General features: G+C 36.2%; 232 protein-coding genes, 4 pseudogenes, 1 riboswitch and 2 other annotated features (1 of these 239 only partly in view). Of the genes and pseudogenes, 44 read left to right on the top strand and 192 right to left on the bottom strand.

Annotation, left to right across the window (positions count from 1 at the left end; genetic code table 11):
• Positions 1-677 carry the end of an ABC transporter ATP-binding protein gene (locus tag BCR22_RS05755; RefSeq protein ID WP_069654206.1) on the top strand. The gene continues 1,099 nt to the left of window position 1, outside the view, so 677 of the gene's 1,776 nt are visible here — the last part of the coding sequence; the start codon falls outside the window, past its left edge; the stop codon is at positions 675-677.
• A gap of 110 nt (positions 678-787) precedes the next feature.
• Here BCR22_RS05755 and BCR22_RS05760 read toward each other — a convergent pair whose 3' ends face one another.
• Positions 788-1,033, bottom strand: a complete 246-nt coding sequence (locus BCR22_RS05760; protein ID WP_069654030.1) for a hypothetical protein — start codon at positions 1,031-1,033, stop codon at positions 788-790.
• Between the two features lie 723 nt (positions 1,034-1,756).
• Here BCR22_RS05760 and BCR22_RS14900 point away from each other — a divergent pair.
• Positions 1,757-2,074 (top strand): annotated as a pseudogene (locus BCR22_RS14900) (transposase); the annotation flags it as partial.
• Positions 2,075-2,357: 283 nt separating this feature from the next.
• Here the strand turns inward: BCR22_RS14900 and BCR22_RS14905 are convergent.
• The 5 genes from BCR22_RS14905 to BCR22_RS14920 all read right to left on the bottom strand — a co-directional run bounded on the left by BCR22_RS14905 (position 2,358) and on the right by BCR22_RS14920 (position 6,605).
• Entirely contained in the window at positions 2,358-3,029 is a 672-nt protein-coding gene (locus BCR22_RS14905; RefSeq protein WP_167351508.1) for an HlyD family efflux transporter periplasmic adaptor subunit, read from the bottom strand.
• A gap of 33 nt (positions 3,030-3,062) precedes the next feature.
• Positions 3,063-3,722, bottom strand: a complete 660-nt coding sequence (locus BCR22_RS14910) for a biotin/lipoyl-binding protein (protein ID WP_083241763.1) — start codon at positions 3,720-3,722, stop codon at positions 3,063-3,065.
• A 10-nt stretch (positions 3,723-3,732) separates the two neighbouring features.
• Positions 3,733-5,889, bottom strand: a complete 2,157-nt coding sequence (locus tag BCR22_RS05775; protein ID WP_069654032.1) for a peptide cleavage/export ABC transporter — start codon at positions 5,887-5,889, stop codon at positions 3,733-3,735.
• 384 nt (positions 5,890-6,273) lie between these two features.
• Complete coding sequence (locus tag BCR22_RS14915) at positions 6,274-6,426, bottom strand: class IIb bacteriocin, lactobin A/cerein 7B family (RefSeq protein ID WP_083241764.1); 153 nt, start codon at positions 6,424-6,426, stop codon at positions 6,274-6,276.
• Between the two features lie 17 nt (positions 6,427-6,443).
• Complete coding sequence (locus BCR22_RS14920; RefSeq protein ID WP_083241765.1) at positions 6,444-6,605, bottom strand: class IIb bacteriocin, lactobin A/cerein 7B family; 162 nt, start codon at positions 6,603-6,605, stop codon at positions 6,444-6,446.
• Positions 6,606-7,585: 980 nt separating this feature from the next.
• A riboswitch (Lysine riboswitch) is annotated at positions 7,586-7,757 on the top strand.
• A 154-nt stretch (positions 7,758-7,911) separates the two neighbouring features.
• Here BCR22_RS14920 and BCR22_RS05780 point away from each other — a divergent pair.
• The gene (locus BCR22_RS05780) at positions 7,912-9,495 is read left to right on the top strand and encodes an ABC transporter permease subunit (protein ID WP_069654033.1); all 1,584 of its coding nucleotides are present in this window, start codon (positions 7,912-7,914) and stop codon (positions 9,493-9,495) included.
• A gap of 50 nt (positions 9,496-9,545) precedes the next feature.
• Positions 9,546-10,286 carry an amino acid ABC transporter ATP-binding protein gene (locus tag BCR22_RS05785; protein WP_069654034.1) on the top strand — a complete coding sequence of 247 codons (741 nt, stop codon included), beginning with the start codon at positions 9,546-9,548 and terminating at the stop codon, positions 10,284-10,286.
• Between the two features lie 121 nt (positions 10,287-10,407).
• Here BCR22_RS05785 and BCR22_RS05790 read toward each other — a convergent pair whose 3' ends face one another.
• Both BCR22_RS05790 and BCR22_RS05795 read right to left on the bottom strand, forming a co-directional pair.
• Positions 10,408-10,974, bottom strand: a complete 567-nt coding sequence (locus BCR22_RS05790) for an LOG family protein (protein WP_069654035.1) — start codon at positions 10,972-10,974, stop codon at positions 10,408-10,410.
• A 48-nt stretch (positions 10,975-11,022) separates the two neighbouring features.
• Entirely contained in the window at positions 11,023-11,661 is a 639-nt protein-coding gene (locus BCR22_RS05795; RefSeq protein ID WP_069654036.1) for a histidine phosphatase family protein, read from the bottom strand.
• Positions 11,662-11,813: 152 nt separating this feature from the next.
• Between BCR22_RS05795 and BCR22_RS05800 the strand changes: the two genes are divergently transcribed.
• The 4 genes from BCR22_RS05800 (at position 11,814) to BCR22_RS05815 (ending at position 15,961) form a co-directional block, all read left to right on the top strand.
• Positions 11,814-12,155, top strand: coding sequence for a MazG nucleotide pyrophosphohydrolase domain-containing protein (locus BCR22_RS05800; RefSeq protein WP_069654037.1), 342 nt, complete (start codon positions 11,814-11,816; stop codon positions 12,153-12,155).
• Positions 12,155-12,643 carry a GNAT family N-acetyltransferase gene (locus BCR22_RS05805; protein ID WP_069654038.1) on the top strand — a complete coding sequence of 163 codons (489 nt, stop codon included), beginning with the start codon at positions 12,155-12,157 and terminating at the stop codon, positions 12,641-12,643. The genes BCR22_RS05800 and BCR22_RS05805 overlap by 1 nt, the downstream gene beginning before the upstream one ends.
• A gap of 115 nt (positions 12,644-12,758) precedes the next feature.
• Positions 12,759-14,111 carry a branched-chain amino acid transport system II carrier protein gene (gene brnQ, locus BCR22_RS05810; protein ID WP_069654039.1) on the top strand — a complete coding sequence of 451 codons (1,353 nt, stop codon included), beginning with the start codon at positions 12,759-12,761 and terminating at the stop codon, positions 14,109-14,111.
• Between the two features lie 341 nt (positions 14,112-14,452).
• The gene (locus BCR22_RS05815; protein WP_069654040.1) at positions 14,453-15,961 is read left to right on the top strand and encodes a helix-turn-helix domain-containing protein; all 1,509 of its coding nucleotides are present in this window, start codon (positions 14,453-14,455) and stop codon (positions 15,959-15,961) included.
• Between the two features lie 161 nt (positions 15,962-16,122).
• Here BCR22_RS05815 and BCR22_RS05820 read toward each other — a convergent pair whose 3' ends face one another.
• From BCR22_RS05820 to iolA, 59 genes are all read right to left on the bottom strand, one after another.
• On the bottom strand, positions 16,123-17,337 hold the full coding sequence (locus BCR22_RS05820; RefSeq protein ID WP_069654041.1) for an ammonium transporter: 1,215 nt from the start codon (positions 17,335-17,337) through the stop codon (positions 16,123-16,125).
• A gap of 81 nt (positions 17,338-17,418) precedes the next feature.
• The gene (locus BCR22_RS05825) at positions 17,419-18,165 is read right to left on the bottom strand and encodes an ABC transporter ATP-binding protein (protein ID WP_069654042.1); all 747 of its coding nucleotides are present in this window, start codon (positions 18,163-18,165) and stop codon (positions 17,419-17,421) included.
• Complete coding sequence (locus BCR22_RS05830) at positions 18,143-18,973, bottom strand: ATP-binding cassette domain-containing protein (RefSeq protein ID WP_069654043.1); 831 nt, start codon at positions 18,971-18,973, stop codon at positions 18,143-18,145. Before BCR22_RS05830 ends, BCR22_RS05825 begins: the two co-directional genes overlap by 23 nt.
• Before the next feature lie 14 nt (positions 18,974-18,987).
• The gene (locus BCR22_RS05835; RefSeq protein WP_167351509.1) at positions 18,988-19,806 is read right to left on the bottom strand and encodes an ABC transporter permease; all 819 of its coding nucleotides are present in this window, start codon (positions 19,804-19,806) and stop codon (positions 18,988-18,990) included.
• A gap of 8 nt (positions 19,807-19,814) precedes the next feature.
• Positions 19,815-20,747, bottom strand: a complete 933-nt coding sequence (locus BCR22_RS05840; RefSeq protein WP_069654207.1) for an ABC transporter permease — start codon at positions 20,745-20,747, stop codon at positions 19,815-19,817.
• 20 nt (positions 20,748-20,767) lie between these two features.
• A complete protein-coding gene (gene nikA / locus BCR22_RS05845) occupies positions 20,768-22,363 on the bottom strand; it encodes a nickel ABC transporter substrate-binding protein (protein WP_205634349.1) in 1,596 nt (531 codons plus the stop codon).
• A 20-nt stretch (positions 22,364-22,383) separates the two neighbouring features.
• On the bottom strand, positions 22,384-23,148 hold the full coding sequence (locus BCR22_RS05850; protein ID WP_069654209.1) for a class I SAM-dependent methyltransferase: 765 nt from the start codon (positions 23,146-23,148) through the stop codon (positions 22,384-22,386).
• A 91-nt stretch (positions 23,149-23,239) separates the two neighbouring features.
• The gene (locus tag BCR22_RS05855; protein ID WP_069654045.1) at positions 23,240-24,088 is read right to left on the bottom strand and encodes an urease accessory protein UreD; all 849 of its coding nucleotides are present in this window, start codon (positions 24,086-24,088) and stop codon (positions 23,240-23,242) included.
• Position 24,089: 1 nt separating this feature from the next.
• Entirely contained in the window at positions 24,090-24,701 is a 612-nt protein-coding gene (gene ureG, locus BCR22_RS05860; protein ID WP_069641212.1) for an urease accessory protein UreG, read from the bottom strand.
• A 14-nt stretch (positions 24,702-24,715) separates the two neighbouring features.
• On the bottom strand, positions 24,716-25,420 hold the full coding sequence (locus BCR22_RS05865) for an urease accessory protein UreF (protein WP_069654046.1): 705 nt from the start codon (positions 25,418-25,420) through the stop codon (positions 24,716-24,718).
• Positions 25,410-25,865 (bottom strand): urease accessory protein UreE, encoded by a 456-nt coding sequence (locus BCR22_RS05870; RefSeq protein WP_069654047.1) that lies wholly within the window; start codon positions 25,863-25,865, stop codon positions 25,410-25,412. Before BCR22_RS05870 ends, BCR22_RS05865 begins: the two co-directional genes overlap by 11 nt.
• Before the next feature lie 146 nt (positions 25,866-26,011).
• Positions 26,012-27,733 (bottom strand): urease subunit alpha, encoded by a 1,722-nt coding sequence (ureC, locus tag BCR22_RS05875; RefSeq protein WP_069641209.1) that lies wholly within the window; start codon positions 27,731-27,733, stop codon positions 26,012-26,014.
• An 18-nt stretch (positions 27,734-27,751) separates the two neighbouring features.
• Positions 27,752-28,078 carry an urease subunit beta gene (locus BCR22_RS05880; protein ID WP_069641208.1) on the bottom strand — a complete coding sequence of 109 codons (327 nt, stop codon included), beginning with the start codon at positions 28,076-28,078 and terminating at the stop codon, positions 27,752-27,754.
• Positions 28,079-28,113: 35 nt separating this feature from the next.
• Positions 28,114-28,416, bottom strand: a complete 303-nt coding sequence (locus tag BCR22_RS05885; RefSeq protein ID WP_069641207.1) for an urease subunit gamma — start codon at positions 28,414-28,416, stop codon at positions 28,114-28,116.
• A 21-nt stretch (positions 28,417-28,437) separates the two neighbouring features.
• Positions 28,438-28,956: an AmiS/UreI family transporter gene (locus tag BCR22_RS05890; protein WP_069641206.1), complete on the bottom strand. Its 519-nt coding sequence runs from the start codon at positions 28,954-28,956 to the stop codon at positions 28,438-28,440.
• Between the two features lie 463 nt (positions 28,957-29,419).
• Positions 29,420-30,166, bottom strand: a complete 747-nt coding sequence (gene truA, locus BCR22_RS05895; RefSeq protein ID WP_069654048.1) for a tRNA pseudouridine(38-40) synthase TruA — start codon at positions 30,164-30,166, stop codon at positions 29,420-29,422.
• A 19-nt stretch (positions 30,167-30,185) separates the two neighbouring features.
• On the bottom strand, positions 30,186-30,983 hold the full coding sequence (locus tag BCR22_RS05900; RefSeq protein ID WP_069654049.1) for an energy-coupling factor transporter transmembrane component T family protein: 798 nt from the start codon (positions 30,981-30,983) through the stop codon (positions 30,186-30,188).
• Positions 30,980-31,849 (bottom strand): energy-coupling factor ABC transporter ATP-binding protein, encoded by an 870-nt coding sequence (locus tag BCR22_RS05905; RefSeq protein WP_069654050.1) that lies wholly within the window; start codon positions 31,847-31,849, stop codon positions 30,980-30,982. Before BCR22_RS05905 ends, BCR22_RS05900 begins: the two co-directional genes overlap by 4 nt.
• Entirely contained in the window at positions 31,825-32,664 is an 840-nt protein-coding gene (locus BCR22_RS05910; protein WP_069654051.1) for an energy-coupling factor ABC transporter ATP-binding protein, read from the bottom strand. Before BCR22_RS05910 ends, BCR22_RS05905 begins: the two co-directional genes overlap by 25 nt.
• A 255-nt stretch (positions 32,665-32,919) precedes the next feature.
• Complete coding sequence (locus tag BCR22_RS05915; protein WP_069654052.1) at positions 32,920-34,089, bottom strand: M20 family metallopeptidase; 1,170 nt, start codon at positions 34,087-34,089, stop codon at positions 32,920-32,922.
• A 15-nt stretch (positions 34,090-34,104) separates the two neighbouring features.
• Positions 34,105-35,304: a hypothetical protein gene (locus BCR22_RS05920; protein WP_069654053.1), complete on the bottom strand. Its 1,200-nt coding sequence runs from the start codon at positions 35,302-35,304 to the stop codon at positions 34,105-34,107.
• A gap of 288 nt (positions 35,305-35,592) precedes the next feature.
• Positions 35,593-35,976 carry a 50S ribosomal protein L17 gene (rplQ, locus tag BCR22_RS05925; RefSeq protein WP_010761666.1) on the bottom strand — a complete coding sequence of 128 codons (384 nt, stop codon included), beginning with the start codon at positions 35,974-35,976 and terminating at the stop codon, positions 35,593-35,595.
• A 27-nt stretch (positions 35,977-36,003) separates the two neighbouring features.
• A complete protein-coding gene (locus BCR22_RS05930; RefSeq protein WP_010761667.1) occupies positions 36,004-36,942 on the bottom strand; it encodes a DNA-directed RNA polymerase subunit alpha in 939 nt (312 codons plus the stop codon).
• An 80-nt stretch (positions 36,943-37,022) separates the two neighbouring features.
• On the bottom strand, positions 37,023-37,412 hold the full coding sequence (rpsK, locus tag BCR22_RS05935) for a 30S ribosomal protein S11 (RefSeq protein WP_010761668.1): 390 nt from the start codon (positions 37,410-37,412) through the stop codon (positions 37,023-37,025).
• A gap of 27 nt (positions 37,413-37,439) precedes the next feature.
• Entirely contained in the window at positions 37,440-37,805 is a 366-nt protein-coding gene (gene rpsM, locus BCR22_RS05940; RefSeq protein WP_010766211.1) for a 30S ribosomal protein S13, read from the bottom strand.
• Positions 37,806-37,823: 18 nt separating this feature from the next.
• Entirely contained in the window at positions 37,824-37,940 is a 117-nt protein-coding gene (gene rpmJ / locus BCR22_RS05945) for a 50S ribosomal protein L36 (RefSeq protein ID WP_002288710.1), read from the bottom strand.
• A gap of 32 nt (positions 37,941-37,972) precedes the next feature.
• Complete coding sequence (infA, locus tag BCR22_RS05950) at positions 37,973-38,191, bottom strand: translation initiation factor IF-1 (protein ID WP_002356224.1); 219 nt, start codon at positions 38,189-38,191, stop codon at positions 37,973-37,975.
• A 193-nt stretch (positions 38,192-38,384) separates the two neighbouring features.
• Positions 38,385-39,035, bottom strand: coding sequence for an adenylate kinase (locus tag BCR22_RS05955; RefSeq protein ID WP_069654054.1), 651 nt, complete (start codon positions 39,033-39,035; stop codon positions 38,385-38,387).
• An 86-nt stretch (positions 39,036-39,121) separates the two neighbouring features.
• A complete protein-coding gene (gene secY / locus BCR22_RS05960) occupies positions 39,122-40,420 on the bottom strand; it encodes a preprotein translocase subunit SecY (protein WP_069654055.1) in 1,299 nt (432 codons plus the stop codon).
• A complete protein-coding gene (gene rplO / locus BCR22_RS05965; protein ID WP_069635452.1) occupies positions 40,420-40,863 on the bottom strand; it encodes a 50S ribosomal protein L15 in 444 nt (147 codons plus the stop codon). Before rplO ends, secY begins: the two co-directional genes overlap by 1 nt.
• Positions 40,864-40,899: 36 nt before the next feature.
• Positions 40,900-41,079: a 50S ribosomal protein L30 gene (gene rpmD / locus BCR22_RS05970; RefSeq protein ID WP_010761673.1), complete on the bottom strand. Its 180-nt coding sequence runs from the start codon at positions 41,077-41,079 to the stop codon at positions 40,900-40,902.
• Between the two features lie 13 nt (positions 41,080-41,092).
• Positions 41,093-41,593: a 30S ribosomal protein S5 gene (rpsE, locus tag BCR22_RS05975; RefSeq protein ID WP_010761674.1), complete on the bottom strand. Its 501-nt coding sequence runs from the start codon at positions 41,591-41,593 to the stop codon at positions 41,093-41,095.
• A gap of 20 nt (positions 41,594-41,613) precedes the next feature.
• On the bottom strand, positions 41,614-41,970 hold the full coding sequence (gene rplR / locus BCR22_RS05980; protein WP_010761675.1) for a 50S ribosomal protein L18: 357 nt from the start codon (positions 41,968-41,970) through the stop codon (positions 41,614-41,616).
• Positions 41,971-42,066: 96 nt separating this feature from the next.
• Positions 42,067-42,603, bottom strand: a complete 537-nt coding sequence (rplF, locus tag BCR22_RS05985) for a 50S ribosomal protein L6 (protein ID WP_069645935.1) — start codon at positions 42,601-42,603, stop codon at positions 42,067-42,069.
• A 31-nt stretch (positions 42,604-42,634) separates the two neighbouring features.
• The gene (gene rpsH, locus BCR22_RS05990) at positions 42,635-43,033 is read right to left on the bottom strand and encodes a 30S ribosomal protein S8 (protein WP_010761677.1); all 399 of its coding nucleotides are present in this window, start codon (positions 43,031-43,033) and stop codon (positions 42,635-42,637) included.
• A gap of 35 nt (positions 43,034-43,068) precedes the next feature.
• A complete protein-coding gene (locus BCR22_RS05995; protein WP_002356214.1) occupies positions 43,069-43,254 on the bottom strand; it encodes a type Z 30S ribosomal protein S14 in 186 nt (61 codons plus the stop codon).
• A gap of 18 nt (positions 43,255-43,272) precedes the next feature.
• Complete coding sequence (rplE, locus tag BCR22_RS06000; protein WP_010770625.1) at positions 43,273-43,812, bottom strand: 50S ribosomal protein L5; 540 nt, start codon at positions 43,810-43,812, stop codon at positions 43,273-43,275.
• A 26-nt stretch (positions 43,813-43,838) separates the two neighbouring features.
• Positions 43,839-44,147, bottom strand: coding sequence for a 50S ribosomal protein L24 (gene rplX / locus BCR22_RS06005; RefSeq protein WP_010761679.1), 309 nt, complete (start codon positions 44,145-44,147; stop codon positions 43,839-43,841).
• 34 nt (positions 44,148-44,181) lie between these two features.
• On the bottom strand, positions 44,182-44,550 hold the full coding sequence (rplN, locus tag BCR22_RS06010) for a 50S ribosomal protein L14 (RefSeq protein ID WP_010761680.1): 369 nt from the start codon (positions 44,548-44,550) through the stop codon (positions 44,182-44,184).
• A gap of 59 nt (positions 44,551-44,609) precedes the next feature.
• Complete coding sequence (gene rpsQ, locus BCR22_RS06015) at positions 44,610-44,876, bottom strand: 30S ribosomal protein S17 (protein WP_010761681.1); 267 nt, start codon at positions 44,874-44,876, stop codon at positions 44,610-44,612.
• Between the two features lie 23 nt (positions 44,877-44,899).
• Complete coding sequence (gene rpmC, locus BCR22_RS06020; RefSeq protein ID WP_010766220.1) at positions 44,900-45,088, bottom strand: 50S ribosomal protein L29; 189 nt, start codon at positions 45,086-45,088, stop codon at positions 44,900-44,902.
• Positions 45,078-45,512, bottom strand: coding sequence for a 50S ribosomal protein L16 (gene rplP / locus BCR22_RS06025; RefSeq protein ID WP_010761683.1), 435 nt, complete (start codon positions 45,510-45,512; stop codon positions 45,078-45,080). Before rplP ends, rpmC begins: the two co-directional genes overlap by 11 nt.
• A gap of 2 nt (positions 45,513-45,514) precedes the next feature.
• Positions 45,515-46,171: a 30S ribosomal protein S3 gene (rpsC, locus tag BCR22_RS06030; RefSeq protein ID WP_010766221.1), complete on the bottom strand. Its 657-nt coding sequence runs from the start codon at positions 46,169-46,171 to the stop codon at positions 45,515-45,517.
• 208 nt (positions 46,172-46,379) lie between these two features.
• Complete coding sequence (rplV, locus tag BCR22_RS06035; protein ID WP_010761685.1) at positions 46,380-46,727, bottom strand: 50S ribosomal protein L22; 348 nt, start codon at positions 46,725-46,727, stop codon at positions 46,380-46,382.
• A 21-nt stretch (positions 46,728-46,748) separates the two neighbouring features.
• Positions 46,749-47,027 carry a 30S ribosomal protein S19 gene (gene rpsS / locus BCR22_RS06040; RefSeq protein ID WP_010761686.1) on the bottom strand — a complete coding sequence of 93 codons (279 nt, stop codon included), beginning with the start codon at positions 47,025-47,027 and terminating at the stop codon, positions 46,749-46,751.
• Between the two features lie 42 nt (positions 47,028-47,069).
• Positions 47,070-47,900: a 50S ribosomal protein L2 gene (gene rplB / locus BCR22_RS06045; RefSeq protein ID WP_069654056.1), complete on the bottom strand. Its 831-nt coding sequence runs from the start codon at positions 47,898-47,900 to the stop codon at positions 47,070-47,072.
• A gap of 38 nt (positions 47,901-47,938) precedes the next feature.
• Positions 47,939-48,229, bottom strand: coding sequence for a 50S ribosomal protein L23 (gene rplW / locus BCR22_RS06050; RefSeq protein ID WP_010761688.1), 291 nt, complete (start codon positions 48,227-48,229; stop codon positions 47,939-47,941).
• Positions 48,229-48,852, bottom strand: a complete 624-nt coding sequence (rplD, locus tag BCR22_RS06055) for a 50S ribosomal protein L4 (protein ID WP_010761689.1) — start codon at positions 48,850-48,852, stop codon at positions 48,229-48,231. Before rplD ends, rplW begins: the two co-directional genes overlap by 1 nt.
• Positions 48,853-48,877: 25 nt before the next feature.
• On the bottom strand, positions 48,878-49,507 hold the full coding sequence (gene rplC, locus BCR22_RS06060; protein WP_010766222.1) for a 50S ribosomal protein L3: 630 nt from the start codon (positions 49,505-49,507) through the stop codon (positions 48,878-48,880).
• Positions 49,508-49,531: 24 nt separating this feature from the next.
• On the bottom strand, positions 49,532-49,840 hold the full coding sequence (gene rpsJ, locus BCR22_RS06065) for a 30S ribosomal protein S10 (protein ID WP_002389727.1): 309 nt from the start codon (positions 49,838-49,840) through the stop codon (positions 49,532-49,534).
• A gap of 427 nt (positions 49,841-50,267) precedes the next feature.
• Positions 50,268-50,573, bottom strand: a complete 306-nt coding sequence (locus BCR22_RS06070; protein ID WP_069654057.1) for a PTS sugar transporter subunit IIB — start codon at positions 50,571-50,573, stop codon at positions 50,268-50,270.
• A 50-nt stretch (positions 50,574-50,623) separates the two neighbouring features.
• Entirely contained in the window at positions 50,624-52,225 is a 1,602-nt protein-coding gene (locus tag BCR22_RS06075) for a solute:sodium symporter family transporter (RefSeq protein WP_083241767.1), read from the bottom strand.
• A gap of 24 nt (positions 52,226-52,249) precedes the next feature.
• Entirely contained in the window at positions 52,250-53,143 is an 894-nt protein-coding gene (gene iolE / locus BCR22_RS06080; protein ID WP_069654058.1) for a myo-inosose-2 dehydratase, read from the bottom strand.
• A gap of 33 nt (positions 53,144-53,176) precedes the next feature.
• Complete coding sequence (gene iolG / locus BCR22_RS06085) at positions 53,177-54,205, bottom strand: inositol 2-dehydrogenase (protein ID WP_069654059.1); 1,029 nt, start codon at positions 54,203-54,205, stop codon at positions 53,177-53,179.
• Between the two features lie 56 nt (positions 54,206-54,261).
• Positions 54,262-55,266 (bottom strand): Gfo/Idh/MocA family protein, encoded by a 1,005-nt coding sequence (locus BCR22_RS06090; protein ID WP_069654060.1) that lies wholly within the window; start codon positions 55,264-55,266, stop codon positions 54,262-54,264.
• A 216-nt stretch (positions 55,267-55,482) separates the two neighbouring features.
• Positions 55,483-57,396, bottom strand: coding sequence for a 3D-(3,5/4)-trihydroxycyclohexane-1,2-dione acylhydrolase (decyclizing) (gene iolD / locus BCR22_RS06095; protein WP_069654061.1), 1,914 nt, complete (start codon positions 57,394-57,396; stop codon positions 55,483-55,485).
• A gap of 21 nt (positions 57,397-57,417) precedes the next feature.
• Positions 57,418-58,377: a 5-dehydro-2-deoxygluconokinase gene (iolC, locus tag BCR22_RS06100; protein ID WP_069654062.1), complete on the bottom strand. Its 960-nt coding sequence runs from the start codon at positions 58,375-58,377 to the stop codon at positions 57,418-57,420.
• Positions 58,378-58,391: 14 nt separating this feature from the next.
• On the bottom strand, positions 58,392-59,210 hold the full coding sequence (gene iolB / locus BCR22_RS06105) for a 5-deoxy-glucuronate isomerase (RefSeq protein ID WP_069654063.1): 819 nt from the start codon (positions 59,208-59,210) through the stop codon (positions 58,392-58,394).
• 19 nt (positions 59,211-59,229) lie between these two features.
• On the bottom strand, positions 59,230-60,690 hold the full coding sequence (iolA, locus tag BCR22_RS06110) for a methylmalonate-semialdehyde dehydrogenase (protein ID WP_069654064.1): 1,461 nt from the start codon (positions 60,688-60,690) through the stop codon (positions 59,230-59,232).
• A gap of 280 nt (positions 60,691-60,970) precedes the next feature.
• Between iolA and BCR22_RS06115 the strand changes: the two genes are divergently transcribed.
• The gene (locus BCR22_RS06115) at positions 60,971-61,726 is read left to right on the top strand and encodes a DeoR/GlpR family DNA-binding transcription regulator (protein ID WP_069654065.1); all 756 of its coding nucleotides are present in this window, start codon (positions 60,971-60,973) and stop codon (positions 61,724-61,726) included.
• Positions 61,727-61,749: 23 nt separating this feature from the next.
• Complete coding sequence (locus BCR22_RS06120) at positions 61,750-62,142, top strand: tautomerase family protein (RefSeq protein WP_069654066.1); 393 nt, start codon at positions 61,750-61,752, stop codon at positions 62,140-62,142.
• 150 nt (positions 62,143-62,292) lie between these two features.
• Here the strand turns inward: BCR22_RS06120 and tuf are convergent, their stop codons facing one another.
• The 4 genes from tuf to rpsL form a co-directional block, all read right to left on the bottom strand.
• The gene (gene tuf / locus BCR22_RS06125) at positions 62,293-63,480 is read right to left on the bottom strand and encodes an elongation factor Tu (protein ID WP_010761693.1); all 1,188 of its coding nucleotides are present in this window, start codon (positions 63,478-63,480) and stop codon (positions 62,293-62,295) included.
• Between the two features lie 139 nt (positions 63,481-63,619).
• Positions 63,620-65,707, bottom strand: a complete 2,088-nt coding sequence (fusA, locus tag BCR22_RS06130) for an elongation factor G (RefSeq protein WP_069654067.1) — start codon at positions 65,705-65,707, stop codon at positions 63,620-63,622.
• An 80-nt stretch (positions 65,708-65,787) separates the two neighbouring features.
• Positions 65,788-66,258 (bottom strand): 30S ribosomal protein S7, encoded by a 471-nt coding sequence (rpsG, locus tag BCR22_RS06135; protein ID WP_010761695.1) that lies wholly within the window; start codon positions 66,256-66,258, stop codon positions 65,788-65,790.
• Positions 66,259-66,314: 56 nt separating this feature from the next.
• A complete protein-coding gene (gene rpsL, locus BCR22_RS06140; protein WP_010761696.1) occupies positions 66,315-66,734 on the bottom strand; it encodes a 30S ribosomal protein S12 in 420 nt (139 codons plus the stop codon).
• 352 nt (positions 66,735-67,086) lie between these two features.
• On the opposite strand from rpsL, the gene rpiA reads away from it, so the two are divergent.
• The 3 genes from rpiA to gpmA all read left to right on the top strand — a co-directional run bounded on the left by rpiA (position 67,087) and on the right by gpmA (position 69,389).
• Positions 67,087-67,764, top strand: coding sequence for a ribose-5-phosphate isomerase RpiA (gene rpiA, locus BCR22_RS06145; RefSeq protein ID WP_069654068.1), 678 nt, complete (start codon positions 67,087-67,089; stop codon positions 67,762-67,764).
• Positions 67,765-67,894: 130 nt separating this feature from the next.
• A complete protein-coding gene (locus BCR22_RS06150) occupies positions 67,895-68,479 on the top strand; it encodes a recombinase family protein (protein ID WP_069654069.1) in 585 nt (194 codons plus the stop codon).
• Between the two features lie 223 nt (positions 68,480-68,702).
• The gene (gene gpmA, locus BCR22_RS06155) at positions 68,703-69,389 is read left to right on the top strand and encodes a 2,3-diphosphoglycerate-dependent phosphoglycerate mutase (RefSeq protein WP_025869861.1); all 687 of its coding nucleotides are present in this window, start codon (positions 68,703-68,705) and stop codon (positions 69,387-69,389) included.
• A 413-nt stretch (positions 69,390-69,802) separates the two neighbouring features.
• Here the strand turns inward: gpmA and BCR22_RS06160 are convergent, their stop codons facing one another.
• From BCR22_RS06160 to BCR22_RS06215, 12 genes are all read right to left on the bottom strand, one after another.
• On the bottom strand, positions 69,803-70,993 hold the full coding sequence (locus BCR22_RS06160; protein WP_069654070.1) for an iron-containing alcohol dehydrogenase: 1,191 nt from the start codon (positions 70,991-70,993) through the stop codon (positions 69,803-69,805).
• Positions 70,994-71,321: 328 nt separating this feature from the next.
• The gene (gene deoD, locus BCR22_RS06165; protein WP_069654071.1) at positions 71,322-72,029 is read right to left on the bottom strand and encodes a purine-nucleoside phosphorylase; all 708 of its coding nucleotides are present in this window, start codon (positions 72,027-72,029) and stop codon (positions 71,322-71,324) included.
• Between the two features lie 26 nt (positions 72,030-72,055).
• Positions 72,056-72,874, bottom strand: coding sequence for a purine-nucleoside phosphorylase (locus BCR22_RS06170; RefSeq protein WP_069654072.1), 819 nt, complete (start codon positions 72,872-72,874; stop codon positions 72,056-72,058).
• 10 nt (positions 72,875-72,884) lie between these two features.
• Complete coding sequence (gene deoB / locus BCR22_RS06175) at positions 72,885-74,051, bottom strand: phosphopentomutase (protein WP_069654073.1); 1,167 nt, start codon at positions 74,049-74,051, stop codon at positions 72,885-72,887.
• Positions 74,052-74,182: 131 nt separating this feature from the next.
• Entirely contained in the window at positions 74,183-75,145 is a 963-nt protein-coding gene (locus BCR22_RS06180; RefSeq protein WP_069654074.1) for an ABC transporter permease, read from the bottom strand.
• Positions 75,145-76,278 (bottom strand): ABC transporter permease, encoded by a 1,134-nt coding sequence (locus BCR22_RS06185; protein ID WP_069654075.1) that lies wholly within the window; start codon positions 76,276-76,278, stop codon positions 75,145-75,147. The genes BCR22_RS06180 and BCR22_RS06185 overlap by 1 nt, the downstream gene beginning before the upstream one ends.
• Complete coding sequence (locus BCR22_RS06190; RefSeq protein ID WP_069654076.1) at positions 76,271-77,836, bottom strand: ABC transporter ATP-binding protein; 1,566 nt, start codon at positions 77,834-77,836, stop codon at positions 76,271-76,273. The genes BCR22_RS06185 and BCR22_RS06190 overlap by 8 nt, the downstream gene beginning before the upstream one ends.
• Before the next feature lie 180 nt (positions 77,837-78,016).
• On the bottom strand, positions 78,017-79,114 hold the full coding sequence (locus BCR22_RS06195) for a BMP family lipoprotein (protein ID WP_069654077.1): 1,098 nt from the start codon (positions 79,112-79,114) through the stop codon (positions 78,017-78,019).
• Between the two features lie 625 nt (positions 79,115-79,739).
• Entirely contained in the window at positions 79,740-80,135 is a 396-nt protein-coding gene (locus tag BCR22_RS06200) for a cytidine deaminase (protein WP_069654078.1), read from the bottom strand.
• Between the two features lie 24 nt (positions 80,136-80,159).
• Positions 80,160-80,822, bottom strand: coding sequence for a deoxyribose-phosphate aldolase (gene deoC / locus BCR22_RS06205; RefSeq protein WP_069654079.1), 663 nt, complete (start codon positions 80,820-80,822; stop codon positions 80,160-80,162).
• A 17-nt stretch (positions 80,823-80,839) separates the two neighbouring features.
• On the bottom strand, positions 80,840-82,141 hold the full coding sequence (locus BCR22_RS06210; protein ID WP_069654080.1) for a pyrimidine-nucleoside phosphorylase: 1,302 nt from the start codon (positions 82,139-82,141) through the stop codon (positions 80,840-80,842).
• A gap of 122 nt (positions 82,142-82,263) precedes the next feature.
• A complete protein-coding gene (locus BCR22_RS06215) occupies positions 82,264-83,292 on the bottom strand; it encodes a LacI family DNA-binding transcriptional regulator (RefSeq protein ID WP_069654081.1) in 1,029 nt (342 codons plus the stop codon).
• Positions 83,293-83,541: 249 nt separating this feature from the next.
• Between BCR22_RS06215 and add the strand changes: the two genes are divergently transcribed.
• Together add and BCR22_RS06225 are read left to right on the top strand one after the other, a co-directional pair.
• Entirely contained in the window at positions 83,542-84,552 is a 1,011-nt protein-coding gene (add, locus tag BCR22_RS06220; protein WP_069654082.1) for an adenosine deaminase, read from the top strand.
• Positions 84,553-84,750: 198 nt separating this feature from the next.
• Positions 84,751-84,975: pseudogene (locus tag BCR22_RS06225) on the top strand (RidA family protein); the annotation flags it as partial.
• 53 nt (positions 84,976-85,028) lie between these two features.
• On the opposite strand, the gene BCR22_RS06230 reads toward BCR22_RS06225, so the two are convergent.
• Together BCR22_RS06230 and BCR22_RS06235 are read right to left on the bottom strand one after the other, a co-directional pair.
• Positions 85,029-85,634 carry a class I SAM-dependent methyltransferase gene (locus tag BCR22_RS06230; protein ID WP_069654083.1) on the bottom strand — a complete coding sequence of 202 codons (606 nt, stop codon included), beginning with the start codon at positions 85,632-85,634 and terminating at the stop codon, positions 85,029-85,031.
• 10 nt (positions 85,635-85,644) lie between these two features.
• Positions 85,645-86,235: a GDSL-type esterase/lipase family protein gene (locus BCR22_RS06235; RefSeq protein WP_069654084.1), complete on the bottom strand. Its 591-nt coding sequence runs from the start codon at positions 86,233-86,235 to the stop codon at positions 85,645-85,647.
• 158 nt (positions 86,236-86,393) lie between these two features.
• On the opposite strand from BCR22_RS06235, the gene coaA reads away from it, so the two are divergent.
• Both coaA and guaA read left to right on the top strand, forming a co-directional pair.
• Positions 86,394-87,317: a type I pantothenate kinase gene (coaA, locus tag BCR22_RS06240; protein ID WP_069654211.1), complete on the top strand. Its 924-nt coding sequence runs from the start codon at positions 86,394-86,396 to the stop codon at positions 87,315-87,317.
• A gap of 95 nt (positions 87,318-87,412) precedes the next feature.
• On the top strand, positions 87,413-88,969 hold the full coding sequence (gene guaA / locus BCR22_RS06245; protein ID WP_069654085.1) for a glutamine-hydrolyzing GMP synthase: 1,557 nt from the start codon (positions 87,413-87,415) through the stop codon (positions 88,967-88,969).
• A gap of 84 nt (positions 88,970-89,053) precedes the next feature.
• Here the strand turns inward: guaA and BCR22_RS06250 are convergent, their stop codons facing one another.
• From BCR22_RS06250 to BCR22_RS06270, 5 genes are all read right to left on the bottom strand, one after another.
• Positions 89,054-90,301 (bottom strand): hypothetical protein, encoded by a 1,248-nt coding sequence (locus tag BCR22_RS06250; RefSeq protein ID WP_069654086.1) that lies wholly within the window; start codon positions 90,299-90,301, stop codon positions 89,054-89,056.
• 278 nt (positions 90,302-90,579) lie between these two features.
• Positions 90,580-91,569 (bottom strand): DUF2971 domain-containing protein, encoded by a 990-nt coding sequence (locus BCR22_RS06255; RefSeq protein WP_069654087.1) that lies wholly within the window; start codon positions 91,567-91,569, stop codon positions 90,580-90,582.
• A gap of 424 nt (positions 91,570-91,993) precedes the next feature.
• Entirely contained in the window at positions 91,994-92,848 is an 855-nt protein-coding gene (locus BCR22_RS06260) for a hypothetical protein (protein WP_069654088.1), read from the bottom strand.
• 909 nt (positions 92,849-93,757) lie between these two features.
• Positions 93,758-93,991 (bottom strand): helix-turn-helix domain-containing protein, encoded by a 234-nt coding sequence (locus tag BCR22_RS06265; protein ID WP_069641123.1) that lies wholly within the window; start codon positions 93,989-93,991, stop codon positions 93,758-93,760.
• A 104-nt stretch (positions 93,992-94,095) separates the two neighbouring features.
• Positions 94,096-94,320 (bottom strand): helix-turn-helix domain-containing protein, encoded by a 225-nt coding sequence (locus tag BCR22_RS06270; RefSeq protein WP_010761745.1) that lies wholly within the window; start codon positions 94,318-94,320, stop codon positions 94,096-94,098.
• Positions 94,321-94,451: 131 nt separating this feature from the next.
• On the opposite strand from BCR22_RS06270, the gene BCR22_RS06275 reads away from it, so the two are divergent.
• Positions 94,452-94,679, top strand: coding sequence for a hypothetical protein (locus BCR22_RS06275; protein ID WP_069641122.1), 228 nt, complete (start codon positions 94,452-94,454; stop codon positions 94,677-94,679).
• 359 nt (positions 94,680-95,038) lie between these two features.
• Here the strand turns inward: BCR22_RS06275 and BCR22_RS06280 are convergent, their stop codons facing one another.
• The 6 genes from BCR22_RS06280 to BCR22_RS06305 form a co-directional block, all read right to left on the bottom strand.
• Positions 95,039-95,401, bottom strand: coding sequence for a hypothetical protein (locus BCR22_RS06280; protein WP_069654089.1), 363 nt, complete (start codon positions 95,399-95,401; stop codon positions 95,039-95,041).
• 13 nt (positions 95,402-95,414) lie between these two features.
• Complete coding sequence (locus BCR22_RS06285) at positions 95,415-96,137, bottom strand: hypothetical protein (RefSeq protein WP_069654090.1); 723 nt, start codon at positions 96,135-96,137, stop codon at positions 95,415-95,417.
• A 261-nt stretch (positions 96,138-96,398) separates the two neighbouring features.
• Entirely contained in the window at positions 96,399-96,827 is a 429-nt protein-coding gene (locus tag BCR22_RS06290) for a hypothetical protein (RefSeq protein WP_069654091.1), read from the bottom strand.
• Positions 96,828-96,838: 11 nt separating this feature from the next.
• Positions 96,839-98,230, bottom strand: a complete 1,392-nt coding sequence (locus BCR22_RS06295) for a T7SS effector LXG polymorphic toxin (RefSeq protein ID WP_069654092.1) — start codon at positions 98,228-98,230, stop codon at positions 96,839-96,841.
• Positions 98,223-98,585, bottom strand: a complete 363-nt coding sequence (locus BCR22_RS06300; protein WP_069654093.1) for a hypothetical protein — start codon at positions 98,583-98,585, stop codon at positions 98,223-98,225. Before BCR22_RS06300 ends, BCR22_RS06295 begins: the two co-directional genes overlap by 8 nt.
• A 7-nt stretch (positions 98,586-98,592) precedes the next feature.
• A complete protein-coding gene (locus BCR22_RS06305) occupies positions 98,593-98,859 on the bottom strand; it encodes a DUF3130 family protein (RefSeq protein WP_069654094.1) in 267 nt (88 codons plus the stop codon).
• 295 nt (positions 98,860-99,154) lie between these two features.
• Here BCR22_RS06305 and BCR22_RS06310 point away from each other — a divergent pair, with 295 nt between their 5' ends.
• Both BCR22_RS06310 and BCR22_RS06315 read left to right on the top strand, forming a co-directional pair.
• Positions 99,155-99,928 carry a helix-turn-helix domain-containing protein gene (locus BCR22_RS06310; RefSeq protein ID WP_069654095.1) on the top strand — a complete coding sequence of 258 codons (774 nt, stop codon included), beginning with the start codon at positions 99,155-99,157 and terminating at the stop codon, positions 99,926-99,928.
• A gap of 64 nt (positions 99,929-99,992) precedes the next feature.
• Complete coding sequence (locus tag BCR22_RS06315) at positions 99,993-100,349, top strand: VOC family protein (protein ID WP_069654096.1); 357 nt, start codon at positions 99,993-99,995, stop codon at positions 100,347-100,349.
• 788 nt (positions 100,350-101,137) lie between these two features.
• On the opposite strand, the gene BCR22_RS06320 is transcribed toward BCR22_RS06315, so the two are convergent.
• Both BCR22_RS06320 and BCR22_RS06325 read right to left on the bottom strand, forming a co-directional pair.
• Positions 101,138-101,773 (bottom strand): putative bacteriocin export ABC transporter, encoded by a 636-nt coding sequence (locus BCR22_RS06320; RefSeq protein ID WP_069654097.1) that lies wholly within the window; start codon positions 101,771-101,773, stop codon positions 101,138-101,140.
• A gap of 14 nt (positions 101,774-101,787) precedes the next feature.
• Entirely contained in the window at positions 101,788-103,821 is a 2,034-nt protein-coding gene (locus tag BCR22_RS06325) for a DUF1430 domain-containing protein (RefSeq protein WP_167351510.1), read from the bottom strand.
• A gap of 154 nt (positions 103,822-103,975) precedes the next feature.
• Here BCR22_RS06325 and BCR22_RS06330 point away from each other — a divergent pair, with 154 nt between their 5' ends.
• Together BCR22_RS06330 and BCR22_RS06340 are read left to right on the top strand one after the other, a co-directional pair.
• Positions 103,976-104,446: a hypothetical protein gene (locus BCR22_RS06330; protein WP_069654099.1), complete on the top strand. Its 471-nt coding sequence runs from the start codon at positions 103,976-103,978 to the stop codon at positions 104,444-104,446.
• A gap of 720 nt (positions 104,447-105,166) precedes the next feature.
• A complete protein-coding gene (locus BCR22_RS06340; RefSeq protein WP_069654101.1) occupies positions 105,167-105,862 on the top strand; it encodes an arylamine N-acetyltransferase family protein in 696 nt (231 codons plus the stop codon).
• 413 nt (positions 105,863-106,275) lie between these two features.
• Here the strand turns inward: BCR22_RS06340 and arsB are convergent, their stop codons facing one another.
• The 3 genes from arsB to BCR22_RS06355 form a co-directional block, all read right to left on the bottom strand.
• Positions 106,276-107,334, bottom strand: coding sequence for an ACR3 family arsenite efflux transporter (gene arsB / locus BCR22_RS06345; protein WP_069654102.1), 1,059 nt, complete (start codon positions 107,332-107,334; stop codon positions 106,276-106,278).
• Positions 107,335-107,477: 143 nt separating this feature from the next.
• Positions 107,478-107,783, bottom strand: a complete 306-nt coding sequence (locus BCR22_RS06350; protein WP_069654103.1) for an ArsR/SmtB family transcription factor — start codon at positions 107,781-107,783, stop codon at positions 107,478-107,480.
• A gap of 329 nt (positions 107,784-108,112) precedes the next feature.
• Entirely contained in the window at positions 108,113-109,621 is a 1,509-nt protein-coding gene (locus BCR22_RS06355) for a DUF1846 domain-containing protein (protein WP_069654104.1), read from the bottom strand.
• 295 nt (positions 109,622-109,916) lie between these two features.
• On the opposite strand from BCR22_RS06355, the gene BCR22_RS06360 reads away from it, so the two are divergent.
• Positions 109,917-110,243: a winged helix-turn-helix transcriptional regulator gene (locus BCR22_RS06360; protein WP_069654105.1), complete on the top strand. Its 327-nt coding sequence runs from the start codon at positions 109,917-109,919 to the stop codon at positions 110,241-110,243.
• Between the two features lie 91 nt (positions 110,244-110,334).
• Complete coding sequence (locus BCR22_RS06365; RefSeq protein ID WP_069654106.1) at positions 110,335-110,943, top strand: hypothetical protein; 609 nt, start codon at positions 110,335-110,337, stop codon at positions 110,941-110,943.
• Positions 110,944-111,184: 241 nt separating this feature from the next.
• Here BCR22_RS06365 and BCR22_RS06370 read toward each other — a convergent pair whose 3' ends face one another.
• Positions 111,185-114,292 carry a WxL domain-containing protein gene (locus BCR22_RS06370; RefSeq protein ID WP_069654107.1) on the bottom strand — a complete coding sequence of 1,036 codons (3,108 nt, stop codon included), beginning with the start codon at positions 114,290-114,292 and terminating at the stop codon, positions 111,185-111,187.
• 618 nt (positions 114,293-114,910) lie between these two features.
• Complete coding sequence (locus tag BCR22_RS06375) at positions 114,911-116,695, bottom strand: collagen binding domain-containing protein (protein ID WP_069654108.1); 1,785 nt, start codon at positions 116,693-116,695, stop codon at positions 114,911-114,913.
• A gap of 449 nt (positions 116,696-117,144) precedes the next feature.
• On the opposite strand from BCR22_RS06375, the gene BCR22_RS06380 reads away from it, so the two are divergent.
• Positions 117,145-118,143, top strand: coding sequence for a linear amide C-N hydrolase (locus BCR22_RS06380; RefSeq protein ID WP_069654109.1), 999 nt, complete (start codon positions 117,145-117,147; stop codon positions 118,141-118,143).
• Between the two features lie 40 nt (positions 118,144-118,183).
• On the opposite strand, the pseudogene BCR22_RS15925 reads toward BCR22_RS06380, so the two are convergent.
• From BCR22_RS15925 to BCR22_RS06460, 17 genes and pseudogenes are all read right to left on the bottom strand, one after another.
• Positions 118,184-118,369: pseudogene (locus BCR22_RS15925) on the bottom strand (hypothetical protein).
• 59 nt (positions 118,370-118,428) lie between these two features.
• Positions 118,429-118,728 carry a MerR family DNA-binding transcriptional regulator gene (locus tag BCR22_RS16010; RefSeq protein ID WP_420841166.1) on the bottom strand — a complete coding sequence of 100 codons (300 nt, stop codon included), beginning with the start codon at positions 118,726-118,728 and terminating at the stop codon, positions 118,429-118,431.
• A complete protein-coding gene (locus tag BCR22_RS06390) occupies positions 118,673-119,251 on the bottom strand; it encodes a histidine phosphatase family protein (protein WP_069654111.1) in 579 nt (192 codons plus the stop codon). The genes BCR22_RS16010 and BCR22_RS06390 overlap by 56 nt, the downstream gene beginning before the upstream one ends.
• A gap of 104 nt (positions 119,252-119,355) precedes the next feature.
• Positions 119,356-119,922 carry a YdeI/OmpD-associated family protein gene (locus BCR22_RS06395; RefSeq protein WP_069654112.1) on the bottom strand — a complete coding sequence of 189 codons (567 nt, stop codon included), beginning with the start codon at positions 119,920-119,922 and terminating at the stop codon, positions 119,356-119,358.
• A gap of 390 nt (positions 119,923-120,312) precedes the next feature.
• Positions 120,313-121,986 (bottom strand): glycosyltransferase family protein, encoded by a 1,674-nt coding sequence (locus BCR22_RS06400; protein ID WP_069654113.1) that lies wholly within the window; start codon positions 121,984-121,986, stop codon positions 120,313-120,315.
• A 66-nt stretch (positions 121,987-122,052) separates the two neighbouring features.
• Positions 122,053-122,793 (bottom strand): hypothetical protein, encoded by a 741-nt coding sequence (locus BCR22_RS06405; RefSeq protein ID WP_069654114.1) that lies wholly within the window; start codon positions 122,791-122,793, stop codon positions 122,053-122,055.
• 15 nt (positions 122,794-122,808) lie between these two features.
• Entirely contained in the window at positions 122,809-123,780 is a 972-nt protein-coding gene (locus BCR22_RS06410) for a DUF5067 domain-containing protein (protein WP_069654115.1), read from the bottom strand.
• Position 123,781: 1 nt separating this feature from the next.
• On the bottom strand, positions 123,782-126,400 hold the full coding sequence (locus BCR22_RS06415) for a YfhO family protein (RefSeq protein ID WP_069654116.1): 2,619 nt from the start codon (positions 126,398-126,400) through the stop codon (positions 123,782-123,784).
• Positions 126,401-126,429: 29 nt separating this feature from the next.
• Positions 126,430-127,050, bottom strand: a complete 621-nt coding sequence (lepB, locus tag BCR22_RS06420; RefSeq protein WP_069654117.1) for a signal peptidase I — start codon at positions 127,048-127,050, stop codon at positions 126,430-126,432.
• An 18-nt stretch (positions 127,051-127,068) separates the two neighbouring features.
• On the bottom strand, positions 127,069-127,836 hold the full coding sequence (lepB, locus tag BCR22_RS06425; protein WP_083241769.1) for a signal peptidase I: 768 nt from the start codon (positions 127,834-127,836) through the stop codon (positions 127,069-127,071).
• 15 nt (positions 127,837-127,851) lie between these two features.
• Positions 127,852-128,517: a hypothetical protein gene (locus BCR22_RS06430; protein ID WP_069654118.1), complete on the bottom strand. Its 666-nt coding sequence runs from the start codon at positions 128,515-128,517 to the stop codon at positions 127,852-127,854.
• A 21-nt stretch (positions 128,518-128,538) separates the two neighbouring features.
• Complete coding sequence (locus BCR22_RS06435) at positions 128,539-129,627, bottom strand: WxLIP family cell surface protein (RefSeq protein WP_069654119.1); 1,089 nt, start codon at positions 129,625-129,627, stop codon at positions 128,539-128,541.
• 122 nt (positions 129,628-129,749) lie between these two features.
• Positions 129,750-130,559, bottom strand: a complete 810-nt coding sequence (locus tag BCR22_RS06440) for a WxL domain-containing protein (protein WP_069654120.1) — start codon at positions 130,557-130,559, stop codon at positions 129,750-129,752.
• A 32-nt stretch (positions 130,560-130,591) separates the two neighbouring features.
• Entirely contained in the window at positions 130,592-131,389 is a 798-nt protein-coding gene (locus BCR22_RS06445; protein ID WP_069654121.1) for a WxL domain-containing protein, read from the bottom strand.
• 2 nt (positions 131,390-131,391) lie between these two features.
• Positions 131,392-131,739: an LPXTG cell wall anchor domain-containing protein gene (locus BCR22_RS06450; RefSeq protein WP_069654122.1), complete on the bottom strand. Its 348-nt coding sequence runs from the start codon at positions 131,737-131,739 to the stop codon at positions 131,392-131,394.
• Between the two features lie 14 nt (positions 131,740-131,753).
• Positions 131,754-134,948 (bottom strand): MucBP domain-containing protein, encoded by a 3,195-nt coding sequence (locus BCR22_RS06455; RefSeq protein WP_069654123.1) that lies wholly within the window; start codon positions 134,946-134,948, stop codon positions 131,754-131,756.
• 331 nt (positions 134,949-135,279) lie between these two features.
• Complete coding sequence (locus BCR22_RS06460; RefSeq protein WP_069654124.1) at positions 135,280-135,969, bottom strand: winged helix-turn-helix domain-containing protein; 690 nt, start codon at positions 135,967-135,969, stop codon at positions 135,280-135,282.
• Positions 135,970-136,231: 262 nt separating this feature from the next.
• Here BCR22_RS06460 and BCR22_RS06465 point away from each other — a divergent pair, with 262 nt between their 5' ends.
• Positions 136,232-137,719: a helix-turn-helix domain-containing protein gene (locus BCR22_RS06465; RefSeq protein ID WP_069654213.1), complete on the top strand. Its 1,488-nt coding sequence runs from the start codon at positions 136,232-136,234 to the stop codon at positions 137,717-137,719.
• Between the two features lie 4 nt (positions 137,720-137,723).
• Here BCR22_RS06465 and BCR22_RS06470 read toward each other — a convergent pair whose 3' ends face one another.
• Positions 137,724-139,244, bottom strand: coding sequence for a helix-turn-helix domain-containing protein (locus tag BCR22_RS06470; RefSeq protein WP_069654125.1), 1,521 nt, complete (start codon positions 139,242-139,244; stop codon positions 137,724-137,726).
• A 629-nt stretch (positions 139,245-139,873) separates the two neighbouring features.
• Between BCR22_RS06470 and BCR22_RS06475 the strand changes: the two genes are divergently transcribed.
• Positions 139,874-143,335 (top strand): M60 family metallopeptidase, encoded by a 3,462-nt coding sequence (locus tag BCR22_RS06475; protein WP_069654126.1) that lies wholly within the window; start codon positions 139,874-139,876, stop codon positions 143,333-143,335.
• Between the two features lie 139 nt (positions 143,336-143,474).
• Here BCR22_RS06475 and BCR22_RS06480 read toward each other — a convergent pair whose 3' ends face one another.
• The 4 genes from BCR22_RS06480 to BCR22_RS06495 form a co-directional block, all read right to left on the bottom strand.
• Positions 143,475-144,392 carry a helix-turn-helix transcriptional regulator gene (locus BCR22_RS06480; RefSeq protein WP_069654127.1) on the bottom strand — a complete coding sequence of 306 codons (918 nt, stop codon included), beginning with the start codon at positions 144,390-144,392 and terminating at the stop codon, positions 143,475-143,477.
• 86 nt (positions 144,393-144,478) lie between these two features.
• Entirely contained in the window at positions 144,479-144,973 is a 495-nt protein-coding gene (locus BCR22_RS06485; protein ID WP_069654128.1) for a YehS family protein, read from the bottom strand.
• A gap of 118 nt (positions 144,974-145,091) precedes the next feature.
• Positions 145,092-146,081: a tagatose-bisphosphate aldolase gene (gene lacD / locus BCR22_RS06490; protein WP_069654129.1), complete on the bottom strand. Its 990-nt coding sequence runs from the start codon at positions 146,079-146,081 to the stop codon at positions 145,092-145,094.
• An 89-nt stretch (positions 146,082-146,170) separates the two neighbouring features.
• A complete protein-coding gene (locus tag BCR22_RS06495; RefSeq protein ID WP_069654130.1) occupies positions 146,171-146,539 on the bottom strand; it encodes a hypothetical protein in 369 nt (122 codons plus the stop codon).
• Between the two features lie 225 nt (positions 146,540-146,764).
• Here BCR22_RS06495 and BCR22_RS15390 point away from each other — a divergent pair, with 225 nt between their 5' ends.
• Genes BCR22_RS15390 through BCR22_RS15660 form a run of 3 tightly spaced genes read left to right on the top strand, consistent with a single transcriptional unit; the run spans position 146,765 to position 147,915 of the window.
• Positions 146,765-146,920: a hypothetical protein gene (locus BCR22_RS15390; RefSeq protein WP_167351511.1), complete on the top strand. Its 156-nt coding sequence runs from the start codon at positions 146,765-146,767 to the stop codon at positions 146,918-146,920.
• Between the two features lie 18 nt (positions 146,921-146,938).
• Complete coding sequence (locus BCR22_RS15655) at positions 146,939-147,379, top strand: LacI family DNA-binding transcriptional regulator (protein WP_240485860.1); 441 nt, start codon at positions 146,939-146,941, stop codon at positions 147,377-147,379.
• Positions 147,376-147,915: a type 1 periplasmic-binding domain-containing protein gene (locus BCR22_RS15660; RefSeq protein ID WP_240485861.1), complete on the top strand. Its 540-nt coding sequence runs from the start codon at positions 147,376-147,378 to the stop codon at positions 147,913-147,915. The genes BCR22_RS15655 and BCR22_RS15660 overlap by 4 nt, the downstream gene beginning before the upstream one ends.
• 106 nt (positions 147,916-148,021) lie before the next feature.
• Here the strand turns inward: BCR22_RS15660 and BCR22_RS06505 are convergent, their stop codons facing one another.
• From BCR22_RS06505 to BCR22_RS06525, 5 genes are all read right to left on the bottom strand, one after another.
• A complete protein-coding gene (locus BCR22_RS06505; protein WP_069654131.1) occupies positions 148,022-148,420 on the bottom strand; it encodes a DUF1801 domain-containing protein in 399 nt (132 codons plus the stop codon).
• A gap of 173 nt (positions 148,421-148,593) precedes the next feature.
• A complete protein-coding gene (locus BCR22_RS06510) occupies positions 148,594-149,319 on the bottom strand; it encodes a YebC/PmpR family DNA-binding transcriptional regulator (RefSeq protein WP_069654132.1) in 726 nt (241 codons plus the stop codon).
• A gap of 489 nt (positions 149,320-149,808) precedes the next feature.
• Positions 149,809-149,937, bottom strand: a complete 129-nt coding sequence (locus BCR22_RS15835; RefSeq protein ID WP_276205050.1) for a hypothetical protein — start codon at positions 149,935-149,937, stop codon at positions 149,809-149,811.
• A gap of 77 nt (positions 149,938-150,014) precedes the next feature.
• Positions 150,015-150,410, bottom strand: a complete 396-nt coding sequence (locus tag BCR22_RS06520) for a YxeA family protein (RefSeq protein WP_069654133.1) — start codon at positions 150,408-150,410, stop codon at positions 150,015-150,017.
• A gap of 202 nt (positions 150,411-150,612) precedes the next feature.
• On the bottom strand, positions 150,613-151,077 hold the full coding sequence (locus BCR22_RS06525; protein ID WP_069654214.1) for a VanZ family protein: 465 nt from the start codon (positions 151,075-151,077) through the stop codon (positions 150,613-150,615).
• A 161-nt stretch (positions 151,078-151,238) separates the two neighbouring features.
• Between BCR22_RS06525 and BCR22_RS06530 the strand changes: the two genes are divergently transcribed.
• Positions 151,239-153,044, top strand: coding sequence for a M3 family oligoendopeptidase (locus BCR22_RS06530; protein ID WP_069654134.1), 1,806 nt, complete (start codon positions 151,239-151,241; stop codon positions 153,042-153,044).
• A 91-nt stretch (positions 153,045-153,135) separates the two neighbouring features.
• Here BCR22_RS06530 and BCR22_RS06535 read toward each other — a convergent pair whose 3' ends face one another.
• From BCR22_RS06535 to rpsO, 6 genes are all read right to left on the bottom strand, one after another.
• Positions 153,136-154,437 carry a coiled-coil domain-containing protein gene (locus tag BCR22_RS06535; RefSeq protein ID WP_069654135.1) on the bottom strand — a complete coding sequence of 434 codons (1,302 nt, stop codon included), beginning with the start codon at positions 154,435-154,437 and terminating at the stop codon, positions 153,136-153,138.
• Positions 154,438-154,809: 372 nt separating this feature from the next.
• Positions 154,810-156,129 carry a coiled-coil domain-containing protein gene (locus BCR22_RS06540; RefSeq protein ID WP_069654136.1) on the bottom strand — a complete coding sequence of 440 codons (1,320 nt, stop codon included), beginning with the start codon at positions 156,127-156,129 and terminating at the stop codon, positions 154,810-154,812.
• A 244-nt stretch (positions 156,130-156,373) separates the two neighbouring features.
• Positions 156,374-156,889, bottom strand: coding sequence for a rod shape-determining protein MreD (mreD, locus tag BCR22_RS06545; protein WP_069654137.1), 516 nt, complete (start codon positions 156,887-156,889; stop codon positions 156,374-156,376).
• A gap of 1 nt (position 156,890) precedes the next feature.
• Positions 156,891-157,751: a rod shape-determining protein MreC gene (gene mreC, locus BCR22_RS06550; protein ID WP_069654138.1), complete on the bottom strand. Its 861-nt coding sequence runs from the start codon at positions 157,749-157,751 to the stop codon at positions 156,891-156,893.
• 186 nt (positions 157,752-157,937) lie between these two features.
• Positions 157,938-160,052 carry a polyribonucleotide nucleotidyltransferase gene (gene pnp / locus BCR22_RS06555; RefSeq protein WP_069654139.1) on the bottom strand — a complete coding sequence of 705 codons (2,115 nt, stop codon included), beginning with the start codon at positions 160,050-160,052 and terminating at the stop codon, positions 157,938-157,940.
• Between the two features lie 209 nt (positions 160,053-160,261).
• Complete coding sequence (gene rpsO, locus BCR22_RS06560; RefSeq protein WP_010770485.1) at positions 160,262-160,531, bottom strand: 30S ribosomal protein S15; 270 nt, start codon at positions 160,529-160,531, stop codon at positions 160,262-160,264.
• A 287-nt stretch (positions 160,532-160,818) separates the two neighbouring features.
• Here rpsO and def point away from each other — a divergent pair, with 287 nt between their 5' ends.
• The gene (def, locus tag BCR22_RS06565; protein ID WP_069654140.1) at positions 160,819-161,382 is read left to right on the top strand and encodes a peptide deformylase; all 564 of its coding nucleotides are present in this window, start codon (positions 160,819-160,821) and stop codon (positions 161,380-161,382) included.
• Positions 161,383-161,432: 50 nt separating this feature from the next.
• Here the strand turns inward: def and BCR22_RS06570 are convergent, their stop codons facing one another.
• From BCR22_RS06570 to BCR22_RS06575, 3 genes are all read right to left on the bottom strand, one after another.
• Entirely contained in the window at positions 161,433-162,209 is a 777-nt protein-coding gene (locus BCR22_RS06570; RefSeq protein WP_069654141.1) for a Cof-type HAD-IIB family hydrolase, read from the bottom strand.
• 119 nt (positions 162,210-162,328) lie between these two features.
• Complete coding sequence (locus BCR22_RS15665) at positions 162,329-162,460, bottom strand: hypothetical protein (RefSeq protein ID WP_338030536.1); 132 nt, start codon at positions 162,458-162,460, stop codon at positions 162,329-162,331.
• 245 nt (positions 162,461-162,705) lie between these two features.
• On the bottom strand, positions 162,706-163,503 hold the full coding sequence (locus tag BCR22_RS06575; RefSeq protein ID WP_069654142.1) for a formate/nitrite transporter family protein: 798 nt from the start codon (positions 163,501-163,503) through the stop codon (positions 162,706-162,708).
• 338 nt (positions 163,504-163,841) lie between these two features.
• Here BCR22_RS06575 and BCR22_RS06580 point away from each other — a divergent pair, with 338 nt between their 5' ends.
• The gene (locus BCR22_RS06580) at positions 163,842-165,182 is read left to right on the top strand and encodes a TPM domain-containing protein (RefSeq protein WP_069654143.1); all 1,341 of its coding nucleotides are present in this window, start codon (positions 163,842-163,844) and stop codon (positions 165,180-165,182) included.
• A gap of 365 nt (positions 165,183-165,547) precedes the next feature.
• Entirely contained in the window at positions 165,548-166,159 is a 612-nt protein-coding gene (gene rpsD, locus BCR22_RS06585; RefSeq protein WP_010766410.1) for a 30S ribosomal protein S4, read from the top strand.
• A gap of 138 nt (positions 166,160-166,297) precedes the next feature.
• Here the strand turns inward: rpsD and BCR22_RS06590 are convergent, their stop codons facing one another.
• The gene (locus tag BCR22_RS06590) at positions 166,298-166,969 is read right to left on the bottom strand and encodes an ABC transporter ATP-binding protein (RefSeq protein WP_069654144.1); all 672 of its coding nucleotides are present in this window, start codon (positions 166,967-166,969) and stop codon (positions 166,298-166,300) included.
• A gap of 17 nt (positions 166,970-166,986) precedes the next feature.
• Positions 166,987-168,072, bottom strand: a complete 1,086-nt coding sequence (locus BCR22_RS06595) for an ABC transporter permease (RefSeq protein ID WP_069654145.1) — start codon at positions 168,070-168,072, stop codon at positions 166,987-166,989.
• A gap of 191 nt (positions 168,073-168,263) precedes the next feature.
• Between BCR22_RS06595 and lepB (BCR22_RS06600) the strand changes: the two genes are divergently transcribed.
• Positions 168,264-168,809 carry a signal peptidase I gene (gene lepB / locus BCR22_RS06600; protein ID WP_069654146.1) on the top strand — a complete coding sequence of 182 codons (546 nt, stop codon included), beginning with the start codon at positions 168,264-168,266 and terminating at the stop codon, positions 168,807-168,809.
• A 116-nt stretch (positions 168,810-168,925) separates the two neighbouring features.
• Complete coding sequence (locus BCR22_RS06605) at positions 168,926-169,369, top strand: hypothetical protein (RefSeq protein ID WP_069654147.1); 444 nt, start codon at positions 168,926-168,928, stop codon at positions 169,367-169,369.
• A gap of 90 nt (positions 169,370-169,459) precedes the next feature.
• Here the strand turns inward: BCR22_RS06605 and BCR22_RS06610 are convergent, their stop codons facing one another.
• The 11 genes from BCR22_RS06610 to BCR22_RS06660 all read right to left on the bottom strand — a co-directional run bounded on the left by BCR22_RS06610 (position 169,460) and on the right by BCR22_RS06660 (position 180,621).
• Positions 169,460-170,083 (bottom strand): DUF1054 domain-containing protein, encoded by a 624-nt coding sequence (locus BCR22_RS06610; protein ID WP_069654148.1) that lies wholly within the window; start codon positions 170,081-170,083, stop codon positions 169,460-169,462.
• Between the two features lie 28 nt (positions 170,084-170,111).
• On the bottom strand, positions 170,112-170,681 hold the full coding sequence (locus BCR22_RS06615) for a GNAT family N-acetyltransferase (RefSeq protein WP_069654149.1): 570 nt from the start codon (positions 170,679-170,681) through the stop codon (positions 170,112-170,114).
• Positions 170,682-170,755: 74 nt separating this feature from the next.
• Positions 170,756-171,523 carry a tryptophan synthase subunit alpha gene (gene trpA, locus BCR22_RS06620; RefSeq protein ID WP_069654150.1) on the bottom strand — a complete coding sequence of 256 codons (768 nt, stop codon included), beginning with the start codon at positions 171,521-171,523 and terminating at the stop codon, positions 170,756-170,758.
• Positions 171,520-172,713 (bottom strand): tryptophan synthase subunit beta, encoded by a 1,194-nt coding sequence (trpB, locus tag BCR22_RS06625; RefSeq protein WP_083241770.1) that lies wholly within the window; start codon positions 172,711-172,713, stop codon positions 171,520-171,522. The genes trpA and trpB overlap by 4 nt, the downstream gene beginning before the upstream one ends.
• Before the next feature lie 37 nt (positions 172,714-172,750).
• Positions 172,751-173,341, bottom strand: a complete 591-nt coding sequence (locus BCR22_RS06630; protein ID WP_069654152.1) for a phosphoribosylanthranilate isomerase — start codon at positions 173,339-173,341, stop codon at positions 172,751-172,753.
• Complete coding sequence (gene trpC, locus BCR22_RS06635; RefSeq protein WP_069654153.1) at positions 173,338-174,096, bottom strand: indole-3-glycerol phosphate synthase TrpC; 759 nt, start codon at positions 174,094-174,096, stop codon at positions 173,338-173,340. Before trpC ends, BCR22_RS06630 begins: the two co-directional genes overlap by 4 nt.
• Complete coding sequence (gene trpD, locus BCR22_RS06640) at positions 174,097-175,110, bottom strand: anthranilate phosphoribosyltransferase (RefSeq protein ID WP_069654154.1); 1,014 nt, start codon at positions 175,108-175,110, stop codon at positions 174,097-174,099.
• A 1-nt stretch (position 175,111) separates the two neighbouring features.
• Positions 175,112-175,687 (bottom strand): anthranilate synthase component II, encoded by a 576-nt coding sequence (locus BCR22_RS06645; RefSeq protein ID WP_069654155.1) that lies wholly within the window; start codon positions 175,685-175,687, stop codon positions 175,112-175,114.
• On the bottom strand, positions 175,684-177,048 hold the full coding sequence (gene trpE / locus BCR22_RS06650) for an anthranilate synthase component I (protein ID WP_069654156.1): 1,365 nt from the start codon (positions 177,046-177,048) through the stop codon (positions 175,684-175,686). Before trpE ends, BCR22_RS06645 begins: the two co-directional genes overlap by 4 nt.
• 326 nt (positions 177,049-177,374) lie before the next feature.
• Positions 177,375-177,601: a binding site (T-box leader), on the bottom strand.
• A 69-nt stretch (positions 177,602-177,670) separates the two neighbouring features.
• Positions 177,671-178,906, bottom strand: coding sequence for a peptidase T (gene pepT, locus BCR22_RS06655; protein WP_069654157.1), 1,236 nt, complete (start codon positions 178,904-178,906; stop codon positions 177,671-177,673).
• 38 nt (positions 178,907-178,944) lie between these two features.
• Positions 178,945-180,621: a peptide ABC transporter substrate-binding protein gene (locus BCR22_RS06660; protein ID WP_069654158.1), complete on the bottom strand. Its 1,677-nt coding sequence runs from the start codon at positions 180,619-180,621 to the stop codon at positions 178,945-178,947.
• 144 nt (positions 180,622-180,765) lie between these two features.
• Positions 180,766-181,001 (bottom strand) — a binding site (T-box leader).
• A gap of 326 nt (positions 181,002-181,327) precedes the next feature.
• Between BCR22_RS06660 and BCR22_RS06670 the strand changes: the two genes are divergently transcribed.
• From BCR22_RS06670 to BCR22_RS16015, 3 genes are read left to right on the top strand one after another with little or no spacing between them, the layout of a single operon-like run.
• On the top strand, positions 181,328-181,615 hold the full coding sequence (locus tag BCR22_RS06670) for a zinc-ribbon domain-containing protein (RefSeq protein WP_069654160.1): 288 nt from the start codon (positions 181,328-181,330) through the stop codon (positions 181,613-181,615).
• A gap of 51 nt (positions 181,616-181,666) precedes the next feature.
• Positions 181,667-181,966: a zinc ribbon domain-containing protein gene (locus tag BCR22_RS06675; RefSeq protein WP_069654161.1), complete on the top strand. Its 300-nt coding sequence runs from the start codon at positions 181,667-181,669 to the stop codon at positions 181,964-181,966.
• 13 nt (positions 181,967-181,979) lie between these two features.
• Entirely contained in the window at positions 181,980-182,300 is a 321-nt protein-coding gene (locus tag BCR22_RS16015) for a DUF2085 domain-containing protein (RefSeq protein ID WP_420841167.1), read from the top strand.
• A 321-nt stretch (positions 182,301-182,621) separates the two neighbouring features.
• Here the strand turns inward: BCR22_RS16015 and fitD are convergent, their stop codons facing one another.
• From fitD to fitA, 4 genes are all read right to left on the bottom strand, one after another.
• Positions 182,622-183,584, bottom strand: coding sequence for an iron chelate ABC transporter substrate-binding protein FitD (gene fitD, locus BCR22_RS06680; protein WP_069654162.1), 963 nt, complete (start codon positions 183,582-183,584; stop codon positions 182,622-182,624).
• Positions 183,585-183,828: 244 nt separating this feature from the next.
• Positions 183,829-184,587, bottom strand: a complete 759-nt coding sequence (gene fitC / locus BCR22_RS06685; protein WP_069654163.1) for an iron chelate ABC transporter ATP-binding protein FitD — start codon at positions 184,585-184,587, stop codon at positions 183,829-183,831.
• A complete protein-coding gene (fitB, locus tag BCR22_RS06690) occupies positions 184,584-185,552 on the bottom strand; it encodes an iron chelate uptake ABC transporter family permease subunit FitB (protein ID WP_069654164.1) in 969 nt (322 codons plus the stop codon). Before fitB ends, fitC begins: the two co-directional genes overlap by 4 nt.
• Positions 185,549-186,496 carry an iron chelate ABC transporter permease FitA gene (gene fitA, locus BCR22_RS06695; protein ID WP_069654165.1) on the bottom strand — a complete coding sequence of 316 codons (948 nt, stop codon included), beginning with the start codon at positions 186,494-186,496 and terminating at the stop codon, positions 185,549-185,551. The genes fitB and fitA overlap by 4 nt, the downstream gene beginning before the upstream one ends.
• Before the next feature lie 198 nt (positions 186,497-186,694).
• On the opposite strand from fitA, the gene BCR22_RS06700 reads away from it, so the two are divergent.
• Positions 186,695-187,144 (top strand): YueI family protein, encoded by a 450-nt coding sequence (locus BCR22_RS06700; RefSeq protein WP_069654166.1) that lies wholly within the window; start codon positions 186,695-186,697, stop codon positions 187,142-187,144.
• A gap of 145 nt (positions 187,145-187,289) precedes the next feature.
• On the opposite strand, the gene gshAB is transcribed toward BCR22_RS06700, so the two are convergent.
• Positions 187,290-189,557, bottom strand: a complete 2,268-nt coding sequence (gene gshAB, locus BCR22_RS06705; protein ID WP_069654167.1) for a bifunctional glutamate--cysteine ligase GshA/glutathione synthetase GshB — start codon at positions 189,555-189,557, stop codon at positions 187,290-187,292.
• A gap of 229 nt (positions 189,558-189,786) precedes the next feature.
• Here gshAB and BCR22_RS06710 point away from each other — a divergent pair, with 229 nt between their 5' ends.
• Together BCR22_RS06710 and BCR22_RS06715 are read left to right on the top strand one after the other, a co-directional pair.
• Positions 189,787-190,281, top strand: a complete 495-nt coding sequence (locus BCR22_RS06710) for a cysteine hydrolase family protein (RefSeq protein WP_069654168.1) — start codon at positions 189,787-189,789, stop codon at positions 190,279-190,281.
• A 197-nt stretch (positions 190,282-190,478) separates the two neighbouring features.
• Positions 190,479-191,357 carry a YitT family protein gene (locus BCR22_RS06715; protein ID WP_069654169.1) on the top strand — a complete coding sequence of 293 codons (879 nt, stop codon included), beginning with the start codon at positions 190,479-190,481 and terminating at the stop codon, positions 191,355-191,357.
• Positions 191,358-191,579: 222 nt separating this feature from the next.
• Here the strand turns inward: BCR22_RS06715 and ftsY are convergent, their stop codons facing one another.
• The 21 genes from ftsY to BCR22_RS06820 all read right to left on the bottom strand — a co-directional run bounded on the left by ftsY (position 191,580) and on the right by BCR22_RS06820 (position 210,534).
• Positions 191,580-192,776 (bottom strand): signal recognition particle-docking protein FtsY, encoded by a 1,197-nt coding sequence (ftsY, locus tag BCR22_RS06720; RefSeq protein ID WP_420841168.1) that lies wholly within the window; start codon positions 192,774-192,776, stop codon positions 191,580-191,582.
• 33 nt (positions 192,777-192,809) lie between these two features.
• On the bottom strand, positions 192,810-193,637 hold the full coding sequence (locus BCR22_RS06725; RefSeq protein WP_069654215.1) for a Cof-type HAD-IIB family hydrolase: 828 nt from the start codon (positions 193,635-193,637) through the stop codon (positions 192,810-192,812).
• Between the two features lie 146 nt (positions 193,638-193,783).
• On the bottom strand, positions 193,784-197,362 hold the full coding sequence (gene smc, locus BCR22_RS06730; RefSeq protein ID WP_069654171.1) for a chromosome segregation protein SMC: 3,579 nt from the start codon (positions 197,360-197,362) through the stop codon (positions 193,784-193,786).
• 23 nt (positions 197,363-197,385) lie between these two features.
• The gene (gene rnc / locus BCR22_RS06735) at positions 197,386-198,078 is read right to left on the bottom strand and encodes a ribonuclease III (protein WP_069654172.1); all 693 of its coding nucleotides are present in this window, start codon (positions 198,076-198,078) and stop codon (positions 197,386-197,388) included.
• Positions 198,079-198,326: 248 nt separating this feature from the next.
• Positions 198,327-198,734 (bottom strand): nucleoside-diphosphate kinase, encoded by a 408-nt coding sequence (gene ndk, locus BCR22_RS06740; protein ID WP_069654173.1) that lies wholly within the window; start codon positions 198,732-198,734, stop codon positions 198,327-198,329.
• A gap of 285 nt (positions 198,735-199,019) precedes the next feature.
• The gene (locus BCR22_RS06745; protein ID WP_069654174.1) at positions 199,020-199,430 is read right to left on the bottom strand and encodes a hypothetical protein; all 411 of its coding nucleotides are present in this window, start codon (positions 199,428-199,430) and stop codon (positions 199,020-199,022) included.
• 1 nt (position 199,431) lies between these two features.
• Positions 199,432-200,061: a hypothetical protein gene (locus BCR22_RS06750; RefSeq protein WP_069654175.1), complete on the bottom strand. Its 630-nt coding sequence runs from the start codon at positions 200,059-200,061 to the stop codon at positions 199,432-199,434.
• 282 nt (positions 200,062-200,343) lie between these two features.
• Positions 200,344-200,712: a hypothetical protein gene (locus tag BCR22_RS15670; protein ID WP_069654176.1), complete on the bottom strand. Its 369-nt coding sequence runs from the start codon at positions 200,710-200,712 to the stop codon at positions 200,344-200,346.
• Between the two features lie 209 nt (positions 200,713-200,921).
• Positions 200,922-202,154, bottom strand: coding sequence for a hypothetical protein (locus BCR22_RS15675; protein ID WP_069654177.1), 1,233 nt, complete (start codon positions 202,152-202,154; stop codon positions 200,922-200,924).
• A gap of 355 nt (positions 202,155-202,509) precedes the next feature.
• On the bottom strand, positions 202,510-202,989 hold the full coding sequence (locus tag BCR22_RS06765; RefSeq protein ID WP_010761875.1) for a DUF5085 family protein: 480 nt from the start codon (positions 202,987-202,989) through the stop codon (positions 202,510-202,512).
• Positions 202,982-203,419, bottom strand: coding sequence for a hypothetical protein (locus BCR22_RS06770; protein ID WP_069654178.1), 438 nt, complete (start codon positions 203,417-203,419; stop codon positions 202,982-202,984). The genes BCR22_RS06765 and BCR22_RS06770 overlap by 8 nt, the downstream gene beginning before the upstream one ends.
• Entirely contained in the window at positions 203,412-204,062 is a 651-nt protein-coding gene (locus BCR22_RS06775; RefSeq protein ID WP_069654179.1) for a hypothetical protein, read from the bottom strand. The genes BCR22_RS06770 and BCR22_RS06775 overlap by 8 nt, the downstream gene beginning before the upstream one ends.
• Positions 204,050-205,567 (bottom strand): T7SS effector LXG polymorphic toxin, encoded by a 1,518-nt coding sequence (locus BCR22_RS06780; protein WP_069654180.1) that lies wholly within the window; start codon positions 205,565-205,567, stop codon positions 204,050-204,052. The genes BCR22_RS06775 and BCR22_RS06780 overlap by 13 nt, the downstream gene beginning before the upstream one ends.
• Positions 205,568-205,691: 124 nt before the next feature.
• Positions 205,692-206,024, bottom strand: coding sequence for a DUF4176 domain-containing protein (locus tag BCR22_RS06785; RefSeq protein ID WP_069654181.1), 333 nt, complete (start codon positions 206,022-206,024; stop codon positions 205,692-205,694).
• Positions 206,017-206,919, bottom strand: coding sequence for a hypothetical protein (locus BCR22_RS06790; protein WP_069654182.1), 903 nt, complete (start codon positions 206,917-206,919; stop codon positions 206,017-206,019). The genes BCR22_RS06785 and BCR22_RS06790 overlap by 8 nt, the downstream gene beginning before the upstream one ends.
• A gap of 2 nt (positions 206,920-206,921) precedes the next feature.
• Positions 206,922-208,493, bottom strand: a complete 1,572-nt coding sequence (locus BCR22_RS06795; protein WP_069654183.1) for a T7SS effector LXG polymorphic toxin — start codon at positions 208,491-208,493, stop codon at positions 206,922-206,924.
• Positions 208,484-208,846, bottom strand: a complete 363-nt coding sequence (locus BCR22_RS06800; protein ID WP_069654184.1) for a hypothetical protein — start codon at positions 208,844-208,846, stop codon at positions 208,484-208,486. Before BCR22_RS06800 ends, BCR22_RS06795 begins: the two co-directional genes overlap by 10 nt.
• A 12-nt stretch (positions 208,847-208,858) precedes the next feature.
• On the bottom strand, positions 208,859-209,113 hold the full coding sequence (locus BCR22_RS06805) for a hypothetical protein (RefSeq protein WP_010761880.1): 255 nt from the start codon (positions 209,111-209,113) through the stop codon (positions 208,859-208,861).
• An 11-nt stretch (positions 209,114-209,124) separates the two neighbouring features.
• Complete coding sequence (locus BCR22_RS06810) at positions 209,125-209,526, bottom strand: DUF4176 domain-containing protein (protein WP_010761881.1); 402 nt, start codon at positions 209,524-209,526, stop codon at positions 209,125-209,127.
• Positions 209,523-209,759 (bottom strand): hypothetical protein, encoded by a 237-nt coding sequence (locus BCR22_RS06815; protein ID WP_069654185.1) that lies wholly within the window; start codon positions 209,757-209,759, stop codon positions 209,523-209,525. The genes BCR22_RS06810 and BCR22_RS06815 overlap by 4 nt, the downstream gene beginning before the upstream one ends.
• Positions 209,760-210,240: 481 nt before the next feature.
• Positions 210,241-210,534 carry a hypothetical protein gene (locus tag BCR22_RS06820; protein WP_069654186.1) on the bottom strand — a complete coding sequence of 98 codons (294 nt, stop codon included), beginning with the start codon at positions 210,532-210,534 and terminating at the stop codon, positions 210,241-210,243.
• Positions 210,535-210,887: 353 nt separating this feature from the next.
• On the opposite strand from BCR22_RS06820, the gene BCR22_RS06825 reads away from it, so the two are divergent.
• The gene (locus tag BCR22_RS06825; protein ID WP_069654187.1) at positions 210,888-211,103 is read left to right on the top strand and encodes a helix-turn-helix domain-containing protein; all 216 of its coding nucleotides are present in this window, start codon (positions 210,888-210,890) and stop codon (positions 211,101-211,103) included.
• Positions 211,104-211,330: 227 nt separating this feature from the next.
• On the opposite strand, the gene BCR22_RS06830 is transcribed toward BCR22_RS06825, so the two are convergent.
• From BCR22_RS06830 to BCR22_RS06880, 11 genes are all read right to left on the bottom strand, one after another.
• Positions 211,331-211,639 (bottom strand): DUF4176 domain-containing protein, encoded by a 309-nt coding sequence (locus BCR22_RS06830; protein WP_069654188.1) that lies wholly within the window; start codon positions 211,637-211,639, stop codon positions 211,331-211,333.
• Complete coding sequence (locus BCR22_RS06835; RefSeq protein ID WP_069654189.1) at positions 211,632-212,225, bottom strand: hypothetical protein; 594 nt, start codon at positions 212,223-212,225, stop codon at positions 211,632-211,634. The genes BCR22_RS06830 and BCR22_RS06835 overlap by 8 nt, the downstream gene beginning before the upstream one ends.
• Positions 212,222-213,451 carry a T7SS effector LXG polymorphic toxin gene (locus tag BCR22_RS06840; RefSeq protein WP_069654190.1) on the bottom strand — a complete coding sequence of 410 codons (1,230 nt, stop codon included), beginning with the start codon at positions 213,449-213,451 and terminating at the stop codon, positions 212,222-212,224. The genes BCR22_RS06835 and BCR22_RS06840 overlap by 4 nt, the downstream gene beginning before the upstream one ends.
• Before the next feature lie 188 nt (positions 213,452-213,639).
• Positions 213,640-213,936 carry a DUF4176 domain-containing protein gene (locus BCR22_RS06845; protein ID WP_069654191.1) on the bottom strand — a complete coding sequence of 99 codons (297 nt, stop codon included), beginning with the start codon at positions 213,934-213,936 and terminating at the stop codon, positions 213,640-213,642.
• 14 nt (positions 213,937-213,950) lie between these two features.
• Positions 213,951-214,505 (bottom strand): hypothetical protein, encoded by a 555-nt coding sequence (locus BCR22_RS06850; RefSeq protein WP_069654192.1) that lies wholly within the window; start codon positions 214,503-214,505, stop codon positions 213,951-213,953.
• A gap of 19 nt (positions 214,506-214,524) precedes the next feature.
• Positions 214,525-215,826, bottom strand: coding sequence for a T7SS effector LXG polymorphic toxin (locus BCR22_RS06855; protein ID WP_069654193.1), 1,302 nt, complete (start codon positions 215,824-215,826; stop codon positions 214,525-214,527).
• A 29-nt stretch (positions 215,827-215,855) separates the two neighbouring features.
• A complete protein-coding gene (locus BCR22_RS06860) occupies positions 215,856-216,566 on the bottom strand; it encodes a DUF4176 domain-containing protein (protein ID WP_069654194.1) in 711 nt (236 codons plus the stop codon).
• The gene (locus tag BCR22_RS06865; RefSeq protein ID WP_069654195.1) at positions 216,566-216,856 is read right to left on the bottom strand and encodes a TIGR04197 family type VII secretion effector; all 291 of its coding nucleotides are present in this window, start codon (positions 216,854-216,856) and stop codon (positions 216,566-216,568) included. Before BCR22_RS06865 ends, BCR22_RS06860 begins: the two co-directional genes overlap by 1 nt.
• Positions 216,857-216,878: 22 nt before the next feature.
• Positions 216,879-217,316: a DUF5082 domain-containing protein gene (locus BCR22_RS06870; RefSeq protein ID WP_069654196.1), complete on the bottom strand. Its 438-nt coding sequence runs from the start codon at positions 217,314-217,316 to the stop codon at positions 216,879-216,881.
• A 32-nt stretch (positions 217,317-217,348) separates the two neighbouring features.
• Complete coding sequence (locus BCR22_RS06875) at positions 217,349-217,672, bottom strand: hypothetical protein (RefSeq protein WP_069654197.1); 324 nt, start codon at positions 217,670-217,672, stop codon at positions 217,349-217,351.
• 198 nt (positions 217,673-217,870) lie between these two features.
• Positions 217,871-218,161, bottom strand: coding sequence for a hypothetical protein (locus tag BCR22_RS06880; protein WP_069654198.1), 291 nt, complete (start codon positions 218,159-218,161; stop codon positions 217,871-217,873).
• A gap of 104 nt (positions 218,162-218,265) precedes the next feature.
• Here BCR22_RS06880 and BCR22_RS06885 point away from each other — a divergent pair, with 104 nt between their 5' ends.
• Positions 218,266-218,475: a helix-turn-helix domain-containing protein gene (locus BCR22_RS06885; RefSeq protein ID WP_069654199.1), complete on the top strand. Its 210-nt coding sequence runs from the start codon at positions 218,266-218,268 to the stop codon at positions 218,473-218,475.
• A 272-nt stretch (positions 218,476-218,747) separates the two neighbouring features.
• On the opposite strand, the gene BCR22_RS06890 is transcribed toward BCR22_RS06885, so the two are convergent.
• The 3 genes and pseudogenes from BCR22_RS06890 to BCR22_RS15680 all read right to left on the bottom strand — a co-directional run.
• Positions 218,748-219,179: an SMI1/KNR4 family protein gene (locus tag BCR22_RS06890; protein ID WP_069654200.1), complete on the bottom strand. Its 432-nt coding sequence runs from the start codon at positions 219,177-219,179 to the stop codon at positions 218,748-218,750.
• A gap of 56 nt (positions 219,180-219,235) precedes the next feature.
• Positions 219,236-219,835, bottom strand: a complete 600-nt coding sequence (locus tag BCR22_RS06895; RefSeq protein ID WP_069654201.1) for an immunity protein Imm33 domain-containing protein — start codon at positions 219,833-219,835, stop codon at positions 219,236-219,238.
• Positions 219,836-221,369 (bottom strand): annotated as a pseudogene (locus tag BCR22_RS15680) (hypothetical protein); the annotation flags it as partial.

The raw sequence follows: 221,369 nt of genomic DNA on the forward strand, positions 1-221,369 counted from the left end.
TGATGAAGCAAGTTGATTTCACCGTAAAGCCAAAACAAATGGTCGCGATTGTCGGACCAACAGGTGCTGGCAAGACAACGTTAGTGAACTTACTGATGCGTTTTTACGAGTTAAATGGAGGACGGATCACCTTTGATGGCGTAGATATCACAAATCTTTCAAGAACAAATCTACGTGCGATGTTTGGGATGGTTTTACAAAATACGTGGTTATTTGAAGGAACAATTGCAGAAAATATCGCGTATGGACGAATGGATGCGACGCGAGACGATGTGGTCGAAGCCGCTAAAATCGCACAATGTGATCATTTTATTCGAACATTACCAAACGGTTATGATTCAATTATTTCTAGTGAAAACGGCTCATTGTCACAAGGACAGCAACAACTTTTGACGATTGCCAGAATCATTTTGGCAAATCCTCCTGTAGTTATTTTGGATGAAGCAACGTCTAGCGTGGATACTAGAACAGAAGCGCATATCCAAAAAGCGATGGATGAAGTAACGAATAATCGAACTAGCTTTGTGATTGCGCATCGTTTGTCTACGATTGAAAATGCTGATTTGATTTTAGTGATGAAAGACGGTGATATCGTGGAGAAAGGGAATCATCAAGAATTGTTGGCGAAACCTTCGTTGTATGCTTCATTGTACAATAGTCAGTTTCAACAGACATAAGAGGTAAAAGATACTAAGAATCACAGGGTAAAATCATCAACGGATGATCCTCCCCTCTACTCTTAGTATCTTTTTTCGGTATAAAAAATGATTATTACGTACTACGCTATTTAGCAATCTGCTTTTCGAACTAAAACACAATAGCCGTTTTTAAACAGAACCTCATAATCTCCTAAAATACGAATAATCTTTTGTTCTAATTTACTGATTCCAATTTTTTCATACATTTTACGCTGCGATCTCCAATGAATCATCCAAAAAAGAATACCGCCAGAAAACCAAACGAATTGATCAACTTCTGTTGGACAATGACTAACTAATTCTGGTAATCGTTCAACGATTTCACCTGAAAACACGTAGTCCTCTTTTCTTTTTTTTAGTTGGTTGTATAGTGAGTCTATATCATTTAACTCTATTGTTTTTTCCTCCGTTTTTTATTCTTGTGTTAGGTAGGTCTGGACCATTTCATCCAGTAATGCCCTTTTCTAAACCCTCTTTATTACTGCTGGGTGTAGATATGGATAGTGAAAAGCAGTAGCATGGAAAAAATAATGGATGTTTTTTTCTAATTTGGTTGTTTTTGATGTTGTATTTTTAGTATGTATCTATACTTCACCCCACCTTCTCCAACGTTTATTATTTGACTTCTGTAACATCTATTGTTTCAATATTTGCTTCTTAAAATGCTAAAAGCTTCTGTTTTTTTCTCGTTTGTTAGTTGGCAAGAAAGATTTTATTGAAACTCTTCTAAAATTTTAATCGTTTTTTGAAGGCTTCTTTTACTGTTCTTCAGAATTGCCCTTTGACAAAATTGTCCATACTTTCTGACACAGTTTCAATATTCATTTTAAGTGAGGATAGCTTTGTTTATTGATTTGTCTTTTCTGATTCATAAAATGTGCGAATAGTGCGATAATAGGTATCCTCTAATTTTTCTACTTTTCGCTCAATCTGCTTTCTGTCATGTTGTGCCGCTTCATAGACTTCTTCTTTTATTCTATTGAAACTTAAAGAAACACTGGAAACTTCTTCAAAAGAACCAAACAATGCTCAATTTTGAAACATTACTTTGATGTTCTTCCTTCCGAACCTATTTAACAGAGACTGAACTCGTTGATTGTCTGCTTTCCTATGATGACGCATTAAGACTTGGATACGGCTACTATCAAGACTTTCTTTATGCTATACATACAGAAGATTACAAAAGATTTTACGAGTCATTAACGAAAATTATTCCCTGCTTCCCCCGTATTTATCAAACACCCATTGATCCCTTTAAGAAATATCAAAATGAAATTAAAAACGCACTAGAATTGTCTTATTCTAATGGGTCATTAGAAGACTTGAATAACCATATCAAAGTACTGAAAAGAAATGCCTATGGGTTTCGTAACTTTTTATATTTTTAAGGTAAGAATTTCTTTGTACTTTAGTCCTGTTCTTTTTCAACCATATAGAAAAAACTAGTGGAATGTTCCTATAGGCTTCATACTATCGATTTAATTCTTTACCAATATTAGTTGACAAAGAGCCTGAAATATCCACAATATTCTACACCTTACAAAACTTTCAAATTCCGGCTTGTATCTCACTTATCCTTAAATAGTCTTTTTCCTTCTTTGTTGCGATGAGACATTACTGCTCTTTTTCGGAAGATATCCAAAGAAATCTAACTACTTTTTAATCATTATTAAACATAAAATCCATTAATTGATTCCAGTATGTTTTTTTGCCAATTACAAACAAAAGACTTCCTGTTAATCCATATCTAACTGTATTTTTTTCAGAAATTTTTACCTCTCCTTTGACCACAAAGAATGTTCCTGCCTCAGTAGTTGTACTCGTTTCGGCTATTTCGGTCACTTTTCCTGTTAGTATCTGTTCAGAGATTCCTTTTCTATCTAATCTCATACGTATCGGCATACCAACTTTGATATGTGACATTTTATCTGATGAGATTTGTGATTCTACTATTAACTTTTTTTCATTACTTTTTGTATATATATCCGCAATCACAGTACCTTTTGGAATATCCTTAACTTTTTCATATGATTGGTTTAAATGAATGGTCCCATCAATAGGAGCTAAAATTTTTGAATTCTTTAATTCATTTTCCACACTCTTTAGCGTTACTTCATTTTTTTCTTTTGCCGCTAATAATTCTTTCTGTTTTTCTTTTGCTGCAGCTATTTGCTGCTCTTTTGTCTGTTCAACTATTGCTATTTGGCTATTTATTTCACCTGTAGGTTCAACAGGTGTAGTGATTGCTTCTTTTTGTATATCTAATTGATCTATGGCTTGTTGTAACTGATTGATCAACTGATCTATTTCTGTCAATACTGTTGCTTTCACTCGTTCTTTCTCTATCTCTTGTGCTTGGTTTGCCTAAATTTGCCATAATTCATATTGTGACATGTACTCGGTGCTATAATTATGAATATTTTGTTGATTAATCCATGCTGTCCTTATTTGTATTAACTCTTGTAATTTACTCTGTTTTTTTGCTATTTGAACATTTAACTGATTAACATTACTTAATGCATTTTGTACATTACTTTGATAATTATTTTCAACTTGTTTATTTGCCTGAATAGTTTTTTCTTTACTTTTGAAAAAAGCATTAATTTGATTAGAATAACCATATGCATCTTCTTGTGTAAATAGATTTTTTTCTTCTTCTAAGCTTTTAATAAAAACACTAAGTGTATCATTTTTATTTTTCAAAGTCTCGATCTCAGTATCCAATTGCTCTTTTTGTTTCGTTAAATTTTCTACGTCAAAACTAATTAATGCATCTCCTTTTTTTATTTCCAGATTCTCTTTAAGATTATTGCTCTGAATAGACGCTTCTATTGGAACTTGTATGGGCACAATATTTTTTGAGCTTATCTTTGCGGTACCATGGACTACTTGTTCTGAAGAACCTAAGACAAGGAATAGTATGATACCTAAAATTAGAACTATCATTGGATACAACACCCATTGGTAGTAACGAGAGTGCTGTTGCAAATAAACTGTTGATGTATTTTTCCAATCGTTATTCATCATTTCCCTCCTAACTATCTATTTCCCAGAACTTTTGATAAATGCCACCTTGATAACGTAACTTTTCATGTGTACCTTGTTCTACTAACCTTCCTTTATCCATCACCAATATTTTATCACTCAATTTAGCGATGGATAAATGATGAGCAATAAAGAGAATAGTCTTATTAGAGAGTTTGTTTAAACTTTCTATAATTTTATGCTCTAATAAAGTATCTAAACCGCTTGTAGCTTCATCCAATAATAAAATGTTCGCATCTTTTAATAACGCTCTTGCTAATGCCAATCGTTGTTTCTGCCCCCCCGATAAATTAGAAGCTCCCTCTTCAACTATCATATCAAAGCGTAGCGGTTGCTGGTTAATAAATTCTAGTAGCTGAACTGTGTCGCAAACTTCTATTATTCGATCAAACGATACATTATTAGAAAGACCAAAGAGTAAATTTTCGAGTATTGTTCCATGAAAGAAAAAAGATTCTTGAGAAACATATGTCACGTGGTCTCTTAACAAATCAGGATTCATATCTAGCATGTTGACTTTCTGATAAAGTATTTCTCCTTCAGTTGGTGTATAAAAGTGAACAAGTAACTTAGCTAATGTAGATTTTCCTGAACCGCTCATGCCTACTATTGCAACTTTTTCACCTGCAGAAATAGACATGGAAATATCTTTTAATACTGGTTCTTTCATGCCATAAGAAAATGACACATTTTTCATTGTAATATCCCTCAGGAATATAGTATTATCAATATTTTTTATTGTTGTCTCCTCTCTTTTTTCAGGTTCAATATGAAAGATTTCATTGATTCGACGATTAGCAACTTGAGCTGTTTGTATTTTAGTTTGAAGATTAATGATATTTTGTAATGGCTCCGTAAAAAAAACAAGTAATGCATTAAATGTTATCAGTTGACCTAAACTAATTTTTCCATCCATAACATAATATGAACCAACCCACAAAATGAGTACAGTACTAATCAGCTGAATAGCATGTTTGATTGCTTGTTGAAGATTATTTAAGTTTGTATTTTTAAAAGATTTTTTCATCAACTTAATAAATTGTTGCTCTACTCTATCATAGACTTTTTCTTCTCCATTATATGTTTTAATTGTTTCCATTCCTTTCAAACTTTCAATAATGCTTGAGTTAACCGTTGCACTGGCAATCATTTCTTCTTCATTAAGTTGATCAAAGGTTTTAACAAATGTAACAATTGATAAAAAATAAAATGGAATGGTTCCTAAAGCGATAAGAAATAATTCTCTATTTTGAATAAACAATGTTACACCTATAGCGATTACCATTCCAACATCTAAAAATATAGATAAAATGGCACTCGCCAGAGCATCGATTATTTTATTAGCATCAAGAAATCGAGAAATAATTTCTCCTGATTTTCTTGTTGAAAAAAAAGACATAGGTAATTTTAGTACATGTTTGAAATAACTTAACACAATCGATATACTCATACGTTGGCCTAGTATAATTAATAAGTAACCACGTACATATTCAAAAAATACTTGGAATACATACATAAAAATGAATCCTACGGATATTACATTAAACGTTGATATAATGTTGTTCGGAACAAAATAATCAATAATTCCTTGGAAATAGTAAGAGCTTATTACGCCAAACAATGTGATAAGAAGAGAGACCAATATTATATTGAGAACTATCCCTTTTTGCTTTAAAAGGATTGGAAGGTATGATCCAATATTCTTAACTCGCTCAACAGATGGTTGGTAATGTTTATTAGGGTTCATTAGCAATAAAACACCTGTCCATTGCTCTGAAAACTCTTTGATTGTCAATTTAGATACACCTTTTCCTGGATCAGCAATATGCAGTAAATCCCCTTGAACGTTATAGATAACTACGTAATGGAAGTATTTTTGATCTACTAAAACATGAGCCACCAAAGGCAAAGTCAATTCAGTTTCTTTCCAAACGTTAGCATCTGCTTGAATTGCTTTGCAATCAAAATCGAATTTTTCAATACACCTTTTTAATCCCAACGCATAAGTTCCTTGTTTATCAGTCCCTGAGTATTCACGTAATTTGTTAATAGGTACTTCTGTTTTATAGTAATTTAAAATCATAGCTAAACAAGCGATGCCGCAATCCTTTTCGTCTTGTTGTTTTATTAATTTCATTCTTTTCATTCTTTTACAATTCTCCTCGAAATTAAATAAATACTTTTATTCTATTCTTTAAATTCATAGTACTATATACTATTTTTTGATTCAGTAGAAAAAAGTATATTGATTATTAATTATTTCTGTCGAAAAGACTCAAAATAATACTGTAGTTTCCATACCAACTAAAAAGCCTAAAGGAGTTCATTCCCTTAAGCTTCTATTGTTTTTATATTTTAAAAGTATGAAATAGTAGATTGTATAAGTAGTAATAAAATCACTATCAATAATGGTTTTGTTCCATTAACTTTTTTAGTAACCATCATTACAACTATAACGGCCATGACGATTATGATAATAGCTGATAAAACATAATATAAATTTCTATTCATTATTATCTCTCCAGACTTGTTACCTTTTAGCTAAATCAGACCCAAATTTATATCCAGCATTATAAGCTGCTACAAATACGCCACCAATAGCAACCACTACGCCAAACCCCCAGCCGCCATGAATTTGTTCTAAATCACTATCTTTTAATTCTAAACCTGAGTATTTTTCCATTTTAAAGTCCCCTTAAATTATTTTTTATTAGCATAATAACCAGATACTGCTCCTGCGGCAAAACCAACTACTATAACACCACCAACTATTAGCGCCCCACCTAAAAGTCCAATCCCACCTTCTATTTCTGCAAGATCATACTCACTTATTTCTTCAAAATTATTTAACTTATTTTCCATCTTATCCCTCCTTAAAAAAACTTGTAATAAAAAGCATGTAACAATCAGTTAGAATTCCTAACAAAAAAATTATATCATACATAAAGAATTTTACAATTTAATATTTATAAAAAAAAGACAACTTATGAATATTAAATTAATCCCATATGAACTAAATAGCATCTTAATAAAATCCATATAATATAGTTTTTATTGTAATGTATTTTTTTTATCTATATCAATTTCATTTAAGAAAGGAGAAGAAATTAATGGCAAGAAGGCATTGGTTTTGGTGGTTAATAGTTGGAATAATGTAACGCTTTAATTTCTTATGAGTAACAGCTCATGTCAATAATCCACCTACTATCGCGACCATAACTGAACCTACACCTGTGATTGCCCTGACCCAACCTAAGGAATTCGATCGCATACACTGAATCAATCGTGTGACCATCATTGCTAGGTTAGTAGGATTCTCAATACACGATTAGACTATTGCATGATCATCAGCTATTAGCTCTAAAGTTCGCTTATTTTGTACTGATAATGATGGCAAATCTTTTTCTCCTTGAAATGATTTTAGTTTGCTAGAAAACTTGCAAATCTCAACTCCGCTTTACTTCCTCTTACAAAACCATTATGTATAATTGATTTGTTGACTGTTCTTATTTTATTGAGACTTGAACTCTATCCCTTGTTTTCTCATTTCTTCGTCCAAATCGCTATCAAACGAAGCAGATCATTAAATTGCCCGCTCGTAACCTGTTCAAAGACCACTTTATCACGTTCTCGAAATCCTATATGAAGTTTTTCGTAGATGTTTAAACCTTTTTTCCTTGTTCAATCCGTTTAAAATAGATTAGTTTTTTGAAAGAAAATGAGCACTTTTCTTCTTTGACATCCAGATTAGAAAATACTCACTCTAGCTTCTCTAAACATTGACTTTTCTAGCTAAATAACGTACACTGATTACTTGAATCTGATAATTAAATAGTACCTCAAATCGAGGTAGAGGTTGCGTTTTTTATTAAGCTTGCGGAGTGAGAGGACACGTCGAAGCAAGTCTAGGAAAAATCGCCGAAATGCATAACAGCCTCCCTGTTATGTGTTGGGACGTAAGCGAACAACTTACGGACTGTCTTAGTAGTGATGCTAAGTTGCGCTATGTTTTTGTTGAGAGTACCTGACGATAGTAGGCAACCATGCATTTTCGTATGGTTGTTTTTTTACGTGTAGAAGAATAGGTTCGACACCTTCTTCAAAACTCTTTAAACTAAATAATAGTAGAACAAATTAAGTCGTTAAACAGAAAGGAAGAAAGAAAAACATGAACAAGAAATCATTTTCACTTGGCTTACTATTTGCAATTATTATAAGTGTCTTCTGTTCTCCAGTATTCAGTCATGCAGAAATGAACGGTGAATTCCGTGTCGGGATGGAGGCAGGTTATGCTCCGTTTAACTGGTCCCAAAAAACAGACGCACATGGTGCTGTACCTATTCAAGGAAATTCTTCTTATGCAGGAGGATACGATGTCCAAATCGCTAAAAAAATTGCGGAGGGATTGGATAAAAAACTTGTTATCGTACAAACAAAATGGGACGGTTTGGCTCCTGCCTTGCAATCTGGAAAAATCGATGCCATTATTGCTGGGATGAGCCCTACCGCAGAGCGTCGGAAAGAAATTGATTTTACTGATCCTTATTACGAATCACAATTGGTGGTCGTTGTTCAGAAAAAAGGACAGTTTGCCGATGCGAAAAATTTGAACGATTTAACTGGTGCTAAAATTACTGCACAGCTCAACACGTTTCATTATAGTGTGATCGATCAAATTCCTGGCGTTAACAAACAACAAGCGATGGATAATTTTTCAGCAATGAGAACCGCTCTTGCTTCTGGTATGATCGATGGTTATGTCAGTGAGCGACCAGAAGGTGTGACTGCTACAAGTGTTAACAAAGACTTAGAAATGCTTGAATTCTCTAAAGAAAATGGTTTCCAAACCAATTCTGAAGATGTTCAAGTCGCAGTTGGTATGCGTAAAGCAGATCCCGAAATCAGCAAGGTCAATCAAATTTTATCCACTATTTCTTCAGACGAACAAACAAAAATCATGGATCAAGCAGTGAAAGATCAACCCGCTGCTGAAACAAAGGATAGCGAAAAATCAGGTATATTAACAGACTTTAAAACTATTTGGGATCAATACGGTGGTATGTTCTTACGTGGTGCAGGTTTAACCTTATTTATCGCCTTGATTGGAACGGTTGTGGGAACAGCTTTAGGTTTATTGATCGGAGTAGTCCGCACGATTCCAGAATCTGAAAATAAAGTGAAACGGTTCTTCCAAAAATTAGGAAATGCCTTGCTTTCGATTTACATTGAAGTATTTCGCGGAACACCCATGATGGTGCAAGCAATGGTTATCTTCTATGGTTTAGCCTTAGCTTTTGGGATTTCTCTAGACCGAACGGTTGCGGCTCTGTTTATTGTTTCTATTAATACGGGGGCTTATATGTCTGAAATCGTTCGTGGCGGAATCTTCGCTGTTGATCCAGGACAATTTGAAGCAGCACAAGCGATTGGAATGACTCATGGCCAAACAATGCGTAAAGTCGTTGTTCCTCAAGTATTGCGTAATATTTTGCCTGCAACAGGAAATGAGTTTGTGATCAATATCAAAGACACGGCTGTTTTAAGCGTTATCGGGGTAGCAGACTTATTCTTCCAAGGAAATTCTGCATCTGGCGCAAACTTCCAATTCTTCCAAACCTTTACGATCGTTGGAATCATGTATTTGATTATGACATATGCGATTACGCGTGTTTTACGTATTGTTGAGAAGAAAATGGACGGCCCTTCTGCTTATGTGAAACTAGACGAAGTAGAAAATCAAAAAGAAAGCTAATCATCTAGCTTCGCAGACTCGTTTAACGTTTAAATTAGGAGGATATAAGGATGAATCAAATGATTGAAGTCGAACATTTAAGAAAAAGCTTCGGTGAAAATGAAGTGTTAAAAGATATCAATGTAACTGTAAATAAAGGAGAAGTCGTGACAATCATCGGCTCTTCTGGTTCAGGTAAATCAACCCTTTTACGTTGCATAAACTTACTAGAAAAACCGACAGGCGGCAAAATCATCTATAATGGGGAAAATGTGTTAGAACGTGGCTATAACTTACCAAAATATCGTACACATTTAGGGATGGTATTCCAATCATTCAACCTATTTAATAATATGAATGTGTTAGAAAATTGTACTTCTGGACAACTCACTGTCTTGAAACGAGGCAAAGATGAAGCCAGAAAGATTGCCTTAGAAAATCTTGAAAAAGTTGGGATGGAGCGTTTTATTGATGCAAAACCATCACAGCTTTCTGGTGGACAAAAGCAACGTGTCGCGATTGCCCGTGCCTTATCTATGAATCCAGATGTCATGCTTTTCGATGAACCAACTTCAGCACTTGATCCTGAAATGGTCGGTGAAGTATTAAAAACAATGAAAGATTTAGCACATACAGGATTGACGATGATCATCGTGACCCACGAAATGGAGTTTGCAAAAGAAGTTTCTGACCGAGTAATCTTTATGGACAAAGGTGTCATCGCTGAAGAAGGTACATCTGATGATATCTTTGTTCATCCTAAAGAAGAACGGACGAAAGAATTTTTACACCGTATCCTGTCTAAATCCTAAGAAAAAAAAGGTGTGGAACAAGAGCACAAATCACTTTTGTTTCACACCTTAAATGCGAATAAACGGTGGGATAGAAGCAACCCCTTCGGAAATAAGCGCTTCTATCCCATCCCCTTTTTTCTTATTTATATTGTCTAATAGTTGGTGGCATGAATGTATCAATAAATTGTTGGATTTCTTCTAAAGAATCTGAAAAGAAAATTTTTTCCCGATCTGCTGCTGTTAAAAAATCTTCTACAACCATTTTATCAAAGAAATCCGCTAATAAATCATAATAGCCATCGACATTAAAAAAAATACATGGATGTTGATGTTCCCCTACACGGCCCCAAGAAACAACTTCTGATATTTCTTCTAGTGTCCCCGGCCCTCCAGGTAATGCTAAATAACATTCTGCCAAATCGATCATCTTTCGTTTGCGTTCATGCATATCATTCACTATATGCATCTCAGTAATATTTTGATGCGCTAGTTCTCGCTCTAATAGAAATGTTGGCATTACACCAATCACTTTCCCGCCATTTTCAATAACCGTATCAGCCAACACCCCCATTAAACCAACATTGCCGCCACCGTAAACAAGATCATAATCATTACGACTCATCCATTGCCCTAATGCCTTTGTTTGTTCCTGATAAATTGTCTTATTCCCTACACTGGCACCACAATAAACCGCCATTTTCTTCATAAAATCCCCACCTACTCTAATTAAATATACGTCTTCACTCGATTCATTTTATGCCTCTTCACTTGTGGATTGATATGAAACATCGTTAAATGATCTGATTGTAAAACGTTCTTGATTGTTTTCGTTTTCTAAAATAGTAATACTAGTATTGGCAAGTGGTCCGCCTTCACGCCATTTTGCTTTTTCTTTGCCTATCAGTGAATTGATCAACGTAATCAGTAACACCCCGTGAGCAATAATCAGTACATTGCCATCTGGATAATCTTTGCTAAGCTTTTCAATCGTCTGAGTTGAACGTGATACTAAAGAGTCAATCGTTTCTCCCCCAAATGTTGTAGGATCATATAAATCTGGCCGCTGGCGCAAATGAGCCGTTTGTTCATCCATATGATTGATTTCGACCCCTTCACGTTTGCCGAATTTGATCTCTCTTAAGCTGTCATGATACTGTACCGTTAGACCATCTAAAAAATTATTTTCTTTAAGAATATAATTTGCTGTATCCATTGCTCTTTTTTGAGTACTGACTGCTACTACATCAAATGAACGATTACTAAGATAGCGACCTGCCTGAATCGCTTGTTCAATTCCGATTGGCAATAATGGAGAATCGATGTCCCCACCTTGAAATCGTAAACCTAAATTCAATTCCGTCTTACCGTGTCTAACAAAATAAAATGTAGTCATTTGTTTCGCCCCTCCATTTTTGAACTATTGCTTATACTTGAATATGATACTACAAATAAGAAATCTCTGCTTTGTTAAAAAAATACTTGTAAAGTATTTCCACATTGTTGATTCTCTATGCTACCATAGTAAAATAGACTGGAGGAATTTATGTGGAACTTCAACACTATCAACAATGGATCAGTGAATTTTACAAAAAAAGAGGCTGGTATGAACTCAATTCATTTGTTCGTGTAGGCTTTTTGTCTGAAGAAACAGGTGAAGTCGCGCGAGCTGTACGTGCCTTAGAAATCGGGCGTGACCGCCCAGATGAGGAAGAAAAATCGACGGAACATCTGGTTCAAGATTTGACGGAAGAACTCGGCGATGTTTTGGATAATATTTTTATTTTAGCAGATAAATATGATATTCGTTTTGAAGATATTTTAGCCTCACATAAACAAAAACTAGAAGAGCGTTTTGGTGAGCTGAACGGTATGGAAGAAGGGATATAATGGACAAACATATTACAATCCGATTCGTTAAAGAACGTGATTTTCTATCATTACTAGAGATAGAAAATACGATTTGGACAAATGAAAATTCTCCGGTACTTCACTTCTATGAGTCGGTTGAGGAATACAAAGAAAAGAGCGAGGGACGACTTATTTTTGTCGCTACAGATGAAAACAACGTTCATGGTTTTGTTGCTGTTCATCATCCAACCTCTTTGCCTTCACATAAAAAACAATGGATGTTTGGGATCGGTGTTCATCCAGATAGTCAATCATTGGGTATTGGACGTCAATTACTGGATTTTTTAAAAGATATTGCAGCTGAAGAGGGGATTCATAAGATTTCTTTGCGCGTTATGGGGACCAATACGAAAGCGATTCAGTTTTATCGTAAAAATGGATTTGTCCAAGAAGCTTTATTTAAAGATGAATTTTTTATCAATGGTGCGTATTGTGATGATTATCAGTTTGCTTATTTTGTCGATTAGGCTCATCATTTTTTAATGTTTACTGAAAACATCAAACTTTTTCTGAAAATTCGCTTGCTGTGGTCTTCTTATTCTGGTACTTTTAGTAAGGATAAATTTTAAGGAGTGTTGAAGTGTGACAAAAAAATTATCATGGCGTGATTACCTTTACGTAGGTTCCATGCTATTTGGCTTATTTTTCGGGGCGGGAAATTTGATTTTTCCAGTTCATATGGGACAAGAGGCTGGTGCTACTATTTTTCTAGCGAACCTCGGCTTTTTGATCACAGGTATCGGCTTGCCATTTCTAGGTGTGATTGCCATTGGGATTTCCAAAAGTAATGGGGTGTTTGATTTAGCAACTCGGGTGAATCGACGCTATGCTGTTGGTTTTACTGTATTGTTATATCTAACGATTGGTCCTTTTTTTGCCTTACCTCGTCTGGCAACAACGTCTTTTGAAATTGGCTTAGTGCCCTTTATTCCAAGTGATCAGCATAAATTAATTTTAGCAGTCTTTTCGGCGCTATTCTTTCTGGTTGCTTGGGCCTTTTCACGTAAACCGACTAAGTTATTAGGGTATGTAGGAAAATTTTTAAATCCATTATTTCTATTTTTATTGGCGATTTTGATTTTATTTGCTTTCTTAACGCCACTCGGAACGATCTCTTTAGCACCTGTTGCAGATAGTTATGCGGCCAACCCTTTTTTTAAAGGATTTACTGAAGGCTATAATACATTAGATGCACTAGCTTCTCTGGCTTTTGGAATCATCATCGTTTCAACGATTCGAGGTATGGGTGTTGATAAACCAAATGATATTGCGAAAGATACGATAAAGTCCGGCGCAATCAGTATTGTCTTGATGGGGATCATCTATACTTTGTTGTCTTATATGGGCACGATGAGTTTAGGGAAATTCCCGCTTAGTGAGAATGGCGGAATTGCTTTAGCTCAAATCGCTAACCACTATCTAGGTAATTTAGGTAGTATTTTACTTGCACTTATTGTTATCCTTGCCTGTTTAAAAACAGCAATCGGATTGATTACCGCTTTTTCTGAAACATTCAGCGAACTGTTTCCAAAAGGTTCCTATTCATTTTACATTGCGATAGCAAGTATATTACCTTGTTTGTTTGCAAATGTTGGATTAACAAATATCATTCAGTTTTCAATCCCTGTCTTGATGTTCCTTTATCCATTAGCGATGACCTTGATGATTTTAGTCATCGTCAGCCCGCTGTTTCATCATCGCAAAGAAGTCTATCGCACAACAACTTATATCACACTATTTGCTGCCTTACTTGATGCTTTGAACAGTGCGCCCGATTTTATTAAATCAAATACAGTCGTTACAACTATTTTAACCGCTGCTGAGGAATACTTGCCTTTATTTACGATTGGAATGGGCTGGGTTGTTCCTTCAGTACTTGGATTTATCATTGGTTTAATTTGGATCAAACTAAAAAAAGAACCTGATCTTAACTGATAACTGGAAAGACTGGGCAGAAGTATTTAACTGCTATAACCAACTCCTTCAATTCTTAGTGTCTTTAGCACCTAGAGATTGATGAGTAATTGCTTCTGCTTCAACCATTTATCAGGCTTTCTTAGGAGTGTGGTGTGACTCGTGGAGTTACACTACACTCCTTTTTGCTTCATAAGACGTCACGTCTTCTCTTTTCTGTGCGCTCAAAACAATATCTTTCTTCATTAGGATATAAAATCATCCTTTTAGAACTATATGAATGACTACGCAAAAACTAATTATCGTCTTAGCTGACAATTGACCATAAAGTACAGTAGAATAGGGGCAAGGAAGTGATTAGCATGCTCTATGAGGAATTGATGATGGATTCTGGAATGCTTACCAAATTTAAAGTATTCAAACGAATTACACAAATCAATCAGTCAGATATTTCTATTACTCAGTTATCTGAGGAACTATCTTTGAATTATCAACAGGTATTTATTATTATGAATGAAATCAATCATGATCTAGCTAAAGTAATCTCAACGCACCCCTCGATTTTACAAAAAGCTGGCAAGATCGACAGTACTAACTTACTCGTAACAATCGATGAATACCGGTATTTTCTATTAAAAAAATCGGTTCCGTTTCAATTTATTCTCTATTTTTTAAACCATGATTCTCCTAACATAGATGATTTTTGTCAACGCTATTACGTGAGCCGTTCAACAGTCTCTAGAAAGATGCTGCCTTTGAAAAGACACGTAAAGCAATATAATCTGCGGTTTACATATACTGAAGCCAACTTGATTGGTGATGAACGTGCGGTCAGAGTCGCACTATTCGATGCCTTGTGGCTAGGAACCAGAGGAACGATCTGGCCATTTAAAAGTGTTCCCCGTGAAGAAGCGGAAAGACTGGCAGAAGCATTTTCTGAATATTTCCCATTATCCAGAACCTATTTAGGCTCTAAAGAATTGCCTTATTTTGCAGCGATTTTTCTCTGTCGCACTCGGAAAAAGATTTTTGTTTCGTATGATGAACGGTATGATTTCTTGATGCAGGATAATCCTTACTATGATTTTGAGCGTCTCAACAAAGAACTAGGGCCACGTCAAGCTTTGCCTCCTAAATACATAAAAGGGGAAAGCAGCTTTATCTTTTTTCTCGCACATTATGCGCCTTTTTATACCTTAGATGATGATCCGTCCTTGTCTCAAACACTACACGATTTCTCAATAAGACCAAATCCTGTCTATGAATTGGTTCAAGAATTTTTAGACTATGCTAAAATCAACATCTTTAAAAAAGAGCCAGAAGTTCTTGATAAACCCGTTCTTATTGGAAATTTACTGAATATTGCCTTTACTTTTTATGTTTTGCGTCAACCCTTCCCTAACCTTCAAAAATTAGTGGAGTTACCACGTAAAAAGAAAAAAGCGGACGAACTTTTGGAAACGAAAATTCAAGTTTTTTTTGATGAAAAAGTAAAGGAAAAAGAATATAAATTTATTTATACCATCAAAAATCCGCTGGTTAAAATGTTCAAAAGTGTATTACTTCCTGTTTATGACAAACCAAAACATTCAGAGCATTTAAACATCGGTGTGGCTTTTGAGCATAATTTTCTTCTAGTTAGAAGGATCTATCAGTTCTTAAATGATTTAGGTTTTGTGGATTCTGCTCCTTATCAGGAAGAGCTAAATGAGCAATACGATTTGGTGATCAGTTCTTCTCTATTACCAAGGAAAAAATACCCAGAATTACCGCTTTACTTCTGGGATCTCTCTTATGATGAAGAAGAATTAGCTGATTTATATCGGACGTTACAACAGCTTTTTGAGAAAAAAAATATTGTTCAAGAATAAGTACAGAATTGTACGATTATTAAATATCTCATCATGCATTACATGAGCGTTGCTAAGCATATGTGGTTTTATCTATTGATTTAAAAAAATCTAAGGGTCAAGAGCAAGACATATTAGCTTTTGCTCCTTCCCTTAGATTAACTACTTATATAAGATGAAATTCACTCATCATAGGTAGACTGGTGAAAAAATTCCATATCTAATCCTTTTTCTTGTTCTTCTGCTGTTGTCTCTATTCTTGTTATTTTTGATGAAACAATTAGAATAAGTCTTGTTATGATGAAGGCATACGCTGCAACGAAGCAGACACCTAAAATTTGAACCAGCAGTGCATTTAAGCCGCTAGCAGTTACTAATGAAGCACCTGTTCCGAAGATACCAATTAAAATAGTTCCAGTGAATCCACCAATACCATGGACCCCCCATACATCCAATGCATCATCCCAACCTTTTTTCTTGCGAAAATCAACAGCAAGGTTACAAATAATTGCTGCGATGGCACCAATGACAATTGCTTCTGTTGGTTTTACATATCCTGCGCAAGGGGTTATCGTTGCTAATCCTGCAACTGACCCCGTCAAAATATCCACAAAATCATAGTACCCCTTCTTAAATTTGGCAAATAAAATCCATACAGTTAAAGATGTAGCAAGTGCAACAAACGTTGAAACAAATGCATTCACTGCTTGAATATCTGCACGTAATGCCCCACCAGAATTAAACCCAAACCAACCAAACCATAAAAGTCCAGTTCCGATTGCAGCGATCATCAAATTATTGTGTTGGCTTTTTTGTTGTTCCGTCAACTTTCTTTGTCCTAAGTATAAGATCGTTGCAAGAGAACCAAATCCAGCCGTCGTATGAATAACTGTACCGCCAGCAAAGTCTTTAAAGTTGAAATTACTTAAGAATCCACCACCCCAAACCCAATGGCAGACAGGAAAATAAATCAATAAATTCCAGCCGATTAACAGTAAAATATACCCTTTCATCGTCAAACGATCTGCAAAAGCCCCTGTCATAAGAGGGACGGTGATCACACAAAACATCAATTGAAAAGCAAAAAACATTAAAAAGGGAATCGTTGCCCCATGTAAAAGGTTCGCTAACGTGCCGACATTTTTCATCAAGAAGAAATCAGCTGGATTTCCGATAATACCATGAAAATCTGAGCCAAATGCTAGCCCAAACCCTCCAAAAATCCACATTAACGTTGTGACTCCAACTGAAACAAATGATTGTCCCATAATGATTAATATATTATTTTTACGTGCCAAACCTCCATAGAAAAAAGCTAAACCTGGTGTCATTAAACACACCATTGCTGTACATAAAATCATAAATGCTGTATCGCCTGTATTAATTGAATTTGACATGAATTCCATTCCTTTCTTTGAATCTATTTCAATATAGTAATTCATTTTGCTACACTACTAGCAAATTATACTATTTGGCGCTCAAATTTGAGCATCAATCAAAGCTTGGACATAAGCAGATTTCGCATGCATCAATTGACTCGTTTCTATCACTTCTTCTAAATGTCCCTCTTTTAAAAAAATAAGTTTGTCACAAAAATAAGTAGCCAGTTCTAAATTATGAGTAACGACTATATAATACAAGTTAAATTCCTTTTTTAAAGCAAGTAACAACTCAAGCATACGGTCCACATTAAATAAGTCTAACGAACTAAAGGCTTCATCCAAAATCAATACCTTTGCTTCCGTTAAGATACTTCTCGCAATACAAACACGCTGAATCTGCCCACCACTTAAGTTTCTTGGCTTCTTGTCTAAGAGTTCTTCAGATAATCCCACTTTATTTAAAACAGTAATTATCTTTTCTTTTGTTTCTTGTGTTTTATTGTTTTTACTAACTGATTCTACTAAGGCTTTTTCTACAGTAAAGTCCGGATTGATTGCAGAGGTGTACTCTTGAAATATCATGCTCACTGGGTTCTTTTGTTTGAGTGGCTCGTTTAGTCTAAATATGATTTCCCCTGACCCTTTATCTGGTTTTTCAATACCAGCTATTAGTTTAGCTAATGTTGTTTTCCCACTACCACTTTCTCCTAAAATACCAATAATCTCTTCTGAAATACAAAGTGAAAACGGCTTTAGTCCACCGTCCATTTTTTCTCTTGGCTTGAATAACCGCTTTTTGTAATACGTCTTTGATAATTGCTCAAGAACTAACCAATTTTCCATCTTTTAATCTCCAAAATGTCGAACCTATTTTATTTTTTATTCTACGCATTTTTACCAAATATGAGGTTGGATCAGTATCCATTTTATCTATTTTTTTGTGTTCAATTTTTCTACCTGCTTCTAAAACCAGCGCCGTATCGCATAAGTAATCTACAATAGCAATATCATGTGTCGCCAAAAGTAGAGTCGTCTCATTTCGTTTTTTTAGCTGCAAGAAACTATCTAGAATTCTCTTTCTATTTATCGTGTCCAATGCACTCGTCGGCTCATCTGCAATAATCACTTTGGGTTTCAAAATAAGTGCTAACCCAATTGCACAGCGCTGTAACGTTCCACCAGATAATTGAAAGGGATATTTGTTTAAAATACTCTCAGGTAAATCCATACTTTCCAATAACTCTTGAATCATATTTGTTCTTTCACTTACAGAAAATCGATTTTCTGTCAATGTTTCTTTCAATTGCACACCCATTTTTTCAATAGGATCAAATGCTTCTGAAGCATTTTGAGGGATGTATGTTAATTCGCGACTTAATACCGCCGAAAAATGAACATTGGTTTTCTCCTGAATAACGATTTTATTTTTAGTATCCGGAAAATAGGCAATTAATCCACCTGAATGAAGTGATTTTGGACAGATTCTCATAATCGTTTTAAGAAGTGTTGTTTTCCCACTTCCACTTGGTGCCAGAATGCCTAAAAACTCATTTCTTTCTACTTGAAAAGTTAGATTAGCAAGAACTTTTTTATTTGTTTTGAGTTCATTTACGGTCAACTCTTCCACTACCAAAATTAGTGTATTTTCCATTACTTTCTCCCTTGTTACTCGCTATTCGCTTCGTTGATTCCTTCTGCAACAGCGTCTCCGATATAATTGAGCATCGCTATCACAAGAAATAGTGTGATCCCAGCAGGAATCATCTGCCAAGGCTCAACTACAGCGATTTCTCTGGATTCGTTTAACATTCTACCCCACTCAGCTGTTGGTGGCTGAATCCCAACCCCGAGAAAAGATAGCGCACTAATACTCATAATCACTGCACTAATATCTAATGTAGAATAAACAATGATTGCCCGAATAATCGGGGGAAAAATGTGTTCTTTAAATACCCATCCTTTAGACTTTCCAGAACTTAGGGAGAAGACAACATAATTTTTTGTTTTATAATTAAGGACTTCTGTCCTGATCATTTTAACGTACCACGGAAATCGTACTAGTGTCAGTGCTAAAATAATCGTCAGTAAACTAGGGCCTAAAATACCAATAATACATAAAGACATCATTTCATTCGGTAAAGAAAGCATCAGGTCACAAAATCGCATCATTGTTGCATCGATCCAACCACCAAACATCCCAGAAATTCCACCAAAAATGAGCCCAATCAAAAGAATCAAGAAAACAATTAAAAAGGAGAGAAGTAACGTCACTCTACCGCCATATAATATCCTCGAAAAGATATCTCGACCTAACATGTCTGTTCCAAAAAAATGTTCACTACTTGGATGAGCCAATTTATTCATAATATCTTGTTTGTTTGGATCATACGGTGACAAGACATTCGCAAAAATAATACCTAACATTAAAAGACTTAAAAAGAGAATAGAAACAAGAACTATTCTATCCTTGACTATTTTTTTCATTACATCCATCAGCTGCCTCGCTCTCTTAGTCTGGGATCAATCCTTTTGTTTAAGGAATCAATCAACAAACTACTGCTAATAAAGAACAATGACATAATGACAATATAGGCTTGCAAAACAGGTAAATCGCGGTTTCTGATTGCATTAATACAGAGAAGCCCCATACCAGGCCATGCAAAAACACTTTCTATAATAATGCTACCAGCAATAAGTTTGGGAATACTCACGCCAATCGAAACAACAGAAGAACGCAAAGAATTTTTCAATAAATGTTTCGTGATCGTTTTTTTTGAAAATCCTCTTGTAAAATAATAGTCGACATATGGCAACTGTTTATTTTGCAATAAATCATTGCGAATCAACCGAATATACGAACTAGAGTAGGCTAAAGAAAGTGTCAATGCTGGCAAGAAAACTGATAATAGCCCTTCGGCCCCTCCCGTTGGTAACCAATTTAGCTTGATAGAGAACAAAAAGATCAGTAACAACCCAAGCCAAAATGATGGAATTGCATTTAAGACAAAGGTGATCAATCTTAAGACTTTTTCAGTCCAATGATTTTGATCATTAGCTGCCAAAATCCCAAGTACTAAACAGGTTACAATAATGATGATCAGTGTCACTAGAGTCAAGAATACTGTATATGGAAAAGCCTCACTGATCATACCAGCAATCGATTTACCAGTAGCATAGCTTTTACCTAAATCCCCTTTTAGAGCCTGTTGAACCCAATCAATATATCTTGAAAAAAAAGGTTGATCTAACCCCAATTCTGAACGCATCTGACGCACATTTTGTTCAGTTGGTGTGATTGCTTGGACTCTTAGTGCTACTTCAGCTGGATCATTGGATAGATACGTCAATAGGAAAAAAGGAATAAACGTTATTAAAAAAAGAAGAAGTAGGATTTTTCCACAATTTTTAATAATAGATTTAATCATTGTCACCCAACTTTCTATCCTTATTCAAAGAACATTTTTTCAAATGGTATTTCATATTGCGAATCATTAAACGTGATATTTTTAAGGTTAGCTTTACCGATTGCTTTCGTTTTCGAATACGAAATTGGGATATATACACATTGCTCGTTGATGTACGTCAAAATTTCGCTATAATCTGTTTGTCTCTGTTTTTCATCTGGCTCAATCATCACTTGTGTGATTTTATCATCCAACCATGCTTTTTTATCCAAGCCTAATTGTGCTTGATAATCTCCATGTGCCGGTATTCGCCAAGAAGAAAGATAAGATTGCGGATCGTAAGGCGTTCCCCACGACAACGAATACTGTAAATCGAACTCTCCATCTTTTTGACGATCAAGAAAATTCTGTTTTTCCTCAGAAATAATGGCTAAGTCCACTCCCACCTCTTTAAGATCCGCTTGAATCGATTGAGCGATCGTTCCTTCTTGTGCATTTTGTGAATTATAGGAAAAAGTTAGTGCTAAAGGTTTATCATCCTTCATACGTATTCCATTTTTTCCTACTTTCCATCCTGCTTCATCTAGTAATTGGTTTGCTTTTTCCACGTTGTAATTATAGCTCTTTAATTCAATATCACAATAAGGAGCCGTTTTTGGCAATAGCGTATCTGCTTTGTCTTCTGAATTGTTTAGTACACCTTTAATAATATTCTCTTTGTTGACTGCGTAAGTTAACGCTTCTCTAACCTTTAGTGAACTCAGATTTTCTCGTTTACTATTTAATAGTATTGCACGAGAGGCTACCGGTTGGCTAGATACGGCTGTAAAAGTATCCTTGTCAGCTTTCATTGCGTTATAGGCATCCATATTTAATTGGTCGCCATCTGCACCATAAATAAGATCAATTTCTCCTTTTTTTAGAGCAAGTAATAATGCTTGTGAATCTGGAATTACTTTCCAATCCACTTCTGAAACTTTTGGTTTTTCACCCCAATAATCTTCATTCACTACAAAGTGTGCATATTGATTGTCCTTGTGTGTTTCCAGTTTAAACGGCCCAGTCCCCACATAGCTTGACACACCCGTTTTAGATCCCCCCTCAATAAAACTTTTAGGCGAGATAAAACGAAATGGCCTAGTCAACCCGAGTTCAATCAAGGTTGGGTAATAGGGATGTTTTAAGGTTAATTTGAAAGTCTCATCATCTACTACTTGTGTCGACTCGATTTCATTCACCATATCTAACCAAGCATGACGTTCCTTATTAGCCAAAACTGCATCAAAATTTTGCTTCACAGCATCTGCATTGAATGCCGTACCATCCGTAAATTTCACATTAGTTTGTAAAGAAAAGGTATATTCTTTACCATCATCAGAAATAGCCCAGCTTTTTGCTAACGCAGGTTTGACTTTTCCCTCTTCATTTTTGGTCAATCCTTCGAAAACCATATTTTGCGCAGCCATTTCTCCGTTATATAAATGCGGATTAATATCTCGTATATCTTTTGTACTACCGTAATTTATTTGATTAGAAGATCGACTCTCTTTTTTTGATGAATTACAGCCTGCTAAAATTAGTAGCATCATAGAGATAGTAAAAAAGAAGACTGGCATCCATTTTCTTTTCTTTGCCAACAACTCATCTCCTTTGCTATTTATTTTGTTGCTTCTATTAGGAATATAGGGGAAAACAAGAAATTAATTTTTTGAATATCACTTAGTAATTGATCATTCATATTCTCATGAATTGTAATAGATTGGAATCCACACTCTTTCAATACCTTCTTATCCCATATAGGACGGGTAATTTTTGATAAAGGCATTTCTTTAGCTAAGTCTTCCATCCAATCAATGTCTGTCCCTTCATAATAATCTTTAACAGCCATCTCTTGCGTCAATTCTCGATTTTTTTCATATTTCTCCCGCAGCGTTTCATCGTAAAGATATTTGTACCAATTTGAATCAAAATTTAGTAAGATTCCTCCTGGTTTTAATACTCGATACCATTCTTTATATGCTTCCTTTGGATTTTCTAGATTCCAAGTGACATTTCTTGTGACAATTGCATCAAAATCAGCTGTATCAAATGTCAACTTATGAGCATCCATCAATGCCCATTCGATTTTTTCAACGAGATCACCCGCATTCAACTTCGCTTGAATCAACATTTCTTCTGTCATATCGATTGACGTCACTTCAAAACCTTTTTCAGCAAGCAATATGGAGAGAAAACCAGGACCAGTACCTATATCAAGAATTTTTTTAACTGGTTTTTCGTTTGCATTAAAAGCACTAAGGATGACATTTTGCCATAATGTTTTTGGTTCTCCCAGTAATTCTTCATGATGCTGTTGTCCATAGGTTTCAGATCTCTTTGACCAGTAATCAATAATTTCATTTTTAAATGTCTTCTTAGCCATTTCCACACTACTTTCCCCTTTTTACTACATAACAGAAAAATACCTCGCCATTTCTTACTAAAAAGTTCGTAAAAACCCTTCTTCTTGTCCATTAATTCTGTATGTAGTTGTCATTTTTACTAAGAATCAATTCAGGATAATGAAGCTGTTCTATTCGAAAATGATTGAGAGCTTGCATCAGGATATAGCGATTTTCTTCTCCACTTTTCCCCAGCGCTCTAAGCACAAAACCAGGTTTTTCTAAACTTGAAATGCCAAAATTGACAGTTGTTTCAATTTTATTTAATTTCTTTCTAATTGTTTCAATAACCTCTTTTGTACAAGAAGGACTGATAATTATCAACGTGTTATAATTCAAGCCGTCTTCAAAATAACCTAGTGCAGACATATCATTTTTCAACGGTTCTGATAGTAAATGGTCATTATAGATTAATTCTTCATCCATAAATATACTTGTTTTCATCTGTAATTCAGCGTATTGAAACGGTTGCTCATCAGCAGACCAGCCCGCTGTTACACCGTCCATTAAAATTAGCGTTGCATTTTCTTTCATCTGAACGATTGTTTCTTGTTTGTAAATTGAATTTTTATAAGGAATTACTTCATCTGTTAAATATTCAAATGTGCTATTTTCTTCTAAAACAAGCTGTGTTTTTTGTGTTGTTTGTATTTTATTGTCACATTTGTATACGTAAGTTGGTGCTTGAGTTGTCACGATAGCATGCGCTTCTTTGGCTACCGTAACATCCAGTTCATATTTCTCTCCCTCAAGGAAACCTCCACCCGTACTAATAAAGAAGTAATATGGTGTTTTCTCAGTCGCTAATGGAATATTCGAGGACACGCGAGAATTGCCCTCATGATAAATTCTAGACGCAATGGTTCGGTTATTACGATTGGTAAATGCCATTTCAATAAGTCCGTCTGTATCTTGCCTCATATTATAATCCTTCTAGTAAAACATTTTTACGGATCCATTCATTTACGGCTGCTACCCCTTCTTGATCCTTTAAGTTAGTAAATAAAAAAGTATTATCTTCTCGAAAAACCTCGGTGTCTTTTTTCATGACATCTAAATCAGCACCAACATACGGAGCCAAATCGATTTTATTGATGATAAATAAATCACTCTTGATCATTCCTTGACCTGCTTTTCTAGGAATTTTTTCTCCTTGGGCCACATCAATAATATAAATAGAGGAATCGACTAATTCTGGACTAAACGTTGCGGCTAAATTATCCCCACCACTTTCCAAAAAAATTACATCTAAATCTTCAAATCGTTCTTCTAATTGTTCAATAGCTGCAAAATTCATTGATGCATCTTCACGAATTGCTGTATGTGGACATCCTCCAGTTTCTACACCGATAATACGATCTTCACTTAAAACAGAGTTATCACATAAGAATTTTGCATCTTCTTTTGTATAGATATCATTGGTTATTACTGCGACGTTCAAATCCTCATTCATTTGTCTAACTAAACGTTCAATAAGTAATGTTTTCCCTGATCCAACAGGTCCACCGACACCAATTATTACTGTTTTTTTCATCTGTTATTTCCTCCCTATGACATAAAAAGTCTGAATACTTGTGTTTCATGGTTAATTTGTGACAATTCGATTCCAGGTACATTGGCTCCTAAATAAGATGCGTCCAATTGCTTCATTTCTGCTACTATCTCTTCTAGAAGTGGGATTGTTCTTTGTAGAATTAATTGCCCGCTTTTTTGCCCTAGAGGGACTGCTCTGACAGCGTTTTGAATCATCGTAGAATTTATACTATAGCCATAAAGTAAGATTGCTTCATCTGCATCCAGTCCTTTATAATGAGCAAAAATAGCAAAAACAATCGCTGGATTTCCATAAACAGTAGCCTTTTTGATTTGTTGCTTATAATCATCTAGTAATGGAATATCATGTAAGGTTTGAACTAGGTCAATCATTTGCTTCGCAATCATTTTTGTCCCATTTCTTGTTTCAGCTGCTTGTGAGGAACATGTAATGATTTTATCGTATTCCCAAATTACTTCTATTTTTTCTTCTTCCAAAGCTTTAAAACAAAGATTTATAAGTAACCCTTCACCGTATTTAAATTGTGTTTTTAAATACGTATCTAACCAAATTTCAAAATCATCTGCATTCGTTATTTTATCTGTTCTCAAATAATTTTCCATACCAAAGGAATGATTGAATGTCCCAATAGGAAAAGTGGAATCGCAGACTTGTACAACATCTAAAAAATTTTCAAACCTTTTTACATTAATGTTCATGCGACAAGTCCACATGTTTCAAAGCTTTTTTCAACTTGATTTTTTTAATCTCGTAGTCTATGCCCTTTTTATTTAAAAGATCAACTACAGTTGGATCTACTTCTAAAACAATTTTCCCGTCTTCTACAACAACAGGTTTATGTGTATTTCCAAGTAAGTGAGCAATTTCGCCCATTTCATCCATCGTTGACGGTTTAATGATAATCATTTCTTCAGAGCGTACCGCAATGACTAATATGTTATGGTCATCGACAAAAAAGATAGAACCATTACGCAACGCTTCACTTTCACTTGTTAACCGAATACCATAATCGTTGCCATGATCTGTGGTTACCCTTAAAATTCTTTTGTTTAAATCATCACTGTTTAATCTAACCGTTTCAACATGATATTTCGTAATATCATCGATTTCATCAAGATTTGAATCAATAGTTGTCAAAATCATATTCTTCCTCCTGTAATAACATATTGATAATTTAACAGAACAAAAGTGGCATTAGCTTCCTTAAAATTTCTTCTAAATGTATATAGATATCATTTTTTTAAAAGAATTTTTGATAGCTTGCCACTTTTGTCCCAGCATTTTTCTGTTTAGAATAGGTAATATCTTTGGCTTAACGCCACAGTGTCGACGGGATCACAAGTAATCAATTCGTCATCAATCTTCACATCAAATGTATGAGGGTCAACAGTAATCGTTTTTGGACTGAAATTATTTAATTTCATGTCTCGCTTGGTTAAGTTTCTTGTATTATGAACAGGTAAAACTACTTTTTCAAGTCCAATGTTTTCCTTGATTCCATGATCGTATGCAAACTGTGAAACGAATGTAATATTTGTGGCAGTCACAGCCTTGCCGCATGCCCCAAAGAGATCTCTCATTAGACGAGGTTGTGGTGTAGGTAGACTTGAACTTGCATCTCCCATCACACCATAACTAATCATGCCCATTTTTAAAACCATTTTGGGTTTTGCTCCAAACTTCGCTGGTTCCCAAATGACTAAATCAGCATATTTACCTACTTCAACGGATCCAATATAATCTGATACACCGTTTGTGATTGCTGGATTTATTGTGTATTTTGCAATATATCGTTTGATTCGATTATTATCGTTAAATTCACTATCTCCATCTAATGGTCCACGTTGTTTTTTCATTTTATCGGCCAATTGCCAACAACGCATTGCAACTTCACCAACACGTCCCATAGCCATTGCATCAGAAGTCATAATACTTAGTGCGCCCATATCATGTAAAACATCTTCTGCTGCAATCGTTTGTTTACGTACACGAGATTCTGCAAATGACACGTCTTCTGGTAATTTCGGATCCAAGTTATGACAAACCATGACCATATCAAATAGTTCACTGATTTCATTAATCGTATAAGGATTTGTTGGATTCGTTGATGAAGGCAATACATTATCGTGCCCCGCTACTACCATGATATCTGGTGCGTGTCCACCACCTGCACCTTCAGTATGGAATGTATGCACTGTTCGTCCTTGAAAAGCATCTAACGTATTTTGAACGAATCCCCCTTCATTAAGCGAATCAGTATGAACCGCAAATTGAACATCGTATTGATCAGCAGCTTTCAGTGAATTATCAATTCCAGCAGCAGTTGCGCCCCAATCTTCATGGTTTTTTATCGCCATGGCACCCGCTTCAATTTGTTCTGCAATCGTTTCAGGTACAGCACCCGCACCTTTTGCCATAACACCAATGTTGATTGGTAAGTTTTCGGCTGACTGAAGCATTCGTTCGATATGCCATTTACCAGGTGATGTAGTCGCTGAATTTGTTCCATCAGCTGGACCTGTTCCCCCACCGAATAATGTTGTAATGCCATTATCAAGTCCCGCTTGTGCTAAACCTGGTGAAATAAAATGAACATGAATATCCAATCCACCCGCTGTTACGATTAGACCCTCAGCAGAAATTGCTTCCGTACTAGCACCAACAACAAAGTCTATGTCATCCATATTATCTGGATTTCCGCCTTTACCAATGGCGATGATCTTACCATCGCGGATCCCTATATCCGCTTTAATAATTCCTGTATAGTCAATGATTGTTGCATTGGTGATAATTGTATCTACAACCAGTGGATTTGCTGCACGGGTTTCTGTAGCGCTTTGCCCCATGCCATCTCTCAAAACTTTTCCTCCACCAAACTTGCTTTCTTCACCGTGAATCGTATAATCCTTTTCAATTGCTGCAAATAAATCCGTATCTCCTAATCGAACACTATCCCCGACTATTGGGCCAAACATTTGCGCGTATTTACTTCTATCCATTTTAAAGCTCATATTTTTCCCTCTTTTCAGCTATTTTGTGCGGTCATCATCTAAAAAACCATTTATTTTATCATTGAACCCATAAATACGGCGTTTTCCACCTACGTCAATCAAATTCACTTTACGGGTTTCACCTGGTTCAAAACGGATTGCAGTACCTGCAGGTATATCTAGACGTTTGCCTCTTGCTTTTTCACGATCAAATTTCAAGCCTTCTTCGTTTGCTTCATAGAAGTGAAAATGTGACCCCACCTGAACAGCTCGATCACCAACATTTTTCACCTCTAAAGTGATGGCATCATACCCTTCATTACATACAACTGGCTCTTTTGCTAACTTATATTCTCCTGGAATCATAACTTTTCCTCCTTCATCGAATCATTAAAATGAATTTATTGGATTGGATCATGAACGGTAACTAACTTTGTTCCATCTGGAAATGTTGCTTCTACTTGAATCATTGGAATCATTTCTGAAATACCTTCCATGACATCTTCTTTTGTTAAAAGATTTCTACCCTCGTTCATTAATTCAGAAACTGTTTTTCCTTCACGTGCGCCTTCTAAAATCAAATCCGTAATCAAAGCGACACTTTCTGGATGATTCAACTTTATTTTTTTGTCTTTTCTGCGTTGGGCAATCATTGCTGCCAAGCTGATCATCATTTTTTCTTGTTCTCTTGTTGTTAATTGCATAATAAATGCTCCCTTCTCATTTTATTTTGGCCATAAATCAAGTAGCATCAAGAATCCAGGAATCCAAGCAGTAATGATTCCTTCCCCTACTGATAGATAACCCACAAATTTCCCCAGATTTTTTCCGAGTGTATTTTCAAGAAATCCTGTAAACCAAAGAATTCCCCAGAGAAACCAAATTATTCCGTATAACGTATTTCCGCCATACCCATAAAAACATAATATTCCTGCTGGAATCGCGTTGATTGCTACAAATAAACTGAACCAGCCATAAAGCTTCTGATCTAAATCAAACATTGAATTAATTGCTGTATAGAGATACGTAAACGCAAATAATAAACCAGTCGCACTGGCATAAAACCACGATGAATCTTTATTCGCTACTATCCCGTAAGAAAGAGCTACCAGGTTTAAAAGTAAACTTAATCCACCTGTAAATAGATTCATCACCACGACTGATTTATCTTGTGTTCCTTGTAATCGGTAAAGACCATTGCTTATTAACACCATTCCTACATACAATAAAATAACACCAAGCATTTTTATCCTCCTATCTTCATTCAAATACGTTATTTATTAATTTATATACTATTTCTATACAATATACGTATAAAAGATTGTTTTATGGAAGCTTTGAAATGAGTAATCTATCAAAATGAGTAATTTTCCGATAAACCCCAACTAAATTTAATTGACTTAAAAATGATTTTATAACGATTTATCATATGGAATACCTTATCTACAAAAATCAAAATAGCATGTTACACCAGCATTTAACCCTAAAGAAAAGGGAATTATTCTGCTCCATCGATTATTCTTTCCCAATCGGTTTTATGAATTATATCTTACTCCTGTATACTGAAATATACAAATATTTTTCACGTTTTTAAATTTTTTTAAGAATTAATATAAAATAAAAAAGGAGAGTAGCTACAACTCTTTGAGTTATAGCTACTCTCCTTTTTTATAAAACGTTTGGTTATTTTACTCATAAAAAACTTATTCATTCATATCTTACTTCAACCAAATACAATCCTTCCGGATGTGCAGTTGGTCCAGCTAAATTCCGATCTTTAGCGGCAATGATTTCAGGAATTCTTGTTTCATCCATTCGACCATTTCCCATTTTAAGAAGTGTTCCTACCAATATTCGGATCATCTTATACAAAAAACCATCTCCACGAAATGTAAAAACCAGTTCGTCTCCCGCTTCATTGATCTCAAGTCTTGCTTCATGAATCGTTCGAACTTTGTCCTCAATCTCGGTACCAGAAGCACAAAATGACGTAAAATCATGCGTTCCAACTAAATCAGTCAATGCTCTTCGAATCTTTTTAATATCCACTTCATAAGGAAAGTAGCTAGCGTAGAATCGTTTAAACGGACTTCTTGGTTTCCCGATATCTACCCGAAATTGATAAATCTTCTCAACAACATGATAACGAGCATGGAAATCATCTGGTACGATTTCTACACTTTTAACAGCGATATCTTCAGGTGTTTGAGTATCTAGAGCATAACGCATTTTTTCCAAATCTCTCGTCTGTGGATAATCAAAATGAATCACCTGCCCTACAGCATGAACACCTGCATCCGTCCGACCAGATCCAAAAATCGTGATTGTTTTGCCATTGTTCATTTTTCTTACTGTTTTTTCAACTTCTGCTTGAACTGTTCGTCCATTTGGTTGAGACTGAAATCCATTAAAATTGGTTCCATCATACGCAATAACTGCTTTATAGCGCGGCATTTCTTTTCCACCTTTACTTCTAACTTCTTATAAAAATCAATACTACTGTTAATACAGCGAATGCGAGCATCACGACCGTATCTTTTAAATGCCAATGAAGAATCCGATATTTTGTCCGACCGTCCCCACCTTGATAACCACGTGCTTCCATTGCCGTTGCTAAATCTTCTGCTCGATTAAAGCTGCTGACAAATAACGGAATCAATAGTGGTACAACAGCTTTCATTTTTTGAATCAGATTTCCCTCACCAAAATCGACGCCACGAGCACGCTGAGCATTCATGATTTTCTCTGTTTCATCCATCAAGGTTGGTACAAAGCGCAATGCGATCGACAGCATCAATGACACTTCATGCACAGGAAAACGAACTACTTTTAACGGACGTAATAAATACTCGATCGCATCTGATAAATCCAGAGGTGGTGTTGTCAATGTTAATAATGTAGACATGAAAATAATCAACACAAAACGACAGAAAATAAACAACCCATTAATTACCCCAAATTCAGTGATTGTAAAAATTCCCCACTTAAAGTAAACTTCTCCGCCTTGGGTAAACAACATCTGTAACGCAACCGTGAACAGAATCAACCAAATCAGCGGTTTGATTCCCCGAATAAAGAAACGGATATTCACTTTGGATAGAAAAATTGCAAATAATGTAAAAATAGCTAAGACACCATATGTTTGCCAGTTATTCGCTAAAAATATAATGCCAATAAAATAAAAACTAGCAATCAATTTGGCTCTTGGGTCCATCGTATGAATAAATGAATCACCAGGAATATAACGCCCAAAAATCAACTTATTCATCACAGGTCTTCACCTGCCTTTTTTAGTCCTTTTAATAAATCCTCTGCTAGAGCTTCTGCGGTCAACGGTAATTCTTCAAAAGAAAAACCTTTTGCTAACAATTGCTCTGCAAAAGTCGCAGCCGTTGGTACACCTAATTGTTTTCCTTTCAACCAGTTAATATCTTGAAAAACTTCTTGGGGTGTACCTGCCTTAACAACCTGACCTTGTTCTAATACGATGACATGATCTGCATAATTAGCTACATCATCCATTAAATGAGTCACCAAAACGATTGTCATGCCGCGCTCTTCGTGGAGGCGTTGAAACATGGCCATCATTTCTTTACGTCCTTGTGGATCAAGCCCAGCTGTAGGTTCATCTAAAACCAATACTTCTGGTTCCATCGCCAAGACTCCCGCAATCGCCACCCGACGCATTTGCCCTCCTGATAATTCGAATGGTGAACGTTCTAGATAACTTGCCTCCAGACCAACCAACTCAAGCATTTCAGCAGCTAATCGTGCAGCATCTTCTCCTGATACACCAAAATTCTTCGGTCCAAAAGCAATGTCTTTCGCTACAGTTTCTTCAAACAGTTGTGCTTCTGGAAATTGAAAAACAATTCCCACTTTTTTACGAATCGGCTTTAAATTTTTATTATTTGTTTCAGGAACAATCACTCGATCTCCAATCGTCACTGTCCCTTTTGTTGGCTTTACTAGAGCATTTAAATGTTGCAACAATGTCGATTTACCACTACCTGTATGCCCAACGATTGCTGTATAAGAACCATTTTCGATTGTCAAATTCAAATCAAATAATGCCCGCTGTTCAAATGGTGTATTGGGTTGGTACGTAAAATCTACTTGTTCAAAACGGATGTCCATAGCCAATCCACCATCCTTTCTTCAGTCAAATATTCATCTGGCACATCAACGCCTCGTTGTTTTAAGGCAATTTTTAACTTTTCTGGAAAAGGAAGATCTAAACCCATCTGAATCAACTCAGTTCCTGCTGAGAAAATTTTCTCGGGTGTGCCTTCACTGACAAGTTCCCCTTGCTTCATGACTAAAATCCGATTTGCATTTGCTGCCTCATCAATATCATGCGTAATTGAAATAACTGTCAAATTACTTTCTTCTTTAATTTTTTTGATTGTCGAAATCACTTCATCTCGTCCCTCAGGATCAAGCATACTTGTTGCCTCATCCAAAATGATGATATCTGGACGTAACGCCACAACACCCGCAATCGCTACGCGTTGTTTTTGACCGCCAGATAAACGAGCTGGTTCACGTGTGGCAAAGGTACTCATTCGCACCTTTTCTAGCGCATCCTTAACTCTGACAAGCATTTCCTCACGCGGAATCCCTTGATTCTCTAAGCCAAATGCAACATCATCTTCTACGGTTGATCCTACAAATTGATTATCTGGATTTTGAAAGACCATCCCAACCATCTTGCGGATATCCCAAACATTGGTTTCATTCAGCTCTTTGCCACCAACTGAAATACTTCCTGAAGCGGGTAACAATAATCCGTTGATTGTTTTTGCTAATGTTGATTTCCCTGATCCATTATGTCCAATAATTGCAATCCACTCACCTTGTTGGATGGAAAAAGATACATCTTTCAAAGCGGGAGAAGCATCTTCTGGTTGATAGTTAAAATCGATATTTTTTAATTCAATTATCGGTTGCATCGCGTACTCCCTCAATTATTTAGTCTTACTAACACTAACAAAAAATCAGTGTTTTTTCAATCATCTATTCTTATCTTTGTACTATTCTATATTATAACAAAATAAGTCGATTTATGTGTATTCTTATCTGTCAAGACAGAAAGTTTTTTAGGAACATCCAGTTATTTACTTATTGACAATAAAAAAAGATGAAAGAAAACTAAATTAGTTTTCTCACATCCCTTTTACTATTCCTACTTTTCATTGTGGCAATAATTATTTATTCAAATACTCAAATGCATATTGTGCATATAATTCCGCACCGATCTCCATAGCATCTTCATCCACATTGAAACGTCCATGATGATGAGCCCATTGCGTATCTTTCTCTGGATTTCCGCAACCTACTAACGCAAAACAACCAGATGTATTCTCTGTAAAGTAACTGAAATCTTCTCCTCCTGTGGTCGGTGGTTCTTGAATCAATGCTGATTCACCAAAGCTTTCTTTGATGATTGCTTGAGCAAATAATGCATCTTCTTCATCATTGATTACTGGTACAGTCCCGTAATTATACTCTACTATAGCTGTACCGCCATAAACAGCCGCCGTTTGTTCAGCATAGCGTTTTAAAGCTTTTTCCACACGATCACGCGTCTCAATACTAAAACAACGTACAGTGCCATCTAAACGAGCATTTTCAGCGATGACATTAAATCGAGTACCAACATCCATTTTACCTACAGTCACTACGACTGGATCAAGCGGATTGGTTTCTCTAGAAACAATTGTTTGGACATTCATCACAAAAGAAGAAGCAATCACAGCAGCATCTACACAAGCATCTGGCATGGCGCCGTGTCCGCCACGTCCTTTAAAGTCGATTGAAAAAATATCTGCTGAAGCAAAAGACGAGCCCACAACACAAGAAGCTGTTCCAGAAAGCATCTGTGACCAAATGTGAATCCCAAAAACATCATCCACACCCTCTACAGCTCCTTGGGCAACCATTGCTTTAGCTCCTTGAGCATTTTCTTCTGATGGCTGAAAGATAAAGCGAACGGTTCCCTTGATCTCTGCTTGTACTTCTTTTAAAGCTTTCGCTGCAGTCAAGAGCATTGCTGTGTGAGCATCGTGACCACAGGCATGCATTTTTCCATCTTCTAATGACTTATAAGAAATACCATCTGTTAATTCTTGAACGGGTAAAGCATCCATGTCCGCTCGCAACGCAACCGTCTTTCCAGGTTGACCCCCAACAAGCTCCGCAATGATTCCTGTAGGTTCCGTCTTGCGATAAGGAATACCGATTCTATCTAACGTTTCAGCAACTTTTTCTGTTGTTCTAAATTCTTCAAACTGTAATTCCGGATGTTGATGTAAATCTCTTCTAAAATCTATCATTTCCTTTTTGTACTTTTGAACCAACTCTTTTAATTCTTTCAATTTATTCCCTCATTTCTATAGACTTAATAAAATACTCGAAAAGATACCTGCTAACACAACCGAAACAATCGTAACTGTTATAAATCCAGCGACTAACATCGGTGGCATCATATGACTTGTCAATGCTTCTTTTTCCTTTTCATCTTCGGTTAATGACTGAATAACTTCATTGGTGATAATGTAATCTGCTGGAAAGCCATATAAAGCAGTTAATGAGACTGCAAAAGCCATTTCTTTACTCACCCCTAAAAACTTCCCGACAATTGCAGAAAAGACATACATCCCTATCACACCGATCACAATAATACCCACCATCGGTAATAATAATTCCTCTAGCATTTCTGGTGTTGCTTTTTTTAAGCCATCAAAAATAAAAAGCATTAATCCCAAAATAGCAAAACCAAAGCTATTCGCTTTTTTCAATGGTTGTTTTTCCAAAAAGCCTAATGTAGATGCCACAACACCTAAGAATAAGCATAAAACAAACGGGCTAATTGTTACAAAAGGTGCACACCAAACTGAAACGTAATACGCAATTAAAGTCACGATCGCCAAACGAAAGATTCGTGAAAAATCTGTATGGTATTTTTTAGGAACCTTGGTAAACATCTTAGGTGTACCTTCATCTGTTTCAGACGCTTCATTCTCTTGTTCATGAACCGGTGTCCATTCCCCACTGCGGTATTTTTCAAGCATTCGTTTTCCTTCTTTTTTCAACATGATCGACGTTAACGGATAACCTGCAAATCCTTGCATCACATAAATCAAAATAGCTAATACTGATAATGAGGTTAGACCGGCTGATTGCGCCGCTTCTGACATGATCAGTGAGGATACGATCCCTCCAACGAGTGGTGGAACAGCAACTAGAACCGTTTTAAAATCGAAAAACAATGAACCCACTGTTAATAATAATACAACAATTCCTACAATTCCTGAAAATGTGATTACGATTGTTTTCCATTGATTTGCTAGTTCCTTGATTGATAATAATGTTCCCATATTCGTAATTAACAAATACATCAATAATGTTGCAACGACTGGTGGAATTCCCGCAATCTCAACGATATTTTCTGGAAAAAATGTCCAGTAACCAATAATAAATAATACTGCACAGATAAAAACAGATGAAACCCATGCTTTGGTTTTGATTGAGACAACATCCCCAATATACAAAATGGCCATCAATAGCGTAAAAGCTGTCATTTGTGCCATATTACTCCCCCTTTTTATAGCTCATTTATTTTGTCTGAAAATTCCGACTAACGAAAGTATACTAAAGATTACACTTAGATGCAATAACATAACAAATATTATTGAATTTATCCTTATGCAAAAAAGTCCTAAGAAAAATTCTTAGGACAAAAAAATACACCTTATACTATGATGAGTGCTTCCCTGCCAAATCAAGTCTGGCAGGGAAAGCGTTGAGCTAGACTAGGAGTCGCCTCCAACATCATAACACTCTAAAAGAATCATCTATAAAGTGACGGTATAGTTTGATTATTTAACAAATTCGATAATTACCATTGGTGCTGCATCTCCGCGTCTTGGTTCTGTCTTCAAGATACGAGTGTAACCACCTTGGCGTTCAGCGTAACGAGGTGCAAGATCATTGAATAACTTTTGTAAAGCTGATTCAACAACGATTTTTTCATCTTCTTCACGTACACTAGCAACTTCGTTTCGTACAAAAGTAGCTGCTTGACGACGAGCATGAAGATCTCCGCGTTTGCCTAAAGTAATCATTTTTTCTGTAGTTGAACGAATTTCTTTCGCACGAGCTTCAGTCGTAACGATACGTTCGTTGATAATTAAATCAGTAGTTAAGTCACGCAACATTGCCTTACGTTGGCTTGATGTGCGTCCTAATTTACGATAACCCACGTTGGTTTTCCTCCTTCGTAAAAAGTATTAATCGTCTTTACGTAAGCCTAAACCTAAATCATGTAGTTTTAGTTTAACCTCTTCAAGAGATTTACGACCTAAATTACGTACTTTGATCATTTCTGGTTCAGATTTATTTGTAAGTTCTTGTACAGTGTTAATACCTGCACGTTTTAAACAATTGTATGAACGAACAGACAAGTCTAGTTCTTCGATGGTCATTTCTAGCATTTTTTCTTTTTGTGTTTCTTCTTTTTCAACCATGATTTCAGCGTTTTTCGCTTCATCAGTAAGGTTAACAAAGATGTCTAAATGCTCCGTCATAATCTTAGCAGCTAAGCTAAGGGCTTCTTGAGGAATGATTGAACCATCAGTCCATATTTCCATTGTTAATTTGTCGAAGTCATCACGACGACCAACACGAGTGTTTTCTACTTGGTAGTTTACACGACGAACTGGTGTATAGATGGAATCAACAGGTAGAACACCAATTGGCATATCTTCCTTTTTGTTCTCGTCTGCTTGAACATAGCCACGACCAGGTTTCACTGTTAAGCGAGCATGGAAAGTAGCTCCTTCAGAGACACTACAGATAATTAAATCTTTATTCAAGATCTCAACATCGCTGTCAACGATAATATCGCCAGCAGTTACTGTAGCAGGTCCTGTAATATCGATCTCAAGGGTTTTTTCTTCTTCTGCATAAAGCTTTAATGCTAACCCTTTGATATTCAAGATAATTTGAGTTACATCTTCTCTTACACCTTTAATGGTAGAGAATTCGTGCAACACACCATCGATTTGAATATTGGTAATAGCAGCTCCCGGTAAAGAAGATAATAAAATACGACGTAGAGAATTGCCTAAAGTAGTCCCGTAACCTCTTTCCAGTGGTTCAACGACGAACTTGCCATAATCTCTATTCTCATCAATTTTTTCGATTCTTGGTTTTTCAAATTCAATCATTCTTATCTATACCCCTTTCAAAACGAAAAGTGTCTTGTTCAATGACGTTCTTAATTCAAACTCAGAATGAGTGGCACTCATTAAACACGACGGCGTTTTGGAGGGCGGCATCCATTATGAGGAACTGGAGTCACGTCACGAATTGCAGTCACTTCTAAACCTGTTGCTTGCAATGAACGAATAGCTGCTTCACGTCCAGAACCAGGTCCTTTAACTGTTACATCAACAGTTTTAAGTCCGTGTTCTTGTGCTGCTTTAGTTGCAGCTTCTGCTGCCATTTGAGCTGCAAACGGTGTTGATTTTTTGCTTCCTTTAAAACCTAATGAACCTGCAGATGACCATGCTAATGCATTACCATGACTGTCAGTGATCATTACAATTGTATTATTGAATGTAGAATGGATATGTGCAATCCCAGTTTCTATATTCTTTTTCACACGGCGTTTACGACTAACTTTTTTTGCTGCCATGAGGATCTAACCTCCTTCACTTAGGAATTATTTTTTCTTGCCTGCTACAGTACGAGCTGGGCCTTTACGAGTACGTGCATTGTTTTTCGTGTTTTGTCCACGAGTTGGTAATCCACGACGGTGACGGATTCCACGGTATGAACCGATTTCCATCAAGCGTTTGATGTTCAAGTTCACTTCACGACGAAGATCACCTTCAATTTTTAACTTATCAATTTCCGCACGGATAGCATCTGTTTGTTCGTTCGTTAAATCGCGAACACGAATATCTTCAGATACGCCAACGTTTGCTAAAACTTTTTTAGCTGTAGTGTTACCAATACCAAAAATATAAGTAAGGGAAATTACTACACGTTTATCACGAGGGATGTCTACTCCTGCAATACGAGCCATTCTACGTTACACCTCCTATTATCCTTGACGTTGTTTATGTTTTGGATTTGCTGGGCAAATGACCATAACACGTCCTTTACGGCGAATTACTTTACAATGTTCACACATTGGTTTTACTGATGGTCTTACTTTCATGATAATACCTCCCTGAATTTTACGGAGTACAATTATTTAAAGCGATAAGTGATTCGACCACGAGTTAAATCATATGGAGATAACTCTACAGTTACTTTATCTCCAGGTAAAATTCGAATGTAGTGCATACGGATCTTACCGGAAACAGTAGCAAGAACTTGGTGTCCATTTTCTAGTTCAACTTTAAACATTGCATTCGGCAAAGTTTCGACGACTGTACCTTCGACTTCAATCATATCTTCTTTAGCCACGCACAGTACCTCCTTGTACTTGTTTCGCATTTTCACACGATAAAATGGCGGAAACTTCAGCTCCCACCTAGAATTTTCAATTAAGCTTCCACAAAAAGGTAGAAGTCGGACTGATACATTCTATCATAAACTATTCTATTTGGCAAGAGAATCTGTATCAAACAAAATGGTAAGTTTGCGGCAATTCAGAAAACTATTTTTTTTCAATGATTTCTTTCACTTCTGAAAAAACAGTATCGATCTCGCGATTCCCATCTATTGTATGCAATACATTTTTAGCCTTATAAAAGTCTAAAATTGGTGCACTGCTTTTGATGTTGACTGCCAGACGGTTTTTGACCGTTTCAGGCTTATCATCTTCTCTTTGATAAAATTCATGTCCGCCGCAACGATCACATGTCCCTTCCACAGTAGGAGGATTGAAGATTTTATGGTAAGTTGCTCCACATGAACGGCAGATAAACCGTCCTGCTAAGCGTTCAACTAAAATTTCCTCTTCAACATGGATGTCGATGACAGCATCAATTTTTTTATTTAATTCTACTAACATTTTATCTAATGCTTCTGCTTGATCCAAAGTACGTGGAAAACCATCTAATAAAAAACCTTTATCAGTATCAGGTTCTGCCAAACGTTCTTTGACAATTCCATTCGTTACATCGTCTGGAACCAAAGCACCTTTATCGATATAAGATTTCGCTTCTAAGCCAAGAGCAGTTTCGTTTTTCATAGCAGCACGGAACATATCTCCTGTAGAAATATGAGGAATACCATAAGTATCCACGATCTGTTCTGCTTGAGTACCTTTGCCTGCCCCAGGCAGTCCCATTAAAATGAGGTTCATTTCATTTCCTCCTAATTTTAAAGGCTGGCTTTTGAAGCTAGCCCAGAAAGAGAATGGTGCTGAGGCAATCCCTCAACACACGACTCTTACTTATTGATAAAGCCAACATATTGACGTTTCAACATTAAACCTTCTAATTGTTTCGCTGTTTCTAATGCAACACCTATCACAATCAGTAAGCTCGTTCCCCCAAGACCGATAGACTGCGGTAATTTCCAGATCATTTGAGCAATGATTGGCAATAGCGCAACTAGGCCTAGGAATATCGAACCGACAACACTTAGTCTCATTAACATTCCAGAAATATATTCTTCTGTCCCTTTACCTGGTCGTACACTTGGAATATAACTTCCTTGTTTTTGCAAGTTTTCCGCTAATTTCTCAGGGTTAACTTGAACAAAAGCATAGAAGAATGTGAAAGCAACGATCAGTACAGTATAAATAATTGCACCTGGAACGGTATTGTAACTAAAAATTTGTGTCATTACATCATACCAACCTTCACCAGAATAACTCTTAGAAAAGGCTTGTAAAACAGCATTCGGCGTTGCAATCAATGAACTGGCAAAAATAACTGGGATAACCCCCGCAGCATTTACTTTTAACGGTAAATAACTACTAGTCGGCGCACCTGAAACACGTTTTGTATATTGGATTGGAATTTTTCGTTCTGCTTGCTGGAAAAACGTTACTAATGTAACGATAACCAAAATTGCAATAATTAAAATTGCAATAAAAATAGCAGATTGCCAAATTCTAGAAGATTCAATATTGATAAAGTAATCGTCAACGATTTCTTTGATACCTTCTGGTACCCGAGAAATAATCCCGGCGAAAATAATCATTGAAACCCCATTACCGATTCCTTTTTCAGTAATTTGCTCTCCTAACCACGTAACAAACATTGTTCCACCAGTTAAAATGACAGAAATCATCACAAACGTGCTGATGTTAGGATTTTTTACGATCCCAACTGAACTTAATTGTTGAAATCCAGCAGTAATCCCAATAGATTGAGCAATACCCAAGACAATCGTTAGATACCTTGTTGCTTGATTCAATTTCTTACGTCCAACTTCACCTTGCTTAGACCATTCTACGAATTTTGGTACGATATCCATTTGTAATAATTGAATGATGATCGATGCTGTAATATAAGGCGAAACCCCCATCGAGAAGATGGAGAAATTTTGCATCGCACTACCACTGACCATATTCAACATATTTAAAAATGGCAAATTGCTTAAGTCTTGCAAACCTTTTGCATTTACGCCTGGTACAGTTATATGCGCACCTAAACGAAATACAAAAAGAATGAATACAGTAAACAAAATTTTTGATCTAATGTCTTTGACTTTAAAAGCGTCTTTTAATAGTTTAAACATTAGATCACCTCGATTGTTCCACCAGCTGCAACAATTGCTTCTTCTGCTGCTTTAGAGAATTTAGCTGCTTTCACAGTTAATTTTTTAGTTGTTAGTTCACCATTAGCAAGAACTTTGATCCCAGCTTTTTCGTTTTTCACGATTCCAGCTTCGATCAATCCAGCAGGTGTTACTTCAGTTCCATCTTCGAAACGATTTAAGACATCTAGGTTGATGACTGCATAATCTTTACGGTTAATGTTCGTGAAGCCACGTTTTGGTAAACGACGGAATAATGGAGTTTGACCCCCTTCAAATCCTAGTCTTACACCACCGCCTGAACGAGCTTTTTGCCCTTTTTGTCCACGGCCGGCAGTTTTACCATTACCAGATGAAGTACCACGTCCAACACGGTTACGTACTTGGCGTGAACCTTCAGCAGGTTTCAATTCATGAAGTTTCATTGGTTTGGCACCTCCTTAACAATGTACTATTGTAAATTAAACTTCTTCAACGTCCACTAAATGTGACACAGTGTTGATCATACCTTTGATTGCTTCGTTCGCAGGTTTCACAACAGAGCTGTTTAGTTTACCTAAACCTAATGCTTTAACTGTATCTTTTTGGTTTTGAGGACGTCCGATAACGCTGCGTTTTAAAGTTACTTTTAATTCAGCCATTATTTTGTCCTCCTTATCCTAAGATTTCTTCTACAGATTTACCACGAAGTGCTGCCACTTCTTCGGCACGTTTTAATTGTTTTAACCCTTCAACTGTTGCGCGAACAACGTTGATTGGTGTATTTGAACCTAATGATTTTGATGTAATATCTGCTACACCAGCTAATTCCAATACGGCACGAACTGGTCCACCAGCGGCTACCCCAGAACCTTCTACTGCAGGTTTCATAAGGATACGGCCACCACCAAATACCCCGATCACTTCGTGAGGGATACTAGAACCAACCATAGGCACTTCAACTAAGTTTTTCTTCGCGTCTTCGATTGCTTTACGGATTGCTTCTGGCACTTCTTGTGCTTTACCAGTCCCAAAGCCAACGTGACCGTTTTTATCTCCCACAACAACTAGTGCTGCAAAGCGTAGACGACGTCCACCTTTAACAACTTTCGTTACACGGTTGATAGAAACCACGCGGTCTTCTAATTCCAAGTGTTTTGGATCAATATAAACCATGAATGGTGTTCCTCCTTCTCCTAAAATTCTAGTCCATTTTCACGCGCTGCTTCAGCTAAAGCTTGCACGCGGCCATGGTAAAGGTATCCACCACGGTCAAAGACTACTACTTTAACGCCTTTTTCAGCGGCACGTTCAGCGATTAATTTACCAACAGCTGCGGCTGTTTCTGTTTTGTTTCCACCTGAAATCTCTTTATCTAAGGCAGAGGCACTTGCTAGCGTTACACCCGCTACGTCATCAATGATTTGCGCGTAGATGTTTTTGTTAGAACGGAATACGTTCAAGCGTGGGCACTCAGCAGTACCAGAGATTTTGTTACGTACACGACGATGTCTCTTTTGACGTGTTTTGTTTTTGTCTGGTTTTGTAATCACAATTGTCACCTCTTTATATTTGCTAGCTATTAAGCTGCGATAGACAACGGATCGTTATTTTTCAAACTGAATTGAAAAATAACTCTCAAGCTGCTATTATTTACCAGTTTTACCTTCTTTACGACGTACGAATTCGCCAACATAACGGATTCCTTTGCCTTTATAAGGTTCTGGAGGACGAGTACCACGAATATTTGCTGCTAATTCACCAACGTGTTCTTTGTTAGCGCCTTTTACAACTACTTGTGTATTCGAAGGTACTTCTACAGTTACACCAGCTGGTGGTGTGATTTCTACTGGATGAGAATACCCAACGTTAAGAACTAATTTAGTCCCTTGCATTTGAGCACGGTACCCAACCCCGATAAGTTCAAGACCTTTTTCAAAGCCTGTACTTACACCAACAACCATGTTGTTGAAGTTTGCACGAGTTGTTCCGTGGATTGTTTTCATGTCTTTGCTATCGTTTGGACGAGTGAATGTTACTTCGTTTCCTTCGATATTCATCGTGATATCAGAAGAGAATTCACGTGTTAATTCACCTTTAGGTCCTTTTACAGTAATGTTGTTTCCTTCTTGTTTGACTTCAACGCCAGCAGGAAGTACAACGATTTTATTACCAATACGGCTCACTTAGAGACACCTCCTTGTGTGTTTTTTTAAATTACCATACGTAGGCGATTACTTCGCCGCCGATGTTTTTTGCTCTTGCTTCTTTATCAGTTACAACACCTTCAGAAGTAGAGATAATCGCGATTCCTAGACCATTCAATACTTTAGGTACTTCGTCAGATTTGACATAAGCACGTAAACCTGGTTTAGAGATACGTTTTAAGTTTGTGATAACACGTTCTTCGTTTTTACCGTATTTAAGGAAAACACGAATCACGCCTTGTTTGTCATCTTCGATATATTCTACATCGCGTACAAAACCTTCACGTTTCAAGATTTCAGCGATATCACGTTTGATTTTTGACGCAGGCACTTCTAAGCTTTCATGTTTAACCATGTTTGCATTACGAATGCGCGTTAAAAAATCTGCAATTGGATCTGTCATGACCATTGAACTATTTACCTCCTTTATGCGAGTTTACTTGTTTACCAGCTAGCTTTCTTCACGCCGGGAATTTGACCTTTATAGGCAAGTTCGCGGAAGCAAATACGGCAAAGATGAAATTTACGATAAACTGAATGTGGACGTCCGCAACGTTCACAACGAGTATATGCTTGTGTTGAATGTTTTGCAGGGCGTTTGTTTTTAGCAATCATTGATTTTTTAGCCACGTAGTTCGCCTCCTTTTATTATTTTTGGAATGGCATACCTAATTGTGTCAACAATTCACGAGATTCTTCATCTGTGTTTGCTGTCGTTACAATAACGATGTCCATACCGCGTACTTTATCTACTAAATCATAATCAACTTCTGGGAAGATTAATTGTTCTTTAACACCTAAAGTATAGTTACCACGTCCGTCAAAAGCTTTTTTGCTTACTCCGTGGAAGTCACGTACACGAGGTAGAGAAACAGATACTAATTTATCTAAAAATTCGTACATTCTTTCTCCGCGTAAAGTAACTTTTGCACCGATTGGCATGCCTTCACGTAGACGGAAACCAGCGATTGATTTCTTAGCTTTAGTGATCAATGGTTTTTGACCTGTGATCAATGCTAATTCTTCAACTGCTTTATCTAAATTTTTTGCGTTTGAAACAGCGTCACCCACACCCATGTTAATAACGATCTTATCAACTTTTGGTGTTTGCATAACTGAACTATAATTAAATTTTTCCACTAATGCTGGAGTAATTTCTTTAATATATTTTTCTTTCAGGCGGTTCATTTAGTAAGCCCCTCCTTCCTTTTAATCTATTTATCTAAGACTTCACCGGTTTTTTTAGAAACACGGACTTTTTTTCCATCGACTTCTTTGTAACCTACACGACCAGCTACACCTGTTCCGTCAATCACCATTACATTAGAAACATGAATCGGCGCTTCGACTTCTAGGATTCCGCCTTGCGGCGCTGCTTGATTTGGTTTTTGGTGTTTTTTCATGATGTTAACACCTTCAACGATGACTTTGTCTTTTTTAGGAAACGCTGCTAATACAACGCCTTCTTTATTTTTGTCTTTACCAGTGATAATTTTCACTTTATCGCCTTTTTTAACAAACATTACTGTTTCGCACCTCCTTTGATACGTGTCCTGATTATAATACTTCTGGTGCTAGAGAAACGATCTTCATGAAGTTGTTTTCACGTAATTCACGTGCAACAGGACCGAAGATACGAGTTCCACGCGGGCTCTTATCATCACGAATGATTACAGCAGCATTTTCATCAAATTTAATGTATGAACCGTCTGTACGACGAGCTCCTGATTTAGTACGAACGATAACGGCTTTTACGACTTCACCTTTTTTGACAACCCCACCTGGCGTTGCATGTTTAACCGTAGCAACAATCACGTCACCAATATTAGCAGTTTTACGTCCAGAACCACCTAGTACTTTAATCGTTAAGATTTCACGAGCACCTGAGTTATCTGCGACTTTTAATCGGCTTTCTTGTTGGATCACGATGTGTATCCCCCTTTCAGATTTTATGTCTCAATCTATATAGGAAAATCTCGTTTTTATTAGATAATAACTGCTTCTTCGACTACCTCTAGTAAACGGAAACGTTTTGTAGCTGATAATGGACGAGTTTCCATGATTCTTACGATGTCTCCAACTTTTGCAGTGTTGTTTTCATCATGAGCTTTATATTTCTTAGAATATTTCATACGTTTACCATAAATAGGATGGTTTTTCTTTGTTTCTACGACAACAGTGATAGTTTTATCCATCTTATCTGAAACAACACGACCTTGGTAAACTTTGCGTTGATTTCTTTCTTCAGTCATACGCGTTTGGCCTCCTTCCACTATTAGTTAGCTTGTTCACGCAATACTGTTTTGATGCGTGCAATCGATTGACGTACTTCTTTAATACGTGCAGTGTTTTCTAATTGACCTGTTGCTAGTTGGAATCTAAGATTAAATAATTCTTCTTTGAATTGCTTTTCTTTTTCAAGCATTTCGGCAGTGGTTAATTCTCTGATTTCTTTAACCTTCATTCGATTCACCACCCATTTCCTCACGTTTTACAATTTTGGTTTTCACCGGTAATTTGTGGGATGCAAGACGAAGAGCTTCACGAGCTACTTCTTCAGGTACGCCTGCGATTTCAAACATGATTTTACCACGTTTAACTGGTGAAACCCAGCCTTCAGGAGCCCCTTTACCTTTACCCATACGAACACCGATAGCTTTACTTGTGTATGATTTGTGAGGGAAAATTTTAATCCATACTTTCCCGCCACGTTTCATATAACGAGTCATAGCAATACGGGCAGCTTCGATTTGACGGTTAGTAATCCAGTGAGATTCAGTTGCTTGTAAGCCCCATTCACCAAATGTTACTTCTTTTCCACCTTTGGCTTCACCACGCATTTTACCTCTAAATTCACGACGGTGTTTTACACGTTTAGGTACTAACATGATTATTTCCCTCCTTTCTCAGTGTTTTTTTTCGTTGGAAGAATTTCTCCACGGTAAATCCACACTTTAACTCCTAATTTTCCGTAAGTTGTGTCTGCTTCTTCCCATGCGTAATCAATATCAGCACGCAAAGTGTGAAGTGGAACTGTACCTTCAGAGTAACCTTCTGAACGAGCAATATCAGCACCGTTTAAACGACCTGATACTTGTGTTTTGATACCTTTAGCGCCTGAACGCATAGTGCGTTGGATCGCTTGTTTTTGAGCACGACGGAACGCAACACGGTTTTCTAATTGACGTGCAATTCCTTCGCCTACTAATTTTGCATCTAAATCTGGTTTTTTGATTTCAATGATGTTGATATGAACTCTTTTACCAGTCAATGAATTTAATGATTTTCTTAGGTTTTCGACTTCAGATCCGCCTTTACCGATAACCATACCTGGTTTAGCTGTGTGGATTGAAATGTTCACACGATTTGCAGCGCGCTCGATCTCAATTGTAGACACAGCGGCATCAGCAAGTTTTGTCGCGATAAATTTACGGATTCTTAAATCTTCGTGTAAGAACTCAGCATACTCTTTTTCAGCATACCATTTTGCATCCCAGTCGCGGATGATGCCTACACGCATTCCAATTGGATGTACTTTTTGACCCACTGATTGTCCCTCCTCTTATCTTTTGACACCTATTTATTTTAATAAATAGGTCTCATCTTGAGGTCCGGTAGCCATTGCTGTAACACACAGTGACTGCTTCGCAGAACTGATGTGGCACAGTACAAGGTGACTAAAAGGAACGTTTTTCCCTTAATAACCTTTGTACTAGGCTCCTCCTCTTATTAAGTGACGTCTGTTTAAAAACAGATTATTTTTCTGATACGACTACTGTAAGATGACTTGTACGTTTATTGATTGGTGATGCTGAACCTTTTGCACGTGGACGGAAGCGTTTCATTGTTGGTCCTTCGTTGACAAATGCTTCAGATACTACTAAGTTTTCAACGTCTAAGTCAAAGTTATTTTCTGCGTTAGCAACTGCTGACATTAAAACTTTTTCAATGATTCCAGCAGATTTGTTTGGCATGAATTTCAAGATAGAAATTGCATCCGCAACGCTTTTACCTCTGATAAGATCGATTACTAAACGGGCTTTACGAGGTGAAGTGCGAACTGTTTTTGCAGTTGCCTTAGCTGATGTAATTTGTTCTGACATTTGCATTTCCTCCCCTCAAAATTAACGTCTAGTTTTCTTATCGTCGGCTCCGTGGCCACGATAAGTTCTAGTTGGTGCAAATTCACCTAATTTATGTCCTACCATGTCTTCTTGGATGTATACTGGAACGTGTTTACGTCCATCATATACGGCAATTGTAAATCCAACAAATGTTGGAAAAATTGTAGAACGGCGAGACCAAGTTTTAATTACTTTCTTCTTTTCGGCACCTTGTTGAGCTTCAACTTTTTTCATTAAATGCTCATCAGCGAAAGGTCCTTTTTTCAAACTACGACCCATGGTGAACCTCCTCTCAAAATGTACGACACATGGTCAAAAAAATTATTTAGTACGACGACGAACGATAAGTTTGTCTGATTTAGCTTTTTTATTACGAGTTTTCAAGCCGATAGCAGGTTGACCCCAAGGTGATACTGGAGCTTTACGTCCGATCGGTTGTTTCCCTTCACCACCACCGTGTGGGTGATCGTTCGGGTTCATTACGCTACCACGTACAGTTGGGCGTTTACGCATCCAACGTGAGCGGCCTGCTTTACCAATGTTGATTAATTCGTGTTGTTCGTTCCCAACAGAACCAACTGTTGCACGGCAAGTTGCTAAGATCATACGAACTTCGCCTGAATTCAAACGGATTAATACATATTTGCCTTCTTTACCAAGTACTTGTGCACTTGTTCCAGCAGAACGGATTAATTGACCGCCTTTACCAGGTTTCATTTCAATGTTGTGGACAACAGTACCGACTGGAATGTTTTCCAATGGTAATGCGTTCCCTACTTTAATATCTGCTTCAGTACCGGAAACAAGGCGCATGCCTACTTCCAATCCTTTTGGTGCTAGAATGTATGCTTTGATTCCATCTTCGTAATGTACTAACGCGATGTTAGCAGAACGGTTTGGATCATACTCAATCGTTTTGACAACCGCTACAACGTTATCTTTATTACGTTTGAAGTCGATCATACGGTATTGACGTTTGTGACCGCCACCTTGATGACGAACTGTAATACGACCATTGTTGTTACGACCGGCATGGTTTTTTAATGGCGCCAACAACGATTTTTCAGGTGTTGATGTCGTGATTTCAGCGAAATCAGATGCTGTCATATTACGACGGCCATTTGTGGTAGGTTTATACTTTTTAATCGCCACGTCTTTTTCCCTCCCATTTAATAGTTAACATGGACTGCTTATTCAGCAGCATCGAAAATTTGAATTTCTTTTGAATCATCTGTTAATGTCACAACAGCTTTGCGACGTTTTTTTGTGTAACCAGCGTGTTTACCCATACGTTTAAATTTAGGGCGCACGTTAATGATGTTTACGTTTTTAACTTTAACATCAAATGCTGCTACAACAGCTTGTTTTACTAAAGTTTTATTTGCGCGAGTGTCCACTTCGAAAGTGTATTTCTTTTCGTCCATAGCAAGCATGGATTTTTCAGTGATCACTGGGCGTTTGATTACGTCTAGTAAGTTCATTATGCAAGCACCTCCTCAATTTGAGTAAGAGCAGTTTGTGTTGCCAATACTTTAGTATTAGAAACGATATCTAAAACACTTACGTTATCAGAAGTTACTACAGAAACGTTTGGTAGATTACGTGCAGACAAAGCTGCAAAATCATTTCCAGTTTCTAAAACAACTAATACTTTCGCATCAATAGATAAGTTTGTTAGAACTTGTTTGAATTCTTTTGTTTTTGGTGCATCAAAGCCTAAAGCTTCAACAGCTACCAAATTGTTTTCAGCAACTTTATCTGATAATACAGATTTCATTGCTAAACGACGAACTTTTTTAGGAAGTTTGTAGCTGTAAGAACGCGGTGTTGGTCCGAAGACTACGCCACCTCCACGCCATTGTGGTGAACGAATTGAACCTTGACGAGCACGACCAGTTCCTTTTTGACGCCATGGTTTACGGCCGCCGCCACGAACTTCTCCGCGGTGTTTTACTGAGTGTGTACCTTGTCTTAATGAAGCACGTTGCATGATGATTGCATCGTAGACAACTGTTTCATTTGGTTCGATTCCGAAAATCTCTTCGTTTAAAGTGATTTCGCCATTTTGAGTTCCATCTTGTTTAAATAATGCTACATTCGGCATTCCTTAGTTCCTCCTTTCCCTACGCTTATTTAGCTTTCACAGCTGATTTGATTGTGATTAATGATTTTTTCGCTCCAGGAATGTTACCTTTAATCATGATTACATTTCTTTCAGCGTCCACTTTAACAATTTCAAGGTTTTGAATTGTTACGCGGTTACCACCCATACGGCCGGCAAGTTTTTTATTTTTAAATACACGGTTAGGTGCAACTGGACCCATTGACCCAGGACGACGGTGGTAACGTGAACCGTGACTCATTGGTCCGCGGCTTTGTCCGTGACGTTTGATAACGCCTTGGAATCCTTTACCTTTCGAAGTTCCTGTAACATCAATAATGTCACCTGCTTGGAAAACATCTACCTTAATTTCTTTACCTACTTCATATTCTCCTAGCTCAACATTTTTGAATTCCTTAATGAAGCGCTTAGGAGCCGTGTTTGCTTTTGCAACATGACCTTTCGCAGGTTTGTTCGCTAATACTTCACGTTTGTCTTGGTAACCGATTTGGATAGCTTCGTATCCGTCAGTCTCAACAGTTTTTACTTGTAAAACTACGTTTGGCGTAGCTTCAACTACTGTTACTGGAATTAATTCACCAGACTCAGTAAAGATTTGTGTCATTCCCACTTTTTTTCCTAAGATTCCTTTGGTCATGAGTACACCTCCATCATCTTGATTTTATAGTTTGATTTCAATATTCACACCAGATGGTAAGTCAAGCTTCATTAAAGCATCAACTGTTTTTGGTGTTGGGTTCACAATGTCGATTAGACGTTTGTGCGTACGCATTTCGAATTGTTCGCGTGAATCTTTGTATTTATGAGTCGCACGAATAACTGTGTAAAGCGAGCGTTCTGTTGGTAATGGAATTGGTCCTGACACGTCAGCTCCAGTTCTTTTTGCTGTTTCCACAATTTTATCCGCTGATTGATCTAAAATACGGTGTTCATACGCTTTTAAACGGATACGAATTTTTTGTTTTGCCATCTTGTTCCCTCCTTCGCCTATTTTGAAAGTAGACATAGCTCCACGAAAATTTTTCCGTCACGCTCGTTCGTGGCAAAGCGTCCGGGCGTGTCGCAACCTCTCGTTTCTTAGCCGGTAGATCAAAAGCTTGATTTACCAATGCTTTTACACTTCTGTAAATAGCACCTTTGTAATTATATTATAGAAACATAGTAATAGCAAGGTTTTTTTCAGAAAAAAGATATTTTTTTTGCAAGCATTCTTTTGATTATTATTCTTTTGTATACAACTGATTCAGTCAGCAATAAAAAACTGTATATATTAATAGAAGGAAAGTGAATCGTTTTGACAACGGAAGCTCCTTGCGCGCAACTACTATTTTGAAGAAAAAAAAGACAGAGCAAAACTTTTTCGTTTTACCCTTTCCCTTTTTAACAAAAATACTTGTTTATAGTTGACTAATCATTCGTTCAACATTCATATACTGAAAATCTTCTGGTTTCATAAAAACAATCTTAGACGTACATTTTTCCTGATCAACAATCCCTCGTATTTGCTCCTCATATCTTGCAACTTGAGGTGTTAAAAGTAATACATCATAATTTTTAAACATAAGTTTCTCTTGAATACGACTTACAGGTGCATAATCGATTGCGTATTCTAACTCTTTTTCCCTAAGAGACTCGAGAATTTTTGAAACCAATAATGAAGCACTGATTCCAGATTCACAGATAATCAAAATCGTTTTTTCCATATCAACCCTCCTGCTAATCGACATTCTTTTTCCCTAACACTAAGCTCACCTTATCGCAAGCTCGCTAAACCTACTGGAGAAAAAGCAACATAAGTCAAAATGACAATTACCACCAAAACAATCGAAACGACTTTCGTATAACGCCAAGGTTTGATGTCTACTTTCGTATCGAAGGACTCCAACACAAATGTTCCATCTGGTTTCCACTTAGAAATTGCCAACATGATCAAAATATCTAAGAAAAATAGCAGACTCAACACATACAAGAAATGAATATCTTTCAAAAAGACTTTTGATAATGCATACAACACAATATGAATCGCAATTGTTGATTTCGCTGCGATAGCTGTCGCTTTTTTCGAATAAAAGGCAAACAGGATAATAACCAACAACGGCATATTATATAATCCGTTGAACTCTTGTACAAACTGATATAATCCTGCTGGAGCGAAGGAAATGAACGGTGCAACAATCACAGATATTACGCCAACTATTATAGTAACAATTTTCCCAGCCCGAGCAATTTGTTTATCATCCGCTTGTTTATTAATCACAGGTTTGTAGAAATCTAACGAAAACAGAGTCGCTGTTGCATTCAACGCACCCGCAAAGGAAGACAGAATTGCCCCGAAAATCACAGCTGCAAATACACCAAACAATGCTTGGGGTAAAACCTCCGTCACAAGATATGGATATGCATTGTCGGGATTACTCATCAGTGCATCACCGAAAATATTACGTGCGACGATACCTGGAAATACTAAGAACAACGCACCAAATACTTTGAAAAGTCCTACGATAAAAGTTCCTTTTTGCGCTTCTGCTAGATTTTTCCCTGATAACGCTTTTTGCACGATCATTTGATTCGTACACCAGAAATATAAATTATTGAACAACATTCCCGTGATCAACGTTGGCCAAGGGACAATCGCTGAATCGATTGCGCCAACAGAGTTTAACAACCACGGGGTATGGTCGACAATATAATCCACACCACCAATAAAGTTCCCATCACCTAGTTTCATTACACCTAAGATTGGAATCAATAAACCACAAATCAACAACCCAACACCATATACGGTATCGCTATTGGCACTCAATGATAATCCACCAATCAATAAATAGAGAATTCCGATCACGCCGATGATTAAGGCAACCAAAATAATTGCGACAATCGGACGAACACCTAACAATTCATCTATATGAAAAATTTTGTTAAAAACAAGTGAACCTGAGTATAAAACAACCGGTAAAAATGAAATCATATACGTCACGATAAATAGAATCGAAATAATCCGTTTTGTTACTGTATCATAGCGAATTTCAATAAAATCTGAAACGGTGTTGATACCATATTTGAAATATTTCGGTAAAAAAATGACCGCTAAGGCAACAATTGCAATCGCAGCTGTTACTTCCCACGCCATAACTTCCATACCAGCGTGATAACTTTGCCCGTTCTGACCAACGATTTGTTCAGTGGATAGATTCGTCATGATAATCGAGCCTGCAATTGGCAAAGCGGTCAAACTTCTTCCACCCATAAAGAACCCTTCTGATCCAGAAGTATCCACACCTTTCGCACGACTGTACGCAAAAATCCAAACACAAGCCACGATGACGACAAAACTAATAAGAGAAAATAGGTTCATAGATTTCCGCTCCTTTTTTTGTTTTTAAATACTCGTGATTTCGCGAATGTAATCTCTCGCTTTCACTGCGTATTCAAAAGGATTAGCCTTCGCCGGATCTTGTTCGGCTTCAACAACAATCCACCCTTCGTAATCACTACTCTTGATAACTTCCCAAATCGGTGCAAAATCGATCATCCCGTCTCCCGGAACAGTAAATACTCCTGACTTAACTGCATTTAAAAAACTTTGCTCCGTTGTGCTGACTTGTCTTGCTATCTGCTCTCGTATATCTTTGAAATGAATGTGCTTGATACGCTCTTGATATTTTTGATAAATTTCAATTGGGTCTTCGCCAGAAAAGACCAAATGTCCGGTATCAAATAGCAAAGAAACTTTTTCAGGATCCGTCAAGTCCATCAAACGAGTGATTTCTTCGGTCGTTTGCACACCTGTCCCCATATGATGATGATAAACAATCGTCATCCCCTTCGCATTTGCCAACGCACCCAAGCGTTCCAATCCAGTTGCTAACGCTTGCCAATCAGACGCAGAAAATACCGGCTTTTCTTTGAAAATTGCCTGGTCCATCTGACCTTGAATACTATGGCCCTGTTCCGACACAACAATCACTTTAGCCCCCATAGCATGGAGAAAATTCATATGTTCAATAAATGCTTGCTCTGTCTCTTCATATGGTTTCGTCGTTAAAAAGGCACTAAACCAAGCACTTGCGACTGACAACCCTCGAACATCAAGATATGGTCGTAATACATCTGGATCTTTCGGGTATTTATTCCCAATTTCAGTCCCTACATACCCGGACAAAGCCATCTCACTAATACACTGTTCAAACGTATTTTCTTTCCCTAACTCCGGCATATCATCATTTGTCCAGGCAATCGGCGCAATGCCCAAACGGATTTTTGACTCATTCATTTTATTTTTTCTCCCCTTTCAAAAGACTGCTATCTATAGATTTTCAATTGTGATCAATTCATTTGTTTCAAATGATTGCTTACACGCTAGTGCGATTTTAGTTGACTGTAGCCCATCATAAGCTGAAACTTGTGGTTGGCGTTTTTCTTTGATACATGCAATAAACTCTTTCGCTTCATTAACAAAAGCTTCACGAAAGCGTTCAGGAAAATCTTGTGAACAAGCTCGTACAACGCCTTTTTCATCCATGATCGTAACAAGATTTTTTTCTGGCGCCGCTGCCACTCTAAGCATCCCTTTCGTTCCAATCAGCTCAGTTTCTACATGGTACCCATGATGACAATTACGACCTGCAACTAAGATCGCCATCGCTTGGTTTTCCAATTGCATCATGGCCGCTCCTGTTTCCAATTCTCCTACTTTATCCAATTCAGGATATGCAGCATTTTTCCCTAGCGCCCATACTTTACTTACTTCTTTTTCTGTAAACCAACGGACTAAATCGATATCGTGAATTGACATATCCATAAAAATCCCTCCACTATCGCTGGCACCCGCAAACTTCACAAAGCTTTCCATACCTGAACTAGGATCGATACTATAACAGCGCATCAAAGTCAGCTCTCCTAATTCCCCATCCTCTACTAATTGTTTGGCATAACGATAAGAATCGTCATAACGGCGCATGAACCCCAACATAAATACTTGTTCCGGACGACTTTTAATTACTCGCTCTGTCGCTTCGATTTCAGCTAAATCCAAGCCAATCGGTTTTTCACTAAAAACGTGTTTTCCATGTTCCATCGCCAATTGAATCTGCTCGCAGTGAAAGCCAGAAGGGGACACAATAAACACCGCATCAATCGTTGGACTTTTGACCATTTCTTCATAGTCTTGATAGGTTTCTTCTACCCCTAATTCCCTGATTGCATAATCTAATTCTTCTTGTACAAAACTACAAGCAGCAATTAATTGACACCCTTGAACATTTTCAGCTAAATTTTTTGCGTGAACTTTCCCCAGACGGCCTAAGCCGACAATTCCAACCTTGATTTTTTCCACTCTTTACTTCCTCCTATAATTAAAAGTTAGATGTTGATTTATTTACTAACGTTGCTTCATTTATATAATGCTGGACATTCAGGTAACTGAATCAATGTTCGCTCACCTGTATCTCTAGCCTTACCACAAGCGTCCATCGTAACGGCCGCCGCATAACCATCCCAAGCAGTCGGTCCAGTTAGATTGCCCGTTTGAATCGAACGAATCCATAATTCAAATTCATAGTCATACGCTTCAACAAAACGAGTTTGCCAATCTGGCGCGATCTTGGTATAATTTTTTCCTTTTGCCTTCACATGTGTGTATGCTGGATCTTCTAATCCAATTTCTCCCGTTTCACAGACAACATCACATTTGATATCATAACCAAACTGACAATTAACGAAAATCTCTAAATCGATATGGACACCAGAAACTGTTTCTAAAATCAACATCTGTGGATCATGCAGTTTTTCATGTGTGAAACTCGTTTGTTTAGGCAAAATCATTTGAGCTGAAACATAATCTTCTTGAAGCAACCAACGCAAAGCATCGAGTTCATGGATTCCTGTGTTAATGATCGCCATTGGCGTTAAATAGTTTTCATCTGCCGTTGGGTTTCTATGGGCGCAATGAAGCATCAAGGGTTCACCGAATTTTTTGGTTTCGATGGCTTCTTTCAATTCAATATAACCTCGATCGTATCGTCTCATAAAGCCGACTTGAACTAATTTCTTTCCTGCTTTTACTTCAGCATCAACGATTCGTTTACAACCTGCGCTATCTGTCGCTAAAGGTTTTTCACAGAAAACATATTTTCCATGTTTAATTGCTTCTAAAACATATTTTTCATGGGTTGGATCCCAAGAAGTTACCACAACAATAGCCACATCAGGTGAAGCAATCAATTCTTCTCCTGTTTCAAAAAAGACAGCATCAATCTGATTTGCTAAACGCTGAGCTTGTTCTACATTTATATCTGATACCGCAGTCACGTACGCGCCTTGCACTTTTTCATTGATTCGTTTGATATGTTCGATGCCAATTGCACCTGTCCCAATGACGCCAACTTTTAAATCCATTGTTTTGCCTCCATTTTCTTTTTTACAAACCTGCTGGACAACTTCCTTCGTCATCTCAAATCGTATACGCTTTCAAAACAATTTGCTTATTTGCATCTGGGCTATAACTGATTGAACCATATCCTATAGACCTATAATTTGAATAAACGGTAAGATCAGAAACAACTCCTTCTTATTTCGTGAAGTGAAACGCTCCCGATCCAACCTAATGTCATGCTAATACTCTTTGGCTTTTTCCAACATTTTTTGACTACGCTCATACGCCTCTTGAACTGCCAGACTTTTTGAAACTTCTGCAACCCCAACGTGCCACCAACTGTCATACCCATCTGACATTGTTTTTGGTAAAACCTTCATTTCAATCAGAGTAGATTTTTCTTGTTTTTTAGCATCTTCTAGCGCTGCAATCAGTTCTTCTTTCGTATTAGCACGATAACTTTTGGCGCCATAGCCTTCCGCAACTTTCGCATAATCTATATTCATGATTCGTTCACGATGATCTCTAAATTCACACTTATAGCTACTGCTACCGTTACCCATTTGTAAATTATTGATACAGCCAAATCCAGAATTATCGAATAGCAGAATATTGATTTTTTGCCCATATTGTAATGCCGTGATTAGTTCTGAGTGAAGCATCAAGAAACTCCCGTCCCCTACCATGGCATAGACTTCTTGTGTTGGACTGGCTAATTTCACACCTAAAGCACCACTGATTTCATAACCCATACAAGAATAACCATATTCAAGATGATACGTATTCGGCACGAGCGGATTCCATAAACGCTGCATATCACCAGGTAAAGATCCAGCTGACGCAATGACAACACTGTCTTTAGCCACATTGTTATTAACCGCAAGAAATGCACTCGTCTGAGTTAGTTCTGTCTGTAGCACATCCGAATATTCATTGAGAATTTCTTGTGTGAATTGGTCTTTGATCTCTGGAGAAAAGTTCTCCCTCGAAAAAGAAATATCACCTAGACGCTTTCTTTCAACAGCCCATTCTTCTTTTAGAACCTTGATATCTCCACCAAATGACGTTTGATAGTCTGCCAACATTGGGATCAGATTCTCTACTGTCTCTTTTGCATCACCGATAAGCTGGAACGCATCAAACTTATAGGCCTGCATGCGATTGACATTGATATTTAAAAATTTCGTTTGGTCATAATTGAAAGCGGTTTTAGAAGACGTGGTAAAATCCGTATACCTTGTGCCGATTCCAATAACCAAATCAGCTTGTCGAATTGCCTTATTAGCAGCCAAAGTTCCTAAAACACCCGTACCCCCTAAGTTATTTTTAAAATCTGCTTCTACAGTTGATTTACCTGCAGGTGTTTCAACTAACGGAATCCCACATTGTGTAGACAAATGAATCAATGCTTCACGTGCCTGGGAATACTTTGCTCCACCTCCGACGATGATGACTGGCTTCTTACTTGTCGTAATTCTTTCTACGGCACCATTTAGTTCACGCTCTGTAGGAACTTGCCGATCAACGTAATGCACCCTCTTTTTAAAAAATTCTTCATCGTAATCATACGCTTCTGCTTCAGTATCTTGAGCAATACAAATCGTTGCCGGACCACAGCTCGCTGGATTCGTCATGACTTCAAACGCTCGTAGCAGACTACTCATCAATTGTTCTGGTCGTTGAACACGATCCCAATATTTAGAGACCGCTTTAAAGGCATCATTCGTTGTGATTGCCGCACTGGTTTCGTGTTCTAATTGTTGTAAAACTGGATCAGGCTGACGTGTAGCAAACGTATCTGCCGGTAAGATCAGCACTGGGATGTTGTTGGCAAACGCAGTTGCCGCCGCTGTGAGCATGTTGGCAGATCCTGGACCAGCTGAAGCTGTAACAGCAAAAATTTTCTGTCTTAACTTCTGCCGACTATAGGCTACTGCTGCATGTGTCATCCCTTGTTCATTTTTCCCTTGAATTACCTTCAAATGCCCTGGATTTTCTTCAAGTGCTTGACCGATTCCTAAGACATTCCCATGGCCAAAGACATTAAAAATACCTTCAACAAAAGGGAATTCTTCACCATCAACTTGAATATATTGTTGATTCAAAAATTTAATCAGTGCTTGTGCTGTGGTTAATCGAATTTTTTTAGCCATTACTTTCCCGCCTTACTTTAATCAAGATTGATCTGCAATTAATTGTTCGATTTCTTTGGCTGTTGGCATTGCTTCTGATGAACTATGTTTACTAACAACAATAGCCGCCGATGCACTTCCATATTTCAATGCGGTTTCGATGTCTTTCCCTGTATTTAATGCATATAAAAAGGCTGCTGCATAAGAATCACCTGCACCGAACGTTTTCAAGACTTGGGTCTTATACGAACCCGCTTGATAGGTTTCTCCCTTTTTGGTATAGGCATAAGAACCTTTTACGCCGTGTTTGATCACAATCAATTCAGGACGATGCTGAAATAGATAGTCTGTAGTCGCTTGATTTGTTCCACCTTTTTTACCTTCCATTTCATCATATTCATCTCTTGTACCGATCACAATATCAGCATTTTCAGCAACAATTGAATAATAAACGGAAACGTCTTCTGGTGATTGCCATGTGTACGGACGATAATCTAGTTCAAACGCAACTTTCACCTGATTTTTTCTAGCATAAGCAATCGCTTTTAATACCGCCTCTCTGGAAGGACTTTGCGCAAGTGCCGTTCCAGATACCAACAAGAGATCTGTTTGTTTGATGTATTCTTCATCGATTTCTTCCGGCGCTAGGTACAAGTCCGCCACTTGATCTCGATACATCAAAATGCTGCATTCTTCTGGGCTTTTGATCTCCGTAAATGCCAATCCTGCTTTGTGTCCTTTTTGATCAGTGAACAGTTGGCTCGTATCTATTCCAGCTTCGCTCATGTATTCTTTGATGAAACGTCCATGCTGGTCATCTGAAATTTTCCCAATAAAACCAACTTTCACACCTAACTTGGCACTGCCAATTGCGATATTTGCTGGTGAACCACCTACATATTTTTTAAAGGTCATCGTTTCTTCCATCGGTCGATCATACTCCACTGCATTCAAGTCAATACACGCTCGACCAAGGGCAATCATATCAAATGTTTTTGTCATCCTTGTCACTCCTTCTATTCTCTGTTTAAAATCCATTCGTGGTCAGGATCATTATGAAACTGCCACTTTCTAGTTGGGCCTGCCATTACATTCAAGTAATAAGAATCGTAACCATCTGGTACACTTACTGGGTGATACCCCTCTGGAACAACGACGACATCACCATTTTCTATAGCCATCGTTTCATCCAGTAAGCGATCATCTGTATACACTCGTTGAAAAACAAACCCTTGTCTGGGATTCATTTCATGATAATACGTTTCTTCTAATTTCGATTCTAGAGGCAAATTGTCTTGATCGTGCTTATGAGGTGGATAACTAGACCAGTTCCCCCCATCAGTAAACACTTCCACAACTAACAAACGATCAGCAATTGGACTTGTATCTGGTAAAATATTATGCACCAAACGTTTATTCTGATATTTCCCTCTACGTTCAATGGTATTATCTGATGCTTTAATCAGAGTAGTTGTTTTTTTCTTATCAGATGGTGAGTAACATAGAATCACCGTGGCTTCAGTTATCGCTGTAATATCGAACGTTTGCTCTATCGAGATATAGACACTATCCGTTGGAATTTTTTCAAAGACGTTTTTTCGCGTGCCGATTGTCTTAAAGGTTTGTTCTCCATCTGTTACTGTGATTTTTCCTGTTAGGGCAACGATACACACTTCTTGCTTTCCTAATGATTCTTGAAATTTACTTCCACTCGTCATTTTTATGACTTTCAATTCAATGTACTGTAAAGCTGCATTATTTTTATTGATCCGCTGAAGTAACGTGGTGCCTTTTACTAACTCTTGTGGGATAGGTTTATACTTTAAATGAACCATCCTTACACCTTCTTTCCCATTAAATATTTGTCTTAGGATACCGTGCTGTGACTACTTTTTTACGCGTATAAAACTCTACACTGTCTTTGCCATTTGCATGAAGCGTCCCGTAAAACGAGGACTTCCAACCTGAAAACGGGAAGAATGCCATCGGCGCTGGTACACCTAAATTGATTCCTAGCATACCTGCATCAATATTTTCTCTAAAGTAACGAATCGCTGAGGCATTATTAGTGAACAGACAAGCTCCGTTTGCGAATTCAGACTGATTCGCTGTCGCAACGGCTTCTTGTAAGTTTTCTACTCTGATGATCGACAATACTGGAGCAAAAATTTCATCCCGCCAAATCGTCATATCCGTTGTCACACCATCAAAAATAGTTGGACCGACAAAATAACCATTCTGTGGAATATTCTCCCTACCATCCGCAATCAAGCGTGCTCCTTCTTCAATTCCTTTTTCAATATACGCTAGTGTTCTTTTTTGATTTTCTTCACGAATAACCGGCCCCAAAAAGACGCCATCATCCAAGCCATTTCCGACTTTTACACCTGTTGCTTTTTCTTTTAACTTAGCGATAAAGGCATCTGCTATTTCTTCTTCAACGGTTACCACTGCACATGCCATACAACGCTCACCTGCAGAACCAAAAGCAGCAGATACAATATTGGTCACAGCATCATCTAAGTCTGCGTCTTTTAAAACAATTGAATGGTTTTTGGCACCGGTCAATGCTTGCACTCGTTTCAAATTTTTACTACCTTCTGTATAAACATACTCGCCGACTGGTTTTGAGCCAACAAAGGAAATCGCTTTCACTTCTGGATGTTCTAAAATCCCATTCACAACATCATGTGCGCCATATACAATATTAAATACGCCAGCTGGTAACCCCGCCTCTGTAAATAATTCAGCCAATCGTTCAGTTAGCAAAGGCGTTCTTTCCGACGGTTTTAAAACGAAACTATTTCCACAAGAAATCGCCATCGGAAACATCCAACAAGGAACCATCATCGGAAAGTTAAAAGGCGAAATGCCCGCGACTACTCCAATTGGGTAACGATAGTTAGCAACTTCTACATCTGTTGCAATCGAAGATAATGAATCCCCCATCATTAATGTTGGCGTTCCAGCAGCAAATTCTACATTTTCAATACCCCTTTGCACTTCACCTAGAGCTTCGTTAAGATTTTTCCCATTTTCGAGCGTAATTAAACGAGCCAATTCCGCTTTATGTTTAATCAAGAGTTGTTGATAATTAAAAAGAATTCTGGCACGTCTTGGCACAGCTAGCTCTTTCCATGTTTCAAAAGCTTCACTAGCAATTGTGACAGCCTCTTCTAAATCTTCTTTTGTAGAAAGTGGTACTTCACACAACACTTCTTTCGTAGCTGGATTATAAACCGTTTCATATGTTTCTGTACGGCTAGACACCCATTTGCCACCAATATAATTTTTTAACTTTCGTATCGCTGCCATAATAACATCCTCCTTAGTTTCTATTAAAAATCAACACGTTGGTTACATCTTGATATTTTTGGTTAACTTTTGATTACATTGTACAATTCGTTTTTCTAATAGTCAACCCATTTTAGGTGAAAAGTTCTATTTTTTGGTCACTTCTTGCTAACTTCCGAGTCTAAAACAAAATAATGTGGATAAAAAATGGCGAAATTACACAAAATTGGTTATATGTTGATTACATTAAGACCATATGTTATAGTGAATCTAATCACACGAAGTGGAAAGGCTACGGAATATGAAATTACAACGTATACAGCAAATTGAAAATTACATACAACAACAAGGCAGTATTTCTCTTGATGAACTGTGTCATGTTTTCAACGTCTCTAAAAATACGATTCGCCGAGATATCAATGAATTGGAAAAAAGAGGAACTATAAAAAAAGTTTATGGTGGCGTCGTTTACGTAGAAAACAACTTGGTTTCTTTTGAAAATCGAACTATCTATAATCAGACAGAGAAGGAGCAGATCGGTGCACGAGCCGCCTCGTTAATCAAAGAAGAAGATTTAATTTATGTTGATTCAGGCACAACAACTAGTCAAATTTTGAAACATATCGATCCAGAGTTATCGTTTACTTTATTAACAAATAATCTCGATATTATTAACCTTGCGGCCGCAATGAAAAATGTCCAACTAATCCTTATCGGTAATAGTTATAAAAGAGATACACGTTCTTTTGTCGGAATCGAGGATGAAACCATCGTGACTAGATACAATATAAACAAAGCATTCATGGCAGCAACTGGGGTTTCGATCACTAGTGGTTTAACAAATTCAGATTTGATGGAATATCGGATAAAAAAAATGATTGTCGAAAGAACCAAAGATGTTTATCTACTCGCCGATAGCTCGAAATTTGACCACTCTACTTTGCTGACCTATTCACCTTTAGAGAATATCAAGGGCATCGTTACATCAAGAGATATACCTGAAGAATATGTAGAGTTTTGCAACTCACATACGATAGAACTTTTATATAGCAACTAGCTAGAAAAAAAGGAGGGCTTAACTTGCCATTACTAAAATTTGATTTGGTCGAAGGGCGCAGTAAAGAAGAAATCCAAACGATACTTGATATTGCTCATTCAGTAGTCTTAGCGTCTTTTGATGTTCCAACAGGCGATAGGTATCAAATCGTTACGCAGCACAAACCTTTTGAAATGGTGTTAGAAGATACCGGGTTGGGATTTAATAGAGATCCCGCTAAGATGATTTCATTAACCGTTATTAGTCGGCAACGAACTACAGCTCAAAAAGAAAAATTTTATCGATCACTGGCACAGCAATTAGATGAGTTATGTGGGATTGCCCCTAAAAACTTACTTGTTTCTTTCGTCATCAATGATGATGCAGATTGGAGCTTTGGCTTTGGAGAAGCTCAGTTTCTGACTGGAAAGCTTTAAGATAAAAAAATAGACTGCAGATAATTTCTTCAGTCTATTTTTACGCCTTAAAACACAAAAAAGCCGAAGGGAAATCCCTTCGGCTTACGTCCGAGTACCCCGATGTTTTACGTCGGTTTTATTCCTTTATATTAAATCGTTAAATTTAAATTATTTAGTGATTTCAGAAACAACGCCTGAACCAACAGTACGTCCACCTTCACGAATAGAGAAACGAGTTCCGTCTTCGATAGCGATTGGGTGGATCAATTCAACGTCCATTGCAACGTTATCACCAGGCATTACCATTTCAACGCCTTCTGGTAATTCAACTACACCAGTTACGTCAGTTGTACGGAAGTAGAACTGAGGACGGTAGTTAGTGAAGAATGGAGTGTGACGTCCGCCTTCTTCTTTTGATAAAACATAAACTTCAGCTTTAAATTTTGTGTGTGGAGTGATTGAAGCAGGTTTTGCCAATACTTGTCCACGTTCGATATCTTCACGTGCAACACCACGTAATAAAGCACCGATGTTATCGCCAGCTTCAGCGTAGTCTAACAATTTACGGAACATTTCAACACCAGTAACTGTTGTTTTAGCAGTATCTTCTTTAATACCAACGATTTCGATTTCGTCACCAACGCGAACTTCTCCACGTTCAACACGGCCAGTAGCAACTGTACCACGTCCAGTGATTGAGAATACGTCTTCGACTGGCATCATGAATGGTTTGTCAGTATCACGAGTTGGAGTTGGGATATACTCATCAACTGCAGCCATTAATTCCATGATTTTTTCTTCGTATGAAGCATCGCCTTCTAAAGCTTTCAAAGCAGAACCAGCGATAACAGGAGTGTCGTCACCTGGGAAGTCATATTCAGATAATAAATCACGAACTTCCATTTCTACTAATTCTAATAATTCTTCGTCATCTACCATATCCATTTTGTTTAAGAAAACAACGATATATGGTACACCAACGTTACGTGATAACAAGATGTGCTCACGAGTTTGAGGCATAGGACCATCAGCAGCAGAAACTACTAAGATAGCTCCATCCATTTGTGCAGCACCAGTGATCATGTTTTTAACGTAATCCGCGTGTCCTGGGCAATCCACGTGTGCGTAGTGACGAGCATCAGTTTCATACTCGATGTGAGAAGTGTTGATTGTGATACCACGTTCTTTTTCTTCTGGAGCGTTATCGATATCAGCATAGTTTTGAGCTTCACCGCCACCGTGTTTAGCTAACACAGTTGCGATTGCAGCAGTTAATGTAGTTTTACCATGGTCAACGTGTCCAATAGTACCAATGTTTACATGGGGTTTAGAACGGTCAAATTTTTCTTTAGCCATTTTAAATGTTCCTCCTAAAATATATGAATTTTTATTTTATTTGATAGATAGTGACAACTACCTGATCATCTTTTATAAGTTTAACCGAAATCGTTCGAAAATCCTAGTCATAAATAAGTAACGACTTATTTCTTAACTATTATGCGTTGTTTCCGCCATTTTTCTTGATGATTTCTTCTTGTACAGATTTTGGTACATCTTCATAGTGGTCAAAGACCATCATAAACGTACCGCGACCTTGTGTTGCTGAACGTAATGTTGTAGCATAACCGAACATTTCAGCTAGAGGCACCATCGCGTTAACGATTTGTGAATTACCGTGTGCTTCCATACCTTCAACACGTCCACGACGACTTGTAACGTGTCCCATGATATCACCTAAGTAATCTTCTGGTACAGTGATCGTTACTTTCATCATTGGTTCTAAAATTACAGGCATTGCTTTTTTAGCAGCCGCACGTAGCGCCATAGAAGCAGCTACACGGAAGGCTGTTTCATTTGAATCGACATCATGGTATGAACCGTCGTAAAGTTTTGCTTTGATATCCACTAATGGATATCCAGCAAGAACACCGTTGTTCATTGATTCTGCCAAGCCTTTTTCAACCGCAGGGATGTATTCACGAGGAACCACACCACCGACGATAGCATTTTCAAATTCGAAGCCTTTACCTTCTTCGTTTGGTGTAAATTCAACCCAGACATGTCCGTATTGACCTTTACCACCAGACTGACGTACAAACTTACCTTCTGCCTGAGTTACAGGAGCACGGAAAGTTTCACGGTATGATACTTGTGGAGCACCAACGTTAGCTTCAACCTTGAACTCACGTTTCATACGGTCTACTAATACGTCTAAGTGCAATTCACCCATACCAGAGATAACTGTTTCACCAGTTTCAACGTTCGTTTCAACGCGGAATGATGGATCTTCTTCTGCAAGTTTTTGCAGCGCTACACCCATTTTATCTTGGTCAGCTTTTGATTTAGGTTCAACAGCTACTTGGATAACTGGTTCTGGGAACTCAATTGATTCAAGAATAACTGGTGAATCTACCGCACATAAAGTATCACCAGTTGTTGTATCTTTCAATCCAACAGCTGCTGCAATATCTCCTGAGAACACTTTGTCAATTTCTTTACGAGTGTTCGCGTGCATTTGTAAAATACGACCGATACGTTCTTTTTTGTCTTTAGAAGCGTTCAATACGTATGAACCACTTTCAAGGACACCAGAATAAACACGGAAGAATGTTAGACGACCTACAAATGGGTCAGTCATCACTTTAAATGCTAGCGATGAGAAAGGTGCTTCGTCATCAGCAGGACGAGTTGTTTCTTCGTCTGTTTTAACGTCGATCCCTTTGATCGCTTCAATATCTAGTGGTGATGGCAAGTAATCAAGAACTGCATCAAGCATTAATTGAACACCTTTATTTTTAAAGGCAGAACCAGCCATTACTGGGAAGAACTCAACGTTGATCGTTGCTTGGCGGATGCCCGCTTTTAATTCTTCGATTGTAATTTCTTCACCATCAAGATATTTCATCATTAGGTCTTCATCAGTTTCAGCAACTGCTTCAACTAATTTTTCACGCCATTCAACTGCTTGATCCATATATTCTTCTGGAATTTCAGTTTCTTGAATGTCTGTACCTAAGTCATTTGTATAGATTTCAGCTTTCATCGTAATTAAATCGATGATCCCTGTGAAGTTATCTTCTGAACCAATTGGTAATTGGATTGGATGAGCGTTAGCTTGTAAACGATCATGTAATGAGTTTACAGAGTATAAGAAATCCGCACCGATTTTATCCATTTTATTACAGAAAACAACACGTGGAACTTTATATTCAGTTGCTTGACGCCAAACTGTTTCAGTTTGAGGTTCCACACCTGATTGTGAGTCAAGAACGGTTACAGCACCATCCAATACACGTAGTGAACGTTGAACTTCAATAGTGAAATCCACGTGTCCTGGTGTATCGATAATGTTTACACGGTACCCTTTCCACTCTGCAGTTGTTGCAGCAGACGTGATCGTGATACCACGTTCTTGTTCTTGTTCCATCCAGTCCATTTGTGATGCACCTTCGTGCGTTTCACCAATTTTGTGGATTTTACCAGTATAGTATAAAATACGCTCTGTTGTTGTAGTTTTACCCGCATCAACGTGCGCCATAATACCGATATTACGAGTGTTTTCTAACGAAAATTCTCTTGGCATTCTAGGTTTCTCCTCTCTTTATTTAAATCGATTGTAAAGTGACTGTCTGCAGTAAAGTTAAATTACATACAGAGAGGATCTTACCAACGATAGTGTGCAAACGCACGGTTAGCGTCCGCCATTTTGTGTGTGTCTTCACGTTTTTTAACAGAAGCACCAGTGTTATTGGCAGCATCCATGATTTCTTTCGCTAGACGTTGTTCCATTGTATGTTCACCGCGTAGGCGAGCATAGTTAACAACCCAACGTAAACCTAAAGTTGTACGACGTTCTGGACGAACTTCAACTGGTACTTGATAGTTAGAACCCCCAACACGGCGAGCTTTTACTTCTAGTACAGGCATAACGTTTTTCATTGCTTGTTCGAAAACTTCCAATGGATCGTTCCCTGTAGATTCTTTGATGATATCAAATGAATTATAGATGATATTAGCAGCAATCCCGCGTTTACCATCAACCATTACACGGTTGATCAAGCGAGTTACTAATTTTGAGTTATAAATTGGATCTGGTAAAACATCGCGTTTTGTAACAGGACCTTTACGTGGCATCCGTAACTCCTCCTTCCGAAAATTCTTTATTATATAAGACCTTAGTGATTGTCAAATTATTTAGCAGCTTTAGGCATTTTAGTACCATATTTAGAGCGGCTTTGTTTACGATCTGTAACGCCGGCTGTATCAAGCGCACCACGTACGATATGATAACGTACCCCTGGTAAATCTTTTACACGTCCACCGCGTAATAGTACCACGCTATGTTCTTGTAAGTTGTGACCAATACCTGGGATATAAGCTGTTACTTCGATTAAGTTAGACAAACGAACACGGGCATATTTACGTAAAGCCGAGTTAGGTTTTTTAGGTGTCATTGTTCCCACACGAGTACAAACCCCACGCTTTTGTGGTGAGTTTACGTTCGTTTGAGATTTCTTAAAGCTATTATATCCTTTGTTCAACGCTGGTGAATTAGATTTCTCCACCTTTGATTTACGAGGTTTACGTACTAATTGATTAATTGTAGGCATTCCTTGTTTCCTCCTTCCTCTTTTCGCATCTAGTTCCACACATCCAGGTGGTTCTTTTTTAGCGATAAAAAATAATGCAATCTCTGCACTTATTATCAAATATGCTTCGATAGACAGTCAGCACGTCTCAACGAGAGACCTGTAGATAAAGCACCTTTGCTAGGATAACATGATAATATACGTATGTCAACCACTTACGAAGTTTTTTTGTATAAAACGAGAGATTATTTAGTATCTTTTTTTCTAGGAGCATTTATATAGTAGAAAATAGGAATCTTTCTAATTCATTCTATCTTTTTTTTTCGTTTAACGGTACAATGTGTTTGATTATTTGAAAGGGGTAAACAAGTGGATGAATCTTAAACAAATGGCAGGAATCGAAGCAGCAAGATATGTAGAAGATGGTATGATCGTAGGCCTGGGAACTGGATCTACTGCAAAATTTATGGTGGATGAAGTTGGGCGCCGCGTGAAAGAAGAAGGCTTATCTATCGTTGGTGTCACTACATCAAAAGAAACGGAGCGTCAAGCACTAGCATTAGGTATTCCTTTGAAAGGGATCGATGAGGTTCCTTATGTCGACTTAACGATTGATGGAGCAGATGAAATCAGTGAAGATTTCCAAGGTATCAAAGGTGGCGGTGCTGCTTTATTGTTCGAGAAAATCGTTGCAACCTATTCAAAAAAATGCATTTGGATCGTCGATGATTCAAAACTTGTAAAAAAACTTGGTAAATTCCCGTTGCCTGTTGAAGTCGTTCCATACGGTAGCCAACAACTCGTTCGTTTATTTGAAGAAAAAGGGTTTGCGCCTGTTTTGCGTACCACTCCTAATGAAGAACTATTGGTCACTGACGGCGGCCATTCTATCATTGATCTCCATTTAGAAGAAATCACTGATCCGATTGCATTAGGCACCTATTTAGATCAGTTGGTTGGTGTTGTTGAACACGGATTATTTCTTAATGTTGTTTCAACTGTTATCGTAGGTGGACAAGCAGGGCCAAAAACGATTCATGTATCAGAATAGCAAAACATTTGAAATAGATTTGAAAACAAAGAATAGCATTAAAGAAAGATAAAAAAACACCTATCATTCCATTCGTTTATATGCTACATTTTTAGTATCCTATTTTACTTTTTACTAGAAAGGACGAACGATGAAAATAATTGGTTATGCACGTACAACAATCACAGACAACGATTTAGATGCTCAAATCAAAATCTTATCTGACTTCGGTTGCGACGACGTTTATCATGAATCTTTCGATGTTACAAATGACAAACGTCTCATTTCTGAACTTGATACAATCCTCAACAATTTAGAAGCAGGCGATACCTTAGTTATCTGCCGCTTGAATCGCTTAGGCCGTTCAACCCGCCAGTTGACTGAACTGACACAGACCTTCAAAGGATCTGGCATTCATCTAGTTAGCTTAGATGAAGAAATCGACACGCGCCTTCCAATGGGGGATATTTACTTCAAGTTGATGAATGGGTTGGCAAGGATGGAGTGCGATTTAATCACAGAACGTACTTTGATCGGATTGAAGAATGCTCGAAAAAAAGGCAAAATCGGAGGACGTCCTAAAATTGATACACGGACCGTAAAAAAAATCCGTCACTTATATCATGAAAAGAAAGAAACGATCCAATTTATTTCTTCAAAATGCAATGTTTCCGTTGGAACTTGCTACAAATACATCAATTTACCAGAAGCGGATGTTGCTAAAATTTCTCAATAATAGCAAGTTATTAATGGAAGTGCGTGTTAAGAAGAGTGTTGCCTGAATGCAACACTCTTCTTATTTGTTTTCGCTATTATAGATGTCTATTCCTTTAGACTACTATAAGAACTAGCGCCTCCAGTATTTTTTACTAATTTACAATGGAAATCTATTTTAAAACGGTGTACAATAGAACAGGAAATGAAAGTTTCAGAAACTACAACTCAAAGGAGAGCTATACATGCCAAAATTAGTATTTTCTCGTCATGGACTTAGTGAATGGAATGCGTTGAATCAATTTACAGGTTGGGCTGACGTAGATTTAGCACCACAAGGTGTTGAAGAAGCAATCGAAGGCGGCCGCAAAATCAAAGAAGCTGGAATTGAATTTGATGTAGCGTATACTTCTGTCTTAACTCGTGCTATCAAAACATGTAACTTGCTTTTAGAAAACTCAGATCAATTATGGGTTCCTCAAATCAAATCTTGGCGCTTAAATGAACGTCATTATGGTAAATTGCAAGGTCTAAACAAAAAAGAAACTGCTGAAAAATATGGAGATGACCAAGTACACATCTGGCGTCGTTCTTACGATACTTTACCTCCATTGATGGAAGCAACTGATGAGGGTTCTGCAGCGAATGATCGTCGTTATGCAATGTTGGACCAACGTGATATCCCAGGTGGAGAAAACTTAAAAGTTACGTTAGAACGTGCATTACCATTCTGGCAAGATGAGATTGCTCCTGCTTTATTGGACAATAAAACGGTCTTAGTGGCAGCTCACGGTAACTCTTTACGCGCTTTAGCAAAACATATCGAAGGTATCTCAGATGAAGATATCATGGATCTTGAAATCCCAACAGGTCAACCACTTGTTTATGAATTAAACGATGATTTAACAGTAGCGAAAAAATACTACTTATAACACTTTAAGCCCTCAGAAACGCAAACGTTTCTGAGGGCTTTTTTAGTTATTACTCTACATTTCAGTATAAGTGTTGTAGCCCATTTTTATTAGCTTCTCGTTATGTGACAACTTCAAAATCGGACATGTTGTATTGAACATAGCATTGCTCCTCTAACAAGTGTACCGTGATCGAGGATCTTACTTTTTCTTGCAATGCATCTTTTGCAACGCTTCACAGTAAAATATCCAGTTTGTAGCAAGAACGTCTGTGGATGCTTTCAAATCCGTTCGAATAATAGGACTAATCATTTCAAGCAAATCAGGTTGTTCAATATCTTTAAACTAAGCTTCCCAAAGCACCCAGTTTTTTGAATACGTTTCAGCAAACCATTACCTCATAGAAGTATCCCTTCTCAAGTAGAGATTGTTCGTTAAGCAAAACTAGATTCTGTTAAACATTCACGATAAATCGCTTCAACATCTGATTCCGCTAACGGAACAAAAGCCTCTGTTTTGATTGTACTATGCGCTACCGCTTGTTTCGCCATTTCTTCAAATTTTTCCTCATCAATCCCAACTTCTGGTAATGTCATAGGAATATCGCATGTCTTGAAGAAATCATATGTTGCTTGAATTCCTTTTTTCGCTGCAAGCATTGGGTCTTTCTCGTTGATTCCCCAAACGTTGTGCGCAAACTGAGCAAATCTCGTGACTGTTTTTTCATTAAGAACATAATTCATCCAACGCGGCGTTAAAATAGCCAAGCCAATTCCGTGCGTAATATCATAAAACGCACTTAACTCATGTTCCATCGCATGACATGACCAAACACCATGTTTCCCATTTCTGGTTAAACCGTTCAACGCTAAACTACTTGACCACATTAAGTTAGCACGAGCATCATAATTATCAGGTGTGGCAAGTGCAACTGGACAATTTTTGATGACGGCACGCATTATTCCTTCTGAAACAAAATCTTGTATATCTGTCCCTTCTGTAACATTGAAATAACTTTCAAAAAGATGACTTAGTATGTCCGCAGAACCTGCAGCTGTTTGATAAGTGGGTACTGTAAAAGTATTTTTCGGATCAAGGAAAGAAACTTTTGGAATCATTGATGGCCCACCAATACCTAATTTTTGATTTGTAGTTAGATTCGAAATAACTGCACCAGCATTCATTTCACTACCTGTTGCTGCTAACGTTAAGATGGTAACGATTGGCAACGCCTCGCCTTGATATCCTTTTCGCGCTACGATAATATCCCATGGATCTTCATCGCTATAAACGCCTGTTGCAACCACTTTAGCACAATCGATTGCTGAGCCTCCACCTACTGCCAAAATCACATTCACATCATTTTCGCGACATAGCGCTACGCCACGACGGACCGTTTCAATACGAGGATTCGGTTCTACACCGCTTAATTCGACAACTTTATTATGATTTTTTCCAAGTAATTCTATCACTTGCTCGTACAAACCATTTTTCTTAATACTCCCGCCACCATATACAAGCAACACGTTTTTACCATACACATCTAAAACATCCGTTAACTCTGTGTTTAAGCGGTCTTTTCCAAAACGAATATCTGTTGGTACATAAAATCTAAAATTATCCATTTTTTCTTCCTCCATCCAATCTAAAGTTCATCTTATATGATAGAGCAAGATGGCGAAAACGTCTCTTATTTTGCTCTTACTAGAAATCGTGTTTCGACTATTTTACATACTATCGCTGGGATTTCGCCTGTGGAACTTCTCTCCCTTCGCTCGCCAAGTATTGTGCATCATCCGCTCTGCAAGCAATCGCTTTGATTTACAATAAGGGGGTGGGACATGACTCTACGAGTCACACCCCACCCCTAAGGAATCCAGATAAACGGTGGAAGCAGAAGCAACGCTCTCTTATTTCTCAGAGTTAAATACTTTTCTTCCAACCTCCTGACTATTAACTATTGATCGCAGTTTCTAATCCTACTTCGATCATATCATTGAATGTTGTTTGACGTTCTTCAGCAGTTGTTTCTTCACCTGTTACTAAACTATCACTCACGGTCATAATCGCCAACGCTTGCACATCAAATTTAGCTGCTAAATAATATAATGCGGCAGCTTCCATTTCAATCGCTAAAACACCTAATTTCCCTAATTCAAACACACCATCCATACTATCTTTATAAAAGACATCATCAGACAAAACGTTTCCTACGTGCGTGACAAATCTTTTTTCTTTCGCGACAGTGTATGATTTCAATAGCAAATCAAAATCAGCAATTTGCGGAAAATCATATTTCGGAAAGTCATTACGGATCATCGATGAGGGTGTAGCAGCGGCTTGTGCGATCACTAAATCTCTAACGTTCACTTTTTCAGAAATCGAACCGCAAGTACCTACGCGAATTAATTTTTTAACATCGTAAGAGTTGATCAATTCATGGGCATAAATGGTTGCAGAAGGCATCCCCATTCCTGTTCCTTGAACTGAAACACGTTCACCTTTATATGTTCCTGTATACCCTAACATCCCTCTTACTTGGTTGTAACAAACAGGATTGTCTAAAAACGTTTCAGCGATATATTTCGCACGTAGTGGATCTCCTGGTAGTAAAATTTTATCAGCGATTTCGCCTTGTTTTGCTTCAATATGGACACTCATATTTTTTCTCCTTTATAATGACTCTTTTATAATTCAGCTAACGTTTCTTTGATCAATTCTTTAAACTGTGCTTTAACACGTTCTGTTGTTTCGACAACTTCTGCATGATTCAGACTGCTTTGCATGCCAGCGGCTAAGTTCGTGATACATGAAATACCCAAGACCTTCAACCCGCTGTGTGCTGCAACGATTACCTCAGAGACTGTTGACATCCCCACAGCATCAGCTCCCATCACACGAGACATACGAATTTCAGCTGGTGTTTCATACGTTGGTCCAGAATACCCCATGTAGACCCCTTCTTGCAGTGGTACATTTTGTTCTTTTGCCACTTTTTTAGCAATTTCAAAGTAAGCAGGTGTATACGCATGACTCATATCTGGGAAGCGAGGTCCCATCGCTTCATCATTTTCCCCAATCAATGGATTATCGCCAGTAAAGTTAATATGATCTGTGATCAACATCAAATTACCTGGTGTGAAGGTTTCATTCACGCCACCTGCAGCATTTGTTACGACCATTGAATGAGCACCCATCGCAGCCATTAATCGAACGGGATAGGTCACTTTTTGCATTGAATGGCCTTCATAATAATGGAAACGACCTTGCATTGCTAAAACTTTTTTCCCGGATAGTGTACCGTAAACTAATTTACCAGCATGTCCAACAACTGTTGAAACCGCAAAATGAGGAACTTCTGAAAAAGGAATCGCAATGGCATCTTCCACTTCATCTGCTAACTCTCCTAAACCAGAACCCAGAATCAAACCAAAATCAACTTCGCCAACACCTTTTTCTTTTAAAAACGCTGTTGTCTCTTTTAACATTTCACCTAGTTTTGTCATCATGTCTCTCCTATACTAGTTTATTTAAAAAGCTTTCGCCGTTTTCTGTTTTTGGAACAGCAAAGTTTTCAGCCACTGTTGCTGAAATATCTGCATAATGCCCTTGCGCTAAACTACCTTGTCCGCTCATTTTTTTGCTGTAAACTAATAATGGAACATATTCTCTAGTGTGATCAGTCCCAGGAAATGTCGGGTCATTTCCGTGGTCAGCTGTAATCATCAGCAAATCATCTTCTTCTAATGACTCAATTATTTCTGGAAGTCTCAAATCAAATGCTTCAATTGCATGTGCATAACCAACTACATCACGACGGTGACCGTATAACGCATCAAAATCAACTAAGTTAGTGAAACTCAAGCCTTCAAAATCTCGTTTCATCACGTTTAGCAATTGATCTACACCGTCCATATTGCTTTTCGTACGCACTGAGTCTGTAATACCTTGACCATTGAAAATGTCGTTGATTTTGCCGACTGCAATAACTTCCTTCCCATTATCCTTTAATGAATCAAGAACCGTTTTGCCAAATGGATCTAAGGCATAATCATGACGGTTACTTGTTCTAGTAAAGTTTCCAGGTTCACCAACATACGGACGAGCGATAATTCGACCGATCATATAAGGTTCATCTTTGGTAATGTCGCGAACATACTGACAAATACGGTATAATTCTTCCAGCGGAATGATCTCTTCATGCGCCGCAATTTGCAGCACTGGATCAGCAGATGTGTAAACGATCAAGTCGCCCGTTTCCATTTGATGTTTTCCGTAATCATCTAAAACTGCTGTACCACTGTAGGGCTTATTACAAACTATTTTACGTCCTGAAAATTCTTCGATTTGTTTTAATAATTCTTCTGGAAATCCGTCTGGAAATACTCGGAAAGGTTTTTGAATATTCAAGCCCATAATTTCCCAATGTCCAGTCATAGTGTCTTTTCCAACTGAAATTTCTTCTAATTTCGTTGCATACCCTTTATGCTCAGCAACCGCTTCTACATTGTGAAGCGGGGCAATCGTTCCAAGTCCTAGATTTTCTAAATTAGGAATTGTCAAGCCTGCTTCTTTTGCGATATGTCCTAAAGTATCACTCCCAACATCACCAAACTTTTCAGCATCAGGCGCTTCACCAATCCCGACTGAATCCATCACTATTAAATGTACACGTTTAAACATAACCATCCTTCTTTCTATTGATATTTGTTAAAAAATTTTGAAAGCCAGTCCTGCAAAACTAACATAATAACTATTTAGAAAAAGGGCGCGACTTCAGAAAATTTCCCATAGCCCACCCTTTTGTACTAACTTTATTTTGATTTGATATAATTTTTCCCGATTGCTTTAGGTCCAGATGCTTTTCCTAAGAAAACAACTAAAACAACAATGGTTAACACATACGGTGCTGCTTGTAGATAAACAGCTGGTATTGATGAAATAACTGGTAGATTTGAGCCCGCAATACTGATATTTTGCGCAAAACCAAAGAACAAGGCTGCGCCCATCGCGCCAAGTGGATTCCATTTACCAAAAATCATCGCTGCCATTGAAATAAATCCTTGTCCGGCAATCGTTGTAACTGCAAAACGTCCAGCAATCGTTTGAGCGAATACAGCTCCTCCGATCCCACCTAAAAAGCCAGAGATCAAAACACCCGCATAGCGCATAACGTACACATTGATTCCAAGTGTATCTGCTGCTTGGGGATTTTCACCCACTGAACGAAGGCGTAATCCAAAGCGCGTTTTAAATAAAACAAACCAAGAAATAATGGCCACGATAATCGCCACAAAAGCTGGCAAGGTGGTTTGTTTGAAGAATAACTCACCTAAAATCGGAATGTCCTTCAAAATAGGAAATGAAAAGTAACCAAATGATTCTGTGATTGTATCTGTTTGCCCTTTCCCATAAATTACTTTGATCAAGAATATTCCAAGAGCAGGTGCCATTAAATTGACTACAGTTCCACTGATGATATGATCTGCTCTTAAATTGATTGTCGCAACTGCATGAAGCAGTGAAAATAACATGCCAACCACACCTCCGACTAAACAAGCGAGCCACGGTGTTGCTGCGCCAAACGTTTCAGCAAAGGTTAAGTTAAATACAACGGAACTAAAGGCACCCATGACCATGATTCCTTCAAGTCCTACGTTTACAATACCACTACGTTCGGAAAAAGTCCCACCCAGAGCCGTAAAAACTAAAGGAGTAGAATAAACCAACGTTTGTGTAATAATCGGCGCTAATACAGCGATTAATGCAATATCCATTAGATTTTGCCTCCTTCTTGACTTGTCGGATCTGATTTTCCAACTAATTCTTCCACAATCGCTACTTCTTTTTTATTTCCTGAAGCTTTCGCTAATAAGAAGCGAATCAAATAGCTGATTGCAACAAAGAAAATGATTGCAGCGATCACAACATCCACTAATTCGATGGGAACACCTGCGCGAAGCGGCATTCCTTGACCACCAAGTTTCAGCACACTGAAAAGAATCGCAGATAGGAATATTCCAATTGAACTTCCTGCTCCTAGTAAAGAAATCGCCATTCCATCAAATCCAATACTCAATGAAGATCCTTGAACAAAGAAGTTGCCAAATGTGCCTAGTCCAAGAACGACACCGCCAAGACCAGCTAAAGTTCCTGAAATAACCATTGACATCACGATTGTCCGTTTACTACTCATACCAGCATATTCAGAAGCAAATGGGTTCAACCCAACTGAACGAATTTCATAGCCCAAAGTCGTTTTCTTCATAAGGAACCATATTAAAACTAAGAAAATAAGCGCCATAAAAATCCCAATATTCAAACGTGACCCGCTACTCAATTCTTTTAGGAAACCTGTACGTAAGCTAGCATTTTCTCCAATTACTTTTGTAACCCCTTTATTCGTCATTAAATCTTTTGCCATCACATTATTAACAATGTGGGTACTTGTATAAAGAAAAACATAATTCAACATGATCGTCACGATTACTTCACTTGTCCCAAAGAAAGCGCGTAGCAAACCCGGGATGGCAGCTGCCAAAGCGCCTGCTAAAGCGCCCGCGAGTACCGCCAACGGCAGAACAACCATTCGAGGGGCATCTGGCATAGCAAGTGCTACCCAAATACTTGTTACCCAACCGCACAAGGCTTGCCCTGAAAGACCGATGTTAAAGAATCCTGCTGAATTTGCTACCGCAAATCCTAATGCTGTAAAAATCAAAGGCCCTGCTGTTACAAAAATTTCCCCGATACTTTTTGGACTTTGAAACGCAGTCTGGAGCATCGCTTGGTATCCAGCAATCGGATTTTGACCTGAAATCAACATAATAATTGCACCGAGAATAAATCCCATCAATACTGATAAAATAGGAACTAAAACATTCCGTAATGTTTCTGATCGATTATTCAACTGCCTCACCTGCCTTTTGACTTAATTCGGCTCTAGCTTCTTCTAATGAATAACCAGCCATTAATAACCCTAATTCATTTTCGCTCGTTTCGTTTGGATCAACGATTCCGACGATTTTCCCTGCATGAATAACCGCAATACGATCGGAAACATTTAAAATTTCATCTAATTCAAAACTCACGACTAATACCGCTTTGTCTTTATCTCTTTGCTCAATCAAGCGTTTATGGATGTATTCGATCGCCCCAACATCTAATCCACGAGTGGGTTGCGAAACAATCAATAAATCTGGATTACGATCGATTTCTCGAGCAATGATTGCTTTTTGTTGATTTCCTCCTGATAAGGCTTTGGCAGGAACCAATTCGTTTACTGTACGCACATCATATTCTTCAATCAATCTACGCGCATATGAATTGATCTGATTATAGTTCAAAACACCTGTATTACTTAATGGTTTTTTATAGTAGGTTTGTAATGCAATATTTTCAGCTAAGGTCATATCTAAAATCAAACCATACTTATGGCGGTCTTCTGGCACATGACCAACGCCTGCTTCTGTAATTGCACGAGGTTGTTTGTTTGTGATCGTCGTTCCTCGTAATTCAACTGATCCACTTTCTGCTTTACGTAGTCCAGTTAGAGCTTGAATCAGTTCTGTTTGTCCATTTCCGTCGATTCCAGCGATACCAACCACTTCACCTGCTCGCACATCTAAACTAAGACTTTTAACAGCTTCTAATCCACGACTTTCTTTAACGACCAACTCTTTGATTGAAAGAACTACTTCTTTAGGATCAGCCACTTTCTTTTCTGTTTTAAAGGAGACAGAACGGCCAACCATCATATCTGCTAATTGTTGTGAAGAGACATCTTTGACATTTACCGTATCAATACTTTGGCCACGACGAATAACTGTACAACGATCTGCTACTTTTTTGATTTCGTCTAATTTGTGGGTAATCAAGATGATTGATTTGCCTTCTTGAACAAGCCCACGCATGATTTCCATCAACTCATCAATCTCTTGAGGAGTCAAAACGGCTGTTGGCTCGTCAAAAATTAAAACATCTGCACCACGGTATAACGTTTTCAGAATTTCTACACGTTGTTGTGCACCAACCGAGATGTCACGAATATAGGCACTTGGATCCACTGACAGACCATATTGTTCAGAAACTCGCTTGATTTCTGTCGTTGCTTTTTTGCGATCCAACACACCTGCATTCGTCGGTTCACTACCTAAAATGATGTTTTCAGTTACAGTAAAGGCATCTACCAACATGAAATGTTGATGAACCATCCCGATTCCTAAACGATTTGCTGTAGTTGGTCCATTGATCGATACTTTTGAACCATTCATAAATATTTCACCTGATGTTGGTTCTAATAAACCAGATAAAATGTTCATTAAGGTAGATTTCCCAGCGCCGTTTTCCCCTAGCAAAGCATGGATTTCTCCAGGCCGGACAGTTAAGTTGATATTATCATTAGCCTTAAAAGTCCCGAACTGCTTAGTGATATTGCGCATCTCAATTACATAGTTTTCCTGAGCCACATTTTTCACTTCCTAACAATTTAATCACTTGCATCATCTATTAATACGGTACTTCTTAAAAATAAAGTAGCTTTTAGGCACTTAAAGAAAGAAAATGAATGGTTGTATGATTCGTTTTCCTTCTTTAAAGGCTTAATAAAGTCTTAGCGCTGCTATTAACACAGCGCTAAGCGTAGAAATCTATTCTTTTACATCTTTTGGTACTTCTGGAACAGTGATTTTTTCAGCGATGATTTCTTCTTTCGCTGTATCAACAGCTTTTTGTGCTTCGTCTGATAAGTAGCCTTTTGTCAAATCAACACCGCCATCTTTCAAACCGTAAACTAAGTGTTCGCCACCAGGGAATTTATCTTCTAATGCACGATTAGAGATATCTTGTACCGCAGCACCTACACCTTTAAGAGTTGATGTTAAAGTGAAGTTGTCTTCTTTACCGTCTTTTGTTTTGTATTTGCCTTCTTTATCTTGGTCGCTATCTACACCGATAACCCAAACTTTTTCTTTTGAACCAGTTTCATTTAAGTCTTTTGCTTCTTGGAAAACACCTTGACCTGTACCGCCGGCAGCGTGATAAATAATATCAGCGCCTTTTTGGTACATAGAAGCAGCTAATGCTTTCCCTTTGGCAGGATCACCAAATGAAGCAGCGTATTCAACTTCAACTTTTATGTCTTTTTTCAATTCTTTTGCTGCATCGTTTACACCTTGGTGGAAACCAGCTTCAAAACGGTCGATTACTGCGCCTTCTTCACCACCGATAAATCCTACAGTGTTTGTTTTTGTTGTGTGTGCTGCTGCCACGCCAGCTAAATATGCAGCTTCTTGGTCTTTAAATGTTGCAGATACTACATTATCTTTTCCTTCGATAACACTATCAACGATACCAAATTGTGTATCTGAATTTGCATCAGCTGCAGTACTGATAGAATCAGCTAGCAGATAGCCAATACCAAAGACTGTTTTAAATCCGTTAGAAACAGCTGTATCAATGTTTGTTACGTATTCTGAAGCATCATTTGATTGAATATAATCAAAGCCATTTGCTCCTTTTTTCAAATCATGTTCTTTCCCCCAAGCTTGTAACCCTTCCCAAGCTGATTGGTTGAACGAGCGATCATCTACACCACCGATATCAGTAACGATAACAACGCTGTGATCTGCGTCCCCACCTGCTGATTTTCCATCTGTTGAATCTTTTTTACCCCCGCCACATGCCGCTAACGCAAGTGTTAATGCCAGTGCAGTCAAGCCAAAACCAAATAATTTTGCTTTTTTCATCTCTGTAAAGCCCCCTAAAATAGTTTTATATTTTCAACAGCCGGATGACTGAATGAAACAAGATAATAATGAAACAACTCTCTCTTCGTTCGTCTTGTACTTTTCAACATCAAATCACTTTGTTCTTTGTGTTTCCAAGCAATGAAACAACTCTCTCTTCGTTCGTCTTGTACTTTTCAACATCAAATCACTTTGTTCTTTGTGTTTCCAAGCAATGAAACAACTCTCTCTTCGTTCGTCTTGTACTTTTCAACATCAAATCACTTTGTTCTTTGTGTTTCCAAGCAATGAAACAACTCTCTCTTCGTTCGTCTTGTACTTTTCAACATCAAATCACTTTGTTCTTTGTGTTTCCAAGCAATGAAACAACTCTCTCTTCGTTCGTCTTGTACTTTTCAACTTCAAAATAACGAATGGAAGCAACGTTCCTTTCAGTCACCTTGTACCAATCAACATCAACTCAAAATTTCGTTGTGTTTCTTGGCATGTTTCTAAGCAAAGTGGAATGAACCGCTCAGACCTCGAACAACCAAAGTAGGTGCCTTTTTACATCAACTCTTTTCATTCGTTGTGTAGCAAAGCAATTTGTCTATTTGTTGAGAGGTTTGGTTCATGTAGCTAGATCTTATAAGTCTTTTTCCGTAAATGCATAAGGCAGTAGCTCGCCCACGGTCATTTCCTTAGACACGCCATGTTCACCAACTAATGTGACCGGCATTTCAGGCGTACAAAATTCAGCCATCACTTGACGGCATGCACCGCACGGAGAAATCGGTTCAGGTGTATTTCCTGCAATCACTAAATGTTGAAACTCTCGTTCCCCTTCTGAAACAGCCTTGAAGATCGCTGTCCGCTCAGCACAATTCGTCAATCCATATGAAGCATTTTCGATATTGACTCCTTGGTACGTTTTTCCTTCTTTGGTAACAAGGCACGCACCCACTGGAAAGTGTGAGTAAGGCACGTATGCTTTTGTTAACGCATCATCCGCAATAGCTAACCATTCTTGTTTTGCTGTCATTTGTCCGCCACTTTCTTCTTTAAATTAATAGCCTGTTCCTGTAGCGCCTTCCATGATTGCAACACCAGCACTTGTTCCGATACGTGTAGCCCCAGCTTCGATCATAGCGCGTGCTTCAGCTTCATTATGGATACCACCTGAAGCTTTCACACCCATATCAGGTCCGACGGTCTCACGCATCAATTTAACATCTGCGATAGTTGCTCCACCTGTTGAAAAACCAGTTGATGTTTTAACAAAATCGGCACCTGCTTCTTTGGCAAGCGTACACACTTTGATCTTTTCTTCATCTGTGAGTAATGCCGTCTCGATGATGACTTTAACTAAAGCTTTACCTTTAGCCGCATCAACAACTGCTTGAATATCTTTTGATACTTTTTTGTATTGCTTCGATTTCAATGCCCCGACATTGATGACCATATCCACTTCTGTTGCACCATTGTTGATCGCATCTGTTGCTTCATACGCTTTGACTTCTGATGTATTGGCACCTAAAGGAAACCCAATTACCGTACACACATCAACAGAAGTTCCTGCTAAGCGTTCTTTGGCCAAAGCAACCCAGCACGGATTAATACAAACCGAGAAGAATTCGTGTTTTTTCGCTTCTTCAATAATTCGTAAAACATCCTCTTCATTTGCATCTGCTTTTAAAATAGTGTGGTCAATCATTTGATTTAATTCCATTATTTTTTACACTTCCTTTATGCTGTTATTATATCATGGATCAGCTCAGGTTCAGTGCCAGAACTGCCGATTTCGATATTTTTATATAAAAGTTCTTTTACGTTCTCGATTGATTCTGAATTGGAATAAATAGTTAGCAGTGACTCGCCGGTCTTAACAGGCATACCAACTTTTTTATGAAGTTTAATCCCCACTGCGTGGTCGACCGAATCTTCTTTCGTTGCACGTCCTGCACCTAAAAGCATCGCGGCGATACCAATTTCATTGGCAACGATTTTTTGTACGACTCCTGCTGTTTTTGCTGGTAATTCTATGTGATATTTAGCCGTTAATAACCGCTCTGGAGCCTCGATGATACTCTCTTCTCCACCTTGATTACGGATCATTTCGCGGAATTTATCCAGCGCTTTGCCAGATTCCAACGCTTCTTTTAGCATTGCTCGTGCTTCATCTAATGTATCTGCTTTTTTAGCTAAAACAACCATTTGACTTCCTAATATATAGCACATTTCCATTAAATCTTCTGGTCCTTTACCGCGAAGCGTCTCAATCGCTTCAACAACTTCTAAACTATTGCCGATTGCTTCGCCTAGTGGTTGAGACATATCTGAGATGACTGCCATTGTTTGACGGTTGGCTAAGTGCCCGATCCGAACCATTGTTTCAGCTAAGCGACGTGCTTCATCAATATTTTTCATGAACGCACCTTCACCTGTTGTTACATCCAGCACGATTGCATCGGCACCTGCTGCAATTTTTTTACTCATAATCGAACTTGCAATCAACGGTATCGAATTAACGGTGGCTGTAACGTCCCGCAACGCATATAATTTTTTATCGGCTGGTGCTAAATCGCCAGACTGACCAATGACTGCTACATGGCTTTCATTTACCAAACGAATAAAATCTTCATCTGGTATTTCCACATGAAATCCAGGAATTGCTTCTAATTTATCCAACGTACCACCGGTATACCCAAGTCCTCTACCAGACATTTTTGCTACACTAACACCCACACTTGCAACAAGAGGTGCTAAAATCAAGGTCGTTGTATCACCGACACCACCAGTAGAATGTTTATCTACTTTGATTCCTTGAATCGATGAAAGATCGATCATCTCGCCTGAATTAGCCATTGCCAATGTCAGGGTGGTAATCTCTTCGTCCGTCATATCTTTATAGAAGACAGTCATTAAAAATGCGCTCATCTGATAATCTGGAATATCCCCTTTGGTATAGCCAGACACAATGAATTGAATCTCTTCATCTGTTAAGGCCTGTCCATCACGTTTTTTCTCGATCAAATCTACCATTCTCATGCTTTTTTCCTCCGAATCAATCCCCAAGGATGTATTATACACTAAAATCATTCAGGTTAAAACCTTTTAGTAAAACAGTTTACTAACGCTTACATAAAATGTAACCGCTTATAAAACGAACATTAAATCAAATCACTCTGATTGTCAATCGATTTCGTACTATTTCTTAAAATAAATGTTGTATCGAAAATTTTATTCGGAATTTTTTTCTCAGGATCGTTGATTGACTCGACCAAAAATTGTGCTGCATAAAAGCCGATATCAAAACTGGGTTGATAAACAGTTGTTAGTCCTGGTACCAAATATTCTGAAATCTCCAATCCATCAAATCCAATAACAGAAATATCATCAGGAATTTTCTTGCCGGACTCTTCAATTGCCTGATACGCTCCCATTGCCATTTCATCATTTCCACAAAAAATAGCTGTAATCGCAGAATTTTTTAATACACCTTTCGCTGCCGTATAACCACCACCCAAATTCAAATCTCCGCTACTCATATATTCTTCCCTTACTGGGATTCCATGATCTTTTAAAGCATGCTGATATGCAGTCACTCTTTCCGTCAATTGATAGTAACCATCATTTTCTTTTAGCATAGCAATATGTTTATGACCTTGTTGGATCAGCGACAAAACCGCTTGATATGCCCCTTCATATTCTTTCACGATCAAGCGACCACTTTCTCTTGGATTGATGCCTCGATCGACAAGAATCACAGGAACTTTTCGTTTACTTTTATTACGTAAAATATGAGTAGCAGGTAAAATGTGAGGGGTTGCAAAAATAATCCCATCCACAGAGCGATGAACAAGTTCTGTAACGTACTGTTTTGCTTTCTCCTCATCGTGTTTCGAATTACATAATAAAATCATATAACCTAATGAATTTAGGTACGTTTCAACTCCCTCAATTACTTTTGCAAAGAAAAAATCGGTCACATCAGGTACAACCATGCCAATTGTTTTTGAGTGACGCGTAATGAGGTTTGAGGCAAAATAATCTGGCTTGTAATCATATTTTTCTACTACAGCTAATACTTTATTTCTCGTTTTTTCACTGAAGCGGCTGCCTTTGTTATTGATGATTTGGGATACTGTTGTGACAGAGACACCCGCCATATCTGCAATTTCTTTAATAGTCAACTTCATTTTTATTCTCCCTTTATTGTCAAGATCTACCAACCATGTCAACGTTTTCAAAATACGTATCGAATGATTCTAGTTTATCAGAATTTATTAGAATAAAATAGTTTAAGCAAAAAGTTTAGCACAAAAACAGCCTAATTTTATTTCCCACGGTTTAGTTAGCCTCAATTTGACAGAGCTCGCGTGGCATGTTAAAGTCTTCAAAATACTTATCGACGAGACGAATAGTACTAAAAGAAAAGAGAGGATGATATGGTGAAACGAGAGCACGTCAAAAAACTACCAAAAATAGAGCTGCATTGTCATTTAGACGGTTCTATACGCCCCGAAACTTTACGGAAAATAGCAGAACCGCAAGGCATTTCCTTACCTGTTGATGATGATCAATTAAAAAAACAATTAGTTGCTCCTGCCGATTGTCAAAACTTAAATGATTACTTAGAACGTTTTGATTTAGTGTTGTCCTGTCTACAAACTGAAGCAGCTTTAACAACCGCCGCACTCGATGTTATTCATCAGGCAGCGGAAGAACATATCCAATACATCGAAATCCGTTTTGCGCCCTCCCTTCATACTGAAAAAGGACTTTCTCTACCTAAAGTAATCAAGGCTGTATTATCAGGTCTCCAACAAGGACAACAACGTTTCGGTGTAAAAAGCAATGCCCTGCTATGCGGTATGCGACACGAAGACTCTGCAGCTATTGAGAAAATTGTTCAATTAGCTGAATCATTCAAAAAAGAGGGGATTGTAGGCTTTGATCTCGCTGGAAATGAACTTGATTTTCCACCTTATACGTTTGAAGAGACGCTAGAGTTAGTCAATCAATTGACGATTCCTTTAACACTTCATGCAGGTGAATGTGGTTGTGGAAAAAATGTTGCTGACGCAGTTTATTTAGGCGCTAAACGAATTGGGCACGGTATCGCTGTAAAAGACACACCTGAATATTTTTCTTTATTGCGAGACAAAAATATTTTGATAGAAATGTGTCCTACCAGTAACTTTCAAACGAAGACCGTTACTAAATTAGCAGATTATCCTTTCCAAACATTTATTGATGCTGGCATCAACGTCTGTATCAATACCGACAATCGTACCGTTTCTGATACAACGTTAACAGATGAATATATGAAACTTCATGAATGGTACGGCATTACTTATGCAGATATGGAGCAATTGAATCATAATGCAGTAAATGGCGCATTTATTCCGGAACATGAAAAACAAGTTCTTCATGAACAATTAAAAAATGAGTATTAATTTACTATACAACCGAAACGATACATTATTTGTCTTCACAGTTAAGTAGCCAGTAACAACTCTTCCGTGTTATACAATAAACCGATCAACTCGAACAGAGTGAAGAATCTGCAACTTTATCAAAACACAAAAATCGCTGGCAACAAGACTCTATATATTTCAGGACAAACACCTCAAACTATCTAAGATCAAACAAAAGGGGTGCTTGATAAAATCACAGCTGCTTTAGAAGAACATCATTTGACGGTAAATAACTTAGTAAAAATCACGATTTATATTACGGGTGTTGGGTATTTGCCGGGTGAGAGAAGTAAGTTAATTGAGTCTGTAGGTGAGTCAAAACCAACCTCTACATTAGTTGTTGGCGCTGGATTGATCGACCCAGATTTCAAAGTAGAAATCGATAGAATCGCAGCTTTTTAACGATAAAAAATAGACACTCGTAAACAGCAGAACGTTTACGAGTGTCTATTTAACTATGCTTCTTTCACGCTTCTTAAAATATAGTATCCTTTATCTTTTGTGACAATCTCAACATTCCCAAAAACTTCTGACATTTTCTTCTCAGCACTTGGTGCACCTTGTTTCTTTTGGATCACGACAGTCAACGTCCCACCGACTAACAGTCTCGGATGCGCTTCACTTAAAATTTCATGAACGACTTTTTTCCCAGCTCGGATCGGTGGATTGCTGATGATTGCAGCGTATTGCTGTTCATGGGTATCAGCGTAGATATTTGAGGTATGGATATCAACATTTTCCACATGATTTTTCTTCGCATTTTCTTGCGCTAAAGCCACTGCTCGCTGATTAACATCGATCATTTCTACCGTTCTTCCACTGAACGAAGCCAACGTTAAACCGATTGGACCGTAACCGCAACCGACATCCAGCAATTTGCCTTCGGGAAGATTTTCCCACTCAAACGCATCAATTAACACACGAGAACCAAAGTCCACTGTATTACGGGAAAACACTCCGCTATCGGTTAAAAACTGGAATTTCTTTCCTTTTAATTCAAACGACCACTGCTCTAAATTATGAGCTAAATCTGGATTTTCTGTATAATAATGATTATTCATTTTCTTCTTCCTAACTATTTTCTTTTGTCACCAGTCTACCTTTTATTTCACGAACAATCAAGGCAGCTAATAGGTCATAACCGGTTTTAGAAAAATGAAGTCCGTCTGCTTGTAAAAATTCATCTGTGCCGGGGTAAACCACCATTGCTTTGTATAAATCAATAACAGGAATTTCATATTTAGCGCCGATTACTTTCACTCGTTCGACATATTCACGAATCCGATCATCAGCACGTGTTGGTTTTCTAGCGCAATCTACATAAGACGGTGTGAGTAAAATCACTTTTTCTTTGCCGATTTTATTAATCATTGTTTCGATGTTTTCTGCGTATTTTTCTAAAGGTACTAGATTGTCGCTATTCGTATCATTCGCGCCGAAAAAGATGGTTACGATATCTGCTTGTTCAGCTACAACTTCTTTGTCCAAACGGTTCATTGCAGCTTGCGTGGTATCTCCTGGCATGCCAGCATTTACGATCATCACCTCTTCATAATTTTGGGCTGCTAGATCTTCAGTGATCAGATTTTGCAAAATCGGCGTGATGGCTTCTTCGCCATATCCAGCTGTGATACTATCTCCAAATAAAACGATTTTTTTCATCAAGCATTTTCCTTTCTCAACTCGTTTTCTTTATTTATCATACCATTGAAAAGGCCGTTTTGCTGAGGCAAAGAATTATTTTAGGAATTGGTGTTAGGTCTAGCTAAATTGTGTTAAAATAGGAGCAGAAATAAATGTTGGCTTTGGTGGAGGAACCGATGGACGATAAAATGAATTATTACCCCATTTCACGGAAGGAATGGCAGGGCTTCTATCATAACGGCAAAGCGCCGCTGACAGAAGAAGAGTTAGAAGATATTAAAGGCTTCAATGATCAAATTTCATTGCAGGATGTGCAGGACATTTACGTGCCACTGACCCATCTGATTCATTTATATATGAAGGAATTTGAGTCTTTGACTGTTAGTAAAGGGCTGTTTTTGCATGAATATGTGCCTGTTCCGCCTTTTATCATCGGGATCGCTGGTAGTGTGGCTGTTGGGAAAAGTACCACCGCCCGCTTGCTGCAGCTGATTTTATCCAGAACCTTTAAACGCCGCAATGTCCAACTGATTACGACGGACGGCTTTTTGTATCCGAATAAAGTATTGGAAAAAAAGGGCATTATGGATCGGAAAGGATTTCCAGAGAGCTATGACATGGAAAAGTTGATCGACTTTTTAAACCAAGTCAAAAACAGCCAAGAAGAAATCAAAGCACCGCTTTATTCTCATAGTGTTTATGATATCGTGGAAGGCGAATATGAAGTGATTCAACAACCAGATATTCTAATCGTGGAAGGAATCAACACACTGCAATTGCCTGCCAATCAGCAAATTTACGTCAGCGACTTCTTTGACTTTTCCGTCTTTGTAGATGCCGAACCAAAGCTGATCGAAAAATGGTACCTTGAACGTTTTGGTGCCTTACTCGATACAGCCTTTCTTGATCCAGATAATTACTATTATCAATATGCGATCGGCAATCGTGAAGATGCCTTTGCAATGGCAAAAGAAGTTTGGAAAACGGTGAATTTGAAAAACTTAGAGGAATATATCTTGCCAACTCGAGGCAGAGCGGATATTATACTTCATAAGACTGAAAATCATATCATTGATGAGATTTTCATGCGTAAATACTAAAGATAGATATGTATCACTTAACTTGATTCTAAAAAGGTCAAAAATTTCTTTTTGACCTTTTATTAGATAAATCTAAATGGATAGGGGTAATAAATGTGACCAATGTTGCCGATTTGACAACTGTCGAAAAAATTATTGTTTTAGACTTTGGTAGTCAATATAACCAATTGATTACTCGACGTATTCGTGAATTTGGCGTGTTCTCAGAATTATTGAGCCACCGAATCACAGCGGATGAAATTCGCGAAATGGCACCAAAAGGAATTATTTTCTCTGGTGGCCCAAATAGTGTTTATGATGAAAATGCGTTTAGTATCGATCCTGAAATTTATGAATTAGGTATTCCAATTCTAGGGATTTGTTACGGTATGCAACTGATGATGCATAATTTAGGTGGAAAAGTTGAACCTGCTGGCAACCGTGAATATGGTAAGTCAGAGCTATCACTTTTGATTCCTGATTCACCTATTTTTAAAGGAACACCTGAAAAACAAATCGCTTGGATGAGTCATGGTGACCTAGTCGCTGCCATCCCTGATAGCTTTGAAACGGTGGCAACTAGCGCAGATTGTCCGTTTGCAGCAGTTCAAAATACAGACCGCAACCTTTACGGTGTGCAATTCCATCCAGAAGTACGTCATTCTGAATATGGTAACGACTTATTACGTCACTTTACCTTTGATATTTGTCATTGCGAAGGCGACTGGACAATGGGCAACTTCATCGAAATGGAAATCAATAAGATCCGTGAACAAGTCGGCGATAAAAAAGTCCTTCTTGGCCTTTCAGGCGGCGTGGATTCAAGCGTTGTTGGTGTGCTTTTACAAAAAGCCATCGGCGACCAATTGACATGTATCTTTGTAGATCATGGTTTATTGCGCAAAGGTGAAGCAGAACAAGTAATGGATAGTTTAGGTGGGAAATTTGGCTTAAACATCATTAAAGTAGATGCGAAAGATCGTTTCTTAGATAAATTAGCTGGTGTTTCTGATCCAGAGAAAAAACGTAAAATCATTGGGAACGAATTCGTTTATCTTTTCGATGATGAAGCGACAAAACTTGATGGCATCGACTTCCTAGCACAAGGAACTCTTTATACAGATATCGTAGAAAGCGGAACTGAAACAGCTCAAACAATCAAATCTCACCATAATGTGGGCGGATTGCCGGAAGATATGCAATTTGAATTGATTGAACCGTTGAATACGTTATTTAAAGATGAAGTTCGTGCATTAGGTATCGAATTAGGCATGCCAGAAGCGTTAGTTTGGCGCCAACCATTCCCTGGTCCTGGTTTAGGGATTCGTGTGCTTGGTGAAATTACTGAAGAAAAATTAGAAATCGTGCGTGATTCTGATGCGATTTTACGTGAAGAGATTGCCAATGCTGGTTTAGATCGTGATATTTGGCAGTACTTTACTGTGTTACCTGGCATCCGTAGTGTGGGTGTGATGGGTGATGGCCGTACGTATGATTATACTGTGGGTATTCGTGCAGTGACTTCGATTGATGGAATGACAGCTGATTTTGCGAGAATTCCTTGGGATGTGTTGCAGAAGATTTCTGTGAGGATCGTGAATGAAGTGGATCATGTGAATCGGATTGTTTATGATATTACGAGTAAGCCACCTGCTACTGTGGAGTGGGAATAAGATAAAAAGAAAGCCTAAGCGTTGCTTATTACAACGCTTAGAGCTTTTTTATTTTATTTTGGTACCCTTTTTGGTAACTACCCTTTATTTTTCTAAATCAATAAGTAATTCATCTAGTTGCTCACTCAAATAATCTGATGGGGTAAATTCATTTCCACTATCTTGCCATTTTAACATTTTAATCAAATCATCAATAGTAAGAGATAAAATTAGTTTACCATTTTCTCTAAGTGTACCTCTAATGGCTTTTCCTGCATTTTCATCCTCTCCTTTTGGAGAAATCATTATTGCAACTGACCTCAATACCTTTGCGTAGAGATATTTTTCGGTAGTACATATTTCTTTTTGAGTAATCCTTTCTTCATAATTCTTAAATTCAAAAATTATATACCTTGTTTCAAAATGGTGTTTCAAAATATTCCAAAAATCATGAGAACTTTCTGTCTTAATCTTACAAATTAAATCAAATCTATACATATTACCACTTGACCCTCGTTGATCATCCCATAACATTAAATTATCATTTAATAATTTTTTTAAAACTTTAACACATAATTTTTCAAATTCTAAACAATTAGATCTCCCTTTAGGCTCCCAAGATTCTAATTCTTGAATGTAGTCATGATTCGATTCAGATTTCAAAGGTAATGCCTTCTCATCTTTAAACATTTCTTGTAGGATACTATCATTAAAATTAGGAAATAAAAACTCTTCGTCTTCCGTTGAAAAACTCAATAATGAAGTTAATTCATCAGTTAATAAATCATTATTTCTAGTTAAATAAAACAAATTTCTGACATCAATTATTTCTATAAACTCCAATTCAGGTCTTCTTTCTATGAAACTTTCAATTCTATCAAAATCAACTACGTTTCCGACTATTATTAAGAAAGTTTTATCTTCCGACATCTTTTCGGAAAACTCTCTTTGAAATCTCTTTGCTGAGTTAAGCAATTGACTAAAAGATATTTCTTTTGTACTGAAACATTTAATTTCTACTATTATCTTATTATTTAAATAAAAATCTGCCTCTGGAGGTATTCTCATCTCTTTAAACTCACTAAAAATATAATTACGTTTAATATCTTCAATTTGATAATACTCTAATAACTTTAATACAAAATCTTCAAACGCAAATCCTCTCAATGCATTTTTTCTGTGTCTTTCATTGTAAGATACCTTTTCATTTTCCATAAAAACCCACCTTTTTTTACAATTCACAATAATTATAGCACTATTAAATTCTGAATCATCATTATTTTTACAATGTTGATTTCCATTCCAATTAATTAAAGATTCTTTAGAGGTTTTAATATTAATTTTACCACTCAAAATTTCAGCAACCTTCCTATCAATTGTTGGATATAAATGAGAATAGGTACTAATGTAATTTGAATATCTGAATGCCCTAAACGTTTCTGCACTGCTAAAGAATTGGCATTTAACTCATTAATAAGCAAACTTGTATGACTATATCTTAAACCTTTTGGCTGTATTTCCTTTACTTTCGCTAACTTACCATGTAATCTTTTTTAACAGAAACATACTTATTAGACTTTTAGCTAAAAAATTAGTTCTTCGGAATAATCTTCTAGTCCAATTAATTATTTTTAAATATATTCAAACGATGTATGAAAAACTCTTTCAATAATTTCTTCGAGTTGAAAAGAAGATATTTTATTTTCTTCAAATTTTTCAAAATATTTTGATAACTCTTGAATTTCGGAGTTTACGATATTATTCTTTATAACATAACCTTGTTCATTTGAATCTACATATTGAATTTTGATATCCTTATTACACAATGTATCTAGTAAGGTTCTCTTCAGTTGATTTATTTTATTATCCTTTTCATTGATAAAATCTTCAAAAAACCTCTTACCTAAAATAATACTTTTAGGCTTTCTAAACTTCACAGATAAATAATTCTCGTTAAGAAATGGTAAACTAAGAACAATTCTATGTTCTTCCTCAAAAGACCATTGATTAGATTTCAAGAAAATATTCAAATATATAATATTCTCAATACTTTCATCATCATCAAAAAAATTTATTGAGTTAGTTTTATTAGAATAATAATTTGGTGAATAAGTAACACCAATTAGAGTATCTTCTAGAAAACTATCCGTCTCATACTCTATGGCAATTCCTCTATTTGAATCACCATAATGACCCCACATGTATGACTGGTTATTCCCTTCAGATAAACAACAAACCATTAAATTGTTGCCATAACTTTGAAGATTCTTAAATTCAGTGTTGGCAATTTGTTTCATAGCAGCATCATTTGATAATGTTATCTCATCTGAATTTGGAAAGATTTTTTTAAAATCACTTTCTAATTTCAAATTATGTTGTTTTAGCATTTCAAATACAATTTTTTTTGAAATAGAGATGGAGTCATCATAATCATTAAATGTTTTAACTTTTGAAAAGGATATTTCATCATTCTCTGTGTTTTTCACTACAAACTCGTTAACAGATGTAAACTTAAATATTCTAGACGGTATTGGTTTTAACAAATTAGACTCAAAACCTTCTTCAATATATAAGTCATTGACTTGTCTTAATAAACTTTTACTAATAAATGAGCTGTTCACTGTATTCCCTCCTCTATTACACAATTCAAACGTCCATGTGCTTCTCATAATTATAATATGATTAAAATTTTGCTATAATATTTTATCCAATATATTCGAATTTCGTCCAATTTATGTTACTCTTTTACTTTCTCATCTAGCCTAAGTGTGAATAACTATATTGATTCAATGAACGTATGATTGTTACCAGAAATCTTTCAATTATATAAGAATTCTGTGCCCATAACCTTTACAAACTGCTAAAAATCGATATTCGATTACCTTTTAACCTAGAAAATATAATAGAGTAGGAAGAAGACTACAAAGTTTGGGCTTCCTTAATTTATAGTGGTTCCATCCAAACCATTTTCTTGGTCTATGATAACAGATTATCTTACAATTATTGAATTGTCCTTTCCAAAGTTATTAAGTAGCTGAAATCAAACTACTTAAAAGATGTAAAATCAGAATAAATGGAAAGAATTTGTCCTTTGTTCTTAACAAAAGATTCTGTAATATTTTGTGGAACTTCTTTATCTAGAAAATCAAAAGAATTTATTTGTTCAAAAACTACCGGAGAATAAAATGGCTTTGGATTAATACTTCCCACGATAGAATGTTCACTTCCTGATTCCTGTCGAGAAATAGGAGTTCCTTGCACAGTTAGTAAAACAATGCTAGGATTACTTTGTTTATCAATGGTAAGCAAGTAGATATCTTTTATTTTCTCATTATCTTGTGAGCTATAATTAAGTTCTGTAATTATTTCAGCATTAGAAAGTCTCCTATTATTGACACCAGAAACGGCTATTGAAAGTATATTGTACAGATTTAAATTTGATTGAAGATTAAAATTCAACTTATGAAAATCTGTACTAGTTATCGGTTCATTATCATGATTTGTATAAATTAAATACAGATGCTGTAGAGTTCCAGAATTAATATTCAAAGTTAAAGTTAAACCAAATGAATACTGATATTCTCCCTCATATCCTTTTTCAAATTGTATTTGATTACTCGTAATATACTTTGCATCGAAATCTACTTTATAATCAATCTTTTCTTTTTCTGTTTTCATAAGCTCTTGAATATTATAAGTCATTGGTACTGCTACTATTAGAGTTATAATAATTGTAAGCAGGCGTGAAAAAATCGATTTGAAAAAATTTTTCAAAGCATTTTTAACCCGTATTATTTTGTACCATTTTTGATTAACTATTTTTTCTTTCTTTGAAAATCTCAATTTAATATTCACAGTTTTCTTTGTTGAATTTTTTTCTTTATTCGTAGTTTCTTCCATCAATCTAACTCCTTATTAAAACAAACGCTTAGAAATATTATTATATCATAATGACTAAAATTATTCGAAGTTTTATTGACAATTTAAACGCTAGGCAAATTTATACAACTTATCTATTTTCATATTATTTTGATATAATGTAATTATGAGTTTTACTAACTATCTTACTGCCATTTATTATCATTTTATAAAATTGAAAGGAGACAATCGTTATCGAAAATACTAGTATACTTACTATATTAATTAACATTTTGAGTTCTTCTTTAGTCACTATTATCTTATCAACTCTATTTTTAGAACCTTTTAAAGATAGAAAAAAATATATATTTGAAGAAAAAAGAGAGTATATGAATCAATAACGATTTTTTCTCAAATTGTTCTCTCCCCTAAAGAAGCTAAATTTTTTTTAGGCGTAGCAAGATACGATATTCAAGAACTATCTGAACAACAACGTGTAGAAAATGCCTTAAATGATTTAAAAATATCTATTCCAAAGTTACAACTTATTACTAAGAACTCTAATGTAGCCAAAGAAACCATTAATTTTATAGAACAAAAAAATGAGAAATCATTCAATCTTTTGGTGGCTACTTTGAGAAAGGATTTATTCAAATAAATTTTAGTTTAGCAAGCTAACTCACTTCAGTTTGCTAAACCCACTTTTTACGACCAACTGCACAAATTGTTTCCTCACAAAAATTATGTGTACTTGGTTTATTTAGACTCAAACTAAAAACAGAAGTATTCCGTATTGGGATACCTCTGTTTTTTATTTATACTGTTTTTCTTCTTTTTGGTACTGATTCTTTTAAAGAAAAGTACAATAAATTTATTCTAGAAAGACTTTATAATTCAAAGATGGGCTCATTCAACATACGGACCAATCTAACAACCTTTAACTACATATTTTCATTTCCCCTTCTTATTCGGAAAATGCACTTTCACATCACTAACCCCACAAATATAATTCATATCAACATTATAAAATTTTGCAAGTTTAATCATAGATTCTAAAGGGATTCTCGTCTTACCATATTCGTAATCAGCATAAGTTCTCTGACCCACGTTTAACAACGCTGCAACTTCTCTCTGTGTATAATCGTTATCCTCACGTAATTCCCTTATTCGCTTAATATAATCCATAGCCATCCCTCTTTTTGATTATTCTATCCTAGAGTTATAAACTCAACCACTGTTTAGAGCTATAAACTCTTAAATTAGCTATCTATCATTTAGCATTAAACTAACTATTTTTTAGGAAATGAGTTCTTCACATTACTAATTCCACATATATAATTCATATCAACGTTATAAAATTTAGCTAATACAATCATGGAATCTAGAGGTATTCTCGTTTTTCCATATTCATAATCAGCATAAGTTCTTTGTCCAACACTCAACAACGCTGCAACTTCTCTCTGTGTATAATCATTATCTTCACGTAATTCTCTTATCCGTTTTATATATTGCATGACTTGTCTCCTTTTTATTTATTTTACGATAGAGTTATAAACTCTATTGACTTTTAGAGCAATAAACTCTAAAATAGGTTTAAGAGCAAAAACAATGAATGAAAAAAATAGAAATCATTAGGAGGTTCAACATGGCTCACCCAGTAAAAATAATCACTTATCAAGATCTACACAAACTAAATCATTCAATCCAACAATTAAAGAACTGGCACGAAACATTCCGTTCACAAAAAAACAACACCCAAAATCATTCTATTCCCGATAACCTCTTATATGAGCATGAGCGAATACTAAAAACATTAGCTCAAGAAACACAAAAACTTAAAACCAAAAAGAAACTCAAAAACATTTTGATTTAAAATCCTAGCAGCAAAATAGGATTTTAAAGTTCATCAGTATTAGCCGAACTGATACTAATGAACGATAGATTTAAACAAGTAGTTGGCTATCTAACTACTTGTTTCTTGTGTTTTAGCACAATTCATTTTCAACAAAAAAGCCTAGAGAAAATTCCTCTAGACCTCATTATTGCATTCACGTCTTGAACATCCACTACAATTAAATTTTTTTCTCGTGCATATTCATTTATTCTTGTAATTAGTTCATCTTTGTATGAATATTCCACAAACGGAATTTCACGCTGATCATTTATTTCATATTCTGGAAAAATAAAGAAATTCATTGGATAATACTTTAGGAAAGTGAAGAAACTACTATTTTAATAAATATCAATTCTTGAAATATCAACTTCTAAATAATCATTTTTGTCAATGTCCTTAGGTATGTCGCCATCAGATATATCTATTTTAAACTCTCCTATTTGTAAAATCTCACTGTCCTTATCTACAAGTTTAGCTTGAATAGAGTAGCTACCGTTTTTTTCATCTATTACGTATTCCTCATTGAAGCTTTTCACGATATTTCTAACATTAAATCCATAAAGAATATCTGAAAACGTATCACCTTCTGAAAAATTACAATCACTACAAAAACATTCAATAGAATACGTACCATCTGAAAGTAAAATATCTGCCTCTCCTGAATCTATATCTATCCAATTCACTTTTTTTACAATAATCATCTTATATTACCTCCTACGGTTTTAACCCTAAACTAGGTGCCTTTTTAGCAAGCTCTTTTACAGATTTCAAATGTAACGTTGTTATATTACCTGTTGTCCTATCTAATCCAAAAAAAGCATATTTAGCACTGCCTTCACCACTAATAAGTTTGACATAACCGTTCATTTCAGGAACAAATTGCCCTTCATTAATTACATGATTTGCATCACTTAAATAATCAGCTACAGTGTAATTTTTTTTGTTTAAAGCCTGTTTCATTTCAAAACCATGTTTTGAAAAATGAATCTCTAATTTTTCAGAACTTCCAAAATTAATTCCAACTTTCCCTACATCTTTCCCTCTATCAACAGTCTTAACAACATCCGCTGACTTCTCAAACTCTTTCAACGCTTCCCACTCTTTAGCAGTCAACTTAATCGCATCCAGCGAATAATCACCATTTGTCAGCAACTTAGCTGACTTCAAAATATCCTTCACTCGATCAATTGGCAATACAGCTAATAACAAGAAAACACCTGAAGATGAGCGTTGCATTTTTGTAGAATCTTTCGCAAGCAGGATCTCAATATCATCAATATTCGTAAGAATTTTAAAAATCTCCGGTCCATACTCTTTAAATAATTCAACATTATGAACACGAAACAGTTCATGCAACTCTTTGGTTCTTTGAACATCCAATTTCCCATTGCGATAAATCTGATATTCGACGCCATTTGATAATTCTTTGATGACCACATCAATTCGGTCTTTCGGTTGTGCTTTGTTACAGTTCTTTAGTTTTCTGTAGCAATTTCTTTGTGTTTAGTAGCATCCATTTCTAATTCAAAAAAGCCTAGAAGAAATTTCTCTAGACTTTTTTGTTCCAAATAATGCTCTAGGAAAATGAAGACAATACATTAACTAGTCACTTTATACAGCATTAACGCTTTTCACTTAGCTGTCCCTAGCTATTGACCACTTGATTACCAATCTTTTGATAAAGCGCCTTTTTTACTACTATGAAATTTCAGCTTTTACAGCTATCAACTCGCCATCATTTACATAAAAAGTTAGGTTTGTAGTAACAATTTCTTTATTATATGTTTCTAATTCAGAAAAATACAAGGTAAAGTAATCTTTGCTTTTGAAAACTTTTGCTATTGAAACTTCTACAGGAACTTCTGTATTAATTAATGGGAAACCATTCTGCATCAATGTTTCTTGCTGCTTTATTAAAAAAATTTCTTTTTCTAATTCCTCAGGGAAAATACATTCAATTTCCCCAATCAAACCATCATCATCTAACCACATCATCATATTAGTTCCTAGTGGATACGTGTAAAAATCATCATTCATTTTTTCGGTAACAATATCGAAATTCTTTACTTCATCCACATAAGTAACTTCGCTTTTTAAATCTTGTTGTATCACTTTTTTTATTTTCATATCCAAGCTCCTTACTGTTTAAATTTTTGAGGCCATATCCCAACAACCGTATTTGTTTCAGGATTTACAAATATAGAAGTTCCTGTTTTCGGGTTAACATATTTTACACTCCCTGGGTCTGCTGATAATGGCTTAGTTTTTAATGCATCAATAATGTCATCAATCATGATATCTTTTCTCCCAGACTTGAAAAGAGAATTGTACGCATGTTGATTTAATTTTGTTCCATCAGGAAACCCATTTTTCAATACTTCATCAAATTGTGGTCTTCTTAATGCTCTTAAATCTGGATTTCCATTTGCACTGTATATCTTTTTAACCCCACTAGCTTTCCCTACATCTTTCCCTCTATCAACAGTCTTAACAACATCCGCTGACCTCTCAAACTCTTTCAACGTTTCCCACTCTTTAACAGTCAACTTGATCGCATCTAGCGAATAATCACCATTTCTAAGCAACTTAGCTGACTTCAAAATATCCTTCACTCGATCAATCGGCAATACAGCTAACAACAAGAAAACACCTGAAGATGACCGCTGCATCGTCGTAGAATCTTTCCCAAATAGAATCTCAATATCATCAATATTCGTAAGGATTTTAAAAATCTCTGGTCCATACTCTTTAAATAATTCAACATTATGAACACGAAACAGTTCATGTAATTCTTTGGTTCTTTGAACATCCAATTTCCCATTACGATAAATCTGGTATTCGACGCCATTCGATAATTCTTTGATGACCACATCAATTCGGTCTTTGGGTTGTTCTTTGTTAAAGTCCTTTAGTGCTTTATACCATTTTTGATTTTTAAAATCAATGGTTTTATAACCATCTTTCCCGCCTGAAAAATTCCCGGCACTACCTAGAAAAGCTAACCCTTCGGCAATCGAAGTAATAACTGTCTGCACGTCTGAGAAATCACTGCCATGTGCTGCTTCAAAGGCGCTATATTTTTCGAGAATCTCAATTTTCTTTGCGGTTCCTAGCATACTTTGTTTATTAAAAAATTGGTTCACAAATGGCACATCTTCAAAGGCTTTTGCCAAAGCTTCCATGATCACATCATTTTCTGCTTGTAGACGACGTAACTCAGCTTTTAGCCCTTCCATTTTTGCGGTATCTAAATCATTTTCTGCTGGTCCAACTTCTGAGGTAAAGGCGCTCAAGTAAGAGGTGATCGCATCATCAAGGGTATTTAAGGCATTGCCCACTGTCGTTGATACTTCAGAGTAGGCATCAAAATAACTTTTGGTCGAATCCCACCCTGTACCAGATAATTTCCCTGCACTTTGAAACGCTTGTTGCGCCTCTTTAAAGGAATTTAGTTGATCTAATACTGTTAAACGTAGCGTTTGGACTTCACTGGCAACGTTTTGCCATTCAGTATATCTAAATTTAGGCATCTTCCTCCTCCTTTTGTGCTTGTTTCTTTTTTTGCAGCCATAGGAGGTCGTCTTCTGCTTGGATTTTTTTACGTTCTGTTTCACTTACTAATTCTGTTAACTCTTCTTTGCCAGCATCAAAGGTTCGGAATGCTTCTGTCCGTTCATCTTCTAGCATTTCTAAATCTATCCTAGCTGAACGTTCTGCTTCTGTTCCTTTGCTGTAATAGAGAAATTCTTCCAATATCTCTGCTTGTTGTTGGTAAACACGTTGTAGATCATTGAGTAGAAAATCACTTTCAGTATCTTTTTTCTTTAACTCTATTTTTCGATCTTCGTATTCTTCGATTTTCACCTGTAGTTGTTTTTCTTCCATAAAGCACCTACTTTACTGCATTTTTTTCAGCCTGTTTGATGGCTTGATGTATTTTTTCTAAGTTTCCAATGTCTTTAGACGCGTTGCTTTTAAACGTTGAAACAATGGTACTAAGCGAAGAAACACTACTTTTCATTGCACTAGCGGCACTACTTTCAGAAAAACTCATGCTACTTGCTTGTTTTGGTTTGAATGATAGGGATGAGAGGCTGCTTGTAAATTTACTTGTTAAGGAATTTACGGTTGCTGCATCAGTACTGATTTTATCTGCCATCTGAATGTCTCCTTTGATCGATTAGTTGATTTTACCCTCGACATAATATTTATCTTTTTAGCTAACTTGCCCAACCATATAATTGCTTTTGAAAATATTATGTAAGATAAGAATACCATATTGGTAACTATAGACTTTATCAACTTATTCAGTGTACTTGTAACTTTTTGATAAACCATTGAATCGTTTAAATTTTATTGAAAAACTCTTTCTTTTCGTGCAAAATAAGTAATTGATATAGCTTATTTATTGACAAGTCTTTTAGAAACTAGCGCTCTGAGAAGGAGGAACAAAAATGAAAACCAAAATGCCTGAAATTCTTTCTTTCATTTCAGAAGAAGCTGTTAGTAGAAAAATGACCAGTGAGGAAATTGCCGTTCACTTTGGTTATGATAAACATCACTTTAGTCGGAAATTTAAAGAGATAAATGGATTCAGTATTGCTGAATTTCTCTCTAGTTTAAAAGTTGAAAAGGCGATCTTTGAACTTGATGAAGAAAAGCGAATACTCGACCTACAAGAGCGTTCAGGTTTTGAAAGCAGCGGTAGTTTCACGAATACGTTTAAAAAATATACAGGTAGTTCACCTAAAGAGTACAAAACGAAAATGAGTGAACTTTTTGATGATATGAAACGGTTTGAAACGGATGATAAGGATCAGTCGATAGCGCATTTTGAAGAAAAGAGTCAGTCTTTTTGCACCGTAACGATTGAAGTACCGGCTGGATTTGAGCTGGGGATTGTATTTATTGGACTTTTCCGGACACTTATCCCGAATCATATGCCTATATCTGGATTAGCGACTAAAAATTTAATCGGAAACAAATTGAAAAATATTCCAAATGGAGACTATTATTTATTAGCTTGTGGCATAAGCCGTTCCACTAATGTTCTATCTTACTTTAACTTAGGCAACAGCTTGAGAGGGAAAGAAGATGAACGTCTATCATTTCCAAACTGTTCTGGCAATCATTACACGATTAAACTGAGAGAACCGATACCAGAAGACCCACCAATATTAGTGAATGTGGGAAAACTTTTGATCTCCCGTTTAAAGAACACAATCTAGAATAATATTATTCGACCATGAAATGATAAACTAGTCGTAAGTTGATGGAATGGAGGAAATAGTTATGAGTTTAAATGTAAAGAGTGTCACTGTAGGTCTACCAGTAAGTAATTTGGAGGAAGCTGCAAGTTGGTATGAAAAACTTCTTATGAGTGACGAGAAAATTAGCCCTGTTGAAGGCATTATTGAGTATCAAATTGGTTCGGTTTGGCTTCAACTTTACGAAGAAAAAATTAATGTTTCAGAGAACGGTTTACGTTTTGAAGTGGAAGATTTAGACACAGAATTTGAACGGTTAAAAACACTTGGAGTAATAACTGATGAAGTGATTGAGGATGTACCAGGTGTCCTTCGATACGTTGATTTCTCTGATCCAGATGGCAATAAGTTATCGTTCTATTGGTTATACGCTCAAGAATAGATTTAAATAGTGTTTATATAATGAATATTACGCTAAAACGACGGATCAATGATTCGTCGTTTGTACATTTTAGAAATCATGTTTAGGTGGAGTCAGATATAACTTTTAAGGTTACTCTCAACTATTTTTGGTTCTTTTATTTTATAGTAATCAACGAATATAAAATAAAATGGAGGGATTACCATTGATAGTTCAACATAGCTCACCCAGTAAAAACGATCACCTATCAAGACCTACATAAACTAAATCATTCAATCCAACAATTAAAGAACTGGCACAAAACATTCAGTTCACTAAAAAACAACACCCAAATTCACTCTATTCCCGCTAACCTCTTTTATGAACATGAGCGGATACTAAAAACATTAGTTCAAGAAACACATAAACTTAAAACCAAAAAGAAATTCAAAAATATTTTGATTAAAAATCCTAGCCGCAAAATAGGATTTTAAAGTTCATCAGTATTAGCCCGAACTGATACTGATGAACGATAGATTTAAAAAGATAGAAAATGCGCTTGTTAATTAGCAGTATGATTCTCAGTCAGAACTCCAGCCAAGCTTTTTCTTTCCAATAGATTCCATAACAAATAAAACTATGTATGCACCAGACTCAGCTAATGAAACAATAAATACGCAAATAACGATACTCTATGTGAATATAATAAAATCGATTAAATCTGGCACGTAAAAAAAATCAGGTTTAATAATAGTTCAAATAAGTAAGCCACAAAAATTGAAACAAATTAAAGCCTGTCCACTAACAAGTAATTTTATGCTCTAGTTAGGTTACAACAGTTCAATATGCCTATTACATTGATTTAAGATATAGCGATCATGGGTAACAATAATCAGCGTTTTTCCTAACTGATGTTCTTGAAATAATATATCCAATATATTATTTCTATTCTCACTATCTAGGGAACCCGTTGGCTCATCTGCCAAAATAAGTTTACTTGGTTTCAATAATACTCTAGCCAATGCAATACGCTGCTTTTCTCCCCCCGATAATTCATAAACCTTCTTATTCAAAGGTATCGATAAACCTACTTTGTCTAACGCGCCTTCTTTTAATTTAATTTTCTCTTTGTTGGAAAAATCAGTGTAATGAAGGGCTACCTCTAAATTTTTGCCAATGCTTTGACTTTCTATCAAGGCATAGTTTTGAAATAGGTACGAGATACAATTTCTTTTTAGTAGTAGTGCTTTCTTAGAGTTTATTTTAGGCGCCTTTTCACCAAATAGTTTTAATTCTCCTTTTTGAAAATCATCTAATAAACCCGCAATATTCAAAATTGTTGATTTGCCTGTGCCACTTTTTCCATAAATAGCAAGTATCTCATTTCTTTGTACTTGCAGATTAAAGTTGCTTAGGATTGGTTTATCTCGATAACTTTTATTAATATTTTTAAGTTCTAAGATCATAGCGAATCCTCCTTTTAACTATCTTCAACCTTTTTCACTCTATCAAATTTAATGATTACAATGACACTTGTCACAAATTCAATCATCGACAACAATAAGCAAGTGACAAATGACCCTATCAATCTTTCTGGATATGTTGCCATAAACAATAGGATAAACAACGTATTTTGAATCAGTAATAACAAAAAGAAATTTTTATAGGTTTGAAAAAATGAATAGCCGTGTATTCTCAAAATCGTTATGATTTTTTTCTTTTGATTATAATAGGCTATCGCACACTGTATAATAATAAAAATAGTTAGGCTCAAACTAAATAGTGTTTGAAATAGATAAATATAAAACGTTCCGAGTTGTCTTAATAAAATAACTCTATTTACATCAGATAATTTAACAATGCTTACTAAGTTGTCATCAAGATATTCTGTATCTATACTATTTTTTAACTGTTTATATATCGATTCAGGAGAACGATTTCCTAACACTATTTTCAATGGGTCAATGCCTCCCAAACCTTTAATAATAGGAATATCTTCTGGACTTTTTAGAACTTCAATTAATAAAGCACCTGTAAGTTCTCTTTTTTTATTGTTGTATAACGGCAATTTTGTTTTATCAGAGATAACAATAAACGTAATCGTCATATCATAATTGGCTTTGTAATAGTCCCTAATTTCTTGCCTTCTATCCTTTAGCTTTTCCGAAATTAAAAAGAGTGTTTCACCGTCTTTAGTCTCTGTCTTAATTTTTTTATCTTGATAATCTACTTTAATATGATTCTTTAAATAACTAGTATCAACTTTTATGACTTTATCAAAGAATGAATCTGTTTGTTCATATGACGAAATATCTATGATAAACCCTTTATTTCCAACTATTCTATCTGCGGATTGACTCAAATTTTCGAAAAACACATTCGTATTATATGTTATGTCTTTATTATCTTTACCAATTAATAATGGATAAAAAATACCTACCTTAGAATTTTCAGGAAGATTCTGTTGACTAAGGGATGATGCATATCGCCAAGAGTCTTTTAAAAGCTCTGTTAAAGGACTCAAACTAGTAATAACTGTAAACAAAAAGAAAATTTTTATCGCATATACGACATAAAAAAAATCCTTATCATAATTTTTATAATTTAGAGCATTTTTTGCTGACAAAAAAGAAATAGACTTTAACAAGATAAAAATAATCAGGTTCAATATAGCAGTTAACAGGATAAGCATACTTAGTAATTGACTGTTCAATAAAAAGGTTGAAAATATAACTTTAGCAAGTAATAGACAAAGTAACGTTGCCAACATCCAAGCATTGATATCTCTCAATAAATAGTGCCAGGCTATTTCCAGTACACTATAGCCATTCATCCTTAGTATCTGTATGTCTCGTGTTACTAATAAACTATAGATAACTAAGCAACATAAAAAAAATAACACTCCTAACATTAGTAAAGCTTGAATATCCAAAGTAGGGATCAATTCAATTGGAAGTGTCATTGAATCATCAATCAATTCTTCTGCAACTAGTGTTAAACCCATTTGATTTTTAAACGTAGATATACTATCAAGTACCATCTCTTGTATCTGCGAGTCAGTTCCCTGTATAAAATAATCGCCATTTACAATATCAGACCTAGTAACATTTTTTATTTTATTGATTTCAGTGAATACATTACTATTGAATAAATGTTCTGTCTTGCCTTTGATTACTTTCGGGTTAAATTTCGATAAAAAAGATGTTTTAGCATTGTCGTCAATAAAGTAGGTTACTTTAATAATATCCGATGCTAAATCAATTTCTCCTTGATCTCTTTTTACAGTATATTCTGTCACTCTGTTAATGAAAGACGTTTTATTTTTATTCGCACTAGTCAAGAGTATGTTGAAAGCTAGCTCTGGATTTTTTTCTACTGCTGATTCAGGTAGTTTTATCTTGTATCCATCTATATTATATTGCGAATCCACATGTTTTATATTCTCATTATTATTATTTCCAATTATCAATCCAAGTACCATTGTAAAAAAACAAAAAAGCAACCCAATCTTCAAAATTAGCCTTCCCATAAAAAACCACCTTTTAACATTATTTTACAAACAAATAGAAATCTTTTATTAAAAAATATTTACACTACGTCAAATAAATGTTACCATTTTTCACATGAAGCTTCAATACCTCAACAAATAAAAAATCAGGAGTGACTAAATGAAAAAAATTATTTTTTTAACTTTGGGATTAGGTATTACTATCGTAACATCAGGTTTTTCTTTTACTCAAGTTCATGCGAATGAACCTACGGACACATTGAAATCTTTAACACTACCAAGTAATCTAAGCTCAGGCTTTATTGCTACTGATCAAAATGGTACTATCGTAGATTACTCAAACCCTAACTGGTTAACAGCTGAGCAGCCTGGTATTCAAGATCCTTTATCCAGAGCCACAGTTTCTATTAATAGAGGAAAATGGTCTTATAGTGCCAATGTTGTTTGGGGAGGAAAACGAGGATATTCAGGCGTACAACATCCACTGCCACATGCTTCAAAATCCAAATTAGGAAGTTCTGTTGGATATGATAAACAAAGAGGAGCCAATGTCTGGTCAAATGCATATTCTTTTGGCAATTTAAACAATACGCATTATGCTTCTTATGATTATGGAATGCACTTAAAATAATTAAAAATACCATTTGGTATATTACGTGTAATAACATAAGCAAATCATAATGATTGCTCTGATAATAGTACGATTAGTTATGTTAATATTGTTATCCTTTATGTGGTGATAACTGTTATTTTATCCATAATCTATCCAAAGAATTATCTATACTTTGTATTGTTTATCCGTTACTATTAATTTATTTCCTTAACAATTTCAAGCTATGATATACAAACAATCGTTTATTCAATTGATTTTTCGGCTTGTAGTAGTTTTTAACACAGTATTTCGTTTTACTTTCATTTTCGTACTCGTAAAGAATAGTTACCTTAACTTCTTTTTCCTTAATCTGTGAAAGTTGATTGGTTAAATCCAACTCAGCCTCTTCATCGCTCAAAATATTCGTTGTAAACACCGTAAGACCATGAGTCTCATCACTTACCACTCATTTATTATTTTTCTTTATTGAAAACTCAGTCTCAGATTAAACAAAAATTTTTCATCCGTTTCCCTTTCTTTATTTTGATCAAATTATATCACAATAAATGTATTATAAAATACTAAATGAAAATTATCGATGCTTTTAAGAGATTGCTGTTCAGAGATTTTAAATGAACAGGGTTTACTTATAAAAAGTAAGCGATTATACTAGAGACAGATACCCAATTGACGTAGCGAACGAGGAGCAAAGGATAGTCATTTTATGGTAAATAAACGGAAAGACTGTGAGGGAAAAAGATGAACAACGAAACAATCATTGCATTACTAAATAATAAGGTAAAAAAACAGCTGCAGACAATTGCTTTTGAAAATATTTCAGAGATGAATGGAGATACGAGTACGCTATCTTATGAATATTTACAAGAGAAGCTACTGGTTCGTGGGGAAGGCGGTCTGTGTTATGACTTGAATACATGGTTTTATCATAAACTAAAAGCGTTGAATTTCGAGGTAAAATTGGTCACTGGAACAATCTACGATCAAGAAAAATCTGAGTGGTTTGCGATTAGTCATACACATGTGCTGATTGTTCTTAAACTTGAAGGTAAACACTATCTAGTAGATATCGGCTGTGGTAAAAATAGTCCCGAAGAAATTGTTGAAATTTCAGCAACTGCTGGCGGCGACAACTATCGCGTACAAATAGTGGATAATGAGCACCACTATTTGAAATTTGATGGAGAAAAGTGGCAAACGATTTATAAATTTAGTTTGTCTACTCCCGAACTAACCTTTGAGGAATTAACTGAGATTAAGAAAACTATTACGATGGACGGTCGTTCGCCGTTTAACAAAAAATACGTAAGTTTCAAACGTCATGAAACAGGCTATTTTTTATTAACAGAAAAAAATTTATCTGTTACATCTAATGGCGAAACAACTAAATACCCGCTTGAACCGGGGCAGTTAGATAAGGTAAGAGGATTAATTTAGTCATCAAATTAGTGACTCTTTCAAAGAATCAACGTAGTTGCTTTGATAGTATTTAAATGGAACAACAAATGGATGAAGAGGACGAGATAAAAGTGTTTAGATCCGAGAAATAAGAAGGAATTTACAAAAATCATTTTTCGAATTTTTGTGAATTCCAGCTTATTTTCGAAGGATCTGCTTTTTTCTCGCTGTTTATTCGGATTTATGGCACACATCAACATTAAAAATTAGTTTTGTTCCACACTTTCTCTAGTCTAACTATATTCTTTATCCTAAACTTTCAACTCCCTTTTCTACCTCATTCCTAGTTCTTCTATACATATCCATGACCTCTTCTTCTATTCCTCTGACTTTTGCGGAGTATTCTAAGCCCCAATGAATATGCTGAACAGATTAAAAAATAGATTTCTTCATTATAATCGTGACTCTTCATTCTCAAAGTAGTTGTCTTTCCATTTTAATGCTACATTCACCAAGGCGATTAATACAGGGACTTCTACGAGCGGTCCGATAACTGCAGCAAACGCTTCTCCAGAGTTAATCCCAAACACTCCTACAGCTACAGCAATAGCTAATTCAAAGTTATTACTTGCGGCTGTAAATGAAAGAGACGTCGCTACTGGATAACTAGTACCCATTTTTTTAGAGAGTAAAAATGATACAAAAAACATCAAGACAAAGTATAACAGCAGTGGTATCGCTATTCTGATAGCATCCATCGGTAATTCAATGATTTTATCTCCTTTAACAGAAAACATTGTAACAATCGTAAATAATAAGGCCACTAATGTGAGTGGACTGATTTTAGGAATGAAGACCGTTTCATACCATTCTTCGCCTTTTAATCTTGTTAAGGTAAAGTGAGTGATGAATCCCGCAATAAATGGAATACCTAAATAAAAGAAAACACTTTTAGCTATTTCTCCCATTGTGATACTCAGAGTATGTGCTTCTAAACCAATTGCCTTTGGTAATACCGTTAAAAAAAGATAGGTAAAAATAGGATAGAAAATAATTTGGAAAATGGAGTTAAATGCGACTAGGCCTGCAGTATATTCATTATCCCCTTGCGCTAATTCACTCCACACAATGACCATCGCAATACAACGTGCTAAACCAATCATAATGAGGCCCGCCATATACTCAGGGTAATCTTTCAAGAAAATCACCGCTAATAGAAACATTAAAACAGGGCCCACGACCCAATTTTGAAATAAAGACAATAATAGCACTTTCCAATCTTTAAAGACGCGCCCAATTTCATGATACTTCACTTTTGCCAAAGGTGGATACATCATTAATATTAAGCCAATCGCTAACGGAATGGACGTTGTGCCATAAGACATGCTTTCCATTACTTTAGGTACACCAGGAAAAACGTAGCCGACACCTACTCCAATTGCCATTGCTAAGAATATCAACACGGTAAGATATTTGTCTACTATCGACATCTTTTTTGTTACACGATTCATTCTTATTCATCCTCCAACTTCCACTAACACATAGATAAACATTTATGTGTTGATTAAAAAAATTTTTTTTGCCCGTTTGATCATTCGGCTACTTTATCACTCCATCATATGTTTTGAATGCTTAAAAGCCGAATGATTCTCTGTTATACGTTATTTTTCTGACAAACACAGCTATCTGAGTAAAAAAATAATTGATTAAATTCTTTCATGAATATTTTTAACTCCTCTTGATTTAAACTGTAGTGATGCCACTTGCCTTTTTTCGTCACATGTACAAATCCAGCTTTTTCCAATATTTTCATGTGGTGAGATAAAGTTGGTTGAGTAAAATCAAAGTGGACTAAAATATCACAAGCACACATTTCACCACATGAAAGTAGATCGATAATCTTCATCCTTTTAGGATCCGTTATTGTTTTTAATTTCACTGCATGATCTTCATAATTCATTTTTCCACTTCCCTTTTACTTTAATTCTAAATCATGAAATGACCCGCTAACGCTAATAAAATATCAAACAGTCACACTGTTGAACGGCAAATAACCACGTAGTTAAAAATATTCCCATTTCATATAGATGTTCATAAATGTATAAAATTAATATAGAGGAATATCTATGTATTGTCAATAGATTTTCTTTTTTTGCAAATATGACATCATTTAAACTACTCGCGACAAAATAAAGACAAGTAATTGACTACTCAACAACTTGTCTTTCAATAAAAATTTATATCAGGATTTAACGTTATTATTACAACTTTGAATGATAGTCTACCAGCCTAAATATAATACAAATTCTCAGACGGATAAACCGCATCACTCGTAACATCCAATCCTAACTCTCTTAACGTTTGCTCATCATTCTTACTTAACATCACCGTAGAATGTGCTTGGACACCATTCAATTCAGATAATTTATCATACGCTAATTGTGCTGTAGGATTCGTTACCGCACTAATCGCTAAAGCAATCAAGATTTCATTAGCTTTTAAAGCTGTTATCTTACTGTGTAGGTCTTTCCGTTTCATCGTTTGAATGGTTTCTAGAATCACTGGAGATAACAACAAAATTTCATCCGATACATTGGCTAAGGTTTTGATAGCATTCAAAATTGCCGATGAACAAGAATCCATTAAACTACTTGTTCTCCCTGTTACAATTCTCCCATCTGTTAACTCAAACGCAATGACTGCAGGAGTATCATTACTTTGGGTTTGTTCTCCTAGTTGCTCTGAATACTCTCTAGCAGGAAGTACCGCTTTGCGGTCTTCTTTTTTCAGCTCTACTTCTTCCATGATCAACTTAATGCGATTGACCGTTTCTTCATCGATCAAGCCTTTTTTAAAGTCGCATTCTGTAGCAAAACAGCGGCGAATGATTTCTTGTTTAGATGCTTCTTTCACCACGTCATCATCGATGATACCAAAGCCGACACGGTTCACACCCATATCGGTTGGTGATTGATAAACTGATTCTTCACCCGTAATTTTTTCAATGATTCGTTTGATCACTGGGAACGTCTCCACATCTCGATTATAATTCACAGCAACTTTTTGGTATTTATCAAAATGGAATGAATCGATCATATTCACATCTTTCAAATCAACGGTTGCTGCTTCATAGGCAATATTTAACGGATGTTTCAACGGAACATTCCAAACTGGGAAGGTTTCAAATTTTGAATAACCAGCAGTCTTACCATTACGACTCTCATGATATAGTTGATTCAAACAAGTGGCCAATTTCCCACTACCAGGTCCCGGTGCTGTAACGACTACGATTGGTTTTGTTGTTGGAATGTAGTCATTTTTCCCAAAGCCTTCTTCGCTGACGATTTTCTCAAGATTGGATGGATAATCTTCAATCGCTGCATGTTTATAGACTTTGATATCTCTTCTTTCCAATTTGTTGATAAACATTTTTGTAGAAGGCTGTCCACTATAGCGTGTAATCACCACACTATTGACAGCTAAGCCATATTCTCTTAACTCATCGATTTGGCGCAAAATATCCATATCATAGGTAATGCCATAATCGCCACGAATTTTATTACGCTCGATATCCCCTGCATAAACACAAATCAAAATCTCAGCCTGGTCTTTTAATTTTTGTAACAGTTTAATTTTAGCATCCGCATCAAAACCTGGCAAAATGCGCTTCGCATGCATATCCCCAATCAATTTCCCACCAAACTCTAAATATAATTTATCGTAATGATCGACCCTTTCAAGGATATATTTTGATTGCTCTTCGATGTACTTTTGTGGATCAAAACCTAGTTTTTTCACGTAAGAACCCTCCGATATTTGTATACTGCCATCTATTATAAACTTATTTACGACTGATTACGATACAGAATGTCATTCTTTATTCTCTAAACACATTTTATCTATAATTTCCTACTAAAGTTCCCTATTCGCAATACCTTAATCAAAACAATTAATAGCACTGACTATAGAAATTAAACTACTTATACATAAAAGTTTTTACTAATAGAGAAAACGGTTGAATAATACTCTAAAAAAACACATAATAAATTGAGGTACTAGCACCTTAGACATACTACATAGGAGCTGATTTTCAATGATAAAAAAAGAAGAAATGCCGCTTTGTGATGTGGCGACGACTGTTCAATTAATCGGTAGCAAATGGAAAACATTGATTATACGAGATTTAATTACTGGGCCAAAAAGAAATTCTGAACTAAAGCGATCATTATCTGGAATCTCCCAAAAAGTTTTGACCGAAAGCCTCAACTCAATGATACGAGATGGTCTTGTAGAACGCGTTGATTTCCAAAAAGTCCCACCGCATGTCGAATATCAGCTAACTGCACTTGGGGAGACTTTTCTACCTGTTATTGAAGCCATGAGACAATGGGGACAGTTTTATAAGGAGCAAATTGGATAGATAGTTACAAATTAGTGCCTACTTAACATTTCCTAAAAAATTGTCTATACTTTTATTTAAGAGATACGCCATTATTGAGGAGGATATTAATATGCACAGTGAAATTACACCTATCGAAGCAGTTCATACTAGCGTTGAGTATACAACATTAAATGACGAGCCTGTTTTAAGAGTTGTAAAAAAAGACAAACTGATGGAATTTGATGAAAATACGTACGCAAAAGTAGTTGGCTCAACATTTCATAATGGGACAATCGAAGTGAAAATGCTAAGTCGCTTATTGCCAGATGCACCTGATTTCGCGCGTGGCTTTATCGGGATTGCTTTTCGGATCAATCAAGATGATGCAGCATTTGAATCTTTTTATGTAAGACCCACTAACGGTCGTATAGATGATCCCATCAGAAAAAATCGTGGTGTACAATATTTTTCCTATCCTAAATACACGTTTGACTATTTCCGCACTCTTGGAATCACTGATTTTGAGGGTCCAGCTGACATCGGTCTGGACGAATGGATCAGTTTAAAAGCGGTGATTAAAGAGGCTAAAGCAGCATTTTATGTAAATGATAGTGAAGAACCCGTTTTAGTAGTAGACAAGATGAAACATGGCGCTGAAGCTAAAGGAGCTATTGGATTTTTCGTTGATATCGGTACAGAAGCTTTTTTCAAGGATTTGAAGATCACAGCAATCGATTAGAATAGAGACAGCATTTAGAACTCTTGCTCTTTTGCTATAATAGTGGTCTATTGAGAAATGGTCGACGTTTTATAGCTAAAGTTACTGCTATAAAAATCTGTCTTGATTACTTTGAACTGAAAATAAAAAGACAACTATAAGTATATGGTACTTGATACTAGAAAAAACTGCGTACGTATTCCACTAAGTTATGACAGCTCAGTGTTAGATACTTACACAGTTTTTATTTATTGTAAAGTTATTATGGTGTTTCACAAAGTTCAAATTGAATTTCGCCTCGGAACTTACCTAGCGCACTAACTGAACCCAGACCAATTTCCAACTTAAATCCATCTCCTTTAGGAGTCCAATGTTTACTAATGTCGTATTCCCCAAAGTCTAGATTCTGAAAAACAGATAGAGCTTGATTGTCTAAAATGGATTCTGTATCTCCATGCTTATAACGAACTGCATTTTTTAAAATCGTCTTTCCGTCTGCATTCAACAATTCTTTTGTTAACTTCACATTTAGTGACCAGCCTGGCTTACTTTCTCTAGTGTCTGATACAATCAGAGGGAGTCCTATCACTTCCGGATTCTCTACACGTATCTTTCTGGCAGAAGACGTTTGTACTCCGAAATCAAAACCTGTTGGAGAAGACACATAGGATAAACGCCCAGTAAACTTATATTCCCAAAAAGCAGTGGAGCTATTTACCTCTATCGGAGCTGTCGGTACAGTAGAATCCACTAGTGTGCGTCGTTTTTTTAACTTTTCTAGGATGTCTTGTACTTCGCTTTCTAAAGCTAAATTAATCTTTGTTCCGAGTTCTTGGCTAATCGTAATATCAGGATGAATCCTTTCTCCAACTGAATTCACAAACTTGACTTTAAAATGGACAACTTCTATCAAACGATAACTAACCTCTTCTGATTCTTGACTGTAGGCATCAAATCCTTTTACAAAAATCTCATAGCTAGCCCCTTCTGGTAACAAAGAGCCCTCTATTGTAAAACTAAATTTACCAGTTGCTGGATCAATTGTTAGATCCTTATCCGCCACTTCTCTATAAGCAGATCCAGTTTCGCCATTTTTCTCGATCTTATATTGGAATTTTGCTGGGAAGTATTCTGTCTGAATTGTTCCTTTTACGACTTGTGCCTCACCCAGTGATGGGGCATCCTTATTTTCTACTGTTAAAAAAGGGCTTTCCGGCATAATGAATTCTACTTTTTGTGGATCAGATGCAATACCAAACTGGTCCACTACTTTAAGGTAAACATCGTGCTTTTTACCAAAAGCTAAAGCTGAGGCTGGTATTTCAATCTTTTGTCCACTTTCAGTCACAGCAGTCATTGAACTAGATTGAGTTGTATTGATTTTTGTTCCAATAGACTGCCAACTGCCAACTTCGTCTACCTTATATTGAATGTCTAATGGGTAATAGAATCCTATATGGGTAAAATCCTCAATCGTGATTGGGTAGCTTTTTGCAGTAGGTGATAACACTTTTGTTGCTTCGCCAGAACGTAAATTAAAGGCTGGTTTCGAAGGATTATTAGAAAGCTTCAACACTTCTACGTTGGATTCAATTTCATATTTATTCTTGGCACGAATCGCGAACATGTATGATTTGTCACTATTAACAATTTCGGTCTTAGGAATCAAAAATTCAAAGGTTGATTCCGATCCATTGATGACTGTCGCTTCTTTATATTGACTGTCCGGATCCTGTAATTTTTTATAAAAAACAGTTGTCGGCTTATATTTATCATCATCTATATAAGTCCCAGTCACTTTATAGGTATCTACAGGAACACGTCCATTGTTTTTATCTAATTTTATGACAGGGTTAGAATCAACATAGATCAACTTATATGTCACTACCTCTGATTTCAATGGCTCTTTTTCCGGTTCGGGAAAATCTTCAGCATAGATTAGAATTTCTTGGTCCTCATCTTTTAAATCCTTTGATAATTCTAAAGAAAAATCAATTCCTGTTCCGAGTTCATTTAGAGCAATTTCTTTTTCTTCAAATTTTTTAAAATTCGTCCCACCATCTATAGAATAATACAATTTCATTTTGGTACTGTCTGAATCAAACCATTGACCTGTAATCTTGTGTGTTCCTTGATCTGTTAACCTGAATCCTTCATTTGAATCTAAAATAATGGAAGGTTTTTCACTAATTTTCTGTAAACCAACCTTATAAGAATAACTGATAAAATCTCCAAATTTTAATGTTGGGACTATAGCAGATTTCATAGCCATCGCTGTATCATATGAATGTTGTGGGACAATACCGTTTAACAGAATAGGTGTCCCTGCAATCCCATTATCTGCTTCATTCCCGCTACCATTTAACCCATCAAACGCACCATTTGGTTTAAGCATATACAATGCATCGCTATAACCACTACCAGCCCAATTACTTACTGGATTTGGTACCTGAAAATAATAATTCAAACGATATGTAGCTCTTGGCTCTGGAGCCCAAATTGGTGAATTTACTAGCGCATCTGTTTGTTCAATATACAGTCCTCGATTATTTCCCAAATAACGAATCGGCACTTCATCATTATCAGACAAAAACGTATCAAAATAAGACATTAACGCCACATTATCTAATGAGAAATCTCTAATAGCGTCATCTGGTGTAATGTTTTTCAGATAAATTTCAATTCGGATATTGCCTTTCTCAGGATACATTACTTGTGTTAACTCAAATTCGAAGTTCATTATCTCCGGCAAGCTCCCTAAACTTGATTCTTTTGGTTTTGCACGATACTTTGCCATAAGTGCTACGCTACCATTAGCAGTCTCTTTCCTATAAAACTTGGCAGAATTTTTTATCGGGTTAAATGTCTTATAAACCATGTCATCGCCAGTCTTCGGATTTTTCACACCCAAAATAATAGATTGGCTAGTATTTGGTCCAAAAATATAGTCTCCCTCTTCTGTTGGAACTGAATTTCTATATAATGCTTGAATATCTCCTGGAACCACACCATCTGGATAGGTCTTCAAATCTCTTAAAAACACATTGGGAATTAGTTGTAAATATGAGCTAATATTCAATGGAGTATCAAACATATCCCCAAATTTATACACAAGTTGCAGTTCCCCAGTTTCATCTAGATTAACAGATTCACGTCGCGCCGTGTCTACTGGTATCCAGCTAACATCTAGTGCTGGTGGCGCTTGTCTTTGAATAGGTGCCGATAACCCAGTATTATTTGAAGTCTTGCTTTCATCTTTACTAAGGTCTCCATTTTTTGCCTCTAAGGATGCTCCTTTTGTTATGTACACGATTGCTAATATGAATGTCATTAATAGTATTAGTGAAAATACTATATTTTTTTTCTTCATCTTTCTTCCTCCTTTAGAAAATTAATTCCTTAAACCAAATAATAGCTAAGAAATATAGCATTCCCAAATTAGACTCTTTTTTATTTTCTCAGTAATTTGATTATCAGTAGTCATTTATATACAAATTGGTTAAGTATTGGCTATATTTTTAAAACATGTATATGTTGTTAAAACCAAGATACGTATCACTCTCATTTTCATCAAATACCTCCATAACATACGCGTAGATAATTTCTACAAAAATTCTTATTGAGCGAACAGAAAAAGAATCCTTACACACTTCGTTGGAATAAAAACGAACAAATATGCTTTCAAAGTATACTTCCCTGTACATACTATATTAACACCGTATTATTATTTATTTTTTCAATAAACGGATAGCTCTAAGAAACGTTTGAAATGCTTTAAGTAAAAAATGAGCGACTTCTATATTAAAATCATTTTGTTTCGATTTTATTAATCGATATTAAACATATTATTCCGAAAAAATAAGGAAAATAACATGAAACTACCACTTATACTTGTTTAAATGTATGGAAATAATGCCTATGAAGGAGAACAGAAATAAAGGATAAGACAAATAGTTAGCACCATTTGTCTTATCCTTTATCTTAATTATTAGTTCACTCTTTTTTTACGATTTAGTACATAAGCCCCGACAGCTAGCATAATTGTTAGCAAACCAACAGTCTTAGCAATGTTGCTCTCTTTGCTTCCAGCTTTTGGTAATTGGTCTTTTGGTTGTACAGCATCTCTTTTAGATGTATTCGAAAGAATGGTATCACCTTTTGATTGTTTTTTTTCTTCTTTTACTAGTATCCGTTCACCTTCTGCATGTCCATTCGATTTAATCTCTTCTTTGACAGGCTTATCTTGGTGCACCTCAATCTCTTTTCCAGAAATGGCTGGTTCTAATAAAGGTACTTCTGTTACATCAACAGTCTCTGGCTGAATTGGGTTGATTTCTTCTAATTCTGTTGACTCATCATCGATTGTTTCTTTTTGTTCATAAACGTGAATTTCTGGTTGTTCTTCCTTAGCTTCATTCAACTCTTTTTCTTTACTTTCTTTCGCTGTTTCTTTCTCGATTGGTTGGATTTCACTTAACTCACTAGATTCGTCTTCGATCATTTCTATTTGCTCTCCAACATGGATTTCGGGACTATCTTCTTTGGCTTGATTTGACTCTTCTTCGCTTTCTTTTGCCGTTTTTTCCTCGATTGGTTGGATTTCACCTAACTCACTAGATTCGTCTTCAATCATTTCTGTTTTCTCTCCAACATAGATTTCGGGATGATCTTCTTTGGCTTGATTTAATTCTTCTTCTTTCGTCTCTTCTGTTTTTTTAGGATCCAGAGGCGTGATTTCTTCTATCTGATTGGATTCGTCTTCTATGATTACTTCCTGTTCCTCCGGCTCATTTATTCGCTCATTTTCATCACCTGTGGCATTTCCGTCTAAAAAGATATTCTTTACTTTGTGCGTTGCTACTTCATTTGTCGCTTTTTCATAATACAGTTGATACTCAATTTGACAATCGTTAGTAAAGTTCGCTTGTTTTTCCCCAGCCTCTGTTATTGTCGCTGTGTACATAATTGAAAAGGAAGCCAACCGTGCTTTTTCACGATAAAGACGAATTACAAAAGCATTGTCTTCGCCAAATGTAACGGTCCCATATCCATGATTTTCAAACTCTGACAAACTAAGTGTCGACCGACCTAAATAATTATCGACCGTAAACACAAAACTATCCTTATTTAATAGTTGTCCCCCACCAGATTGATCTGTCAAAACGATGTCATTTCCTAATTCTTGTTTATTCAAATTTGCATTTAAAAACCAACGGATTTGACCAGATTTCCCAAGTAGATCCCCAGTTTTATAAAAGAAAGGTTTCTCACCTTCCACGCCACCGCCTGTGTGTCCTTTGACTACAATATTGGGTACAGTGATTGATGTTCCAAGATTTGCTGGTATCTCTTTCACTGTATTTTCTGCAACATTTTTTACACGCACACCGAAAGTAAATTCACCACGAACGTGATCTAACTGATTCACTTTCTCATTAAAGGTCGCAATTACTTTATCTTTATAAACACGGGTTATACCTAACCCATTTAAATCAATTTCACGTGGTACACTATCAGAATCAACGAGGCCTTCAAGCTCTTTTGGTAAGGATAGAGTTAAGGTATCTCCTGCACTTAGCTTAGTAGTAGATTTTTCACTGAACGTTACTCTAATAGAGGTCAACTCGCCATCTGACAATTCTGATTTATCAAAATGGATTGAATCAACAAACCCTCCATTATTTAATTCCGCAGCCAATGACTGCTGGCTAAATCCAACTACTCCTAACAACCCTACAAACATTACAAAAAACCAAGATAATTTCTTTCTCATCTTTTATACATCTTTCCTTCCTCGTGATTGATATAGACTAATATGCATTCTATATTGCTTTTGTGAAGAGCAACTTTTCTGATGTTAAACAAAAAAGGAAGTCGTGTCAAAGATTATATGTTTTACATTAAATTATAATGATTGTTATTTTCATTAAATATATTTTTAATAACAATATTATCGAATTATTATTAAAAATAAGATTGTAAATTGATGATTAAGATTTCTTATTTGACCTGTCATAGATAAAAACACATGATTAGAACAATTTTTTATCTTGATTCAAGAAAGGTTACTTTTTTTCTTACTTTAAAAACGTTCTTTCATAGTATATTTTTGATTATAAGTATAAATTACGTTAAACTTTTATAAAGTTCATTTTTAATTTATATTATTTTATAATCTTATAATAGAAGGTTTATTTTAGAAAAAAGAGGGAGCGATTATTGATGTGTACAAGTATTACAATGACGACAAAAGATCAACATGTTTTATTAGCTAGAACAATGGATTTTGCGGTTATTTTAGAGGGTGAGCCGACGTTTATTCCAAGAAAAAAATTTGTATTCGTTAATGACGAGAGCTACGACCGTAAAAATGAATACGCCTTTGTAGGAATGGCGCGGCAAGTGAATAAGGAATACTTTGTTTTTGCGGATGGTTTAAATGAAAAAGGACTCTCTTGTGCTGCTCTTTATTTTTCAGGGTATGCTGATTATAACAATCAAGATACTTCTAAAAAATATACCTTAGCACCTCATGATGTTGTCCCATTTTTATTGTCTAATTGTTCAACGATTGAAGAGGTAACACAGACAATGGAAAACGCTCGAGTTGAAAATACGGCCTTAGATTTCTTAGGCATCGTCTTACCTCTTCATTGGGTCATCACTGATAAAACCGGGAAAAGCATCGTCATTGAATACACTGAACAAACCTTAAATATTCACGAAAACACAGTTGGGGTCATGACAAATAGTCCCGACTATAAATGGCATACAACGAATTTAAGAAATTATATTGGCCTTCAACCTAGTCAAAAAACAGAAGTTCATTTAAAAGATATGGTCATGAAACCATTTGGTGAAGGCGCTGGTGCTTTTGGTCTTCCTGGTGATTTTACACCACCATCAAGATTTGTTAGAGCGGCCTTTCTAAAGGCTTGCTTACATGATGTTCAGACAGAGTTAGACGGTGTTACGTCTATGTTTCATGTTCTTGCTAATGTGGATATTCCTAAAGGTGTCGTAAAAACAACACAAGCGTATGACTATACTCAATATACCTCTGTTATGGTGAATAGCTCACTAAACTATTACTATAAAACGTATAATAATCACCGTATTCGCTGTATCCAACTAGAAAATGAAGATTTCGATGCTACTTCTGGAAAAATCTGGTCTAGTGGTGATACAGAAGACATTTTGTATCGCAATACTAAAAAATAAAAAGAAAACGAGCCTGGGACATAACTAAAAAGGGTATGTTTCAGGCTCTTAGTAACCGAATAAACGGTGGGCGCAGAAGCAACTCCTTCGGAAATAAGCCGAAATTGCTGTAAAACACAACAAGGAACAAGTTGATGTTGCACAGTACCTACTTGGTCACAAAAATTTGAAGAGCAATTTTCGTAAATTCCTTCTTATTTCTCGGAGTTAAACACTTCTGTCCCAACCTCGTTTTCTTTTATTTTTTTAATTCCTCATTTCAAGCTCGCCGTTTTTCGTATCATACTAAAAGTTTGGACGACCACAAGTATTCTTAGCACTCTTGGGAGAAAAGATTCTATTGAGACACCTGCATGACGCAAACTTTTTGCTAACTAAATCCAGTTCAACTCTCTTGTAGTGTACGCACGGTACCCGTTCTTTTCGTGGAATGATACCCGCTCGTTTATAGTAACGAATCTTATCAGTCGTTAAACCAAACATTTCTGCAGCTTCTTTGCTATTCAATCGAGTTGTCCTCTTTAATTGCTCATTCCAAATTGGAAAAATCGTGATTGATGATTTCTTGTAATCTAAATGTATCATGCTCAAATTCAAATTTCAAAATACAGCAATTTCCTAAACGGTCTTTTTGATCCACATCACTTGTATGGGCCCAATTTCGCATAAATTGTCGGCAAGAGGCCCCATGGGATACAGCTAACACCGTTTCACCCGCTTCTTTCATGATTTTCATCAAGGTTTCCGATACTCGTTCTCTAAATTGACCTTCTTCTTCTCCACCATATCCAACAAAGAAATCTCCATAGGGTAACGGTGGGTTTAGTGCCTCACTTTCTGATTCGAAACGGCCAAAATTCCATTCTTTCAAGCCTTTGACCCTTTTATATGACCTATCTGTCACTTGCTCTAAGGTATCGCTAGCGCGTTCAGATGTAGACGTATACGCATCATCAAAATCAATACCATGATCGTTAAAATAAGCCCCTGCAATCTGCGCTTGTTTGATACCTTTTTCCGTAAGTGGAGAGTCGCACCAATCTTGGATTTTTTTCTGTTGGTTAAATAATGTTTCGCCGTGTCTCATCAGATATAATGTTTTCGTCATCTACCTCATCCCCATTTCTATATGTTTTACTTATCATAACCCACGAAGTGCGCTCCAAGGCAAGTAAAAAAAGCTGAACATAACTGTTCAGCTTAACTTTCTACCTATTCAAGCAAGCGCCCGTTGTCATGCCAAGCACCATATATTTTATTGGCTTTGGTGTTCTCAATAAATTTATCTAATCGTTTTTCAAACAATTCAGGTTGATGTTTGTACGTTTGAATTGTGTCAATCCGAATACGCCGATATAATTCTGGAAAGTTTAAGAACATTTCGTAGATTTCCATATCCTCTTTCAGTCGTTCTACGATAACCGTATCGATTTGAAAAGGAGTTGCTGTCATGTCCGGCAAAACATTCCTACCTTGTTCTGTTAGCAAACCTAGTTTTTCCAAACGGCGAACACGTTCTTTATTCAGTTCTGTCCAAGGACTTTTTTTCGCTCTTGGTGAAAGTCGTTGTGCTGTTTGTGTTTCTGAAACTTTCTTTTTAATACCGTCAATCCAGCCAAAGCACAAGGCTTCTTCTACTGCATCTAAATATTGAATTTTATTTGGTTCAGGTTTGATACTGACAATGCCCCAACAACATTTTGCGGTTGTGCTATTTGTGTTTAGCCAGTCTCGTAGTTCTTGTCTGGTTGTGATGGGTAATAGGTTATCGATTTGCAAGCATTTAACTCCTAATTTATTTTCAACCGATTTTCAATAACACTTTGAATCTTCTTTTCTATAAAAGATACTAAAACATCAAGCTTATGAAACTAAATAGAGTTGAACGTAAAAGGCAAAAGAGCCTGGGACATAACTAAAAACGTTATGTTTCAGGCTCTTAAAAACCGAATAAACGGTGGGCGCAGAAGCAACTCCTTCGGAAATAAGCCGAAATTCACAAAAATTTGAAGAGCAATTTTCGTAAATTTCTTCTTATTTCTCGGAGTTAAACACTTCTGTCCCAACCTCCTTTGCCAAAAATTTTCAACTACTATTTGATGCTTCATTTCGCTAACAATAATTTAATCGTAAGTTTCTCGCACTGTAATTCCTCTATTTATTAAAATATTAGTCAATTTTTCGCTTCCTAATGAAATAAATTAGTACGAATCCCCAACTAATAGTGCTAATCCCAAAGGAAACCTTTTGAATTAGTGTACCAACATACCAAACCTTCAATTCTCCTTGACCTGATACTGTCACCTCTAAAAAGCCATGCATGTCCGCTTTTTCAAATTTTCTTGCATCATGAACTTTACTAAAATCTCCAGTTCCTTCTACATGATAACCTTTGTAATAAAGAAGGGGGAAAATTAAATTTGTTTGCTGTGCTACATCATAAGAAAGTGTAAAAATATTTCTCTCTCGTTTCATATCAGTAATCGTTACGCCTTCCCCTGACGGATTAGATAACAAACCCGTCGGAGCCATCCAAGAGGTCATGCCACTTGGTAAGAATTCAACGCCATATCCGAGTTCCTTTTGTCCATCAATTGCTAAAAATTCCTCGTATTTCGCCTTCCTTCTAGCTCCATTGCCCATTGTTGACATCTGACTATGAAAATTGCTGATTAAAGTACCTATTAGCAATAGTGCAACGAAACCAACGACTACTTTAGGTTTCGAAAAAGCTAGTTTAGTCACATTCTCTGCCACTGCCCATAAAGTACAAAATGTCACAAGTAAAAAGTACCTAGAAGGTAACTGAACCATGTTAAAAATTGTATCATGAAACAGCCAATGTGGAAAATAACTCGTTGACAGTATGAAGAATAGGAGGGCAATTAGTATGAGCTGCTTCCCTAACGATGATAGCTTCATAATTCGAAGCAATGAGATTAAAAGCAACCCCATTACAAGAAGCCCCAGATTGTTATATCCTGAGTTTTTTACACCGATTTCGAGATACTGCCCTATTGTCTTAGCTGTCTTTTGTAGGTAAAAGACTGGATTATCTTGCACTCTTAATCGTTGAAAAGTAAGTTGTTCTCCCATCGGAAACAACGATACTGCCACTAACGGAATCGTGGTAAGTGTGGCAAAAAAGAGACTACGTAAACGCGTCTTTTCCCTCCATAAACGTCTTCCATTCATAACTAAGAAACAAATGATAAGTAGGATAACAAGCCCCGCCGTCAGCAAATGAGCAAAAAATATAAGTGCCATCCCGATTGGTAAAAGAAACCACTTTTTCTCATCACCAAATATAATTAAATAAATACCAACAAACACAAATGGAAAGAGCATAATCGCCAAATATTCTCCTACTGCTGCCCGAAACACCACATCCGATAATCGATATGAAGATAATCCATATAAAAATGCGAACAAGAAACTCTCTCTTTTTTTACGATGAAGATACAAAAAAGAATGGTACGCAATTACAAAAGTACAAAAATTAACTAATAGAATAAATATTACATAGCTTTGAATTAACGAAAGACCCGTTAAACGAAAAAGAGCAGCCGGATACAAAAAGAGATTTGGATAAAAAATCCCTGTTGCATAGCCCATCCCACCTGTTAAAAAGTAGTTAATTTGAGGAAAGTAGTCTCCATTAAGAATAGATCCTGCTAAGCCCTCTATGCGGCTTAAATGAAAGCTTAAATCGTCTCCATAAAAAATCGTTTGATTGTGTAAAACAGTGAAATAGATACTCCCAATACTTAAAAAAAGGAACACCAGATAGGGGGGCCATTTTGGCAATTTTTTTAGTTTTTGAGTCCACGTAAATTGTCTCATTTTTTCCTCCTTTTCTGAACGATACAGCACAAATTGAGAGGACAACCGTCCTCTCAAACATCAAATTTATTCTGTCTTGTCCGATATATTAACATAAAATTCTCTTAAGACGCTATTTACATCGAAGGATACTTGAATTGATTTTAATAACGCTTTTCGCTTGTACGCATCTTCACCATTTTCAATGATCGGAAGTGTTTTTTCGCCGATATTTCCTTTGGCATCACTATATATTTTATTATATTGCTTTAATCCTTTTTCAATCCCTTTAATAGTAATAACATCAGCCATCTCTTTTGACAAGCTAGAAACTTGATCTAATAATAATTTTGCATCATCTGATTGATTCAATATTAACAACGTCTGGCTATCCAAACGAATTTGTTTTTTTTCAGCATTAAACAGGTAACTCAAATCAATAACCGCGTTAATCTTTTCAACTCCATTTTTCGAGAATGAAAAGACTTTTTTAAAACTAATATTATTCTCTGTCACAAAGAGACTATAATCAATCCGTTCATCCAGTCCTAATTTTTCTTTAAAAGTCTTCTCTAAAACCTGATTTGATTCCTCATAAAAAGGACCTGTAGAAACATTAAATTTCCCCGTTAATAGTTTCATCGCTTCCTCTTCACTTTGAATGTCTGTAAAATCATAATTTCCAAGATATGCAGTTCTTTCTCCATGCCAAGCTTGCGCTTGTTCCTCTTTAGTTAAACTTGCAAGACTATTATCTTTTGCTTCTTTTTTCGAACATCCCACAACCATGAAAAGAGATATGAGAATGATTAGCGTTATTTTTTTCATTTGTTTTTCCCTTCCTTACGGTACTAATAACGTATAGACTTGTTCTTTACTGTCTATCCCCTCATTTAGTTGAAGTTGAAGCGATTCTTTTCCTGATAATTCATATAATAGAACACCTTCAATCGTTTGATTCGGTTCGAGATTACTCATGCCATTTCTCACCAATTCTTCAACTTCATAGGAGGTATTCTTTTTTGGAATCGAAGCTGGTTTAAGGAGCTGGCTTCCTTGCTTAATTTGAATGCTCTCTTCCCAACTAGCTGGTTGAATCACATCTTTGTCTTGATTCGTTAGTGTGTATCGAAGCATCACCAACTCTTTTTCATCATCACCAGACATTTTCCCTAATCCGGTAATCATCACTCGATAGTGGTCTTTTTTTTCTAAAGTGATTTCTTGGCCATGCTCTTTTTCCGCTTCCTTTGCTGCTACTTCTGCATCATAGGCTGTTTGTTTCACTGTTTCGATAGAAGCATCAATAAGTTTCACACGATCCTTATAACTAGTATCATTTGCAGAGTAAAACATGAATTGAATAACACCATTTTCAGTAAAAAGACAATAAAAATGTGCCCAAGAACGTTTGCTAGCTACAGTAGTTTCAAAGGTGAATTTGAAGGCTTTTTGCTTATTGACAGTGTATTCTTTCATATAAACATCTTCTGCCTTTTTATAACCATTTCGATTCGCAAGCTCACTTTGAGTTCGTTTGCCAAATTCTTTCTCCTCAACATCTTTTTTTGGAAAAATCAATACAAACATGCCCGAATTGCTTTTACCATCCTGCGCCCCAAAAACAGCTTGTTTACCATACTGTTCCGTAAAATTTTCCTGCTTCTTCCAATATTTTGGTAATTGAAAGGTATACGTTAGCCCTGATCCTTCTACTGTCTCTTTTTGCTTTTCAATCGGCTCTTTTGAACAGCCTGCTAAAAACGACACGGATATAGCTAGGATTAAACACAGATAGTTCCACTTTTTTTTCATACTATTCTTCCTCGTTTTTTCGTACTATTTTTCTATGATGTTTATCAGTAAAGTAAATATAAAAAATAAACAACAGAATACAGCTCACAAATAATACTGCACCAATGGTGAATCCTTCTGGTAAAAATATCAATTGGAGGGTATGTTTACCCTTTGGTAAATTCAGCGCTATAAAGGCTTCCTTGAAAGACTCAACTTTTAGTGGTTTACCATCAATTGTTGCTCGCCAACCTTTATCAAAAGGAATCGTGGTTAATAAGACTTGTGCGTTAGACAATTCTACCTCAGTAGAGGCTTTGCGCCCTTTCACCTGCCAATCGATCCCTTTTTTCTGAATAGCTTGAACAGATTGCTCAAAAGCCACCGTGTCTAGTAATAAAACATCTGGCCGTAAAATTCGAAGAAGTGAATTCCCACGATAGACAACCTTGACAGGTATTACCGTTGGTTGATCATAATGTCCTAAATTGTAATATTGTCCTACTTTTTTCATTTCATGTGTACGAGTAATCCCATTGACAGTAACCTCTGCTTTAACATCTGACATCATGGCAGTATCTTCCGCAAATAAACTCAGATATGCTTGTGTATTTGCAGGGACTGATACTGTATATTGAAGTATTTTTTCTTTGCCAGGGGTAACATCCGAGTAATAAACAAAATCCCCCTCTTGTTCGATTTGAACATTCTCTGTGTTCACTTGCTTTGGTTCTGTAAAACTAACAAATGAACGTTTTTCTTTAGAAAGATAATCTAGCAATTCTGTTTGATTTTTTACAGCTTCTTCTTTATAAATTCCTTTGTCTGTTAAAATACTTAACGGCAGACTCAATCTATTTTCATATAATTGATAGTCTTTTTTCTTCGCTACTTGCTTATATCCAAATTTCATCGGATCTTTTTTAGCTAAATTGTAGCGAATCCCTAATAAAGAATCCATTATTAGTGTATTATTATCATACTCAATAACTAAGTTTGTACCTTCTGAACGAAATCCCAAACTGTTCATATACATAGAGGAATGACGATTCCTTATGGATGAAAACATACTGACACCACTGTATCCCACATTAAAACTTTCGTTGATTGTCATTCGGTCTAAATTTGCAACGCGAGAAAAGCTGTTGTTTTCCCCTTTTGTTTGATCAACCAACGTTTGAATCGTATCATAATTTTTCGTATACGCTTCCCTACTTGGATACGTCCAGTCCGCCTGAATTCCTTTCATCATCGCTTGCGTATTTAAACCAATTTCGAAAATGACTAACAGAACACATAGCCCAAAAAGAATCCCTTTTTTTTGTGGAAATTTTTTAAAAAGCAAAACAATGATAACTAGATAAGTAGCTAAAAAAAGGACGGTCCACAAAAGCTGCTCACTTGTTAAATAGTCATATTTTTTCTTATTGGAAAAAAAGTACGCCAATAGAAAAATAGACAATAAACCAATAACAATATTCACTATTTTGTCGACCTCTTTTTTCTCCAGTTTCTCTAAACCATAGCCTGCTAAGACTAAGGCAAGAAAAGAATATAAAAAGCTAAATCGAAACAGCAACATATTCGGTGCATGAAGCCCATGCCAAAATAAATTGAGTGGTTGAATATAGACACTTGCAAGAATAAAAAGAATCAGGCTACCATAAGCGAACTTTTGTCTCTTGGGAATAGCATTACTAAGAAAATAAAATAGAAAGAAAATGAGTGGAAAGATTCCTATGTAAAGAAATGGCGCACTGCCAAACTTTGCCGTATCATAGACCCCTACCATACTTTTGACAATAAGATCCCAAGGACCTACATCCGGGGTTAATAGTTGCTTAATCTCGGTCAATGCTTCTCCATTATTTCTTAAATCCAATATAGTAGGCAAAATCACTACCATAGAGGCGCCTCCCGCTAGAAAAGATGTTACAAAATAGGGAAGAATGCTTTTTTTATATTGCTTCGCATCCGTTGAGAATCTCGCCCAATAATAAAGAAAGGAAAAGACCCCAATCATAAAAGCCATATAAAAATTAGACACAAATAAAAACAGATAGCTAACAAAAAGCAACATTGGTTTCCTTTTGTCCATCAATCGATGGATTCCTAATATCACCAACGGTAAATAAACCATCCCGTCAAGCCACATCATCATAGGAGAATAGGCAACTGAAAAGCCTATCAATGCATAACTACTACTTAACAAAAGTACTAATATAGACGGTAGTTTAAACGTTCTGTTTGCAAAAATATAAAAAGATCCACCCATTGCACCAAATTTCAGTAATGTTATAATATACATAGCATCTGGCATCCTACTGTTATCAAAAAAATAGACCAAAAATGTAAACAATCCATTGACATAGTATGCTGATAACGCCCAAAAATTTAACCCTAAAGAACCATACCAGGTATAAAAAATACTCTGATCACCGTGGAGCGCATTGTTGTAACTGGCATAAAAATTAGACAGTTGATGAAAGGCATCGCTTGCCATTACTGTTCTCTCGCTGCCTATGTAAATCCCCATCCAATAATACGAGATGCCCATAATCAGAATTGGAATAAGGATACTTAAAAAAAACAGACTACTTCTTTTAAAAAAATTATGTGATTGTGGTTGCTTGCTCTCCATAGTTTCCTCACTTCGACTTTCTTTTTTTGTTACTCGATCAATCCCATTTTCGAAAATGGATAATATCTACCAAGGACAGTTCCTTCAATTTGATTCCTTTGGATTAGCCCTAACTGACGACTATCCTTCGAATGATTACGGTTGTCACCCAATACAAAATAATAATTTTTAGGTATTTCCTTAAATGCATATAATTCTTTCGCGATTTTTTCACTTACCCATATTTTTAACGTACTATCTGGTAACTCTTTTCCAGCTAAATAGCTGTTAACCTCTGGACGATCCCCTTTATTTTCAATCGTTTGATTAAGATAAAGCGTATTGTTATCAAACCAAATCGTGTCCCCTGGAATACCGACCACTCGTTTCACATAAGTCATGTCCGAATTGTTTAACGGGTTGAATATAATTAACGAGTAACGTTTAGGTATTGCGTTTTTTTTCACAAATAGCCTATCATTATCTGCTAAGGTAGGAGCCATTGAATGTCCATCTACGCGATGGGGGATAATCGCAACAAAAAAATACACACAACCTACTAAGGTAAGCAATACTATAAGATTTGCCGTATTTATAAAGTCGCGGATTCCCCACTTTTTTTTTTCTTTCTTTTTTTTGTGCTTTTTCTTGTTATTAAGCTCTTTCTCCATAACTTCCCGTTCCTTACTTTAAAATCGTTCCATCGTATGTAACGGCAATAGTCTCATTTCGACGATACCAATCACATCTTTTTTCTGTATATAACCAAAGGTTCTACTGTCTAAAGCGAATTGTCGATTATCTCCCAATACAAAATAGTGATCCGATGGTACTTGATCTTTTTTAAATAGTTCTACTAGCGTAAAATCTTCAGTATAAACGGTTCCAGTAGAGGAAATTTGTTGGAGCTTCTCTTCTAGAAAGCGTTCTACGACCGGTTCATTATTCACATATAATTGATCGTTCCTATATTCGATGATTTCTCCAGGAAGTCCAATCAACCGTCGTACTTCTTTTTCATTCGTTTGAGGATTTTTATAATAAATCAGCTTAAAGCGTCTTAATTTCCCAAGCTTGTTCACAAATAGTCGATCTCCGTTATTCAAAATCGTCACCATACCATAATCTGCGACTTTCGGGATACGAAAGGTAAAATAGTGAATAACGGAAATAAAACTTACTACAATGATCATCGTTAGCAGAAGCTCTTTATAAATCTTTTTTAATTGATTTTTCTTTTTTCTAGAACGCAGGACTTGCTGCGTTCTTTTCTTTCTTTTAACCGATTTTTTTTTACGTTTATGATTCATTGTGTTATTAGGTTGCTGCTTTTTCTTCTGTTGTATTACTTGAGTGTGGGGCTTTTTTTTACGTTTATTTGATACTTGTGCACCTTTTTTTTTCCTTCTTGTCTGCTTACGTTTTTCTTTTGTGGGCATTGTTGAATGTTCTTTCATCACAAGCACCACCACTTATTGTTTTTTCTGTTTTAATGCCGACTGATTGACGTCAAAGGTTTTAAATACCGTTTGTTGTTGCTGTTTAATTTTTTCAATATCAGACAGATATTCACTACTTTTTTCTTTTGTCAAAGCACCAGTTGACTGACTATTTAAGTTGACACCTAATTCCTTCGAACTAACATAGTACCGTTTTAATAGCTTTTGTCCTTTGAAAGATAACGAAGCTGATGGTGTATTACTACTATATGAAACCAATAGGGAAATCATGTTTTGCAATTTTTCCTGTGATTTTTGTGCATCTGCCCCATTCTCAATTTTTTTTAGTTCTTCTTCAATAGCATCTACCAAAAAATAAGTCTGGATAATAATATCACCATCTTGCTTATTCAAGTTTGTCATTTGATAATAACGAGAATAGCCCGCAGCTCCACTACACATAATGGCAAAAATAAACAATAGAATAGCCGTCTTTAAGCGATTTCCTTGTTTTTTCTTTAATTGAAGATAATGACGTCTCCACTTCTTGCGTTTTATTTTGTTCTTAGGTCGTTTTTTTTCCAATAGTTGAACTTTTTTTCTATTCATTACCCTTACAGTAATGGCGAAGAAAGAAAACAGAAAAAATAAAATAGCACTTGATAAAAATATGATAAATAACCAATCTAATACACTCATAGTATCTATCCCTCGCTCCTCTTATTTCTTGTTAGAGCTTTTCTTCTTTCCCTTTTTCCTTTTTTTAGCTTTCTTTTTATTCACTTGATGGACAATTATGAAAATAACGACAGCAAATATTACAACGCCTGCAACGATCATCGCAATTAATTGCCAATTGATTCCTCGTTCTTGCGTCAAAGTCACATCTTGCTTATTGTACTTGTCTGCTTCCTCTTTGGTAATCTCGAAGTCTTCTGTCCATTCCCACTTACGGTCGCCACTTTTTGCTAAGATATGTGCAATGTAGTCTCCCGCAACCATTTCATCCCCATTCATGGCTAACGGAAAGTCAATTTTTGAATTTGGAGCCATTCGCATGTCAGCTTTCTTAGTATCATATAAGACTTCATCTGATCCTTTAGCCATTACCTGCATATCAATGGTCATGTCCTTCATGAAACCCATTTCTGTATTTGAAATACTTGCAAAGACAGCATTTCGATAGTTTGACAACCCCGCAGATACTTTATTTAGAGTCAATTCTGCTGGTACTACTGCATCACTCTCACTTAGTAACATACCAATGATAAAGGCATAGTTATTCGCGATTCCTTGTTGTTTCTTTTTCTCTGCTTCGGCTTCTTTTGTTGGCTTAACAGTGAGTTGGATTCCTCCAACAATAAATCCATCATATTGCTCTGTTGGCATCGTGATTTCTAACTCTAATTTCTTTTCTTCTTTTGGAGCTAAAGTTACTTCTTTAGGACCTTTAACAATTTCTGTAAAATCATATTTTAGCGATGCGTCATTTTCAATCGCCGCTGGTCCATACTCTAAAACACCATTTGCATTTGTTTTAGCACTACTTAAATCTGCACGAACAGTTACTTCCTTCTTGTCTGAAGGATTTTTCAAGGTAATAGAAACCGTCTGTTTTTGACTAGGCTTCATCAGTAAGTCAAAATAACCGGCGGTGCTCTTTTGGTTTTCAGGATGATTTACTTCATACGTAAAACTACCAGAATCTAATTTATTATCTTCTGCAAATGCTTGTTTTCCTAGGAGTCCTGCCCCGGCAAAACAAACTATGTATAAAACAATGAGGAATTTTATTAGCTTTTTTTTCATGCGCTCTTACCTTTCTCTGTCTGATTAACAACGAGGTTCTTTTTTTCTTAAGAATTGGGATAAAACTCTATGAGTTTTATCCCAACACCTCTTGTATATCCTTGTTTTAATTAAATCTTAGTTTATGGGTTAGTAGGTGTAGTTGCAAGTACCCAAGAAATTTCAGCAGTATATTTACCGTTGTTAATTACTGTATTTTCTTCTTTTGGTACTGTCAATTGAATAGATTGTTCAGCTGAAGTCGCATCAGGTGCTGCTACTTCATATTTACCAAAGTAAAGTGTGTAACGGCCATACCCTTTATCAAATGTTTCTTCACCAGTTCCATTTGCATTATCAATAAATGTAGCTATGTTTCCTTCAGATAATGTTACAGTATCTTTCACGGCACCAGCTTCAAAACCTGTTACAGCTTCTTTAGCTTGTTCACGTACAGCTACATTTTTGTAAGACAATGTTGCTCCATTTAATTTCTTCTTAGTAGACGTACCAATAGTTGTTGTGAATTGTTTTGATAATGTTGCACTTAGTGTGTAGCTGTGGTCAGCAACAGAACGTACATCTTCAAAGTTAACGAAATGAGAACCTTCTACTTGATCTTCTTTCCCTTCATTACCAATCCATTTAGTTGCCCAATATGGTCCAGCCTCTGCGCCGGCTACGATATCATGTTTACCGAAATTAATATCTGTTACGTAAGATACACCGAATCCATTAGCATCAGATGTTGGGCCACCAGATGTAACAATATCATCTCCACTACCACTTGTATTAGTAAAAGAAGTACTGCTTGATGCTGTTGAACTAAATTCAATATCCGCTTTACCTTCTAGTGCGACACCGTCGTCCGCTTTTGTGTTTGCAGGAAGTGCTGCTGCAATCCCAACAGCTGCTAATAAAGCAGCTCCGCATAATTTGTGTGTTAATTTCATTTGTGTTTCCTCCTAAGATTGTTTTGTAATATTTATGGCAACTCGGCAATAATCCAAGTTAACACCGTTGAGTAAGTTCCAGGGAGTTGGTTTGCTGCACCTGGAATGGTTAGGTTGATAGCAGTATTGCTATACAGTTGTTGATTGTTATAGTCAGGATTTACTAAAGGCTTGCCTTTTTCATCCGTCAATGGCTTTAGCGTATTCTCTTGATCAAAAGCATTCTCTCCAGAAGCACCGAATACGATACTCCAAGTTCCAACACCTTGGTCAAGTTTTGCTTCAGCAATATTATATGTTTCACCAACATTGCTCATAGTAATGATTTCTTTCGACACGCTGGGCGCAATACTTTTATCAAAGGTTGAATTCGTCCAGGCTTTATCAAATGAAATGGTCGCACCATTTAGCTGTGCACTCGCATTTGACTCCTGTTGAAATTGATTTTCTTGACGAACCTGTAGTGTCCAACCAGTTGCTGTTCCACGATAATCAGAAACTTGTATAAAACTGCCTCGTGGTGTCAAAATATTTTTAAACATTTGAGCATGTGAAGAATAAACGATATCTTTTTTTGCTACTTTTCCCAAACCGAATGACAAGCGTGGTGCAAAATCAATTCGTAACGGACCTTCTGTCCTGGCAATCTCGCCTGGATCAATTTCTGTCAATGTCTCCGGATCCATGACACCAACCTCTTTATCTTGTTGCTCCAAGATAAGATCCCCTGTACCCGAAGCACCTTCTGCATACGTTACTTCTTGAATCGCGCCACAGCCATAGAGAGCAAGTAATAAAAATGGAAACCATAATCGTCTGTTTTTTTTCATCACTATTTCTCCTTTCCTTTCGTTTTTGACCGTTTCCATACAAATAGGAAGAGGCCAATCACTAAAAGAACAATTCCGCTGATGGACAAGCTTGTTTTCACTAACTCACCAGTAGAAGGAAGTTTCCCTATTGGCTTTTTTACAGGAGTAGGCGTAGCTGAATTTGATGTTTTAGGTTTTTCAGAAGAACTCGTAGACGGTGACGGATCTTCATCTACTAAAGTGATCTCTCCTTTAGTAGAAACCGCTCCTCCATTCCCTTCTGCATTCGCTTGAATAAATAGTAAGTTCAGCAGACAAAACACCAGAAGTGACGGAATCAAGATTTTTTTTAGTCGTGCATTTTTCATAATTTTTCCTCCGTTTATGGTTCATAGGTGTCTGAAATATAATAGGTGATTTCCCCAGAATATTTGCCCAGCTGACTTACTTTTACTGCGGGAATTTCAAATTTGAAGCCATTACTATCTTTGCTTGTTCCCCAAGTTGAACTAATATCGTAGACTTTTTCAGTACTATTCCCATTGGCATATAATACCTGTGGGCTACCATTCATGATAAACTCTGCTTTATCAGGGTTCTTGTAGCGAATCGCATCTGGTAATACTACGGATTGATCTTCACTTGTTAATGATTTGGTTAAAGCGGCTTTTAATGTCCACGTTTTTGCCTCATTAGGTCGAGTATCGGCAATTTTTAATGGTTCTGTGTACTGAGCTGAATTCTCTCGAATAACATTTCCACCAACCATATTTTCCAGTCCAAAATCAAGTATGCTAGGAACAGATACAAGCTTTAATGAACCGACAAAATAGTACGTTACTGTTTCAGATGAACTTGATACAATGTAGCTTTCTTCATTTGACGGACGTTTACTCGCATCCACTCCATAATATTTGGCTTCTGCATCTGCTATCTTCTGTATGATCGTAGGAGTTGTTTTAAGATTTAGCTTCTGACCCAATTTAGTTTGAATGATTAATGGATCAACAACATTTTCACCCTTCTCATCCACAAAATGAATGGTTAATTCTGAGTCCAGTGTGACCACTGTTTCTGCTGGCGTTTTTGTCGAAACGTCTATGGTACCATCCGCAAGATAACCTGCTTTAAAATTAGCTGTTTGCGAGATCACATCATTTGCAGTAGCAGTTGAAGCCACTTTCGCATCGAATTCAATCGTTGACTCATGATTAAAAGCAATTCCATCTGTTGGTGAAGTTGCTGTGATTTTACGAGTCGCTTCATCATACGTGATCGAATCATTAGGAATTTCTACAGCCTCTTTTGTGTTCCAAGTAAAGTTGGTTGGATTTTCCAACTTCGAATCTAGTACCTCTGTAATTTTTAGTGAATTGTAGTTTCTCGATGAACGATATTTAAATACGTATTCATCGGGTGATGTTGCGTTAAAGATAACAGGATAACTTTCTTGCCCATCACTTATCACATACCCTGGAATTACTTTCGCTTTGACTGAATAATTTGGTATATACTTATCTCTTCCTAGATAGGTTACATCATCTGAAATAGGTTGGTCATTTTCATCCACATATCGGACTTTCTTTTGTAAAAGCATATCAAGAGTCGCTTTAAAGCCACTTATTTTAATCACAATATCATCATCAATAACTGTGCCTTTTGCATTAGAAGTGACTGTTGCTGCAATACCATCGAACCCTTCAACAGCTGGTATCTCACTAAAATCATAGCTTGATCCCTTTTTCATCGTATAGGTACTATCTGTTCTGATTTTTTGTCCCAAATCATCCCAGTATTCAACAGATACTGTTCTTGTGTCTAAGTCCTTAGGCGTTTCTTGTACAGACCCAATGTTCAATTTATAATGTAGGGTTTCACCTGGTTGTGCTTTGGCTTTATCTACTGATTGTTCAAGCGTTACATTCGGCGTTACTTTTTCATACACATAATCGATATTCTTTTCTGTATTTACAAAGTTATCCGTTCCATCCACTTCTTTAGGAGACTTCAAATTATATCCTTCAATAGTCGGTGCACTGTATGTAACAGACTCACCTAAAAATCCTAATTTAGTTTGTGAAGCTTGTAAGTTTTTCCCTAATTCGTCTTTGTAATTTATAGTGATTTTCTTCAAATTGATATGCCCAAAAGCAATATTTGAATTCAATTCTCTTAAATCACCTGCATCAGCTCCGCCAGCATTAGCATATTTCAACTTCATCTGGAAAGGAATCGTCAATTGCCCCGTTGCGTTATTCTGATACTTCTTATACGCATCGCTCGCTTTATTAAGCGTTGTTTTAACATCAACACGCAACTGCTCTGTTTTATCAACTAAAGAATCTGTATACGTAGGGAGTGCCACCAATGTAAACTTTTGCGGATTTTTTGAATCTACGGCCGAGACAAAATTTGCGGTTACATTCTTATCATCTTGATCATAAACTTGAATGTCTGATTTATTGAAGCTCATGCTGTCGTCTACAGTTCCTTCAAAAGCAAGGCTTGACAACTTCCCAATTGCTGCTCGATACGGTAGCGGTTGAAGCAACGAATAGGTAATCACTTCATCTTCCAAGTTTTCATCTGTATCGGCAATAAGACTAGGACGCTCTAATTCAAACATGGTTTCGGGCATCTCTATCTGCGATATATTTACTACTGACGTATCAGCACTATATTGAATATCCAAATAGTCTATATTTTCATATCCTAAAGAGAAATAACGACTAAAGTCATACGTATCAGCATTCGTATTACCTGCTGGTGCTATCATTGTTACTTGATCAGAACCAAAATTGTTTGGATCTGTTAAGATACCATTATTCGTCCTCGCAGTGAGATAGCTAAAAGTACCACCAACTGGTTTTACTTTTATCCATTCGTTATAATCCACGTCACCAAACGTCACGTGTCCCGAACCCATTTTTATTGGCTCTCCAGATTCATGATCAATAAAACTCATCCTAAATATCGGTTCACTGTCACTAGTATACGTTATAGAAAACAATAACACTCCTGGATTCTGCCCTGGTTGAACTATTTTGCTTAACCCCACGTAAAAGTCTCTAGTAGAATACGTAACGGGGCCTCGATCTACATACTCATACTTAACATCCACCCAACGACCATTTTTTAACCCCATATGAGTCGCTACTATCTGGTAGCCTACATCGTCCTTAGGTTTAATAGTTTCACGTGCAAGTGTTTTCGGGGCTTCTGTTAACTGTTGACCGTTTTTGGCTCGATATATTTTCGTGAGGGAAGTGATTCTTGGCTGAAATGAATACAAATTGGAAAAACTTTCTGCCACACCATCAGTTACAGGTTTATAAAAATCTGGTTGCATTGGTCCAAAAGTGGACAGCGGAGCACTTGGTTTGGCTCCCCAAACACTTCTAGCTTCTGGCTTTAAAGTAGAGGTTTTTTCTGTCTTTTTCTCAGAATCACTTGTTGACACAGACGTTTCCTTGGAGGGAATTTCTTTTGCTTTGATACTGTTATTACTTGCAAGGAAACCCCAACTTACCAACATTATTGAAGCTGCAACTGTGCTCCATAATACTTTTTTCTTCATTTCCTTTTCCTCCTTTCTTAAAAAATTAGTCTCTTCATTGGTACGTTTTCTGCCCCAACGAGCTACTTTTTATTTATTTCAACTTTCAAATTATATTTAATTTAAAAGAAGAAAGCTCAAATTAAATTTATACTTTATATTTACAAAACAATTTAATAAACAAACAATCAACAAATATTATGATATATTATTTAACTCATCTTTTCTTTCAACATCGTCAGAGGAAGAAGAACTATTTGAAACAAAACCCCTTATTTACTGCTAGATAATCTTATTTTTGAAAGCTCTCTTCCTATATAACTATTATCGATTTAAAAACAAGACACTCTGTCTAAATACTCAACATATACCCTTTCGAACGGACTGTTTTTATATATTCAGGTTTTTTAATATTTTTTTCAACTTTACTTCTTAAATGATACACAACGTTCGCTACACGATATTGTTTGTTTTCTAACAAATCGTCATTCCATATTTTTTTATAAATGGTTTCATAGCTAACCGCTGTATTTGGTGTTTTTAATAGAACTTCTATTATTTTATATTCAAGTTTCGTTAAAACAACTTCTTTTCCTCCATCTATAAAAACACTAATGTTACTAGGATTTAATTCGAATATATCTTTCTTGCCAAAAGATGTTTCTGCAGAAGTGCTTTCTACTTTCTTTTGACCTATTCGAGATAGCGCATTATCCATAATCAATTCGATTTCTTTCACTTCTTTATGGGCGCCAAATACTGCATCTGCCCCTAACTGTAAATAAACAAGCTTCCCTACTGAATTTTCTGTTGCAGTAGCAATCCAGATATAGCAGTCTGATTTCTTTTTAATTTTAAAAATCAAATCACAAATAGTGCTTAAATCTGACGTTTCTTCTTCTCGCATAAATACCGCATGTACTTTATCGATCTCTTCAATATTCTCGTCTAGATCAACTACATTATATTTTTTTCTTAATGCGTCATAATCAATCATGTTCTCTGCTGGTTCGCTTGGATAAAGTATTCCTATGTTATACATCTTAGTATTCTCTCCTATTCAACGTTAGATAGACATTATTTATATTTCATTTTCGTATCTATTTTATATTCATTATGATAAATCATTTTGATTTATATTGTTTTCAACATATTCAGAGGGGGCGGAGCTAATTGAAATTTCATCTAAAAATCATTCAAAATAGACGTTACAAGCTTCCTAAAAGAGTTTATGTTATTATACGTATGTATTTACGTAATACATGAATCGTTAAAGGAGCTGTTAGGCTATGGAATCGCTCTTCATGAAGAAAAATGAAGCCCTTCGCTTTGAGTTATTAAAACAACTTCTCTATGCCCAAAACGGAGCAACTACTCAGGAAATGATGAAAAAATTTACTATTTCTAGCAAAACTTTTTATCGATATAAACAAAAACTTACCGATGATCTCAATAGTGTATTCACTCAGAAACAAGTGAAAATACGCAAGAGAAAACTCGTTTATACTGTTGAGTTAGCAGATTCGCTAACTTTCAGTTATGTGATTGATTCAATGAGACTCTACTATATTAAGAATTCCCAAAAATTTTCGATTTTAGCAGCTCTTTTAAAAAGACATTATGTATCCGTTGAAGCACTCGCACAGGATCTAAATCTAAGCCCTTCCCATGTCTATTCGAATTTGAAAAGTTTAAAAACGATGTTAGCGCCTTTTCAATTAAAAATTTCTTTTTCAGCTACGCTTTATCAAACGAATATCATTGGGGAAGAAAAAAATATTCGTGTGCTAGGCTTTATTCTGTTTTGGATCGTTTTTAAAGGAGTAGAATGGCCATTTGAAAAAACACCAAGTGCTTTCCAGCTCCTTCCAATAGCTGTAAATGATGATCGACTATCTTTCTCACAAAAAAATAGAGTCCGATACTTTCAAAATGTTACTTTTTGGCGTGTCCTTTATAGAAAGGAACGTTTATCTCTTTCTGACGAATTTATGGACTATCTTAATTTTTTCGAACAAACCGCTCCAACACAGTTGTTTTTAGAATTGAAACAAGTCGATTTAGAGTCCATCGATAAACAAAGTGAAGCCTATTTCTTTGGGTTTTTATCACGGTTTCTTGTCGCAAATATTGATTCGGATGAAGAAAAACAGAGTATCGCACAACATTTTATTAACTCTGAACTTCCACTCGCTCTCTTGACCACAAAAATCTTAAATAAATTATTAGCATCGTACAATATAAGACTCACAAGCGATAATTATCTAAAAAATTATTATTTATTAATCATAAATTTATTATATATTCGCTATATTGGTGTCGATTTTAGACGTTTTCTAGTAAATGACTCCAGTGAGTCGAAAGCAAAATGGTTTTCTCCAAACGAAGCTTCTTATCGATTATTCGTAACAGATTCCTTAGTCTCTGAGCCCCTATTAAAAAAATATATGAAGCCAGGTTTTATCTCTTTGATGGCTAAATTTTTTCATTCTATTTTGAAAAGTGCTGAAAAAGAAGCTAAGTTACTGATTTTTATTCAACATTCGCCTAATAATTTTATTTATGACTTTGTTAAGAATAACTTATTGATTATTTTTGGCGATTCGACATTAGATTTTACGTTCGATTCTGATAAAGCGGACATCATTATTTCTGACTCCTTTGAATCGGAACGAACAAATGCAAAAACATTCCATTTTGAGTATTCTCATGATCCTGACACTTGGAATGCCTTGATTTTATTTATAAGTGGTAAAATTTATTCACTTCATAATCCGCAATTCAAGTACTAATGACCTACTCATTTTTTACTAGTAGCGTTCTTTCGTAGTAAAGCATTAAAATCTTTTCTTCTATTTCTTCTAGCAACAGAGAAAAATCAAAGCTGTTTGAAAAAGATGAAATAAAGATTACTTTCGCTTCTGGCTCCGCTTGTTTTAGCTGAACATCCGTCACAATAATATCTGGGGACGCGCTTTTATTTTCTACAAATTCAACTTTGTCGCTAAAAATCAAATTAATTTTTTGACGTATAATCGGCTCTACGAATATTTTAGAGTTTCGAATCAAGATTTTCACTTTCGGAAAGTCCATTTGTAGGAATTTCGTTAAAAGTGTATAGACTACTAAATAGACATAATCTATCAATGTTTCTTGATTGATAGATTTTTTGATTGATTCAAAAAACAGGCCATATTCTGTCTCTTCAATCAATTCATGCATAAGATTTTTAATGCTCAACTGAATTTTTTGTTCAGCTGTGTCCGCATAATAAAAACTTTTTTCATCGTAAATGTAATAGAACATTCTTGGATCAACAAAGCTAGTCTCAAATAATAAGTGCATCATATCTATTTCTTTTCTTATCTCCCAATAGATCGATGAATCCGTCACTCCTTGAAAAAAAGTAGCCATTATTTTATTCGTTAATACATTACTGTACTTTATAAATTGAAAATTTGTTTCGTTGAAAAATTTAGGATATTCTTCAATTTCAAATGCTTCTTCATGTGATAATCGTTCTTTATACATTAAAAATAATACTGCACTCGTCTCATCCCATGACTGTTGTTCCGTTCTCTTCTTATGTAAGTGAAAGTAGTCAAATAATAACTTTGTATAAAAACCCTCCTGAAATTGTTCCGATAACTTCGATAGAATACTTTTCTCTATATATTTTTTATGCCCAAAACGAACATTACAAATATAAAGCAATAAGCATAATTTCCCTTTTTTAATACTATCGATCTTGTCCCACTCTTTTATATTGCTACTTAGGTAATCATTTATCTCTACATAGCTATCTGTATCGAATGCCCAGCTGTTTAAAGCATTTGAAAAAAATAGAAAAAAGAAATTACGGATTCTTAATTCATCGCCTTCTATCTCATTTGTTCGCGTTAAACTTAATTCACATCGACTCAATATTTTCTGAAGTCTTCTTCTATGACGAGAGAATGTCGCCGGGCTTATAAATTCTATATCACAAAAAGTGATGGCGTCGATCCTATTCATCAAAAAAAGATGTTTAATCATTTTATACAAAATAGAATGTTTTAAATGTTTGTTACTAATACTCACTATATCTAAATTATTTGCATATACACCTTGCATTGTTTGATTAGTGTAATATACTTCAAATTGCTCTTTCGAAACATCTAATTCTTGTTCAAACTGCTTAATAATCATTGAAACGGTCTTCTTTGAAAGTTTGGTTGCTTTACCAATCTCCGATAAGCTCACTTCCTTTCTTTGATTATCTACATAACTTAAAACACTTATACGTCTATCATAAACATCGTCCAAAAAAATACGCACATTTATTCACCTTCTTTTTATGGTTTTCATTTCTTTTTCCAATATTTTCGACATCTTTATTATCATAACTGTTTCTTATTTTTCGTTTTTTCCTTTTCTTCCACCCGTAAAGAAGTTTTTGAAATAACATTAGTTAATAATATAATATTTTTATTTTTTTATTTACTTTGTTACGTCCTTTTTTTCGACAAAAAAAAAGAATGGTTATTTATCAAAATCCATATTTTATCGATATAAACCTATAAGAACCCATCTATATAGATGTTTTACATGCGTTCTTTTTCTCGATCATCAGAATATTTCAAACTCTTTTTTATTCGTATTTTTCTGTAAAAAGTTATATTTATATTATAAAATTCACATATTTAATTCTTCATTCTCTCTATAAAATGCTTAATTCACTAAATAAATAATTCTAAAAAAATTATTAAATGAAGAACACCCTCGCTCATTTAGCCTTCACTTCTTATATATATGACTTTTACTATATTTTTCTTTTTTTTCTGCCTATATAAATTTAGTTGAAAGAACTTTTTTCCAAAAAATTATATAATGTATTATCGCCACAATACATATTAACGTTCGTTGTAAGTACTCACTATGACAGAACGATAAGGAGAATTACTTCATTGAAAATTAAAAAAAAGCAATTATTTTGGCTAGTTACTCTTGCCACCCTTGTTAACATAGCGTTTTACTCGCATGTCGTTTACGCTGAATCAGCTGATTTATTAAAAATGACAATCATTCCTCGAGGCGATGCAAAAACGGAACAGGGAAAAGATCAACGAAGAAATGCTCACACCTCTTTTGAATCTACAGGTATCTTTTTACCAAAAGACGAAGAAATCATCATTTACGTAGATGAAGCACCAGAGAATTTAGAATTGCGCGTTGGGCAATGGGGAAATTATACAAATGTTGCTGGACTTACAGATGGAAAACTTCAGTTCAATTCTGGAAAAGCAAAACTCCAACAAGGAGAAAACCGCTTTACCAATACGCTGACTGGCGGAATGGTTTATTTAGTCAATTCCTCTACAACACAAACGATCCATGTCAGTCTCTCTAAAACCATCAATGTTCCTTATTTCATACAAGGAAAAACTTCTATTGACGATTTTAAAGCATCCTTGGAACGATTCAGTGATGTGCCTTTTATGGAATTCGTGAACGATGATACGATTGCCACTATCCGAATGGATCGAGCAAAAGATATTTTTCTAAAAGGGGAACAAGTTGATCGTTTTATGAAGTATGTGTCCCAAGCTCTGCATCTTGAAAACAATGCGGCTGGACTTGACTTCAACGGTCTTGGTATTACGAAAAAAGCGCCACAGCGGATTCATATAGCCAATCCTTCAGATGGTATCGGAAAATTTTACTGTACAGATTTTTATTTAGGCATGCATAGTGCGACAACAGGCGATAGAGAAGTCTTTAATTCTGGAGAGAATATGACAAACTGGGGGCTATTTCATGAGATAGGGCACTCCTATCAAAATCCTTTTTACACTTGGGATAATATGAGTGAGGTAACTGTTAATATTTATTCAGATTATGTACAATCTAATCTTGCTGGTAACAATAGTCCTTATGACGCCATCATGAGTCCAAATAACAAAAATAATAATTATAGAGCAAAAGTCGCTCGTTATTTTACCAACGTACAAAATGATCCTTTATGGAACATGGATGCGGAAATCGCTAAATACCCAACAGATTTTTATTTTGCTGCATTAGGTATGTATGTTACTTTGCCTAGAACTTTTGGCTATAGCTTTTATCCTGAGCTTAATAAACTATATCGAGCAACTCCTGCATCTGATTTACCAAGTACTAGCGATGAAAAAAAACAATTTTTCATTATCATGGCTTCAAAAATAGCCAATCGGGATTTGACTCCCTATTTTGATTTTTGGCGTTTCTCGTTAACGGATGAGACGAAGCAAGCCTTGGCAGACCTTCATTTACCAAAACTCGAAAAAGAAATTTGGAAAGATATCCTAGCAACAGAACAAGAAGAGCTAAACGGGACATATCGCATTTCAGATCACACTTATACCTTGCCTTATGCAGACCTGAATACTGCAACCACTTTTCTTAAGGTTCCTTTTGAAGAAATGAATCGATTTTCCTTGGAATCATATTTTTCTAATCTTCGTTCTGAACCAATTGCTTCTCCCGTTCGCTATCTAAAAAGTGATATTGCTGATCCTACAAATTTTGCTATTCAAGACGGCTATGCCTATTTTGAAAACGAGCGGATGATTAAAAATAGATTCAACGTTCCAACTCAAATCATCCCGAACAATACGTATGTCATGGCTGGGCAAAATGGTCCTTACGCTGCTATCGATTATGATCCTAGTACACAAGAGCTTGTTGCTATCGGAAATCACAAGCAGATCTTGCAAAATATCCCCAATAATATCTACCCTAAAGTAACGGTTTATAGTGCAAAAATGAAAGAGAAAAAACTATATGCTGAAGGATATGGTCGAGATACAGGAATTGGTTTTGCCAATAAATTAAATACATTTAAAGTAGCCGAAAACGATATTATAGAGATTTATCACCGGGAATCAACCAGACGAGTGTCTCGATACATAAACGGTAAAAAGGTTACAACAACCAAGGATACCTACTATTACATCATTACTCCTGAAGGGTGGAAAGAGCTTGATTTCACCCCCGTAGTCAAATGGAAACAAACAGAGTTTCCTATCTCAAAAGCCTTGACTACAGACGATTTTATTGATAGCTATGATAATCCTGTTAATGGGGATGTGACGTTTTCTTTTGGAACAACACTTCCTGTGCAAAGTATCAAACAAGGGCAAACCTTATCTAGCTATCTTAGCCAGACAGTATCGATCACAGCTCAAAATAGTCTGTTTGGCTCTGTAGGAGAGTATTCGGTTCCTTTTCACTACTATTTTGAAAATACGATCGTTATCCCTCGACATGGCGGATATGGAACACTTTTGACATATGATAAAGACAAAAAAAATCTTGTTGCCCAAGGAGCAGATCCTTATACCATGAATGGAACAGATCCTTCAACAACGCCTTTAGTCACTATGAAAGTAACCTATCTAAACAAAGAGAAAACACCTACTCAAATAGAAGTAAAAAATAATACCCGGGCCAACGCCTTTACTAAGATGGTCAATGATCAACATATCGTATTGGAAACTGGAGATGTGATAGAACTCACACATTCTAGAGTTAATAAAGAGGGTATTTCTCTTGATGCTGACAGCAAACAGTATGTGACAAAAGCTTTAACCGCCTTTGTTGAAGGAAAAAAATATGAGACTTTCAATGGACCTACGCAATACTTTTTAGTGACAGATATGGGCTTGAAACTATACGAAAATCCAGAAGAAATAGTTGGGAAAGTTACTGTCAATTACGTAGATGAGCAGCATGTGCCCATTGCAAGTCCAGATCATTTAAGTGGGAAAATCGGTACATCTTTTACAACTTCTCCTAAAGAAATTGAAGACTATTCCTTAAAAGAAGGACCAGAAAAGAGTACTGGACTGTTTTCTGTGGAGGACCAAACTATTACTTATATTTATACCAAAGAAGGCAAATTATCCATCGATTTTGTTTCACCTATTCACTTTGGTACTCATCCTATTTCAAGAAATACAATGAATGTTACTGCTGAAAAGTTACCTGCATCAACCTATTATGTTGAAATTACAGATACTAGACCAGAGCCTGGAAATTGGAACTTACAAGTACAGCAAAGCCAACAGTTCAAAACCTCTAACAATGAGGTTTTAGCAGGCGCTCTCTTTTCTGTCTCGAACCTCTACGCTGAAGAGAAATCAGATGGAACGAGAGTCCCTTCCATCATAAATTCAGAATTCACTTTGACATTTGATGAATACGAACAAGGGTCTATTCAAACTGTTTTAGCAGCTAAACCTGGCGAAGGTGGCGGAACTTATCGTTTTTACTTTAATGAACCAACGACAGATACTCCTAGTATCCACCTCTTGATTCCACATACAGCAAATAAAATGATCGGTTCATTTTCTAGTGAGCTGCTTTGGACATTGTCAATAGTCCCATAAATAACGGACACTGCAGATAACCTGATCGACTTTATTCGCAGAGGCTGAGACAGAAGGGATTGCTTCTGCTCCCATCGTTTATTCACATTTAGGGTGTAGAACAAAAGTGATTTTTACTTTTGTTCTACACCCTTATTTTTTAATAGGTCTCATTCAGCTTTGTGATTTCATCCTTATGCAGTTTTTGTAATGTTTGAGGTGCTATCACTTTTACACCATTACCAAACATCATTAAAAAGGGTAAAATCGTTTTTTGTTGATTGGCAAAAACTCTTATATCAACATGATTATCGGCTATTATCATTTCATCTTCCGTGTAATAATCGTACAGTTTTCCTAAATCTTCTTTTTTAAAGCGTAATTGAATGATCTCTTCCTCTTTTTCAGTAGGTTTTTGATTGCAATAATCAATAGGGTCAAAGCTTACTTCTTGAATCATAAGTTGTCGAATCCGAGTGACCTTAAAATATCTAAAGGCCTCTCGCTCTTCGCAATAAGAATAGATATACCAACTACCGTTCGTTAACATTAGTTCATAGGGATGGATCGTTCTTCGCGTATGATCCCCTTTATTGTCCACATAATTAATTATTAGCCTTCGATTTTGTTTTAACGCAAGATTGAGGTAATTTATTTTTGTTTTAGTTTCGATCTCAATTTCTGGGCGATGCATCGTTGGTGACTCAAAGGAAAATTTGTTTTTGATTTTTCCGTTTTGGTTCGTTTTTTCTTGCAGCAGTGTAATTTTTTCTTTGATTGTCTTTTGTTGATCAGAAATTCCAAAAAGCCCTTCTTGGACATCCAGCGCGTTCAGAATATCTTGTTTTTCTTCTCCACTATACGTGTATGTTCGCAATTTAAAAGAATCTACCAGAGAAAAACCGCCCTTACGGCCTGCGTGAGCAACAATCGGAAAACCAGCTAATTCAATCGTTTCGATATCTCTAAAAATTGTTCTTTTTGTCACATCAAAGCGTTGTGCTAATTGAGCGGTTGAAACGATTTCATTTTCTAGAAGTAAAACGATGATGGCCAGTATTCGCTCGATTTTCTTCATACCATTCTCCTCCTCAAATCCGAAAAAGGACAAAACTAGCTTCTTTCACTAGTCTCATCCTTATCATTATTTCACTATTCATGCTGTTATTCCCGATACTTGATTGCTAATCCTTTTAGGAAATTTCTTGCATATCGGTCCCCACATTCTTTGTAGTTTCGATGACCTTCTTTTCTTAAAATAGCACTTAACTCACTATCTGAAGCATAAACCCCAGCAAGTCTCAAAACATCCAGCATATCATCACTGGTAAGTGTTAAAGCAATTTTTACTTTCTTAAGCAATACATTATTGACGTTACTTTGGCTAGTGATCAAGAATGTTGGCTTAGGAGCTACACCATTTTTCACAGGTGGTGTCCCTCTTTTATAGGTAATCAAGCCATTCAAGAAAGCTTCTAATGTACGATTATCACAAACTGCATCACGGGGAAGTTCATCTTCTTCATTTTGCTTTGTTAATAATACTCGCAACTCTTCTCTTGAGACCTCTAAACCACCCAACTTAAAAATCTTGATCATATCTGTATCTTTAATATCTAATGCATAGCGCAAACGAATCAATATATCGTTGTTATTCATCTTTCTCCTCCAGATTATCTATCATTAATCCTAGTATAAAGCTTTCCTTCAGAGAATGCATCAATTTGTTTTGATTCGCCAGAATAAATGAATGGTTTTGAAGTTTGTTCTACATGTACTACAAAATCTCAACCTTCGAACGCCAAGAAGTTCCACAACGATCAACGATTTCATTGAATGTTTCAATATTTTCTTTGCCTTGTGTGGCAAACCAATCACGACCAGCTGCTTCGCCTTTTGTAGCAAATGGTCTCACGCCTTCTCGCCAAGTGGCACGCCCACATAAGACGCCGCTAAACTTTGACCCAGCCTCTTTTGCAAATACTAATGTTTCTTGGAATAATGGTGTAGAAACACCTGCACTTAGAAAAATAAATGGGAGTTCAGTCAAATCGCTTTGTTTTTTGAAATAGCTTAAGGCTTCTTTTTTACTATAAATGACTTCATTTTCAGCAAAACCTTCCACATAATTCATATTAACTGGGACTTCCATTTTTAATACATCGATATGATAGCGTGGTTTAGAAAATTCAATCATTGATTCTAGTACTTTAAGCGGTTTAACTCTAGCAAATGCCGCAGAAGTCGAGTCCGTAATTTCAGCATCATAGGTCACAATTTCAACAAAAAGCGGAATATCTTCTCCTAAACATTCGCTACCTAGCCGTTCAACAAATACATGCTTTAAATGATTGATTGCAGCCGGTTCATCAGGGTCATAATATAGTAAGAACTTGATAGCATCAGCACCCGCTTCTTTCAAACGTGAGACAGACCAATCTTCTAATAAATCTGGCATTCTACCCGGTGTTGAAGCATCATAGCCTGTTTTTTCATAAGCTAATAATAATCCGCAATTCTTATCCCGCACCCTAGTTGCTGGCAATCCGTAATCTGGATCAAGTAAAATCGCCGAAGCATAAGGAGTTAACTCTTGGGAAGCAACTTCTTTAAAATCGACGATTTCTTCTCCAGTGGCTGTTGTACTAGCATCTGCAATCATTTTCTTTAAAGAACCTCGTTGATCGATCGCCAATGCTTCAATTAATCCTTTTTCGTTAGACAAACGATTGAGGGCATCCATTTTTGCTTGACTGATTTTGATCATAATAATAGCTCCTTTACTCTTATTCGAGGAATAAACCTCTCTTAGTTTTGAGTATACTCGCTACAATTTAGAAAAACAAAAGCCAAGCCTTATAGGATGACAGTAGTTATAAATCCCCATAATTGAGTAAGAGAATAAACCGTATAAATACTTAAACAAATCAGCGTAAACAGATAGCTATAGATGTTGATCTTATTTAACGAAGATTTTTTTAATTGGAATAAGATGATAAACATACAAATTACTTGAGCATACAATAGAAAATCCTTCAGAAAATGGTATTTAAATCCTAAAATAAAGCTGGTCATATCCAGAGAAATGACAATTAATATTAATAATCCAAATAATCGAAAACTTTTTTTAGCACTCGAGGTCAATTGACTTGGACTTAGCGATCCGTAAAGAACAATCATTGAAATATACGCAATATAAAATAAATTATTAAAAATAAAATGCATTTTCCACTTCCTCCTGACGTTTGTTCGTTCACACATAGTTTACCACATCCACTGAATAGATAGGAATATAGATCCTTATCCAGATAAAAATGTTTAGAGCAAAATATAGTAAATCATTCTTCTTGACCTGATACGCGTTTCATACTTTATAGTAAAAATAAGACAGGAGGTATCACGTTATGATGAATCGTATGCTTGAATTAACCGATCGATAAAGCAGTAAAATTGGCTGAAATAGAAGGATTGACGTTTGGAGAAGAAGGTGAGCTTGACTTTATCTGCTTTGATTATGAAGAAGAACATTACCACTTTATAGATTACGGTAATCACTTGATACCTTTTTTAAGCAATATTTTGCGTCCTATAAGTGGTAGTTACTAGGTGTGAAAGGAGTTCCTTATGGCGAATATTCGTGATATTGCCAAACTATCTGGTTATTCAGTCACTACGGTTTCTCATGTTTTGACTAATCATCCTTATGTATCTGAGGAAAAACGAGCAAAAATCACACAGATCATGCATGAGCTTGATTACATACCAAATGCAAAAGCCCCGGATTTAAGTAGTGGAAAATCAAAACATATTGCGGTCATGATTCTTTATGCCAACCAACCTTATTCTGATAAAATTGTCAGCAGCATCTTGAATGCTGCTTTTGATAAAGGTTATAAAGTCACGTTGCTTCCAACTAATTATGATCCTGTAGTCGAAAAACAATATTTAGATGAATTAGCTGCAAAAGCGTGGGTTGGCATGATCATTACGAGGCTGGGACAGAAGCGTTTATTCGCATTTAGGGCGCACATCAAAATGATGTTTACTTTTGTCCCACACCCTTGATTGCACGCTATTTAAAGTATGCGCCAATCGTTTGTTGTGAAGATACTGGTGATTTCCCTATTTCCTGCGTGTCAATCAAGCGTGAAGAATCTTATATTGATTTGTTTACAAGTCTGAAAGAACAAGGGTATGAGAAAATTGGTTTAGCCGTCGGACGAATGGAAAAAGAAAGTGCCAGCACTGGATTAATCATGCAAGCTTACAGGGATATCATCGTCTATTCAGATGAGTCCATGATTGTTAGAAACTGTCGCACATACGAAGATGGGATTCAAGCCGGAATTCATTTCACGGGTTTGAAGGACCTTCAAGTGATCGTTACCAATGGAGATGATGTTGCTGCTGGCATTTTACAGCCTCTTTCTTCAAATCAAGTGACTGTGATTGGCGAGGAAAATTTACTTTCAAGTAGGCTATTCAATTTTTCTACGATCAATCATACTATCAATCAGTGCGGCAAAGCTGCTTTTCATCTTTTGTGGGAGGAAGAAATTAGAACAGTCTCTATCCCTTATACCGTTATTAAACGTGTATAGAATTGGTGAGGTGAGATATGAAAAAAATCATTTCACTCTTTACCAACTAAAAAAAGACTATACCATACAACCGACCATGCCTTGTATTTTATAGTCTTTTTTTAGTTTAGCGTTTATGGTAAGTTAAAGCCTGTTCAATACAAAAAGTTAGTTCATTGATAGGCCATTCCTTTTCGGGATCAAGTACAATTGCTCGGTTTTTAGAAAACTCAAAAACATTACTAAACAACGCTCTAAATTCCTCTACTAATGTTGTTTGACAATGAAAGAAAATTGCTACTTTTTCAGCACCAAAACGATCGATACGAATCGGACTACCTGACTTGCTTATTTTTGTAGCGTAGGAAGGTTGATTCCATTTTAAACTTTCTTCCAACTCACCAACAATTGTTAAACGTGCTGCCGTCTCAAAAATCAATTCACGAAGGACCAATAATGGTTTTCGATAATCTTCAGGGTACTGTTCAAAAACAGTTGCCACACTTTCATCTATGATTTCTTTCATGTTATCCCTCTTTTACTATTTTCTAATCACCCATCCTCCACAGTGATAATTTGATGGTTTATTGATTAATGCTGTAATTCATGAGTCAGTTACTACCTCCTTATAAACGGTGAGATCAGGAGCAATCCCTTCGGAAATAAGCATTCTTGTCCCTACCTCACTATTTTAACCATCTACATGTCAGCTGAGGTGAAGACTTCTGACACATCATCGTCTTCTTCCAGTTTATCAATCAGTATTTGCAGTTGTTCCTGTTGCTCCTCTTCTAACTCCACTAACGTTTGCGGTACCATCGTCAATTCAACTTGTGCCAAAGTATAGCCATCTTTCTCTAAGGCATCTCTAACTGTCGTAAAATCTTCTGGAGCTGTATAGATTTCAAACACTTCTTCAGAAGTCTCCAAATCCTCTGCGCCTGCTTCCAGTATATTTTCAAACATCGTATCTTCATCGATAGACAGTCCTGAACGCTCAATTGCAATATACCCTTTGCGATCGAACATGTAACTAACAGAACCCGTTTCACCTAAAGAGCCACCATTTCGAGTAAACGCAACTCGGACATTCGTTGCCGTTCGATTCCGATTATCTGTCAACGCATAGACTAAAATCGCAACTCCTGCAGGGCCATATCCTTCATACGTAATCTCATCATACTGTTCATTTTCCCCTGCGCTGCTGGCTTTTTTGATTGCACGATCAATATTATCATTAGGCATATTAGCTGCTTTCGCCTTATCCATAACCAGTCTTAACGCAGCATTGGTTGCTGGATCAGCACCACCTGCTTTTGCTGCCATATAAATTTCTCTTGATAATTTTTGGAAAATCTTACCCCGTTTTGCATCTTGTGCATTTTTACGGCCTTGAATATTTTTCCATTTACTGTGACCTGCCATTGTCTGTTCCTCCTCATCAAAAAGTTGAAAGAGCTTGTCCAGTCTTATCAGGAAAATAGGAAAAAATAACTGCGGTGTTCTCCGTCTCAATTATTTTTATCTTTTTCCCAAAAGACTAGCTCTTAAAGCTAAATAATCCTAGAATACTTATTCACCTTCTATTTTACTATGCTTCTATATAGTTGCAACCTTTACTCTTGTTTTAAAGCAGATTGCCGTAAAAAAGGGTGTGGAACAAAAAGTAAAAATCACTTTTGTTCCACACCCAAAATGCGAATAAACGGCGGGAGCAGAAGCAATCCCTTTGGAAATAAGCTGAACTTCACAAAAATTTGAAGATCAATTTTCGTACATTCCTTCTTATTTCTCGAGATTAAAAACTCTTGTCCCAACCGCTTTCTTTTCGTTTTAATCTATCACATCTAATCGGACATCCACATCACGAAATCTAACTACTTCTCCATCTTTAAATGGAATTGTACGTTCTTCTTATTTGCCACTCAGTAATTGAATATTGATACAGCCCGTATCTGAAAAAATACGGTAGGCTACTATTCCTAGTTCAGGTAATGTTGCGGTATCTCTTGTCTGGCTTTTATGGATACTCATAATTTCCATGATTCATCACTCCCCTTTGTTATTATAAAAGGGATTCTTTTAAATTAGGCTATCTTCTACATAAGAATTCTTTCATTTCACCATAATAATGGCTTTATTTTCTCTGGCAGTTCTTGTTTTTCGATTTCTTCCCACCCTAAAACTTTCTGACCTTTAACCGTTAATTTAAGAAACTTGTTTGGTTCTAATGCCTTTCCAAATGAAATATACTCTACTTTTCGTTTCTCCCCTTTGTTGGTATAGCACGTTTGAACATATGCAAAATTTTCTATTTTAGTCACTGCATCGGGGTATTTGTACTTATAATTTTCAGTTGTCCTAGTATAAAGCGTTGCAATTTTGACTAACGGATTGAATTGATCGATAATAGTTGCAACAGTTGAGGTGTTATTGCAAGTATAGAGTCTAAGCCCGATCACACTGATTGCTATAGTCAGAATTATCGCTAGTACCGATTGACAGAATTGTTTCATTAGGTGCCCCTCACTTCTCTTCGTCTAATCCCATATACTCTCCTTATAATAGATTTTTTTCTGTCTATCTACATCCACCTAGAGACTGATATTGCATCAAATCAACAAAAAAATGAAGCAAGTAGCTGATTATCACAGCCTTACTTCATTTATTTTTTTAACACGATTACATTATCTATCTTTACGCTTGTTTCTATCAAATCTATTTTTTTCTCAATTTTTTAATACCAATTACGAGCAAACAAAGAACAACCGCTGTAAGGGCTCCGATAGAATCCAACATTACATCCTGAAATAGGGGGGTACGTCCGCCTGTCATCATTTGATGGTATTCATCTAACCCAGCGTATCCTGTTGCTGCAAGCCATGCAACAACACCGATTAAAAGTGGTTGTTTGAGTTTCATATTTAAGCCAATAAACCAACTACCACCTAATAAAAAGTATGTCCCAAAATGAGCTCCTTTACGAATGAAGAACTCCACAAATTTCGCATACCCTCTTGCTTGAATACTTACTTCGCTTCCTGCATAGCTAAACGAAATCCCTTTTAATTGCTCTTTAAATGGATGATTGCTCAACATATTATCTAGTAAGCCTACTTGTGATTGCTGTTCATACGTTTGAGAAGAACTGTAAAATAAAACAGCCATGATCACAAAGGCCATAACTATATAAAAATTACTATTTTTTAATTGTTTTTTCAATTTGTCACCTCGTTTCAGTTACTTTCATTATAGTAGCTTTTCTAAATAAAATAAACAATCGCTCAATCTTTTTTTCTTATGATATACTAGAAGAAACAGAATTAAGAAAGAAGGAATTGGATATGACCTACTCGCTCGTTTGGGATTTAGATAGTATTTTCCCTGGAGGTAGCCACTCGACACAATTAGAACAACGCTTAACAGAATTGAAAGAGCAAAGTAAAACCTATCACCAGTTGATTGAACAATGGACACCAGAAAATGATGCAGATTACCAAGAATTACAACAAATTTTAACTTTACAAGGAACTATTTCTGATGGTTTTTCACAGTGTAATAGTTTTATCAATGCATTATCATCTGCTGATACAAAGGATAAAAAAGCAAAAATCTTATCTGGTGATCTTTTTTCTTTATTACCAGCTATCCAATTAGCAGAAACTATTTTCACGAAAAAATTGACAGAAATTTCTGATGAGCATTGGCAAACTGTTACAGCTTTGCCAGCATTTGAATCCATTGCATTTCGTTTAAATGAAATTCGTCGCGATGGCATGCAATTATTAACTGAACAAGAGGAAAACATCATTAACACTTTATCGTTAGATGGACTAAATGCTTGGAGTAGCCACTATGACACCATTGTAGCAAGTATTTTGATTCCATTTAAAGAGGGCGATAACACTACTATGCTTTCAGCTGGGCAAGCTTTTAACCGAATGATGAGTGATCCTAACCCAGAAGTACGTGCAGAATTGTTTAATTCCTGGGAAAAAGCTTGGAGCGACAAAGCGCCATTATTAGCAGATACCTTAAATCATTTGGATGGATTCCGTTTAAGTGACTATAAACTTCACGGTGTGAGCGACTTCTTAGAAAAACCGTTAAACTATAACCGTATGCAAAAAGAAACACTCGATGTTATGTGGGCAACGATTCAAAAGAATAAACAACCCTTTATCGATTTCCTGACCCGCAAGGCACAATTGTTTGGAAAAGAAAAAATGGACTGGCAAGACCAAGATGCTCCAATTATTTTAGGCGATTTACAAGAAAAAACGTATAGTTTTAACGAAGCTGCTGATTTTATTTTAGAAAACTTTGAAAAATTCAGTCCCAAAATGGCAACATTTGCTAAAGGTGCTTTCGAAAAAAGTTGGATTGAAGCGGAAGATCGTCCAGATAAACGCCCTGGTGGCTATTGTACTGAACTTCCTGAATCCCAAGAATCTAGAATTTTTATGACATTCGGAAATTCAATCAATGAAGTTGCTACGTTAGCTCATGAATTAGGCCATGCGTTCCATAGCAGCGTGATGTGGGACCTGCCAAGTCTTGATCGGGAATATGCAATGAACGTCGCAGAGACAGCTAGTACGTTCGCAGAATTGATCGTTGCTGATGCAACACTTAAGGAAGCCAAGACTCCTGAAGAAAAGATCAACTTATTAGACACTAAAATGCAAAATGCTATTGCAATGTTTATGAACATCCACTCTCGTTTTATTTTTGAAAATAGCTTTTATGAAGCTCGTCAAAAAGGATTGCTTAGTGAAGATGAAATAACTGAATTGATGCTTGAAGCGCAAAAAGAAAGTTATCAAGATAGTTTAGGGACCTATCATCCTCATTTTTGGGCAAGTAAACTGCATTTCTTTATTGATGATGTACCGTTTTACAATTTCCCTTACACCTTTGGTTACCTGTTCAGCATGGGAATTTACGCCTATGCAAATAAACAAGGTAGTGATTTTGAAGATCAGTACATTGCTTTACTTCGCGATACAGCCTCAATGACTTCAGAGGATTTAGCTAAAAAACATCTTGGGGTTGATTTAACACAACCTGATTTCTGGCAAGCTGGAATCGACCAAGTGTTAAAAGATGTGAATGAATTTATGGAATTGACAGAAGGATATATTAACTAGTGTTGAGAAGCGTCCACGTAATTTCGTTGACGCTTCTTTTTGACTGGTATACAAAAAAAGAGCCAGACATGAGTCTGGCTCTTACATTTGATTACATACGTACAGCGAAACTTGGTGTAAATGAACCAACATTGCTGTATTCAACACCTGTACTTTCGTTACCAGCGTGGATATAACCGCCACCACCTGTAGCAATCGCTACGTGGTAAGAAGCACCTGGGCTACCCCAGAAGTATAAGTCTCCAGCTTGAGCTTCGCCTACAGAAATACGAGTACCAGCACTTTCTTGTGCAACTGTATAACCACCGACATTACGGCCAGTTGAGTTCATAAATGCGTAGTAGACTAAACCAGAACAGTCAAAACTTCCTGGTCCTTTAGCACCCCAAACATAAGGTTTACCAACTTGTGCTGCTGCAACAGAGATCGCAGATCCGCCAGTTGATGGTGGTAAAACTGGTTTTTCTGGTTCTGGATCAGGTACTACAGGTTCTGGCTGTGGAGTTGGCGTAACTGATCCGCTGCCTCCGCCATTATTAGTAGGAGGTGTTACAACACCTGAATTATTATTTTCTGTTGAACTACCAGTTGTTGATTCTTCAGTAGAAGAATTCGTAGTAGCTGGTTTCGTTTCCTTGACTGCTGCCGCTTCTTTAGCTGCCTTTTTAGCATTCGCTGCTACTACTTTTTCTTGTTCAGCAATACGTGCTTGTTCAGCAAGTGCCGCTTCTTTTTCTTTCACTAATCCAGCTTTTTGATCTTCAGCAGTTGCTCTTTCAGCAGCTAATGTTGTTTGTAATACATTCAAATCAGCTTCTGCTTTAACCAAATCACCTTTTTGCGCTTCAAGTTCTACTTGATTATCTTGTAATTCTTGTAATTTTTCTTCATTCTCAGTTTTCTTTGTTTCTACGGCTTTTTTATCTTCTTGTTGTTGTTTTACTAAGTCATTATTTGCATTAACAATTGTAGACATTGCAGTTACACGCGTAATGGCATCAGAAACTGATTTTGCATTCAATAATGCATCCATGTAGCTTGTGCTGTTTCCGTTAACTTGTACGTCACGCGCTTGGTTTTGGATAGCCACTTCACGTTTTTCGATACGTTTTGTTAATTGCTTGATTTCATTTGCTAAGTTAGTAGAGGTTTTTCTTAATTTGCCTTGTTCAGCTAGTAAAATTTCTGCTTTTTCATTAATAGAAGCTACTTGACTTTGTACTGCAGCCACTTGGCTCTGAGCATCAGCTTCTTGAGATTTCAATCCTGAAATTGCTTGATCTTTTTGTTGGATTTTAGAGTCCACTTCATCTGCTAATGAAATCATTGGTGCTGCTACAGATGTAAGGGCTAATGAGCAAATCATTAGTAATGGTAATACACTTTTCTTCACAATTCATTCCTCCGACTTTTCGCTTATAATAAATTCGTTTAGTGTTTGAGTAATTTTCATTCTTATTATTGACAACGAAATCATTGTATCATAGTCACATGTCATACAGATAAAATTAATGTTACAGGAGTATTTCATTTTTGAAAGTTAAAAATGACAGCGACTATTCTCTAGTTATAATCCGTAAATATCGCATTAAACAGGGCTTTTGATTCGGTATTATAGAATAAACTATTTTGTAATTGATTGAGGGTAATTCAAAAAAACGATCCATTCTTTTTCTCAACACTTCATTCGAGAATATATTACAATTATTCCCCGTTAGCAAAACAAATCTATTTTGCTAGCGGGGATCGAATTTTTGTTTTTAAATTATCCTGGGAAACGCCATACAACAGCTCTAAAGTTTGCTGCATATGGACTTGGTGTCCAACCTGTAGTTGTTGACACATAACCAGAGCCAGCTGGATTGTTTGATTCAACGATTTGAACTGAACTACCGTTAACACCAACGACTAAGACTGTATGAACGCCATCTAACCAAGCATCCGGACTAAGAGCGTTTTCGTATTGAACCACATCTCCAACTTGGACATCAGACCAAGATACTTGTACCGCTCCTGATTGTGTATAGCCACTGTGTGGACCACCTGGTGTGAATCTAATGCCTGCTGCATTTAACCAATTTTGTACAGCCACAATACACTCACCACTTTGACCCCAGCCTGTAGGATTTGTCTGTCCAACAGCATTTAAAGCGATTTGCGCAGCTCTTTTCTTCGCCTCTGATACTTTACCAGTACCAATGCTACTACCACCAGTATTTTCACTAGTTTTTTCTGAAACTGGTATTGTTGGTGCTTCAGTTGTGGTTCCATTTTCTTCTACAACATTTGTTCTCGCAAGTCCAGGATTTGCTGCCTGTGCTTCTGCCAATTTTTTAGCAGCTTCAGCCTCCGCTTTTCTTTGTGCTTCAGCTTGTTTTGCTTGTTTCGCTTGTTCTTCTTTTAATTTCTTTTGGGCTGCTGCTTTTTGTTCAACATACTCAGATTTTTTATTTTCTTCTGTTGAGCGTTGTGCTTCTAATTCATTTTTAGCAATTTCTTGTTCAATCTTCAAGGTATTAAGAGACGCTTGTTTTTCATTTAATTCTTTTGCTGACGTTTCTAAAACAGAAATTTGTGATTCTACTGTTTTTGTCTTTTTTTCTACATCTTCTTTATCAGAGGTTTGTTGTTCCAGTAAATCATTATTTGCATTAACTAATGTTGTGATTCCTTGAACACGGCTGATTGCATCTGAAATAGACTCAGAATTGATGATTACGTCTAAATAACTAGTACTTGTTCCACTTACTTGAACATCACGCGCTTGATTACGCATTTGCACTTCTCTTTTTTGAATACGAACGTTCAAATCAGAAATTTCGCCATATAATTTTGTGATTTCTGTTTTAAGTTTTTTTCTCTTTGCTGTTAATTCATCAATTTTAGTCGCAGTAGTTAGCATATCTGATTCGATTGCTGCTAATTTAGTCGCAGCCTCTGATTCTTGTGTTTTTAATCCGTTGATGATTTCATTTTGTTGTTCAATCTTTGTATCGTAGTCATCTGCAACTGCCGCCATCGGCAAAACAGCTGAGGTAAGGGTAACTGAACATACCATCAATGCTGATATTATACTTTTTTTCACTAGTTGATTCCTCCGGTATTCGCTTTAGGTATTTATAATTTATACGTACAATTTCGTTTTATCTTAAATTGGCAACGATGTAATTGTAACATAGCAGTATGACATACAGATAAAAGGGATATTACAAAATTGTTTCATGCAACACATTTAAATAACGACCGATATTTTATTCTGCTGTCGAAAAATTGGTACTCAAGCACTCTCAATCTTAATAAAATCACCTTTCACGCATAGGAAAAAGAGACTATTCATTAGCGAATAATCTCTTTAGCGGATAAGAAAAAATAACAAAAATTAACATATTAAACAGCAATGTTGGCCCTAAAACCTTCGTGATAAATAATAGAGGCGCTACAGTTGATATGTGGAAAATAACTTGTAGTCCTACTGCAATCAATTCATATGTCGTTACAAAAATAATCATTCCAAAAAATGCTGTCAGTAAATTTGTATGAACCACTCGTTGGAATCGGTACATCATCATCACTGTGGCCGTTAGTGCAACAGTGTAAATACCGATGATTCCAATATAATAACTATCACAAATCATCCCTAAGACCACCGCTGTAATGACCAAATAGCGTTTAGAGAGATTAGGTATTGCCATTAAAAATGCCAGCAACAAGAAATGAGCATTGGCAAAATAGACGTTATCCGTTAAATTCCGCGCACCTTGAGTCAATTGACCATCAATCAGCATCAGTAAAAAGAAAACCACTGGCGCATAGTATTTAACATTTTCTTTTCGGATTACTTGCATCTTACTCCCCCGCTCCAGCTAGTCTCTTAATGATTGTTACAACGGGGATATTATACATTTCGGCGTACGGCTTAACGTAAACTTCTCGATCCAAACCATAACTGTCTGGTTTAACTTTTTGTACAACACCGACTGGGAGATTTGCAGGAGAATTTTGTCCTAGTCCAGACGTTTGAACAATATCGCCTTCTTTGATATCCATATCGCCTACCAATTGGCTAACGATCAATGTATTTTCCTTATCATTGTAATCTTTTAGAAGACCATATGAATCTCCTTTTTCAGAATTGATTTGGACTGGAAAATGATTGGAATTTTGATTTTTCGATGTTAATAGTTCAACTTTAGACGTCGTTGCATTTACTTCAACCACACGACCAATCAGTCCTTTTTGCGCTAAGACAGCCATATTTGGTTCGATGCCGTCATTGGAGCCTCGATCGACAATCAATAAGTCTTGCCACATATCAGGAGAGCGGGACACAACTGTTGCTGTTACTTTCTCGTAATTCCCTAATGTCTCATTCAAGGCTAATTCTTTTTTTAAAGTTTCGTTTTCTTTTTTTAAGTTGTCATTTTGGATAGAGAGTTCTCCATACCCGTCGATTCTTTCTTTTAAGCGTTCATTTTCATCGTACGTATTGAACAGTGTAGTAATTGATGAAATACCGCTGCTGATTGCTTTACCTGGAAACGAAATAACTTTATCAACGAACCCTACGCTATCATTGACTGCTGATTGACCAAGATTCGTCTTCCCACTGTTAGTTCTATGTGCTGCGGTCAAACTAATAATCGTAACCACAATGATCACTATGATCAGTGTGATAATTATATTTTTATTTGGATTAAATTTTTTCACATCGACACCCCGAATAATCTTTAGACTGATAGAAATAATTTTACCACTAATTAGAGGCAAACAAAAGAGCTGTGGTGCGTCTTTACATTTTTTTATTAAATAAAGTTATTTTTACAAAAAAACAGAGTAGGCTAAACGCCATACTCTGCTTTAATAAACTCTAAATCAAAAGCAAACTTCTGTTGCTTATTTTTCTTTATTTTCTTCCGTCAATAACGCTTTACGTGAAACATTCACACGACCTTGTTTATCGATTTCAGTCACTTTTACAAGCACTTCATCGCCAAGTTTTACGATATCTTCAACGTTATTTACACGTTCGTTTGCTAATTGAGAAATATGAACGAGTCCATCTTTACCTTTAATCAAGTTAACAAATGCGCCGAATTTTTCGATACGAACAACTTTACCAAGGTAAACTTGTCCAACTTCAACTTCTTTTGTCAACTCTTCAATGATCTTGATGGCTTTTTTGATCATATCTGCATCAGCTGAGGCAATACTTACATTACCCTCTTGATCGATGTCGATCTTAACGCCCGTTTCATCGATGATACCATTGATCGTTTCTCCGCCTTTACCAATAACATCTTTGATTTTAGCTGGAGCGATTTGGATCATTTCAATCTTAGGAGCGTATTTGCTTAACTCTGGACGAGGTTCAGCCAATGTTGATGTCAATTCAGCAAGGATTTCCATACGGGCTTTTTTCGCTTGAGTCAATGCTTCTGTCAAGATTTGTTCAGTGATTCCTTGGATTTTGATATCCATTTGTAGTGCCGTGATTCCGTCTTTTGTTCCAGCAACTTTAAAGTCCATGTCGCCTAGGTGATCTTCTAGTCCTTGGATATCTGTTAAAATCGTATAGTTTTCACCATCACTGACAAGTCCCATCGCAATTCCGGCAACTGGTGCTTTAATTGGTACACCAGCATCCATCAATGCTAAGATGCCCGCACAAATACTTGCTTGTGAAGAAGAACCATTTGATTCTAAAACTTCTGATACCACACGGATCATGTAAGGGAAATCCGCTTCACTTGGAATCACTTGCGCCATCGCACGTTCGCCTAAGGCACCGTGACCGATTTCACGACGACCAGGGGAGCCTGCACGACCTGTTGAACCAACAGAGAATTGCGGGAAGTTATAATGATGAATGAAACGTTTGCTATCTTCTACACCTAAACCATCGATGATTTGATGTTCGCCAAGCGGTGCTAACGTTACGACAGACAAGGCTTGGGTTTGTCCACGAGTGAATAATCCAGAACCATGAACGCGTGGTAAAATACCAACTTCTGACGCCAATGGACGGATTTCGTCTAATTTACGACCATCAGGACGGATTTTATCAATCGTGATCAATTCACGAACTACGTCTTTTTCTAGATCTTCTGCGATTTGTTTAACTTCTTTCGCCACTTGCGCTTCTTCTTCGTGACCAGCAAATTTTTCAGCATACGCTTCTTTTAATTGATCTTTGATCGCATCGATGTTGACTTCACGAGCAAGTTTTTCTTCGGTCATAACGGCTTCTTTCATTGAAGCATAGTAAGCCGCGAAGATTTCTTTTTTCAAGTCAGCATCTACTTGTAATAATTTGATTTCCATTTTTTCTTTACCGACAGCGGCAACGATTTCTTCTTGGAAAGCAACTAATTCTTTGATTGCGTCAAAACCGAAAAGTAACGCACCAAGCATATCTTCTTCAGATACTTCTTTGGCACCACTTTCAACCATGTTGATTGCTTTTTTCGTTCCAGCAACGGTTAATTCGATATCTGTTTTTTCAGATTGTTCGACTGTTGGATTCAATACATATTCGCCATCGACACGACCAACATCAACACCTGCGATTGGTCCGTCAAAAGGAATATCTGAAATTGCTAAAGCTAGAGATGAACCAAACATTGCCGCCATTTCTGGTGTGCAATCTTGTTCAACACTCATAACAGTATTTGTAATTTGAACTTCATTACGGAAACCTTCCGCAAACATCGGACGGATTGGACGGTCAATTAAACGAGCCGTTAATGTTGCGCGTTCACTTGGACGACCTTCACGTTTGATAAATCCACCTGGAATCTTTCCTACAGAGTACATTTTTTCTTCATAGTTGACTGTCAATGGAAAGAAATCAAAATCTCTCGCATCTTTTGAGGCAACTGCCGCACTTAGCACTACTGTATCTCCATAACGAACTAATACTGCGCCGTTTGCTTGTTTCGCTAATTGGCCAACTTCAACCTGTAAAGGGCGTCCACCCCAAGTTGTTTTAAACACTTGTTTTTCTGACATGTATCTTTTCTCCTTTGATTCTTCGGAAAAGTTAGACTGCTACTAAACAAATGAAAAGATTCAAACGAATTGAGTCCTTTTATTTGGTTAGTAGATTCATTCGAACTTTCCAAAGATGATGTTTGTTAGTATTTTAAGGATACCGAACCTTTGCTTTTAAATAAGCTAAAAAGCGAGGTTCGTTACGAATCTCGCTTTTCCTTTTTTGATTAACGACGTAATCCTAAACGTTCGATCAATACGCGGTAACGTTGGATGTCAGTCTTACGTAGGTAAGCTAACAAGTTACGACGGTGACCAATTTTTTTCATTAGTCCACGGTAAGAATGGTGATCTTTTTTGTGAACGCGAGCGTGCTCATTCAAGTGATTGATATCAGCAGTTAATACAGCAATCTGTACTTCTGGTGAACCAGTATCTCCTTCATGACGAGCGTATTCGCTAATGATTTCGTTTTTCTTTTCTTTTGACATTGCCATGTTTTTCACCTCTTCTTTAGTAGTCATCTTCTTACTGAGTAATGCGTTGGTGATTCGCACAACCAAGTAAAAGACGGTATGATTCCATACAGGTATACTTTACAGGAAAGTTAGATCAAATGCAAGACTAAGCTGAATTCATTCCCCTTTTTTTTGCACATTTTATCCCCTTTTAGAAAGGTTTTATGATAAACTGTATAAGCGAAGAAACAGATTAAAGGAAAGAGTTCGTTTCTGTCAGAGCTGAGACTGACCTTAACTTTCAAACATAAAGGAGGAATTATTCCATGATTACAATGGATGATATTATCCGTGAAGGAAATCCAACACTCAGAGCAGTGGCTAAAGAAGTTTCTGTGCCGCTTTCTGATGAAGATATCAAATTAGGCGAAGAAATGATGGAATTCTTGCATAATAGTCAAGATCCTATCAAAGCAGAGGAATTAGGATTACGCGGAGGTGTTGGTTTAGCAGCACCTCAGTTAGATATTTCTAAGCGAATCATCGCAGTTCATGTACCAAGCGGTGACTTAGAAAAGCCAGAACCGACATTAAGTGCGGTGATGTATAATCCAAAAATTTTAAGTCATTCTGTTCAAGATGCTTGTCTTGGTGAGGGTGAAGGCTGTTTATCTGTTGACCGTGAGGTTCCAGGTTATGTGGTACGCCACAATAAAATCACGTTATCTTACGTAGATGCAGCGGGTGTCAAACAAAAGATTCGTTTGAAAAATTACGAAGCGATCGTTGTGCAGCATGAAATCGATCATTTGAATGGTGTAATGTTTTATGATCACATCAATCAAGAAAATCCTTATGCGTTGAAAGATGGCGTATTGGTAATCGAATAAAAAAACGATCAAGACAAACATAACTCGTTTGTCTTGATCGTTTTTTTTGCTTAAATCGCCTTTAATTCTTTCAATGCTTTCCAAATACCATCATTGTCATTAGTATCTGTCACCATTTTGGCTTCTTTTTGAATATGTGGTAACGCATTGCCCATCGCTACACCGATACCCGCTTCACGTAACATTTCACGATCGTTTTCGCCATCGCCAAATGTAATGATATCCTCACGAGCTATCCCAACTCGCTCAGCTAGATTCAGTAACGTCGCAGCTTTTGATCCGTTCTTAGGTACAATGTCTACACTTTCAGAATGCCAGCGGATAAAACGGAATTTAGAAAATTCTTGGTCAAACAGTCCATCTGCTGAGTGATCATAAAAAGCTAATGCTTGATAAACATCGTTTTCTTTCTGGAAATCCAAATCATACTCAGGCGCTTCAAAATCAATAGACCCCATCGCTTCAACCATTTGTGCCTGACGGTGATGGTTATTTTTTTTCACATCATCCAAGCCAACATAAGCTAAACCAATTTCTCTTTTTTCTACCTCTGCAGCAAAACGATGCAATTCATCTTGATCAAGTAGGTTTTGAAAATACTGTTCGTGATTTAAAAATGCCGCCGCTCCATTGCAAAGAACATAATTAGAAAAATCCAAGTCTATAATAATATCTTTTGCCATAAAACGGCTACGACCTGTCGCAATGGTTACAAGATGTCCTTGTTGTCTCAACATTTTCAATGCTTCTCGTGTACTTTCTAACGGTTGTCTGTCGGTTCCAAGTAATGTTCCATCAATATCAAATGCAAAAAGTTTTCTTCTCATGGCGTAATAACTCGCTCGCTTTCTATGGTTTTGTCAACTATTTCCTGCCTTCTCTAACAGCTAATAGGCTTAATTCGGTTGTCTCGATCAACATTTGGACCCATTGAGGATCAATTTTACTATATTAACCTAAGAACCACAATTGCTTTTTGAATAAAGAACTCATCTGTAGTTTTATCATAAATGATGGCTTTTTTCAATAACACTGTGTTTGTTTTTTCTTTATAGAACAGTTGCAGATTGATGGCAATTCGTCTGTGCCAGAAATCATCTTCTACAAAAAAGCCTCAAAAAGCGGCGACAATGCTGAAATCCCCAAAGGCCAAAAAATTTACGCCAGACGTCCATGCTATCCCACCAAGCTTTGTCGATCACGAACGGTTCGAAACGGTCAACTTCATTCATGCCTTTGCTTTATTTTTACTTCAACTAGCTTTCCACATCAAAAAGGATGGAGCAAAAGCAAATCCTTCTGTCCCATCCCCTACTATTATAATTAATCTAAATAATTTGTATCTGCATTATTCAGCCAAGCATAACCCAAGCCCATTACTAAGCCACCACCGATAAAGTTACCGATCAAAGCAAAGAATAAATTATGTGCTACGCTACCAACTGTCATAGCTGCCATAGTTCCGTGAGAAGCGAAATACGCTAAACTAAACGCCGGGAAGTTGGCTATAACGTGCTCGTACCCTAAGAAAGCAAAGATGAAAATGATAAAAATGATCGCTGCAACTTTACCTGCATCATCTTTCATACGCATACTTACTAACACAGCAGTATTTACCACGATATTTGCAAAAATTGCTTCAACTAAAATTTGTGTCGTTGTTTTCTCTAATTTACCCGCAATTGATGTAAAGAAAAAGCTATCCGCAGGTAAATCTTGGTAAGGAACGGTCAACGAAATCAAGTAGCCAAAAAGAATACCACCGACTAAATTAAAGAAAATACAAGTAAATAAAATTTTCGCTGCAAAAGAGAAGTTAATCTTCTTACGGTAAACGCCAACGGTCATATACAGCATATTCGATGTCCCTAATTCTGCATTCATATAAAGAATCATAACAAGTGACCAGCTGAACATGAACGCATAGAGAATTTTGCCTAAGCCATGGACCATTCCTTCACCTTTGATTGCAATCGCAAAGGCAACCGCCGTTCCTAATGTTAAAAACATACAAGCTAGTATTGCACGAAAAGCATAACGCATAAAACTGCTTTGGAATAAGTTCATTTTTTTACCAATTGATTTGTCGATCTGCTCAAATAATGGCGATACAGGTTTCATTATGTTTCTCCTTTTCAATTTGTTTTCATTTAATATTTTCAAAAACATCCTCTATCATTCTAAAGACCAGCAGGTGTTTTGTCTAGTGCTTTTTCACACAAAGTAACACTTTTTTTCATAGAATAACAAATTAAAGCTAAAAATTCCAAACAAATCAATTAAAAATCCATCTGAAGTAGGATGTTTTTATTTTGGCTGATGGTAAAATAGTAGTAAGATCACTTAATTATTCCAAAGAAGGAGTTGTATGTGAATGAAAGTGAAAACAGTTTTTTGGGGGATACACCATCGTCTAAATGATATTTTGGTATGGTTTTTGAGCAAGGGGGTAGGCTATTATGTATAGATCCGTTGAAAACAATCAACCGCAACAATTAAATCAAAAAATTATTTCTCATTATCGTTCGTTAAAAAGAAGAAATGATCTTTTTACGGTCATTTTAGTCTGGATTATTCTATCTTGTGGTTTCCTTTTTACTTTATACTTTGTAACGAATAACCATTATCCAGAAAAGATGGCTTCTTACGACCAACAATTAGTCTCGCTTAAACAAGAACGAGCAGATATTGAGGCAGGAAAAGTAACCGAAACGAAGAAGTCGTTTGATACCATTTTACAAGAAAATCTAGATAACTTAAAAGAGTACCCTACACAGGAAGACAATTACTCTGTTGCTATAGAAGGAACAAATAGTAATCTAGTAATCAACAAAAATAATATATTTGTCTCAGACAATGCAAATATGCTAGATGCTACAGTAAAGAGAAAAATCTATGATTTAAACAAACAATTAGCTGCTAGTACCAATGGGGCTCAATTGGAAGTCGTAACTGTTAGCCAGTTGCCTAACGGTGAAGATATTGAATCTTATGCCAATAAAATTTTCAACCAGCTGGGCATCGGCAACAAAGATGAAAATAACGGGGTCCTGTATTTGATTGCTTTAGATGAACGCGCATTTCGTTTAGAAGTAGGATATGGATTAGAAGGGTTGATCCCTGATGCCGTAGCAGACAATATCATCAATGATGATACAGTCGTTGATGAGTTCAAAGAAGAACAATACGCTACCGCTGTCAATCAAGTGGTGGATCAAGTTTTTGCATTAATGAATACAAAAACAGCGTTGGTAGATTCTAAAATCAATCAAGTTGAAGAGCAAAAAAGCTCCGCTAAGTTTGCTCATGGAAGTCTATTGCTCTTATTGATCACTACAATAATGGTTAGTTTATTCTTTATTATCAGAGCAATTCGTGCAAGACAATCTATAAAATCAACTTACAACATGTATCAAGAACAACTAGCCGATTACACTAATGAAATCAATCCAGCTGATACGTCATCACTTCTTGAACAAATAAAACAAACCGATTTATACTATATTATGCTAAGCGGAACCTTCTTAATTTCATCAAGAAGAGGGATACGTCGTGCTATTGCAAGAGGAAGACTATTAAAAAATCCAAAAGCGCAACAAAAAGCATTTGGTCGGATTTTAATTGGGGACACTCTTTATTCAGGCAATGGGGACATTTTAACTACGGCTTATCTAGCGTCCAACTATAATTCTAATAATTGGTCGGATAATGATTCTTCTGGAAGCGGAAGCGGCGGCTCTTCTTGGGGATCTTTTGGTGGAGGTTCGTCTGGTGGTGGCGGTGCTTCTGGCGGATGGTAGTTTATTAGGGATAACTCAATAAAAAGCTTGAGTTATCTCTAGTTTTGCGCTATACTAATCTTTGTGTAAAATAATGCAGCAGAAAAATAATAGACTCGTCAACATTTCATTGCCTTGATAGATGTCTAGCTTCTAAGGCTAAAAAACTCAATGATACGCTGAAAAATCATTGTGACAATACTTGTCGCAACAATTTTCCCTCTTATCACTCGTTTTTTGAACAAGCCTTATCAGCTTTTCTTTTCAGGTTCAACTGCGTAACCCACGGCTGCAAAGGGCGAAGGTTGAAGAATGAACTGAACGAATATGAATTTTTCAGAAGATTATTTTACTCCAAAAAAATTATTTTATTGGAGGAATTTTTAATGTCACGTTATACAGGACCATCATGGAAAATCTCTCGTCGTCTAGGTATCTCTCTATCAGGAACTGGTAAAGAACTAGCACGTCGCCCATACAAACCAGGACAACACGGACCAAACAGCCGTGGTAAAGTTTCTGAATACGGTATGCAATTAACTGAAAAACAAAAATTACGTCATATGTACGGTATGAACGAACGTCAATTCGTTAACTTGTTTATTAAAGCAAGCAAGATCAAAGAAGGTAAACATGGTGTTAACTTCATGATCTTACTAGAACAACGTTTAGACAACGTCGTTTACCGTTTAGGTTTAGCAACTACTCGTCGTCAAGCACGTCAATTGGTTAACCACGGTCACGTGACTGTAGATGGCAAACGCGTAGATATCCCTTCTTACCACGTTGAAGTTGGTCAAGTGATTTCTGTTCGTGAAAAATCTCAAAATGTAGTAACAATCAAAGAAGCTGTTGAAGCTACTGTTGGTCGTCCAGCATTCGTAAGCTTTGACGCTGAAAAATTAGAAGGAAGCTTCACTCGTTTACCAGAACGTGATGAGTTATATCCTGAAATCGACGAAGCTCTTGTCGTTGAATACTACAACCAAAAACTTTAAGATTCGATTTGGAGAAAAGCGTCACAGCTTCTCATACTTTATCGAACTTGCAACCCTTGCTCACGTTGTTGGGCAAGGGTTTTTTGTACAAAAAAAACAAAGATGCTTGTATCGCTATCCGCATCTTTGTTTCCTATCTTATTTTTGTTTTTCCAATACGCCGTCTTTCATCACAAATACTTCGTCACAAAATTCAATCAAACGCTGATCGTGGGTCACCATGATTGTCGCTTTATTTTTTTCTTTTGTTTCTCTTGCTAAAATTTTGACAACCTCAAATGCTCTATCTGAGTCTAAACTGGCTGTTGGTTCATCCGCTAAAATGATTGATGGATCATTATATAATGCTCTGGCAATCGCTACTCGCTGACGTTCACCGCCAGAAATTTCATCAGGATATTTTTTCTTTAATTTCTCAATTCCTAACTCTGTTAATAACTTATTGACTTTATCCACATCTGTCTTTTCTTTTTTGACTTTATCGACCAAACGCAGTTGCTTTTCCACAGTTAAAAATGGTACTAAATTGGATGCTTGCAAAATAAACCCTATCTCAGAAAAACGAATCTTTGATCGTGTTTTTTCATTTTCTTTACTAAATGCGTCATTATTGATCTTCACTTCGCCATTTGTAGGTGTTTGTAGGCCGCCAGCAAGCGTTAAAAAGGTACTCTTTCCTGAACCACTCGGTCCAATCACAGCCACAAATTGTCCTTTTTCCACAGAAAAATCTGTGGATTTTAATGCTTCGATCGTTGTATCTCCATCTAAGAACTGTTTATCCACAGATAAAAATTCAATAGCTTTCATTCCATTTCACTCCTTTTCTATCCGATTGCTTTTAATGGATCGATTTTGACAATCGTCCGTACTGAGAACAGTGCTCCTAATACCGCAATAATCAACATTATGCCACCAATCGACAAGAAGAATAGCCAATTCGTTTGAAATGGAACGGCAGTTGGCAACACGAATGAAGTTCCTACTGTTCCAAGTAAGCCGATCGCTATTCCAAATACAGCCAAAACAAATGTCTGAATAATCACAGAAACCGCGATATAAAATCCGGAAATCCCCTGTGCTTTCATGATCCCGAAAATTGTTGCTTTTTGCATTGTTAGAACATAAATAAAGATCCCGATAACAATTGCTGCAATCACAATCAAAAAGCCAATCATAAAGCCAAATGTCAGTACTTGAGCATTATATCCCGGTAGTTTATTAATAAATGTTGCAATACTGTAACGAGTTAATCCGTCCCCTTTTAGATGTACATTTTTTAACGAACCTTCTTTTGCCCGAAAAACAATCGCATTTACACGCGCATTCTCAGAAGTATCTGATTTTTCAAAGCGTATTTGTTGAAAAGCTGCTGTGGATACATATAAAACTGGCGCAACGTTAAATTTAGCATTATCTGTAAAACCAACAACTTTTAGTTTTTTATCACTGCCTGCTAATTTAATGGTATCACCTAGTTTGACTTCATTTTCTTTTTTCAAACTATTATCCACAACGGTCTCATCTTCATTCGAAAATGCTTTTCCTTCAATAATATTCGGCATCAAAAATTCATCTTTGTTGATCCCAAAAAAACTTGCATTGACTTTTTCTGAGCCTTTTTTATCTAATTGAATCACTGCACCAGTTTGTCCTAATGATGCTTTTTCTTTTGCTTCGACTTCATCTAGTGACTTAATGGGAATCATCGACATATTGATATTCGTATTTGATTCATCCGAAAGTACAATGCCATCCGCCTGCCATTTATCCACAGCCGTTCGATTATCCTCAGCTAAGCCATATGCCAAACCGGTTAAAAAAAAGACTAAATAAGAAATTAAAAACATGACACTAATAATTAGTGCATAACGCAATTTCGAGCGAGTTATTTCATTCCAAGCTAAAAACATAGATTCTCCTCCTCCTTATCAAACGATAAGTTTTATAAAAAAAGTATAGCAAATTTTGGCAATGACAACAAAACATCTGCTTTAATCTTGACTTTAAAAATAAAAGAACACACATTTTTCTAGTTTTCTTCTTATTTCTAAAAATTATTCTGATATACTAAAAGACATAATGAGTAAAAAGGAGTTTGTTCATGAAAAAGAAACACAGTACACTTTATACCGTAATTCAATTTTCATTTATTTTGCTACTTGCGCTTTTTTTGAGGGCTTTTGTTTTGACGCCGGTAGAAGTTGTCGGCATCTCGATGGAGCCAACTTATCATGAATCAGATCGTTTATGGCAGTCTTCTTTTCTGAATCCCAAACGATTTGATGTAGCAACTTTCCCTAGCCCACGAGATGGCAAGCGAATCGTTAAGCGGATTGTAGGTCTGCCGGGCGACACTATTCGGATGGAAAATGATCAATTGTATATCAATGACAAAAAATATGATGAACCCTATTTAGATGAATTTAAGAACGCTTTAACAGATGGTAACCCTTTAACAACTGACTTTACTTTAAAAAATAGCGCGACAGCACCTGCAACAGTTGTTCCTGAAGGAAAATACTTTGTGTTAGGCGATAATCGTCGGAAAACGGATGATAGTCGGTATTTTGGGTTTGTAGATAAAGAAGCGATTGTAGGGGTTGTCTACTTTCGTTATTATCCGTTGAATAAGATTGGAGTACAATAAACTTATATTCTATGTATCATAAGCTGACTTTTGGCGTGTTTTCTTATAAAAGCTGTATAATATAAAAAATATTGTACAGCTCTAGTTGCGTTTTAAGAATAGGAAGGATTGAAAAAATGGACCATTCATTGGCACTACTAGAAGGTCGCTGGGTTATACGAGGGACTAACTTTCCTCTTTGGCTATCAAAAAAACGGAGCCATCCTACTATACAATATAAGACGCTAGCAAATGATCCTCTTACGTTTTTAGATATCGTGCACTATAAAAATAATAAGGGACGGTTAAAAGAAATTATCGGAGTTGACACGTTAAAAAATAATCGCTTTATTTGGAGAGGGCGCGGAATTTTAAACATTTTAAGTAGTACGTGGTCCGTTTTGGCTATTACAGATACTATTTTAGTAATCAAATTTGAACAATCGTTCGTAACACCTGCCGGGATCGATATTTTAGTTCGAGAACATGCCAACATCGCCGACCCCAAAGAACTCGTTTCAACTTCTCTCGATCAATATTCTCTTACACCAAGTGAATTTGAACAATTAGTCTGGCTTTAAGAAACTTGCAATTGGCGTTGATACAATAAAAAACGGAACGTGAGTGGACACAACTCTAAGAGTCACCTCCACCCACGTTCCGTTTGTATGTTAATCTTTTTGCTGTAATTTAATGGCTAGTTGATATAGTGGTACTAATTCCTCATATGTTTTCAACATATACTCACGGGCTTTTTCTGGATCGTTTAATAAATCATCTGTCTTTCTGATTATTCGACCAATCTGAAATTCGCCTTTCTTTACATCACGAAAACGAGTTAGGTGTTTCGCTAAATCTGCTTCTTTCAACGGTTCGATTTCGGGCTTTGTGTGGTCGACCGACAAGTAAAAGTCATCATCCAACTGTTCAAATAATGCTTGATTTTCTAAGAAGGCTTGTGCGATTTCTTTTTCATTTTTTGGATTATCAATCAAGGATAACCACATGAATAAATAATCCGGCCAAATCCCTAATTGAAAATGAGCTTCCATTTTGTATCCTCGTTTTTTCTGACTTAAAGCTGACCACGTATTTTCTGGTGGGTAAACGGTCCTACGGCGATGTTGCGCGATATGGACGAAAAATTCCGTTTCTACTTGATTCCCTAATTTTTCAGCAAAATGCTCATCTAATTCTTGAAATTTGGGTTGGATCGTCGAACGAATACCTGCCATTCTCGGATCCAACCCTTCAATAGTAAACACATCAAAATCTTTTTCAGTAAACATCAACATGTATTCATTTCTCCTCTGAGCTGTTCTGTTAGTTATGGAGCTGCTGCCATTCTTCTAATGTAATGCCCCGCATGATATCCGTCACGATTTTTCCTTTACACATTCGAGCATTTGGAATATTGCCTTCTATTTTCATGCCGATTTTTTCCATCACGCGACCTGATTGAGGATTGTCGATATCATGAATAGCAAAAATCCGCATCAATTGTAACTCATTAAACCCTAGGCGGAGCAATTCACTGGCCGCTTCTGCTACAAATCCTTGCCCCCAAAATGCTTTATTTAACGAATAACCTATTTCAGCAATATTATGCTGCTCGACTACACGTAAGTCGATTGCTCCTATGAGTTTTCCTGTTTCTTTTAGTTCAATGCCATATTTTCCTAGTGGCGCGGACATAAAATAGTTCGCAATACTTTCTTTTGTATCCTTAATAGACTGATGGATGGGGAAAACATATGCGACTGTTTCTTCATCGGACCCGTATTCGTACATATCATTCGCATCGTTTAATGTGATTGGGCGCAGTTTTAAGCGATCGGTCTCCAAAAAGCGGTTCTTCGCAAAAATCAAATTCCGATTGATGACAATTTCCATAAATTTCACCTGCTTTTCATACTACTTTACAGAAAGAAACTCTCAGAGGCAAGTAAAAAATAAAAAATCCAGAACTAATTGCTTACCACTTCTTTAATGAATGATTTGACTTCTTCTTGTTTTCCTTCACTAAGAAGTTGAACAATTTTACTTCCTACAATCACGCCTGCACAACTTTTTCTAAAACGATCCACATGTTCTTTTGAAGAAACACCAAAGCCTGCTAAAACTGGTTTGTCACTTACACTTTGAATGTACGCTAAATGCTCATCTAAGGTTTCCTGATACTGTCGACCAGTCCCTGTCACTCCATTGACTGCCACAGCATAAATAAATCCTTCTCCAGTGGACACTAATTCCGGAATGCGTTCTTTTGGCGTAGTCAACGCTACTAAAGGAATCAACGCCACATCACTGTCTTTTAACAGCGGCTTCACTAATTCCTGATGTTCATATGGTAAATCTGGAATGATCAATCCTAAAACATTTGTTTCCGCCAAATCTTGAACAAACATTTCCAATCCGTAGCTCAAAATTGGATTAAAATAGGTCATGATCACTAATGGTGTTGTCGTTTTTATTTGTTTTAATTGTTGGATTATTTTTCGAAGTGTCACGTTATTTGTTAAGGATTTTAGTCCAGCAACTTGAATGACAGGACCATCTGCAACAGGATCCGAAAAGGGGATGCCTACTTCGATCGCACTCGCTCCTGCATCTGTCAGTAATTGAATTTCAGAGGCTAATTGATCCAGACCTTGAGCACCTGCCATAATGTATGGTACAAAAATGGTTTCATTCGCTTGCTGCTTCTCTTTTAATTGTTTGGTTAATGATTTCATCGGCTAGCCTTCCCTTCCAACAATTCTTTGATTTGCTGTACATCTTTATCCCCTCGACCTGAAAGGCAAACAATGATTTGTTTGTCTGGACCAAGATCTTTTGCGACTTTAAGAGCGTGACTAATTGCATGAGCACTCTCTAAAGCAGGAATGATTCCTTCTGTTTGACATAAAATTTTAAAAGCCTCTAGCGCTTCTTGATCCGTAACAGATTCATAACTTGCTCTTTGTGTTTCGTTTAAATGACAATGTTCTGGTCCAAGCCCAGGATAATCTAAACCAGCTGAAATTGAGAAGGCTTCTAAAATTTGCCCATCATCATCTTGTAGCAACTTCATCATCGCACCATGCAGGACGCCTATTTTTCCTTTATTGATCGATGCTGCATGTGATTCAGTATTCAAGCCTAATCCAGCGGCCTCAACACCAATTAGAGAAACAGCATCATTTATAAACGGATAGAAAATCCCCATTGCATTACTACCACCGCCCACACAAGCTATCACTGCATCTGGCAGTTTAGTTTCTACTTCTAAAAATTGACGCCTAGCTTCTATCCCAATAATGCTTTGATAGTCCCGAACAATTTCTGGAAATGGATGCGGACCTAAAACAGACCCCATCACATAATGTGTATCTTCCACATTCGCAACCCAAAAGCGTAACGCTTCATTCACTGCGTCTTTTAGTGTCTTACTACCCGATGTCACACTTTCAACTTTCGCACCTAATAATTCCATGCGAAAAACATTCAGTGATTGACGAGCTACATCGACCGCCCCCATAAAAATCGTACAGTCCATTCCAAACAATGCTGCGACTGTAGCAGTTGCTACGCCATGTTGCCCTGCTCCTGTTTCGGCAACTACTTTTTTCTTGCCCATTTTTTTCGCTAACAAAATTTGGCCAATCGTGTTATTGATTTTATGAGCACCAGTGTGGTTTAAATCTTCTCTCTTCAAATAAATCTTAGCTCCACCCGCATACTTTGTTAACCGTTCAGCAAAGTATAAAGGATTTTCCCGTCCTACATATTGTTTCAAGTAGTAATTCAGTTCTGCTTGAAATCCCTCATCGTCCTTCGAAGCTTCATAAACGTCTTCTAATTCTTTGACGGCATACATCAATGTTTCTGGAACAAATTGACCACCGAACTCGCCATAAAACCCTTCTTTTGGTTGACTATACATAATTTTCCTCCTTATAATTTAAAACCTAGCAAACGAGCTAGACAGATTCCCTTAAAAATGCAATGATTTTTTTTAGATCTTTTTCTCCAGTTGTTTCAACACCACTGGATACATCGACTGCATATGGATTAAATGTTCGTTTGGCTTTTTGGACATTCTCTGGCGTTAGGCCTCCCGCGATGATTATTTTTTTGTTTTTTATGGAACTTGTATCAAGTTGTTGCCAATCGAACACTTCCCCGTTTCCCCCCACAAATTGCTTCGGTGGGGCATCAAATAGTAGAAATTCCGCCGATGTTTCCTGAATCATGTTTTCTTGTGTTGCCCCGTCGACAGGTATTGCTCGAATGAGTGGAACTGAAAAACGCTCCGAAGGTACTGTCCCATGAATCTGTACTATATCTAGGTTTGCTTCCTGAATTATTCTTTCAACTTCTGACAGACTTGGCGAAACAAAGACACCCACTTTTTTTACTTCTTCTGGTACATTTTTTGTGATTTCTTTTGTTTTTTTAGCAGTTATTTGGCGTTTACTTTCTGCAAAAACAAAACCAAGATAACTTGCACCATATGCTACTGCAGTATCTACTTGTTCTTGTGTTTTTAACCCACAAATTTTTACTTTCATCGCAAAACCTGCAATTCTTTGACTTTTTCTTGAGGATTATTTTGCCGCATCAGTCCTTCTCCAACTAAAACAGCTTGATAGCTTTCTTTCACTAGAGCCACTTGTTCACTCGTTGAAAATCCAGATTCGCTGATATAAACTGCATTTGTTGTTTGTTGCTGTCCTAATTTCTGGCTGACCTCTATTGAAACATCAAATGTTTTTAAATTTCGATTATTCACACCGATTAATGGCGCTGACAAACTTTCCGCTATTGCGAGTTCTTGTGCATCATGAACTTCGATTAAAACTTCCAAACCTAATGCGATCGCTTTATTGTATAATTCTTCTAATTTTGGTTTGGTTAGAACCGAAACAATCAATAAAATAATTGTAGCCCCTGCATTTCTCGCTCGAATCAATTGTTTTTCATCTAGGATAAAATCTTTACACAACACTGGAATAGCTACTTCTGCCGTAACTTTGCGTAAATCCTCGATTGATCCTTTGAAAAAACCTTCATCCGTTAAAACGGAAATCGCTGTAACCCCTGCTTCTTCATAGGCTTTTGCCTGTTGGATCACATTAACTGCCAAATTGATTGCACCTTTAGACGGGGAAGCTCGTTTGACTTCTCCAATAATATGCATCTTTTCAGGATGATCTTTGACGTGTTGGTAAAATGAGTAGGTTTTCCGTAATGGTTGAATGATTTCGAAAGGCATATCGTTCACTTCTTGTTTTTTTTCATTGATAATTTTTGCTAAAAAATCCATTTAAGCAACCTCCTTTTGTACTCGGATCAGCTGTTGTAGTTTATCAAAAGCCGCTCCGCTCGCCACACAATCTTTCGCTAATGAAATGCCCTCTTGAACTGACGAAACTTTCCCATTGCTGTAAAATCCCAACCCAGCATTTAATAAAACAGTGTCTAAATAAGGACTCGCCTGATTGTGCAAAATAGATAATAGCGTCTCCGTATTTTGCTCAGCATTTCCTCCACGAATCGCGTCTATAGGAAGACGAGCAAAACCAAACATCTCTGGTTCAATCGTATGCATCGTGATACGCTCGTCTTCCAATAAAGCAAAATGTGTGGTTCCAGCAAGTGAGGCCTCATCCAATCCACCCGAACCATTGACTACAATTGCTCGCTCACGTCCCAATTCACCTAATGTTTTCGCTGTTTCTTCCAGCAAGTCTCGACGATAGGTTCCCATTAATTGTGAATTTAAATGAACCGGATTCGTCAACGGACCAATCAAATTTAGGATAGTTGGTGTCCTTAATTCTCTGCGTACTTTCATGGCATATTTCATCTTTGGATGCATATGAGGCGCAAAAAGAAAGACCAATCCAACTTCATTTAGTACGGTACTTAATTTATCTGGTGGAAGTGAAATCGTTACACCCAAACATTCAAAAATGTCTGCGCTGCCTGATTTACTGGAAATACTGCGATTACCATGTTTAGCGACAGTTACACCGCCTGCTGCTAAAACAAATGCAGCAGTTGTACTAATATTGAAACTACCTGACTGATCCCCACCAGTTCCGCAATTATCCATAACATTCTCTTTTTGGCAGTCGATCATGATGGCTTTTCTCTGAATCGTTTCAGCTATTCCTGCCATTTCTTCCGCTGTTTCTCCTTTGCATTTCAACCCAGTTAAAAAAGCGGCGATTTGACTATCCCTAAGCTGACCTTCAAACATTTGTTCTGCTACTTGCTGTGCTTCTAGACGTGATAAATGTTCCTGCCTAAAAAGCTTCTCAAATATGTCGTTCATCTCATTGTTCCTCCATTCGTTGGATAAAATTATGAATAATGGCTGCACCAATCGTTGTCCCAATCGATTCTGGATGAAATTGAAGCCCAAAAATGGGATATATTTGATGTTCAATCGCCATGATTTCTTGATAATCTGTCGCTATTGCTGTCACGATGAATTCTTCTGGTAAAGTTTTCCGATCAATTACGAGTGAGTGATACCGCATCACTAGGCTTTCATTCGAGATTCCTGCAAACAAGCAGCTGCCTTGATCTGCTTTAATAAGCGATTGTTTCCCGTGACGAATCTCTTTGCCAATTACCACCTTAGCGCCAAAGACTTCACCAATCGTTTGATGGCCTAAACAAATACCTAGTAATGGCTTTTGTTGGTAAAATTGTAGAATCACTTCTTTTACATAGCCTGTTTCTGCTGGCGTTCCTGGTCCAGGTGAAATCACGATTGCATCTGCTTGTTCTGCTAAGGAAAAAATATCGCCTGAATCGTTTCGAATAATCACTACATCTTGATCTGTTCCAATCAATTGAGCAAGATTATGTGTAAATGAATCATAATTATCAATCAGTAAAATCATTTTTCTACCTCCAAAAGAGCTTTGGCTTTTTGCAACGTTTCTTCATATTCTTTTGTAGGCTCAGAATCATATACAATTCCTGCACCTGCTTGTACGTATGCTTTATTTTGGTGAATGACCATCGTTCTTATCGCAATAGCAAAATCAGCTTGATCATTTTTAGACAAGTAGCCGACTGCGCCTGCATAGATGTTTCGTTTGACTGGTTCGAGTTCATAAATACGTTGCATCGCCCGAATTTTGGGTGCACCGCTTACCGTACCAGCAGGTAACGTTGCCTTTAGTGCATCCATCGCAGTCAATTCTTTTTTTAGTTTTCCGGTCACGACTGAAACTAAATGCATGACAAAGCGATACTTTTCAACTGTCATATAGACTGGGACTTCAACAGAACCTATTTCACTAATTTTTCCGATATCGTTGCGACCTAAATCGATCAACATTTGATGCTCCGCACGTTCTTTTTCATCAGTGAGTAGTTCTTGTTCTAGTATCGAATCCTGTTCTACTGTCTGCCCTCGTTTCCGTGTACCAGCAATTGGATTTGTTGTTACGATTTCATTTTTAATACTGACTAAACTTTCTGGAGATGATCCGATTACATATGTTTCGCCAAAATCTAGGAAATACAGATACGTTGATGGATTCGTGACGCGTAATCTGCGGTAATAATCGAAAGGTTCTTCTTCAAAATCAGCCGTTAGACGTTGCGAGGGAACCATTTGAAACATGTCACCTTGCTTGATATAGTTTTTTACTTTGGCGACGACTTGTTCAAAACTTGCTTGGGTAAAGTTGCTTTGGTAGTGTAATTTTTTTAACTGAATCTCTTTTTGTTCTTCTTCACTCGGCGTTTGCAATTCTTTTATTTTTTGATTGATAGCTTCGTTTAATGTTCCTTCCCCTCGTTTTGAGTATGTATCAGCTTCTACTAACACTATTTTTTCGCCTACGTGATCGAAAATCAAATACGAATCGAATAGATAAAAGTGACTATCTGGAATAGTTAATTCATCAAACGGCAGCTTCCCTAAGTCTTCGTAGCAGGCAATCATGTCATAGCCGACATAACCGATCGCCCCACCTTGGAAAGGCAGTTCTTTTACGACTTCTTCGTTTTTCAATACATGTTTTTCCATTTCTTTTAATGGATCTTCTACCGTATTCGTTTGTCCGTCAATCGTTAACTGACCACCAAAACAAGTGATTTCAGAAACCGCATCCCACGCAATGATCGAATAACGACCTTTGCTTTTGTCTCTAGGAATGCTTTCTAAAAGGCATTTGTTTGTTCCTTTGATTCTTAAAAAGGCGGATATTGCGGTTAGATAATCTGCTTGGATTTCTTTGATCAATTGCATTTGATTTCCTCTTTTCTATTTTTTTAGTATTTGATGGGATACAATCGTTTTGGTGATTCACGAGTGTGGGAACTTCGCTCGCCAATTACTATCTATTCTCTACTCTGGCAAAACCAATCACAGCGATGAATAGCAAAAAGCCCTCACAAAACAGATCGATATCTGTTTTGTGAGGGCGAATAATAGTATCCACGGTACCACCTCATTGAAAAGTATCTTTCTTTTTAAGTAGCCTTTGGTCGTCAGGTGCTGTTCATCAGCTACCTCCGGCAAGACCAATTGTGGTGATGAATCACAAAAGCCCCCAAACCACAAAAAATCTGTGGTTTGAGGGCGAAAATTCACGGTGCCACCTCAATGTTGAAAGAAATTCTTTCCTCTTATCAGTCGTCTAACAACGACCTTACTCTATAACGGGAGTTCCCGAAAATGCCTACTAACATTCAACATTTCGCTCGAAAGTCCATTCACAACCCATCCCTTACTGATTCGCAGTACCATCAGCTCTCTGAAAAGTTCCAGTGTTGTTACTCCTCTTTCTCAAAGCTTTACTATTGAGGACAATCATATTAGAAATTTCTAATCTTGTCAACTATTTTTTATATAAAAATTGGTTTTTTTCTTAATTTTTTGACTGAGTAGCATTTTCTTTAATGATTTCTACAATTGTTTTTGCAGCCAATTCCATCGATTCTAATGTGATAAACTCATATTGACCATGGAAGTTTTCGCCACCTGTAAATAAATTAGGCGTTGGAATGCCCATAAATGAAATCTTTGATCCATCTGTTCCACCACGAAATGGCTGAATATTCGGCTCGATATTTAGATTTTCCATTGCTTTGACAGCAAGATTTACAGGGGTCATGTCTTTTTCGATAATTTCGCCCATATTGTAATACTGATCTAAGAAATCAATTGTTATTCTGTTTTTATCAAATGTCTCGTTTAATTCTTTCACGATTTTTGAGAGGGTTTGTTTTCTTTTTTGAAACAGTTCTTTGTCATGATCGCGAATAATGTAGGTCAGTTCGGCATGATCCAATGTTCCATTAAATTTTGACAATAGATAGAATCCTTCATGTCCACGTGTTTTTTCTGGTACTTCCTCTTTAGGCAATTGTGCGTCAATGTACTCACCAAGTTTGATGGCGTTGACCATTACACCATAGGCTGTACCTGGATGAACGCTCGTTCCTTCAATCGTAATCACTGCTTGTGCTGCATTAAATGTTTCATACTCAAAACAGCCCACTCTGCCACTATCTATGGTATACGCGAATTTAGCGGGAAAATGTTCAGCATCAAAACGGTCTGCTCCGCGTCCGATTTCTTCATCAGGCCCAAATGCAAGGCGAACTTCGCCATGTGCAATTTCAGGATGTGCAAGTAGATACTCAACAGCATCTACTATCTCAACAATCCCAGCCTTATCATCCGCTCCTAATAATGTTGTTCCATCCGTTGTGATCAACGTTTGACCTACATATTCTTTTAAATTGGGGAATTCTTCTGTTTCCATAATAATGCCACGTTTTTCATTCAACACAACATTTTGACCGTTATAATTCGGAAAAATCTTAGGTTGGATGTTTTCAGCATGATAATCTGCTGTATCTAAATGCGCAATGAACCCAATTGTTGGCACATTTTCATTCGTTGTAGCGGGTAAAACTGCCGTCAAAAATCCATTTTCTTCATTGTACTGAATATCAGAAAGGCCTATTTCTACTAAATCTTTTTCAATGATATGCGCAAAATCAATTTGTCCTTGTGTTGTCGGAACGAATTGACTGGCTGCATCAGAGCGTGTGTTGACTTTTACATAACGGATAAATCGTTCTAATAATTGACTCATTTTTTTATTCCTTCTTTCACACAAGTTCGTAACGCTATTTAGTCTTCGACATAAGCTGTTCTAAGATTGAAGTAATCACCATATAAGTGATAGCTGATGCCTTTGATTTTGGGATTGATTAGATAATTAGATGCACTTTGATACAGTGGAACTTGAGCTGCATCTTGATCTAATAAAATTTCTTCGGCTTCTTTGTAATCATCAAACTGTTTGTCTGGTACATTGGCGTTGGTTGTCCGTGCATCTGTAATCAGTTTGTCATAGTCAGTGTTTTGATATGAACCATAATTGTAAGCAGACTCTCCCGCATACAAGTTGAAATAAGAATCTAAATCACTGCTACCAGCAATCCAACCAGATAAAGACAGTTCATAGTTTTTATCTTTGCGTGTTTGTAAGACATTGTTTTTTGGTTGAGCATTGATTGTGATTTCGATACCTTTTAAGTTTTCTTGTAATTGACTTTGAACATATTCAGATATTTTTTTCCCATTATCATCATCAGAAACTAAAAGAGATAGTTTGATTTTATCGCCTAAATCAGCTTTGGCTTTTTCCCATTCGACTTGTGCTTTTTTCACGTCATAAACTGAATGGTCACCACTGAATTTTCTGAAGTCTTCAGAGGTTTCTGGATTTTTATATAATCCACTTGGAATCAGACCGTTCAATGGTTTTGAGCCATCATTTAGCACGCTTTTTGTTAGAGCATCTTTGTCGATTGCTTGCGCGATCGCTTTTCGTAAATGAAGGTTGTCAGGCGCTGTTCCATCTTTTTTATTGAAATCCAAATAATAATTAGCGACATCCGAATGGGTTACATAACCGGCATCATCACTATATTGTTGAACGTATTGGCCACTGATTCGGACTAAATCTAATTCGTTTGATTGGTATAAATTGATCCCAGTATTCTCTTCTTTGATTGTATTGACTTTTACTTCTTCTAATTTCACTTTATCCGCATCGTAATATTCAGGATTTTTCTTTAATGTCCAGGTGTCTGATGAAGCATCCCAATCCGTTAAGATAAATGGGCCGCTGTAAATCAAATGCTCGCTGTCTGTTGCATACTCTTTTCCTTGTTTTTCTACATACGCTTGGTTTTGTGGGGCTAACCAGCCAATGGATGCAACTGTCAGAAACGATGGCTGTGCTTGTTCTAATGTCACTTCAAACTCTTTGTCACTTGGGGCAGAAAGACCAATTTCATCAACTGATTTTTCGCCATTACGAATGGCTTTGCTGTTTTTTACGTTATCTAATAAATACGCATTTGGACCTATTGTTGCTGGCGTTACTAGTTTTTTCCATGAATATAAGAAATCTTGTGCTGTGATTGGTTCTCCATTGCTCCAATTGATTCCTTCTTTAAGTGTAAATTTATACGTTAAACCATCTTCGCTGATATCAACTTTCTCTGCTAAACCAGGAATTGGCGTGCTATCATCGTCAAAACGATATAAGCCTTCAAAAAGATGTTGAACGATCGTAAAGGTATTTTTATCCATTGTTTGGGTTGTATCTAAAGTTGAAAGTGGTGCTGGTGAACTGATTTCGATTTTTTGACTTGCTGCGATTGTACCAGCTTCGCTTTTGGTCGTCTCTTTTTTGTCGTTGCCCCCGCATGCTGTTAGTAATAATCCCGTTAATACTGCACTTACGACTAATAATTTTTTCTTCACTTTGTTTCCCCCTTCAGTATCTATATACATTAAGCTACTCCTACCTTGTCTGTGTAGATGTTGGAAAAGTTGAATATAATGTACCGTTTCTCCCTTTGGTCGCCAAGTACTGTTCATCATCTACTCTGGCGTAACCAGGCGCAGTGATTCATAGCAAAAAAACTCCCATCCTATAAAAAGGACGAGAGTTTTAAACTTTCGCGGTACCACCTTCAATTGACTTACATAGTAAGCCCACTCTTTCAGTACAACCATACTGAGGCGCTATAACAGGCGCACCTGAATTGATCTTAACTTGTTCGATCAATTTGTTCAAAGGCCATTTTCTCTTCCATATTCACTGTCTCTTCCCACCAAACGAGACTCTCTTTGAGTTATCTGAAAAATACTTTCCTTATCTTCACATTTAATTTTAATAGATAATGTATTATATGGATTGTAGCATATAAGGAGAATAAACGTCAATAATTGGTTATATAATTTCCAAGCCATTTGATTACATCTTTTGAAAATTATAAGAGAGCTGGCTTTTTAAAGTTGTCTCACTACTTAGGATATCATCTCTTGCACTATATCGTTGTCATTTCAACCATGAAGAGTATAGGGAAACATTATTAGGATTTTTATTTTTACGTGTTATAAAATAAAGTTCACATTAACTTTGATTATTGATATAATGAGTAGACCATGTTATTTGATTCATTTATGACTAATATTTTAAAAGGTGGAATTTTGAATGTATTGTTCCAATTGTGGCAGTAAAATTAATGAAAAATCAGTACTTTGTCCACATTGTGGAACAATTTTAAAAAAAGAGTTTTTTAGTAGGAATACTGAAATTGGATGGGGGATTCTAGGTTTTTTTGTTCCTGTTGTTGGACTAATTCTTTATTTAATTTGGCTAGAAACTAAACCTAAAATTGCTAAAACAGCTGGGTTGGGTGCGCTTTGCGGTGTGTCTACGATCATTCTATTTTGGATCTTGTATTTCTTATTTTTTGTTCTTCTACTTCTTGTGATATAAAATCATAAACTACATGAATTAATGGTAAAAATAAAAAAGGAGCTTTTAACTATGTACTGTTCAAATTGTGGTAAAGAAATCGACAAAGCAGCTGTAGTATGCCCACACTGTGGTGTGCCAACGGAAAATGCGAATAAAGATGTCGATAACGGTGGTTTTTTGTGGGGACTACTAGGTTGTTGTATTCCGATAGTAGGTTTAATTTTATTTTTAGTTTGGAAAGATGACAAGCCAAAAACAGCGAAAGCTGCAGGAATTGGTGCTTTAGTAAGTGTTGGATGTGTTGTATTTTTTTATGTTTTACTTTTCATCATAGGTATGTATGGAGCGTCGTTAAGTTCTGGATACTAATTGGTTAGCTAGGATCTTTGGTTGTCATTGTCTTCCAAATAGATCATTTTATTTTCGGCAAAAACAGTTCCCAATATGCGCTAGATGTACTGGAGAATTAATTGGTATTTTAGTTGGTATTATCAGTTTTCCATTTGTACATTTTTCTATTTTATTTTTAATTCTTTTGCTATTACCATTAATTTTTGATGGTTTTTTGCAATTACTAACTACCTATGAAAGCAAAAATGTACGGCGCTGCATTACAGGTATATTGTTTGGTTATGCCTTTTCACAATTAATCATAATGTCGATGGTTTATGTCTATTTATTGGGCTACAATCATGCACGTTAAATGAAACAATCTTGTCCTAAGGGCGTGGACAAAAGTAAAATCACTTTTGTTTCACACCCCAGATGCGAATAAACGGTGGGATCAGAAGCAATCCCTTCTTATTTCTCGGGATTAAACGCTTCTGTCTCAGCCTCTTTTTAATGTACTCAACTATAATGATTGTGTAGAGGTTGATAGAGCATATTCCTATCAATCTAACGAGTCCCTTACTTGTTTAAACTGACTTGAACCTAAAAAAAGCATCTCCCATACTCAATTTTATCTTCCTTAGGGTACTAGAAAATCGAGTATCATGTAGATGCTTTTTTTATTTTCCTTGATTTATTTCAACGCTTTTTGTACATCTTCAATCATTAGGTGTGTAGACTCTAATCCTCCACCACTTAGGTACCAAACGTCAGGTTGTAAAGAAATTACTTTGCCATTTTTTCCAGCATTTGTTTGTTTAACTAGTTCATTGTTTTCTACGTTATCGTTTGTATCGTCGCCACCAATTGCTTTCGTGCGGTCAACTACAAACAAGATATCTGGATTTTTTTCTAATACATATTCATATGAAACACTTTGACCATGTGTTGAAGCTTCGATGTTGTCGTCTGCTTGTTTAAAGCCAAAAGTATCATGGACGATACCGAAACGAGAACCTTTACCATAAGCAGAAAGTTGTCCTTCATTTACTAAAACAACGAGCGCTATTTCATCACTTGCTTGTGCTTTTTCTTTAACATCTGCAATTTCTTTTTCTAAATCAGCAATCTTTGTTTTTGCTTCGTCTTGCTTGTCGAAAATTTCAGCTAATGTTTCGATATTATTCTTCGTAGAGTTCCACGTATCTTTGGCATCAACTGCAAGATAAATGGTTGGCGCAATTTTGCTCAACTTATCTTGGAAATCTTTTTGACGACCAGAGATAATGATCATGTCTGGTTTTAGTTGATTGATTTTTTCTAAATCCGGTTCTTTGATTCCACCTGCAGATTCTACTTTGTTGTAGCTGTCTAAATATTTAGGTAAGTTTTTGGTTGGCGCACCAACAACTGCGTCCCCCGCCCCTAGTGCGTCGATCGTATCTAGTGATCCATTGTCGAAAACAACCACTTTTTTAGGATTTTTGGGTACTTCTACTGAACCATTTGAATCGTTTACTGTGATTGATGTTGCTTCTGAACTTGATTCTTTCGAAGCTGAACCGTCTGTTGTTTTTTTATCATTGTTGTTACATGCTCCTAAAGTAAGAAGTGCGATCATTGATACAGTTGCAATTGCTAAGAATTTCTTTTTCATTTTATTTCCCCCAGTTTAAATAATGTTTTTAAATTTTTTCTACCGTAGATTAATGTGTTTGTTCTGTTTTTCTTATGATCTAGCCACACACATGTTAGCCTTCTCAGCAATAACGAATAAAAATAAATTAATCTAGAAAAATACCTACTGCACATCGTTACGATTTCATCAATTTCTAAGTATCAAAGACACTAAGAATTGAAGAACTTAGTTGTTCGAAATTTAAAGGGTTCGTTCCACTGTTCTAATTAAAGTACATACAAAATCTTTTTCCTTCGATCTCACAAATTCGGATAGTCATATCGTATAGTTTGTTCAAAACTTCTGATTGGATAATGTCATCTGTACTACCATGAGTAAATAGGCGACCGTCTTTCATTGCTACGATCTCATCTGCATAGCTCGCTGCAAAATTGATGTCGTGAAGCACAATAATGACTGTTTTCCCAAATTCATCTACCAAACGGCGTAAGGTCTGCATCATTTGGACCGCAAAATTCATATCTAGATTATTCAACGGTTCATCCAGCAAAATATAATCCGTATCTTGCGCTAAAACCATCGCAATATAGACTCGCTGTAATTGACCACCTGACAATGTATCGATCAATTCATCTGCCAAATCCAGCAACCCAAGATTTGCCATTGCCTCTTCAACTTTTTCATGGTCTTCTTTTTTCAAACGCCCTTTACTATAAGGAAAACGACCGAAATTAACTAGCTCTCGAACGGTAATTTTCAGATTGATGCCATTCGTTTGTTTTAAAATTGATAGCTTTTTAGATAATTCACTTTGTTTCCACGTTTTTACTTCATTGTGATCTAAATAAATCTCACCAGTATCTTTGGGAATTAAACGACTCATCATCGAAAGCAGCGTACTTTTCCCTGCCCCATTTGGACCAATAAATGCTGTTAATTTTTGCTCCGTAATCGGCAATTGAACTTCTGACACAACAATCTTTTCACCATATCTCTTTGACACATTTTTGATTTCGATCATCTGCGCTGCTTCCTTTCACTAATAATTTTTCCGACAAAATAGACACCGCCGCCAAATTCAATCACAATGCTTAACGTGGTATTCAACTGAAACACTTGCTCTACAAGAAATTGGCCGAACACCAATAATAAGATTGACAATAAACTACCGCCTAAGAATAATTCACGATGTCGATAGGTACCCATGAGCTGATAACTCATATTTGCTACAATAAATCCAAGAAATGTGACAGGTCCAACCAACGCTGTCGAAAGCCCGATCAACCCACTAATGACCGTCAACAAGATAAACTGGAACCTCGGAACATTGATTCCTAAACTAGTTGCTTGCTCATTTCCCAAATGCAAGACATCTAGCGCATGACTTTTTAGCCATAAGAAACCTACCAAGAACGTGATCAAAATACCCGCTATTAGTAAATGCTGACTATTCACATTTCCAAAACTGGCAAATAATTTACCTTGTAGTAAATCATATTCATTTGGGTCCATCACCACTTGCAAAAATGTACTAATGCTATTGAAAAAGGTTCCTAAAATAATCCCAATCATCAATAATAAAAATAGATCATTCCCACCTTTGTTCAATAAAAAACGAGACAACATGATACTAGCACTCACCATCAACAAAACATTCAAAAGAAACGTAGCGATTGTTTCATTGCCCAAAAGCTGTTGTCCACCTAAAAAGAAAAACAATAAGGTCTGAATAAAAACGTATAATGAATCTAACCCTAAAATATTTGGTGTTAGAAAGTGATTCTGTGTCATCGTCTGAAAACTGATCGTTGAAAATGTGGCTGCGATCCCGACAAAAACAAAAGCCAGTAATTTTTTCCCTCTCAACTCTAAAGCAAAGGCCCAATTTCCATATGTTTTATAAGACAAATACAATACACAAACCGCAATAACGGCAAACAACAATAATAGAATTTTCACCGCTGATGACTGGAAGATTTTTTTCATGCTATTTTCCTCCTCATCAATAATGCGATAAAGATAAAGCTGCCTAAAACACCGACAACCACACTAACTGGGATTTCATACGGTGCAATCACGATACGTGCTAAAATATCACACGCCAATAAAAAAATACTTCCGCCAATCGCTGTGATTGCCAGTGTATTTTTCATATGATCGCCATACCGCATCGACACTAGATTGGGTACGATCACACCGAGAAAGGGAATATTTCCAACCATGATCAAGACCACTGCACTGGATAAAGCTACGATACCTAACCCAAATAACTGAATCCGTTGATAATTCAATCCCAGATTCGTCGCCATATCTTCACCCATCCCGACTACCGTAAAACGATACGCAAAAAGATACGTAATGATCAATAACGGAATCGTTAGATAAAGCAGTTCGTAATTGCCTTTCATCACTGTGGAAAAATTCCCCTGTAACCAAGAAGACATATTTTGAACGAGCTGAAATTGATACGCAAAAAACGTTGCCACCGAACCAATGATATTTCCAAACATCACGCCGATCAGTGGAATCATCACTTGATTTTTTGCAGGTAAAAAGCGTGTTAAAAAAATAAAAATCAATGTGCCGCCAAAAGCAAACAAGAAGGCAATAAACGATCGAAATAATAACGGTGCACTCGGAAAAAGGATCATGACGACTAAAATCCCTAGACGAGCACTATCCATCGTGCCTGCAGTACTTGGCGAAACAAATTTATTCTGTGTTAAATGCTGCATGATCAAACCTGAAATACTGATCGTACTTCCAGCAATCACCAAACTGATCGTTCGAGGCAGCCGCGTTGTTAACAATACTAATTGTTGCTGTGAATCCCATTGAAACAATTGTGTCAGAGAGATATCTTTCACTCCGACAAAAATTGATAATACAATCAAAAGGAGTAAGAGAACAAATAGGCCTATTTTTTTCATATACTTGCTCCATTTTTCTAATTGAGAATGATTTTCATTCTTACTTATTAGTCTATGCGAAATGAGTAAGAAAAGCAATACCTTTTTAGCTTTTATTCCTTCTCAATTAGAGCCAAACATCAATTTTTTTCAGGTGTTTCTCTCTTGTTCTATGCTATAATTCGAAGTAAGACTATATGGAAGTAGGTACGATAATTAATGGCACAAGATGACTTACAGAAACATTTAGACAATGCAATGTATGGCACCCCGCTACTAAAACCAGAAGAACAGCGAAAATATATGGGCACCTTTCGCGAAAGATGTTACCTAACAATGACGATTGCACAGATGAAAAACACAGCGGATACAGCAAATTTCTTAAAAGAACTGACACAACACCCTGACGCTAAGGTTCTTTTGAATGGTGCAATGGCAAGTGATCTGCAATCTCGCTATATTAAATTGATCAATGAGCGAAACATAAAATTTACCGTAGTAAATGATTTTGTTGAAAATACTCCCGAATCTTTTGGATTAGTTTTAACTGCAAAAGAAGCGGTAAATGAGGAAACGATCGATATTGAGGAAAAATATCCGAACCAAACGGATACACCTATCAAAACAGAAGAGTCTAAAAAGGGATTCTGGCATAAACTTTTTCATTAGGAGAAAGGGAACCAAGTAGGTACCTTGCAGTGTCAAGTTATAGAGTTATCCCCTTCATTCGTATTTCTCGATCATTCGTTTGGATAACTAAAAAGCAGCAAAGAAAACAGATTGCTTTCTTTGCTGCTTTTTTATGATTTGCTTTCTAAAATACTTCTGGGTACAACATCTTCAATACATCCATCGTCAAATGACGTCCTTTACCGGTATGTGGATAGGCATGCATATGCATAGCTGGATTAAAGTTTGCTTCTATAATTCCGTAAGTGCGACTATTCTTTATTCCTTTGACCGATTTATCAGGAACGATCAAGTCGATCCCGCAGATTTTTGCGCCTAAAGCTTGAACTGCTTCAATTGCAATCTGCTTGTAGCTATCATCAAAATCATCCGTTACATCGATTGAATCACCGCCAGTACTGATATTGGAATTCTCTCGTAAATAAACGATTTGATCTTTTTCCGGTACAGAAGTTGTTAAGAGATTCTGCTCTTTTAACATTAATCGTTCAACATCACCTAACTGAATCAGTTCCAAAGGTGAGCGATGGTGTGTTCCTCTCAATGGATCAAGATTCTTTTCTGCTACTAATGCTTCAACTGAGCGAATTCCATCACCAACTACATTTGCTGGCACACGTAACATAATGGCACGCACTTGATCATCCAGCACAAAGAAGCGGTATTCCGTCCCTGGTAGAAATTCTTCGACCAATACGGCCGAATCTTCTTTGAATGCTAATTTCAACGCTTCTGTATAATCAGCTAACGAGGCTCCTTCTTTAAAAATCGTAATGCCTAAGCCATAATTTGTTGTTTTTGGTTTGATTACAAATGCTTTTTCTGAATATTTTATATACGCCTGTTCTGCTTGTTCGATCGTATCAAATTCATCGCCACCTGGCACTGTAAAGCCAGCTTCTGCCAATACTTTTTTCGTAACCGTCTTATTTTCCATGATCAACGGCACGATATAGTTATCTTTACTTGTCATATTTGCATTTTTAACATATTCGATATGGTCATTATGTTTAAGTTTTAAAAATTGTTCGGCTTCATCTAATACTTCAACTTCTACACCTTTTTGAATAGCATCAAATAAAAATAACTGTGTAGAGAGCTCCATATTTCTAAAACCAGCTAATTGATATGGATGTTCAAACGCCATCCCATGATACTCTTTTCCAAAAATGATCCCTAGTTCTTGGTTCGAGTTGCTTTCAATAATTGTCCACATTTTGCCAGCAATCGTTAAATCAGGTGTTCTTAATTGGGTGCGATGAATCTCTAACAATTTTTTAGCTCTAAACAGACCTAAAGCTTCGATCATTTCATCCATTTCAGCAAAAATTCGATCGCCTTCTGCTAAAAGTTTTACTTGTGCAAACGGATGACCTAACGCTACTTGTTCATTCAAGAAATCCCCCGTTGCTACCCAATCATTCGGAGCTTCTTTTTCATCTGTCCATACTAAATACAACATAAACAAATGAATAAATTCAAGTGACTCTTCGTCCACACCTAATGGCGCAAATGGGTTTAAATCTAGATTTCTAAGTTCGATGTAGCGAACGCCAGTTTTAGGTAAATCAGCCATTTGCTTACCACCACGTAATCGAACCGCTGAATAAAATTCCTTTTCTTCTGATAAAATGCCATTTTCAACCATCCGATGAATGTCGTTGATGTAATGTTGCAATGATTCATAAGATACTTTGACATTTTCATTATTTTTGTAGCCAAATGCACTATTACGTAAACTTCTGACAGGTCCATTTGGTCGCTCTTCACGTTCAGTAAAGTAACCAACCTCACTGACAGGTGAAGCACCAAATAAATAGGTGATCAACCAACGGTAACGCAAATAATTACGTGAGACTTTCATATATAAAATATTTTTGAATTCTTCGATCGTTTCATACTCAGTTTGTGCTGAAAACAGCTGTTTGACCAACTCAATATCATACTCAAAGTTAAAATGAATACCGCTGACCATTTGCTTACGTTTCCCATATTCTCTTGCCAAATAACGACGATACAGAATTCCATCATACTGCTCGAGTTTAGCAATTTTTATATCTTCATCTTTTGGTGGTAGTTTGGGCGGCATACTTAACGGCCAAAGCATCTCATGTTTATTCATTGAGCGTATCGCCACGTCATGAATCGCTGCAAGATAGCGCATCATCCCATTAATAGAATTCGCTACAGGTGTAATCAATTCCATTTGTGTTTCGCTAAAATCAGTTTGAATGTACGGATGATATGTTCTATTTCCTAAAACTTCTGGATGATCCGTCATTGCTAGTTGACCATCAAACGTCGTGCGTTGGCTTTCTTTTTCTAATCCAAATCGTGCAGCCATGACATATGGACGTGCACTTTTTTGCTGTAACAACTCTCTAAATTTCATACTGTCGCCTTTCTTCCCCGTTATTATTCCATTACTCATCATTATATAGAAAAAGAGAAGCAAAAAGAATATTTTAGCTTAAAAATTGTCTAAAAAAAAATAAACTTACTGAATTGGTAAAAAAATAGGTCTTTTTATATTTTTTTATTCACTGAAATATACTCTTTCAAGTCATTCGACTTCATTGTATACTAAAAAGAAAAAATAATTTTAAAGCAGAGGAGTTATAATGGCTAATAAAGCTTTGATTGTTATCGATCTTCAAAATGGTTTAGAAAATACTGGATCTGGGTTGTTTCGACTGACAGATACCCTAAATGGTGTAAACGAACGTATTACAGACTATCGAAATAAGCACCAACCAATTCTATTTATCCAGCATGAAGATACCGAGTTAGTTGTCGCTAGTGACAACTGGAAATTATTTGAGCAACTTGATGCCCGAGCAGAAGACTTCTATATCGGAAAAACTCATGCCAATTCTTTCTTCCAAACAAAGCTAAAAAAATGCTTAGATGACCTTTCTGTTACTGAGCTTGAATTTTGTGGCGCTCAAACAGAATATTGTGTTGATACGACGATTCGTATGGCTCACGGCTTAGGGTATACTTGTTTCATGAAACGAGGCCTTAGCACCACATTAAACAATGAATTATTAGGAGCCCAAACAATTATCCAGCATCATGAAAAACTCTGGGACAACCGTTTTCTAACGTTTATTTGATTAAAAAAATACGATATCTCTACTTTCTCTTATTTTACCACATTCAGCGACTAAAAATTAACATTATCTCATGGTATCCTCTAGTCATTCATGATAGTATAACTAGGGGATATTTGTTGAACTATTTTTCTTTTGCTCTTATTATTCGTTCAATGAAGAAATATCCGACATTCTTTGACATTGGAGGAACGTTTTACATGAAATTTTCAAAAAGACAAATCCAAGATACGTTGTATGTAACGATTGGTTCTTTTATTTTAGCGGTATCGATCAATTCGATTTTATTACCAAATAAAATCGTAGCAGGAGGCGCAAATGGGATCAGCGTGGTAATCAATTATTTATTTGGGATCAATCCCGCATTGATTTTATATGCTATCAACTTGCCTTTATTACTTCTTTGCTTTTTATTTTTAGGAAAAGAAGTTGGGATCAAAACGATTTATGGCAGTTTGATTTACCCATTTTTTGTAGGGATCACGACTCATTTGCCCGTCCTTACGCACAATATTTTTCTCGCAACGATCTTCGGTGGTATTTTAACCGGGATTGGGCTAGGGCTTGAATTTAGAGGGAATGCTTCCACTGGTGGGACTGCGATCATTTCACAAATGGTGAATAAGTACTTTAAAATTTCATTAGGTGTTTCGATTTTATTCGTAGATGGTTTAGTGATTTTATCCGCGCTCTTTGTTTTCAATACTGATACAGTACTCTTCTCACTTATTTGTTTATACCTTATTGGGAGAGTGGTGGACATGGTCCAAGTTGGCTTCGTTCGTTCGAAAAATGTCATGATCATTTCACCGAAATATACGGAAATCAAAGAAAAAATCTTAGTCGATATGGACAAAGGCTTAACGATGGTTCCAATTGAAGGGGGTTATCAAAAAAATCCAAGCATGTTGATGATGACAGTCATTAGTGAAAAAGACTTTGCTAAGATCAAAGAGAACGTTCTGGCAATTGATGAAGAAGCCTTTATTGTTTCGATGAATGCCAGTGAAGTTTTTGGTAAAGGATTTAGTTTAAAGAAAATCGCAGAAGACTATGGGATTGAGACAAATAATTTGTAAGCAGAAAAGCGGGATGAACCGTTTAGACCTCGAACAAATTAGGAAACTACTGGAAAGATGCTCTTTATCTTTTCATTAGTTTATCTATTTGTTGAGAGGTCTGGTTCATATCGCTAGATCAAAAAAAAGCGGGATGAACCGCTTAGACCACCTCGAACAAATTAAAAAACCTTTTGAGATTCTACTTCGTTGTAGTTACTCAAAAGGTTTTTTAACTATTCTCTACTCTTCGACTTTTAGTAATCCTTTAAACAATCCAATCGCAAAATCATTTGCATCGAATGGTTCTAAATCATCGATTCCTTCGCCTAATCCAACTAATTTCACTGGTAGATGCAACTCATTGCGAATCGCTAGAACGATCCCACCTTTTGCTGTACCATCCAATTTCGTTAAAACTAAACCAGTGACATCTGTTGTTTCTTTAAATTGTTTTGCTTGTGACATTGCATTTTGCCCTGTGGTTGCATCTACTACAAGCAACACTTCATGGGGCGCATCTGGCAATTCACGCTGAATCACGCGTTTGATTTTCTCTAATTCGTTCATCAAATTGACTTTGTTTTGCAAACGGCCTGCTGTATCTACAAGTAAGATATCTGCATTTTCCGTTTTCGCACGTTCTACTGCATCAAAGACAACCGCTGCTGGATCACCACCTGCATTGCCTCGAACCACTTCGACACCGGCACGTTCGCCCCAGACAACTAACTGATCGATAGCCCCTGCTCTAAAAGTATCTGCTGCTGCCAGCACCACTTTTTTACCGTCTTGTTTGAATTCATGTGCTAGTTTTCCGATACTGGTTGTTTTCCCAACACCGTTAACGCCTACAAACAACATGACTGTCAAGCCATTCGTCTGAATATTTAACGCATTATTTTCTTCAATACCCTCTGCTTCGTACAAATCAACCATTTTTTCAATGATTGTATTTTGAACTGCTGCTGGTTTTTTCACATTACGTAATTTTACTTCTTGTCGAAGAGATTCCGTGATTTTAATTGCTGTATCAAACCCAACGTCAGCACCGATCAAGGTTTCTTCTAATTCTTCAAAAAAGTCTTCATCTACTGAGCGGAAATTAGCAAATAACTCATTTAACCTTGCGCCAAAGGTTTTACGGGTTTTTTCCAGCCCTTTTTCGTACTTCTCTTGTACAATGATCTCTTCTTCTTGCTCTTCAATCACTTCAGGTTCAACAAGTTCTTCTGTTGGGATAACAGGAGGATCCATCAGATGAGGATCACTTTCCACTTCCTCTGCTTCAGGATATTCAACAGAGTCATTCTGTGTTTCTTCCGTTGTTTCTTGCTCTGTTTCCTGTTCAAATTGTTCTTCGGGTTTCGCTTCGTCTTCGACAAGTTCTTTTGCCTCGTCTGTTTCGACTTCAGCGGGTGGTGTTTCTTTTTCATTCATAAACGCTTTTTTAATTTTATCGAAAAATCCCATTTAATTCCCTCCTCTCAATGGTTCTAACACAAATTTTTCAACAGCTTGTGCGACACCGTCATTGTCATTTGTATCTGTAATAACATCTGCCAAGTCTTTCACCTTAGCGACAGCATTTTCCATGGCTACACCAAGTCCTGCATATTCAATCATTGGTACATCATTTTCTTCATCACCGATGGTCATGATTTCTTCTTGCTTGATGCCTAAATCTCTGGCTAATAATGAAATACCATATGCCTTCGTAATTCCTTTAGGCATAAATTCCAGCAAATTACTTCTCGTTTTGATTACTTCATAGCGATCGTAAAATGAACTAGGGATTTTTTTTATTTGCTCATCCAAATAGGCTTGATCGACTGCTATAACAGCTTTATTGTAAATTCTATCAGTAGTCAATTGCGCTACTTCATACGACTCAAATGTCAGTAACTTATTTAATTGACTATACAATGATTCATACTCTTGTGTTGTTGACAGTTGCATTACAAGCCCATCCGATAAAATATCTAAAGGGACGTTCAATGATTTGGCTAACTCGTACAACTCGTGTACATTTTCCAAAGCGAGAGAAGATTTCTCTATGATTTCACCCGTGTCATTTTTTTGGACCAAACCACCGTTAAACGTGATACTATAATCTCCATTGTCCCGTAAATTCAATGCATCTAAGTAAATACCGATTGCTGCTAATGGTCGACCTGTACAAATGACGATTTTAACACCCGCAGCTTTTGCTTGTGTCAACGCTTCTTTATTCCTTGCTGAGATTTCCTTTTTACTATCTAAAAGTGTGCCATCTAAATCAATAGCGACTAATTTAATCAATCCAGTCATTCCTCCTTATTAAACGTTTAATAGGTTCGATTTGATCTAATTAAAAAATAGAAAGCATGAATGAAGGACTATTTCCCTCATTCATGTTTTATCATTTTTTAGTAGAGCTATTCTGTAAAGCTAGAAAATAGCAGCCTTTAGCTTTCAGCGACGATTGCGCCGCCTTCTTTGACTTCTTCTAAACGAACAGAAACGATCTTCGACACACCTGATTCTTGCATTGTAACACCATACAACACGTCTGCCGCTTCCATCGTTCCTTTGCGGTGAGTGACCACAATAAATTGCGTATCTTCTTCAAATTCACTTAAATAATGGCCAAAACGCGAAACGTTCGCATCATCTAAAGCGGCTTCGACTTCATCCAGCACACAGAACGGAACAGGTCTAACACGAATGATAGAGAACAATAAGGCAATCGCAGTTAAAGCACGTTCACCGCCAGAAAGTAAACTTAAATTTTGCAGTTTTTTACCTGGAGGTTGTGCTTCGATCTCGACCCCTGTGTTCAACAAATCTTCTGGATTGGTCAAAATCAACTCCGCTCGGCCCCCACCAAACATGTTAGGGAATACGACTTTAAATTGAGCCCGAATCGCTTCAAACACTTCGCTAAAGCGTGCTTTGACTTCCTCATCCATCTCACCCATAGTTTCAAACAACTGCTCTTTAGCATCTAATAAGTCATCACGCTGAGATACTAAAAATTCATGACGTTCATTAACTTGTTCATATTGTTCGATGGCATTGAGATTGACAGGACCTAAGCGTTCGATATCACGTTTCAGACGCTTCACTTCAATTTTAGCCTGCTCTTTGTCGATCGTCAGTTCATAATCTTCATTCGCACGTTCAAAGGTCAAACTGTATTCTTCTTGCAAATATTGTAAAGCGTTATCCAATTTGATTTCTGAACGGTTTTTCTCGACTTCAATCTTGGTCTGTTCCGTCAATAAATGCTGTTGTTGTTTATTTTCTTCTGCCAAACCTGTATCAATTTGATCCACTTGTTCTTGTAAATGTTGACGAGCCGTTTTTGCTTCTTGAATGTTTGTTTGTAGCTGCTCTTTTTTCTCAGCTAGTTGTTCTAATTGAACCGCTAAGCTTTCTTCTGTGACCTGATGATCTGTCGAATGATCATTTAATTGTTGCAATTGTTGACGTAAAGCTGTCTCTCTTGCTAAGAATTCATCTAACTGGGTTTGTTTTTCTGCTGCTTGTTCAGTTAAATGAGCTAATTGTTCTGTAACAACAGCTTGATCTGCTTGGACTTGATTGAAACGTTCAAAAGCTTCCGCCCGTAACGTTTCCATTTGGCTAGCTTCTTGATCGACTTGCTTCATTTCTTGATCCAAACGATCTTTTGTTTGATTTAGTTCTTGCTGTTGTTGTGTTAGCTCTTCTTTTCTTACTTGATATTCCGTTAAAAATTGATGTAATTCACGAGCTTCAAATTCAAACAATCGTTGTTCTTTCGTTAAACGTGTAATCGTTTCTTCTTGATTCGCTAGTTTATTTTGTAATTCTTGCTGTTTCAAACGGCTTGTCTCGCCAGTTGAACGTAATTGTTCTAATCTTTCATTGAGTTGTTTCACTTCATCGGTCAACTGCTGTACTTCTTTTTCGTTGATGGTCAATTGTTTTTCAACACGTTCCATTTGTTCCGTCAATGTCTGAAGTTCTTGCGTTTGAGAGAACAAGCTGCCTTGATTGCCTCGCTTATTAGCACCACCGGTCATCGAACCCCCTGAGTTCATGACATCGCCCTCTAAAGAAACGACACGATACTGGTAATTGACCACCTTCGCTAATTGGTTAGCGCTCTCTAACGTTTCTGCTAACAAGGTCACACCCAATAGGTTTTGAATCACATTGCTGACTTCATCTGAAAAATGAACTAATTCACTGGCAATTCCTAGAAACCCTGATATATTGCTGACGCGATCGCGTACTGCACTAGATACAGTTCTCGGTTTAATTGTCGTTAGCGGCAGAAAAGTTGCTCGTCCGCTATGTTGCTGTTTCAGAAACGTAATACCGGCACGTCCATCTTTTTCCGTTTCCACAACCACATGTTGTGCTGCGCCACCTAAAGCCGTTTCGATTGCTAAAGTATAGTCTTTAGGTACATCAATCAGTTCGGCAACTGCACCGACGATTCCGGTGAGTTGCTCTTTATGTTTTAATACAGCACGAACACCTTGATAAAATCCTGAATAATTCTCCTGAATTTCTTGTAGGCTTTTTTGACGAGCTTTGGCTTGTTGTACTTGGTTCATCGCTTGGTACATTTGCTTTTGTTCAACAGCTAATTGCCCTTGTTTTTGATCCAACTGATGTTTTAATTGCGTATATTGTTCTCTTTGAGCTGTTAACGCTTGGTCAGATGCAGTTGCGCTTGCTTCTAGTTGTTCTTTTTCAGCTAACGCATCAGTCATTTGTTTTTCCAACGCTTCATGTTTTTGAATAGAATGTTGATTTTTAGTCGTTTCTTGCTGATACTGACGTTCTAAATATTTTAATTCATTGGTCGTATTCGCTTGTTCTTGCATCACTTCAACGTATTGGCTACGTAATTCTTCTAGTAATTCTTTTGACGATTTGCTATATTTTTCGACTTCTAGTTCTGAGGCTTTGATTGCATCAACTAATGATTCACGTTGGGCTTTTTTCTCCGTAACTTTTGTTTGTAAATCTTGAACTTCTTCACGATAACGTGTAATTTTTTCAGCATTTTCTTCTAAAGACTGCTGATATTCACTTGTTGTTTGCATCGTGTGTTTTGAGCGTTCGACTAAGACATTTTTTTGTCCTTCGGTTTGTTTTAATGCTTCTGTAATTTGTAGAAGCTGTTGTTGTTCCGTTTCAATCTGCTCATCCAATTTGTTCCGTTTTCCCCGTAGTTGAAATAGTTCATCTTCTGAATCACGGATTTTTTTGCTGGCATTTTGTAACTTTTCTTCGATTTCAGCAAGTTCCTTTGTCTTGATTTCCCAAATTTCTTTGGCTACTTCGATTTCCGTTACAGTCAAGCTAACATCGATTTCTGTTAGACTCTCTTTAAGTTTCAAAAACTCTTTAGCCGCTTCACTTTGTGCAGCTAGGGGTGTTAGTTGGTCTTCTAATTCATAGATAATATCTTGCACACGACTTAAATTATCTTCTGTTTCAAATAGTTTTTGTTCTGCTTTTTTCTTGCGTTGTTTGTATTTCAAAACACCCGCTGCTTCTTCAAAAATACCACGGCGGTCTTCTGGTTTACTATTAAAAATCGCTTCGACTTTCCCTTGTGAAATGATCGAAAATGATTCTTTCCCCAATCCAGAATCCATAAATAAATCGTGGATATCTTTCAATCGACAAGCTTGTTTATTGATATAAAAGTCACTTTCACCTGTTCTGCGATATCTACGAGTCACACTGATTTCAGTAAAATCTAAAGGTAAAAAGTGATCACTATTATCTAATACAACCGTTACTTCTGCAATATTCAATGCTTTACGGCCTTCCGAACCTGCAAAAATAATATCTGGCATCTTCCCGCCTCGAAGACTTTTAGCAGACTGCTCACCTAAGACCCAGCGAATCGCTTCGGTGATATTACTTTTTCCGCTACCGTTCGGTCCAACGACAGCCGTCACACCATTTTCAAACTCTATAACAGTTCGATCCGCAAAGGATTTGAATCCTGCGATCTCAATTCGTTTTAAATACACGAATAAAACGGCTCCTTCCAAGCTTACTCAGGATTTTGTTTCAGCGCTCGTTCAGCGGCATCCTGTTCTGCTAATTTCTTCGATTTTCCCTGACCTGTTCCAATCATTTTTTTGTTGACATACACTTCAACAAAAAAGATTCGATCATGAGCGGGTCCTTCTTCATTGACTAAACGATACTCAATGTTGACGTCCCCTTGTCGTTGTAAAACTTCTTGTAAATGTGTTTTGTGATCCATCTCATGTGAAAAAGCACCGGCATCAATTTTGGGAAAAATGACTTCTGCAATGAATTTTTTGACTGCATCCACTTTTTGATCTAAGAACAACGCACCTAAAAATGCTTCAAATAGATCACAAAGTAATGCTGGACGTGTCCGTCCACCAGAATTTTCTTCTCCTTTGCCCAGAAGAATATATTGGTCGAAATGACATTCTTTTGCAAACTTTGACAAACTATCTTCACGAACGATTGCCGCTCTCATTTTTGTCAGCTTGCCTTCTGGCATCTCTGGGAATTGTTTATACAAATATTGAGAAACCAATAATTCTAAAACGGCGTCTCCCAAAAATTCTAATCGTTCATTGTCAGATAGTTTTAAGTATCGATGCTCATTCACATAGGATGAATGGGTAAAAGCCTGTTCTAATAGGTTGACATCATGGAAAACAATGCCGTAACGTTCTTTTAATTCTGTAGTTAGCTGATTGTCCATTTGCTACATTCCTTTAAGTTTATTTACAACCTTCTCTATTATACTTTTTTTTACGGAATTTTTAAATGGTTAGGGAGAAATTGCGCTAAAATCACTGCTAAATTCATGTTATTTGAGGGATTTCCTATTGATTTTACAGTACAGTATGAGACTTTTTATAATAAACAAGGGGAATCTTAGTAATTTTTGTCATTTAAAAAGGCAAAAAGCGTTCAAGATCATCCTACTATCTTGATACGCTTTTTACTTTAATTCGGTTCGTTAAAAAATCGCTTGATCTCAACCATAGCCGATTCTGGTGAATCTGACGCATGGATAATATTTTCGTAACTATTAGCACCGTAATCTCCCCGAATCGTTCCCGGTTCAGCTTCTAAACAATTTGTTGCGCCAACCATTTTACGAACCGTTTTAATGACGCTGTTTCCTTCTAAAACAAGATAAATAACTTCTGATGAAGTCATGTACGTTATCATATCTTCAAAGAAATCAAATTTCCTCACATGTGCGTAATGTTCTTCTGCTAATTCTCTGGACATTTGTGCTACTTTTAATTGGGTAAGCTTTAATTGCTTTTTCTCAAATCGCTGTAGGATTTCTCCAACTAATTTACGTGAAACGCCATCTGGCTTGATGATAACGAGTGTTTTTTCCATATGATCTCTCTCCTTTTTTTTCAAGCGAATAAGTTTGTAAGCGCTTAAATTTAAGGTTATCACGCTTTAGAATTCACGTCTAGGCTACAAATGACAAAAAATGTTTTTTCTTTGTGATTGGTAGATAGTTTTGTGAAACTGATCGAATATCTAAGCGCGATTAAACACAAATAGTTATGAATAATTAACTTTTTTCTCTCTATAGATTTATATTATTTTACATACTAATCTAATCATTCTTATTGAGGCTCGTCTCACCGAACTCTGTATATTACATTTCTCTTTTTAATGTGTTAAAAACTTTTCCGTATAATCATTATAACTTGGTTGTTCCTTAGTATTCATGGCATAAACTAGAGTGCCATCTAGATAATCATCACTATCTATTTTCAAAAATAACGCTAAATCGGTATTATCTTTTTCCGGAAATAGTATAGAATATTTTTCATTATCAATCGTTAAACCATAATATTTAACGCCATTTTCAATTCCTATAACATTTTGTTTGTAGTCTAGTTTTTCATTTTCTTTATCGTTTGAAATATTTATTTCGTTGGCTTTAATTTCTATAGAATACACATTATCCGTCGCATCTTCCGCTTTCCAAGTTTTCTGAATCTCTTTTGACCCTGAACAACCCACCATAATAATCAGAGTTATGCAAACTAAAAGAAAAATTTTGTACTTATTTTTCATATTAATACCTTCCTTCTATAAATTGGGGATTGTACTTACTTTTTAATTCTTTGTTTATCGTATACTTATAATTAATCTCTTTGGATTTGTACGCAACTTCATTTGGCGAATAATATGCATTATCGTAATAAACCGCAAAGAGGAATGCCAAGATTTGATAATGTTTATTTAATGTATTTATTAAGTACGTGCTCTTATTATCGTAGGATATATTGTCTTTTTCAATCAGGCCTACTTGAATGTCCTCAGAGTCATAGATTGGAATTTTTAATCCTTTTTTTCCTAGTCCTATTGCATAGAAGTAATACGTTTCATCATTGTAATTCAATTCAAAAAAAGTATAGCCAAACAACCATTTTGTTCTTCTTTCACACAAAGACCCCACCCAAACATTGTTTTCGTTAAATAGTTGAAATGGTAGTAGTCTCACATTTTTAGTATAATCGAAACGGCTTAATGCATCTTTAATAATGGAAAATTGTAATTTGAAATTTTTATTTGCTATTGAGACATTAATCTGTGTTCTTAAATTTATTGGTATTTTAGTCGTACCAATGATTTTATTTTCTTCTCTTAGTTCGTATATTTTTCCAAAGTTGGCTTTTGTTTGAATAAGTCTATTCGTTATCATTAGATTTCTCCTTTTGGCGTCTTCCTAGATATACATTTCAAAATCAATGGATAAGTATCAACTCTCATCATACTTACCTGATTTCATTTGCTTTTTTAAAATTCGAAATGCTTTCTGTTGTGCAAATGGATGGACAGAATAATGGATTAGACTAGTTACAAAACTTACTAATAGTAATAGAATCTTATTTTCTGTTGACAGCCTGTTAATTGAAAGTGAATATAAAAAAACATACCGTATCCCAATAAAAATATAAATTGTACCCATACCAGTAGCTTTAAATTACTTGAGTTCCTGAGAACTTTCATTACTTCTTCTTTTTTGAAATTTTTTAATTCGTTTTCCTCTGGATTTCTCTACAAATTGATTAGCTAAAAGTTTTCCTATAATCCATCCTACTCCAAAAAGGCAAAGAACAGTTAAGTAAATCGGCATAAAAGAAACAAATTTAAACTGTTTGGCAAGTAGTGGAATTATTAACAGTCCTCCTACCATGCTTATTGACCACGTACTGGATTTAGAATAGCTTCCTCTTGCTTTCTCAGTAAACGGACCATCAAATTCTTGGATAAACAATTCACTTTTGGATAAATCAAAGTAAATAGATTTATCTGTATCTATTTTCAGTAATGGTACACTTTTATCATTCAACTGAGTTCTCCCACTTTTTCTTAATAATAAATTCCCAAAAACTCATCTTACTTTATATAGATAGATTTTTTTCTACTATTATGTTTAAAATTTTTATCATGAATATACTCACCAAAAATATTACTGGCTCCACCCTCATGACAATTCGATAAGCAGAAAAAAACTATCTATTTTTCTATTAAATCATTCTTTTTAGTTTATCAACTTTATTATTTTTCCTTTTTCTTTTTAAAGGCTAGATAATAAAATATTGCTGGGAATGCTATTAAACTTACAAGACTTCCCGCACCATAAGATTCAGATAAATCCATTCCTTTTACCAATTGATTGATTGCCCCTAGTGTAAATAACACCGCAATTACTAATGCCCATTTACGTTGTACCTTTTTTTCATTCATTTTTTTAGTCTCCTTTTCTGTGTCTCTTGAGATAATTTTCTCCATACCATTTACTCTATTGTGTACTTGTTTTGTATCGCGCTTATCCCTCACTTTTTTTATAATCCACATTATGAAAGCTACCACAAAAAAGAGTAGGATCGCCATGAGAACATATGAAAATGTAATCTGCAGGCCTTTAGGCACCTTGTATCTATCTTCTATTTCTACCATGGCAACAATTAGTAGAACACCCATAATCACATACGTGGATGTCTTTTTTAAACGTTTTTTTAGAACTTCTTTCCATGGTTTTTCTGGCTCATCAATATAATTGACCCAATATTCTTTGTCTGTATTTAGTAGAAATGCAGAGTAGGCAAGCTCTATTGTTAATCTAGAAAAAGCAGCGCCTAAAAACATACCAAACACCAAGCCAAACACTCTCGCTAAATTCCCTGTTAAAAAGGCTCCTATCATTGAAAAACCAAAGATTATCCATAGTGATTTTGACTCGTAAACCTTAGCTCGTGCAAAATAGTTAGCAGTTGTACGTTTCTCTGAAAACCCAATTTTTAATTGTTTTTTTAACCAATAAAAATTATAAAAAAGAGAACCTAGATATGTTAATCCGAATAGTAACAGAACAATAATTGAAAACTCAGATTCATACCAAATTTCGTTTGGTTTATCCCATTGCGTTATCATATAAAACATAAACATTAAAACTGACGTAAGTAAAACTGAAAAAAATATTAACCAAATACTCGCAAAACCTTGATGTCGGAACAGAAATTTTCTGGTAAAGCTGAGTCTAACTGTTAAAAATGTTAACAACATAAAGATTGCTATAAATACAATAAAGATATTAACCTTACTTTGTAGCGGATTTATTCCATAACCTAAAATAGCAACATTCCATGTTATTGGTAAACAAAGAAAAGTAATGACTAAGCCCGCCCAGGATATGTATAGCGAACTAATACTTCCTCTAGTAACTACAAATGATTTAAAATATTCTTTGTTCATCTCTTCTGGCGATTTACTTTTACTACTTGTCTCCACTAAATTAACCTCCAAATCACAAATTCAATCCACTATTTGTAGTATAAAATAATGAAAATCTATACGGTTTTAACTTCCGCTCCCGTTAATAAAAAACTATATACATCAATATTAATCCCAACATTAGAATTTTTATCATAAAATTCTTTGAATTCAAAACACATACAGAGAAAATAGTTCTCTAATATTTTAACAAAGATTAGACTACCTATATCTTGTTAATTCTAAGAAATAAGCAGCCTAACTAACAATATTTTTATTCGATTTCCACTTTTTCATACCAGTACTACTTTAAATAGGTTGTTCTTTGATTACATTATCCAACCTATCTTTATAAACATATAAGCTACACATTTTACTCAGATATTTTTATTAAAATATCTGTAAATGTTTTACCATCTATTTGATTTACAAAGTAAAATGGTGGACTTGCTAATTCAGCATCCATATCTACAATTTGCTCAACTAGCATTCTTATCCCTTCTGAAAATTGATCTTCACTGTCCCCTTCCACTCTTACACCTAGCATATTGATAATTTCATAGTAGGACTGGTATCGATACTCTTCGGGCAACTCGTACGATTTTTCTTCTTCTACAGGGATAAACACTTGCAAAAGCATATCTATAGGATCTTCTAAATCAGAATTAATAGCGTAGAAAAAATTACTCGTTGGCGTATAACCACTCTGTACAACAGTCGTTATAAAGTCTTCAAATACCTTAGCAAAATCTTTTAAATCTACTTGATAATATCGGCTTACTACATTTTCAAAATGAATAGTTTGATTAAAGCCCACTCTGATTTCTTTTTTTTCTTTTCTTTTGTTAAACATACGGAATCACCAAATCTACCCAGTATTCTTCATAAATCTTAGAGAACAATAGTATGAGACGGTCTTCATATTGAATAGAGTTTTCTTGTAAATAGCTTTTCATCTCTTCCAATTTAGTTTCGATTCCTTCATCAAAAGGAACACGACTTCTTAATACCTTTTTAATGTCTAACTCGGGTATCCATTTCCAATTTACGCCATCGTTTCCTTCACCTGAAACTTCTTCGTTTATTGGTAGATACACTTTAAATATTTGTTCCTCATTCTCTATTTCGGTTGGTTTGAATTCTACCATCGTAGGTCCATTTTGAAACCGACCCTCACCATAATTATTTAATTCGACCGTGCTCACAATTTCAATAATATCTTGGATGTTTCCGACCATCTCTCTTGAAGCTAAATTCATCATCGTAAATCGTTGCTCATTCATTTTTTTCTCCTTCTTTTTTCTTATTCACTATGTCTAATGAGTTTCCATATCTGTTCATATTTTTCTGTTCAAAATATGCACCTATTCTTGGGTATTGTTTCAATGTTCCAGATAAAAATAGCATTCCTATACCAATCAATCCTACTGAAAAATTTCCATATTTTTCTATCATAAATATAGAGAATATCATTACCAAGACAAAGGGAACTCCCACCATGATACCTATTACTTTATCTGACAACCTCTTACGACCATATCTATAAACTAGATGAACATATACCATAAAAAGAAGGGTTACCAAGATTGTTAGCATATAATAATATAGTAACTCTCCTATCGTTTGTTCAGCATACCCTATAAATGGAACTAAAAGAATTCCAAAATTGGCTAGTATCATTGTTATAAATAATAACCATAACCCAATCACTTCATTTTTTTTCTTTTTGAAAAAAATTTTTCCAATTAAAGCCATTAGCATTAGAGTCAAAAAAAATATTGCAAAGAATATAAGTCTTTTCTTTTGAATAGCTAACACTGGAAATATTTGTAGAAATAAACCTACTAAAAAAAATGTTCCGTAAGTTTTTATCATTGTATCAAAATTTTTCAATTGGAATGGTGCTACTTTATTTATTTGAACCACCCTCCTACTCCTTTTATTATTCCATTCACACCTTTTTTTAATCCTTTAGTTATACCAAGTTTTTTATCAATGAATTCCACACCCTTAACCGCAACGTAGCTTACAGCTACTGCACCTGCAGCTACAGCCAAAACAGGTGCAGATGCGCCTAATGCGGCAGTGGCAGCCGCAGCACCAGCGGTCGCTGCAACTGTAGCCGCAGTTGTTGTCACAGCTACTTTAGCAACATCAACAACAACACCACCTACTTGACTTGCAATAACTTGACCTCCTTTTAGACCATCCTCTTTTGCTAAATCATAACTATCTTTAATTCCTGTACCAACATCGATAACTCCTGAAACAATATTCAAGCCAGGAATAACTCTTCCAAATCCTTTAGCTGTTTTCAAGTTTTTTGCATCTTTTACTATCGTGTTTAAACCAAATGATATTGGTTTTTTTACTGCAGATAATACATCAGATTTAATTGCGCCCCATGTAGCTTTAGCTATATCACCAAAGCGTCCTGATGTTCCTTTTGTTAACATTCCAGCATCACGAATTTTCGCTTCTTCTAGTATTTTCAAACCATCTTTCGTTAACTTCCCACCAGAAGATATCCGATTAAAATTTTTATGCTGTTTAACAAATTTACTAAATCCTGTAAATTCATCCAATCGCTTCGACATACCAGTGACAGTCGTTACAATCAAGGTTCCATCTGATAATCGACTTACACGCGCACCGTACCAAACACTTTTAAACGACTTATCTCCTGTTTTGATAAATTCTTTGTATAGTTTGTTCCACTCTTTTACTTCATCGTATTGTTTATCAAGTTCACTTTTCGCTTTTTCAGATTGTATTTTAGTAAACCAACTTTTATCCGTTCCTTTTGGCAACGAATAAGAACCGTCACTATTAACTGTCGTTCCACTCAACACCAGCACACCTTGCATCGCAATACTTAACTCATTTAAGCTATTACTAAAAAGTCCGTTCGTCTGACTCGAAAAATCATGTAACTTCTTAATTTTTTTCTGTACCTTGTCGATATCATCTTGCATACTATTTGCCATGCGGTTCAATCGATTTTGCGCATGCTTTAACATATCTTTCAATCCTGGCACTGGATTCCCTGCCGCTAGATTTCCAGCGGTATTTGCTGAAGCAGTTAGAGCTGCTTTGGATGCTTTCAAGAGTTGCATCTGCATGTTCAACTTATCTTCATCTAGAAAACCTTCACTTGAAATCGCTGCATTCGCTCCTGTATATTTTACTAAATCATTTTGTATACCGTCCATTGATGTGGTAACACGACTTATTGTCGGAAGGATTAGTTCTGAAAATAATCCTTTTCCTGCATTATAGGCCGCACCTGACAAGGTACGTCCATCCACGGCTGCGGTTAAGCGTTGGCTTCCTGATCGTAAGTCACTCACGGTACTTTTTGCCGTCGATAAATTGCTCGACATGGCACTCATCAATTTTGAAGAGTCTCCGCTTGAATAGACTAATCCCATGTTAATTCATTCCTTTCTTTCTGGATTTCTGATATCAGTAGTTCTATAGTTTAAATAAAGAAGCTAAAACATATGGTGTTAGCTTCTTTATTTGACAGAATATAGTTATTTAGGCTTATACTTTTTAGAATCCAATTGATTCATTTGAATTGCTTGATTCACTATCTTGTTTGTCTAATCCATCTTTCCATTCTGAATAGACTTCCATAAATCTTTCTTCTTCTTCATCTGAATACCCTTCAAATACCACTTTATCTATATTTTCATGATTAAAGAAAATTGTCGTTTCTGGATTCAGTCCTGTTGGATATAATACTGACATATAATCTGCAAAAGTATCTTTTCCTGTAGTTTGATCTGTATAAATTGCTCCACGACCTACAATCAACAGTTTTTGAAGTCCTTCTTCAAGTAAAACAACACTTCCTAAGGGTAATAATTTTTTTGTTTCAGTCATTTATTTTCTCCTCTTTCTCTGTTCCTTTAATATGTTTATTGAAATATTTCTCTCCATACCATTCTAATTGGGTCTTACCTTCCCATTCTCTGTATTCTTCTGGATATTTGTATTTGTAGTATCCATTGAGTAAATATGGTAAAAATAAATATGACTCAACAATAATTATCGCTATGTTCATAATGAACCACATAGCGATAATACCTATAAAACCGACAGTATCCGTACGAATTTCTGTCTCCTTTGGAAAGATAAATTTCCACAAAGCAATACCAATTACTATGATCCATCCATATTTCATGGTCAATTTCAGTATCTTTTGAATAAGAACATCTATTCTTTTATTTTTCATCTCTATATTAAATAACATCTCATTTAATGATTTCAACTTATTCCTCAATATCACATAACCTATAATAACCATTAAAGTAAATAGCATTAAAGTACCCAGAATAGTTAACGGAACAAAAGAAAAAGTAAGAAAAAATAAATTAAACTCCAAAACCAACCAAAGTATATAGTTATTTAAATTCAATTGTCCTCTGTATCTAGATAAATATAATTCTCCTCTATCTCTAAAAATTAGAACTAATACTATCCAAATAAATAACAAACAAAAAAATAGCCAAGATGGCAAAAAATTAATTATTGGTTTTGGAAATGGACTTTCTCCCAATTCTCCTCTTGAACCTTTTGTAGCAAGGAAAGATATGGAATAATTGATACCTATTAAAAAAATAATTAATATTAAACCTATTATCTGTGCTTTTAGCTTTTGTTTTCCTACAGGATCTGGCAAGCGATTAACATCTTTATTCATATACTGTACAAAATTATCATCTAATAAGTTCAAACTTTTTTCAAAATCTGCTGTCATTAATTTAGGTAGTTTCATTTTCACCATCCAAACTTAATCTCTGGGAACTTCACAGAAGATACAGCCTTTCCTATTGATTTACCAACATTTTGAACATCTTTACAAACTTGTTTTACAGTTTCAACCCCTTGACTAACACCTTTTCCGATAACTTCTGTACTCTTGTCATAAAAGTTATAAAAACCATCCTTAACACTATCATAAAAACTAGGAACGAAAAATTGTACAATAGTATTTATACCACCGACAACTCCTCCAACTACTGCACCAGCTGCTGCACCAGAAACAGTTCCAATAATAGGTATAGGTATTGCTGTACCTATTGCTCCACCTATAGTAGCTCCAATTGTCATACCTTCCAGAGGTCCAATACTTTTTACTGTATCTATCGCTCCACCTATAACTCCTTTCCCGATACTTCCAGTCTTGCCATAAGCATCTACACCACTTGATACAAACGTAACTCCTAATTGTACATAAGTTGCTATTGCAGCTACTTTTCCTATTCCTTTTCCGACCCCCCACTGTTTTGCACCTTGAACAAATTGGGAATTTTTTAGACTCTCACCCACCCATGTTTTGATTGGATTTGTAAATTTATTAAAGTTTTCAAACGCTTTTCCTAATGTATCTACTTTAGGAATCCACTTGCCTTGTATTACAGCTTGTCCAAAAGTTTCATACTTAGCTAGTCCATTGATTAGTTTTGTTTGCCACCCAGAAGGAAGTTTATTCGCTAACATCCAAAATTCATCATTTGCAAGCAGTTTTTTTACTACAGAGGCTGGATAAAGTTTTAACAACATTTCGAAACGTTTAATATTATCTGTCTTGCCACCTTTTACTGGTTTTAGTAAAGCTTCTGTTTGCTTATACAATTCTAAAAAAGCATTTGTAGAAGATTGTCCAAGAATTTTATTTGAATTTGGATGCATTTTTGAAAACCAACTTTTATCCGTTCCTTTTGGCAACGAATAAGAACCGTCACTATTAACAACTGTTCCACTCAATACAAGCACACCTTGCATCGCAATACTTAACTCATTTAAGCTATTACTAAAAAGTCCGTTCGTCTGACTCGAAAAATCATGTAACTTCTTAATTTTTTTCTGTACCTTGTCGATATCATCTTGCATACTATTTGCCATGCGGTTCAATCGATTTTGCGCATGCTTTAACATATCTTTCAATCCTGGCACTGGATTCCCTGCCGCTAGATTTCCAGCGGTATTTGCTGAAGCAGTTAGAGCTGCTTTGGATGCTTTCAAGAGTTGCATCTGCATGTTCAACTTATCTTCATCTAGAAAACCTTCACTTGAAATCGCTGCATTCGCTCCTGTATATTTTACTAAATCATTTTGTATACCGTCCATTGATGTGGTAACACGACTTATCGTTGGAAGGATTAATTCTGAAAATAATCCTTTTCCCGCATTATATGCCGCACCTGACAAGGTACGTCCATCCACGGCTGCGGTTAAGCGTTGGCTTCCTGATCGTAAGTCACTCACAGTACTTTTTGCCGTCGATAAGTTACTTGACATGGCACTCATCAATTTTGAAGAGTCTCCGCTTGAATAGACTAATCCCATGTTAATTCATTCCTTTCTTTCTGGATTTCTGAGCGTTCTTCGTTTAGCTCTTCAGCTGATTTTGTATACATTTCTGCTAATTCTTGCTTTTGCTCCTTAAAAAATTGTCCGAAATGCTTCTTTTTCCCATGAAGTTCTTCTTGCTCCCATCGAGCAGAAGAACTCCCTTCTTTTATTAATTCATCATTTAATTCTTGTAGTTGTCGGAAATTTCGAGTTAGTTCCGTCTCTAATGACTCAAACACTTCTTGAATCTGTCGTTTTTCACTATTCAAATCGTCAATTTGACGTTCTTTCTCAACAATTTTTTGCGTATACTCCGATCTTAACTTCTCATTTTTATCTTGTGCCATATGTTTTCCTCCCTACTTAAATCTCGTTTGACTATCACGAGAAGCAATAACTGCCGCAAGTTTAGGGAATTTATTGGCTTGTTCATTTACACAACTAACTAATTTCGATAAATCAGATAAAATCTGATTACTTACTTTAGCTCCCTGCTTCATACTAGAAATGTTACTTCTTCCCAAAGAACAGGTCTTTCCACTTTTAACAGAAACTTTGCTAATTCCAGCAACTGCATTTTGAGCCGCTCCTTCATTTGATGCGATCTTCCCCATACTCTCTCTCCTTACTCTCTAAATTTATAAAATGGATCTTCTTGTAATTGTTCTGCTTCATCTAAAATCGGTTCAGGTTCTTGAATCACTTCTGGCTCGGGTGCTTCTGGAACAACTATAGGACCGTTAGCCATTTTTACTAACAAATCCTCTAAAAATTCTTGATCATTTTGATCTGAATAACCTTCAAAAATAACCTCAGCAATTTGGTCAGCACTGATCGTGAATACTTCTTGGCTTGGTACATCGCCAAATGGGTGGGGCGCAACTTTATATCTTGAAAAAATTGCGTCCATTTCATTTTTTGCAATGGCTCGAGCAACTACTACATAAAGTATTTGGTCATTTTCAGGTTCTTCTAATCGTAAAATACTCCCTAGAGGCAAAAAGGGCGTGCTCATTTCTTCTCTCATTCTCCTACCTCCATCGGTATAACAATATCTTCGAATAGATCATCCTTCAAACTATGAAGTACATTGCGAGGAACAACAACATTTTTTTGTGTGTACGGTAAATTCTCTATGAATAATTGATTTTGTAAACTACCGCCAAATAGGATTTGATACACACTTTCTTTCACCATATTCGTCAATCCACCATACGTATTTCCAACTTTTGTTAAACTATCTATAAATACAAGTTGCAAGTGATCATTCCCACCATTTAAAAGAAATGCGACTTCTTCTGGATTTAAGAATAGTTTGTCTACTAATTCTGCAATGCCATTGATTATTACGATTCTTTTAGCAAAAAGTGGTAAATTATTAAATATTTTTAACTGTCCGTAGTAATCAAGAATAAAAACTATAAAATATTTTTTAAGGAATAATCGTTAATTTCTGTTCTGTATTATTCCTTTTTTGGTTCTGTGAATATTCACCAAATAAGTTGCTAGCTCAATCATCGTGGCATTCTATAATTTATGTATTTATTATTTGATATCATTAACTAAAAAATTATTAATTCTTACTTATACAGCATATAATGACAAGCAAAAAAGAACAACCCCATCAGCTTTTTTTCTGATTGAATTGTTCTTTTGATATAAAGTAATGTCGTCATTATTACTTCTCTATCTACTTTAAAAGTGGCTCTCCATTCTGCTTATTTAATAAAATTCAACTTAATTAAATTTTTTCTTTGCTTCTCAAAATGCTAATCTGGCTTTCCATTTTTTGTAAAGTTTGCGAAAAATCTTTGTGAAAATTAGTATATAATTTTGAACAAACATAGTATTCCCTCATTACTTTATCCTTATCGAGTGGTTGGAGATTTTCAGTAAAAAATTGGTTAAGCAAGTTTAAAATAAGATTCCATAAAGTAAGTTGTTCTAACGTATTTGCAATAGTATGAACGTCTTGTTGTGGAATGTTTGGTAACGGCTGATTATTCTGTTTAGCAATGATTAGTTTTTTATTCATAATAATTCTCCTTTGAATTTTTCTGTAAACTTGGAGAATTTCTTGAATTATGGTATGATTTACTTGTCTAAAGTAGAGTTTTAATTCAAGAAATTCGTTTCTTATTTATTAAAGCTCTGCTTCTTTTTTGCCTGTTTATTTTAAACCCTTCTAACGCTCCTCTCACTATACCATTCGCAAAAAAGAATTTTTTATTCGCTTTAACGAATATATAATACCATAAAATGAATAATCAGTCAAAAACTAAATTCTATTTACAGAACTATTTATTCGTTTAAGCGAATTTATTATGTTGACTAATGAATATAAGAATTTTATACTAAAGAGACAAATAAAATAGGAGGTCCTCACAAATGCCAATTATATATAATCGTTTATGGAAATTATTAATTGATAAAGGAATGACAAAAACCCAATTACGAAAAGAAATAGGAATAGGAACTGCAACTCTAGCAAAACTTTCTGCAAACGAGAAAGTTTCGATGGATGTTATTGAAAGGATTTGTGTTGCTCTTGATTGCCAACCTGAGGATATTATGGAGTTTATTTCTGAGAACAAACGAGACTGAGTTTGTTCAACATTGCTTGGTTCTGTACTGATGTGTCCTAATTATTCTTAAATAGCAAAAAGTCAGAATTAAGAGAATTTCTTCTCCATTCTGACTTTTAATTATTTGAACTCATAAGTCCTAGTTGAAAAACCTAGAGGAGTTTCCTCTAAGTTTCATCACCATTGATTTAATTCTTTGGATTTTCTTCACCAAGATTAGTTTACAAAAAAACATTAAAACTTATTTTAATCTTCAACAACTAGTTTTGGATAAGTAATTGTTTCTATATTCTTATCATAATTATCTGCAAAATCAATTTCCTGACTGTTTCTATAACCTTCAAATATTACTTCATCAATATCTTCTATATTAAAGAAAACAAATTCTTGGCTTCCATCTATTCCTTGCGGATATAATGTTGCTGAATAATCAAAATACCCTATTTTACCATTTTGATTGAAGAGTTGGGCTCTACCTACAATCATTAAAAGAACATCGCCTTTTTTTAATCTTACGATAGAACCAATTGGCAATATATAGTTGTTCTCACTCATCATACATACCTGCTTTCATTTGTTTTTTTAAAATTCTAAATGCTTTTTGTTGTGCAAATGGATGGGCTGAAAAATGTATACCACTTACAGCGAAACATAGTGCAAATATGCCTATAATTCCTTTCACAGAAGTTTTTTCAATAAAAGGTAAGATTATTAAAAATATACTATATCCAAATATAAATAATAATTCTGTCACCGCTAAAATTCTTAAATTTGATGAATTATTTAAGATTTTTTGGACATCTTTTTTGGTGAATTTTTTTTCAATATATTGCCCTTTGGACCTATCTATCAAATAAACTGTTAACAGCTTTCCCATAAGAAAACCCACACCAGAAATGCAAAGGATATTTATATAGTTTGGAACTAAAGATACAAGATTAAATTGTTTTGCAATCAGCGGAATTAAAAACATTCCTATAAAAGCAGATATTCCCCATGTTTGAGATTTAGAATAACTCTTCCCAGATTTTTCAGTATATGGGCCTATAAATTCTTGAATAAATAATTTACGCTTCGATAAATCAAAATATACTGATTTATCAGTATCAATTTTCAGCAAAGCAACCGATTTATTCTTCAATTAAATGCTCCTCCTAATGAATTACCAATATTTGAAAACCATTTACTAGTGCCTTGCTTGATATCATCAACAGTTTTTGAAACTTTAGAAGATATGTCATCAATAGTTTTTTTAGCTTTACCTGTTTCTACCCAGTCATAAATCTCAGAACCTACATACCCAATTCCTATACCAACTACTGCACCAAAAGCTGTTCCTAAGACAGGTACAGGGATGGCTGATCCTAGAGCCGCGCCAATCTGCCCACCAACGGCTGCTCCACCTGATCCAATTACGGAATGAGCTATTGTATTTTTGATTGCCCTTCCCTCATCATTGTATTTCGTCATTTGATCATTATAGTCAAATGCTGCCCCTGCTACTGTTCCAACAATTCCTAAACCTTTCCAAATTTTGCTACCAGAGACAGCATTAGAAGCATTTATTAGATCATCTCCCGCACTTTCTAAAGCCCGTGCTCGTTTGCCTATTCGCGATAATTCATTAGGAGATATACTTCTGCTTCCCATTTGCAAAGCATCAACTCTCATGTTTTTACCAGTCATTTTAAGTCCTTGTAAAACACCATCACCTATAGCTTGTCCATAGCCTAAATTTTCAACTGACTTACTAAATGCGGTATAACTAATCCCATTATTAATATCATTTATCCGTTTCTTCACATCAGGATCGTCCACTCCATACTTCGCAATCATTTCTGATGGCGTCATTGAGTTCAGATCTTTTTCTTTCGTTTTTCGTTGCTTTTCATCTGCTTCAGTCACCTTTTTTTGAAACGCTTGAACATTATCTGCTAAAGTAGTACTATTCGCAAATGCGAGGAAACGAGGATCAGTATAGCCTAATCCTCCGACTTTCTGTGCTGCTTTAATTTGCGTGCTTAAAGACTGAATCATGTCTTCATTAGCCGAATTGCCTTGCTTACTATCGAACTGATTGACTTTTTGAATGATTTCATCCGCATACTTCTTCGTCGCGTCCGCTACTTGATTAAAGTCACTCTTTGAGGCAGATAATGAAATTAGATCAGAAATACTGCTATAAACGGACTGGAAACTCTTCACTTGTTCTTGATAGGTTTGTTTCATCTTATCAATATCTGATTTTGCTTTGATCAGGACTTCTTCACTAAGGACTGCTGAATCGGATGATTCGCCTGTTGTTCCTTTAAAATCCTGATACGCTTGGCGTAGCTCCATTTCAACGGCTAGATAACTACTTTTCAATCCAACAATTACGGCATTCTGGTTATTATTGATATCCGCTGATATAGCTTGTCCTACTTTCTATTCAGGAAGACAGTAGTCTAAAAACATTTCGTTTATCTATATACATGAAAAGAAACCTCTTCAAATTAAGGTTTCTTTTCATGATAATTAAATAAGTGATTCTAATTTCAAGATAAATTTTTAAATTATTTATCTTGAATAAAAAATTTAGGGTACTTAATATTATTCAATTCTTTCAAAATATTTTTTTGAAGTTCTTTTTCAGTCTCTGATAAATAACCTGTAAAGTGTACTTCATCAATGTCCTCAGCGTTAAAAAAGTAATTACTATCATTTAAAATACCTTGTGGAAATAAACAAGCACCGTAATCAAAGTATCCAAGTTCTCCGTCTTTGTTGTAGAGTGGAAACCTTGAGGTAATCATCAGCTCTTGTTTATCTTTCTTTAATGAAATAACTGTTCCTATTGGATAAATATTCATAATTATTCTCCCTACTATTTTAATGTTTTAATTAGTTTTTTCGTAACTGTAAAATATATAAATGGTTCATATAATGCGACTACACTAACAAATATACATAACCACGAAAATATAAGAAATAATATTACATGCATGAAATAAAATATTATTGTACATGTTACACCTAGAAAAAAAAATATACTTGCTAGTTTTATTAAACCTGCTAAATTGCTAATTCGTCTTTTCCCAACAATTTCTTTTAACTTGTCATATGAGAAAGATATCTGATTTTTTTCAAGTGTTTTTCTTTGATGTTTATTTAAAAAAAACATCAAAAGAAGTGCTGTAAATATTGCAAATAAGTATGTTCCAACTATAAGTAATGGTATATTTTCAACATTATCATATAATAATTTTCCGAGTACGGAGTTACCTAATAATGTAGTAACTAATGCAATAATTCCAAAGTTACTTTTTGATGTTGTTGCGTTATTATTAGTACTATTTAGCTTTAATTCAGCTAATTTTTTCTCTTTCTCATTATAAAAAATCATATGACCATCAGTGTCACTATATATTTTTTGATACATACTTTATCACCTTCTTTTTTCATTTAAAAAAACTAGAAACAGAATCAATAATGGCATCGGATACCGTATTTATGGCACTACCAACTATAGTACCAACTACCACTCCTATAACTGTTCCAACAACAGGTACTGGAATTGCTGTACCTAAGATTCCCCCTATGGTTCCCGCTACGGATGCAGCAGTTGCTGTTGCAACTGCAACGCCTGCTATATCACCTACTGCATTACCTGCCAAATGACCTACAAATTTCATTGGGGCATTAGGATCTTCCGAAGAGATCAAAGAATAAGCATCTATTGCAGGACCAATAAATGGAATTGCTTTATTAACTTTCCCTCCAACTTTTCCTCCAAGGTACAAAGCTGATCCCAATCCATTGCCTGCAAATTCAGAACTATAGTAACCTGACATATCAGCGATTCTTTGACCATTTTTATCAAAGAATTGCTGTGCTCCTTCTGTAAATAAGGATATCTCAGTATCTTTTATTAAATCTTTCGCTACTCCGAAAACTGTCGTACTAATCCCATTATTAATATAATTTATTCGCTTCTTCACATCTGGATCGTCCACTCCATACTTCGCAATCATTTCTGATGGCGTCATTGAGTTCAGATCTTTTTCTTTCGTTTTTCGTTGCTTTTCATCTGCTTCAGTCACCTTTTTTTGAAACGCTTGAACATTATCTGCTAAAGTAGTACTATTCGCAAATGCGAGGAAACGAGGATCAGTATAGCCTAATCCTCCGACTTTCTGTGCTGCTTTAATTTGCGTGCTTAAAGACTGAATCATGTCTTCATTAGCCGAATTGCCTTGCTTACTATCGAACTGATTGACTTTTTGAATGATTTCATCCGCATACTTCTTCGTCGCGTCCGCTACTTGATTAAAGTCACTCTTTGAGGCAGATAATGAAATTAGATCAGAAATACTGCTATAAACGGACTGGAAACTCTTCACTTGTTCTTGATAGGTTTGTTTCATCTTATCAATATCTGATTTTGCTTTGATCAGGACTTCTTCACTAAGGACTGCTGAATCGGATGATTCGCCTGTTGTTCCTTTAAAATCCTGATACGCTTGGCGTAGCTCCATTTCAACGGCTAGATAACTACTTTTCAATCCAACAATTACGGCATTCTGGTTATTATTGATATCCGCTGATATAGCTTGTCCTACTTTACCAGACAGTGCGTTACTGTTAATTATACCATTCATTGCGTTTTTTGCAGTATTTAATTGACTTTGCGCTGTCTTAGAAAGCTTTTGATACTCTTCTACTGCTTTCTTCATTTCTGCTGTATCGACATAAAATCCCATAATACACTCCTTTCCATGCGTTTACCCTATTATTCTTGTTCTGACAACTCAGACAACACTTCAAAATAAGCAATCGTATCTTCTGGTTTCATATACGCTGTTGAAACTTGTTGCTTTGTTACCTGAGTCGTTCGTAAACCATCGAAAGCAAACGCTTCTTCATACTCATTTGTAAGACTTTCCGCAATGACCCGTTTGATCATCATATTAGAAATCAAAATCGGATCATTCCCAGGAATCTCTCCGTAAGGCCACAAATGACCTAGATAATCTACAATATATTGCTCAAAACCGCTCATCAGCGGAATCTTCCGACCGCTTAACGTGACAACTGCGCCTAGCTCTTCCTTTTTAAAGAGTTCAGCTAGTTCTTCCGTTAACATACTTTCATCTAATTCAACCGTTGTTCCAACTGGATAAATCGGCGCAAAGGCAACATCGATTTTCCCCATATACTGAAGAAACTGTCCATTGGTCAGTTCTACTTGACTAGTTTGACGATCAAGCACTACACGTTGAGTATCATGATCAAAAGAGACTGTCAATTTAGCACCAACCATCGGCTTATGTTCGAATTGTTCTTCTTCATTACGATAGGCTTTATAAATTCCTTTTAACAAAGGAAAGTTTGTTCCTAATAAAACACCTGTTGTAATCAACTCATTCGTTACCTCAAAAAGTAAAGAATCATCATTTGCTAGAACCTCTTCGAAAAATTTTTTTGTATCATAACTCGCCATTAGTTGAACCTCACTTTAGATGTATTTTGTTTGAACGAGGTTGAGGCTTGTTTATCTTCTGAAACAATATTTCCAGCGACTTGTTTCATTTTTTGCGTATCTGTTTTCGAAACATTTTTGAAGGATTCTACTGTATTTGCAAGTTTCTTTTGTGTTTCAATTATTTTTTTGAATCGCTTCAATGTTGTTTTCCCTAAATTGTTGATGGTTGGTTTTGAAATGCTTGATACTGCACTCTCTGCTTTGTTAACCGCACCATCCCAGACTTGTCTATCAACACCTATTGCCATAGTTCATCTCTCCTTTGTCTTACTAAAAAATAGAGGCTAAGAAATTTTTTGCCATATCAAAGGCGCTTCCGACAGCACTCAACAAATCACCTTGCTCTAACTCTTTCTTTGCTATTTCTGCATCTAGTTTAGATAAATTTTGTTGATGGGTGTTTTCTTCTTTATGCAAAGCCGTTCCCATTTTTTTTGCCTTCTGATCAAATTTAGTACGAAGCGTCCCTTTAAACTGCCCTGTACTCAATTTTGTTGAGTATTGATTGACTTCATTTTCGAATTTGGAGAAGGACGACATTGACTTATTTAGCGCTCGTTTTGCTTCTTTCAATCGTTCTAATTTTTTTTGATTTCGATCATAATTTGCTTGTCGCTCATTTGCGATACGTTGCCATTTTGTTGCTTCTTGGCGATTTCGACCATTACTCTCTTGTCGTTTTCTTTCTGCTGCATCGTCTTTACTCATCGTTTTACCTCCTTTTACACTTAAACTATCAACTATTCACTAACCAACTTCACTCGACAAGCATTCCGTCCAACAAAGAAATAAGACTCATCTAGCTCAACTGTTGGTTCACTATAGCCTGATTTCACATTGATAAATCCTTGATCCGCTAAACGTGTACCGATCATTCCTGCTGGGATATTCGTACGTAGTCGCTTATTAAAGTCATCGAAGCTATTTTCAATTTGTTTTTGATTGCCTTGGAAAATAAAGTAAATCTTCACTTTCGCGGCTTTTCTTAGGTACACGTCAATTGCATCATTGGTAATGAATGTCTTATCTCCAAATACATGCGCCTCTGGAACATAGACAAACATTGGTTCTGGATCTGTTGCGTCCTGACGAACTTCTTCTACTACTTAACTCGTATAATTTTTATTTTTTGATACAAAATAAAAAAGCTTAGATCTACAAATCAACTTGTAATAAACCAAAAAAAGTTAGATTTTTTAGTCTAACTTTTTTTGGTTTACTTGCTAATTTGTTCTAAGCTTTTAAACAACATTTCTATTTAATTAAATTTTTTCTTTGCCTCTCAAAATGATAATCTGGCTTTCCATTTTTTGTAAGGTTTGTGAAAAATCATTGTGGAAAGTAGTAAATATCTGAGAGCAAGCATGGTATTCATTCGCTATTTTCTTTTTATTAACAGGACGCTTTTGATCGCTAAAGAATTCATTTAGTAGTTTTAAAGCACTCTCCCATGAATTTAGTTGTTCCAACATATCATGCAGATAATATACCTCCTGATAACTTATCATTTTAATCGGTTGATTATTTTTTGTCTTTATACTTTGCTTTTCCATAATTCTCCTCCTTTTTCACGAGAGATGCCTATACGAGCACCACTTATTTTTTCATTATACTATATGATGTTCTTACAAACAACACTAAAAAGGGAGAGAATTCTATGGAAAGAAAAGTAGAAATTCGTTTGAAACAACTAGTTGATGATAGAGGAATATCCTTAAGAGAACTTGCTCGTTTATCAGATATCGAGCCTTCAATTGTTAATAAGTTGGCTAATAATAAAAGAGAGAAAATTTATTTACCTCATATTGAGAGAATAGCAGATGCTTTGGATATTGATGATATAACTGAAATAATTCGGTTGAAATGAGTAGGAAATGCTGTGTAAACACCATCATTTGGGAACTTACACTGTTTTTATAGTAAGAATTTTACTTTTTAATACTGCTCTCTGGCTTAGTTTTTGACCATTAGATTATTTAGAATCTATAAAATACATTGAACTTGTTCTGATGTATTTCAATAAGTCTTTTATTATTTAAACAGTTCTCTTATCGAAAATTTGATTATCCTACAATTATGCACAAAAAATGGTATCAGCATTTTTTGCTGATACCATTTTACTAGACTTATTGAGACTGATTAATCTATTAACTTCAGATAATATTCATCATCTTCCGAAATCTTTTTTAAAAATTCTTCTAGCGAGTCGGCTATCTTAAATTCATCATAATAAATTTCATTTCTCTCATTATTAGATATTTTTATTGAAATCATCGCGGTTTCATTCGCTTCGAAAAATACCAATTCATTTTCTAAATCATCATAAACTTCAATATCTGGAAAAAATTCATAATCATTTTGTTTTAATTTAAAATCTCTTATAGAATAAGGATCCATTATACGGTTGATATTATATTCAGAGCCTTTTATAAAACCATAACCTACACTCAAAAAGAATTCCTTTAGTTCTTTAGGAATTTCTAATTCTAATGCCGTTTCTACTTCAATTATGTCTTCCATTTTTATATTGTAAAAAATATTCCCACTATTATCTTCGCTACATTTAATCATAAGTCGTTATTCCCTTATTTTATCGTAAATAAGTATAGCTTTTGCTCATATATTTTTTATAGAACTGGTTCATCATTTTCATTCAATACAGTTTTTATTTCATTATTTTCATAAATTACCATATATTCATCTGGGAGAGCCAGAACTTGAATTATCTCAGGTTTTTGTTTTAAAAGTTGATAAGCATATAAGGCATATAGATCTTCTTCTGAATTATCCTCTTCTATACTACCTATATACCAACCTGAATCACCTAGTTCCACATCACTAGATCTTTGCATATACATTGTATCGAAAGTTAAAATATTTTTTTGAAGTATGATTTTATCGCTAAAACTAATTGATTTGCCTTCTAAGTTTAGTTTTCTCAAAAAATGACCTTGTTCTAACTGTACCCATAGTGCCAAGGTTAAATCTTTAGTCTTATCTTCAAAAGGATTTTTGCTAGTATCATTTGTTAGTATAACGAATGAGTCTTTATTTATTTCTTCTAAAAAATAAATTGACCAGCCAATTTGGAATGAAAATCCATTTATTAACTCTTCCTCATTCATATTTTTTAGAATGTAGAACAGGCTTAACAATTGAGGCTCTAACTCTTTTTCTACAGTAGCTATAAATTCTTTACTTCCTATTTTTTGCTTAAATTCTTTCATTTATTTCAACCTCTCTATAATAGCCTCTTTCAAAGATTCCCTAGCTTTTTCTTCTAATTCCAACATTGCTTTTCGTACATCTGCAGGTACTTCCCCTAAAACAGAATGTCCTTTCCAATCCGTCCAATTATGAGCTCCCTTAGATGCGTTAGTTCTTTTTCCTAATCCGACAAAGTTTTCTTGGAGGTTTAGAATTTCTATTTGTTCTTCCTTGGTTAATAAGTTAAAGCCATCCATTTCAGTTATTTCTTTCATTGAAACGATATGATCTGCTTCAAATTTATCTACTTCATATCCATAAACAGGATCTTTTTTTGGACCTTCAGGATTTACTTTTTTTCTGATTTCTTTACTAGGCGTTTTTTTCCTTAATTCCTTATATTCTGATGATGGAATTCCCTTACTGAAGTTAGATTTGGCTAACTCCATGTAATCTCCCAACGTCCCCTTACCGATACCATTCACTTTTCCAAATCCATTTGTACCAGCAATAAGCTTCTCTTCCATGATCGGTACTGGAATATTCTTTAACTTTGTCGCAAAAGCTTTTAAAGCATCATCTCCATATTTCAGAGCTTTATCCATCATGGATGTAACTTTACCTAATTTGCTCAAAGTCATCGTTTTAGATGCTGCTTTAAACGCATTTAATCCCTCAGCTATTTTTGTAGCTAACTTCGTTCCTTTCAGAGCCGCATTTACTTCTCCTACTCCGACAAACATGCTCGCTACATCAAATACATAGCCACCTATCGCATAGGCATTTCCTGTTTTTATATCGTTAACTATAGTATTAACGATTCCTGCGCCCATGTCAAAGGTTTCTTTCAACGCCTCTCGATGCGTTGGACTCACTGCCAATAACCATGGATTCGTGGCTCCTTGAAGCCCCAAACCGATTGTTTTTAACGTACTGCCAATCGCCTTCGTATTTTCCCATGCCCCTTTGATATCGTCTAGTTTCCATTGTGGTGTTTCAATGCCTCTCGCTGAATCAAGACCCCATTCGACTAGTTCAACCCCTAAATGAATGACTTGACCACCGCCAATGGCTACTGAGCTTACCATCTCACCTGCACCGCCAAGGAACCCTTCTCCAAATAGAAGAATATCTTTAAATCCTTTTGGAATAGAAAGATTTTTTGTTCCTTGGACAACATTTCCCCACCAATCGCCGATGCTATCTGACATATTTTGAAGGAAGTTTTCTACTGGATGATGTTTTGCCCATTCTTCTTGTTTTTTCTTTGCAGCTTTTTCAGCTTCTAGTTTTGCATCTGCTTCTGCCTGAGCAATTTGACTATCGATATCTTTGATTGCTTCTGCCAATTCTGTCTGTGAGACAAATTCCATAAATCTTGGATCTGTATAACTTAAACCACTCGCCGTTTCAGACATTTTGATTTGTTGAGCTAAAACATTGATGATTTCTTCTGCTGAGCTTGGTTGTTGCTTACTATCAAACTCATTGACTTTTTGAATAATCTTATCCAAGTGCTTTTTTGCTTCATCACAAGCACTAGTGAAGGTACTA

Origin of the sequence: Enterococcus plantarum (genome assembly GCF_001730295.1) — a bacterium.
Classification (GTDB): domain Bacteria; phylum Bacillota; class Bacilli; order Lactobacillales; family Enterococcaceae; genus Enterococcus_L; species Enterococcus_L plantarum.

Excerpts from the sequence above, each read along its gene's own strand:
- tuf (WP_010761693.1), bottom strand. The coding sequence starts at position 63,480 with ATGGCTAAAGAAAAATTTGACCGTTCTAAACCCCATGTAAACATTGGT.
- def (WP_069654140.1), top strand. The coding sequence starts at position 160,819 with ATGATTACAATGGATGATATTATCCGTGAAGGAAATCCAACACTCAGA.
- BCR22_RS06380 (WP_069654109.1), top strand. The coding sequence starts at position 117,145 with ATGTGTACAAGTATTACAATGACGACAAAAGATCAACATGTTTTATTA.
- BCR22_RS06645 (WP_069654155.1), bottom strand. The coding sequence starts at position 175,687 with ATGATTTTACTGATTGATAATTATGATTCATTTACACATAATCTTGCT.
- BCR22_RS06715 (WP_069654169.1), top strand. The coding sequence starts at position 190,479 with ATGAAATTTTCAAAAAGACAAATCCAAGATACGTTGTATGTAACGATT.
- BCR22_RS06170 (WP_069654072.1), bottom strand. The coding sequence starts at position 72,874 with ATGACAAAACTAGGTGAAATGTTAAAAGAGACAACAGCGTTTTTAAAA.
- BCR22_RS05905 (WP_069654050.1), bottom strand. The coding sequence starts at position 31,849 with ATGGACATCCGTTTTGAACAAGTAGATTTTACGTACCAACCCAATACA.
- rpsH (WP_010761677.1), bottom strand. The coding sequence starts at position 43,033 with ATGGTCATGACAGATCCAATTGCAGATTTTTTAACGCGCATTCGTAAT.
- rplP (WP_010761683.1), bottom strand. The coding sequence starts at position 45,512 with ATGTTAGTACCTAAACGTGTAAAACACCGTCGTGAATTTAGAGGTAAA.
- BCR22_RS06590 (WP_069654144.1), bottom strand. The coding sequence starts at position 166,969 with ATGAAAGCTATTGAATTTTTATCTGTGGATAAACAGTTCTTAGATGGA.
- BCR22_RS05880 (WP_069641208.1), bottom strand. The coding sequence starts at position 28,078 with ATGATTCCAGGAGAATATAAGTTAGCAAAAGAGCCAGTTGTATGTAAT.
- BCR22_RS06290 (WP_069654091.1), bottom strand. The coding sequence starts at position 96,827 with ATGAAAATAAAAAAAGTGATACAACAAGATTTAAAAAGCGAAGTTACT.
- BCR22_RS06310 (WP_069654095.1), top strand. The coding sequence starts at position 99,155 with ATGAAAACCAAAATGCCTGAAATTCTTTCTTTCATTTCAGAAGAAGCT.
- lepB (WP_083241769.1), bottom strand. The coding sequence starts at position 127,836 with ATGAAAGAACATTCAACAATGCCCACAAAAGAAAAACGTAAGCAGACA.
- BCR22_RS06195 (WP_069654077.1), bottom strand. The coding sequence starts at position 79,114 with ATGAAAAAAGCAAAATTATTTGGTTTTGGCTTGACTGCACTGGCATTA.
- BCR22_RS06360 (WP_069654105.1), top strand. The coding sequence starts at position 109,917 with ATGATAAAAAAAGAAGAAATGCCGCTTTGTGATGTGGCGACGACTGTT.
- BCR22_RS06870 (WP_069654196.1), bottom strand. The coding sequence starts at position 217,316 with ATGAGTAAAGACGATGCAGCAGAAAGAAAACGACAAGAGAGTAATGGT.
- BCR22_RS06390 (WP_069654111.1), bottom strand. The coding sequence starts at position 119,251 with ATGACGAAAACATTATATCTGATGAGACACGGCGAAACATTATTTAAC.
- rpsD (WP_010766410.1), top strand. The coding sequence starts at position 165,548 with ATGTCACGTTATACAGGACCATCATGGAAAATCTCTCGTCGTCTAGGT.
- BCR22_RS06280 (WP_069654089.1), bottom strand. The coding sequence starts at position 95,401 with ATGATTATTGTAAAAAAAGTGAATTGGATAGATATAGATTCAGGAGAG.
- BCR22_RS05885 (WP_069641207.1), bottom strand. The coding sequence starts at position 28,416 with ATGCAATTAACAACAAGAGAACAAGAAAAAATGATGATCAGCTTGGCA.
- BCR22_RS15835 (WP_276205050.1), bottom strand. The coding sequence starts at position 149,937 with ATGGAAATTATGAGTATCCATAAAAGCCAGACAAGAGATACCGCAACA.
- BCR22_RS06160 (WP_069654070.1), bottom strand. The coding sequence starts at position 70,993 with ATGGATAATTTTAGATTTTATGTACCAACAGATATTCGTTTTGGAAAA.
- mreD (WP_069654137.1), bottom strand. The coding sequence starts at position 156,889 with ATGCAAGTAATCCGAAAAGAAAATGTTAAATACTATGCGCCAGTGGTT.
- BCR22_RS06750 (WP_069654175.1), bottom strand. The coding sequence starts at position 200,061 with ATGATAACGAATAGACTTATTCAAACAAAAGCCAACTTTGGAAAAATA.
- BCR22_RS05830 (WP_069654043.1), bottom strand. The coding sequence starts at position 18,973 with ATGGAAAATACACTAATTTTGGTAGTGGAAGAGTTGACCGTAAATGAA.
- BCR22_RS05790 (WP_069654035.1), bottom strand. The coding sequence starts at position 10,974 with ATGAAGAAAATGGCGGTTTATTGTGGTGCCAGTGTAGGGAATAAGACA.
- BCR22_RS06315 (WP_069654096.1), top strand. The coding sequence starts at position 99,993 with ATGAGTTTAAATGTAAAGAGTGTCACTGTAGGTCTACCAGTAAGTAAT.
- BCR22_RS06745 (WP_069654174.1), bottom strand. The coding sequence starts at position 199,430 with ATGAAAAATAAGTACAAAATTTTTCTTTTAGTTTGCATAACTCTGATT.
- BCR22_RS06075 (WP_083241767.1), bottom strand. The coding sequence starts at position 52,225 with ATGAACCTATTTTCTCTTATTAGTTTTGTCGTCATCGTGGCTTGTGTT.
- BCR22_RS05870 (WP_069654047.1), bottom strand. The coding sequence starts at position 25,865 with ATGATTTTGACAACTATTGATTCAAATCTTGATGAAATCGATGATATT.
- BCR22_RS05840 (WP_069654207.1), bottom strand. The coding sequence starts at position 20,747 with ATGATTAAATCTATTATTAAAAATTGTGGAAAAATCCTACTTCTTCTT.
- pepT (WP_069654157.1), bottom strand. The coding sequence starts at position 178,906 with ATGAGTCAATTATTAGAACGATTTATCCGTTATGTAAAAGTCAACACA.
- BCR22_RS06580 (WP_069654143.1), top strand. The coding sequence starts at position 163,842 with ATGTATAGATCCGTTGAAAACAATCAACCGCAACAATTAAATCAAAAA.
- fitC (WP_069654163.1), bottom strand. The coding sequence starts at position 184,587 with ATGATCGAAATCAAAAATGTGTCAAAGAGATATGGTGAAAAGATTGTT.
- BCR22_RS06275 (WP_069641122.1), top strand. The coding sequence starts at position 94,452 with ATGGCTCACCCAGTAAAAATAATCACTTATCAAGATCTACACAAACTA.
- coaA (WP_069654211.1), top strand. The coding sequence starts at position 86,394 with ATGGACGATAAAATGAATTATTACCCCATTTCACGGAAGGAATGGCAG.
- BCR22_RS06210 (WP_069654080.1), bottom strand. The coding sequence starts at position 82,141 with ATGAGAATGGTAGATTTGATCGAGAAAAAACGTGATGGACAGGCCTTA.
- BCR22_RS06850 (WP_069654192.1), bottom strand. The coding sequence starts at position 214,505 with ATGTATCAAAAAATATATAGTGACACTGATGGTCATATGATTTTTTAT.
- BCR22_RS06440 (WP_069654120.1), bottom strand. The coding sequence starts at position 130,559 with ATGAAATTAACACACAAATTATGCGGAGCTGCTTTATTAGCAGCTGTT.
- BCR22_RS06575 (WP_069654142.1), bottom strand. The coding sequence starts at position 163,503 with ATGAAACCTGTATCGCCATTATTTGAGCAGATCGACAAATCAATTGGT.
- BCR22_RS06795 (WP_069654183.1), bottom strand. The coding sequence starts at position 208,493 with ATGGGATTAGTCTATTCAAGCGGAGACTCTTCAAAATTGATGAGTGCC.
- BCR22_RS05865 (WP_069654046.1), bottom strand. The coding sequence starts at position 25,420 with ATGAACATTAATGTAAAAAGGTTTGAAAATTTTTTAGATGTTGTACAA.
- rpmC (WP_010766220.1), bottom strand. The coding sequence starts at position 45,088 with ATGAAGGTTAAAGAAATCAGAGAATTAACCACTGCCGAAATGCTTGAA.
- BCR22_RS06800 (WP_069654184.1), bottom strand. The coding sequence starts at position 208,846 with ATGGCACAAGATAAAAATGAGAAGTTAAGATCGGAGTATACGCAAAAA.
- rpsS (WP_010761686.1), bottom strand. The coding sequence starts at position 47,027 with ATGGGTCGTAGTTTGAAAAAAGGACCTTTCGCTGATGAGCATTTAATG.
- BCR22_RS06235 (WP_069654084.1), bottom strand. The coding sequence starts at position 86,235 with ATGAAAAAAATCGTTTTATTTGGAGATAGTATCACAGCTGGATATGGC.
- rpsQ (WP_010761681.1), bottom strand. The coding sequence starts at position 44,876 with ATGACTGAAGAAAGAAATCAACGCAAAGTTTACCAAGGTCGTGTTGTT.
- BCR22_RS05850 (WP_069654209.1), bottom strand. The coding sequence starts at position 23,148 with ATGGCTAAGAAGACATTTAAAAATGAAATTATTGATTACTGGTCAAAG.
- BCR22_RS06670 (WP_069654160.1), top strand. The coding sequence starts at position 181,328 with ATGTATTGTTCCAATTGTGGCAGTAAAATTAATGAAAAATCAGTACTT.
- BCR22_RS06375 (WP_069654108.1), bottom strand. The coding sequence starts at position 116,695 with ATGAGAAAGAAATTATCTTGGTTTTTTGTAATGTTTGTAGGGTTGTTA.
- BCR22_RS05795 (WP_069654036.1), bottom strand. The coding sequence starts at position 11,661 with ATGACTACATTTTATTTTGTTAGACACGGTAAGACGGAATTGAATTTA.
- deoB (WP_069654073.1), bottom strand. The coding sequence starts at position 74,051 with ATGTTTAAACGTGTACATTTAATAGTGATGGATTCAGTCGGGATTGGT.
- BCR22_RS14920 (WP_083241765.1), bottom strand. The coding sequence starts at position 6,605 with ATGGAAAATAAGTTAAATAATTTTGAAGAAATAAGTGAGTATGATCTT.
- BCR22_RS05920 (WP_069654053.1), bottom strand. The coding sequence starts at position 35,304 with ATGGCACAAATGACAGCTTTTACGCTATTGATGGCCATTTTGTATATT.
- BCR22_RS05855 (WP_069654045.1), bottom strand. The coding sequence starts at position 24,088 with ATGAGGCAAGATACAGACGGACTTATTGAAATGGCATTTACCAATCGT.
- iolE (WP_069654058.1), bottom strand. The coding sequence starts at position 53,143 with ATGAATGAGTCAAAAATCCGTTTGGGCATTGCGCCGATTGCCTGGACA.
- BCR22_RS05825 (WP_069654042.1), bottom strand. The coding sequence starts at position 18,165 with ATGGAAAATTGGTTAGTTCTTGAGCAATTATCAAAGACGTATTACAAA.
- BCR22_RS06405 (WP_069654114.1), bottom strand. The coding sequence starts at position 122,793 with ATGAAAAAAATAACGCTAATCATTCTCATATCTCTTTTCATGGTTGTG.
- BCR22_RS06700 (WP_069654166.1), top strand. The coding sequence starts at position 186,695 with ATGGCACAAGATGACTTACAGAAACATTTAGACAATGCAATGTATGGC.
- iolC (WP_069654062.1), bottom strand. The coding sequence starts at position 58,377 with ATGACAAAAACATTTGATATGATTGCCCTTGGTCGAGCGTGTATTGAC.
- ndk (WP_069654173.1), bottom strand. The coding sequence starts at position 198,734 with ATGGAAAAAACACTCGTTATCATCAAGCCAGATGGCGTTTCACGTAAA.
- BCR22_RS06845 (WP_069654191.1), bottom strand. The coding sequence starts at position 213,936 with ATGAATATTTATCCAATAGGAACAGTTATTTCATTAAAGAAAGATAAA.
- gpmA (WP_025869861.1), top strand. The coding sequence starts at position 68,703 with ATGCCAAAATTAGTATTTTCTCGTCATGGACTTAGTGAATGGAATGCG.
- BCR22_RS06610 (WP_069654148.1), bottom strand. The coding sequence starts at position 170,083 with ATGTTGATGTTTACTGAAAAAGATTTTGATGTGTTTACTATTGAAGGG.
- lepB (WP_069654146.1), top strand. The coding sequence starts at position 168,264 with ATGAAAAAGAAACACAGTACACTTTATACCGTAATTCAATTTTCATTT.
- BCR22_RS06855 (WP_069654193.1), bottom strand. The coding sequence starts at position 215,826 with ATGGGATTTTATGTCGATACAGCAGAAATGAAGAAAGCAGTAGAAGAG.
- BCR22_RS06460 (WP_069654124.1), bottom strand. The coding sequence starts at position 135,969 with ATGTATAACATAGGAATACTTTATCCAAGCGAACCAGCAGAGAACATG.
- pnp (WP_069654139.1), bottom strand. The coding sequence starts at position 160,052 with ATGTCAGAAAAACAAGTGTTTAAAACAACTTGGGGTGGACGCCCTTTA.
- BCR22_RS06415 (WP_069654116.1), bottom strand. The coding sequence starts at position 126,400 with ATGGAGAGCAAGCAACCACAATCACATAATTTTTTTAAAAGAAGTAGT.
- BCR22_RS06410 (WP_069654115.1), bottom strand. The coding sequence starts at position 123,780 with ATGAAAAAAAAGTGGAACTATCTGTGTTTAATCCTAGCTATATCCGTG.
- BCR22_RS05890 (WP_069641206.1), bottom strand. The coding sequence starts at position 28,956 with ATGCTTGGTGTTATTTTATTGTATGTAGGAATGGTGTTAATAAGCAAT.
- BCR22_RS06780 (WP_069654180.1), bottom strand. The coding sequence starts at position 205,567 with ATGGGATTAGTCTATTCAAGCGGAGACTCTTCAAAATTGATGAGTGCC.
- BCR22_RS06505 (WP_069654131.1), bottom strand. The coding sequence starts at position 148,420 with ATGAAAGAAATCATAGATGAAAGTGTGGCAACTGTTTTTGAACAGTAC.
- BCR22_RS06090 (WP_069654060.1), bottom strand. The coding sequence starts at position 55,266 with ATGGATTTAAAAGTTGGCGTCATTGGGACAGGTGCAATTGGCATCGAA.
- BCR22_RS06445 (WP_069654121.1), bottom strand. The coding sequence starts at position 131,389 with ATGAAAAAAAACAGACGATTATGGTTTCCATTTTTATTACTTGCTCTC.
- BCR22_RS06830 (WP_069654188.1), bottom strand. The coding sequence starts at position 211,639 with ATGAGTGAGAACAACTATATATTGCCAATTGGTTCTATCGTAAGATTA.
- BCR22_RS06450 (WP_069654122.1), bottom strand. The coding sequence starts at position 131,739 with ATGAAAAATGCACGACTAAAAAAAATCTTGATTCCGTCACTTCTGGTG.
- BCR22_RS06520 (WP_069654133.1), bottom strand. The coding sequence starts at position 150,410 with ATGAAACAATTCTGTCAATCGGTACTAGCGATAATTCTGACTATAGCA.
- BCR22_RS06455 (WP_069654123.1), bottom strand. The coding sequence starts at position 134,948 with ATGAAGAAAAAAGTATTATGGAGCACAGTTGCAGCTTCAATAATGTTG.
- BCR22_RS06660 (WP_069654158.1), bottom strand. The coding sequence starts at position 180,621 with ATGTATATAGATACTGAAGGGGGAAACAAAGTGAAGAAAAAATTATTA.
- BCR22_RS06710 (WP_069654168.1), top strand. The coding sequence starts at position 189,787 with ATGGCTAATAAAGCTTTGATTGTTATCGATCTTCAAAATGGTTTAGAA.
- BCR22_RS06370 (WP_069654107.1), bottom strand. The coding sequence starts at position 114,292 with ATGAAGAAAAAAAATATAGTATTTTCACTAATACTATTAATGACATTC.
- BCR22_RS06875 (WP_069654197.1), bottom strand. The coding sequence starts at position 217,672 with ATGTTTGTCTATGTTCCAGAGGCGCATGTATTTGGAGATAAGACATTC.
- BCR22_RS06860 (WP_069654194.1), bottom strand. The coding sequence starts at position 216,566 with ATGGCGAGTTATGATACAAAAAAATTTTTCGAAGAGGTTCTAGCAAAT.
- rplO (WP_069635452.1), bottom strand. The coding sequence starts at position 40,863 with ATGAAACTTCATGAATTGAAACCTGCTGAAGGTTCACGCCAAGTACGT.
- rpsM (WP_010766211.1), bottom strand. The coding sequence starts at position 37,805 with ATGGCTCGTATTGCAGGAGTAGACATCCCTCGTGATAAACGTGTAGTA.
- BCR22_RS05930 (WP_010761667.1), bottom strand. The coding sequence starts at position 36,942 with ATGATTGAATTTGAAAAACCAAGAATCGAAAAAATTGATGAGAATAGA.
- BCR22_RS06305 (WP_069654094.1), bottom strand. The coding sequence starts at position 98,859 with ATGGCAGATAAAATCAGTACTGATGCAGCAACCGTAAATTCCTTAACA.
- BCR22_RS06400 (WP_069654113.1), bottom strand. The coding sequence starts at position 121,986 with ATGAGACAATTTACGTGGACTCAAAAACTAAAAAAATTGCCAAAATGG.
- rplC (WP_010766222.1), bottom strand. The coding sequence starts at position 49,507 with ATGACCAAAGGAATCTTAGGAAAAAAAGTGGGAATGACACAAATCTTT.
- BCR22_RS06480 (WP_069654127.1), bottom strand. The coding sequence starts at position 144,392 with ATGAAGAAAATCGAGCGAATACTGGCCATCATCGTTTTACTTCTAGAA.
- ureG (WP_069641212.1), bottom strand. The coding sequence starts at position 24,701 with ATGAAAAAAACAGTAATAATTGGTGTCGGTGGACCTGTTGGATCAGGG.
- BCR22_RS06615 (WP_069654149.1), bottom strand. The coding sequence starts at position 170,681 with ATGGAAATTGTCATCAATCGGAATTTGATTTTTGCGAAGAACCGCTTT.
- BCR22_RS15655 (WP_240485860.1), top strand. The coding sequence starts at position 146,939 with ATGGCGAATATTCGTGATATTGCCAAACTATCTGGTTATTCAGTCACT.
- trpD (WP_069654154.1), bottom strand. The coding sequence starts at position 175,110 with ATGAACGACATATTTGAGAAGCTTTTTAGGCAGGAACATTTATCACGT.
- add (WP_069654082.1), top strand. The coding sequence starts at position 83,542 with ATGGTGAAACGAGAGCACGTCAAAAAACTACCAAAAATAGAGCTGCAT.
- rnc (WP_069654172.1), bottom strand. The coding sequence starts at position 198,078 with ATGGACAATCAGCTAACTACAGAATTAAAAGAACGTTACGGCATTGTT.
- lepB (WP_069654117.1), bottom strand. The coding sequence starts at position 127,050 with ATGGAGAAAGAGCTTAATAACAAGAAAAAGCACAAAAAAAAGAAAGAA.
- BCR22_RS06805 (WP_010761880.1), bottom strand. The coding sequence starts at position 209,113 with ATGGGGAAGATCGCATCAAATGAAGGAGCGGCTCAAAATGCAGTTGCT.
- BCR22_RS06115 (WP_069654065.1), top strand. The coding sequence starts at position 60,971 with ATGAAATTACAACGTATACAGCAAATTGAAAATTACATACAACAACAA.
- BCR22_RS05835 (WP_167351509.1), bottom strand. The coding sequence starts at position 19,806 with ATGAAAAAAATAGTCAAGGATAGAATAGTTCTTGTTTCTATTCTCTTT.
- BCR22_RS06675 (WP_069654161.1), top strand. The coding sequence starts at position 181,667 with ATGTACTGTTCAAATTGTGGTAAAGAAATCGACAAAGCAGCTGTAGTA.
- BCR22_RS06295 (WP_069654092.1), bottom strand. The coding sequence starts at position 98,230 with ATGCCTAAATTTAGATATACTGAATGGCAAAACGTTGCCAGTGAAGTC.
- BCR22_RS06605 (WP_069654147.1), top strand. The coding sequence starts at position 168,926 with ATGGACCATTCATTGGCACTACTAGAAGGTCGCTGGGTTATACGAGGG.
- trpE (WP_069654156.1), bottom strand. The coding sequence starts at position 177,048 with ATGCAATTGATCAAAGAAATCCAAGCAGATTATCTAACCGCAATATCC.
- iolA (WP_069654064.1), bottom strand. The coding sequence starts at position 60,690 with ATGGCAGCGATACGAAAGTTAAAAAATTATATTGGTGGCAAATGGGTG.
- BCR22_RS05910 (WP_069654051.1), bottom strand. The coding sequence starts at position 32,664 with ATGCAACCGATAATTGAATTAAAAAATATCGATTTTAACTATCAACCA.
- rplW (WP_010761688.1), bottom strand. The coding sequence starts at position 48,229 with ATGAACTTACTAGACGTAATCAAACGCCCAGTGATCACTGAAAAATCC.
- trpA (WP_069654150.1), bottom strand. The coding sequence starts at position 171,523 with ATGAAATCATTAACCAAACAATTAAAAGAGAAGCAGCAAGCGAATGAA.
- BCR22_RS06765 (WP_010761875.1), bottom strand. The coding sequence starts at position 202,989 with ATGTTTAACAAAAGAAAAGAAAAAAAAGAAATCAGAGTGGGCTTTAAT.
- deoC (WP_069654079.1), bottom strand. The coding sequence starts at position 80,822 with ATGGAATTAAATCAAATGATTGACCACACTATTTTAAAAGCAGATGCA.
- BCR22_RS06435 (WP_069654119.1), bottom strand. The coding sequence starts at position 129,627 with ATGAAAAAAAAGCTAATAAAATTCCTCATTGTTTTATACATAGTTTGT.
- BCR22_RS14910 (WP_083241763.1), bottom strand. The coding sequence starts at position 3,722 with ATGAATAACGATTGGAAAAATACATCAACAGTTTATTTGCAACAGCAC.
- BCR22_RS06270 (WP_010761745.1), bottom strand. The coding sequence starts at position 94,320 with ATGCAATATATAAAACGGATAAGAGAATTACGTGAAGATAATGATTAT.
- BCR22_RS06785 (WP_069654181.1), bottom strand. The coding sequence starts at position 206,024 with ATGACTGAAACAAAAAAATTATTACCCTTAGGAAGTGTTGTTTTACTT.
- BCR22_RS06330 (WP_069654099.1), top strand. The coding sequence starts at position 103,976 with ATGAAAAAAATTATTTTTTTAACTTTGGGATTAGGTATTACTATCGTA.
- BCR22_RS05775 (WP_069654032.1), bottom strand. The coding sequence starts at position 5,889 with ATGAAAAGAATGAAATTAATAAAACAACAAGACGAAAAGGATTGCGGC.
- BCR22_RS06880 (WP_069654198.1), bottom strand. The coding sequence starts at position 218,161 with ATGGAAAAGCAAAGTATAAAGACAAAAAATAATCAACCGATTAAAATG.
- trpB (WP_083241770.1), bottom strand. The coding sequence starts at position 172,713 with ATGTATAGTCAACCAAAAGAAGGGTTTTATGGCGAGTTCGGTGGTCAA.
- rpsO (WP_010770485.1), bottom strand. The coding sequence starts at position 160,531 with ATGGCAATGTCAAAAGAAAAGAAAAACGAAATCATTAGCGAATACGCT.
- ureC (WP_069641209.1), bottom strand. The coding sequence starts at position 27,733 with ATGAGCTTTAAAATGGATAGAAGTAAATACGCGCAAATGTTTGGCCCA.
- BCR22_RS06510 (WP_069654132.1), bottom strand. The coding sequence starts at position 149,319 with ATGGCAGGTCACAGTAAATGGAAAAATATTCAAGGCCGTAAAAATGCA.
- BCR22_RS06260 (WP_069654088.1), bottom strand. The coding sequence starts at position 92,848 with ATGGAAGAAACTACGAATAAAGAAAAAAATTCAACAAAGAAAACTGTG.
- BCR22_RS06215 (WP_069654081.1), bottom strand. The coding sequence starts at position 83,292 with ATGAAGTTGACTATTAAAGAAATTGCAGATATGGCGGGTGTCTCTGTC.
- BCR22_RS05820 (WP_069654041.1), bottom strand. The coding sequence starts at position 17,337 with ATGTCAAATTCAATTAATACAGGCGATACAGCATTTATGATTTTATGT.
- fitA (WP_069654165.1), bottom strand. The coding sequence starts at position 186,496 with ATGAAAAAAATAGGCCTATTTGTTCTCTTACTCCTTTTGATTGTATTA.
- BCR22_RS06825 (WP_069654187.1), top strand. The coding sequence starts at position 210,888 with ATGCCAATTATATATAATCGTTTATGGAAATTATTAATTGATAAAGGA.
- BCR22_RS06820 (WP_069654186.1), bottom strand. The coding sequence starts at position 210,534 with ATGAATAAAAAACTAATCATTGCTAAACAGAATAATCAGCCGTTACCA.
- BCR22_RS05785 (WP_069654034.1), top strand. The coding sequence starts at position 9,546 with ATGAATCAAATGATTGAAGTCGAACATTTAAGAAAAAGCTTCGGTGAA.
- BCR22_RS06200 (WP_069654078.1), bottom strand. The coding sequence starts at position 80,135 with ATGACAGCAAAACAAGAATGGTTAGCTATTGCGGATGATGCGTTAACA.
- BCR22_RS06530 (WP_069654134.1), top strand. The coding sequence starts at position 151,239 with ATGACCTACTCGCTCGTTTGGGATTTAGATAGTATTTTCCCTGGAGGT.
- BCR22_RS06485 (WP_069654128.1), bottom strand. The coding sequence starts at position 144,973 with ATGAATAACAACGATATATTGATTCGTTTGCGCTATGCATTAGATATT.
- iolD (WP_069654061.1), bottom strand. The coding sequence starts at position 57,396 with ATGGCTAAAAAAATTCGATTAACCACAGCACAAGCACTGATTAAATTT.
- BCR22_RS06570 (WP_069654141.1), bottom strand. The coding sequence starts at position 162,209 with ATGAGAAGAAAACTTTTTGCATTTGATATTGATGGAACATTACTTGGA.
- arsB (WP_069654102.1), bottom strand. The coding sequence starts at position 107,334 with ATGAATCGTGTAACAAAAAAGATGTCGATAGTAGACAAATATCTTACC.
- truA (WP_069654048.1), bottom strand. The coding sequence starts at position 30,166 with ATGCCGCGCTATAAAGCAGTTATTGCGTATGATGGAACCAATTTTAAT.
- rpmD (WP_010761673.1), bottom strand. The coding sequence starts at position 41,079 with ATGGCTGAATTAAAAGTAACTTTAAAACGCAGCGTTATCGGACGTCCT.
- BCR22_RS06300 (WP_069654093.1), bottom strand. The coding sequence starts at position 98,585 with ATGGAAGAAAAACAACTACAGGTGAAAATCGAAGAATACGAAGATCGA.
- BCR22_RS06810 (WP_010761881.1), bottom strand. The coding sequence starts at position 209,526 with ATGAGAGAAGAAATGAGCACGCCCTTTTTGCCTCTAGGGAGTATTTTA.
- ftsY (WP_420841168.1), bottom strand. The coding sequence starts at position 192,776 with ATGAATGAAAAAGAAACACCACCCGCTGAAGTCGAAACAGACGAGGCA.
- rplD (WP_010761689.1), bottom strand. The coding sequence starts at position 48,852 with ATGCCGAATGTAGCATTATTTAAACAAGATGGAACTCAAAATGGCGAA.
- BCR22_RS05955 (WP_069654054.1), bottom strand. The coding sequence starts at position 39,035 with ATGAACCTCATTTTAATGGGACTGCCTGGGGCAGGCAAAGGTACTCAA.
- deoD (WP_069654071.1), bottom strand. The coding sequence starts at position 72,029 with ATGAGTGTCCATATTGAAGCAAAACAAGGCGAAATCGCTGATAAAATT.
- BCR22_RS06320 (WP_069654097.1), bottom strand. The coding sequence starts at position 101,773 with ATGATCTTAGAACTTAAAAATATTAATAAAAGTTATCGAGATAAACCA.
- rpsG (WP_010761695.1), bottom strand. The coding sequence starts at position 66,258 with ATGCCACGTAAAGGTCCTGTTACAAAACGCGATGTTTTACCAGATCCA.
- BCR22_RS06770 (WP_069654178.1), bottom strand. The coding sequence starts at position 203,419 with ATGAATGAGCAACGATTTACGATGATGAATTTAGCTTCAAGAGAGATG.
- BCR22_RS16010 (WP_420841166.1), bottom strand. The coding sequence starts at position 118,728 with ATGATACATTTAGATTACAAGAAATCATCAATCACGATTTTTCCAATT.
- rplX (WP_010761679.1), bottom strand. The coding sequence starts at position 44,147 with ATGTTTGTTAAAAAAGGCGATAAAGTGAAAATTATCACTGGTAAAGAC.
- BCR22_RS06630 (WP_069654152.1), bottom strand. The coding sequence starts at position 173,341 with ATGAAAGTAAAAATTTGTGGGTTAAAAACACAAGAACAAGTAGATACT.
- fitD (WP_069654162.1), bottom strand. The coding sequence starts at position 183,584 with ATGAAAAAGAAATTCTTAGCAATTGCAACTGTATCAATGATCGCACTT.
- BCR22_RS06495 (WP_069654130.1), bottom strand. The coding sequence starts at position 146,539 with ATGCATTTTATTTTTAATAATTTATTTTATATTGCGTATATTTCAATG.
- BCR22_RS06595 (WP_069654145.1), bottom strand. The coding sequence starts at position 168,072 with ATGTTTTTAGCTTGGAATGAAATAACTCGCTCGAAATTGCGTTATGCA.
- BCR22_RS05780 (WP_069654033.1), top strand. The coding sequence starts at position 7,912 with ATGAACAAGAAATCATTTTCACTTGGCTTACTATTTGCAATTATTATA.
- iolB (WP_069654063.1), bottom strand. The coding sequence starts at position 59,210 with ATGGTTCATTTAAAGTATAAACCTATCCCACAAGAGTTAGTAAAAGGC.
- BCR22_RS06230 (WP_069654083.1), bottom strand. The coding sequence starts at position 85,634 with ATGAATAATCATTATTATACAGAAAATCCAGATTTAGCTCATAATTTA.
- secY (WP_069654055.1), bottom strand. The coding sequence starts at position 40,420 with ATGTTTAAACTATTAAAAGACGCTTTTAAAGTCAAAGACATTAGATCA.
- BCR22_RS06430 (WP_069654118.1), bottom strand. The coding sequence starts at position 128,517 with ATGAGTGTATTAGATTGGTTATTTATCATATTTTTATCAAGTGCTATT.
- BCR22_RS06865 (WP_069654195.1), bottom strand. The coding sequence starts at position 216,856 with ATGGCAATAGGTGTTGATAGACAAGTCTGGGATGGTGCGGTTAACAAA.
- fitB (WP_069654164.1), bottom strand. The coding sequence starts at position 185,552 with ATGAAAAAAATCTTCCAGTCATCAGCGGTGAAAATTCTATTATTGTTG.
- rplE (WP_010770625.1), bottom strand. The coding sequence starts at position 43,812 with ATGAACCGCCTGAAAGAAAAATATATTAAAGAAATTACTCCAGCATTA.
- BCR22_RS06525 (WP_069654214.1), bottom strand. The coding sequence starts at position 151,077 with ATGGCCTTTGTGATCATGGCTGTTTTATTTTACAGTTCTTCTCAAACG.
- BCR22_RS06895 (WP_069654201.1), bottom strand. The coding sequence starts at position 219,835 with ATGAAAGAATTTAAGCAAAAAATAGGAAGTAAAGAATTTATAGCTACT.
- rpsJ (WP_002389727.1), bottom strand. The coding sequence starts at position 49,840 with ATGGCAAAACAAAAAATTCGTATCCGTTTAAAAGCGTATGAACACCGT.
- BCR22_RS06150 (WP_069654069.1), top strand. The coding sequence starts at position 67,895 with ATGAAAATAATTGGTTATGCACGTACAACAATCACAGACAACGATTTA.
- BCR22_RS06350 (WP_069654103.1), bottom strand. The coding sequence starts at position 107,783 with ATGAATTATGAAGATCATGCAGTGAAATTAAAAACAATAACGGATCCT.
- fusA (WP_069654067.1), bottom strand. The coding sequence starts at position 65,707 with ATGCCAAGAGAATTTTCGTTAGAAAACACTCGTAATATCGGTATTATG.
- rpsE (WP_010761674.1), bottom strand. The coding sequence starts at position 41,593 with ATGGTTTATATTGATCCAAAACACTTGGAATTAGAAGACCGCGTGGTT.
- BCR22_RS06070 (WP_069654057.1), bottom strand. The coding sequence starts at position 50,573 with ATGGAAAAAACGATTTTGATTATCTGTGAATCTGGAATCAGTGCTTCA.
- BCR22_RS06790 (WP_069654182.1), bottom strand. The coding sequence starts at position 206,919 with ATGAAACTACCTAAATTAATGACAGCAGATTTTGAAAAAAGTTTGAAC.
- rpsK (WP_010761668.1), bottom strand. The coding sequence starts at position 37,412 with ATGGCAGCAAAAAAAGTTAGTCGTAAACGCCGTGTGAAAAAGAATATA.
- BCR22_RS06365 (WP_069654106.1), top strand. The coding sequence starts at position 110,335 with ATGCACAGTGAAATTACACCTATCGAAGCAGTTCATACTAGCGTTGAG.
- BCR22_RS14915 (WP_083241764.1), bottom strand. The coding sequence starts at position 6,426 with ATGGAAAAATACTCAGGTTTAGAATTAAAAGATAGTGATTTAGAACAA.
- rplV (WP_010761685.1), bottom strand. The coding sequence starts at position 46,727 with ATGTCAGAACAAATTACATCAGCTAAGGCAACTGCAAAAACAGTTCGC.
- BCR22_RS05805 (WP_069654038.1), top strand. The coding sequence starts at position 12,155 with ATGGACAAACATATTACAATCCGATTCGTTAAAGAACGTGATTTTCTA.
- BCR22_RS06885 (WP_069654199.1), top strand. The coding sequence starts at position 218,266 with ATGGAAAGAAAAGTAGAAATTCGTTTGAAACAACTAGTTGATGATAGA.
- BCR22_RS06265 (WP_069641123.1), bottom strand. The coding sequence starts at position 93,991 with ATGGATTATATTAAGCGAATAAGGGAATTACGTGAGGATAACGATTAT.
- rpiA (WP_069654068.1), top strand. The coding sequence starts at position 67,087 with ATGAATCTTAAACAAATGGCAGGAATCGAAGCAGCAAGATATGTAGAA.
- trpC (WP_069654153.1), bottom strand. The coding sequence starts at position 174,096 with ATGGATTTTTTAGCAAAAATTATCAATGAAAAAAAACAAGAAGTGAAC.
- BCR22_RS06180 (WP_069654074.1), bottom strand. The coding sequence starts at position 75,145 with ATGGATATTGCATTAATCGCTGTATTAGCGCCGATTATTACACAAACG.
- BCR22_RS06890 (WP_069654200.1), bottom strand. The coding sequence starts at position 219,179 with ATGATTAAATGTAGCGAAGATAATAGTGGGAATATTTTTTACAATATA.
- gshAB (WP_069654167.1), bottom strand. The coding sequence starts at position 189,557 with ATGAAATTTAGAGAGTTGTTACAGCAAAAAAGTGCACGTCCATATGTC.
- lacD (WP_069654129.1), bottom strand. The coding sequence starts at position 146,081 with ATGATCAAAATCAGTCAAGCAAAAATGGATGCCCTCAATCGTTTGTCT.
- BCR22_RS05815 (WP_069654040.1), top strand. The coding sequence starts at position 14,453 with ATGCTCTATGAGGAATTGATGATGGATTCTGGAATGCTTACCAAATTT.
- BCR22_RS06340 (WP_069654101.1), top strand. The coding sequence starts at position 105,167 with ATGAACAACGAAACAATCATTGCATTACTAAATAATAAGGTAAAAAAA.
- rpmJ (WP_002288710.1), bottom strand. The coding sequence starts at position 37,940 with ATGAAAGTAAGACCATCAGTAAAACCAATGTGTGAACATTGTAAAGTA.
- rpsL (WP_010761696.1), bottom strand. The coding sequence starts at position 66,734 with ATGCCTACAATTAATCAATTAGTACGTAAACCTCGTAAATCAAAGGTG.
- BCR22_RS06465 (WP_069654213.1), top strand. The coding sequence starts at position 136,232 with ATGAAGAAAAATGAAGCCCTTCGCTTTGAGTTATTAAAACAACTTCTC.